Below are 230686 nucleotides of genomic sequence, written 5' to 3' on the forward strand. Positions count from 1 at the left end.
TTTGTCGACATCGAAGCCGAGCAGAAAGCCCTGGCTACTGAAGCCTGGAGCCCGCGCAAGCCGATCCAGCAAGGTGGCCTGCTGAAGTTCGTCCACGGTGGCGAATATCACGCCTACAACCCGGACGTGGTCAACACCCTGCAAGCCGCTGTGCAGCAGGGCGACTACAGCAAGTTCAAGGAATACACGTCGCTGGTGGACAACCGCCCGGTGTCGATGATCCGCGACCTGCTGAAAGTCAAAACCCTCGACACTCCATTGGACATCAGCGAGATCGAACCACTGGAATCGGTGCTCAAGCGCTTCGACTCCGCCGGTATCTCCCTGGGCGCCCTGTCGCCGGAAGCCCACGAAGCCCTCGCCGAAGCCATGAACCGCCTCGGTGCGCGTTCCAACTCCGGTGAAGGCGGCGAAGACCCGGCGCGCTACGGCACCATCAAGAGCTCGAAGATCAAGCAGGTTGCCACCGGCCGTTTCGGTGTGACCCCGGAATACCTGGTCAATGCTGAAGTGCTGCAGATCAAGGTTGCCCAAGGCGCCAAGCCGGGCGAAGGCGGTCAACTGCCGGGCGGCAAGGTCAACGGTCTGATCGCCAAGCTGCGTTACGCAGTGCCGGGCGTGACCCTGATTTCGCCACCGCCGCACCACGACATCTATTCGATCGAAGACTTGTCACAGCTGATTTTCGACCTCAAACAAGTCAACCCGAAGGCGCTGGTTTCGGTGAAGCTGGTCGCAGAAGCGGGCGTCGGCACTATTGCTGCCGGTGTGGCCAAGGCTTATGCGGACCTGATCACCATCTCCGGCTACGACGGCGGTACCGGTGCATCGCCGCTGACCTCGATCAAGTACGCAGGCGCCCCGTGGGAGCTCGGCCTGGCCGAAACCCACCAGACCCTGCGCGGCAACGACCTGCGCGGCAAAGTGCGGGTACAAACCGACGGCGGCCTGAAAACCGGCCTCGACGTGATCAAGGCAGCCATCCTTGGCGCTGAAAGCTTCGGCTTCGGCACCGCGCCGATGATCGCCCTGGGCTGCAAATACCTGCGCATCTGCCACCTGAACAACTGCGCCACCGGCGTCGCAACCCAGAACGAGAAGCTGCGCAAGGATCACTACATCGGTACCGTCGACATGGTGGTGAACTTCTTCACCTACGTCGCTGAAGAAACCCGTGAGTGGCTGGCCAAGCTGGGCGTGCGCTCCCTCGAAGAGCTGATCGGTCGTACTGATCTGCTGGAAGTCCTCGAAGGCCAGACCGCCAAGCAACATCACCTGGACCTGACCCCGTTGCTGGGCAGCGACCACGTCCCGGCGGACAAGCCACAGTTCTGCGGTGTTGAGCGTAACCCGCCGTTCGACAAGGGCCTGCTGGCCGAGAAAATGGTCGACATGGCCACTTCGGCGATCAACGACAAGAGCGGCGCCGAATTCGCCCTGGATATCTGCAACTGCGACCGTTCCATCGGCGCGCGGATCTCCGGTGACATCGCGCGCAAGCACGGCAACCAGGGCATGGCCAACGCGCCGATCACCTTCCGCTTCAAAGGTACGGCCGGTCAGAGCTTTGGTGTATGGAATGCCGGCGGTCTGAACATGTACCTGGAAGGGGATGCCAACGACTATGTCGGCAAAGGCATGACCGGCGGCAAGCTGGTCATCGTTCCGCCGAAGGGCAGCATCTACAAGACCCAGGACAGTGCCATCATCGGCAACACCTGCCTGTACGGCGCCACTGGCGGCAAGCTGTTCGCCGCCGGTACCGCGGGCGAGCGTTTCGCCGTGCGTAACTCCGGTGCCCACACCGTCGTGGAAGGCACTGGCGATCACTGCTGTGAGTACATGACCGGTGGTTTTGTCTGCGTCCTGGGCAAGACCGGTTACAACTTCGGCTCTGGCATGACCGGCGGTTTCGCCTACGTGCTCGATCAGGACAACACCTTCGTTGACCGGGTCAACCACGAACTGGTGGAAATCCAGCGGATCAGCGGCGAGGCGATGGAAGCCTACCGTAGCCATTTGCAACGCGTGCTGAACGAGTACGTCGAGGAAACCGACAGCGAGTGGGGTCGTGAACTCGCCGAGAACCTCGATGACTATGTGCGTCGTTTCTGGCTGGTCAAGCCCAAGGCTGCCAACCTGAAATCGTTGCTTTCCAGCACCCGTGCCAACCCGCAGTGATATGCGCCTGAAGAGTTTGATGAGGTTTTAACAATGGCTGAACGTCTGAATAACGACTTCCAGTTCATCGATGTCGGGCGCAAGGATCCGAAGAAGAAACTGTTGCGTCAACGCAAGAAAGAGTTCGTGGAAATCTACGAACCCTTCAAACCCCAGCAGTCGGCCGACCAGGCCCACCGCTGCCTGGGTTGCGGTAACCCGTATTGCGAATGGAAGTGCCCGGTGCACAACTTCATTCCCAACTGGCTGAAACTGGTGGCCGAGGGCAACATCCTCCAGGCTGCCGAGCTGTCGCACCAGACCAACACCCTGCCGGAAGTCTGCGGCCGTGTGTGCCCGCAGGACCGTCTGTGCGAGGGTGCCTGCACCCTCAACGACGGCTTCGGCGCGGTGACCATCGGTTCGGTGGAGAAGTACATCACCGACACCGCGTTCGCCATGGGCTGGCGCCCGGACATGTCCAAGGTCAAGCCGACCGGCAAGCGTGTCGCGATTATCGGCGCCGGCCCGGCGGGCCTCGGTTGTGCCGACGTGCTGGTGCGCGGTGGCGTGACCCCGGTAGTGTTCGACAAGAACCCGGAAATTGGCGGTCTGCTGACCTTCGGTATCCCTGAGTTCAAGCTGGAAAAGACCGTGCTGAGCAATCGCCGCGAAGTCTTCACCGGCATGGGCATCCAGTTCCGCCTCAACACCGAGGTGGGCAAGGACGTGACCATGGAGCAACTGCTCGAAGAATACGATGCGGTATTCATGGGCATGGGCACCTACACCTACATGAAGGGCGGCTTCGCCGGTGAGGATCTGCCAGGCGTCTATGATGCCCTGGACTTCCTGATCGCCAACGTCAACCGCAACCTGGGCTTTGAAAAGTCGCCGGAAGATTTCGTCGACATGAAAGGCAAGAAGGTCGTGGTCCTGGGTGGCGGCGACACGGCGATGGACTGCAACCGTACTTCGATCCGCCAGGGCGCCAAGTCGGTGACCTGCGCCTATCGTCGTGACGAGGCGAACATGCCGGGCTCGCGCAAAGAGGTGAAGAACGCCAAGGAAGAAGGCGTGAAGTTCCTCTACAACCGCCAGCCGATCGCCATCGTTGGCGAAGACAAGGTCGAAGGCGTGAAAGTGGTCGAGACCCGTCTCGGCGAACCGGACGCCCGTGGCCGTCGCAGCCCCGAGCCGATCCCGGGCTCCGAAGAGATCATCCCGGCCGACGCCGTGGTCATCGCCTTCGGTTTCCGCCCAAGCCCGGCACCGTGGTTCGATCAGTTCGCCATCCAGACCGACAGCCAGGGCCGTGTCGTGGCCCCGGAACAAGGCCAGTACAAGCACCAGACCAGCAACCCGAAAATCTTCGCCGGTGGCGATATGGTTCGCGGTTCTGACCTGGTGGTGACGGCGATCTTCGAAGGCCGCAATGCCGCCGAAGGGATCCTGGATTACCTGGGCGTCTAACCCCGGCGCCTGAGCCAAACGCAATAACCCTGTGGGAGCGAGCCTGCTCGCGAAAGCGGTCTGCCAGCCAACTTCAATGTTGGATGTGCCGGCCTCTTCGCGAGCAGGCTCGCTCCCACAGTTGTTTTAGGGCGTTGCGGAAAATCGTGTTCCAGCGCGACAAATTGACCCGATAGACAAAAGGCTGACCTGCATTCGTGCCTTTTGCGTCGCGCTCTGAGAAAATGCCCGCACTTTTTTTCCGGATGCCGACATGACTGCCCTGAAGAACGACCGTTTCCTGCGCGCCCTGCTCAAGCAACCCGTAGACGTCACCCCTGTGTGGATGATGCGTCAGGCGGGTCGCTACCTGCCTGAATACCGCGCCAGCCGTGCCAAGGCCGGCGATTTCATGAGCCTGTGCATGAACCCGGCGTTCGCTTGCGAAGTCACGATGCAGCCGCTGGACCGTTACCCACAACTGGACGCGGCGATCCTTTTCTCCGACATCCTGACCATCCCCGATGCCATGGGCCAAGGCCTGTACTTCGAAACCGGAGAAGGTCCGCGCTTCAGGAAAGTCGTCAGCACCCTGGCCGACATCGAAGCCCTGCCGATTCCTGATCCGCACAAAGACCTGGGTTACGTGATGGATGCGGTCAGCACCATCCGCCGTGAACTGAACGGCCGCGTGCCGCTGATCGGTTTCTCCGGCAGCCCTTGGACCCTGGCCACCTACATGGTCGAAGGCGGCTCGTCGAAAGACTTCCGCAAGACCAAGGCCATGCTCTACGACAACCCCCAAGCCATGCACTTGCTGTTGGATAAACTCGCGCAGTCGGTCACCAGCTACCTCAACGGCCAGATCATGGCCGGTGCGCAAGCCGTGCAGATCTTTGATACCTGGGGCGGCAACCTGTCGGCGGCGGCGTACCAGGAGTTTTCCCTGGCGTATATGCGCAAGATCGTCAGCGGTCTGATTCGCGAGCACGAAGGTCGCAAGGTTCCGGTCATCCTGTTCACCAAGAATGGTGGCCTGTGGCTGGAAAGCATTGCTGACGCCGGCGCGGATGCCCTGGGCCTGGACTGGACCTGTGACATCGGCAACGCCCGTGAGCGTGTCGGCAGCAAAGTTGCCTTGCAAGGCAACATGGACCCGACGGTGCTCTACGCCAAGCCGGAAGCGATTCGTGCCGAAGTCGGGCGTATTCTCGCCAGTTACGGCAAGGGCAGCGGCCACGTGTTCAACCTTGGCCATGGCATCACCCCGGAAGTCGATCCGGAACACGCTGGCGCCTTCCTGCGCGCGGTGCATGAGTTGTCGGCGCAGTATCACGAATAATTACGTCAAAGTTGATTAAAACCCGTCTGGCCTGGCGCCAGGCGGGTTTTTTTATATGTTTTATTTTGTCTCTAGTTTAATTGTTGCCTCTTGTAAGATTTATTTTCTTTCTTTGTCAGATATCGGGCCGGAAAGAAATATCCTCATGTAATTGGCGATTTTTCCTACATATTAAGCTCTTTCATCCGAGTATATTCGCGAATCCGTGCTCACCAGTGTTGAGCTCAATTGCAATTAATGGTGCCTGCAATGCGCGCCTTAATTCTCGATAAGCAGTCTGGAATTTATTGGATGAAAAATACTTATTGCAAGGGAAGTGCGTTGGCCGCCTGCACTTCTTCAATGATCCTGTTATCGGCAATGTTGGCATCACAAAGTGTTTCCGCGCATGGCTATCTGGAAGTGCCGCCTTCGCGCGCGCTGGCTTGCCAGAAAGGCTTGAATACCAAATGTGGTGGTGCCCAATACGAACCTCAAAGTGTCGGTGAAACCTTCAAGGGTTTCCCGGCGGGCATTGGCGGCGCGCCTCTGCAAGGGCCAGTCGATGGCAAGATCGCGAGTGGCGGCCACTCGTTGTTCTCCGCCCTGGACGCCCAGTCGGCCGCCCGTTGGCACCTGACGGAAATCAAGGATCGCAACATCGATTTCCAATGGCAGTACACCGCTGTGCATCCGGCCACCAAGCATGAATATTTCATCACCCGCAACGGCTGGAACCCCAACGAAGCGCTCAAGCGTGCCACGTTCGAAAGCACGCCGTTCTGCACTATCGATGGCGGTAACCAGAAGCCGGTGACGGGTGCCAAACATAACTGCAACATCCCCACGGACAAGTCCGGCCAGCACGTCATCCTGGCGATCTGGACGGTTGGTGATACCGATGCAGCGTTCTATAACGCGGCGGATGTGAACATTCTTGCAGAACCAGAACTACCGGGCGGTTGGTCCTCCGTGGGCAGCATCTCGCCGTCGACCTCGTTGCTGGTCGGAGACAAGGTCAAGGCGCGCGCGTTCTCCGCCAATGGTGAAAACCCCGACTATAGCGTTGAAATCTCCATCGACAGTGCCGAGGAAGGTTCGCCAAACAACTGGTCGTTCAAATTGGCAGAAGCCATCAACAAGGCTCACGCGCTCATCCGTGCAGGTGTTCGTGATGAAAGCGGCACGATCGAACCAGTCAAGGGCAACAACAGCGTATACGCGCAAAAAGACAGCGGCGTAACCCGTTACGAATTGCAACTGGACATGAAGGAAGATGCAGCGGCGAAGCTGTCAGTCGGCGCCATGCAGCCGCAGTATGTTTTGGTAAAAGGTCAGGCCAAGGTCGATTTTGGAATGATCTCCAATCGCAAGATGAACGTCGAAGCAATTCTGTTCGACCAGAACAACAAGCCGGTGGGCTCGACATCGACACAGGCGGACAGTGGTTCCAACTGGCTGGCCATCGATATCCGCAGCAATCCCGGGGCACATACCCTGACACTGGTTGGCACCACTCTGGATGGCCGGACCACCCGACAGGACACCCAAACTATCAACGTGACCGGTGAAGGTGCCGGTGCCGACTACGACTTCGTGTTCCCGGAAGGCATCAGCGAGTACACCGCCGGCACCAAGGTACTGCAACCGAAGACCAATGAAGTATTCGAGTGCAAGCCATTCCCTGAATCGGGTTATTGCAAGCAGTACAGCCCGACTGCCAATGGTTTTGAACCCGGTGTCGGTGCGCACTCGCACATGGCCTGGAACAAACTCTAAGTTCTTTGGCAGTACTTCAGGTGACCTGTGAAAGGTTGCCTGAAGGTTCATTTTTTTATCGAGATGCAAATGACGGTTTCCGGTTATTCCAGACAACGCGTGCTGCTGCACTGGATATCGGCAGCGATCATCTTGTGGACTCTGGCTTCCGGGTTCTATGTATCTGTCGTAAATGTATCCGTCCCGGTTAAGCAGTCGGTGGCATTCATCAATGTTTCGCTGACCACAGTATTCATACCGTTTTTTATCTGGCGAGTTTGTATTTTTGTCTATCACACTTTGCATGCAAGGAAGGTGGCGGCATCGACGGGGCAAAGGCTCGTGGGACTTGCTCACGTACTGATCTACCTTGCGGTGAGCATTGTTTTAGTGACCGGTGTGCTGATGATGGATCGCCCCATCAATGTGTTCGGCCTGGTCGAGATCCCTCAACCTTTAGGCAATTCCTTCCTCATCGCGCAGTTCACCACGGTTCATGCATGGGCGAGTGGGGTTCTTTCGGCACTGATTGCACTGCATGTCGGTGCCGTGATCGTGCACGAGATTTGCGGCCGCCGGGTACTGCGGCGGATGTCGTTATGAGGATGCGGCAATTATTCGATAGAGCGCTTCCCTGGTGAAGAACTCGTTGAAGCTGATGAGTCGTTTTAGCCTGCTGGTCATGCCGCTGGGTTATGCCGTGCTGCTGATCTGGCAGGAGTGGCACTTTCGTGAGCGCCTGGCCTCGCCGCCACTACCGGTATGGGCACCCACCGCTGTTCCCGTGCACATACCGCTGGATGCTACGGCGGTCGCATCGGTGCTGGGCCTGACACAAGGAACCTCATTGCTTGCCAGTGCCGAGCCGCTGACCTTGCAGGCCAGCTTTGTGCTCAGCAACGGTTTGTCCAGAGCGTTGCTCGCCGACGCCCAAGGCTCGCGCATCTACCAGGTGGGCGAACGCTTGCCCGGTGGCAGCGTTCTGCGTCGCGTCGAGGCCAATCAAGTGGTGCTGTGGAACAAGGGGCGGGAGGAGCGGTTAGCGCTGCAACCGTCTGCCGCCAGCTTCCTGCGTCGATTCGAGTCGCCGGGTGACACACAGTCTTCCGCGGTTTCCACGCGTTATCTACGCCCGGTTTCCGGGCTGTCAGAGTGATCTACATCATGAACAGTTTCGTTGGCGTGCAGACCTTGCGCTCCATGTTTTTACTTGTCATTTTGGCGAGCCTGGCCTTGCCGGGCACGGTGCGGGCTGCGCAAGAAAAGTGGCAGCTGGCGATGAATAACGCCGAGCTGCGCGACATCGTTGAAGAGATCTCCGGCATTCTGGGGACCACCGTGGTGCTTGATCCCAGGGTCTCCGGTCGCATCACCGTGATGTCTCGGCAAGCCCTTGATCGCGAAGGCGTCCGCCGTTTGTTCTACTCGGTGCTCGACGCCCACAATTTCACGGTGATCGATGAAGGTGACCGGATCCTGATCACGCCAGTGACCGAAGCCAAGACGCGCGCCGGCACCAGTCCTGCAAAAAACGCTACGCCCTCGCAATTTGTCACCCGGGTGATCGAGCTTAACAACAGCAGTGCCGCCGACATCGCCGGGCTGGTCCGACCCCTGGTCTCGGCCAGCGGTTATGTCGGGCCGTCTGTGTCGACCAATGCGGTGGTGATCACGGAAACGGCCGCCAATGCGCAACGCATCAGCCAGGTCATCCGCCAGTTGGACTCCGGACAAGGCAATATGCACGCGGTGGTGCAATTGCGCCACGCCAGGGCCAGCGACGTGGCCCCCGTGATGGAAGCGTCCCTGGGCAAGCGCACTGCCGAGAGCGCGATCCAGGTATTGGCCGACACCAGGACCAACCGCCTGATCCTGATTGGCCCGTCAGCCGTTCGCCAACGCTTGGCCGAGCTGGCGCGCGGTCTCGATATTCCTGCCACCGAGACGCCGGACAACGCCCGGGTGATCCGCCTGCGTCACAGCGATGCCAAGCAGCTCGCAGAGATTCTGGAAAGCATGGGGCAAGGCCGAAAGGCGACTCCCACCCTTGGCAACAGCAAGGATGTAACGCCTGGCACGGCCTTCATGATCAAGGCCGACGAAAGCCAGAACGCGCTGGTGCTGATCGCCGAACCAGAGCAGGTCAGGACCATCGAAAGTATCGTGCGTCAGTTGGACCAGCCGCGCGCCCAAGTGCTGATCCATGCCGCCATCGTCGAGATTTCCGGGGACATCGCCGAGGCGGTTGGCGTGCAGTGGGGCATCAGCACGGGGGATGCGAAGGGCTTCATCAACTTCCCCGGCACGGATATCCCCATTGTTGGCGGCCTGGATTTCGACGAGAAAAAATCCGCACCCGAAGGCGCGCTGTTGCGCCTGGGCAGTGATCGTTTTGGCGCATTGATTTCGGCACTGGCCAGCAACACCAACAGCAACCTGCTCTCCACGCCAAGCCTGTTGACCCTGGACAATCAGGAGGCGCACATCATCGTTGGCCAGAATGTCCCGTTCAAGACCGGCTCTTACGCCACCAACAGCAATGGTGCGGACAATCCGTTTACCACTGTCGAACGCAAGGACGTGGGCATCAGCCTGAAGATCAAGCCGTACATCAACGAAGGCTCGACGCTGAGGCTGGAGGTCGAGCAGGAAGTGTCGGACATCGCGCCCTCGGTATCGGGCATCGACTCTTCGGACCTGATCACCAACAAGCGCGCCCTCAAGAGCACCATCCTGGCCGACGATGGCGAGATCATCGTGATCGGCGGCTTGATCAGAGACAGCGTCAGGACCCAGAAAAGCGGGGTGCCGTTACTGCGGGATATTCCTTATTTGGGCGCGCTGTTTCGCTGGAACCGCGATACCCAGAGCAAAAGCAATCTCATGGTGTTCCTGCGACCAACGATCGTGCGCAGCAAGGAAGACCTGAGCGGCATCAGCCAGCAGCGTTACAACGCCCTGCGTGACTTGAGCCAGTCAGGGGCGCTGGATAACAACTCATTGCTGTTGCCGGCGGATTCGCGCCAGCTGTTCGAACCGGCTTCCGGTGCCCCGGTGTTCGACCTGCGCAAGCCGGCGTCGCCTGCGCCATGACCCAACTGCCCTTCGGTTTTGCCCGTCGATTCGGTGTGCTGCTGGAGTGCGAAGACGGCGAGTCGAGTCTTGCAGTGCGGGCCGATACGCCACTGACCGCCCTGGCGGAAGCTCGCCGGGCATGTGCTCGCGAGCTGCCGCTTCGAGTGCTGGAGCCCGAGATATTTGCCACACGCCTGGCAGCCGCCTACCGCGAAGGCCAAAGCGCCGCCGAGCAGGTTGCCCAAGGGCTGGACGAAGAACTGGACCTGCTCAGCCTGGTGGACAAGGTGCCGCAAACTGCCGATTTACTCGAGCAGCAGGGCGATGCGCCGATCATCCGCCTGATCAATGCGCTACTCAGTGAGGCCATGCGCGAGCAGGCCTCGGATGTGCATCTGGAAACCTTCGAGCAGTACCTGTCGGTGCGCATGCGAGTCGATGGGCAATTGCGTGAAATGCTCCGGCCTCGACGTGAATTGGCGACGCTGCTGGTGTCACGCATCAAAGTCATGGCGCGCCTGGATATCGCTGAAAAACGCGTGCCCCAGGATGGGCGGATGGCCTTGCGCCTGGCCGGGCATGAAGTGGATGTGCGGGTCTCGACCCTGCCCTCGGCACACGGCGAACGGGTGGTACTGCGCTTGCTCGACAAACAGGCCGGGCGCCTTGAGTTGTCGCGCCTGGGCATGCCGGACGACATCCTGCGCGACCTGCGCCACCTGCTGGGTAAACCCCACGGCATTCTGCTGGTGACCGGGCCCACCGGTTCCGGCAAGACCACCAGCCTGTACGCGGCGCTCAACAGTCTGAACGACCAGACACGCAACATCCTCACGGTTGAAGACCCCATCGAATACCACCTGCCGGGTGTCGGGCAGATGCCGGTCAATCCGAAAGTGGACATGACCTTTGCCCGGGGCTTGCGCGCGATCCTGCGCCAGGATCCGGACGTGGTGATGGTCGGTGAAATCCGTGACTGCGAAACCGCTGAAATCGCCGTGCAGGCTTCCCTGACCGGTCACCTGGTGCTCTCTACGCTGCACACCAACAGCGCGGTCGGCGCGATGACGCGCCTGGCAGACATGGGGGTCGATAGCTACCTGCTGGCGTCGTCGCTGGTGGGTGTCCTGGCGCAGAGATTACTGCGCACGTTATGCCCCCATTGCAAGGCGCCCTACAGCGCGGATGCGGCCGCCTGCCAGCGCCTGGGACTGGGCGTGGCATCGTTGCAACTGTTCCGGGCCGTGGGGTGCGAGCAGTGTCAGCACGGCTATCGCGGGCGCGTCGGCATTTATGAACTGATCAGCGTGACACCGGCGTTGGCAGCGCTGATTCACCAGGGGGCGAGTGAACAGGCCTTGGCCATCGAAGCACGCCTGACGTCGCGCAGTCTGTTCCAGGACGGTCGCCAGCGGGTGCTGGATGGATTGACCAGTCTCGACGAGCTGCTACGCGTGACTCGGGAGGACTAGGTCATGCCGACATTCGATTATCGGGCTGATGACGATCAGGGGCACCGGCGCAAGGGGCGGCTGGAGGCCGACACTCCCCGTCATGCGCGCCAGCTGTTGCGTGAGCGCGGGTTGTGGCCGCGGGACATCAAGGAAATCCGGGTCAGTGGAGGCGCAAACAAGCAAGGTAACGCAGGGCGATTAAGTGCCGCCGACCTGGCGCTGCTGACCCTGCAATTGTCCACGCTGGTTCAGGCCGGTTTGCCTCTGGAGGAATCTCTCGAGGCAGTGGCGAAACAGACTGCCAAGCGCCGGGTTGCCAGTTTGCTGTCGGCGGTCCGGAGCCGGGTCATGGAAGGTCATGCCCTGGCCGCTGCGTTGGCGCAGTTTCCCAAGGCGTTCCCGGAACTGTTCCGTGCCACCGTGGCCGCCGGCGAACGTTCCGGTCATCTGGGTCATGTGCTGGAGCAATTGGCCGCGTATACCCAGGCCCGCCAGGCCTCGCGGCAAAAAATCCAGATGGCGCTGGTGTACCCGTTGATCCTGATGTTGGCCAGCCTGGTCATCGTTGGCTTTCTGCTCGGTTACGTGGTGCCGGACGTGGTGAAGATTTTCGTCGACAGCGGCCAACCATTGCCGTGGTTGACTCGCGTGTTGATCCGTTCCAGTGACGGGTTGCGCAACCATGGCCTGTTGTTGCTGGCCGCGCTGGTGTTGCTGATCGCCTTCTGGCGCTGGAGTTTGAGTCAACGGGCCTGGCGCCTGCGCTGGCATCGTCTGGCGCTGAAACTGCCAGTCTGTGGCGACGTGCTGCGCGCCATGGAAGCCGCACGATTTGCCAGCACCCTGGCCATCCTCGGCAAGAGCGCCGTGCCCCTGGTCGATGCCCTGGAAATCGCCGCGGCGGTGATCGGCAACCTGACCATCCGTGCGCGAATGACCGACGTCGCCCGCTCGGTCCGCGAAGGTGGAACCCTGACCCATGGCCTGGAACTGAGCGGCGACATCCCGCCGATGATGCTGCACATGATTGCCAGCGGCGAGCGTGCGGGCGAACTCGATCGCATGCTGGCCCGTGCCGCCGAGCAACAGGAAAACAGCCTGGCGGCACGTATTGCCCTGGTGGTGAGCCTATTCGAGCCGGCCATGCTCGTGCTGATGGGCGGCGTCGTGCTGCTGATTGTCCTGGCCATCCTGCTACCGATTCTCAGCCTCAACCAATTGGTGAATTGATCCATGAACGCTTTACGTCACAGAGCTTCCCAGCACGGTTTCACCCTGATCGAGATCATGGTGGTGGTGGTCATCATCGGCATCCTGGGGGCCATCGTGGTGCCGCAGTTCATGAGCCGTCCCGATCAGGCCAAAGTCACCGCCGCCAAAGTCGATCTCCAGGCCATCGGCACCGCCCTGGAAATGTATCGCCTCGACAACTTCCACTACCCCTCCACGCAGCAAGGGCTGGAGGCCTTGAGCAAGCGGCCTTCCGGGTTGCCGGCGGCACGCAGCTGGAACCCTCAGGGTTACCTGAAAAGCTTGCCCGTTGACCCGTGGGGCACGCCCTATCAGTACCTCAATCCCGGTGTGAAGTCGGCTGATGGCGGCTACGACTTGTATTCCCTTGGCTCCGATGGCGTCGCGGGCGGCGAAGGGCACGCGGCGGAAATCGGCAACTGGGGTGGTTGAAGCATGCCACGCCGTTGCCGGGGATTTACCTTGCTGGAAATGATGATCGTGATCGTCCTGATCGGCGTGCTGGTGGGTATGGTGAGTCTGGCCGCTGGCGATAACCCGGTTCAGCAGGCCAGGCAGGAAGCGCGCACCCTGGCGGGCGTCATTGGCCAACTGCGGGAACAGGCCGTGCTCGAGGGGCGGGAATACGGTCTGCGACTGAGTGTCGAAGGGTATCGGTCAATGCGCCTCGAAGGGCGTGGCTGGGAGCCGCTGCAAGCCTTCTACCGCTGGCCCGATGGCGTGCGATTGAGCCTTGAGCAGGAGGGGTATTCCCTGAGCCTGGGCGCTGACGCCGGCCCGCCTCAGGTTCTGCTGTTGAGCAGCGATGAAACCAGCAGCTTCACACTGCAGTTCGCTGGCAAGGACAAAGTCTGGGCGAGCCTGTCCAGCGATGGCATCGGCGAGGTCGTGATCGATGACTGAGCCGTCGTCCATACCGCGCATGGGTGGATTCACCTTGCTTGAAGTCATGGTGGCCCTGGCGATTTTCGCGACCCTGGCAACGGCCGTGCTGACCGCCAGCCAGTACGTTGTGAGGCAGGCTGGCGGCGCCGAAGAACGCCTTCTCGCAGGCTGGGTGGCGGACAACCGACTGAACGAGTTGCGCCTGCAATCGTCCCCCGTGATTGAGCAGCCACAACGGCAGGTGAGCATGGGGGATCGCGACTGGGTCGTGCGTCAATTCGTCGGCATGGCGAACGATCCGCATGGGGTGGTGGTGGAGGTCGAGGTCGGCCTGGCCGGTCGCAACCAGACTCTGTTCCGCGCCATCGGCTGGATAGCTAATCGTCATGAATAATCAAGGCGGCTTCACCCTGCTCGAACTGGTCATTGCCATTGCGATTTTCGCATTGCTGGGGCTGGCCAGCTGGACGCTGTTCGACGGTGTGGTGCGCGTGCAACAGGGCACCCTGAGCCACGAACGTGAACTCAAAAACCTGCAACGCGCCGTGGCATTGATCGAGCGCGACCTGCTGCACATCGCGCAACAGCCTGTCCTAGTTGACCCGACGCAGTTACAACTGGTGCGCAGCAATTGGCGTAACCCGCTGGACCTGCCGCGCAGTGAGCGACAGGTGCTGACCTACCGACTCGACAGCGGCGTGTTATGGCGTGATAGCCGGGCAGAAGGGGCTCTGAGCGTGCAGCATCAAAAACTGCTCGACAATGTTCGAGACGTGCGTTGGCGTCTGTACGACAGGCAGGTCGGTTGGCTCGGCGATTGGCCATCCGGACAGGCCCCGAAGGCACCGTTGGCTGTGGAAATGCAGCTGTCGGCCGGACGATTCGAGGCGATTCGCCGGGTGCTGTTATTGCCGGGAGCGTTGCCATGAGGGCGGGTCAACGCGGGGTTGCGTTGATCAGTGTGTTGTTGGTCATGAGCCTGGCGCTAGTGATCATCGGCGGCATGCTGCGCAGCCATCGCACGTTACTGCAAGGCATCGGGCAACAGTTACAGCAGATGCACCTGCGACAACTGGCCGTAGCCGGGGAAACCAGAGGCCTCGGTTTGCTCAAGGCCCAGCAGAAAGACAGCGACCTGATTGCTCAGCCGTCCAGCGCTTTCGCCATGGAAGATGCGCAGATACGTGTCGAAATCGAAGACCTCGCCGGGCGCTTCAACCTCAATGCCCTGTTGATTCAGGGCCAGGTCGATCAAGTCACGCTCAATCGCTGGGCGCGTTTGCTGGCGCTGCTCGAGCTACCGCCGGTGCAACTGGAGCAAGTGGGGGCGCTGCGCGAGCTCAGCCAACTGCGGTTGCTTCCCGGTGTCGACGCCGAGCTGTTGCGGCACCTGGCGCCCTGGGTCGCACTGTTACCGGCAGAGGCCGCGACGAACGTCAACACGGCGCCGGCCCTGGTGTTGCGCACGCTCGACGGCATCGAGAGTTCAACGGCCGAAGCCCTGGTGCGCCAGCGTTCTACGGCAGGTTGGCCAAGTGTTCAAGCCTTTACCCAGGATCCGCTGTTATCCGGTTTGGGCTTGAGCAGCCATGGCCTGGGCGTTGACAGCCGCTGGTACCGGATCACCGTGCTAGTGACCCAGGGACAGGGCCATCTGCGGCTGGCCACCGATGTCGAGCGCGACCCGAAGACGCGTCACCTGAACGTCCTGCAACGGCGTGTTCTACCCTCGAACCCCAACGAGATACCGCAATGAAAACCTGGCTTTACCTGACAGCCGACGGCTTGGCCCATTCCACGGTCGCTTGGCCGTGTTGTCGTTGGACGTCGACCGGCAAACGGCAACTCCTGCCCTTGAGCCAAGCGGCACAAGTACTGGCTGGACAGGCGGTCGATCTGCTGTTGCCCATGGAATTGTGCAGCTGGATGCTCAGCGATCCGTGGCCGTCCAGGCGCCAGCCGGATGCCCGGGCCATTGCGTTCGCCGTCGAAGAGCAATTGAGCGAAGTCCTGGAAAGGTTGCACCTGAGCACCGGTGCGCGCGATTCACAGGGCCGCTATCCGGTGCTGGTGATCGACCGTGAACGATTTACCGCCGTGCTCGCGCTGCTGGCTGAAGTGGGTCTTGAAGTGCGCTCCGTGTTTGTCGATGCCGATGTGTTGCCCTGTGACCAGGCGCTGGGTATCCGCTGGTTTGGCCGCTGGTTGCTCGGAGGCGGCTTGCCCGCTCGTCTGGCCGTGTCGGATGACGGGTTGCTGGTGCTCAAGCCAGGTTTGCCCATGGACGTGCAGTGGCGCGACGAGCGTCAGGACTGCACAGATATCGATCAATGGCTGACCTCGGTAAATGGCCAGGCGATCAATCTGTTGCACGGTGATTTCGCGGCACCCCGCAAGCGCCTGCCCTGGCGGCTCGGCGGGCTGGTCGTGCTGGCGCTGTTGCTGCTCGACTGGGGCGCCAGCCAGGCACGTATCGGATTTCTCGAAAGCCAGAGCCACCAGCTCTACAGCCGCAACGAACAGCAATTCAAGACGCTTTACCCGGACCAGACCCGCATCGTTGACCTGGCGTTACAGCTCAATGCCTTGCAAAGCCCGAATGCGGCCCCCCAGGACGGCCAGATCGCCGGGCTGGTCAAACTCGTCGAGCAAGTCATCGGTGCCAGCAACGCCGATGTCCAGCGTATTGAGTTTCGCGAAGGCGACGGCTGGAAAGTCCGGCTGACGGCCAATAGCTTTACCGAGCTGGAGTTATTGCGTGAACGTGGCCGACAGCAAGGCCTGCCGGTGCGACTCGACAGCGCGAGCAAGGAAGGCGATCGGGTGCAGGCGACCCTGACCCTGGAGCAAGGCACATGAAGCTGAGCGGATTGATTACATGGCCGGAGAGGGTGCCGCGCTGGCAACGTCTGTCGCTGCGCGAGCGATGCTTGTTGCTGATGTTGGGTGCGTTTGCCTTGGGCGTCGCGGCATTCAGCCTGGTCTGGCAACCGACCCAGCAGCGACTTGCGACTGCCGAGCGGCAACATCATCAGCAACTGGCGCTGGCCGCACAACTGCAACTGGCGCGTCCGCGCAGCGCGCGCAAAGCAGTCGCCCAGCCGCTGTCGCTGCACGTCAGCGAAAGCGCCGCCGAGGCGGGGCTGGAACTGCATCAGGTCAATACCGACGGCGATCAGTTGCGCCTCAGTCTCAGCGGCGATGCCAAGGTATTGCTGGCCTGGCTGGACCGCATCGAACGCAATGGCACCGTGCTGCAATCCTTGACCCTGGAAAAGCGCAACGCGGTGCTGGAGGCGCGGGTGGTGCTCAGATAGTCGCGCCGGCGCCCGGCAGGGGCGGCAACTTCGCCAGCTTCAAGGCGGCCAGTAATGCCACGACCAGCAAGGCGCCGATGAACAAGCCGATGCCGTTCCAGCCGCCCAAGTGCCAGAACACGCCGCCCGCCGTACCAGCGATGCTCCCCCCGGCGTAGTAGCAGAACAGGTACAAGGACGATGCCTGGCCCTTGGCCTTGGTGGCACGGCGGCCGATCCAGCTGCTGGCGACCGAGTGGGCACCGAAAAAGCCGAACGTGAAGACCAGCATGCCGAAGATGACCAGCGGCAATGGCTTAAACATGGTCAGGGCGAGGCCGCAGATCATCAGCGCGATCGTACTCCAGAGCACTTTGCGGCGGCCTATCTTGTCGGCCAGCGAGCCGATCTTCGCCGAGCTGTAGATACCCGAGAGGTACACCACCGAGAGCAGTCCGACGAAGGCCTGTTCCATGTGATACGGCTCGGCCAGCAGGCGGTAGCCGATGTAGTTGAACAAGGTGACGAACGCACCCATCAGCACGAAGGCTTCGAGGAACAGCAGCGGCAGGCCGGCGTCGCGAAAGTGCATGGTGAAACCGTCAACCAGGCTACGCGGGTGCAGCGAGCGGGGGCTGAAGTTGCGCGACTCGGGAAGAATTTTCCAGAACAGCGCTGCTGCAATCAGCGCCAGGCCGCCGATCACCAGCATTGCCGTGTGCCAGCTGACGAAGTCGATCAATACGCCGGTGATAAGACGCCCGCTCATCCCGCCGATGGCGTTGCCGCCAATGTACAAACCCATCGCGAGGCCGATGTGCTGCGGGTGAATCTCTTCGCTCAAATAGGTCATCGCAACCGCTGCCAGGCCGCTCAATGACAAGCCGATCAGTGCACGCATCGCCAGGACACCGTGCCAGCTCGGCATCATCGCACTGGCCATGGTGCACAGTGCGGCGGCGAACAACGCCGCCACCATCACCTGTTTACGCCCGACGCGGTCGGAGATCGGGCCGGTGATCAGCAGGCCGATGGCAAGCATGCCCGTGGCCACCGACAGGATCAGGCTGCTCTGCGCCGCGTTGATGGAGTATTCGTGGGACAACAACGGCATCATCGGTTGCACGCAGTAGAGCAGGGCGAAGGTAGCGAAGCCACCGCAGAACAGCGCCAGCACGGTGCGCATGAATGCCGGGGTGCCTTTTTCGATGTAGATCTGCGCGAGCTCGGCGGCGACTTCGCCTTGGGCGGCGGGTGGAATTTCATGAGCGAGTGGAGCGACAGCAGTTTTCACGTTGGACCTCGGAGGAGCGCAGCCGGTCAGGCAATGAAAAAAGCATATAGCTGGCTAATGATTCAATCCAATATATTGTTCGACCTGTTTGATAGCTTTAACGACCTAATGGGGTGTTCATGGAATTTCGTCATCTGCGCTACTTCATCGCCGTCGCCGAAGAACTGCACTTCGGCCGTGCCGCACAGGTGCTGGGCATCTCGCAGCCGCCGCTGAGCCAGCAGATCCAGGCGCTGGAGCAGGAGCTCGGCGCGCGTTTGTTCGAGCGTACCAATCGTCGGGTCGAGCTGAGCGAGGCCGGTCGACTGTTCCTGGAAGAGGCGCGGCTGGTGTTGGCGCAGGTCGACAAGGCGGCGGATGTTGCGCGGCGGGCACAGCTGGGCGAGCTGGGCGAACTGAAAATCGGCTTCACCTCGTCGGCACCGTTCAACTCAACGATTCCCCAGGCGATTTTCTCTTTTCGCCAGCGTTTTCCGGCAGTGCACCTGAACCTGCGGGAAATGAGCAGCACCCAGGTGGCCGATGCGCTGGTGGATGAGTCGATTGAAGTCGGCATCATGCGCCCGCTTGGGCTGCCCGATTCGCTCAGTGTGGTCGAGCTGATGCGCGAGCCGCTGGTCGCCGTTCTCAGCGCCAAGCATCCTTTGGCCAATGGCAGTGAAGAAGGCTTGTTTCTGTCAGCGCTGGCCCTCGAGCCGTTCGTTTTTTTTCCGCGCAGCTACGGCAGTGGCCTGTACGCGCAACTGCTCAGTTTGGCCCGTGACGCCGGCTTCAGCCCGCACTTTGCCCAGGAGGCTGGCGAGGCGATGACCATCATTGGCCTGGTGGCCGCGGGGCTGGGTGTGTCGGTGCTGCCGGCGTCTTACCAGCGAATGCGCATTGACGGCGTGGTCTATCGACCGCTGCTCGATCCAGCGGCGGTGTCGGCGGTATGGCTGGTGCAGCGCAAGGACCAGAAGTCGCCGATGGCGCGGGCGTTTGTGGAACTGCTCACACGCAAGGTTGAACCGCTGTAGGAGCGAGCCTGCCCGCGATGGTCGTTAACGATGACGTGGGGTTTCTGGGTGCACACAGTGTTCTTTGGTTCATCGCGAGCAAGCTCGCTCCTACAGGCTCAGATTTTTCGCCGCTGCTCGTGGGACATTTCTGAACTATCCCGAAGGGGCTACAGCGCCTTGCGGCGTTGCCTACAACTACTCCAGAATCCGCCGGCTTGTGCGCTTTGAGGGCCATCGGTAGCTTGAACCGGGTCACTGATTGTCAGTGATCGGGTTTAGTAGCCCGTTGTTATACGAAGCGCATTGGCGCTCCCGATAGGCAGGTATGCCAATACCTGCCCTTGACGGTAGCTGTGCGCAGGGCGCCTTTGGGCGCGCCGGTTCGTGTAACCCGGTCTACTAACCTGCGTACAGCTGCCACCCTTTTGATCAGTAGCGATTCGGTGTGGCCCCCACTGTCAGGACGCTGAATCATGACCAATAGCTCAAACCCACCGGATACCGACCCAGATATTCCACACCAAGCCAGCCATATCTTCCTCATCGCCCCCGAAATCGACAACCACACCCTGCTGGAATACGCCTGCGTTTCACTGGCATCAGCCAATGTCATGGCGAGCGATTTCGCGAGGAGCCTGAACGCCACGCAGAGCCACACACTGCTGGGGATTCAGCAATCGATCATGCTGGGGGAACTGGCGGTGAATCGGGTCCTGGATAACCTCGATCCACCTTGATCATGTTGTTCGGGTGTTCCCGAAAGGGGCTTGCGAGACTCTGAGGATCCTGGGCAACCAGCCATCGCAGAGCCAGGCAGGTAAAGGGCGATGACAAGCCGACCTGTCTGTGAAGGGGCGCCGAAAGGCGCCCTTTGTCGTTTCTGGTCCTACGCCCAGCGCTTGAAAATCAACGAAGTATTCACCCCGCCAAACGCAAAATTGTTGTTCATCACATACTGGTTGCTCATCTGCCGGAACTCGCCACGCAGATAGTCCAGCTTGCCGCAGTGCGGGTCGACTTCATCCAGGTTCAGGGTGTGGGCGTACAGGTCGCGGTTCATCATTTCGATGCTGAACCAGGACTCCAGCGCGCCACAGGCGCCCAGGGTGTGGCCGAGGAAGCTTTTTTGCGAGCTGATTGGCATGTGTTCGCCGAACAGGCTGCTGGTCGCGAGGGTTTCGGCGATGTCGCCCTGTTCAGTCGCTGTGCCATGACCGTTGACGTAACCGATGTCGGCCGGACTCAAGCCTGCGTCTTCCAGGGCCAGCTCCATGGCGCGGCGCATGGTGACTTGCTCAGGGCGGGTGGTGTGCTGGCCGTCGGCATTGCTGCCGAAACCGACGAGTTCGGCATGGATGCGGGCACCCCGGGCCAGGGCGTGCTCCAGTTCTTCGAGCACCAGCATGCCGCCGCCTTCTCCGATCACCAGGCCGTCGCGGCCTTTGTCGTAGGGGCGTGGGGTGGTGTGCGGGGCGCTGTTTTTCAGGCTGGTGGCGTAGAGCGCGTCGAAGACCATGGCTTCGGTCGGGCACAGTTCTTCGGCGCCGCCAGCGAGCATCAGCGGCAGGCGGCCGAACTTGATGGCCTCATAGGCATAGCCGATCCCTTGGCTGCCGCTGGTGCAAGCGCTGGAGGTGGGGATCAGGCGGCCGGTAAGACCGAAGAAGATGCTGATGTTGGCGGCCGTGGTGTGCGGCATCATGCGCACGTAGGAGTTGGCGTTCAGGCCTTCGGCCACCGAATTGAGCAGCATGTTGCCGAACGCCTTGATTTCGTCGGTGCTGCCGGTGGAGGAACCGCAGGCGACGCCCATGCGTCCGTCCTTGATCGATTCGTCACCGAGCAATCCGGCGTCGGCCAGTGCCTGTTCCGCCGCGCCGACGGCCAGCCGTGAAACGCGACCCATGCTGCGCAGTTGTTTGCGCGTCCAGTGGCTCGGCACCTTGAAGTCATCGATGGGGCCGGCCAGGCGCGTATTGAGTTCGGTGAAGCGGTCCCATTCATCCATTCGACGAATGCCACTGCGGTTGGCCGCGAAATGGCCGGCGATGGTTTCCCAGTCGCTGCCCAGGGAGGTGATGCCGGCCATGCCGGTGACGACGACGCGCTTCATCAGCACAGGCCTCCGTTGACGGCCAGAACCTGCCGGGTGATGTACGAGGCTTCCGCCGACATCAAAAAGTTCACCGCGCCGGCCACCTCTTCAGGGGTGCCCATGCGCCCAGCGGGGATCATTTTCATCAATTCGTCCACCGGCACGTTTTCATCGAGCATGGCTGTGTCGATAAGGCCGGGCGCGACACAGTTGACGGTGATCTTGCGCTTGCCCAACTCGATCGCCAACGCCTTTGCCGCGCCGATCAAGCCGGCCTTGGAAGCGCTGTAGTTGACCTGGCCGCGATTGCCGATCAAGCCGGACACCGAGGTGATGCAGACAATTCGCCCGGCGGCGCGACGACGGATCATCGGCATCATCACCGGGTGCAGCACGTTGTAGAAACCGTCGAGGTTGGTGCGCATCACCACATCCCAATCATCCTCGCTCAGCGCCGGAAAAGCACCATCACGCGTCAGGCCGGCGTTTAGCACCACGCCGTAATAGGCGCCATGGGTTTCGACGTCCGCCTCGAGAATGGCTTTGCAACCGGCGCGGTCCGACACGTCGAATTGCAGGACGCGCGCAGTGCGACCCAGTGCCTCGATTTCACCTTGTACGGCTTGGGCATCCGCCAGGCCACTGCGGCAATGCAGCACGATGTCATGCCCGGCCCGGGCCAGGCGCAAGGCGATGGCGCGGCCGATGCCACGGCTGGAACCGGTGACCAGTACGGATTCAGTCATGACTGGACTCCTTCGGATTCATGAAGATATTGGGCCGCTTGAGGCGGGCGATACACGTTCAGTCGGGCGCTGGCGTGAATACCGGGTGCGGTGATGTGGCACTCGAACACGCCCATGCCGTTGTCGTCTTCCAGGGAGCGCATGCCGTGCAGGGTCAGCTCGGTGCCGGCCGGGAAACGATCGACGTTGCATTCGAACTTGCGAGAACCGAGCAAAAAGCCCAGTTCCACGGCATCGCCGCGCTGGCGCGCATGGCAGCCGGCGAAGGCCGCGACGCTCTGGGCCATCAGTTCAATACCGACCCAGGCGGGCAGGCTGCCGTCGGGGAGGTTGAACAGGCCGTCGGGCTTGACGCTGAGGCGGGTATGAATCTGTTCTTCATCGAATGCCAGGATCTGCTCGATGAGGATCATGTCGCCAGCATGGGGCAACAGTTCGGCGAGCGGCCAGTCAATCATGGGGCGTCTCCGATAATCAGGCTGACGTTGTTGCCACCGAAGGCGAAGGAATTGCTCATCAGGTAGCGAGGTCCAGTGGACGCCAGGCGATCGGCGGGAGTCACCCATTTCAGGGCCGGCAGTTGCGGGTCGGGCTGGCCGTCCCAAACGTGCGGCGCCAGGCGGTGCTCGTGGTTGTCGCTGCTCAGGCTCAACCAGCAGAACGCAGCCTCCAGCGCCCCGGCCGCGCCAAGGGTATGACCGGTCATGGGCTTGGTCGAAGAACAGGGCACACCGGCCGGGAACAACGCGGCTACCGCGTGGCTTTCCATGGCGTCATTGTGTTGGGTGGCGGTGCCATGCAGGTTCAGGTAGGCGATCTGCCCGGGTTGCAGTCCGGCTCGGCTCAAGGCCTTGCGCATCGCCTGTTGGGCGCCACGGCCGGAGGGTTCCGGGGCGGAAATGTGGTGCGCATCGGAACTGGCGCCACTGCCCAGCAGGGCAATCGGCTGGCTGTCGCCAGGCTGTTTGCTCATCAGGAACAGCACGGCCGCTTCGCCGATATTGATGCCATTGCGGTTAACCGAAAACGGATTGCAACGTTGTCCGGACACCGCTTCGAGTGCCGAGAAGCCGTTGAGGGTCAGCTTGCACAGTGTGTCGACACCACCGCACAGCACCACGTCGCATATCCCCAGGTCGAGCAGGCGCTGGGCACTCATCAAAGCGCGGGCGCTGGAGGTGCAGGCGGTGGAGATCACGTAGGCCGGGCCGCTCAATTGCAGCCAGTCGGCGAGAAAGTTCGCCGGCGCGCCGAGTTCCTGTTGCTGGTAGTCGTAGTCGGCCGGGAACTGCTGTTCGCGCACGTAGAGGGCCAGGCCCTGGCTGGCTTCATCGATGCCCGAAGTGCTGGTGCCCAGCACGATCCCGATACGGTCGCGGCCGTAGCGCCGGATGGCCTGATCGATGTCGGGGCGAATCTGCAGCGCGGCCTCCATCAGCAGTTGATTGTTGCGGCTGCGTTGGCAGGTCAGCTCGACGGGAATCGGCACGAGTTCACCCGTGACCGCACCCACCGGCAATGATCGCTCTGCCACCCAGCCGGTCTCGCTGCGCATGCCGGAGCAATCGCCGGCAAACAGGTTGCGGGCGACTTCCTCCTTGTCGCGACCGAGGGCACAGACGACCCCCAAGGCATTGAGGTAGACCGTCATGGCGTGTCACCGCTCAGGGGCGTGATTTGATATTTCGGGCCTTTGGGCAGGTTCAATTCGAAGCTCAATGGTTGTGAGTAACGGACATCCCAGCGCTCTGCCAGCGAGCGTTGTGCCCCGTGTTGCCATGCGCCCGGATAATTGCCATACAGTTCATCCCTGGGGGTCAGCGCAAACAGTAGCGCGGCGAACAGCTCCCGGGCTTCCGGGTTCGGCGGCAACAGGCCATCGGCGTGCCAATGGCCATCGATCAGTTTCTGGCGTGCCTGCGGAATACCCAGCAAGTCCATCATCGACCAGCGGATGGCAGGGCCTTCACGCTGGATGACCAACACCCAGTCCAGGCGCTGATCAGCCTGCAAGCGCTGGATGTGCAATTGCAGCGGCAACGCCATACTCGGGGTCTGCTCGGGCAGTGGCGCCTGGCTGGCGCAGGCACTCAAAAGCAGGATGCAACCGAGCAGCAGGCATCGCATCATCAGGCACACCCTTCAACGGGTTGGCAAACCACGTTGTCCAAGTCGCTCATGTCGCATCCCTTGCACAGAGTTCTGACAACATTCGCAGTCGACGTTTCGGTTCGGCGACGAACGGATTGCGCTCGTCCCAGGCATACCCGGCGAGGATCGAGCTGATCATGCGGCGGATTTCCGCAGCGCCATCCGGGTAATAGATCACGTCCTGGAAAGTCCCGGCGTACCAGCCCTCGACGTAGCAGCGGAATGTATCGACCCCGCGCTTGAGCGGTTCGGCAAATTCACGCTGCCAGTCCACGGACTCGCCTTGCAGCTGGCGGTGCAGGACGCCTGCGGCCATGCTCGCCGAGCGCATGGCGATGGTCACGCCGGAGGAAAACACCGGGTCGAGAAATTCCGCGGCATTGCCCAGCAAGGCGAAACCTCGTCCGTGCAGGGTTTTGACGTTGGCCGAATAACCGCCGATGGAGCGGGCCGGCGTATCCCATACGGCTTTTTCCAGTACCCCGGCCAGGCTGGGGGTCTGGGCGATGAAACCACGCAGGCATTCATCAAGATTATCACTGCGGCCTTCGAAGTGTTCGGCTGCTGCAACCACACCGACCGAGCAGCGGCCATTGCTGAACGGAATGGTCCAGAACCAGACGTCACGCTGGGTGGGATGGGTGGTGATGAGGATCTTGGTACGGTCGAAGTTCGGGTGGTCGATATGGTCTTCGACATGGGTGAACACCGCCTGGCGTACCGGGAAATTCGACGGTGCTTCAAGGTCGAGCAAGCGCGGGAGGACGCGGCCGTAACCACTGGCGTCGAGCATGAAGTCAGCTTCGATGCGGTACTCGCTGCCGTCTTCGCGGCGAACGCCGAGCAGCGGGTTGGCCTGCTCGATATCGACGCTGACGATGGTTTCGCCATAGCGGATTTCCACGCCTTGCAGCGCGGCCTGATCAGCCAGCAGTTTGTCGAAATCGGCGCGCTGCACCTGGAAAGTCGTTGGCTTGCCTTGCGTGAATGTGTCGCCGAAATCGAAGGTGCTGTAGCGCTCGCCCCAGGCAAACGCGGCCCCGGTTTTCAGCTGGAAACCCGCCGCATTGACGGCGTCGAGCATGCCCGCTTCTTCGACGAAATCCAGGCAGTGGGATAACAGGCTTTCGCCGATGGAAAACCGCGGGAAATGCTGGCGCTCGATCACCAGTACGTCATGCCCCTTGCGCTTGAGCAGCGCGGCGGCGATGGCCCCTGAGGGACCCGCGCCGATGACCACGATCTGACGACGTTGCATTTCAACGGTTGGCATGGGGGCTCCTTGCCTGGGCGGCAGCTATCAAAGGGATCCGGTGCATGCCGGCCAGTGCCGGCAGCAGGGTCGCGATCAGGCCCATCAGCATCAACGCAAAGTACAGCGCCGGGCTGATGAGCTGTTGTTGCAGCAGCAGATTGAGGAAGACGATCTCGCTCAGGCCGCGAATGTTCAGCAGCACACTTTCCCGCCAGCGGCTGGCGCCCTGGAACGAAGCGCCGGCCCAGCCAAGGCCGAGCCAGTTGCCCAGCAGCTTGCTGGCAATCGGCAACAGCAGCAGGGCCGCCAATTGCATCCAGCCGAGGCTGTCCATCGCGCTGTGCACGTTGATCTGCACGATACCGAACGTGAGTATCAATGGAATGGCGATGTACGTCTGCAAGCGGTTCATCCAGATTGCCGGCAACGGCAGCACCAGCGGTGCCTTGAGCGCCGCCATGATCAGTACGTAACCGATGCCGAAAATCAGCGCATTGAGCTTGTAGTGTTCGGCCACCACCAGCAACGCGAAAAAACCCAGGCTGTACAGCCAGGTTTGCCGTAGGCCCAACAACCGCAGCAGCACGGGCAGGCACGCGCCGGCCAAGGGTAGCAACAGGCTGCTCAGGTGCAGGCTGCCTTGGCCCAGGGCGAACAGGGTCCAGCAGGCCAGGTCGATGATGATCGCGGTCTGCACCAGTCGCCGGGTGGCGCTGTGCGGGTAATCGATGTGCCGCAGGTACAGGTACAACACCGGGATCGCGGTGATCGCGAACAGCAGGCCGACCGCCAGCGAGCTTATCCAGGGTTGCGGCGGCAACAGCCAGATGGCCGTGGCCAGGCCGCAGGCGAACGGGATGCAGAAACTCGGCAGGGCGATTTTCAGGCTCTGGCGGTCCAGTTGCAGGTCGATCACATCGCTGAGGATATAGCCCAGCAGCAGTGCGAAACTCAGGCTGTAGAGGTTCTTCAACCAGCCTGGTGACACCAGCGCCGCGCCGCTCAGTTGCCATTGCGGTTCGATCCAGAAGTACATCAGCAATGGCAAGCCGAGGGTCGCCAGCAGCAACTGGCTGACAATGGGAATCAGGCCGAAATGGCGCCCGACCCGGGTCGCCACGGCGAACAGTACCAGGGCCATCGCCCAGAACAGCCCGATCATCATGCGGTTGGCTCCGTGAGGCTGGTGGCGTGAACCTGGCGACCGGCCCAGGGCGCGAGCAGGAAGCTGAAGATCAGGCCCAGGCTCACCGACAGGCCGAAATTACTCACCGCGGGTGTGCTCGATACCGCCAGCAGGCCGAACGACAGCCAAGTGGTCAATGCGGCCAGCAAGGTGCCCAGCAGGCTCACGGCGGCGCCGCCGACCTGTTCGCGCATGAGGATGGCGTAATCGACGCTGATCGCCGTCACCAGCAGCAGTCCGAACAGGCTGAACAGGGTCAGCGGCTGCCCCAACCAGCCAAGGCTGGCCAGGCTGCACAAGGCCGCCAGCAACGGCAGGGAGACGATGCGCAGCGCGCCGCCAAGCCCGAACGGCAGGATCAGCACCAGTACGATCAGCACGCAGGAGGCGAGTTTCAGTTCGGCGGCGCTGATCTGGGTGGCGGCGAACACGCTGTTCAGCTCGCCCAGCCGATCCACCAGCTTCACGCCAGGCAAATCGTCAGCCTGTACCCGTAACAGGGCAGGATTGTTCAGGCCCTGCAAGCTGACCATCGCTGCCACGCCGTCGGCGGTCGGTCCCAGCCATAACAGGCGATAGGGCTCGGCCAATGGGCCGGCCAGCGCGCTGTCGATATCTTCGACGGGCAGTGCCTGCAATTGGCTCAACTCCGCCTGCAACGCCTGCGCCGGTACGCCGACATCGAGCAACGGTTGCCAGTACGGCGGCAGTTTGCTCAATGCCTCGCGAACCTTGCGCTGTTCGCTGGGCGGGCTGACCAGTTGATTTAGCGACAGGTAACCCTGGAGTTTCTCCAGGCCAACCAGCTGATCCAGGCGTTCACTCAGGGCGCTATGGCGTTCGAGCAATTGCTGCTGGTCGGCGGCCTGCACCAGGAAGAACTGGCTGGTGGGTTGATAACCCGTGATTCGCGCAATGGTCTGCGCTTCGTCGGTCAACTGCTGCGGCGCACCCACCCACTGGCGGATGTCGTTACGGGTCTGGAGTTGCACCAGGCCGCCGGCACAAAAAGCGATCAGCAGCGCCAGCAATACCGGCGTGCTCAAATGCCGAAGCAACGCTTCCCGGCACAGCAGTAGATATTCGCAAAGGCGTAGCGGCCATTGCGCCGGACGCAGTTCGGCACCCTTGAGCAGCGCCGGTAGCAGGCACACCGCGGACAAATAGGCACCCAGCAGGCCCGCCGCCGAGAACACGGCAATCTGGGTCAAGGCCGGGAAGGGTGTCCAGGCCAGGGCCAGGTAGCCGATGGCGCTGGTGACCAGGCTCAGGGTCAGCCCCGGCAAGGTCAGGCGCAACGCCGGCCAGCTATGCCAGGGTTTCAGGCTCCAGCTCTTGGACAGGTAATGCAGCGGGTAATCGACGGCCACGCCGATCAGGCTCGAACCCAGTACCAGCGTCATCACATGCATGTGGCCGAACAGTGCCACGCAGGCTACCGCGCCAAACAGCATGCCCACCAGCACCGGAACAAATGCCAGCAGGACACGCCAGCGGCGAAAGGCCAGCAATAGCAACAACAGGATGCCGACAGTGGCACCGCCACCGACCCAGGTCATTTCCCGGGACGCCTGGCGCTGGCCGTTGGCCGCGTACAACAAGCCACTCGCGGCGAGCAGTTGCACGTCGGCCCTGGCGGCCTCCTCGCGACTGTGCTGGAGCAGGTCGGCCACTTGCAGCGGCAGGTTCATGTCGAAGGCGTTGCCGGTGGCCCGCGCCCGCAGCAGCACCCAGTGCTTGCCATCGGCCTCGGCGATCAAGGCGCCACTGCCAATGTCCAGTTGCACGGCACCGTGCTGTGGCTGGCTGTTCTGGATGCGTCCGGTCAGGCCCAGCCAGTCATCCTGGCTGGGCACCAGGCTGAAGCCGGTGAAGGGGTCAAACAGCGCCTGCACCCGTTGCTGGATAAAGGCATCGGGGTGCTCGATCAGTTGCTCGCGATCGTCTGCCGCGAGCATGGCCAATCGGCCTTGCAGCAGTTGCGTGCGCAACGCCGGCAAGTCGGCCTGCAGGTTCCATTGGACCTTTTCGAACAGGCCGCTGGCCTGCCACTGATCCCCCAGTGTTTGCGCCATGGCAATGGCTTTTTGGCGATCGCCGTGGCCGACCAGCACCAGCATTTCGCGGTTCAATGGTTCCTGCATGCGTTGCTCGGCGCGCAGTTCCAGCGCATCCGGTGCGGTGCCGGGCACCAGTTCCATCAGGTTGGCCGACAGCGGGGCGCCGTCGCGCCATTGCCAGCCGGCGAGCGCCAGCACTGCCAGCAGCAGGATCAGGAACAGCCACGGCAGCCTGCGTTCACTCGGCAAAGTCATGCTGCTCCGTGTCGCTCAACGGTTGCGCGCTGCTGCTGTCCTGCATGCGCAACAGCGTGCTATCGCCCTGGGTTTCCAGCAACTCGATGCTCTGGACCAGTTCGCCGCCGGTGATGTTGATCTGGTTGAATACCTGCTTGAGCAGCATCGAGCGCGGCATCAACGTCAGTGTCCAGTTCTGTGCATCGCCACCGAGCGACAGCTCGAAGTCCCGTTGCAGTCCACTGCTGTCGCCTTGCAGGACAGCCAGGAACAAGCGGTTCTGCTCGGCACCGGCACTCTTGGCGGGCAACATCTGCCAGCCACTGGCATCACGCCGGGCAATGCCTGCGGAGGTGATGCGGTAGTCCTGTTGCAATGGCGTTTTCAGCAGCCACAACAAGCCGTGATTCTTCGCCAGGACGAAGGTGCCCTTGCTGGTCAGTGGCTGGGGCAGGGCCCGCAGGCGTTTTTCCTGGATAAAATTGCCGTGGATGACATCGGGCCTGGCCAACTGCTCGCTGAGCTGTTGCAGGTCGAACGCATTGGCCAGCCCTGGAATGCCGAGTAACACGCAGAACACTGTAGGAGCGAGCTTGCTCGCAAAAAACCTGAGAGCGCCGCGGGGTGTCAGGTGCCCAGCGTCACCGTTAACGGCCGTCGCGGGCAAGCCTGCTGCTACAGAGGAACGGCGCAAGCAGAAAATCATGGCAGGACCCTCTCCACGGCGTCGGTGAACACCTTCGGCGAGGCCAACTGCATTTCGCGATTGCTCATGTCGACGGCGACCTGAACGGACACGGCGCGGGTCAGGCGTTCGCCGGTGTCCAGGTCACTGATCAGGTAGTTGATCTTCAACCGGTTCTCCCATTCCACCAGATTGGCGCGCACGTTGAGTTTCTGGCCGAACGCCGCGCCGCGTACATAGCGCAATTGCAGGTCGATCACCGGCCACGCATAGCCCGACTCGGACATCGCCGTGTAGTTGTGGCCGATCCTGTCCAGCAAGGCGCAACGGGCGATTTCCAGGTATTTGACGTAATGGCCGTGCCAGACGACGTTCATCTGGTCGACGTCGAAGAACGGCACGACGATTTGTGTATCGGTGTGAAGCACTCCCTTGCTACGCATGCAGCCTCCAGTGTTGTGTGGCGATTCGTTGCAGGCACAGGCGCAACTCACCTTCCAGCGCGCGGTCTTCGATGACCGGCGGAAAATCCTCGGCCAAGGCTTCGTGCATGGCGGCCAACGCGGGCGGCAGCGGCCGCGCGTCTTCGGCCTGGGCGCGCAGCCAGACGCCCTGGTTGGCCGCCAGCAAGGTGGCGGCGGCGACCTGCTCGGTCAACTCCAGCACGCGGATCGCATCGCGGGCCGCGATGGTGCCCATGCTCACCTTGTCCTGGTTGTGGCATTCGGTGGAACGCGAGAAAACGCTGGCAGGCATGGTGTTTTTCAGCGCTTCGGCGGTCCAGGCGCTGGTGCCGATCTGCACGGCCTTGAAGCCATGGTTGAGCATGGCGCGGTCGGCCGTGGCACCGGACAGGTTGCTTGGCAAGCCGTGGTTGTAGCGTTCGTCCACCAACAGGGCGAGTTGTCGATCGAGCAGGTCGGCGACGTTGGCCACGAGGTTTTTCAGGCTGTCCATGGCGAACGCGATGTGCCCACCGTAAAAGTGCCCGCCGTGCAGCACGCGCTCGGCCTCGGCATCGATGATCGGGTTGTCATTGGCACTGTTGAGTTCGATTTCAATGAACGAGCGCAGCCAGTTCAGGCTGTCGGCCAGCACGCCGAGGACATGCGGCGCGCAACGCAGCGAGTAGCGATCCTGCAGCCGATGCAGCGGCGCGGTCGGCGCGTCGATGGCCAGGTCCTTGCGCAGCCACGCGGCGACTTGCATCTGTCCCGGGTGCGGTTTGGCGGCGAACAGGCGCTCGTCGAAATGCTCCGGGTTGCCTTGCAGCGCCACCACGTTCAGCGCGGTGATGCGTGTGGCCAGTTGCAGCAGGTAATCGGCGCGGGCGTAGGCCAGGCAGGCCAGCCCGGTCATCACGGCAGTGCCGTTCATCAGTGCCAGGGCTTCCTTGGGCCGCAGCACCAGCGGCTGCCAGCCGAGTTCTCGGTGCACGTCGGCAGCTTGCCGGCGTTCGCCGCGATACATCACTTCACGCTCGCCGGACAGCGTGGCAGCGACATACGACAGCGGCGTCAGATCACCACTGGCGCCCACCGAACCTTCTTCCGGAATCAGCGGCAGGATGTCGTGTTCAAGAAACGCTTGCAGGCGTTCCAGCAACTCCACGCGAACCCCCGACACGCCCTGGCAGAGCGACTGCAAGCGTGCCGCCAATACCGCGCGGGTGGCCTGCGCGTCCAGTAGCTTGCCCAGGCCGCAGCCGTGGAACGTGTACAGATGACGCGGCAATGCCTCGACATGATGCAGCGGCACCGCCACCACGCAGGAGTCGCCGTAGCCGGTGGTCACGCCGTAGATCACGCCTTCCTTGTCCAGCAGGGAATCGAGGAACTGCGCGCCCTTGGCGATGCGTTGGCGGAACGGCGGGTCGCCCTGCAACTGCGTCGGCGCCTGGCGGTTGGCCAGGGCCAGCACATCGTCGATGCGCAAAGGGCGTTCGCCGAAGATTACAGGCTCAAGCGTTGGCGTCGTCATCGGTCTTCCAGAAAGGGTAAAAGTTGAACCATTGTTGAGGCGCTTCGAGGCAATAGTGACTCAGGCGTTCGGCATAGCGGGAGGCCCACTGATGAATGACCTGTTCGCGGTCGTTGCGTTTCCAGGTGATCGCTTCAGCAAAAGGTTCGAGGGTCAGTCGATAGTTGCCATCGGGTTTCTTCAGGCACAACAGCAGGTTGACCGGGCATTTCAGCAGTCCGGCCAAAAGCCACGGCCCTTGCGGGAATTTTGCCGGGTGACCGAGGAAGTCCACCGTCACGCTACGCCCGCCGTGCAGCGGAACGCGGTCGCCAGCAATGGCCAGCCATTCGCCGCGCTCCAGGCGTTCGTGCAGTTGCAGCATGATCACCGGGTCCAGTTCACTGACCTGGATCAGACGCAGATTGGTCGCACCGGCTTCACCCAGCAAGCGGTTGAAGCGCTCGGCGTGCTTGGTGTGCACCAACACGTTCATGGTGACTTTCTCGCCGATTTCCGCCAATGCGCGGCAGACTTCGAGGTTGCCCAGGTGGGCGCCCACCAGCATTTGCCCGCGAGTGCCGCGTAACTGTTTGCGCAGCAGCGCCGGGTCGATGATTTCGATCTGTTCGATGCTCAGCTTGCCGTTCCATACGTCGAGCTTGTCGAGCAGGGAGTCGGCGAAGGCCATGAACTGGCCGAACACTCGCCAATGGCTCGGGCGAAGTTCGTCGCGACCGCTCCAGTCGGCGAGTCGTTGCTGGTACTGCCAGGCACTGAGGCGGGCGCTGCGGCCGAACAGGAAAAAGTACAGGACGATGCCATACAGCAGCGGGCTCAGCAGTCGACGACCCAGCAGTCTGGCGGCGACGGCGGTGAATTTCATCAGCCAGAAGCTGCCGCGCTCCTCGCGGTCGGCCCAGTGTTGCTTGTGGGTGTTCATGACCGCCACCGTCGCCACAGGAGCACCGGCGAGCGCAACAGCATGCCGAAGAACAATCGGGTGTGCATGCTCGAAATCAGCACGTTGTCGTGGAACATGCGGAAATGCGAAACACCGTCCAGCGGGTAATGAACCCTGGTTTGCAGCCATTGCATCGGCTGCCCGCGCCAGGCCAGGCGGACCAGGATGTCCGAGTCGAAGTCCATGCGCTTGCCGATCTTCGCCGATTCGATCAGCGCCAGCACCGCAGGCAGGGGATAGAGGCGATAGCCGCACATGGAATCGCGAATTTGCAGCGACAGGGTATTGATCCAGACCATGACGTGGGTCAGATAGCGTGCATACAAACGACCCTTCGGCACGCTGTCATCGTAGAGCGGGTAGCCACAGATCACGGCTTCAGGATGGGCACGCGAGCATTCGACAAAACGTGGAATGTCCTGCAAGTCGTGCTGGCCGTCGGCGTCTACCTGCAAGGCATGACTGAAACCCAGGCGCGATGCTTCGCGAAAGCCGGTCATCACTGCACCGCCCTTGCCCTGGTTGGCGGCGAGGCGGATCAGATGCACGTTGTCGCGCAGCGCCAGTTGATCGAGCACCCTGGCACAGGCCGGGCTGCTGGCATCGTCCACCAGAATGCACGGCAGCTGGTTGGCGAGCAGCGCATCGACCACCGTGGTGATCGCGGTTTCGTGGTTGTAGACCGGAACGACGGCGCAGGGGTTATGCATGCGCCGCCTCCAGCAAGATTCGTCCACTGGAGCAAGTGGCGGTTTCGTTGCGGTAGGCGAAATACAGTTTGCCGCGAGCCGGGTCAAAGCGCAGGTGCAGCTGGACTTCATCGCCGGGACGGATCAATTGCTGGAACTTGAGTACTTCCATGCCGGCGAACTTTTCCGGCAGGTTCATCAATTGCAGGCCCAGGTGCATGGCCCACTCCACCTGCACCACACCGGGCAATACCGGGGCGGTTGGGAAGTGCCCACTGAAATAGGCAAGGTCTGGCGGCACGGCCAGCTGCAGGCTCCATTCACCGTTGGCCTCGACCTGTTCGAGCACTTGCGGCGCCTTGGGGCGCGGTGCCAGCAGCAGGGCTTCGACGTCGGCCTGGGGCAGTTTGCCCTGGGCGTTCAACGGCAGCTGTTGCAGCAGGCGCCAGCGCCTTGGCAAGGCCAGGGCCTCACAATGCAGGCTCAAGTGCTGGCGCAGTTGTTCGGTGAGCGTGCGTCGACCCTGATTGCGCAGTACATGCAGGCCCGCGTCAGTCAGGACCAGCAACGCGCCCAACGAGGCGCGGTTTTCCTGGACCACACCCAGGCGCGCCTCGGCCACCCAGTCGTGGGCCATCAACGCCTGCTCAAGCATCGGCAGGGAGATCCGTTTCTCTTCCAGCTTGACGATCCTGTCCAGTCGCCGGAGCAGTTCGAATCGGCCGTCAGCTGTGATTCGCGCGGCATCGGCCGTGTGCTCGACATGGCCGACAGGCAAGTAGGGCGAGGCAATGAGCAAGGCCCCCTGGTTGTCCTGGCTCAACTGGACGTCAGCAAAGGGTTGCCACAGTGATTCACCCTGACGCCAGGCAATGCCGCCCGTTTCCGAACTGCCAAAAATTTCCGTCGGCCATTGGTGCAGGCGTTGCTGCAGGCGCTGTGCCGCCTCGGCCGGCAGCGCGCCCCCGGAAGAAAATACCCGCCGCACGGCACTCAGCGCCGACCAGTCGAGGTTGTCACCCATGCGCTTGAGCAGGGCCGGGCTGGCCACCCAGGCGTAGGCCGGGTGATCACGGCTGGCACGCTGCAAGTCCTCCGGAAAGGCCAGCTGCCTGCGAACGAACGGTCGCCCCGCGCACAGTGGCCACAGCACTCGAAACAGCAGGCCATAGATGTGCTGGGTGGCGACGCTGCCAATGATGCAAGCCGGGCCCAGGTCGGCCCCCCACAGCTGTTCCAGGGCTTCAACTTCATTGGCCAGTTGGCGCAGGGTTTTTTCGATGCGCTTGGGTTCGCCACTGGAACCGGACGTGCACAGGCTCAGCGAGCAGCGCTCAAGGTCGAGGGCGGCGGCGCCAAGGGGGGAGTCCTGGAAGTCGCCCAAGTGTGCATCGTCGGGCTGATCGGTGAGCCACGCATCCACTTCACCAGACCAGCGCTGGCGGGTCTGCGGTTGCAGGTCGGCAGGCAGCAGCACGCTGACCCCGGCGCGCCAGGCGCCCAGCAGGGCAATCGCCAGGTCGGCGGCGTCTTCAAGATGCACGGCAATGCGCCGCACTCCACGGCTTTGCAGGCCGGCGGCCAGGCGCAGGGCTTGCTCGCACAATTGTGCATGATCGAGCTGCGGTGCGGCCGTCACGGCACGCTCCGGCTCGGCCTTGAGCAGCAGATGCTCAAGTTTTATCCAGTTCATGGGCGGCCTCGTACCCGTTGTCGTATCAGCCATTCAATGGCAAACATCAGGCCTATCAATCCGTAGGAGATCAGGCCGGTGTACAGCATCCACCAGCTCAGTGGCGCCCACAGTGTCAGGGCTGCAGCGCAGATCCCGTTGCACAGGAAAAACACGCACCAGGCGATGGTCACCTGGCGGGTATAGCGGATGGCCTTGACCGGCAAATGCGCTTCGCGCGAGCGGGCCAGGCGTTCGACCATTGGCGGGCCGTATTTCAGGCTCAACCCGAACAGCCCCAGCATGAATCCGCTGATCAGTACCGGGTACCAGCGCAGCAGCACAGGACTGTCGAACAGCGCGAGCAACAGGCAAAACAGGATGGCCACGCAAGCCATCCACGAACTGCCTGGCCGTCGCTTTCCGGTCAGCGCGCGGGCCAGCCACAGGCTGCCCAGCAGGAGCCCGAACTGCCACGGCGCGAAATGCTCCATGCCGAAATACACCGCAAAAGGGTATAGCAGGCCCGCCAGGAGCAGGCCGAGGCCAATCAGTCGGCTCATGCGGCCGGTTGAACCAGACGGTAGACCGCCTCGACCACGTCGCTGACGGTACGCACCGACTTGAATTCTTCGGCCGCGATTTTCTTGCCGGTCTGGCGCTTGATGTGGTCGATCAGGTCGACCGCATCGATGCTGTCGATTTCCAGATCCTGGTACAGGTTGGATTCGAGGCTCACCCGTTCCGGGTCCAGTTCGAACAGCTCGACCAAGGCATCGCGCAGGGTTATGAAAATGTCGTCACGAGTTTGCATGGTCCGGTCTCAAGCTGCCTGTTTTGCAGTGACGAAGGCCGCAAGGCTCGCCACGTTACTGAAGTGATTGCGCGTGTCCTTGGCGTCGGCATCGATCTTGATGCCGTATTTTTTCTGGATGGCCAGGCCGAGTTCCAGGGCGTCCACCGAGTCCAGGCCCAGGCCTTCGCCGAACAGCGTCTGGTTGTCGCCGATGTCGTCGGGGCTGATGTCTTCGAGGCCCAGGGCGTCGATGATCAGCTGTTTTATGTCATGCAGCAGGCTAGCGGTCTTCAGATCGCTCATCTTCGGCGAGCTCCTTAATGAAATAGGCATGCAAATAGTCGTTGAGCTTGCGCGAGGCCTGGGGGGCCGGGCCTAGCGCGGCAAAGGCTTGTGGGTCTATGTCGGCCCCGACGCGGAAACTGAAGTGTACGCGGCGCTTGGGTATCCGATACCACGGCTCGGCCTTGGTCAATGTGGTCGGGCTGACCTTGATCACCACAGGGGTGAGGATTTTCGCACCACGCACGGCTATTGCCGCTCCACCCCGATGAAAGGCAGGTGCCTGGCCAGGCTGGGTGCGAGTACCTTCGGGAAAGATGATCAGCGACTGGCCTTGCTTGAGCGCATCGGCGGCGGCATCGAGCATGTCCATGTTGCCGTCGTTGCTGATGTACTCGGTGCGACGCAGGGGGGTGCGAGTGAACGGGTTATCCCAAAGGCTTTGCTTGACCACGCAGTTGGCGTGCGGGACCAGACCGATCAGGAACACCACATCGATCAGCGATGGATGATTGGCAACGATCATCTGGCCCGGTCGCCCGAGTTTGTCCGCACCTTGAATCTCATAGGTCAGCACGCCGGTTCGGGCCATGAAGCGCACGAAAAGCCAGAAGCAGCGACTGACGGTTTGTCGCGCCCGCAACCGGTGGGTCCGGGCATCACCCGGAAGGCACGCAAGCAGCGGGAAAATCACCAGGCGCAGGCACAGGCCACCCAACCCGAAAAGGGCAAAGCTCGCGGCAGTGGCCAGCAGACGCCAGTAATAGGCATCGCGGTTTTTTTCAATCACGGTTTGCGTTGCCAGGTCCATACACGATTTTTCCAGGCATGTTGGCAGGTGGTCTGCGGGCCGAGCAGCGTGCACAACAGATTCAGTGCGTGAGGCCAGCGAGCTTTGGACAACGCATCCGTGGCGCTGTTCAGGGACAGCTGCCAGTCATTTCCCGGGGTAATCAGCAGGCCGACGGCATAGGGGAAGGGCACATCGTCGATCCAGGTCGAATAGGCCTGGGGCGGCTGCTCTTCGGTGACTACCAGCAATACTGCGGGCGAGCCTTCAGCCAACAGGGCCGCGGCCTCCAGCATGCCGTACTCAAGGCCATCGCCAGCGGCGGCCAGGGCGGTCATTTCACTGGTTTCACCGCGCATGATCGACCACAGGCCGATGATCGCGTTATGCACCGACAGGCTGAACTGGGTCGGCGACAGCGGCTGGTCGACGGCCAGATCGCTGAGTATGTCGAAAGTGCGTGGGGTTTCGCCGTGACGGGAAACAAAAACCAATGGCAGGTCCTGACGACCTTCGGCCAATGGCCAGCCGACACTGAACGCCATCCGCGCCAGACGGCTGAGCCGCCGACGCTGCATGGCCGGCAGGAACGAGACATCGGGTGCGGCATCGCTGTCCGGCAACATCGAGGGTTGCCGGCACCAGTCCTGCCAGTCATCCACGCTTTCAAGCCCCGGGGCCCAAGCGCGCCACTGGGCGATGTTGAAGTTGATCACAGACATTCAATCCCGCCCTTGCAGGCTTCCTGACGCGGTGAGTGGCGCATTGGCACGGCACACCCTACGTGGCGCTTGGCGCCGAGTGGTGCGCATTATCCCGGTGCGACGAACCGGTAGCAAATACTGGTTCCATTTTGCCCGGCGGTCAGTTCGCAAAAACTGAACGATTGGCAATCATTCACAATTTGGTGGGCCGTCTGTCGGCTTTGCTCCCGGCTCATCGAGGCGTCATCAGCTTTTTCCCAAAGAAAAGGCCGATGACCGGGTAGTCCATGTGTCTGTGAGCTAGCGAAGCCATGCCGAGGACCACTACACTCGATCATTCTTTGATACACGGAGGTTTTGCAATGCGGCGCGTGGTGTTCAATCAGAAAGGTGGCGTGGGCAAATCCAGTATTGCCTGCAATCTGGCGGCAGTCAGCGCCAGCGAGGGCTATCGGACCCTGTTGGTCGATCTCGACGCCCAGGCCAACTCCACTCAGTACCTGACGGGACTCACCGGTGACGATATCCCGATGGGTATTGCCGATTTCTTCAAGCAGACCCTGTCTTCCGGGCCTTTTTCCAGGAAGAACCAGGTCGATATCTATGAAACGCCGTTCGACAACCTCCATGTCGTGACCGCTACCGCCGAATTGGCGGACCTGCAGCCCAAGCTCGAGGCCAAGCACAAGATCAACAAACTGCGTAAATTGCTTGAGGAGCTAAGCGAGGACTACGACCGGATTTATCTCGATACACCTCCCGCTTTGAATTTTTATGCCATTTCGGCACTAATTGCCGCCGATCGTGTGCTCATTCCCTTTGATTGCGACAGTTTCTCGCGGCAGGCGCTTTACGGCGTACTGGCGGAAATCGAGGAGCTCAAGGAAGACCATAACGAAGGGCTGGAAGTCGAAGGCATCGTCGTCAACCAGTTCCAGGCCCGTGCCAGCCTGCCCCAGCAAATCCTCGATGAACTGATCGCCGAAGGGCTGCCGGTACTGCCGGTGTACCTGGCCAGCTCGGTGCGCATGCGCGAATCCCACCAGGCGAATACGCCGCTGATTCATTTCGACCCGCGGCACAAGCTGACGCAGCAGTTTGTCGAATTGCACAACTTGCTGGAAAACTCCTGATTCCATTTGTTAACGCAGAACCAATGTGGGAGCGGGCTTGCTCGCGAAAGCGTCCCCTCAGTCGACATCGTCTTTGACTGTAAAGCCGCATTTCGCGAGCAAGCCCGCTCCCACATTTTTTAATGGTGGCGCGTTCAGGAACGCTGTCAGATACCTTGGCTACGCAACCAGCTCATCAACTGCGGTAACGGGAAGGCTCCGTTCTGGCGGGCAACTTCCCGGCCGTTCTTGAACAGAATCAGGCTCGGAATCGAGCGAATGCCCAATTGCGCCGACAGTTGCTGGTTCGCCTCGCTGTCCAGCTTGGCCAGCCGGCATTTGCCCACCAATTGAGCCGCCGCCTGCTCGAACACCGGCGCAAACGACTTGCACGGCCCGCACCAGTCCGCCCACACATCCACCAGCAGCGGCAGATCGCCCTTGATCTGGCTGGAGTAATCGCCTTGCTTGAGTTCGAAAGGCTTGTTCAGCAGGACCTCGGCCTTGCAGCGTCCGCATTTCGGATGGTCGCCCAGGCGCTCGGCGGGAATACGGTTGAGGCCGTTACAGTGGGGGCAGGGGATGAGGAGTGGTTCAGTCATGAGGTATATCCAGTGAGAAGCGAGTAATCCTTATCTGGAGCCACCCGCTCGGATTTTCAATCGCGTGGCACCTCACGACGAACAACTGATCTCCAGATGCTTGCCCCACTCCGGTGGCCGTTCGGCGTAGCTTTCCATCCCCGGTTGTTCCTCGAACGGCTTGCTCAGCACGGCGTGCAGTCGGCGAACTTCCGAGTAGTCGCCACTTTGCGCCGCATCGATGGCCTTCTGCGCCAGGTAGTTGCGCAGGATGTACAGCGGATTCACGGCATGCATCCGCTTGCGACGCTCCTCCTGATCCACCTCGCCTTCACGGGCCACGCGGGCGACATAGAGCTCGCCCCAGGCATCGAAGCCCTTGAGGTCGACGAAGTCATCGCGCAAACGAGCGATAGCCGCTTGGGGTGAGTCTTCGCCCAGGCGGCGGAAGAACAGGCTGTAGTCGACGCCGCTGTTCTGCATCAGTTGCAGCAGATGCTCCAGCAGCTTCTGGTCGTCGTCCTCGGCGGTAGTCAGGCCCAGGCGCCGGCGCATCAGGTCCAGGTAATGGGCCTGGAATAGCGGCAGGTATAGCCCGAGGGTTTCACGCAGCGCCTCGACGCTGATGAACGGCGTCAGGGCTTGGGCCAGGGCGCTGAGGTTCCATTGGCCGATCGGCACCTGGTTGCTGAAGGAATAGCGACCCTGGTCATCGGAGTGGTTGCAGATGAAGTTGGCGTCGAAGTCGTCAAGGAAGGCGAACGGGCCGAAGTCGAAAGTGATGCCGAGGATCGACATGTTGTCGGTGTTCATCACCCCGTGGCAGAACCCGTAGGCCTGCCACTTGGCGATCAGTTCGGCGTTGCGCTCGACGATTTCACGGAACATCGCCAGGTACGGTTCCGGTTGTTCCAGGCACTCGGGAAAGTGCATGGCCAGCACATGCTCACCCAGCACTTTCTGCTGCTCGGGGCGCTTGGTGTAGTAGAAATATTCGAAATGCCCAAAGCGCACATGGCTCGGAGCCAGGCGCAGGACCATGGCCGCGCGTTCCTGTTTTTCACGCCAGACCGGGGTGTCGGAGCCGATCACGCACAGCGCCCGGGTCGTCGGGATGTTCAGGGCGTGCAGGGCTTCGGAGGCGAGGAACTCGCGGATCGAGGAGCGCAGCACCGCGCGGCCATCGCCCATGCGCGAAAAGGGTGTTTGGCCCGCGCCCTTGAGGTGCAGGTCCCAGTGTTCGCCGGCCTCGTTGTACACCTCGCCCAGCAACAGGCCGCGACCGTCGCCCAGTTGCGGGTTGTAGGAGCCGAACTGATGACCGGAATAGACCATCGCCCTGGGGATCGCGTCGGCCCAGAGTTTGTGGCCGCTGAACAGCTCGGCGAACTCTGGGGTTTCGGCCACGGCGGGGTCGAGGTCGAGTAACGCCATGGCAGCCGGGCTTGCGACTACCAAGCGTGGGTTATCGATAGGTTCGGGCAGCACGTGGGCAGAAAATGCATCGCCCAGGCGGTCGAAGCGGTTGTCGAAGGTCAGTTCGTCGAGGGCTTTCAAGGGCCGGCTCCAGCAGAATGTCCGAGCATTCTGCTGGGGAATGGCCAGTTAGTCGAGTTTGGCGGCGGGCGGCTCTTGCGCCGGTTTGCCATCGACCAGTGGAACGATGGTTTTCGCTTCCGGCTCGATCGGCACCATCTTGTATTCCTGGCCGTGGAGATTCTTGAGGTAGACCTCCATCTGGCGGAACGAGATGTTGATGTGCTGCTTCTTGAACTCTCGGTTGATAAAGCGGTTGACCTCATCAAGCACCGGGTTGCGGTCACCCAGGTCGCGCACATGCATGCGCAGTTCGTGGTCAAGGGTGCTCTCACCGAAGTTCAGGAAATACACGTGCGGCTCGGGTTCCTTGAGCACCCGCGGGTTTTCCCGCGCGGCTTTCAACAGCAGTTCTTTCACCAGGTCCAGGTCCGAGCCGTAGTCGACCCCGAGCTTGAGCGTCACTCGAGTGATGGTGTCGGTCAGCGACCAGTTGATCAGTTGCCCGGTAATGAATGTCTTGTTCGGGACAATGATGTCCTTGCGGTCGAAGTCGGTGATGGTGGTGGCGCGGATGCGTATCTTGCTCACCGTACCGGACAGGTTGCCGATGGTGATGGTGTCGCCAATCCGCACTGGGCGTTCGAACAGGATCATGATGCCGGAGATGAAGTTGGCGAAGATCTCCTGCATGCCGAAACCAAGGCCAACCGACAGCGCCGCGACCAGCCATTGCAACTTGTCCCAGCTCACACCGAGAGTCGACAGGGTCGAGACGAAACCGACACCGGCGATCACATAGGACAGCAGCGTGGTGGTGGCGTAGGCGCTGCCCTGGGCCAGGTTCAGCTTCGACAGCACGAACACTTCCAGCAAGCCCGGAAGGTTGCGCGCCAGGGCGAAGGTGATGCCGATGATGATCAGCGCGCCGAGCATGTCGCCAATGCTGATCGGCACCATGCTCATGTTGGCGCCGGTACCGCTGGTGTATTCGTAGAGCGTGACGTTGTCCAGGTACGAGAACACCGTGATCAGGTCGGCCCAGACCCAGTACAGTGCGGCGATGAAACCGCCCAGCAGCGCCAGGCGGATCAGGCGCAGGGATTGTTCGTTGACCTTCTCGATGTCCATCGTCGGTTCTTCGATGACCGCTTCGCCCTCGCCGGCCTCTTTCGCTGCCTGGCGTTTGGCCAGGGCGCGCTGGTAAGCCAGGCGGCGTGCCGCCACGCTCAGGCCGCGCACGAAGGTCGCTTCGATCACCAGCCAGAACATCAGCAGGTAGAGGGTATTGATCAGTCGGTCACTGAGCTTGAGCGCGGTGTAGTAGTAGCCAAAGCACACGGCCACGAACAGCGCGATGGGCAACGCGGTAAACCCAATGCCCAGGACCTTGCGGAACAGCGAGGCGTTTTCGTGGGTCGGGCTGCTGATCAACAGGCGGCTGAGCAGCCAGGTCATCAAGGCGTAGCAGATCAGCACCACCGGCATGCCGAGCACGTCATCGGCCAATGCCGCCGGTTGCAGTTCCGCCACCGCCACTACGGTGACCAAAGCCATCACCACCATGCCAAGGCGGCGGACCCAGCCGCGGAGGAATTCGACCTGGGGCTTTTCCCAGCGGAAATGCAGTTCCGCTACGCCACCGGGCGCGAGGATGCGGTAGGCGGTGTAGAACACCAGCCAGGCTCCGGCCATCTGCAGCAGTGCCGCGCCCATGCTCGCGTTCTGCCCGCGGGCGTCGATTTGCAGGGCCAGGCCACACAGCGCGAGGCCCAGCGACACCGGCATCGCCAACAGGATATTGATCAAAATAGCCTGGGGGGTGTGCCACTGGCTGTCACGCTTGAAGTGGCCGATGTCCTGGTGGACCTTGTTCAGGCGGGCATACAGCTGCTTGCGGCGCCACAGCAGTGCACCAATCAGCAGGGCCAGCGGCAGGAACAGCAGGGGGCGCTGGGTCAGGCCGTCGACCAGTTCACTCAGGCTCGAGGCCCAGGGCAGGGTGTCGACCTGGCGGTTCAGGCGTTCCGGTACAGCGCGCATCCACTCCAGATCCAGCGGCTTGTTGCTGGGAATCCAGAACATCTGCTCATCGAGTGTCGCCCGCAGGCTTTGCGCAGTGCTGAGCAGTTGCTTCTGATTGAGTTGCAGGGTGATGGATTCGTTGAGCACCGCGCTCAGTTCGCGGTTCAGCCGTTCCAGCAGGTCGGCGCGGGTGGTGGCCAGCTCCAGCAGGCTTTTGCGCAGCTGCGGTGTAACTTGCTCCGGCGGCTGGGTCGACAGCAGGTTGTCGACGTAGGTGGCCGGGTTGCTGAGCAGCTCCCGTTGCTGGCTGACTTCGAACTGATACAGGCGAATGTCGGCGATCTGGTCGGCCAGGTCACGGTCGACCCGAAGGCGTGGCAAGGCCTGTTTCTGTTTGTAGAGAATCTTGGAGAGCAGCAGGCTGCCTTTGAGCACGTTGATCTGTTCATCCAGGGCTGAATCGCTCTGGGTCAGGCTGTCCAGTTGTTGCTTGGTCTGCAGGTTTTTCTGGGTGACTTCGTTGAGGCGGTCGGTGCTTTTGAGCAGGTAGTCCGAGAGCTTCAGGTTGGCCGTGCTTTCGATGGCCAGCAGGCTGCTGCCGCCGGCCTTCTGTGCTTCGATCGATTGCTGGGTGACTGTTTCCTGAGACTGCGCGAGGCGTTTCTGGTTGATCAGGTTTTGCAGCTCCTGGATTTCCTGATCCAGGCGATCGGATTTTTCCGATAACAGATCATGCTGGCTGTTACCCAGGTCTTGCAGTTGGGTGTTGCCGGCCAGTTCCTGGCGGCGCAGCGGGATCAAGGCGTTCAATGCCGAGAGCTCGGCATTGAGCTGGTCGCGCTGCTCGGCGCTCAGGGCCTTGCCGGCGTCCTTACCGGCCTTGAGGATATTGTTGATCTGCTGGATGCGCGTCTGGCTGGCGGAAATTTCCGCCTGGGCGCGTTCGGGGCGAGTCTGGGCGGTAATGATCAGGCTGTTGGCATCGCCCAGGGCTTTTTGCAGATCGCTTTGCTGGGTCGCACGCTCGGTGAGCAATTGCTCAAGTTGCTGAATCGACTCTTTGGCAAAGCGTTGCGCCACCGGTACCACGCTGCTGGCCTTGAGGCGGGCCAGTTCACGCTGGTTCTCGATGGTCAGTTTGGGAGCGGTCGCCAGTTGTTGCTTGAGGTCGACCAGCTTCTGCTCATAATCGCGCTGGTTGTTGAGCTGTGTCAGCGTGCTTTGCAGGACCGACTGCAGGGCCTTTTGATCGGCTTCCGGCAGTTTGCGATCGGCGATCTTGTCCAGGCTCGCCTGTACGGATTCGCGGGTGGGCGGTTCGGCTGCTTGTAATGTACCGACAGAGAGGCTCAGGCCCAAAAGGACCATGACGAAAAAGGTGCGCAGGCTTGACATAGTGACCGATCGAAAACGAGACGAAGAATGGAGTTTAGAGGAAGAGTCCCGGACCCGGGCGACTTCCTTCGGGGAATCTGACGCCCACTTTGCCGATCTTGTTCCCGTCCATGACCGCGACGGTCCAGATGGTGTTGTTCCATTCCACCTGGTCACCGACCACGGGTGCACCGCCTACCTTCTGGGCAATGAAGTGCCCCAGCGACATGCTCGGATCGATACCTTCGACCTTCAACCCGTACAGGGCAGCAACCGCGGCCAGCTGGGCGTCTCCCTCGAGTACGAAGTCGCCGAAGAAACGCAAATCGAGGCCGCGTTGAGGTGCCTGGCTGAACAGTTTTCCGAGGGCCGCCAGGTTGTGTTCATGGCCGATGACACACAGCAAATCATCGACTTCGAGCACCGTACTACCCGACGGATGGAGCAGTTGCTGGCCACGAAACAGGGCGGCGATGCGCGTGCCTTCCGGCATTTTCAGTTCGCGAAGGGGCGAGCCGATGCACCATTTTTCGGCGCCGAGACGATAAACGAACAGTTCCCACTCGCTGGTGACGTGCACTTCCAGGGCCGAGCGGGAGATCGGAGCCGGCTCGGGCGGCACGGTCACCTTCAATAACTTGGCGATCCACGGCAGGCTTGTGCCTTGCACCAGCAGCGACACCAGCACGATGAAGAAGGCGAGGTTGAAGTACAGTTGGGCATTGGGCAGGCCCGCCATCAGCGGGAACACCGCCAGAATGATCGGAACCGCACCGCGCAGCCCAACCCAGGAAATGAACGCCTTCTCGCGCCCGTGAAACGCCTTGAACGGCAGCAGGCCCACCATCACCGACAACGGCCGGGCAAACAGGATCATCCACAGCGCCAGGCCCAGCGCCGGCAACGCAATCGGCAACAGGTCGTGGGGCGTGACCAGCAGCCCCAGCACCAGGAACATGCCGATCTGCGCCAGCCAGGCCATGCCGTCGAGCATGTGCAAAATGCCATGGCGGCTGCGCACCGGCCGGTTACCGATGACCAGGCCGCACAGGTACACGGCCAGGAAGCCGCTGCCATGCAGGGCGTTGGTCAGGGCGAATACCACCAGGCCGCCGGCAATGACCAATATCGGATAGAGACCGGTGGCCAGGTTGATCCGGTTGACCAGTTGCAACATCAGCCAGCCACCGCCGAGGCCGATCACACCGCCGATGCCGAACTCGCGCAGCAGGTGAGTCAGCAGGCTCCAGTGCAGGCCGGTCTGGCCACTGGCAAGCATGTCGATCAGGGTCACAGTGAGGAACACCGCCATCGGGTCGTTGCTGCCGGATTCGATCTCCAGGCTGGCCGTCACCCGTTCGTTCAGGCCTTTGCCACCCAGCAGCGAAAACACCGCCGCGGCGTCGGTGGAACCGACGATGGCGCCGATCAGCAGGCCCTGGATCAGGTTCAGGTCGAACAGCCAGGCCGCGGCCATGCCGGTCAGCCCGGTGGTGATCAACACCCCGACCGTGGCCAGCGAAAGCGCCGGCCATAACGCCACGCGGAAACTCGACACGCGGGTACGCAGGCCGCCGTCCAGCAGGATCACTGCCAGTGCCAGGTTGCCGACCAGATAGGCGGTGGGGTAGTTGTCGAAGATAATGCCGCCGCCATCGACGCCGGCCGCCATGCCCACGGCCAGGATGATCACCAGGATCGGGATGCCGAGGCGGGACGAAAGTGAACTCACCAGAATGCTTGCACCTACCAGCAACGCGCCGATCAAGAACAGGCTGTTGATGGTCGTCGCATTCAAAGGCAGTACTCCGGAAGGCTGGAAAGCGGGCACAAACTGACCATGCAGTCTGCGTGCCAGTGATTCTAACCTGTTGAAATGTGATGCTGTCAAAAAGCTTTGCAGGGTTACCCGGCTGGCGATCGGTGATTTCCACCGGGGCGACGAAGTGCAGGAACCAGATTGTCCTATCACAGTCTCTACAGTTCGCGAGAATGGTCACTGGTCAGGAAAATCAAGGCCTTGCGCCTGTATAACCCTGGCATCCCCGGTGACTTTTCTTTATCGTACGCGCCCTTTGAAAACGCCCGGAAAATCAAAATGTTGGAAGCATCCCTAAGCCAATTGGAACAACTGGTCAGCGATCTGGTGCAACAGAACCAAGCGTTGGTCGGTACCAACCAGGCCCTGAGCGCCGAACTGGCCCAGGCCAAGGACGAAAACGAAAGCCTGCAACTGAGCCTGATGGAACAGGAAGAGAAACAAGGCGCCACGGTGGCACGCATCCAGGCTTTGGTTGAGCGCGTCAGCGCTGGCCCTGTCAACGCATGAGTTACGGCCCAGGTGTGAAAGTCGTCTCGATCCTGGGGGAAGACTATTCGATCAAGGCACCGGCCGGGGAAGAACAGACCCTGTTGGACGCTGCGTTGATGTTGAAGGCTGCCCTGGCCGACACCAAAAAGAAGTACCCGACCCTGATCGGTGACCGACTGCTGGTGCTGGCGGCGATGAATCTGTGTTCCCAGCAGATCGAAATGCAAAAGCAGCACAAGCAGGAACTCGACCGTTACCAAGAGCAAGTCAGCGCCACGGTTGAAGTGATCTCCAAGACGATCAATCAGGCCTGATCGGCTTTGCGCACAACCAAAGAATAAATTGTCGGTTTAGTTGTATACAATCGGCACGGCTGTTGCAGTGTTTCAGCCTCTTATTCTTTGGGGGTGCTCCATGCAGTTCTGGCGACGCAGTATTCAGTGGCAGTTGATCCTGAGCATGGGCACCGCCCTGCTGGTCAGCATTGTGATCGTGGTTGGCGTGTATACCCTGGTGGTCAACCGCCTGGCCCAGCGCTATCTGGTCGAACAGGCCCTGCCGTCGAGCATCGAAGCGATGCGCAACGACATCGAACGCATCCTCGTTCAACCCCTCACCGCCGCCAAGGACATCGCCAGCAACAGCATGGTGCGCGACTGGCTGGCCGCGGGTGAAGACAGTGCCCAGGCTGGCACCTTCACCACTTACCTTGAAGGCGTGCGCGCCGAACACAAAGCCTTTACCGCGTTGATGGTCGGAACGGCGTCCAACCACTATTTCAACGAAAAAGGCCTGGACCGGACCCTCAGTCGTTCCAATCCCAAAGACGCCTGGTTCTATGCGTTCCTCGACAGCGACCAGCCGCGCACCCTCAATATCGACAATGACTCGGCCACCGGAGAATTGGCGCTGTTCATCGACCTTAAAGTCGAGAAGGCCGGGAAAGTCGTGGGCGTTGCCGGGCTGGGCCTGAGCATGAAAGAGCTGTCGGAGCTGATTCACAACTTCAGCTTCGGTGAGCGTGGCAAGGTCTATCTCGTGCGTTCCGACGGTTTGATCCAGGTACACCCCGAGGCGCAATTCAGTGGCAAGCGCACGTTGGCGGAGCAGGTTGGTGCCACGGCAGCCCAAGCGGTGATGGGTCAAAATAACGCCACCCACAGTAGTTTTGTGCGTGAGGGCGAAGATTATCTGGCGTTGAGCTTGCCGCTGCGCGATCTCGGCTGGACGCTGGTGGCCGAAGTGCCACAATCGCAAATCTACGCCGAGGCCCGTCGCGCCATGTGGATGAGCGGCGGTATCGGCCTGGCGGTGGCACTGGTGTGCCTGTTGCTGGTGGTATTGCTGGCCCGTGGGTTGGTACGGCCGATTCGTCAAGTAACAGCGGCGCTGGTGGCCATCGGTAGCGGTGGTGGAGATTTGACCCATCGGCTGGATTCCAGCCGCGCCGACGAGCTGGGCGATCTGGCTCGCGGGTTCAATCGGTTCCTTGAAAGCCAGCGCGAAATGATCAGTGAAGTGCTGGCCACCAGCGACCGTTTGCGTACCGCTGTCGGCCAGGTAGCGCGGGTGGTGGACAACACCGCCGAGCGTTCCGGGCGCCAGCAGGAGATGACTGACATGGTCGCCACCGCTGTCCACGAAATGGGCCTGACCGTGCAGGAAATTGCGCAAAACGCCGGCAACGCGGCCGTCGCTTCGCAAAACGCTCGGGACGAAGCCATGCAGGCGCGGGAAGTGGTTGGCGGTTCGATCCGCCACATTGAAAGCATGTCCGACGAAATCGGTGTCGCCGCCAGCGCCGTGGGCGAGTTGGCCAATCAGGTGGCATCGATCGATCAGGTGTTGGCGGTGATTCGCGGGATTTCCGAACAGACCAACCTGCTGGCGCTCAACGCCGCCATCGAGGCCGCGAGGGCCGGGGATATGGGGCGCGGGTTTGCGGTAGTGGCCGATGAAGTGCGCACCTTGGCTCGACGTACCCAGGCGTCCACCGATGAGATCCAGCAGATGATCGGCAGCCTCAAGCAGGGAGCGGAAAATGCGGTGTCGTCGATGCATTCCGGGCAAGCGGCCACGGGCACGGGGGTTGAGTCGAGCCAGCGTACCGGGGCCTCGTTGACAGCGATTACGGGGCAGGTGGAACGCATCAGCGACATGAACCACCAAGTGGCGACGGCCACGGAAGAGCAGTCGGCGGTGACCGAGGAGATCAATCGCAACGTGCAGGGAATTTCCGATCTGGCGCGGGCGACGGCGGGGGAGGTCAGGGCTTGTCGGGAGGATTGCCAGACGTTGCAGCGGTTGGCGGATGACCTGGCTCGGCAGATGGGTGGGTTTCGCCTGAGCTGATGGGTTGTCGGTGCGGGCCTCTTCGCGAGCAAGCCCGCTCCCACAGTGGATCGCATTTCAACTGTGGGAGCGGGCTTGCTCGCGAATGGATTTCAGCTGCACCTCAAGATTTGGATCAGAACCACTCATCCTGCATGCCCAGGCAAACATCATCCCGCGCTTCAAGAATCGCCAGCTCATGATGGCAACCCGGCACTTCCCACGTCAGGAAGTAGCGCGCCGCCTGCAGCTTGCCTTTATAGAAGCTCACATCCGCCGTATTGCCCTTGGCCAGCCCTTCCTCGGCGCGAATCGCCTGTTCCAGCCAGCGCCAGCCAATCACCATGTGGCCGAACACTTTCAGGTACAGCGCCGAATTCGCCAGGCTGGTGTTGACCTTGCCCTGGGCCAGATCGGTCAGCAAGCCAATGGTCACGGTATGCAGGCGCGCCACCAGTTTCTCCAGTGGTTCTCGCAATGGGGTCAGCGATTCATATGCCTGCGCGCGTTCGGTGGTGTTGGCGATCAGGCGGGTCAGTTGCTTGAGTCCCGCACCGCCGTTCTGTGCCAGTTTGCGACCCAGCAGGTCCAGCGACTGGATGCCGTGGGTACCTTCGTGGATCGGGTTGAGGCGGTTGTCGCGGTAGTACTGTTCCACCGGATATTCGCGGGTATAACCGTGACCGCCGAGGATCTGGATCGCCAGCTCGTTGGCTTTCAGGCAAAACTCCGACGGCCAGGATTTGGCGATGGGCGTCAGCAGGTCCAGCAGTTCATGGGCCTGCTTGCGTTCGGTTTCGGTCTCGAGGGTGGTGGTGTCGTCGAACAGGCGGGCGGTGTAGAGCCCCAGGTCAAACGAACCTTCGACGTAAGCCTTCTGTGTCAGCAGCATGCGTTTAACGTCGGCGTGCTGGATGATCGCCACCGGCGCGGTATTCGGGTCCTTGCTGTCCGGCACGCGACCCTGCGGCCGCTCGCGGGCGTACTCCAGGGAATACAGGTAGCCGGCATAACCCAGCATCACCGCACCCATGCCAACGCCGATTCGCGCTTCGTTCATCATCTGGAACATATAGCTCAAACCGTGGTGCGGCTTGCCCACCAGATAGCCGACACACTCGCCGTTATCGCCGAAGTTCAGCGCGGTGGACGTGGTGCCACGCCAGCCCATCTTGTGAAACAACCCTGCCAGCAGCACGTCATTGCGTTTGCCGAGGCTGCCATCATCGTTGACCAGGAACTTGGGCACGATGAACAGCGAAATGCCTTTCACCCCGGCGGGTGCATCCGGCAGCTTGGCCAGGACCATGTGCACGATGTTTTCCGACAGCGGATGATCGCCGCCGGAAATGAAGATCTTGTTGCCCTTGAGTCGATAAGTGCCGTCCGACGCGGGCTCGGCCCGTGTACGAATGTCCGACAGCGATGAACCTGCATGGGGCTCGGTCAGGGCCATGGTGCCGAAGAAACGCCCGTCGATCATCGGTTGCAGGAAGCGGCGCTTCTGCTCTTCGGTGCCGAAACTTTCGATCAGGTTCGCCGCGCCCATGGTCAGGAAGGGGTACGAAGTCGTCGCCGCGTTGGCTGATTGAAAGTGTGCGAAGCAGGCCTGTGACACTAATGTCGGCAGTTGCATGCCCCCGGCCTCGAAACTGCGCGCGGCATTGAGAAAGCCGGCTTCGAGGAAGGAATCCACCGCCGGTTTCACTTCCGGAATCAGGATCGCCTTGCCGTCCTCATAGCGCGGCTCGTTCTCGTCGCCCTTGCGGTTGTGCGGCGCGAAGAACTTCTCGGCAATGTTTCGGGCGGTGCCGAGTGCGGCATCGAAGGTTTCGCGATTGTGTTCGGCGAAACGCTCACGCTGGGTCAGGCCCTCGGCATCGAGGACTTCATACAGCTCGAAAGCCAGATTGCGGGAACTGAGCAGCGTCTCGGACATGGCGGCCTACCTTTTTATTGGGATGGGCCGAGTCTAGTTCGGTGAATTAACGCTGAATAGCATGATTGATGAGCGTGATAGTCGGGCAGCGCAGCGACTTAGCCAACACCACAAACCAAATGTGGGAGCGGGCTTGCTCGCGAAGGCGGTGTGTCAGAAACATTGAAGTCGACTGACACTCCGTCTTCGCGAGCAGGCTCGCTCCCACAGGGATTGTTGCTGAGCCAGGCAGTCATTACAGGTGCCTGGCCTCGGTTTTAACCGATCGTCATCAGACTGGCATTGCCCCCCGCCGCCGCGGTATTAACGCTCAACGCCCGCTCGATCACCAGGCGCTCCAACGCAATGTTGGTCTCACCCTGCGACAAGCCCTGCACACCGACAATGGCGCCGGCACGCTTGGCAACCTGCTGGCACACCGCGCGCAACTGGTCGGAATGGCCGTGATGCAGAACCGCATCAATCACCACTTCGTCTTTGTTCCAGTCGGACACCAACTTGATGCGTGCCTGAATGTCTTTCGGCAGACGGGCGAACAAGGCCTTGGTCAGCTCGGCTTCCGGCCATACCGCCGAACCGCCGACAGCCAATACCGCCGCCAGTTGCGTCAGCAGGTCGCCTTCGACTTCCGCCAGGCACAGCACGTGCTCGCGCGGCAGGATCGCATAGCTGTTGCGCTCGCCGGTCGGGCCGGCCAACACGCGGGTGATACCGCTTTGCGATTGTGCGGCGAACTGCACGCACAGGGTGCTCAGGTCGGCGAACTTGTTGCTGTCGGCCCAGGCTTTCAGGGCCGTCAGCGGTTTGCTCATGGCGTCGCGCAGACGAACGTCCGGTGCGGCAATCGCGTCGCCACGGGCGAAGGATTGTTCGATCGCATCGGTAGGACGGGTCGACAGCAGGCGGTACAGGTACAGCGGGCCACCGGCTTTCGGGCCAGTACCCGACAGGCCTTCGCCGCCGAACGGTTGTACGCCGACCACGGCACCCACGATGTTGCGGTTCACGTAGACGTTACCGGCATTGACGTTGTCGATCACCTTGGCGATGGTCTCGTCGATGCGGGTGTGTACGCCCAGCGTCAGACCGTAGCCGGAGGCGTTGATCTGGGCGATCAGTTGATCGATGTCCTTGCGCTTGTAGCGCACCACGTGCAGCACCGGGCCGAAGATCTCCCGTTGCAGTTCGTCGAAGCTTTCCAGTTCGATCAGCGTCGGCATCACGAAGGTGCCGCGTTTGACTTCTTCGGCGTCGGCGATGGCCACCTGGTACACGCTGCGACCTTTGTCGCGCATGGCCTGGATGTGCTTCTCGATGCCAGCCTTGGCTTCGGCGTCGATCACCGGGCCGATGTCCACGGACAGGCGCTCAGGGTTGCCGAGGCGGCTTTCAGCCATTGCGCCCTTGAGCATTTCGATCACACGGTCGGCGGAATCTTCCTGCAGGCACAGCACGCGCAGGGCCGAGCAACGTTGGCCGGCGCTGTCGAAGGCCGACGACACCACGTCGATCACCACCTGTTCGGTCAGTGCCGAAGAGTCGACGATCATCGCGTTCTGGCCACCGGTTTCGGCGATCAGCGGAATCGGACGACCCTGGCTGTCGAGGCGACCGGCAATGTTGCGTTGCAGCAGGCGCGCCACTTCGGTGGAGCCGGTGAACATCACGCCTTTGACGCGATCGTCGCCTACCAGGCCGGCACCGACGGTTTCACCGCGACCCGGCAGCAGTTGCAGCACGCCTTCCGGAATGCCGGCTTCGAGCAGCAGACGCACGGCTTGCGCCGCGACCAGCGGCGTTTGTTCCGCAGGCTTGGCCAATACAGGGTTACCGGCGGCCAGCGCAGCAGCCACTTGGCCACTGAAGATCGCCAGCGGGAAGTTCCACGGGCTGATACACACCACCGGACCCAGCGGGCGGTGAGCGTCATTGGTGAAATCGTTGCGTGCCTGCACCGCGTAATAACGCAGGAAGTCCACGGCTTCACGCACTTCGGCGATGGCGTTGGCGAAGGTCTTGCCGGCTTCGCGAGCCAGCAGGCCCATCAGCGGCTGGATCTCACCTTCCATCAGGTCGGCGGCGCGTTCCAGGATCGCGGCGCGTTCGGCCGGCGGGGTGGCCTGCCAGATCGGTGCGGCGTTCAAGGCGCACTGGATCGCGTTGTCGACGTCTTCGACGGTCGCTTCCTGTACATGGCCGACCACGTCACGCAGGTCGGACGGGTTCAGGACGGGTGCCGGGGTTTCGCTGCTGGAGGCGCAACCGAGCATCGGCGCCGCTTTCCAGTGGTTGTGCGCAGTGGCCAACAAGGCGCAGGACAGGGACGCCAGGCGATGTTCGTTGGCCATGTCGATGCCGCTGGAGTTGGCGCGCTCGGAACCGTACAGGTCACGCGGCAGCGGAATGCGCGGGTGCGGCAGGCCGAAGCCACCTTCCACGGTCGCCATCTGCTCGATGCTGGCTACCGGATCGGCCACCAGTTCCTGGATCGAAATCGACTGGTCGGCAATACGGTTGACGAACGAAGTGTTCGCGCCGTTTTCCAGCAGGCGACGTACCAGGTACGCCAGCAGGGTTTCGTGGGTGCCGACCGGAGCGTACACGCGGCACGGACGGTTCAGCTTGCCTTCGGAGACTTTGCCTACAACCTGTTCGTACAGCGGTTCACCCATGCCGTGCAGGCACTGGAACTCGTACTGGCCCGGGTAATAGTTCTGACCGGCGATGTGATAAATGGCCGACAGGGTGTGGGCGTTGTGCGTGGCGAACTGCGGGTAGATGACTTCCGGTACCGACAGCAGTTTGCGCGCGCAAGCGATGTAGGAAACGTCGGTGTACACCTTGCGGGTGTAGACCGGATAGCCTTCCAGGCCTTCGACCTGGGCACGCTTGATCTCGCTGTCCCAGTACGCGCCTTTTACCAGGCGGATCATCAGGCGATGACGGCTGCGGCGAGCCAAGTCGATCACGTAGTCGATCACATACGGGCAACGCTTCTGATAAGCCTGGATGACGAAACCGATACCATTCCAGCCAGTCAGTTGTGGCTCGAAGCACAGGCGCTCGAGCAAATCCAGCGACAACTCCAGGCGGTCGGCTTCTTCGGCGTCGATGTTCAGGCCGATGTCGTAGTGCTTGGCCAGCAGGGTCAGCGACAGCAGGCGCGGGTACAGCTCGTCCATCACGCGCTCGTACTGCGCACGGCTGTAGCGTGGGTGCAGGGCGGACAGCTTGATCGAGATGCCAGGGCCTTCATAAATCCCACGGCCGTGGGAGGCTTTGCCGATCGAATGGATGGCTTGTTCGTACGAGGCCAGGTACTTCTGTGCATCGTGCTCGGTCAGTGCCGCTTCACCGAGCATGTCGTAGGAGTAGCGGAAACCCTTGGCTTCGAACTTGCTGGCGTTGGCCAGGGCTTCGGCAATGGTTTCGCCGGTGACGAACTGCTCGCCCATCAGGCGCATGGCCATGTCGACGCCCTTGCGGATCATCGGCTCGCCGCTCTTGCCGATGATGCGGCTCAGGGAAGACGTCAGGCCGGCTTCATTGTGCGTGGACACCAGCTTGCCGGTCAGCAGCAGGCCCCAGGTCGCCGCGTTGACGAACAGCGACGGGCTGTTGCCTAGGTGCGGGTGCCAGTTGCCGGTGCTGATCTTGTCGCGGATCAGGGCATCACGGGTGCCTTTGTCCGGGATGCGCAGCAGCGCTTCGGCCAGGCACATCAGTGCCACGCCTTCCTGGGACGACAGGGAGAATTCCTGCAAGAGGCCTTGGACGATCCCGGCACGTCCGCCAGCGCTCTTCTGGTTGCGCAGTTTTTCAGCAATCGAGGCAGCGAGCTTGTTAGTGGCTTCGGCCATCGGCGCCGGCAGGCGTGCCTGCTCGATCAGCATCGGTACCACTTCCGGCTCAGGGCGACGGTAGGCGGCGGTGATCGATGCGCGCAGGACCGATTGCGGCAGGATGCTTTCGGCGAATTCGAGGAAGCACTGGTGGGCGTGATCCAGAGGCGCGTCGACGCTGTCGTCGGAATCCTTGGTCAAACCGTTCAGCTCGGACAGGGTTGCACCACCCTCGAGTTTTTCCAGGTAATTGAAGATTGCCTGCTTGATCAGCCAGTGCGGCGTGCGATCAATCGAGGTCGCGGCAGCCTTGAGGCGTTCGCGGGTCGGGTCGTCAAGTTTGACCCCAAGGGTGGTGGTAGCCATGTTTTTATCCTCATGTTTGCCACGACTGCGTGGCATCAGCTGGCGGCAAGATTAGCCGCGCACCGAGAGAGGTGCAACCGGGTGCAACCCTTTTTTTGTCGGAATGTTACGCAGCTCGTCAGGAAAAAATTTCTGGTACGCAAGTGCTGCTTCTGCTTGGTGCTTTTTGAGTTGGCTGAGCATCGTCCTTGCTCCGAAAAGCAGCAAAAAACCGGGTTTCAAACTTATTTCCGACTGGGTGCAACTTATTCTGGAGAAACTGGTTGCACCTTATTTGCTTTGTTGAATAGCATTCGCGCCCTAGGTGCAACCCGAACTTTGGTTCAGGTGCTCCGGCTGATGGCTTTCCTGGGGAAACATCAGTCATAAATGCGCGGGAATCCGGATCGTCTGTCAAACGTATGCGTTTGCGAGCGGTTCACCAGCCGCCGCTACATAAAAACAAAGCCAGGGCGTCACTTAAATGAGCGTAAGCAATCCAACCCTGATCACGTTCGTGATCTACATCGCAGCAATGGTGCTGATCGGCTTGATGGCCTATCGCTCCACCAACAACCTTTCCGACTACATCCTGGGCGGCCGTAGCTTGGGTAGCGTGGTGACCGCACTGTCCGCCGGTGCCTCCGACATGAGCGGCTGGTTGCTGATGGGTTTGCCCGGCGCTATCTATATGTCCGGTCTATCCGAAAGCTGGATCGCCATCGGCCTGATCGTCGGCGCTTACCTGAACTGGCTGTTCGTCGCCGGCCGTCTGCGCGTGCAAACCGAGCACAACGGTGATGCACTGACCCTGCCGGACTACTTTGCCAGCCGTTTCGAAGACAAAAGCGGCCTGCTGCGGATCATTTCCGCCGTTGTGATCCTGGTGTTCTTCACCATCTATTGCGCTTCCGGCATCGTGGCCGGCGCCCGTCTGTTCGAAAGCACCTTCGGCATGTCCTACGAGACTGCGCTGTGGGCCGGTGCTGCGGCGACGATTGCCTACACCTTCGTCGGCGGTTTCCTGGCGGTCAGCTGGACTGACACCGTACAAGCGACCCTGATGATCTTCGCCCTGTTGCTGACACCGATCATCGTGCTCTTGGCCACCGGTGGCGTCGACACCACGTTCCTGGCCATCGAAGCGCAAGACGCCAGCAACTTCGACATGCTGAAAAACACCACGTTCATCGGCATTATTTCGCTGATGGGCTGGGGCCTGGGCTACTTCGGCCAGCCGCACATCCTGGCGCGTTTCATGGCGGCCGATTCCGTGAAGTCGATCGCCAACGCCCGTCGCATCTCCATGACCTGGATGATCCTGTGCCTGGGCGGTACCGTGGCGGTAGGCTTCTTCGGCATCGCTTACTTCTCGGCACACCCTGACGTGGCCGGTCCTGTGACCGAAAACCACGAGCGCGTGTTCATCGAACTGGCGAAAATCCTGTTCAACCCGTGGATCGCCGGTGTCTTGCTGTCGGCCATCCTCGCGGCGGTCATGAGCACCCTGAGCTGCCAATTGCTGGTGTGCTCGAGCGCCCTGACCGAAGACTTCTACAAGACCTTCCTGCGTAAAACCGCTTCCCAGGTTGAACTGGTCTGGGTTGGCCGTGCCATGGTGCTGCTGGTTGCCCTGATCGCCATCGCGATGGCAGCCAACCCGGAAAACCGCGTACTGGGCCTGGTGAGCTACGCCTGGGCTGGTTTCGGTGCTGCATTCGGCCCGGTCGTACTGATCTCCGTGATCTGGAAAGACATGACCCGCAACGGCGCACTGGCCGGTATCCTGGTCGGCGCGATCACCGTGATCGTCTGGAAGCACTTCGAACTGCTGGGCCTGTACGAAATCATCCCTGGCTTCATCTTCGCCAGCCTGGCGATCTACATCGTCAGCAAGCTGGGCACGCCGACTGCCGGCATGCTGCAGCGCTTTGCTGCGGCCGAGGCGGATTTCCGTCTGAACAAGTGATGGGGAAGAGCTGAGGCTCTGAGCTTTCGCAAAAAACGGCCCGTCTCCTGCAGGAGGCGGGCCGTTTTTTTTTGAGGGCGTCAGGCTTACGAAATTTCCGGGCAAGGTCCTAGGACGTTTCCTTCAAGACGTAGCGGTTTCCATGAACTGGTGGTGCTGGGGTTTCGTGGATAGTCTTTGGTAGTCACTGACAATTCAGTGGTGGGGTGTAGGAACCCGTTAAGACCAAGAAACGCTTTGGCGTCGACACTGATTTGCGGCCACTAACGTGCACCCGTAAGATCTGTTGCGGCGGCTGTGCGCGGGCACGCTTCGGCGTGGTCGAGTTCTCTGGTCTCGATATTCCTACCCCGCGTATGGCTGCCACCCAAGCCCGTAGGAAGGCCGATGGTAGCCCCGCTTCTACCAGAGGATAAAATATGAAAGCCATTCATCCCGATAACCGCTTCATGGCATTGACCAGCAACTGCACCGACATGCCCACGCTGTTCGTCGACACCCACGCGCCACTCGATATCCTCACCGACGCCGCAAACTACAGAATCCGCGCAGTAACCCAAGTCCTTGAAAACCTGTCCATGCGCGGTTCGATCGAGTGCGAGTCCTTCATCCTCAGCGACTTTGCCTTGCTCTGCGCCATTCCGTTGCGCGATGGTTGTGACGTGCTGGATGTGGTCGGACGGCGAATGCGGGCGCGGCCTTCGACGGGAGCGTAGGTATTCAACAAGATCAAGATCAAAAGATCGCCGCCTTCGGCAGCTCCACAGGGGAGGAAGTGGGGTGGGTTGGCCACTCGGCTGCGAGCTCCTGACTTGCCGGCCGGTAAAAGGTAAACTTGCCGGCCTTCGCAGGAGCAACCATGAATTATCGCCACGCCTTCCATGCCGGCAATCACGCCGATGTGTTCAAACACCTGACCTTGACCCGCCTCATCGCCCTGATGTCGCGCAAGGAGCAGCCGTTTGCCTATCTCGATACGCACGCCGGCATTGGTCTGTACGACCTTCAAGGCGATCAGGCCAGCCGTACCGGTGAGTACCTGGAGGGCATCGCGCGTTTGTGGGATCAGCCGGATCTGCCGATCCTGACCGCTGATTACATGCAGGTGCTGCACGAGATGAACCCGGATGGCCAGTTGCGCTATTACCCGGGGTCGCCGGAGTTGGCGCGGCGCCTGACTCGTCCACAGGACCGTGTGTTGCTCAACGAGAAGCATCCGGAAGATGGCTTGTTGCTCAAGGACAACATGGCCGGTGATCGGCGGGTCAAGGTGCATCTTGGCGAAGGCTGGCATGTGCCGCGGGCGTTGCTGCCGGTGCCGGAGAAGCGGGCGGTGATGTTGATCGATCCGCCGTTTGAAAAGCTCGACGAGATGCAGCGCTGCGCGGCGTCCTTGAAAGAGGCGGTTGGGCGGATGCGCCAGACTGTGGCGGCGATCTGGTACCCGGTGAAGGATCAGCGCGCGTTGCGTCGCTTCTATCAAGATTTGGCTGGTACCGGTGCGCCGAAGTTGTTGCGCGTGGAGTTGCTGGTGCATCCGCTGGATACGCCGAACAGCCTGAACGGTTCTGGCCTGGCGATTGCCAATCCGCCGTGGGGGCTGGAGGAAGAGTTGCGTGAGCTGCTGCCGTGGTTGTCCGAGAAGCTTGGGCAGACCCAGGGCGGGTGGCGGATGGATTGGTTGATTGCCGAATAAGGCGATGATCGTTCCCACGCTTTGCATGATGATCGTTCCCACGCTCCGCGTGGGAATGCCTCATGTGACGCTCTGCGTCACGCTTTTGGGGCGCGGAGCGTCCCTGGCTGCATTCCCACGCGGAGCGTGGGAACGATCAAGCGGTTAGATCGGGCAGGTCACGCCAGTGCCGCCAATCCCGCAATAGCCTTCCGGGTTTTTCGCCAGGTACTGCTGGTGATACGCCTCGGCGAAGAAGAACGTCGGTGCTTCGTCGATTTCGGTGGTGATGATGCCTTTGCCGGCCTTGGTCAGTTCGACTTGGAACACCTGCGCGCTTTTTTTCGCGGCTTCCAGCTGGGTCGGGTTGGTGGCGTAGATCACCGAGCGGTACTGGGTGCCGAGGTCATTGCCCTGGCGCATGCCCTGAGTCGGGTTGTGCAGCTCCCAGAACATCTTCAGCAGCGCTTCGTAGCTGACCTTTGCCGGCTCGTAGACCACCAGCACGACTTCGCTATGACCGGTCAAGCCAGAGCAGACTTCTTCGTAAGTCGGGTTCGGGGTGAAGCCGCCAGCGTAACCCACGGCCGTACTGACCACGCCTTCACGCTGCCAGAACCTGCGTTCCGCGCCCCAGAAGCAGCCAAGGCCGAAGATCGCGAAATCCACGTCCATCGAGAACGGGCCCAGCAGTGGGGCGTCGTGGACGAAGTGTTTTTCCGGCACGGTCATGGGAGTTTCGCGGCCAGGCAGAGCTTGTTCTTTAGTAGGGAGCACGTTTTTGTTCACCAGAATTTCCGAGCGCAGAACCATCTTCAGTCCTCTCAGTCATTGAAATAGTTAGAGATGCAGTGTGCCCGAGTGTTGCCTCGCTGTCAGGCGATCGGGCCGCGCGGATAGCGTTTGAGCCTGTCGATCAGGTCGAGGCCCGGGATCGGTTTGTCGAACAGGTAGCCCTGGCCAACGTCGCAACGGTGGCGACGCAGGAAGGCTAGCTGTTCGGCTGTCTCGATGCCTTCAGCCACGACCTTGAGTTTCAGGTTGTGGGCCATGGCGATCACTGCGGAGGTGATTTCCATGTCGTCCTGGTTATCCGGGATTTCATGAATGAAGCTGCGATCGATCTTGATGATGTCGATGGGGAATTTTTTCAAGTAGCTGAGCGACGAGTAACCGGTGCCGAAGTCGTCCATCGCCAAGGTCAGGCCCAGGCGCTTGAGCTGGTCGAGTTGCAGGTGAGTGTCTTCGGTGGCTTCCAGCAGCAGGCCTTCGGTCAGTTCCAGCTCCAGCAGGCGCGACGGCAGCGCTTCTTCCTTGAGGATGTTGGCAATGGACGCCACCAGGTCCGGGTCGGAGAACTGTTTGGGTGACAGGTTGATGGCCACTTGCAGGTTGCCCAGGCCGGCGGCGGTCAGCGCCTTGCTCATGCGGCAGGCCTGGCGGGCGATCCATTTGCCAATCGGAATGATCAGACCGGTTTCTTCCGCGACGCTGATGAACTGGTCCGGGCGGATCATGCCTTTTTCCGGGTGATTCCAGCGTAGCAGCGCTTCCATGCCCAGCAGGCGTCCGCTGCGCAGGCAGAGCTTGGGTTGGTAGAACACGTCCAGTTCGTTCTGGGTCAGGGCGCGACGCAGGTTGTTCTCGACGAACAGTTTGTAACTGGCCTCGGCGTTCAGGGCTTCGGTGAAGACCTGCACCTGATGTTTGCCGTTGGCCTTGGCCTTGTGCAGGGCCAGCCCGGCGTTGCGCATCAGGGTTTGCGGGTCACGGCCATGCAAGGGCGCACAGGCCAGGCCGACCGAGCCGGTCACGCTGATCAACTGGTTGTCGACGAACATCGGTTTGTCGAGGGTCGTGAGCAGTTGGTTGGCGACCTGCTGCCCGAGTTCAAGGCCCGTGTTGTCGAGCAAGACCGCGAATTCGTTACTGGCGAATCGCGCCAGGCTGCCCCCCGGGTTGAGGCTGTTACGCAGGCGCCGGGCCAGGCTGATCAGCAGTTTGTCGCCGGTCTGATGGCCGAGGCTGTCGTTGATCCGCTTGAAGTTGTCGATGTCCACCAGCAACAGGCTGATCGGTGCGTCGCTGTCGCGGGCGAAGCGTTCGTCGAGGTTGCGGATGAAGGCCGGGCGGTTGCCGAGATTGGTCAAGTTGTCGGTGTAAGCCAAGCGCTCGATGCGCTGCTGGGCAAGCTTGGTCTGGGTGATGTCTTCGTAGATGCCGATGTAATGGGTCAACTCGCGGTTGTCGCCATAGACCTTGGAGATCGACAATTGGCCCCAGTAGGGTTCGAGGTTTTTCCGGCGGCTCTTGAATTCGCCTTGCCAACTGTTGCTTTTGGCCAGCGCGGAGGGCGCGTCGAACAGCAGTTCACTGAGGTTTTCCAGGGCCGGCAGTTCCGCCAGGCGCTGGCCGTGCACTTCTTCGGTGGTGTACTGGGTAATCGCCGTGAAGCTCGGGTTGACGTACTCCACGATGCCGTCGCAATTGACCAGCAAAAAGGCATTGGCGCTTTGCTCGACCGCCCGCTGGAACAGATGCAGGGCGCTGGTGGCGGTGCGACGGTTGTGATTGCTGATGACCTGGGCGAACTGATCCGCCAGTTCGCCGGCGAAAGCGATTTCGTCCGACTGCCAGGCGCGGGTCGCACCGGTTTGTTCCAGGCACAGCACGCCAACCACCTGGCCGTCGACGCGGATGCTGGCATCGAGCATCGCGTTGACATCCCGCGGACGCAGGCTTTCGGCCATATCCCGGGTACGCGGGTCGCGCATGGCATTGTGGGCGTCGATGGCGCGGCCGGTATGCAAAGCGTCGAGGTAATCGGGAAAAATGCTGACGTCGATTGGCGCCGGCAACAGGTATTCCTGGGTCGAGCGATGGTAGGCCGAGATGGGCGCCAGCATCGAGCCTTCCAGATGCCATAGGCTGGCGCAGTCGATCTGGTAAATCTCGCAGGCACTGCGGGTGATCAGTTCGGCGGCTTCCTGCAGGGAGTTGTTGCTGCTGTAGCGCTGGCGGGTCAGCAGCAGGATCAGGTCCTGTTGGGCGCGCACCCGGTCCAGATGCTGCAGTTGTTCCTGCTGGGCGCGCTGATTGAGCTCCAGGGCGATTTGCAGGCGCGAGTTCTGGGTTTCGAGGTCCAGCGCCGGCAGCAACGGGTCATCTTCGAACAGGCCGTCGATGACCAGCAGGTATCCGCGCAGCAGGTGGCGATTGTGTTGTTTGTAGGCTTCGCCCATTTCCAGCAGGTTCAGCGAGCCAGAGGCGGTGTGCAAGGTGTAGCGGATCAGGTAGTGAGTGCTCTCGCTTAACTGCGCCTGAATCGCATCATGCAGCTGATAGCGAGCTTGCGGCTCCATCAGGCTGGCGTAGGGCGAGCCGACCAGGGCGCACAGTTCCACGGCCGGCAGGCCAAACTGGCGTTCGCAGTTGGGGTCGAGAAACAGCAGCGCCCAGCTTGGTTCGTTCAGCCGTTCGAAACGCAGCATGCCGAGCCGCGAGGGCACAGGCAACTGCGTCACTACCTCGGCCACCATACGGCTGGCGGCATCGGGTTGGCTTTTCATGGAGGGAAACTCGCTTCGAATATGCTGATCGCGCCGGGCTCTCGCCCTCTTTACTATTGCGTGCGGCAAGGTTGCATCATTGCGACACTGACTGACAAGAGACATGAAGGCCAAGTGCTATAAGAATATGTCGGCAGCAGGGACGATTTCTCCAGCGCTCGACTGAAAGATTGTATTGAGGCGAAAAGATCGCAGCCTGCGGCAGCCTCTACAGGGGATGATGCACACCCGCAGGAGGCTGCCGCAGGCTGCGATCTTTGCTTTTAATGCAGCGTGATGGCGATCGATTGCAAAAGGTTGCCATCCCTGTCGTGATAACGCACATGAACACGTTCCGAATCGACGATCAGGTGCGCGAAGTTATCCTGGCTGATCACCTCGCTGGTCAATTCGTGTCGGTAATCCCCCGCCGCGGTTCGGGCCAGGGGTTGATCGAGGATGAAGGTGGAGGCCTTGGCATAGGGCAACAGTTTACTGTTGCACAGGGGCGAGGAGACGATGGTATGCACGTCGAATCTCGGGTCCATGCTGTGGCTCAGCCGGCTGGTCAATGAGCCGTGCACGTCGCCTGAAACGAAGAAGACATTCTTGACCGCGTGTGCGCGAATCGTTTCCAGCAGCCGTAGCCGTTGTTCGGGAAAGCCCTGCCAGGCGTCATTGTCCGGGCGTTTGCTGTCGGGGTAGAACATCACGCTGGTGACCACGAATTTAACCCGCGCCGAACTGTTGATCAGCCATGTGCACAGGGCCTGTTCCTGTTCGATATCGAGGATGCGTCGGTCGCTGGGCGCAAGATTGCGTCGGGTGCGGGTGTCGCTGACAAACCACTCGATATCGCCGTCGGTGAACAGGTACCAGTATTTGTCGAGCTTCCTGTTGATTTGCCCATCGGCGCTGAGTTCGTGCGCCGGGCCATGGCTGGCCTGGTACAACTCATAAGCATTTATCGCATTGGCATATAGACAGTCATCGGACTTGCTTCTGTTGGCCGGCCAATTGTCTTCGATCTCATGATCATCGAGGATCATATAAGTTGGCAGGGCTGACATTAACTTGGCAATGTGTGGCTGTGAAAAGGCCACGCGATACTTGTGAAGAATATCCTTGAGTTCGCGGTCCGGGGCAATGAGGTTCAAATCATCGACATAGATCTGGTCACCGGTCATCAACATGGCGCTGACAGGTGGATCGGCCTGTTCGACCAGTCTTGATATCGTCGCGAACATCCTGTCGCCCAGATGCGGGTCTGCCGCAATGCCAGCGGTGAGTCGCAGATACCGGCAAGAGCCCACGACATAGGCCTTCGGTTGTGTCGCCTGGCTTGAGCGGGTGCGCAGGCGATGGATCTGTCCCGGCCACTGCAAGGGCAGCGCCTGGGGTGTATCGACAAAGTGCACAGGGTTCATCGGATTGAACCAGCCGGCCTGATATTCATGCACGGTGTCGGCCGCAAGGTCATTGAGAACCAGGACGGCAGACATGTCACGGGCTCTCTCGAGTTCAGCAAAAATTCCGTTTGACCAGTCCTCTTCACCCAATCGCCGATAGCGAATGCCGGCAAATGCACGGGCGTCTTTGTTGGCTTCTCCTCGCAAAAAGATACGTGCATGGTTAGTTGTGGTGTGGCCAATGATCGGCCCGACTGTTGGTTTGAACATGTTCGAATCCATTCGGTTTGTATTAAGGCGCAATCGGCTTTGAACGGCCGTGCAAGCAGGCTAGTTATTTGGCCTTGAAAAATACCGGGCAGAAACGGATTCGACTTGTGGGGGATATCAGCCACAAATGTAGGAAGTGATCTATTGGGGTAAAACGCCGGGCAAAAAAAGCCCCGCCAAATTGGCGGGGTTGAGGTACGAGCGTGGCGCTCGGAAAACGTGAAACGCGACAGGCCCTCCAGTGAAGGAGGGCCGGCCGGTGTTACAGCAGGATGGTGCGGATGTCCGCCAGCAGGTCGCTCAGGCGCTTGGTGAAGCGTGCAGCAGCGGCGCCATTGATCACGCGGTGATCGTAGGACAGCGACAGTGGCAGCATCAGTTTCGGCTGGAAGGCTTTGCCGTCCCAGACTGGCTGGATGGTTGCCTTGGAAACACCGAGGATCGCCACTTCCGGCGCGTTGACGATCGGCGTGAAGCCGGTGCCGCCAATGTGGCCGAGGCTGGAAATGGTGAAGCAGGCGCCTTGCATCTCGTCCGACGAGAGCTTTTTGGTCCGGGCTTTTTCAGCCAGGGAAGCCGCTTCGGCAGCCAGTTGCAGCAGGCTCTTCTGGTCGACGTTCTTGATGACCGGTACCAGCAGGCCATCCGGAGTGTCGACGGCGAAGCCGATGTTCACGTATTTCTTGCGGATGATCGCCTTGCCGCTTGGTGCCAGCGAGCTGTTGAAGTCTGGCAGTTCCTTGAGCAGGTGCGCGCAGGACTTGAGCAACAACGGCAGGATGGTCAGCTTGACGCCGGCCTTCTCTGCAACGGCTTTCTGGGCGGTACGGAACGCTTCCAGCTCGGTGATATCCGCCGAGTCGAATTGCGTCACGTGCGGCACGTTCAGCCAGCTGCGGTGCAGGTTGGCGGCGCCGACCTGCATCAGGCGGGTCATCGGCACTTCTTCGATTTCACCGAAGCGGCTGAAGTCCACGACCGGAATCGGCGGGATGCCCGCGCCACCGGTGGCGCCAGCAGCAGCGGCCGGTGCTTCCTTGGCCTTCTGCATCATGGCTTTGACGTAAACCTGCACGTCTTCTTTCAGGATGCGACCGTGCGGACCGCTGGCGCCAACGGCGCTCAGCTCGACACCGAATTCGCGGGCCAGTTGACGCACGGCAGGGCCGGCGTGAACCTTGGCGCCAGGCCGGGCTGGAGCGGCAACCGGTGCGGCAGCCGCAGGAGCGGCGGCAGCAGGAGCAGCAGCAGCGGCTGGCGCAGCAGCGCTCGGCGCGGCAGCGGCTGGTGCCGGAGCAGCGGCCGGGGCAGCACCTTTGACTTTCAGCTTGAGGATCAGGTCGCCGGTACCGACTTCGTCGTCCAGCTTGACGGAGATGCTTTCCACCACGCCAGCGGCAGGCGATGGAATCTCCATGCTTGCCTTGTCGGATTCCAGGGTGATCAGCGACTGGTCGGCTTCAACGCTGTCGCCGGCCTTGACCAGGACTTCGATGATCTTGGCCTTGCCCGCCGAACCGATGTCCGGTACGTGGATGTCCTGGACGCTGTCGGCTACCGGTGCAGCAGGCGCAGCGGCCTGTGCCGGAGCAGCGGCGGCAGGAGCAGCAGCAGCTTGAGCAGGCGCAGCGGCAGCAGCCGGTGCCGCAGCACCTGCTACTTCCAGGTCCAGGATCAGGTCGCCGGTGCCGACTTCGTCGTTGAGCTTGACGCTGATGGCCTTGACCACGCCAGCGGCAGGCGACGGGATTTCCATGCTGGCCTTGTCGGATTCCAGGGTGATCAGCGACTGGTCAGCCGTGACGGTGTCGCCGACCTTGACCTGGATCTCGATGATCTGGGCCTTGCCCGACGAACCGATGTCCGGCACGTGCACTTGCTGAACCGAAGCGGCAGCAGGCGCAGCAGCAGGAGCGGCCGGCGCTGGGGCAGCGGCCGGTTTCTCTTCTGCTTTTGCAGCAGGCGCAGCGGCAGCCGCGGGCGCCGCAGCAGCGGCACCTTCGACTTCCAGCTCCAGCAACTCGTCGCCTTCTTTCAGGCGATCGCCCAGCTTCACTTTCAGGCTCTTGACGATACCGGCCTTCGGCGCAGGCACTTCCATGCTCGCCTTGTCCGATTCCAGCGTCAGGATGCTCTGCTCGGCTTCGATGCGGTCGCCGACCTTCACAAACAGTTCAATTACTTCACCTTCACCGCTGCCGATGTCAGGTACGCGAATGAGTTCGCTCACAGAATCTCTCCTCAGCAGTCCAGTGGGTTGAGTTTTTCCGGGTTGATACCGAACTTGGCAATGGCTTCAGCCACGACCTTAGGTTCGATGTCACCACGGTCAGCCAGTGCTTCCAGGGCTGCCAACACCACGAAATGACGGTCGACTTCGAAGAAATGACGCAGTTTCTTGCGGCTGTCGCTGCGGCCAAAACCGTCGGTGCCCAGGACTTTGAATTCCTTGGACGGTACCCACTGACGGATCTGCTCGGCGAACAGTTTCATGTAGTCGGTAGAGGCGATGACCGGACCTTTACGGCCGTTCAGGCACTCTTCCACATAGCTCAGCTTAGGCTTCTGGCCAGGGTGCAGACGGTTGGTGCGCTCAACGGCCAGGCCGTCGCGACGCAGTTCGTTGAAGCTGGTAACGCTCCATACGTCAGCACCGACGTTGAACTCTTCACGCAGGATCTTCGCTGCTTCACGGACTTCACGCAGGATGGTGCCGGAGCCCATCAGCTGGACGTGGTGCGCCGCTTCGCGGTTGTCTTCTTCCAGCAGGTACATGCCCTTCTTGATGCCTTCTTCGGCACCGGCTGGCATGGCTGGCTGCTGGTACGATTCGTTCATCACGGTGATGTAGTAGAAGACGTCCTGTTGCTCTTCGGTCATCTTCTTCATGCCGTCCTGAATGATCACCGCCAGCTCGTAGCCGTAGGTTGGATCGTAGGTGCGGCAGTTCGGGATGGTCGCGGCCAGCAGGTGGCTGTGACCGTCTTCGTGTTGCAGGCCTTCACCGTTCAGGGTGGTACGGCCGGCGGTGCCGCCGATCAGGAAGCCACGGGTACGGCTGTCGCCAGCGGCCCAGGCCAGGTCGCCGATACGCTGGAAGCCGAACATCGAGTAGAAGATGTAGAACGGCAGCATTGGCTGGTTGTGGCTGGAGTACGAAGTACCGGCAGCGATGAAGGAGCTCATGGCGCCCGCTTCGTTGATGCCTTCTTCGAGGATCTGGCCCTTCTTGTCTTCCTTGTAGAACATCACCTGGTCTTTATCGACTGGCTCGTAGAGCTGGCCGACGGACGAGTAGATGCCCAACTGACGGAACATGCCTTCCATACCGAAGGTACGGGCTTCGTCCGGGATGATCGGCACGATGCGCGGACCGATTTCCTTGTCCTTGACCAGTTGCGCGAGGATGCGCACGAAGGCCATGGTGGTGGAGATTTCACGATCGCCCGAACCGTCGAGGATGGCCTTGAGGGTATCCAGTGGCGGAGTCGGAACGCTGAAGCTTTGTGCGCGGCGCTGTGGCACGAAACCGCCCAGTGCAGTGCGGCGCTCGCTCAGGTAGCGGGCTTCGGCGCTGTTTGGCTCCGGCTTGAAGAACGGCAGGTTTTCCAGTTCTTCGTCTTTTACAGGGATGTCGAAACGATCACGGAACAACTTCAGGCTGTCGACATCGACTTTCTTGGTGTTGTGCGCAGTGTTTTTCGCTTCGCCGGCACCGGTGCCATAACCCTTGATGGTCTTGGCCAGGATGACAGTCGGCTGTTCTTTGTGGTTGACCGCTTCGTGGTAAGCCGCATAGACCTTGTACGGGTCGTGGCCGCCACGGTTGAGTTTCCAGATTTCGTCGTCGGACAGGTCTTCGACCATCGCCTTGAGTTCTGGCGTGTTGAAGAAGTGTTCACGCACGAACGCGCCGTCTTTGGCTTTGTAGTTCTGGTACTCGCCGTCGATGACTTCGTCCATGCGGCGTTGCAGGATGCCGTCGACGTCCTTGGCCAGCAGTGGGTCCCAGAAACGGCCCCAGATAACTTTGGTCACGTTCCACTGGGCACCGCGGAATACGCCTTCGAGTTCCTGGATGATCTTGCCGTTGCCGCGAACCGGGCCATCGAGGCGCTGCAGGTTGCAGTTGATGACGAAGATCAGGTTGTCCAGCTTCTCGCGGCCAGCCAGGGAGATCGCGCCCAGGGATTCCGGCTCGTCGCACTCGCCGTCGCCCAGGAAGCACCAGACTTTCTGCTTGCCGGCAGGAATGAAGCCACGGGCTTCCAGGTACTTCATGAAGCGCGCCTGGTAGATCGCCTGGATCGGGCCCAGACCCATGGATACCGTCGGGAACTGCCAGAAGTCAGGCATCAGCCAAGGGTGCGGATAGGACGACAAGCCCTGGCCGTCGACTTCCTGGCGGAAGTTGTTCATCTGTTCTTCGCTGATGCGGCCTTCCATGAACGCACGGGCATAAACGCCTGGCGAGGTGTGGCCCTGGAAGTAGATCAGGTCACCGCCGTGTTCGTCGGTCGGGGCCTGGAAGAAGTAGTTGAAGCCGATGTCATACAGGGTCGCACTGGAAGCGAAGCTGGAGATGTGACCGCCGAGGTCAGAATCTTTCAGGTTCGTACGCATTACCATGGCCATCGCGTTCCAGCGTACCAGCGAGCGAATGCGGCGTTCCATGAACAGGTCGCCAGGCATGCGTGCTTCGTGGGTTACCGGGATGGTGTTGCGGTAAGGCGTGGTGATGGCGTAAGGCAACTGCGAACCGCTGCGGGTCGCGAGTTCACCCATACGGGTCATCAGATAGTGAGCACGGTCTTCGCCTTCTTTGTCGAGAACCGATTCCAGGGCGTCCAGCCATTCCTGGGTTTCGACGGGATCGAGGTCTTGCATGGCTTGCTCCAGGGCGGAAAGGCTACCAGAATCGGTTGCCTGAGTTAGCGACTGGCCTTGTGGGCAGACGTTATGAATTCTTGGATTGCCGATAGGTTGTTCCGGCGGTGTGTAGTTTTACTACAAATCATCCGGCATTTCAGCCTTGCTAATGTATATACGAGTAGTAAAACTACAGATGAGCGGCTTGTGGCCCCCGGCTGCGTTGTGAGAATAATCGTTAAGGTTGGTCTTTTACCAACCGAAAAAGGTGAAAGCTTGATGCTGGCTGCCAATAAAAAAGAATTTTCAGCTATTTCTAACTTTTGTTCGACACTCCTTCAGGTAGTGGGTTTGCGAGATTCACTACATGCAGCCCGTCACACGCCGATCAAGGATAGACCATGAGCCTGCCTCCGCTTGCCGACCTGCCCGCCATTCTCTTGCCGTTTGTCACCCGTGCCGAGCAGTCGTTCCGTACCGCGGTCAGCGCCCTGGACGATGACCATGGGCTGAGCGCCTGGCCCCCTGAACGCTGGGCGCAATTCGCTCGCGTCACCGCTGCCAGCGACTTCGTCACCGAACAAAGTGTGCGTGACCCCCTTCTGTTGCTGGCGCTGGTGCAGTCCGGTGAACTCGACCGCAGCTTCGCCCCTGGCGAGATGCGCGCGCAGATTGGCGCCGCCGTGGACGCCGCCGAAACAGACGATCAACTCGCACGGGCGTTGCGTCGTCAACGTGCGCGTCATCAGGTGCGGATCATCTGGCGCGACCTGACCCGCCAAGCCGATCTGGTGCAGACGTGTCGCGACCTCTCGGACATGGCCGATGCGAGCATCGACCTGGCCTATCAGTGGCTGTACGCCCGGCATTGCCAGCAGTTCGGCGTACCCACCGGCCGGCGCAGCGGCGAGCCGCAGCAGATGGTGGTGCTCGGCATGGGCAAGCTGGGTGCGGTGGAACTGAATCTGTCGTCGGACATCGACTTGATCTTTGCCTACCCCGAAGGCGGTGAAACCGTCGGGGTCAAGCGCCCACTGGATAACCAGGAGTTTTTCATTCGTCTCGGCCAGCGCCTGATCAAGGCCCTGGACCCGATGACCGTCGACGGCTTCGTGTTTCGCGTCGACATGCGCCTGCGCCCTTATGGTTCGTCGGGTGCGCTGGTACTGAGTTTCAATGCGCTGGAGCAGTACTACCAGGACCAGGGGCGCGACTGGGAGCGCTACGCGATGATCAAGTCACGAGTGGTGGCTGGCGATCAAGTGGCCGGTGCGCAACTGCAAGAGATGTTGCGACCCTTCGTATACCGACGCTATCTGGACTTTTCCGCCATCGAAGCGCTGCGCACCATGAAGCAGCTCATCCAGCAGGAAGTGCGGCGCAAGGGCATGGCGGACAATATCAAGCTTGGCTCCGGCGGCATCCGCGAGGTGGAGTTCATTGCCCAGGCCTTCCAGCTGATTCATGGCGGTCGAGACCTGAGCCTGCAGCAGCGCCCACTATTAAAAGTGCTGAGTACGCTGGAAGGTCAAGGGTACCTGCCGCCAGCGGTGATCAATGAACTGCGCGAAGGTTACGAGTTCCTGAGATACACCGAGCATGCGATCCAGGCGATTGCCGATCGCCAGACGCAAATGCTGCCCGACGGCGCTCAGGACCAGGCGCGCATCGCCTTCATGCTGGGCTTTGCCGACTGGTCGGCGTTCCATGAGCAATTGATGTACTGGCGTGGCCGGGTGGCCTGGCATTTCGGCCAGGTGATCGCCGATCCCGATGAGGAGCAGGGTGCCGAAAGCGAAGTCGTGGTGGGCGGTGAATGGCTGCCGTTGTGGGAGGAAGCCCAGGATGAAGAAGCCGCCTGCCGTCAGTTGCAGGAGGGCGGCTTCGCCGATGCCAGTAAAGCGTTGAAGGCGTTGGCCAGCTTGCGCGGCAGCCCGCAGTTGCGCGCCATGCAGCGTCTGGGGCGTGAACGCCTCGATGCCTTTATCCCGCGCTTGCTGGCTCAGGCTGTAGAGCATGCCAACCCGGATCTGGTGCTGGAGCGGGTATTGCCACTGGTTGAAGCCGTGGCGCGCCGTTCTGCCTATCTGGTGCTGTTGACGGAAAATCCCGGCGCACTGCGACGCTTGCTGACCTTGTGCGCGGCGAGCCCGTGGATTGCCGAACAGATCACCCGCTTTCCGTTGCTGCTCGATGAGTTGCTCAACGAGGGCCGGCTGTTCAAGCCGCCGTTGGCACCGGAGCTGGCCGCCGAATTGCGCGAGCGCCTGACGCGGATTCCCGAGGACGACCTCGAGCAGCAAATGGAAGCCTTGCGGCATTTCAAGCTGGCGCACCGGTTGCGGGTCGCCGCTTCGGAAATCGCCGGCAGCCTGCCATTAATGAAAGTCAGCGATTACCTGACCTGGCTCGCCGAAGCGATCCTGGAGCAAGTGTTGGCCCTGGCCTGGCGGCAAACGGTCGCCAAGTACGGCACACCGCTGCGCACCGACGGTACGTTGTGCGATCCCGGCTTCATCATTGTCGGTTATGGGAAAGTCGGTGGCCTGGAATTGGGGCATGGTTCGGACCTGGACCTGGTGTTCATCCATGATGGCGATCCACAGGCAGAAACCGACGGGCCGAAGTCGATCGATGGTGCGCAGTTTTTCACCCGGCTGGGGCAGCGGATCATTCACCTGCTGACGGCGCAGACCAACTCCGGTCAGCTGTATGAAGTCGACATGCGCCTGCGGCCGTCAGGTGCATCCGGGCTGCTGGTGAGTTCGCTGGGGGCATTTGCCCGCTATCAGGAAAATGAAGCCTGGACCTGGGAACATCAGGCGCTGGTAAGGGCGCGGGTGCTGGTCGGCAGCGAGGATGTCGGTCGGGCGTTCGAGCAGGTTCGCGCCTCGATCCTGGGCAAGGCACGCGATCTGCCGACCCTGCGCCAGGAGGTCAGCGAGATGCGTGCCAAGATGCGCGATAACCTGGGCAGCAAGAGTACCGCGGCCGGCACCGGGGCAAATGCCTTCGAAGTCTCGGCGCCCTTCGACCTCAAGCAGGACGCCGGAGGTATCGTCGATATTGAATTTATGGTGCAATACGCGGCCCTGGCGTGGTCCGAAACACACCCGCCATTGCTGCGCTGGACGGACAACATCCGCATTCTGGAAGAGCTGGAGAAGGCCGGGCTGATGCCAGTCGAGGACGCCAGCCTGTTGCGTGAGGCTTATAAATCCTATCGCTCCGCCGCCCACCGGCAGGCCTTGCAGAAGGATGCCGGAGTGATACCGGGTGACCAGTTCGCGGACGAACGGCGACAGGTGATGCGGATCTGGCGTGAGCTGGGGCTAAGCTGAAATACGGTATTTGCAACACCGAATACCCAATGTGGGAGCGAGCCTGCTCGCGATGAGGCCGTCACATCCAGCATCTATGCTGATGGTCATGCCGCTTTCGCGAGCAGGCTCGCTCCCACAGTAGATTTGCAGTGTTTTGTAGAATTCACGAGGCGGGGAGGCGTAGGCCTCCCCGGTTCGTTTATGGAAACCACATGAAAATTCTGATCGTTGGGCCCAGTTGGGTCGGTGACATGGTGATGGCGCAGACACTGTTTCAGTGCCTCAAGCAACGCCACCCGCAATGCGAAATCGACGTGCTGGCCCCCGAGTGGAGCCGGCCGATTCTTGAGCGCATGCCCGAAGTTCGCCAGGCCTTGAGCTTCCCGCTCGGCCACGGCGCACTGGAGTTGGCGACGCGTCGGCGCATCGGCAAATCCCTGGCTGGCCAGTACGACCAGGCGATCCTGCTGCCCAATTCCCTGAAGTCGGCGCTGGTGCCGTTCTTTGCCGGCATCCCCAAGCGCACCGGCTGGCGCGGCGAGTTCCGCTACGGCCTGCTCAACGACGTGCGTACGCTGGACAAAGAACGTTACCCGCTGATGATCGAGCGCTTCATGGCCCTGGCCTACGAGCCGGGCGTTGAACTGCCCAAGCCATACCCGCGCCCGAGCCTGCGGATCGATCCGGTGACTCGCGAAGCGGCATTGGCCAAGTTTGGCCTGGCCCTGGATCGCCCGGTGTTGGCCCTGTGCCCCGGCGCCGAGTTCGGCGAGTCCAAGCGCTGGCCGTCCGAGCACTACGCCAAGGTCGCTGAAGCGAAGATTCGCGAGGGCTGGCAAGTCTGGCTGTTCGGCTCGAAAAACGATCATGCCGTGGGTGAAGACATCCGTTCGCGGCTGATTCCCGGCTTGCGTGAAGAGTCGGTGAACCTCAGTGGCGGTACCTCGTTGGCCGAGGCCATCGACTTGCTGTCCTGCGCCGATTCGGTGGTGTCCAACGACTCTGGCCTGATGCACGTTGCCGCCGCGCTGAACCGCCCGCTGGTGGCGGTCTACGGTTCGACGTCACCGGGCTTCACGCCGCCGCTGGCCGAACATGTCGAGATCGTGCGCCTGGGCATCGAATGCAGCCCATGCTTCGACCGCACCTGCCGATTCGGCCATTACAACTGCCTGCGCCAGCTCATGCCGCAAGCGGTGAACGAAGCCTTGCAGCGGTTGCAAGGCACTGTGGTCGAGGTCAAATAGTTTGCGGGTACTGCTGATCAAGACTTCATCGCTGGGCGACGTGATTCATGCGCTGCCCGCGCTGACCGACGCCTCGCGGGCCATCCCCGGCATCACGTTCGACTGGGTGGTGGAAGAAGGCTTTGCCGAAATTCCGACCTGGCACCCGGCGGTGGGCAAGGTGATTCCGGTGGCGATCCGTCGCTGGCGCAAGAACATCTGGCAGACCATCAAGAGTGGCGAGTGGAAGCGCTTCAAACAGAGCGTTCGCGCCACGAAATACGATTTGGTCATCGATGCCCAGGGCCTGCTGAAAAGCGCTTTGCTCACCCGGTATGTGAAAGCACCGGTGGCCGGACTCGATAAAAGTTCGGCGCGCGAGCCCCTCGCCGCACGGTTCTATAACCGGCGCCTGGCGGTTGCCCGCGGCCAGCACGCGGTAGAGCGGGTGCGTCAGTTGTTCGCCATCGCCCTGGGGTATGACTTGCCCAAGGGCCTGGGCGACTACGGCCTGAGCGTCGAGCGCCTGGTGGAACTGCCGCGCAAGAATCCGTATGTGCTGTTCCTGCATGGCACCACCTGGGACACCAAGCACTGGCCCGAAGCCTACTGGCGCGAGCTGACCGAACGGGTCGGTTATCTCGGAGTGGGCGTCAAGCTGCCGTGGGGCAACGCGGCGGAAAAGGCCCGCGCCGAGCGCATCGCTGCCGGCTTCAAGCACGCCGAGGTATTGCCGAAGCTGAACCTGGCCGGGGTCGGCAAGGTGCTGGCCGGCGCGCAAGCCTGTGTAGCGGTGGATACCGGCCTCGGTCACCTGGCCGCGGCGCTGGATGTGCCGACGCTGTCGCTGTTCGGCCCGACCAACCCGGGCCTGACCGGGGCCTACGGCAAGTCGCAGATTCACCTGGCCAGCGACTTCCCCTGCGCGCCGTGCTTGCAAAAGAAATGCACTTATCAACCGACGGCCGAAGATGCCAGTCGTTTTGACTTGAAGCGCGAGTGGCCATTGTGCTTCACGCGTCTGAATCCCGAGCGTGTCGCGAGCCGACTGAGCACGTTATTACTGGCTGAGGAGCTGCGCTGATGCAATTGGCATTTGTCCTGTACAAATACTTTCCCTTTGGTGGCCTGCAGCGCGATTTCATGCGCATCGCCCTGGAGTGCCAGAAGCGCGGCCACCAGATCCGCGTCTATACGCTGATCTGGGAAGGCGAGGTGCCACCGGGTTTCGAAGTGCTGGTGGCGCCGGTCAAGGCCTTCTTCAACCATCGACGCAACGAAAAGCTCACCGAGTGGATGGAAGCGGACCTGGCCAAGCGGCCGGTGGACCGCTTGATCGGCTTCAACAAGATGCCGGGCCTGGATGTCTACTACGCTGCCGACGGCTGCTTCGAAGACAAGGCGCAGAACCTGCGCAACTCGCTGTACCGCCGTTGGGGTCGCTATCGCCACTTCGCCGAATACGAGCGGGCGGTGTTCGCCAAAGAGGCGAAGACTGAAGTGCTGATGATCTCCGAGGTCCAGCAACCGCTGTTCATCAAGCATTACGATACGCCGCTGGAGCGCTTCCACCTGCTGCCGCCAGGCATTGCCCAGGACCGTCGTCGGCCAGCGGATGCGGACGAAATTCGCGCCGGGTTCCGCGCCGAATTCAATCTTGAGGACGATGACTTGCTGCTGGTGCAGATCGGCTCCGGGTTCAAGACCAAGGGCGTGGATCGCAGCCTCAAGGCCCTGGCCGCTTTGCCCGCTGATCTGAAGAAACGCACCCGGCTGTTTGTAATTGGCCAGGACGACCCCAAATTGTTCCAGATGCAGAGCGCCACGCTGGGGCTCGGCGACAACGTGACGTTCCTCAAGGGCCGCAGCGATATTCCGCGCTTCCTGTTGGGCGCCGATCTGTTGATCCACCCGGCCTACAACGAAAACACCGGCACCGTGCTGCTCGAAGCGCTGGTGGCCGGGTTGCCGGTGCTGGTGAGCGCGGTCTGCGGCTACGCCCATTACATTGCCGAAGCCGACGCTGGCCTGGTATTGGACGAGCCGTTTGATCAAGCCCAGCTGACACAGTACCTGACCGGTATGTTGAACGACGCTCAAGCAAGGGCGGCCTGGAGCCGCAACGGTGTGGCCTTCGCCGAGACGGCCGACCTCTACAGCATGCCGCAGCATGCGGCCGATGTGATTCTGGCGGAGCACGCTTAAATGAAGTTGATGCTGGCTGAACCGTTCAAGAGCCTTTGGGCCGGACGCGACCCGTTCGCCGAAGTCGAAGGCTTGCAGGGCGAGGTGTACCGCGAGCTCGAAGCTCGCCGTACCCTGCGTACCGAGGTGAACGGCAATGGGTTTTTCGTGAAGATTCACCGTGGCATCGGCTGGGGTGAGATTTTCAAGAACCTGCTCACCGCCAAGCTGCCGGTGCTGGGAGCCGGCCAGGAATGGAAGGCCATCCAGCGCCTGCAGGAAGTCGGCGTGCCGACCATGACCGCCGTCGCTTATGGCGAAAAGGGCAGCAACCCGGCCGACCAGCATTCATTTATCGTCACCGAAGAGCTGGCGCCAACCGTCAGCCTCGAAGACTTCAGCATCAACTGGATCAAGCAGCCGCCCGAGCCAACGCTCAAGCGTGCGCTGATCGCTGAAGTGGCACGCATGACCGGCATGATGCACCGTGCCGGGGTCAACCATCGCGACTGTTACATCTGCCACTTCCTGCTGCACACCGACAAGCCGGTGACCGCGGACGATTTCAAACTCTCGGTGATCGACCTGCACCGCGCCCAGACCCGCCCGGCGATCACCTCGCGCTGGCGTAACAAGGATCTGGCGGCGCTGTATTTTTCCGCCCTGGACATCGGCCTGACCCGGCGCGACAAACTGCGTTTCCTCAAAGGCTATTTCCAGCAACCGCTGCGACAGATCCTGAGCGAAGAAGCAGGGCTTTTGAGCTGGCTCGAAGGCAAGGCCAACAAGCTTTACGAGCGTAAACAGCGATACGGAGACGCGCTCTGATGGCAGGTTGGAGACTGGAGCCTGATTACTGCGATCTGGCTGACGACTTCGGCAGCCTTGAAGCTGTGTTTGCGTTGCAAGGTGAGCGCCTGACCCGCGATCCGCTGTCGGAGGTCATTCGCGTCCAGCGCAATGGCGTCAACTATTACGTCAAGCGCTACGTGGGGGCCGGCAAAGGTTTGCGCCGTTACCTGGGCAAGCCTCGCGTTAAAATGGAGTGGCAGAACCTCAAGCGCTTTGCCAAGTGGGGCATTCCCACTGCCGAGGTGGTGGCCTGGGGCCTGGAACGTCGCGGTGCGGCCTATGACCGCGGGGCGATGATCACTCGCGAACTGCCGAATACAGAAGATCTGTCGGCGCTGGCCGAGCGTCATGATGCGAAGCTGGCGGACCGGGCCTGGGTCGACAATATCAGCCAGCAACTGGCCAGTTACACCCGGACGATGCATGAACATCACTTTACCCATAATGATCTGAAGTGGCGCAACCTGCTGGTCGACGATCAGGCCCGGTTGTTCCTGATCGACTGCCCCAACGGTGACTTTTGGCGCGGTTTCTGGCTCAAGTACCGAATCACCAAGGACCTGGCCTGCCTGGACAAAGTCGCCAAGTATCAACTGTCGGCTACCCAGCGCCTGCGCTTTTACCTGCAATACCGCCAACGGACCCGGCTCAATGCAGCCGACAAGAAGCGTATCCGGCACGTGGTGAGATTTTTCGAGGGACGCGAATGACTGATTTCCTGGCCGCTGAAGACCGTGCGCTGCTTGAGCGCCACGATCTCGGCACTTTCGATGCGCTCTGGGCCCGGCAGCTCGATGCCGTGGACGAACCCAACACCCAACGCGGTGGATGGAGCAGCGTGTTTCGACTGGATCTGGAAGGTCGTGGCTTTTACCTCAAGCGCCAGAGCAACTACCAGATGCATACCTTGCATGCGCCATTTGGCGAGCCAAGTTTTGCCCGGGAGTTTCGCAATATCAGCCGCTACGAAAAGCTCGGCATACCGGCGCTCAAGGCGGTGTTCTTCGGTGAGCGCAAGGTGGAGGGCGAAACCCGGGCGATTCTCCTGACGCGCGCCCTCGACGGCTGGGATGATCTGGACTCACTGTTGCAGCGCTGGTCGGACCTCGGCGAGGCGCAACAGGTGGCCATTCTGCAAGCTTGCGGGCATCTGGCGCAGCAGCTGCACCGCATGCGCCAGGTGCATGGCTGCTTCTACCCCAAGCATATTTTCCTGCGGGCAACCGGTGACGGCTATCAGGCTCAACTGATCGACCTGGAAAAGACCCGGCACTTGTTGTTCGGAATGCGTGACCGGGTCAAGGACCTGGAGCCATTGCTGCGTCGGGCACCCGAGTGGAGCGAAAGGCAATTGCGAGAGCTGCTGGCCGCCTATCTGGATCAACCCCGGGACAGCTCGCTGATCGATACTTGGCTGGTGCGCCTGACCGCGCGGCGCAGCCATAAGGAGAAGCGCTGATGCGTTTGTCCGAACTGAAAAATGCTGGCCGTCACCCGGGCCTGCCGTTAAGTCTTTCGCTGGCCGATGCGGCCGGGCCGGCGCAGTTACAGTTGCTGACCCTGTTGCGGGTTTTGCCCGGACAGCGTTATGTCGGTGCGGGTGTATGGCGCGGCCGACCGGTGCTGGCCAAGTTGCTGGTGGGCAGCAAGGCGGCGCGACATTTCCAGCGCGAGCTGGACGGTGTGCGGCTGCTGGCTGCCCAAGGCCTGACCACGCCGCTGCTGTTGGCTGACGGCCTGAAAGACGGCGAGGGTGGTTGGCTGCTGTTTGAGTTCCTTGAAGGTGCCCAAAGCCTCGGTGATGCCTGGCAGCAGGTGGAAGACCTGCCGGTGCTGGCCGATGAGCAATCAGCCGTTCTGGCGCAAGCCTTGGGTGCGATCGGTCAAATGCACCGCAAAGGCTTGTGGCAGGAAGACCTGCACCTGGACAACCTGCTGCGCCAGGGCAATCGGTTGTATTTGATCGATGGCGCCGGGATCTGCAGCGAAACCGCGGGTCAGCCACTCTCTCGGCAGAAAGTCCTGGAAAACCTCGGGGTATTTTTCGCCCAGTTACCCAAGTCGCTGGAGCCGTTCACCGAGGAGTTGCTGGTGTACTACCTGCTGAGCAACGGCGAGCATGCCCTGCCCATGGAGGCGTTGCAGAAGCAGGTCGACAAGGTTCGCAGTTGGCGCCTCAAGGATTTTCTGATCAAGGTCGGTCGTGAATGTACGTTGTTCAGCGTCCAGCGCGGAGCGTTCGGCTTGCGCGCGATTCGTCGCGAGGAAGAAGCGGCGATGCTGCCGGTACTGGCCCGGGCCGATGCCTTGCTGGATCAGGGTTACCTGTACAAGACCGGCGGCGCGGCGAGCGTCGGCAAGGTCGAAGTGGACGGTCGTGCGCTGGTGATCAAACGCTACAACATCAAGGGTTTCGCCCACTGGCTCAAGCGTTTCTGGCGCCCGAGCCGTGCCTGGCACTCCTGGCGCGAAGGTAACCGCCTGGCCTTTCTCGGCATCGCCACGCCCAAGCCCCTGGCGGTGCTGGAGAAACGTTTTCTCTGGTTGCGCAGCCGTGCCTATCTGATCACCGAGCATCTGTCGGGCCCGGACATCATCGAGCGTTTCGCACCGTACATGGATAGTGGCGATGCGCCGGAAGCCGAGTTGCAGGCGCTGGATCACCTGTTCGCCGAATTGATTCGAGAACGAATCAGCCATGGCGACTTCAAGGGCCACAACCTGTTCTGGCAGCAGGATCGCTGGGCGCTGATCGATCTGGATTCGATGTGCCAGCACCACTCGCTCCAAAGCTTCGCCCCGGCGTATGCGCGGGATCGGGCGCGGTTCATGCGCAACTGGCCTGAGAGTAGTGCGCTTTATCAGGTCATCGATCAGCGTCTTCCGAAAGATATCTCCAGCGCAGTCTGAATCTCTTCGCGAGCAAGCCCGCTCCCACATCCAATGTGGGAGCGGGCTTGCTCGCGAAGAGGTCGGAACAGCCGCCCGAGATTAGGGGGACAAGTTCTTGTGAACGGTCCTACACGATCTTGGGAAGCCATGAACTGTGGCCCGAATGACCACGATGCTAATTTGCCTGACGTTCACGGAGGGCAAACTCAGATGATCAAGACGGCAGTCGCATCAGGTGTCATTTCATTGGCTTTGACGGGGTGCGGGACCGCCGTAACGGTCTTGCAGGATGATGCCGACGCGGCCCAGGCGCTTCGGCGTCACAAAACCTACTGTCAGTCCATCCCGCGGGTCTACAGCGGCCTGGCTTACGATTTTTGCGTATTGAATGCGCCTCCCGATCCAACGGGTATCCTCGTTCCACTGGTTTTGATCGACCTGGCGCTGTCTGGCACGCTGGATACCGTTGTCTTGCCCTACACCCTTTACAGGCAGGGCGTAGACGGCAATATCCAGATCTACTGGCGGCCCGCGCGCGGATAACCACGGGCGAGGGGCCTGGCCGAACTCCCTTGGCGCTTCCCGCTAGAGGCTTGCTGCCGCTTTTAAGCTATAATCCCGCCCTTTAGCTGTCTCTCGCCCGTTGCGAGGGCACATTAATTTTTGAGGCGCATTGCGCCTGCACGCAGACTAAAGAGGCTAGACCCCTGTGGCATTGACGATTCTTGGCCTGTCCGGCGCCCTTAGCCATGATCCTTCCGCAGCCTTGTATATCGACGGCAAGCTGGTCGCGGCGGCGGAAGAAGAGCGCTTCGTACGCGATAAACATGCAAAGAACCGCATGCCCTACGAATCGGCGAAATTCTGCCTGGAGCAGGCCGGCATCAAGCCTTCCGACGTTGACGTGGTAGCGATTCCGTTCGCGCCGATCAGCCTGTTCGGCAAGGCCCGCTGGCAGTATGCCAAGCGTTACTGGTACGCACCGGACCGTGCACTCGACGCGATCCTGATGGGCAACCGTCGCTACAAGCGCTATCGCAACAAGATCGTCTGGTGCCTCGAGCAACTGGGCTTCGATCCGAAGAAGATCAAGATCGAGCCGGTCGAACACCACCTGGCCCACGCCTCCAGTGCCTACCACTGCTCCGGTTTCAAAGAGAAAACCGCGATCCTCGGGATCGACGGCAAGGGCGAGTACGCCACGACCTTCTTCGGTTATGGCGAAAACGGCAAGATCCACAAGATCAAGGAATTCTTCGATCCGGACTCCCTCGGCGGCCTGTACGGTGCGATCACCGAGTTCCTCGGTTTCGACATGCTCGACGGTGAGTTCAAGGTCATGGGCATGGCGCCGTACGGCGACGCCAGCAAATACGATTTCTCGCGCCTGGCTTCGTTCGAAAACGGCGAGTTGGTCATCAACACCGACTACGCCAACGTCATCGGCCTGCGTCGTTACAAAGAGAAGGGCAAGGGTTACTACTTCTCGCCGAAACTGATCGAGTGGCTGGGTCCCAAGCGCGAAGGCGACATCGCCGACGAACCGTACATCCACTACGCCGCGAGCATCCAGGCGCTGTTCGAAAAAATTGCGCTGCAGATGATCGACCACTACCTGGGCGACGTGCTCAAGGAAACCGGCAAACTGGCCTACGCCGGCGGCTGTGCGTTGAACGTCAAGCTGAACCAGAAAATCATCGCCCGCGACGACGTCAAGGAACTGTTCGTCCAGCCTGCATCCGGCGACGCCGGTACCGCGGTGGGCGCGGCAGCCTATGTGTCCCATGCCCGTGGCGTACCGGTCGAGAAGATGGAGCACGTCTACCTCGGGCCGTCGTACAGCAACGAAGACGTGATCGCGGCCTGTGCCCGTCACGAGAACAAGCCAACGTGGCGCAAGCTCGACAACATGCCTGAGCAGATCGCCAGGATCATGGTCGACGGCAACCCGGTGGCCTGGTTCCAGGGCCGCATGGAGTTCGGTCCACGCGCACTGGGTGGTCGCTCGATCATCGGATGCCCGAGCGTGGCCGGCGTGGCCGATCGCATCAACCACCAGATCAAGTTCCGCGAGCGCTGGAGGCCTTTCTGCCCGTCGATGCTCGACACCGTGGCGCCACAGATGATCAAGATCGATCACCCGGCTCCGTTCATGACCTTCACCTTCGAAGTGGCGGAAGAGTGGAAAACCCGCGTGCCGGAAGTCGTCCACGAAGACGGCACCTCTCGCGCCCAGGTACTCAAGCGCGAATACAACCCGCGCTACTACGACATGATGAAGGCGCTGGAGGTGCTTACCGGCAACGGTGTGTCGTTGAACACCTCGCTCAACCGTCGTGGCGAGCCGATGATCTGCTCGCCGACCGACGCCCTGAACATGTTCTTCGGTTCCGATCTACAGTATCTGATCATGGAAGACATCCTGGTGGTCAAAGAGGGCGCGGACACCTATGACACGCTCGGCTGAACGCCATGTGCTGCAGTTCTGTCACGGCTATGACGGGCCGTTCCTGGACTGCGCGCGGCAGTACGCCAGCCTGTTCGCGGGGACCGGTTACCGGGTGACCACGGTGTTCCTGACCGGGGTCGCCGATGCCGAGGTCGCCGCCGGTTGCGCCAGCGATGAAGTGTTGTTCATGGAGTACAGCTCCAAGGCCATTCGTGGCCTGAAGCTGGGCGCCATCGGCGATCTGCGCAAGATCGCCGCTTCGCGCAATTTCAGTTTCTGCATCGCCCATCGCTTCAAGCCGATCTACATCGCCTTGCTCGGCACCTCGTTGCCGGTGATTGGCGTGCACCACGCGTTTGACGACTACAAACGCGGGACGCGCAAACTCTTCGCGCATGTTTTCCGCAAGCGCCTGAGCCTGCTCGGGGTGTCCGATGCCGTGCGCGATGACATGCGCCAATGCCTGCCGAAGTGGCCGGCGGCGAGGATCCAGACCCTGTACAACCGGATTGATGTACCGGCTTTGCAGGCTAGCCAGGTGTCGGCTCGCGAGGCACGGGAGACCCTGGGCCTGGCGACGGATGCCTGGATCGTCGGCAACGTCGGTCGCCTGCATCCGGATAAAGACCAAGCCACGTTGCTGGAGGGTTTTGCCATGGCGCTGCCCGGTTTGCCGGCCAACAGCCAGCTGGTGATTCTCGGTAGCGGTCGTCTGGAGCAGGATCTCAAGGCCCAGGCTCGCGAATTGGGGATTGGCAACCGGGTGCTGTTCCTCGGCCAGGTCCCTGAGGCCCGGCGATATTTCAGCGCTTTTGATGTGTTCGCCCTCAGTTCCGATCATGAACCATTCGGCATGGTGCTGCTCGAAGCCATGGCGGCGGGCGTGCCGTTGCTTGCCACGGCGTGTGGTGGAGCGAAGGAAGTGGTCGAAGGCGTGGGCATCCTGTTCCCGCTGGGCGATGCCGAGCACCTTGCGCAAGGCCTGCAACACCTGGCCGCCATGGACGAGCAACAACGTCGCCAGTGCGCCGAGCTGATGCTCGAACGCCTGCGTGAACGCTTCTCCGACCGCGCAGTGCGCGAGGCTTTCTGGCACTTGCCGCACGTAACCGAACTGGCACAGAGGGGCTGATGCTCAACCGATTTCAAGGCTGGCGCGAACGTGGCTGGTCGCTATCCGATGCCCAGACCTATGCCGAGACCTGGCAGCGTTATGGCGGCAGTGTCGCCACTCACCCGCTGGTAGTCGAGCGCCTGGCGCAGCTGGCCGGCATTCCCGTGCGATACCTGGCCTGGGAGCAGGGCGGCGAAATCAAGGCCGCGATCCCGACCTGGGGGCGAGACCTCGCCTTGTCCAAGGACGTGCTCAAGCGTAATGGCAAGAAGGGCTTGTTCGACCTTGGCAACGCCGAGATCATCCTGCCGGCTGCAGCCGATGCCCGGGCACCTCTGCGTCATCGCGGGCGTTACTTGTCGGCGCTCAATGAAAACCGTTTCACCGGTATCAGGCTGCAGGCCGAACAACTGGCCATGGCCCGCACGCCCGAAGAGTTGTCGAAAAAGTTTCGCTATAACCAGCGCCGCGAACTCAGGTTGCTGGAAGAGGCGGGTGGCGTAGTGCGACCGGTTTCCGAGTTTTCCAGCCAGGAGCTGGGGGCTATCTATTGCGATTTGTTCCGGCGCCGCTGGGGCTTTGCGGCGACCGGTGCCGAGCGCATGGCCGAAGTCATCGAGTTGTTGCGCGAGTTGCTGATCGGCTCGGTGATTTTCCTCAATGATGCACCTATTGCCATTCAACTGGTGTACCGCGTCGAGACGCCGCAATGGATCAGCGTCGAATACATCAATGGCGGTGTCGACCCCGAAACTCGCGAGTTCAGCCCCGGTAGCGTGCTGAGTTTTCTCAACACCCAAAGCGCCTGGGAGCACGCCAGGGCACAGGACAAGCCTTTGCGTTTTTCCTTTGGCCGTGCCGACCGGGAATACAAGGACCGCTGGTGCAATCCTGTGCCGGTCTACACCGTATGAGTCAAGCCATGAACCGCAAACAGCAATTGCTCAAGCGCCATCGGCGCAACAAACGCATCGGTCTGTTGGTCGCACTGGTGCTGTTGATCCTCTGCGGCATCCTGGTGGCGTGGTGGTTGCCGCTGGTGTTGGCGGTGTTGGGCTGGGTGGTCCACGAAGCCTGGTTTGCCGATCACCTGTTCTATTCGCCGAAGGACGACTACCAGTACACCTTTGCACCCTATACCCCGCAGCCCAAGGTACACCTGAGCGGGGAGCATCTGCGCCTGGACGAGGGTGTCATGCTGGTCGACGACGCGACGCTTGTGTTGGCCTTGAAGGTAAAAAGCACGTGGCTGGGGCGCTTCTTCGATCCTGTGGTCGAATTGGCGGGTGGCGACAACCCGGACCGGCAGACCTTCGAGCGGGGTGTGAACGGCCTGCGTTATCTCAACCTCAGTGGCCAGGCCCAGGTGCTGTCACGCGGTGAATTGCGTCTGCGCGGGCGTTTCTGCCGGCTGCTGGGCGAGCCTGTCTTGTGGGCCTTCGAGCACCCGGACTTTCGCCGTCAACGGGTGATGGTCATCGCCCCGCATGCCGATGATGCCGAGCTGGCGGCCTACGGCTTGTACAGCCAGGCGGACGAGGCCTGGATCGTTACGCTCACCGCCGGTGAAATCGAAGCCGAACATTATCAGCGCATGGGCATGAACAAGGTCGAGGCGTCGCGACTGAAAGGCCGTTTGCGCGCCTGGGACAGCATTGCCGTGCCGCGCTGGGCCGGCGTACCGCAAGCCCATTGCGTGCAGTTGGGCTATTTCTGCCTGCAACTGGCGACCATGCAGGCGTCGCCCGCCAAACCGATTGGCTCGCGGGAAGCGGATTTGAATGACACCCGGTTGTTTCGCCAGTTGAATCCGTTTGGCCTGCCGGGCGATGTCGACGGCGCGCCCACTTGGAACAACCTGCTGGCGGATCTGCAAGCCCTGCTGCTGCGGGCTCGACCTGAGGTGATCGTGTTGCCGCACCCGACCCTCGATCCCCATCCCGATCACATTTGCGCGCAGGCCGCGGTGCTCGAAGCGCTCAAGGGTCTTGATTGGCAACCGACCCTGTTGGGGTACGCCAACCACCTGCACGACAACGATCGCTGGCCCATGGGCGATTCCGGTGCCGGTATTGGCCTTCCTCCCGTGTTCGATCTCGGCCAGCAGATGCATCCCTACTGCCTTCAGCTTTCCCTGGCGCAGCAGCGTGACAAGGCCATGGCATTGGCAATGATGCACGACCTGCAACCACCGGCTCCCTTCAAGCGTCGCCTACGGCGTGGGTTACAGAGGCTGCTGGCGGGGCGGGCCGGCTCGAGATACGGCGAAAATGAATTTTTTCGCAAGGCTGTGCGGCGTCAGGAACTGTTCTGGCGCTTGTAAGGTGTCATGGGCCTGAAGCTCGACTGTCTGAGGGCAAGTTCGGATTCAGGCGTTGTTCCATTTGCCTGTTGTGGCAAGGAAGACGATGAAAGTTCTATTTCTGGTGCAGAAAGATCAGCGGGCCATCCTGGACCGTCTGTACGATGGCGTGGCGGCTCATTGCGAGTGCGACTTGCGCTGGTTGAGCAGCGAGGAACAGCGCAACCTGCGCAGTTATTTCCGGCGTGAAGTCGATGTGTCCCGGTACGACCGGATCGTGTTTTTCCTGCGGTTCAAGCAGGAAATCCGCCAGGTCGGATTTATCCGTACGATTCCCAACCTGGTCATTCTCGAACACGATGCCTACCAGAACTACATTCCTTGCAAGTACACCGGCAAGTTCAGCGCGCACTACCGTCGCCTGCCGTGGGCGCGAGTCATCAGTTCCGGCTTCGTTGTCACCGAACGCCTGCGTGCAGAGGGTTTCGATGCGGTGTTCGTGCCCAAGGGCTACGACCAGACGCAGCTTGCGGATCAGGGGCGCGAGCGCGATATCGAGCTGGCGTTCGTCGGCAGTACCAACAGTGTTGCCTACAGCGGTCGAAAAGCCCTGCTCGATGAGCTGGGTCGCGTCGAGCCCCTGGTAGTGACTCGCACCAAATCCGGCGAGGAGTACCGCGATACGCTCAACCGCATTCGCTTTTTCGTCAGTGCCGACGTCGGCATGGGCGAGTTCATGATCAAGAATTTCGAGGCCATGGCCTGTGGCTGTGTATTGCTGGCCTATGACCAGGGCGCGGCGGAAAACCAGGCGCTGGGTTTGCAGGATATGCACAACGTGGTGTTCTACCAGGACATCGCACAGCTCCAGGAGAAGCTGGCCAGATTACGCAGCGACCCGCAACTGGCGCAGCGCATCGCTCACAATGGTCGGGAGCTGGCGGTCAGCCAATTCAGCTTTGCACGCATCGGCCAGCGTATCGTCGAAGAACTTGAGCCTGCACTGCGTCCTAGAGCGCCTTTGAGTCTGTTGGAAAGAATTCGACTCAATTTGGGTGTTTGACAAGCGTTGGCCAGCCATTGATATTGCTGGCCACTTCTAATTTGTCGAGACAACCGTGCATTTTTCCCCCGAGAGTGACATCACGCTAGTGGTCACAAGCTGTGGTCGCCTTGATCTGCTCAAGACCACACTCGAGAGCTTCGATCGATTCAATACGGCGCCCATCCGCGAAGTGTTCATTACCGAGGATGCAGGTGACCAAGGGGTTCATGCGGTCATTCCAGCCCACTGGAAGGATCACTGCACGGTGTTCGTCAATCGTCCAAAGCTGGGTCAGCTGGCGTCCATCGATCTGGCGTATGAACACGTCAGCACGAGCTACATCTTCCATTGCGAGGATGACTGGGAATTCTATCGCCCGGGGTTTGTGGAAGACTCCATGACCATTCTCCAATTCCGCCCGGAAATCCTGCAAGTGTGGTTGCGTAGCTATACTCATGACCTGCGGGTTCACAGTCCCTATATTCATCTGGGGCCACAGGAAGTCGTCGGTGGGGTGGCTTGCTATCCATTGATCTCCGACAAGCCGGAATGGCAGGGGTTCTCGCTGAACCCGGGCTTGCGCCGGGTCAAGGAATATCGATTGTGCGCACCATTTTCGGGGCACGCTGGCGAGAAAGCGCTGTCACAGCGATACGCACTGTTGAATCTGACTGCACTCACGCTTGAAGCGGACGCAGTCATGCACACCGGGTTTGGCCTGCACGTGCAAACGCCTGTCGAGCGACAGCGCAAGGCGCGTCGCAGCCGGCGCGAACAGGTCAAGTTCGTATTGTTTTTGTTGTTGGGAGTCTGCATTGGTTGGTCCATCAAGTAGCTACACCGCAGCTTATCCCCATAACCTTCTGTATTGGCTGCTTGCCCTATGAGTATTCTCAACGTGATGTGGGCCGGCGGTGCTCCGTTTGCTTCGATCCACAAGGTGCATCAGCAGATACTGTCGCAGGCCTTGCCATCAGCTCCGGTCAAAACCTGGTTGCTTCAGGGGGGCGCCTCCGAATGTGGAGTGAACGTTGGTGAGATCCGCGAATGGGGGCTGTCTTCTGCTCGTTTGAAAGGGCGGCATTTCTGGCGATTGACCAAGCCCTGGATGCGAGCCCGGTTTCACCGTGCCCTCCAGGAGAGCGACGCGCGTCTGCTGTTGCTCGACGGGTTGGGAGTAGCGCGCACGCTGTTGCCGATACTCAAGGCGTTGCCGCATATCCGCGTCGTGGTCATTTTTCATGGATCGACCCGACTGCATGCGGGTGATCGCGCGCTCTTCCAGCAGCTCCCGTCTTCACAACTGGCCTTGGCCGCCGTGTCGAACACCCTCGCAACCTCGCTGAGTCGTGACTTGCAGGTACCGGTCGTGACATTGCGCAGTGCCTTTGAGCCTACCGCCTTCCGGCGTGCTTTGCTTTCTCGGGAGGAGGCGCTGATGCGGTTGGGCCTGTCTGCTAACGGTGGGCCAGTATTGGGGGCCGTGGGACGCCTGGTTTCCGAAAAGGGCTTCAATTGCCTGCTCGATGCTTTTGCGGCGGCATTGCAGGAGCGTGCTGACCTGAGGCTGGTCATCATCGGGGAGGGAAGCACTCGTGCCGCGCTGGAAGCGCGTATCGATGAGTTGGGGCTGCGCGAGCAAGTCTTGCTGCCGGGCCATCTCGATGACGCAGCGCGTCTTTATCGTGCGTTCGACTGGGTTGCAATCCCATCGCGGGAGGAAGGTCTGGGGCTCATTATGCAGGAAGCTGTCATGGCCGGCATTCCGGTGCTGTCCAGCGATCTGGCGGTATTTCGTGAGCAGTTGGCCGATAGCGGCCGGTACGCCCCGGTCGATGACGTGAACGCCTGGCGCGACGCGATCCTGCGCGCGTTCAGCGTCTCTGCCGAAGCGGTCGCTGCTGATCAATTCCAGGCGTTAGGGCCGGATCAAGCCTGGCTGAGCTTCAGCCAGACCGCCCGTGCGCTACTCTCATGAGGGCAGCACTGCCTGCTCCAATGCTTGCATCGGAAAGGTGTCGTTCAGGTTCTCGCGCGCAATATAGCGTGCGAAGTGCTGCAGGTTGCGTTTGATCAGATGCCGAGGCAAGGGTGCTCGCAGGAAGCGCATGTCAGCCACATCAATCAGGCCCATTTGATTGTCGGGCGTGATCACGATGTTGCCCAGATGCAGCGACCGGAAATAGATCCCCGATTGATGAAGGCGGCGTATCAGTCCGGCCAGTTCGGGCAAGGCTTGTGGCCAGTTGAAGCCTTCCTTGTTAGCGATCTGGCGCAGGGTCTCGCCTGGTAGTGGCTGGTACAGCACGGCTGTCATGCCGGGCGCCTGCAGTCGGTAATACTGCAGAACCTGCAAGGTCGGTACACCGAGTTTTTGCAGCTCGACTGCATTGTCGATGAAGCGTTTCGAATAGGGCCGAAACAAGGCGGATGAGAAAATACGCTTGCGACGAAACAGTTTGAGGATATTCCCATCTTGCAACAGGTAGACTTTTGGCCCGTAACTGTCGGCCTCCAGTACTTTGGCACCGTCAATCATTTGATTTAGGGCGGCTTGAGGGAGCCGGGAACATTGCATCGTAGAAAGCCTTGTTGGAAGAACGGGGCGCCGTGGCGGGCAATGATGCCGAAAAAATTCAGCTTTAACCATGTCGGGTTGGGTGAGCGAACGCTTACAGGAGCAATTTGATGCAAGAAACTCGTTGGGCGCAAGCATGGATGACAGTAGGTCTTTTGTGGTTTTTGTTGGCCATCGCCATTGCGCCTACCAACAAGCTCTATCAGCAAGGCTTGGTGGTGTTTCTCTGGTTGCCTGCAATCATGCTCTGCTGGTCCGCACGGGTCCGGCTTCGGGAATTGTTCCATGACCAGCGCTGGATCTACCTGCCGTTGCTGGGGCTGGTGATCTGGTCACTGCTCAGTCTTTCATGGTCGAACACGCCTGATCCTGATCGCGCAGCCAAGCGCGTGCTGTACATCGTGGTGTTCCTGTTGTTCTTTCCGGTTTTCGCCAATGCCCGACCCGAGCGCGTGATCCGCGTCATGCAATGGGGAGGTATAGGGCTGGCTGTCACGGCGCTGGTGGCGATCGTCAAATTTTATGGAATGCATGGCAACGTCTGGGTTTCACGCGTGGAAGGGCTGGGCGAATTGTCCCATCCGATCCTGGGCGGCTACGTCATCGGGCTGGCAGCCGTGTGGCTGGTACTCTGGACACCGCGTACGGGCTTGATGCAGGTAGTCTGTGCCCTTGCATTGGGCGTTCTGGGGATATTTGTCCTGCTCAGCCAGAGTCGCGGCGCGGCCCTGGCACTGTTTCTCACGATACTGGCCATGCCGATCTGGTGCCGTGACCGACGCAGTCGTCTCGTCGCGGCGCTCGCACTGATCATCGCGATGCTGGCGTTCTGGCTTTTCGAATCCCTGGTCCTGTCGCGCGGTGTTTCCTATCGCCCGCAGATCATGATGGCCAGTTTGCAAATGATCGCTGAACATCCATGGCGGGGCCTGGGCCTCGGTAGTAACTACAGGGTGTTCGCCGATGGGCAGTCTTTTGACCACGCCCATAACCTGTTCACCCACGTGGCCATCGAATTGGGCCTGCCAGGTTTATTGTTGTGGGCGGCGACCTGGATCGCAGTTCTGCGCGAGGCCTGGAAGGTTCGGGAAACGCTCTATGCCAAGGGAATCATCGGCATCTGGTTGTTCTCTACCCTGGCGATGCAATTCGATGCCGCCAGCCTGAACGGTACACCGAGGGCCGAATGGTTCATCAGTTGGTTACCCATTGGCCTGGCCAGTGTTTTGGTATGGGCTCGGGCCAATCCCGACGCTTGTGATAAAATTTCGCGTTCTTCCTAACCAGTGAGCTCTACGATGAGTGACGCACCGCCCAAAGCGGGACAGGACTCCAGCCTGAAAATCTATTTTCGGCTGCTGGGGTATGTAAAACCTTATCTCGGCCTTTTCTTGCTGAGTATCGTAGGCTTCGTGATTTTTGCCTCCACACAGCCGATGCTGGCGGGGATTCTCAAGTATTTCGTCGATGGCCTGAGCAATCCTGAAGCGGTGCTCTTCCCCGACGTCCCGTATCTGAAGGACTTGCAGCTGTTGATGGCCGTGCCATTGCTGATCATCCTGATCGCGGCGTGGCAAGGCCTGGGCTCTTTCCTCGGCAACTATTACCTGGCGAAGGTTTCGCTGGGGCTGGTGCACGACCTGCGGGTCGAGTTGTTCAACAAATTGCTGGTTCTGCCAAACCGCTATTTCGATACCCATAATTCCGGGCATCTGATCTCGCGCATCACGTTCAACGTGACCATGGTGACCGGTGCCGCTACCGATGCTATCAAAGTGGTGATCCGCGAAGGCCTGACCGTGGTCTTCCTGTTTGCCTACCTGCTGTGGATGAACTGGAAACTGACCATCGTGATGCTGGCCATCCTTCCGCTGATTGCACTCATGGTGGGTAATACCAGCAAGAAATTCCGCAAGCAGAGCAAGAAGATCCAGGTGGCCATGGGCGACGTGACCCATGTGGCGTCCGAAACCATCCAGGGGTATCGCGTGGTGCGCAGCTTCGGTGGCGAGAGCTACGAAGAACGGCGTTTCGCCGAGGCCAGCCAGGGCAATACCGATAAGCAACTGCGCATGACCAAGACCGGTGCGGTCTACACGCCGATGTTGCAGCTGGTGATCTACACCGCCATGGCCGTGTTGATGTTCCTGGTGCTGTTCCTGCGCGGCGATGCAACCGCCGGTGACCTGGTGGCCTACATCACTGCGGCGGGTCTGCTGCCCAAGCCGATCCGTCAGCTGTCGGAAGTCAGTTCGACCATTCAGAAAGGTGTCGCCGGTGCCGAAAGCATTTTCGAGCAACTGGACGTTGAGCCGGAAGTCGACCACGGTACCGTTGAGCGCGACCGCGTCAATGGCTACCTGGAAGTGCGCAATCTGAGCTTTACCTATCCAGGCACAGAGCGTGAGGTGCTGAAGAACATCAGCTTCACCGCGGCGCCAGGCCAGATGATCGCGTTGGTTGGTCGCTCTGGCAGCGGCAAATCGACACTCGCCAGCCTGATACCGCGCTTCTACCATCATGAAGTCGGCGAAATCCTGCTCGATGATGTCGAAATCGAAGACTACCGTTTGCGCAATCTGCGTCGGCACGTAGCGCAAGTCACACAGCATGTAACCCTGTTCAACGACACCATTGCCAACAATATCGCCTACGGTGACCTGGCTGGCGCACCTCGCGCCGACATTGAGAAGGCTGCCGCGGACGCGTACGCAATGGACTTCATCGCGCAGATGCCACAAGGCCTGGATACCCAGGTCGGGGAAAACGGCGTACTGCTGTCCGGCGGTCAGCGCCAGCGCCTGGCGATTGCCCGTGCCTTGCTGAAAAATGCTCCGTTGTTGATTCTCGACGAAGCCACCTCGGCGCTCGATACCGAGTCCGAGCGTCACATTCAAGCAGCGCTGGATCAGGTCATGAAGGGGCGTACCACGCTGGTCATCGCTCACCGGTTGTCGACCATCGAAAAGGCCGACCTGATTCTGGTAATGGATCAGGGCGAAATCGTCGAGCGTGGCACGCACACGCAATTGCTGGCACAAAATGGCTACTATTCGCGCCTGCATGCGATGGGGCTCGATACCCCGGCGGAAGACATCGCCTGATACCGACATCAGGGTGAGCCTGGCTCACCCTGATGCCCTGCCCGCGTGCAATGCGCCACGTGAGTGTATCCACGGTTTTTGCTCAATAATTGATCAAAAAGCCTTGCCGCAAGATCCCGTTGCAGCCGTCTCACAAGCCTGTGCCCACCCTGTGTTAATATCGCGCCCCTGTTCATTTTGTATGTGGGTTGCTCCATGAAGTTGTCCATGCCGCGATTCGATCAAGCCCCTGTCTTGGTGGTCGGCGATGTCATGCTCGACCGTTACTGGCATGGTGGTACCTCACGGATTTCCCCTGAGGCGCCAGTACCGGTAGTCAAGGTCGAACACATCGAGGACCGCCCAGGCGGTGCCGCCAACGTTGCGTTGAACATTGCCGCCCTCGGCGCCCCGGCCTCTCTGGTGGGTGTGACTGGCGACGATGAAGCCGCCGACAGCCTGGTCAATAGCCTCAAGGGTGCCGGTGTGCGTGCGTTGTTCCAGCGCATTGCCCACCAGCCGACCATCGTCAAGCTGCGGGTCATGAGTCGTCACCAGCAACTGCTGCGGATCGATTTCGAAGAACCGTTCGCCACCGATTCCCTGGCGTTGTCCGTGCAGGTCGACGAGCTGCTCGAAGGCATCAAGGTGCTGGTGCTGTCCGACTACGGCAAAGGCGCGCTGAAAAACCATCAGGTATTGATCCAGGCCGCCCGTGCCCGTGGCATTCCGGTGCTTGCCGATCCCAAGGGCAAGGACTTCTCCATTTATCGCGGTGCGAGCCTGATCACGCCGAACCTCAGCGAATTCGAAACCATCGTCGGTGGTTGCGCCGATGAGCACGAATTGGTGAGCAAGGGCGCGCAGCTGATGCACGACCTGGACCTTGGCGCCTTGCTGGTGACCCGTGGTGAGCACGGCATGACCCTGCTGCGCCCGGATCATCCGGCATTGCACCTGCCGGCACGCGCCCGTGAAGTGTTCGACGTGACCGGTGCTGGCGATACGGTTATTTCCACCTTGGCAGCGGCGATTGCCGCGGGTGAGGAACTGCCGCATGCGGTGGGCCTGGCCAACCTGGCGGCCGGCATCGTGGTTGGCAAGCTTGGTACGGCGGCTATCAGTGCGCCGGAACTGCGTCGGGCTATCCAGCGTGAAGAAGGTTCCGAGCGCGGTGTGCTGGGCCTGGAACAGCTGTTGCTGGCAGTCGACGATGCGCGTGCGCATAACGAGAAAATCGTCTTCACCAACGGCTGCTTCGACATCCTGCATGCCGGGCATGTGACGTACCTGGAGCAGGCGCGGGCGCAAGGCGATCGCCTGATCGTTGCGGTCAACGACGATGCGTCGGTCAGCCGCCTGAAAGGGCCTGGCCGGCCGATCAACAGTGTCGACCGGCGAATGGCGGTGCTCGCAGGTCTGGGCGCAGTCGATTGGGTGATCAGCTTCGCTGAGGGCACACCGGAGAACCTGCTGCGTGAGGTCAAGCCGGACGTGCTGGTCAAAGGTGGAGACTACGGGATAGACCAAGTGGTCGGTGCAGACATCGTGACCGCCTACGGCGGGACCGTGAAAGTGCTGGGGTTGGTGGAAAACAGCTCCACGACCGCAATTGTCGAGAAGATCCGCAAGTCAGAATAAAGCCCTTGTAGGAGCGAGCTCGCTCGCGATGGACGTTAACGATAACGCGGGCTACCTGATTCAACGCGGTGCCCCTACTTCCATCGCGAGCAAGCTCGCTCCTACAAGGCACGCGGTACGATCTTCTTGAGCAGTTGCCTGGCCTTGCCACGCAATCGCGCCAATCCAGAAGCCTTATCCGGTGGCGTCAAACCTTGCTGGCGCACCCAGTCCTTCCAGCGAATTCGCTCATCTTTCACCAGCCAGCCTTCCTGCCGGGCAAAGCTTTCCGCCAGGTACAATCCGCGCGTGCTTGCCGGGTGCAACTGATCCTTTTTCAAGGTGTAGAGCTCGGCCAAGGGGTGGCCGTCCTGTAATGGCATCAGGTACAGGTCGGGACGCTTGCGATCCAGGCGGGCCACCAGTTGATCGCCTTCCAGGCGTTCGTCGACGTGAAACAGGCTCAGGGACTTCGCTTCCTTGGGCACCTCCAGGCGCAAGTCATAGATCAATTGCAGCGAGGCGGTCGGCAAGTGCACGTAGGCCCGTGGCCGTTCGATCAATGGCAGGTTGGCGCAGCGCACCGGACGTGCCGAGCCGGACAGCGGCGACAGGCGAAACGGCAGGGCTTCGCGATAGTGCAGGGCGCTCGAGTAGGGCGCGGGTAGCCAGGTGTCGTTGAAGCGTCCGCCGAGCCAGCCTTCCGGGGTTTCCAGCAGGCATTCCTCGGCAATTTCCTGGATGGCCGTGTGCAGCGGCAGGTTCAGCTCATGGGCTGGCACGTAGCCGGAAATCAGCTTGAGCACCACGTCGCCGCGGTCCTGCCGCCGTTGGCGCACCAGCACCCAGTAATCGCGATTCTGCCAATGCAGTGTCAGGCGTACCGAAACCCCGAGATTGGCCAGTTCAACGGAAAACCGATCCTTGTCGGCGACGGTCACCGGACGCCGACGTTGGAGGATCTGGGAAAAATTCAACGGCCTCCCGACGCTCTGATAACTCAGGCCTTCGGGAGTCGCTTCGACGAATAACGGCAGGGTCTTGAAGTTGCTCGGGTTCTTTCTAATGAGCGTACGCGGCATGTCGGCTCCTGCTTTAGGCCGCGTGGGGCGGCATCAGTTGCTACGTAGGACCTGGGCAACGGTCGCCACGTTATGGGCGAGGTGCAGCGGATTGATCGTTCCGACAATAGCACTGGCCACGCCGGGATGTTCGAACAACAACTCGAAACTGGCGCGCACCGGGTCCACGCCTGGACTCAGGCACACATGACCGCTGGCGAGGGCTTTTTTGACCAGAATGGCTTTGCCGTGAGCAGCAGCATAGTCAATGACGGCCTTTTCGGTTTGCTCGTTCAGATTGTAGGTGACCATCGCGCAATCACCTTGCTCCAGCGCCTTCAAGCCGCCTTCAACGGTTTTGCCGGAAAACCCGAAGCCGCGAATCTTGCCTTCGGCCTTGAGCGCGGCAAGCGTTGCATAGACTTCGCAGTCGTTGAGGATGGCCAGGTCGTTGCCGTCGGAGTGCACCAGCACCAGGTCGATAAAATCGGTTTCAAGACGTTGCAGGCTGCGTTCCACCGAGAGGCGGGTGTGCCCGGCACTGAAATCGTGCCGGGACAGCCCGTCGGCAAACTCTTCGCCGACCTTGCTGACGATTACCCAATCCTGACGCTGACCCCGCAGCAGCGGGCCGAGGCGCTCTTCGCTGCGACCATAGGCCGGAGCGGTGTCGATCAGGTTGATGCCCATATCACGCGCGAGTTTGAGCAGCATGCGCGCTTCGTCATCATCGGGGATCTGGAAACCGTTAGGGTATTTCACCCCTTGATCGCGGCCGAGTTTTACCGTGCCCAGGCCCAGGGGCGACACCAGCAAGCCGGTGCTGCCCAGGGGCCGATGCAGGTCGTGCAAAGTGGGTTGGCTCATGGCAGCAGTTGCTCCCAGGCTGGCACGCCCATTGGCGGTTTTGGCAGCGCCGGCAACGCGCTGGCCGGACCCGGTTGAATACCATCGCGGGCGAGGCTGGCGAATACCCGGTCGGCGAAGTCCGGCGCCAGTGCCAGTTTGGTTGGCCAGCCCACCAACAGGCGACCTTCCTCGGCAACAAAGGCGTTGTCGGGACGGGTCAGCCCCGATTGCAATGGCTCCGCGCGGTCCACGCGCAAGGTTGCCCACTGCACGGTGCTGAGGTCGATCCATGGCAATAACTGACCCAGTTCTTTCTGTGCGGTGGCGATCTGTTCGGCGGGCTCGCGGGCCACGCCTTCGGCTTCGGCGATGTCGCCGCCCAGGTACCACACCCACTGGCCATCGGCCGCCGGGTGCGTGGTCACGGTAATCCGCGGTTTGGTTCCGCCACCCAGGCAATGGGCGTACAGCGGCTTGAGGCTCGGGCCCTTGGCGATGATCATGTGCAGCGGGCGGCGTTGCATGGCGGGCTGGGTCAACCCCAGCGCTTCGAGCAGCGCCGCGGTTCCGCCGCCAGCGCTCAAGACGATGCGTTGGGCGCGGATCTCGCGTTCGTCCACCTTCAGGCCAACCAGCACGCCGCCCTCCAGCAGCGGCTCGATCTTCTGTCCGGCGAGCAGACCGTCACCCGCGAGATCAGCCAGGCGCTGGATCAGGCTTGGCACATCGATCACCAGTTCCGCCAGGCGATAGACTTTGCCCTTGAAACGTTTGTCTTGCAGGGCCGGTGGCAATTGGTCGCCCTTGACCTGATCGACGCGACCGCGCACGGCTTTGCTGGCGAAGAAGCTGGTGAGGTTGCCGGCAATCGTCCCGGGGGACCAGAGGTAGTGGGCTTCGGAGAGTAGGCGCACACCCGACAGGTCCAGTTCGCCGTTCCCGGCCAGGGCTTCGCGCCAGCGACGGGGCATGTCGGCGATGGCTTCGGAGGCGCCGGTCAGGGCACCATGCAGCGCGTACTTGGCGCCGCCATGGATGATGCCCTGGGACTTCACACTCTGCCCGCCGCCGAGGCTGGCGCTTTCCACCAGCACGGTCGAGAAACCCTGGCGGCGCAGGCGCGCGTTCAGCCAGAGGCCGGCGACACCAGCGCCGACAATGAGAACGTCGGTGGAAATAACGGATGGCATGCAGCGACCTCAGTGTTCAAGACGAAGGCGCAGTATACAGACTCGAAGAAGCGTGGATTTGTTGGTGATCAATTGTGGGAGCGGGCTTGCTCGCTCCCGCAAAAGATTGTGCGCGTGTTTTAGTGCCCGGCAGTCTTGGAGAACAACTGGATGACCACAACCCCCAGCACGATCAGCGCCATCCCCAGCATCGCCGGTACGTCCAGCTTCTGCCCGTAGATAAACAGCGCCGCGACGCTGACCATCACGATGCCCATGCCGGCCCATACCGCGTAAGCCACGCCCACCGGCACGCTGCGCACCACCAGGGTCAGCATCCAGAAGGCGATGCCGTAGCCGACGATCACCAGCAACAGCGGCAACGGGGTGCTGAAGCCCTTGACCGCTTTCATCGAAACAGTGGCAATCACTTCGGCGCAGATGGCAATGGCCAGGTAGTAGTAAGCGGTCATGGGTCAATCCTCGTATGAAGTGTTGCTTGCTGAGTTCGGCATTCTAGAGGTTCTCCAGATGCGGTAAAGTCATTACCTATCTGTCCTGAAGATGGGTTTGCCAATGCAATGGGATCTGGAACAACTGCGCTTGTTTGTCGGTGTGGCGGAGCAGCGTTCGTTTTCTGCCGTGGCGCGGGACCAGCGCAAAGCCCAGTCGGCGGTCAGCAGTGCGATTGCCCTGCTGGAGGAAGATCTCGGCGTGAGCCTGTTCGACCGCAGCAGCGGCCGCCAGCCGAAACTCACCGAAGCTGGCAACGCCTTGTTGGAAGAGGCACGGGAAGTGCTGCGCCAATGCGAGCGCCTCAACGGCCGGGCGCTGGCAATGATGCGCGGCCAGGAGGCTCGCCTGCGTCTGGCCCAGGACGAGGCGATGCCTTACCAACCCGTCATTGAAAGCTTTGAAGCCCTGGCGGAAAAATTCCCCAGCCTTGAAGTGCAACTGACCAGCGCTGCCCAGGGCGATGTGGCGCGCAAGCTGGTGGAGCGTCGAGCCGATCTGGGCTTGCTGTTTTACCACGATCAAATTCCCGAAGCCCTTGAGCGGCGGGTGCTGGGCAGCGTCGAGATGGTCACGGTGTGCGGTGTCGGGCATCCGTTGGCGGTAAAGGCTGAAGTGAACTGCCAGGAACTGGCGCAGCATCGCCAGTTGCTGATGTCCACGCAGTCCAGCGTCTACCCCGGCAGCGAGCCGGCCAGCCCGCAAGTCTGGCGGGCCGACAGTTTTTACGTGATGGCCGAATGGCTGGTCCGTGGCCTCGGCTGGGCGTGGCTGCCGCGGCACGTCGTGCAGTACTCGGCGTACCAGGGTTTGATGGTCGAACTGGCCAGCGAATGGACTCCGCCGGCGCTGGTGGTGGAATTGGTCTGGCGCCGCGACGAACCCCTGGGCCCGGCCGCTCGCTGGCTGGCGGAACGTTTTGCCGTGCACTTGCAGGCGATCGGCGAAAAACCCGATAAACTCCGCCGCCATGAATAGAACTCTCTACACCGCGCTGTTTTACCTGGGGCTGCCATTGGTGGCGATTCGGCTGTGGCTGCGTTCGCGCAAGGCCCCGGCCTATGCCAAGCGCATCGGTGAGCGTTTTTCCTACGCGATGCCGACAATGAAGCCCGGTGGAATTTGGGTGCATGCGGTGTCTGTGGGCGAAAGCATTGCCGCCGCGCCGATGATTCGCGCCTTGCTGCAACGTTATCCACAGCTGCCGATCACCGTGACCTGCATGACTCCCACCGGTTCGGAGCGCATCCAGGCGTTGTTCGCCAATGAGCCGCGCATCCAGCACTGCTATTTGCCGTACGATTTGCCGTGCGCCGCCAAGCGTTTTCTTGATCGGGTCCAGCCGAAACTGGCGGTGATCATGGAAACCGAACTCTGGCCCAACCATATCCATCAATGTGCCAAGCGCGGGATTCCCGTGGCCCTGGCCAATGCGCGACTGTCCGAGCGTTCGGCCAGGGGCTACGGCCGCTTCGGTAAACTGACCGGGCCGATGCTCGCCGAGATGAGCCTGTTTGCGGTGCAGACCGAAGCCGAGGCCCAGCGTTTTCGTCAGTTGGGCGCGCGAACGGATACCGTCGAAGTCACCGGCTCGATCAAGTTCGACCTGACCATCGACCCGCAACTGTTGCAACGTGCCGCCGATTTGCGCGGGCAATGGCAGGCGCACGAACGCCCGGTGTGGATTGCCGCCAGCACCCATGATGGCGAAGACGAGGTGGTACTGGCAGCCCATCGCCAGCTGCTCGCGAGCCATCCAGATGCCTTGCTGATACTGGTGCCGCGCCACCCTGAGCGTTTCAATTCGGTATTCGAGTTGTGTCGCCAGCAGGGCTTTGCCACGGTTCGGCGCTCCAGCGCCGAAGCGGTTACCGCCGGCACGTCGGTGTTGTTGGGTGACACCATGGGCGAGTTGCTGTTTCTCTACGCCTTGGCCGATACCGCATTCGTCGGCGGCAGCCTGGTGCCAAATGGCGGGCATAACTTGCTTGAGCCGGCAGCGTTGGCCAAGCCGGTGCTCAGTGGCCCGCACCTGTTCAACTTCCTTGAAATCGCCGCGCAGTTGCGCAGCGCCGGGGCGTTGCAGGAAGTGGAAGATGCCCAAGGGCTGGCGTTGGCGGTGCAGCGCCTGTTCGAATTGCCGCGCGATGCGCAGCGGATGGCCGAGGCGGGGTTGAAGGTGATGCGCGCCAATCAGGGGGCGCTGCAGCGCTTGCTGGATGGGCTGGGGCGGTTGATCGACCGCTGACCTGTAGGAGCCGGCTTGCTGCGGGCGGCTCCTACAGGAACTGTGTCAAGGCCTGGCTTTGAGTTGTTCAGCCGCAGCCTTCGCCAGGTCCGGCGGCAGGAAGTCCTTGTCCGGGTTGTAGTTGGGATTGAGCCAACGCGCCAGGTCCTGCAAATCCCCCGGGTTCAACGTACCGGCCTGCTGCTTCAAGCGCAGGTTGTCGAGGATGTAGTCGTAGCGGGTGTTGTTGTAGTCGCGTACCGAGGTGTAGAGCGAGCGCTGCGCATCCAGCACGTCGACGATGTTTCGCGTACCCACCTGATAACCGATTTCGGTCGCTTCCACCGCACTCTGGTTGGAGATGATCGACTGCTTGCGCGCCTGTACCTGCTCGACATCGGTGTTCACCGCGCGGTGCAGGTCGCGGGTGTTTTCGACGATCTGCCGGCGCAGGGATTCGCGTTGCTGCTCGGTCTGGTCCAGTTGCGCATAGGATTGGCGCACCTGGGAGTTGATCAGGCCGCCGCTGTAGATCGGGATGTTGAGTTGCAGGCCCACAGTCGTTTGCTCGACGTTACCGCCATACGCCTGGGGAAAGCCGTTCGGGTTGCTGAAGCCCAACGCATCGTTGTCGCCTTTTTCGTATTGCGCCACGGCGTCGAGGGTCGGTGCATGGCCGGCCTTGCGCTGCTTGAGGGTTTGCTCGGCAGCGCTGACGGCGTAGTTGCTGGCCAGCAGGTTGAGGTTCTGCTTGGCCGCCGTTTCCACCCAGGCCTTGGCGTCGTTCGGCGCGGGGGGCAGGATCGGCAGGTTGTGGCTGATGCCCTGGATCGACTTGTACTGACGGTTGGTCAGGGTGATCAGGGCTTCGAAGGCATCGTCCACCTGGCGCTGGGCAACGATGCGGTTGGCGCGTGCCGTGTCGTAGCTGGCTTGCGAGTTCAGCACGTCGGTCTTGTCCGAGAGGCCGACATCGAAGCGCTCGTTGGACTGATCCAGTTGACGCTTGAACGCGGCTTCCTCGGCCTTGGTCGAGGCCAGGTTATCCTGGCTGCGCAGTACGTTGAAGTAACTGTCGGCCGTCTGCAGGATCAGGTTTTGCTGGGTCGCGGAGAGCTGCAGCGCAGCCTGTTCGTTGACGTCCTTGGCGGCCTGGAACTGGAACCAGCGGTCGGCGCGGAACAGCGGTTGCGCCAGGGTCGCCTGGTACGAATGGGCATTGCGGTTGGTCGTGGCCGAAGGCTGGTCGATTGCCGTGCGCACGTTGGCAACATTGGCACCGCCCGACAGGTTGGGCAGCAACCCGGCGCGGGCCTGGGGTACGACTTCTTTCTGGGCGCCATATTGGGCGATGGCGGCGGCGAGGTCGGCGTTGTTGTTCACCGCTTCCTGATAAACGCTGACCAGGTCGGTCCTGGTCGATAAGGGCGCTTCTGCTGCCCAGGCCATTCCATTGGACGCACAAGACACGGCAAGGGCCAGTGAGAGTTTGCGCAGCATAGGCGTTCCCTAGTAAAAATATTACACAAGTAATTTGAGCGCCAAGGCTAAGGCGCTGCCTGTGCAACGTCAATGCGCAGCTTGGCGTAGCGAGTGTAGTTGTGCATTGGAGCGGCAACAATCCTGCCGCTCCCGGTAATTGCGCCATTCATCATGGTGTTTGCAACGGGGTTGGCGTTCTTTGCCAGTTGTGTCTAGACTGGCCGGGTTCTTGTCGGGGTGCCTTGCTATGAGGCTGAGATCGAATAATTTCGGATCCCGTTGAACCTGATCAGGTTAGCGCCTGCGTAGGGAACAAGATTTCTCGTCACCCGGCGAGTCCTCTTGTGCTTCGTCCGGGATGTTGTTCGACAATCGAACACCCCTCGAGCACTGAGCACAGCACCAACAGCGTTGTCATGGCTGATTGGTCGCGTCCATTCGTTACAGGTTCGCTCCGACAAAATTCCACTGCCTGGATGCTGTCTGGAGAGCCCGTGATGACTACAAAAGAAAAAATCGCCACCAACCTGAGTGACTCGGCCAAGGTCGATCAACAATCGGTGCAGCCGTTTACCCGCTCGCAAAAAATCTATGTCCAGGGCACTCGTCCGGACATCCTCGTGCCAATGCGTGAAATCAGCCTCGACGTGACGCCGACCGACTTCGGTGGTGAGGTCAACGCGCCGGTTGTGGTGTACGACACCTCGGGCCCGTACACCGACCCCAACGTCATCATCGACGTGCGCAAAGGCCTGGCCGATGTGCGTTCGCCATGGATCGAATCCCGTGGCGACACCGAGCGCCTGAGCGGCCTGAGCTCCAACTTCGGCCAGGAACGCCTTGCCGATCCGGAACTGACCAAGCTGCGTTTTGCCCACGTGAACAACCCGCGTCGCGCCAAGCCGGGCGCCAACGTCAGCCAGATGCACTACGCGCGCAAAGGCATCATCACCGCCGAGATGGAATACGTCGCCATCCGCGAAAACATGAAGCTGGAAGTGGCCCGCGCCGCCGGCCTGCTGGACCAGCAACACGCCGGTCACAGCTTCGGCGCCAGCGTACCGAAAATCATCACCCCTGAATTTGTCCGTGACGAAATCGCCCGCGGTCGCGCGATCATTCCGGCCAACATCAACCACACCGAACTGGAACCGATGATCATCGGCCGTAACTTCCTGGTGAAGATCAACGGCAATATCGGCAACAGCGCCCTGGGTTCGTCCATCGAAGAAGAAGTGGCGAAATTGACCTGGGGCATTCGCTGGGGTTCGGACACGGTCATGGACCTGTCCACCGGTAAACACATTCACGAAACCCGCGAGTGGATCATCCGTAACTCGCCGGTACCGATCGGTACGGTGCCGATCTACCAGGCCCTGGAAAAAGTCGGCGGCGTGGCCGAAGACCTGACCTGGGAGCTGTTCCGTGACACGCTGATCGAGCAAGCTGAGCAGGGCGTCGACTACTTCACCATCCACGCCGGCGTATTGCTGCGCTACGTGCCGATGACCGCCAAGCGCGTGACCGGCATCGTTTCCCGTGGCGGTTCGATCATGGCCAAGTGGTGCTTGGCGCACCACAAGGAAAACTTCCTCTACACCCACTTCGAAGACATCTGCGAAATCATGAAGGCCTACGACGTCAGCTTCTCGCTGGGCGATGGCCTGCGTCCGGGCTCGATTGCCGACGCCAACGACGAAGCGCAGTTCGGCGAACTGGAAACCCTCGGCGAGCTGACCAAGATCGCCTGGAAACACGACGTGCAGTGCATGATCGAAGGCCCGGGCCACGTGCCGATGCAGTTGATCAAGGAGAACATGGACAAGCAGCTGGAGTGCTGCGACGAGGCGCCGTTCTACACCCTCGGCCCGCTGACCACCGACATCGCGCCGGGCTACGACCACATCACCTCCGGTATCGGTGCGGCGATGATCGGCTGGTTCGGTTGCGCCATGCTCTGCTACGTCACGCCCAAGGAACACCTGGGCCTGCCGAACAAGGATGACGTGAAGACCGGGATCATCACCTACAAGATCGCCGCTCACGCCGCCGATCTGGCGAAGGGGCACCCGGGCGCACAGATCCGTGACAACGCCTTGAGCAAGGCGCGTTTCGAGTTCCGCTGGGAAGATCAGTTCAACCTGGGCCTTGATCCGGACACCGCGCGTTCGTATCACGATGAGACGCTGCCGAAGGATTCGGCCAAGGTCGCGCACTTCTGCTCCATGTGCGGACCGAAATTCTGCTCGATGAAAATCACCCAGGAAGTCCGCGAGTATGCGGCCAACCAGCGGATCGAAGCGGTTGACGTGGATGTCGCCCAGGGCATGGCCGAACAGGCTGAGCGCTTCAAGCAGGAAGGCAGTCAGCTGTATCAGAAAGTTTGATCCCGCACTGATCGTTCCCACGCGGAGCGTGGGAACGATCACAACACAACAACAAATGTCCCTCTGAGATAACACCCCTTGAGCATTCAACCCAGCACTTACTCACCCGACATCGCGGTGCCAACCGACAGGCGTGTCTTCGGCGGCCGCGATCTGTTTTCCCTGTGGTTTTCCCTGGGCATCGGCCTGATGGTCCTGCAGACCGGCGCGCTGCTTGCGCCCGGCCTGGGCCTGTCCGGCTCGCTGCTGGCGATTTTCCTCGGCACACTGGTCGGCGTCCTGCTGCTGGCTGCGGTCGGCGTGATCGGCAGCGACACAGGCCTGTCATCGATGGCTGCGCTCAAGCTCAGCCTCGGCAGCAAAGGCGCGAGCCTGCCGGCGGTACTGAACCTGTTGCAACTGATCGGTTGGGGCTCATTCGAAATCATCGTCATGCGCGATGCCGCCAGCCTGTTGGGCGCCAAAGCCTTCAGCGATGGCAGCCTGATGTCCAATCCTGTGCTGTGGACCCTGTTCTTCGGCGCCCTGGCGACCCTGTTGGCCGTCAGTGGCCCGTTGACCTTTGTACGCCAGATCCTGCGCAAATGGGGCATCTGGCTGCTGCTGGCCGCGTGCATCTGGCTGACCTGGAACCTGTTCGCCAAAGCTGATCTGGCCGCCTTGTGGGCACAGGCAGGTGACGGTTCGATGCCGTTCGCGGTGGGCTTCGACATTGCTATCGCGATGCCGCTGTCATGGCTGCCACTGATTGCCGACTACTCGCGTTTCGGCAAGCGTGCGAAGAATGTCTTCGGCGGTACGGCGATCGGCTTCTTTATCGGTAATTTCTGGCTGATGAGCCTGGGCGTGGCCTACACCCTGGCATTCGCGCCGAGTGGCGAAGTCAATGCCTTGCTGTTGGCATTGGCAGGCGCGGGCCTCGGGATTCCGCTGCTGCTGATCCTGCTGGATGAATCGGAAAACGCCTTCGCCGATATTCACTCGGCAGCGGTTTCCAGCGGGATTCTGTTGCGCCTGAAAGTCGAGCACCTGGCCTTGGCCATCGGCGTGATCTGTACCCTGATCGCCTTGCTGGCGCCCCTGGCCCAGTACCAGAACTTCCTGCTGTTGATCGGTTCGGTGTTCGCGCCGCTGTTCGGCGTGGTGCTGGTGGATCACTTCATCCTGCGCAAACGCAGCGGCAAGGTGGCGTCAGCTGCATTGCGCTGGCCAGCGCTGCTCGCCTGGCTGGGTGGGGTCAGCACCTATCACTTGCTGGCCAATCTGTATCCGGACATCGGCGCAACCCTGCCGGCGTTGATCCTGGCAGGGCTGTTGCAGCTGGTTCTGGGCCGGGCCTTCAGTTACGGCCGGGAAACAGCTCGGGCTTGATGATGCCATTCAGGCGGGGGTAGGGGATCTTCAGTTCGACATGGCCCAGCGCGTAAGGCGCAATGCTGCTGGTTTCGTACTTGAGGATCACCCCGCCATAGGTCAGTGCCACGTTCTGGGTTTTCTGGAACGGCCAACTCTTGACGAACTCCGGTTCCTGATCGAGCTTGGTGCTGATCAACCAGCTGTTGTGGGCCACCTGTGCGGCTTTCCAGAACGCCTCTTCCTGCCCGGGTACCAGCATGTCCGACAGTGTCAGCACCTTTTGCTGCTGGCGCGAATAGTTGATGAAACCTCGACCCGGCGTGCCATGGGCACCGCCGGTGTCCAGGTAGCTGGACAACTCGATGATCACCAAGCCGTCATGCTGCTCACGTACCTTGGCCTGCAGGTAAATGCTGTTGCGCGGACCTGCAGTGCGCAAAAACTGTTCGCGATAGGCCGCCAGCGTCGGTGCTACCGGGGCGTCGGGCGAGGTGCGGGTCATTTGCAGCAGGCGTTTTTCGATGATGCCGTCCAGAGCAGGCTCGGCGGGGAAATGCAGGGTGTCGATGTTCACCAGCGGACAGTCCTGGTCCGTACAGCCTGGCTTGAGTTGCTCGGTGGCGTCGCGGGTGGTTTCCAGCGGCGCGCGATAATTGGGCTGGAACAGGCTCTGGCAAGCGCCCAGGATCAGGGCGAGAGCAGCCACGGAGGCAATTTTAAAAAGCGACATGGGCGTCCTTCATAAAACAGGGAAAGGCAAAAAGTTACCCGCTTCGACTATCAACGGAGCAGTCAGTTCGCCACTAAGCTAATTAGAGTGGGTTTCGACCTCACCGTCCATCCCGCTGAAGGTAAAGGGGCTGCATCAAACCTCATGGGCGCGTTAGGATGGCGCGAAGTCGAGGCTGGAGCCTCGGTGTCAGATACGAGGATTGTCATGACTGATTTTGCCAAAGCCATTCCGACCGCCGTGGATATCGTTCGGCGCGAAAAGTGCTTCGAGGGTTTCTACAAGCTCGATCGCGTGCACTTGCGCCACGAATTGTTCGCCGGCGGTATGAGCCGCGAAATCAGCCGTGAACTGTTCGTGCGCCACGATGCGGTGTGCATGCTGCCCTACGACCCCCTGCGCGATGAAGTGGTGCTGATCGAGCAGTTTCGTGTCGGTGCCCTGGGCAAGACCGACAATCCGTGGCTGGTCGAACTGGTCGCTGGTCTGATCGACAAGGATGAGCAACCGGAAGAAGTTGCTCACCGCGAAGCGCAGGAGGAAGCTGGGCTTGTCATCGGTGCACTGTGGCCGATGACCCGGTATTTTCCATCGCCGGGCGGCAGCAACGAATTCGTGCATTTGTACTTGGGACGTTGCGATAGTAGTGGGGTAGGCGGCCTGCATGGGCTGGAGGAAGAGGCTGAAGATATTCGCGTCACGGTGTGGGCTTTCGAAGATGCCCTGCAAGCCGTACGCGACGGACGTATTGCCAACGCGCCCAGCATCATTGCCTTGCAATGGCTGGCACTGAACCGCGTTGAAGTGAGGGGGCTATGGTCGTAAACAAGCTGCGCGATCGCTATCGGGTGGACCTCGTGGGGCTGCAGGCGTCCTGCGAGGCGAACTACGCGCGCCTGATGCGACTGTTGCCGGACATGCGCAATGAGCCCGCGGCGCGGCGTATCGCCGTGACCCATGGCGACCAGATGCTCGGCGTGCTGGCGCTGGAAGTGCTGCAGGTCTGTCCCTACACCACGACCCTGCAGGTGCGCCAGGAGCACAGCCTGCCCTGGCTGCCGGTGCCGCAACTGGAAGTGCAGGTCTACCACGACGCGTGTATGGCCGAAGTGGTCAGCGCCGAACATGCGCGGCGCTTTCGCGGCATCTATCCTTACCCGAACGCCTCGATGCACCAGCCCGACGAAAAGGCCCAGTTGAACATGTTCCTGGGCGAGTGGCTGAGCCATTGCCTGGCGTTGGGGCACGAGTACGAAGTGGTCCGTTGATGTTCTTGTGAACTGCGTCAGGTTCGCGGATTCCCCTTTTTCGTCATCCCCCAGCATAATTGCGCCATTATCCAATCCCGCGATCACGCCCTGGGAGAACGCCTTGCCGAGCGTATCCAACTTGACCACAGCCGATACGGCGATGCTGGTGCAACTCTCCGACAGTCACCTGTTCGCCGAAGCGGACGGCTCGCTGCTGGGCATGAATACCCGAGACAGCCTGCAAAAAGTCATCGAATTGGTGCGCGTGCAGCAGCCTCGGATCGATCTGGTCCTGGCCACCGGCGATTTGTCACAAGACGGCACGCTCGAATCCTACCAGCAGTTTCGTGAGCTGAGCCGACAGCTCGACGCGTCGGCGCGCTGGATTCCCGGCAATCACGACGAGCCACGGATCATGGCCGAGGCGGCGGTGCAGAGTGCCTTGCTGGAGCCCGTAGTGGACATCGGCAACTGGCGGGTCACGCTGCTCGATTCGGCAGTGCCAGGCTCGGTGCCGGGGTATTTGCAGGACGAACAGTTGCAACTGCTGGCCCGCTCTGTGAGTGAAGCGCCAGAACGGCACCACCTGGTGTGCCTGCACCATCACCCAGTGTCGATCGGCTGTGCGTGGATGGAACCGATCGGGCTACGCAATCCCGAAGCTTTTTTTGAAGTTCTGGATCGTTTTCCACAGGTGCGTGCCGTGCTGTGGGGGCATGTGCATCAGGAAATCGATCAATTGCGTAACGGCGTGCGTCTGATCGCCTCGCCATCGACCTGCATTCAGTTCGAACCGGGCAGCGAAGACTTCAAGGTCGGGGAGCAGGCGCCGGGGTATCGCTGGTTGCGGCTGTTGCCGGATGGGCGGCTGGAAACCGGCGTGGAGCGCGTCACTGGCTTTGATTTTCAGCCCGACTACGGCTCCAACGGCTACTGACGCATCCTTTGTAGGAGCTGGCTTGCCAGCGAAGAGGCCGTCACGATCAACATCATTGTTGCTTGAGAATCCGCTTTCGCTGGCAAGCCAGCTCCTACAGGGATCGCATTTCATCGCCACCCAACGCGCCAAAGTCCCTGTAAACTGCGCCTCTTTACCCGACGCACAGGGAACTCGAATGTCCGGCTCGATCCTTTATATCCACGGCTTCAACAGCGCGCCTGCGTCGAAAAAGGCCACTCAGTTGAGCGAAGTGATGGAACGCCTGGGCTTGATCGACCAGTTGCGTGTGCCAGCCTTGCATCACCATCCCCGCGAGGCCATCGGTCAGCTGGAGCAGGCGATTGGAGCGCTCGGGCGGCCACTGCTGGTCGGCAGCTCGCTCGGCGGCTACTATGCGACGCACCTGGCCGAGCGCCATGGCTTGAAAGCCCTGTTGATCAACCCCGCTGTCAGTCCACACCGGATGTTCGATGGATTCCTGGGGACACAGAAGAACCTGTATACCGACGAGACCTGGGAAATGACCCACGACCACGTGACGGCCCTCGCCGAGCTGGAAGTGCCGGCACCCCAGGATCCGCAACGCTATCAGGTATGGTTGCAAACCGGTGACGAAACGCTGGACTATCGCCTCGCCCAGCAGTATTACCGGGCCTGTGCCTTGCGCATCCAGGCTGGTGGCGACCATGGTTTCCAGGGTTTTGCCGAGCAGCTTCCGGCGATGCTGAGTTTTGCCGGCATTGGCGCAGATTTGTATCAGGCGATTGATTTCACCGCGCTGTGAAACCTTGCCCCTATTTTCAATGAAAGACTGACGACGAGACCCCATGGCCACTCCCAGCGCTAGCTCTTATAACGCCGACGCCATCGAAGTCCTCTCGGGCCTCGACCCGGTGCGCAAACGCCCCGGCATGTACACCGACACCAGTCGGCCGAACCACCTCGCCCAGGAAGTCATCGACAACAGCGTCGACGAAGCCTTGGCCGGGCATGCCAAATCGGTGCAGGTCATCCTCCACGCCGATCACTCGCTGGAAGTCAGCGACGACGGCCGTGGCATGCCGGTGGACATTCACCCCGAAGAAGGTGTTTCCGGGGTCGAGCTGATCCTCACCAAGCTTCATGCGGGTGGCAAGTTTTCCAACAAGAACTACCAGTTCTCCGGCGGTCTGCACGGGGTGGGTATTTCGGTGGTCAACGCCTTGTCGACCGAAGTGCGGGTGCGTGTAAAGCGTGACGGCAACGAATACCAGATGACTTTCGCCGACGGTTTCAAGAAAACCGAGCTGGAAATCATCGGTACGGTCGGCAAGCGCAACACCGGGACCAGCGTGTTCTTCGCGCCGGACCCGAAATACTTCGACTCACCGAAGTTTTCCATCAGCCGCCTCAAGCACGTACTCAAGGCCAAGGCCGTCCTGTGCCCGGGGTTGCTGGTCAGTTTTGAAGACAAGGCCACCGGCGAAAAAGTCGAATGGCATTACGAAGATGGCCTGCGTTCCTACCTGGTCGACGCGGTCAGCGAGTTCGAGCGCCTGCCGGACGAGCCGTTCTGCGGCAGCCTGGCCGGCAACAAGGAAGCCGTTGACTGGGCACTGCTGTGGCTGCCGGAAGGTGGCGACGCGGTGCAGGAAAGCTACGTCAACCTGATCCCGACTGCCCAGGGCGGTACCCACGTCAATGGCCTGCGCCAGGGCCTGCTCGACGCCATGCGCGAGTTCTGCGAGTTCCGCAGCCTGTTGCCACGCGGCGTGAAGCTGGCGCCGGAAGACGTCTGGGAACGCATCGCTTTTGTGCTGTCGATGAAGATGCAGGAGCCGCAATTCTCCGGCCAGACCAAGGAGCGTCTGTCGTCCCGCGAAGCCGCGGCGTTCGTCTCCGGTGTGGTCAAGGACGCGTTCAGCCTGTGGCTCAATGCGCACCCGGAAACCGGTCTGGCGCTGGCGGAGCTGGCGATCAACAACGCCGGTCGTCGCCTGAAGGCCAGCAAGAAGGTCGAGCGCAAGCGCATCACGCAGGGGCCGGCGTTGCCGGGCAAGCTCGCTGACTGCGCCGGGCAGGACCCGATGCGGTCCGAGCTGTTCCTGGTGGAAGGTGACTCCGCCGGCGGTTCGGCCAAACAGGCGCGGGACAAAGAGTTCCAGGCGATTCTGCCGTTGCGCGGCAAGATCCTCAACACTTGGGAAGTCGACGGCAGCGAAGTGCTGGCCAGCCAGGAAGTGCACAACATCGCCGTGGCCATCGGTGTCGATCCGGGCGCCGCGGACATGAGCCAGCTGCGTTACGGCAAGATCTGCATCCTCGCCGACGCCGACTCCGACGGTCTGCACATTGCCACGTTGCTGTGTGCATTGTTCGTCCAGCATTTCCGCCCGTTGGTGGATGCCGGTCATGTCTATGTCGCCATGCCGCCGCTGTACCGCATCGACCTGGGCAAAGAGATCTACTACGCCCTCGACGAAGCCGAGCGCGATGGCATTCTCGATCGCCTGGTGGCCGAGAAGAAGCGCGGCAAGCCGCAGGTCACCCGATTCAAGGGCCTGGGCGAAATGAACCCGCCGCAGCTGCGCGAAACCACCATGGACCCGAACACCCGGCGCCTGGTGCAGCTGACCTTGGGCGATAATTTCGACGCGACCTCGGAAATGATGGACATGCTGCTGGCGAAAAAACGCGCTGGCGATCGCAAGACCTGGCTGGAGTCCAAGGGCAACCTGGCGGAGGTGCTGGGCTGATGCGGCTGGGCTTTGCCCTGGCGTGTGCGTTGCTGCTGACCTCGATCACGGTGTCTGCCAAGCCGACACCGCAGCTGCGTCTGTTGTCCGAGCATGCCGTGGACGGCATGCGTGGCGGCAACCTGTCCGGGCTGGCCCAGTGCGGCACGGAGTTGTGGACGGTCTCCGACCGCGACGACGATCAGATCTATCGTCTCGAGACGGGCGACGGCGCCTGGCGTGCGGAAGCGGTAGGCATCGGCGTCCCGCCTGTGCCGGACAGCGGCTTGCCATGGGGTCTGCGGTCACGGGCCTGGGTGTCGTCGTTCGTGCGTGGCGGTGATCTGGATTTCGAAGGAATCACGTGCGACAGCGCCGGAAATCGCTATGTGGTCAGCGAGTCCCATGCGGCGGTGCTGCAAATTCCGCCAACCGGGCCGACCTCCTGGCTGAAGATTTCGCCGATCATGGTGCGCGAGGCGCGGGCCAGCGGTATGTTGCTGCGTTTCAATGCGTTGTTCGAAGGCCTGGCGATCAATCCGCAAGGTGACCAATTGTGGTTGGCTGCCGAGCGCGAGAGCCGCGGGTTGCTGCTGGTCAAGCGCAAGCAGACTGTCTGGGACTGCGACGGCGGCTGTGTGCTGCTGAGCGAAGGCGCAAAGGAAATGCAACCGGCACAATTTCCCAACGCCAGGGCGATGCCCCGGGATTTTGCCGATCTGTCATGGTTCGACGGCAAGCTGTTTACCCTCGAGCGCAACGCGTATGAGATTTGCCGTCGTGATGCGGTGACGGCCAAGGTCGAACGCTGCTGGTCGTTTGCCGATGAGGCGTTGCAGGAAAACCGTCGTTATCCCCAGGACTTTGCACTGACGGAGGCCTTGATCGTGGACGCCGAGGGTGCCTGGATCGGTATCGACAACAACACCGGTGCCCGCGCCGATGGCGAGGTCCGTCCGATCGTCTGGCGCTTCGCGGCGCCTGAAGGTGGCTGGAGCGCCCAGCCATGAGCCAGCAGACCCCTGGCAAACGTGCCGGCCGGGTATTGATGGTACTGGCCTGGTGCGCCGCGCTGTTTCTGGCGACGCGGTTTTTCGGCCAGTGGGAAGAGCGCCAACAGAATCCGAATGTGGTCGTCAGTTCGGAGCGCGGTGAGGGATTCGTCGAAGTGAAACTGGTCAGCAACGGTCAGGGACATTTCGTTGCCAGCGGCCATATCAATGGCCAGCCGGTGAATTTCATGCTCGATACCGGGGCGACCGATGTGGCGATCCCGGCGCAAATGGCCGAACGGCTGAAACTGGAACAAGGCTTCGGGGTGACCCTGAGCACCGCCAACGGTCGCACCGAGGGTTATCGAACCCGCGTCGACCGCCTGCAACTGGGCGATATTGTGCTGCGTGATGTGCGCGCCATCGTCGTGCCGGGCCTGGATGGCGAACAAGTGCTGCTCGGTATGAGCGCGCTGAACAAACTTGAATTTACCCAGCGCGGTGGCACCATGCTGCTGCGCCAGACAACGAACCGATGAGGCCCGCATGAGCGACTCCCTTGATCTCAGCCTGGACGGTGTAGAACGCCGGTCACTGGCTGACTTCACCGAAAATGCCTACCTCAACTACTCCATGTACGTGATCATGGACCGTGCCTTGCCGCATATCGGCGACGGCCTGAAGCCGGTACAGCGGCGTATCATTTACGCCATGAGCGAGCTGGGGCTGGACGCCGATTCCAAGCACAAGAAATCGGCGCGTACCGTCGGTGACGTGCTCGGTAAATTCCACCCCCATGGTGACTCGGCCTGCTACGAAGCCATGGTCCTGATGGCTCAGCCGTTCAGCTATCGCTATACGCTGGTGGACGGCCAGGGCAACTGGGGTGCGCCGGACGATCCCAAGTCCTTCGCCGCCATGCGCTACACCGAAGCACGGCTGTCGCGCTACTCCGAAGTGCTGCTCAGCGAACTGGGCCAGGGCACGGCGGACTGGGGCCCGAACTTCGACGGCACCCTCGACGAACCGCTGGTGTTGCCAGCACGGTTGCCTAATATCCTGCTCAACGGCACCACCGGTATCGCCGTGGGCATGGCCACCGACGTTCCGCCGCACAACCTGCGCGAAGTCGCCAGTGCCTGCGTGCGTTTGCTCGATGAGCCCAAGGCCACCGTCGAGCAGCTTTGCGAGCACATCCAGGGCCCGGACTACCCGACTGAGGCGGAGATCATCACGCCGCGTGCCGACCTGCTGAAAATCTACGAGACCGGGCGCGGTTCGGTGCGCATGCGCGCCGTTTACCATATTGAAGACGGCGACATCATCGTCACCGCGCTACCGCATCAGGTTTCTGGTGCCAAGGTGCTGGAACAGATTGCGGCCATGATGCAGGCCAAACCGTCGAAGGCCCCGCAAATCGCGGACTTGCGCGACGAGTCGGACCACGAGAACCCATGCCGGATCGTGATCATTCCTGGCGCCCGGAAAAACTTTGACCACGATGCGCTGATGCAGCACCTGTTCGCCAGCACCGAGCTGGAGTCGAGCTACCGGGTCAACATCAACATCATCGGGCTGGATGGCAAGCCGCAGCTGAAAAACCTGCGGGCCCTGCTGGTCGAGTGGCTGGAGTTCCGGGTTCGGACCGTACGTCGCCGCCTGCAATTCCGCCTGGACAAGGTCGAGCGTCGTCTGCACCTGTTGGACGGTTTGTTGATCGCCTACCTCAACCTGGATGAAGTGATCCACATCATCCGCACTGAGGAGCAGCCCAAAGCCGCGCTGATCGAGCGTTTCGCCTTGAGCGAAATCCAGGCCGACTACATTCTCGACACGCGCTTGCGTCAATTGGCGCGACTGGAAGAAATGAAGCTGCGTTCCGAGCAGGATGAACTGCTCAAGGAACAAGCCAAGCTGCAAGCCCTGCTGAGCAGCGAAGCCAAGCTGAAGAAACTGGTGCGCACCGAGCTGATCAAGGACGCCGAGACCTATGGCGACGACCGTCGCTCGCCAATCGTCGAGCGCGCTGAAGCGAAGGCGCTGACCGAGCACGATCTGCTGCCGAACGAAAAAGTCACCGTCGTGCTGTCGGAAAAAGGCTGGGTGCGCTCCGCCAAAGGCCACGACATCGACGCCACCGGACTTTCCTACAAGGCCGGGGACGGTTTCAAGGCCTTGGCCGCGGGGCGTTCCAACCAGTTTGCGGTGTTCATCGATTCCACCGGGCGCAGTTATTCGGTGGCGGCACACACCTTGCCATCGGCCCGTGGCCAGGGCGAGCCGCTGACCGGTCGTCTGACACCGCCGCCAGGGGCGAGTTTCGAATGCGTGCTGATGCCTGAAGACGATGCGCTGTACGTCATTGCGTCGGACGCCGGTTACGGTTTCGTGGTCAAGGGTGAAGACCTGCAGGCCAAGAACAAGGCAGGCAAGGCCCTGTTGAGCCTGCCGAACAACGCCAAGGTGATCCTGCCGCGTCCAGTGGCCGATCGTGAGCACAACTGGCTGGCGTCGGTGACCACCGAAGGTCGCCTGCTGATCTTCAAGATCAGCGATCTGCCACAATTAGGTAAGGGCAAAGGCAACAAGATCATCGGGATTTCCGGTGAGCGTGTGGCCAGCCGCGAAGAATATGTCACGGACATCGCCGTTGTGCCGGACGGTGCCACTTTGGTGCTGCAGGCCGGAAAACGTACCTTGTCACTGAAAGCAGACGACCTCGAACACTACAAGGGTGAGCGTGGGCGTCGTGGTAACAAATTGCCACGTGGCTTCCAGAGGGTGGATGCGCTGCTCGTCGAAAACCTCAATTAAGCGTCCTAGAGCGCTCGATCTACGATTTAACGCGTAGATCGACGCTTTGGCGCTGGAGTCGGAACGCATATTCACGGATGATATGGCCTTTCAAGCGCCGGCGTGGCCGAGCGTTCTTCATATTTATTGAGTATTTTCACTGTGGTCAGCCTTGTGGCGGCCACCTGGATGGGACGATGACTGCTCTGCGCCTTCCTTTTATTTTGATGCTCGCCGGCGTTCTTGGCCTGGCGGGTTGCAGCGTTCACCAACCGGTGTCGCTGTATCAACTGGACAGCGGAAGTCCGGTTGCGCCTGCGCAAAGCGCGGGCATGGCGGTTTTGTTGGGCCCGGTCACCGTGGCGGACTACCTGCAGCGCGAAACCCTGTTGCAGCGTCAGCCTGATGGCAGCCTGCAAGCCTCGGCCGACGGACGTTGGGCTGGCAGCCTGTCTTCCGACATCGATCAGCTGTTGCTGCGTCAGGTGGCGGGTCATCTGGACAGCCAGCGTGTAGTGCTGGCGCCTGCGACAACAGGGTTCACACCGGATGTCCAGGTCCTGTTGACCATCACGCGCCTGGATTCGGGGAAGACGCAACCGGCGATCCTCGATGCCCAGTGGCGTTTGATCGACCGTCGTGGCCAGGTGCGCGATAACCGCATCATTCACCTGCAGGAACAGCACGCCGGTAATACGGCGGCTCAGGTTCAGGCGCAGGGTGTATTGCTGCAGAAGCTCGCTGAACAGCTGTCGGTAGCGCTCAAGCCGCTGGCCAACCAGCCTCCGATTGCCGAAGCACCGCGCAAGCCGGCAGCCAAGCCTGCAGCGCCTGCGGCGGAACAGGAAAAACAGCCGAAGATCCCGATGGCTGCACCGATTCGCACGGATATGGAAGTGTTTCGCTTCTAAAGCTCGATGGATTGGAAACAAGGCCCGCGTTGATGCGGGCCTTGTTGTTTCTGCAGGTTGGAGATCTAGTGCCTGTCCCGGCCTCTTCGCGGGCAAGCCCGCTCCTACAGAGTTAGTGGAATCCATACGAACCCTGTAGGAGCTGGCTTGCCAGCGAAGGCCTCAGGACAGGCAACAAAAAAGCCCGCAGACGATCAACTCATCTGCGGGCTTCTTGATAACAGGGCTATTACGCCCGGCGTTCGTGCATCCGCGCCAGCTGGCGTTCCAGCATCGACGGATACGGCTCCATCAGCCGCTCCACGCAGCAGGCGCCTTCAGGGCTGGCTATCGGGCGGATCCGTGCGCGCTGGCGAATCAGGGCGTCGTCACTGATCTTGCGCTCAACCAGCAGCAGGTTGCGGCTGTGCTGCGACAGGGCCAGGGCATCCTGTGCGGCGTCGGTCAGCAACAGGTCGATCTGGCTCAGGCCAAACAGTTCCTCGCCCAGGGTCAGGCCAAGCTGCAATTGCAAGGTGATGCCACTGTCGGCGACTTCGATTTGCAGCTGATGACCCAACGCCCGCAGCAGCTCGCCGCAGCAGATGGCGTTGGTCAGGTAATCGTCGCCGCTGTCTTCGGAGTGGAACAGCATCAGGGTGCTGCCATCGTTCAGGGTGTGCAGTTCGCTCTCGTAAAGCGAGGCCGCCTGGTCGAGGCAGTCGCGGTAGCGTTTGAGCAGATCTTCCAGGCGTGTCCGGGGCAGGCGTCGCAGCTGTTCCTGTGAGCCCAGCTGTACGGCCAGCACGGCGCTGTGCTGCGGTACATTGGAGGCTACAGGTTTGGCCGACGGTTTCACCACACTGTCTGGTGCATCATCGAGCAAGTCGGCGAACGCATCGTCGTCATCGTCTTCAACAGTGCTGACGACACGCCGTGGCGCGGCTTTCATCGCGGCCATGGGGCGACTTTCATCGAATCTCGGATCACGCAGGTTACGCACTTCGAAATCCGGCTCGCCGTCCTCGTCATCGTTGTCTTCGAATTCGGGTTCCGGCTCAGGTTCCGGTTCGACGGGTTCTGGCGCAAAGTCGGCGTGCAGCTGGCGCGCCAGGTCGCCGATCTCGTCATTGCGTTCGGTGGCCGGGGTGTGTTCGTCGATATTGCGCAGCCAGACCCGCAATTGCAGCAACGGCGTGGAGAGGTATCGCCCCATGCGCAGGCTCAAGGCCAGCGACAGGGCCAGCAGGATCGCACTCAAGATGCCCATGCTTTGCAGGCTGATGGTCATCGGCTGCTGGAACTGGTCCATGTCCAGGCTGATGCGCAGCTGACCGGCGGTCACGTCCTGGAACGTGATCTTGCTCTGGTACATGCCCTCGGCTTCGCCCAACAGGCCATGCTTGGGACGCTGGCCGGCTTCGGCGAGGATGCGGTTGTCCACGCTGTAGATGGCGGCGTGGGCCACCAGCTTATTCTTGGTCAGGTTGTTGAGCAGGACGTTGAGGCTGAGGATGTCGTTGGACACCAGCAGCTCAGTAGCCGAGGTGGCCGTCTGCATGGTCAGGCTTTCACCCAGCGCATCCGCTTGCTCGTGCATGGCCTGCTTGAACTGCAAACCCATCACGCAGGCGTAGATCACCAGGGCCAGAGCGACCAGGATCACGTTATGGCTGGCAATGCGTAATGCAATCGGTACACGGCGGTGGCGCAGTGCACGGAAGATCAGCAGGAAGAAGTTATCGGTTTTTACTGGCGTAGGCCGGTTCACTTGAGCTCGGCTCTTTTGTCCGTGAAGTTGACGCGCAGTATAGCGACAGGCCCTAGGCCGTCAAAGCGCTCACGGTGCCCGATGGTCACTGAATGTGGGTAGAATGCGGTTTTTTTCCACCTGCGGGGGTGCGCCTTGCGCGAAATCGTCCTGATAAACATCACGGGAGTCGACCGTCCGGGTCTGACTGCGGCCATTACCGGCGTTCTGGCCCAGGGTGGTGTGAACATTCTCGACATCGGTCAGGCGGTGATCCACGACACCCTGTCGTTCGGCATCCTGGTTGAAATTCCTGATACCGAACAAGGCAAGTCGGTGCTCAAGGACATCCTGTTCAAGGGCTATGAGCTTGATCAACAGGTGCGTTTCACGCCGGTATCCGAAGAGGATTACCAGCAGTGGGTCGGCAACCAGGGCAAAAAACGCCACATCGTGACCCTGCTGACACGCAAGGTCACCGCCGGGCAATTGCAGGCCGTGAGTTCGATCACCGCCAAATATGGCCTGAACATCGACCATATCGATCGCCTGTCCGGGCGCATGCCGCTGGACACCCCGGCTGATAAAGGCAAGGGTTGCATCGAGTTTTCCGTGCGCGGCGAAGCGGCTGATCCGCAGTCACTGCGGGCGGAATTCCTCAGCGTCGCCCAGGAGCTGAACGTCGACATCGCCTTCCAGGAAGATTCGCTGTTCCGTCGCAACCGCCGCCTGGCGGTGTTCGACATGGACTCGACCCTGATCGAGGCCGAAGTCATCGACGAGTTGGCCAAGGCGGCCGGCGTGGGCGACAAGGTGTCGGAAATTACCGAGCGGGCGATGGCCGGTGAACTGGACTTCCGCGCCAGCTTCAAGGAACGCCTGGCGTTGCTCAAGGGGCTGGACGTTGGCGTGCTGGACTCGATCGGCGCCTCTCTTCGCCTGACCGAAGGTGCTGAAACCCTGTTCGCCGAACTCAAGCGCCTGGGTTACAAGACCGCCATCCTGTCGGGCGGGTTTACCTACTTCGCCAAGCAATTGCAGGCCAAGCTGGGTATCGACTACGTGTTCGCCAACGAACTGGAAGTGGTTGATGGCAAGGTGACGGGCGTGGCGATCGAGCCGATTGTCGATGCCCAGCGCAAAGCGGATCTGCTGAAAGAACTGGCACACAAGGAAGGCTTGCGACTGGAGCAGACCATTGCGGTCGGCGACGGTGCCAATGACCTGCCGATGCTGGCAATTGCCGGATTGGGCGTGGCGTTCCGGGCCAAGCCGCTGGTCAAGCAGTCGGCTAGACAGGCGATTTCCACCCTTGGGCTGGATGGCGTGCTGTATCTGCTGGGCTTCCGCGATCGCGACGGCCAGCTCTGATACACCCGAAACAAATGTGGGAGCGGGCTTGCTCGCGAAGGCGTCATCACATTCAACGTTAATGTTGACTGTAAGTCCGCTTTCGCGAGCAAGCCCGCTCCCACAGGAATGCAGCTCGGTCTTTAGGCTTTCGGTGAGCCCATACCCTGACCCATCCGCACTGGCGAACCGGCCAGCAGCTCCGCATCCCACTGCACTTGGTCCGGCCCGAACAGCACGACAGCGGTCGAACCCAGTTTGAAGCGACCCAGCTCCGCACCTTTTTCCAGGTGGATCGGCGCGCGCGCGGCTTCGTCGTAGCGGAAAGTTTTCAGTTCGCGCTTTGGCGGCGTTACCAGCCCGGCCCACACGGTTTCGATCGATGCCACGATCATCGCGCCCACCAGCACCACGGCCATCGGCCCGCGCTCGGTGTCGAAAATGCACGCCACGCGCTCGTTGCGGGCAAACAGCTCCGGCACGTTTTCAGCGGTGGTCTGGTTGACCGAGAACAGGCGACCCGGGATGTAGACCATCTCGCGCAGGGTGCCGGCCAGTGGCATGTGCACGCGGTGATAGTCCTTCGGCGACAGGTAGATGGTCGCGAAGTCACCGCCCATGAACGGCGCGGCATTCGCCGCATCGCCACCCAGCAGTTCCAGCACGCTGAAGCTGTGGCCCTTGGCCTGGAACACACGGCCGTGCTCGATCGGGCCAAGTTGGCTGACCGCGCCGTCGGCCGGGCTGAGGATGGCCCCCGGGGTTTCGTCGAGAGGGCGGGCACCCTCTTTCAGTGCGCGGGTAAAGAACGCGTTGAAGTGCTCGTAGGCGGTCAGGTCTTCAACCAGTGCCTCGGACATGTTCACCTGGTAACGCTTGGCGAACCAGGCGGTAAAGGCATTCTTGAACCAGCGCACACGGCATTCGGCAATGCAGCCGGCCAGTCGCGAGAGCAGATTGTGGGGCAGCAGGTATTGGCTGACGATAAACAGACGCTTGTTCATTAACTGTCCTTAAAAACCTTAAATCTCTACGGGCGTGTCGGGATGGTTACCCCATTCGCCCCAGGAGCCAGCGTAGCCCTTGACCCGCGGATAACCGAGAGCCTTGGCCACCAGATAGGTGAAGCCAGATCGATGGTGCGTCTGGCAGTGGGTAATGACTTCTTTGTCTTTGGTGATGCCGAGTTGTTCCAGGATTTTCGGCATGTCGGTGCGGATGCGCAGGTGGCGCGCCTGATCCATGCCCGCGGTCCACTCGAAATTGACTGCGCCTGGGATGTGGCCGCCCTTGGCCGCCAGCACTTTCTCCCCGGAATACTCCAGCGGCCCGCGCGCATCCCAGATAGCCAGGTCAGCAGCGCCGAGGCGGCTTTGCAGGTACTCGCGCGTGGCTGTGGGTTCGTCGTGCAGGGTCAGCGCAACCGGGCCACCTGCGGGAGGGGGAACCTGGATTGACATGGGCATGCCTTCTGCCAGCCAGGCCGTCAGGCCGCCATCGAGATAGTGGTACTTGTTGTGGCCAATGACATCCAGAAGCCAGATAAAGCGCCCGGCCCAGCCACCACCTTCGTCGTCGTAGACGACATAAACGGCATCGGGGTTGTGCCCCAGCTCACCGAACAATGCTTCGAGCGCCGCTTGCGGCGGCATGAGCCCTGGCGCGGGTGCCTGGCCGAGTTGTGTGCGTTTGGGGTCGACGAAGCGCGCACCGGGAATATGCCCTTCGGTGTAGCGGACGTTGCTGGTCAGGTCCACCAGGATCAGTTGGCGGGCTTCGAGGCGAGGGAGCAAGTCGCTCGGCTCGATCACCAGCGGCAAGCCAGAGAAGTCAGACATGTGAGGTCTCCAGGGCACAAAAAGGGAGGATTGTAGCGCAGCCTTATTGGCCGCGCTGACTAAAGCAGTGCAGCGCTTTTTCGATGCATTGCGCGGTTTTGCCGAAGGCTTGCACGGTGATGTCCGAGAATGGCCCACCACCCTGGTCTGCCACGATAATCATGATTACCCGCCCATTGTTGAGCAGCGAACGCAGCAACAGGTGTTCACCGCTGAACTGGCTGCGCAGGTTGTTGGGCAACAAGGCGGAAAACTGCGCGTTGTTGAGCGGCGTCAGGCGTACCTGGGCCTGTTGCGAGAGCAGGCGTTGCAGTACCGCGCTTTGACTGACGACAAAATTCAAGCCGGCCACTTCGTCGGGCAGGCCGGCCGTCTGGTGCACACGCAGAGTGGTGTGGGTGCGGTCGGCCATCAGGATCATCACCCGACGCATGCCGCAGGCAACCAGCGCGTCACGGGCAGAGGTGGTGAGGTGGATGGCGTTGGTGAAGCGACTCGGCTCCACCAGCAACTCGGCGCATTGTTTGCGCCACTTTGCCAGGTCTTCGGCGGTGGGTGCCGGGGCTGGCTGCAAACCGGCAGGCACAGGGTTCATGCCCCATGGCCAGATCAACGCGACCGCGGGATGCCAGAGGTCGGGCATGGCGTGATAGCGCGCGCTGTTGGCGGCTTGCTGGTGCAATTGCTGTTGCACCTCGTCCATCGGTATTTGCAGGTAAAGGCTGGTCAGGTACTGCCAGCGCTCACTGTGCGGACTGTCCCAAGCCTGCTGCGCCGAGAGTGCCAGGCCATTGGCCAGCAGCACCGTGTTGGCCGGTTGGTTGAGCCAGCGGCGCAGGGTCGGGTCGTCGTCCAGACGATTCTGCTGGCGTAGCGGATGTTCGCTGTCGCGGGCAATGCGCAGGACTTTCACCAATTCCCGTTGCTCGGTGAGCAGCAGTCGATAGCCCTGTTGCACCCAGATCGGCAGGTGCCAGAGATCCACCAGGGCCTGGCCGATTTCCAGCAGGCGCGCGCCAAACAGTTGCTGTTCGACGGTGCGCGCCGACTCGCCTTTATGAATCACCCGCTGCTCCCAGGCTTCGAGCAGGTGCGGATGGGTCAGGGCCAGCGGCCACAGCGGTGACAGGAACAGCAGGCTACCCCAATGGATGTCCTGCCACAGGCGCGCCAGGCGGCTGGCAAAAAAGCCATTGGCCTGTTGGCTGGCGTGTTGGCTGATCATCTGCAGCTGGCGCAGGGCTTTCGGAATCTCGACCTCGGGCATGACAGGCAGGCGTGCGAGCAGTTCCTCGGTGCGCTTCAAGCCGAGGCGGTTGATGGCCACCTCAAGGTGTTCCGCAGGCTCGCTCATGGCGCCATGGCTGTGCCGGTTGGCCTCGCGAATTACGCTCAAGGCCAGGGCCGGACTGCCTTGCATCAGGTCGGCGATATTGCGCAGCGAGCTGCGACTGTCGCGCAGTGCCCGGCAGACACGGTCGTGACTGGCCTGCGGAACCGGCAGGCGCACGCCGTCGAGAAGCTTGACCCAGCCTTCGAGCGTGGTTGGTGTTGGCGTCGTGGCGTTCGTTTGTCTAGCCATGTCTGGAGGCGATCATCGTCAACAATACCTGGGCCCGGAGGGGGTCAAATTGGCTTTTCGCCTGAACTGGCTATAGTCTGGCGCAGTTTTGCCGATAAGTAGAAGAAGAGATTTTTTAACTTCCGAATATGACCTTGAACCCGACTCAGTAAGTGCTCTCCTACCTATGGCTAAAATTATCGGCATCATCGTCGTATTCGCGAGCGTGCTCGGCGGATACGTGCTCTCCCATGGCAAGATTGCCGCCCTGATCCAGCCTTTCGAGGTCATGATCATCGGTGGTGCGGCCCTCGGTGCGTTCCTGCAGGCCAACCCTGGTTATATGACCATGCACGTGCTCAAGAAGTCCCTGAGCATGTTCGGGTCGCGTTTCAGCCATGCCTTCTACCTGGAAGTGCTGGGCCTGATCTACGAGATTCTCAACAAGAGCCGCCGCGAAGGCATGATGGCCATCGAAGCGGACATCGAAGATGCCGCGGCGAGCCCGATCTTCGCCAAGTACCCGACGGTCCTCAAGGATGAGCGCATGACCGCGTTCATCTGTGATTACCTGCGCATCATGTCCTCCGGCAACATGGCGCCCCATGAGCTGGAGGGCCTGTTCGACATGGAGCTCTACAGCCTCAAGGAAGACCTGGAGCACCCGTCCCACGCAGTGAACGGTATCGCCGACGCCATGCCCGGTTTCGGTATCGTCGCGGCGGTCCTGGGTATCGTGGTGACCATGGCCTCGCTGGGTGAGGGCGATCAGAAATCCATCGGCCTGCACGTCGGTGCGGCACTGGTCGGTACCTTCTTCGGTATTCTCGCCGCCTATGGTTTCTTCGGCCCGCTGGCGCACTCCCTGGCCCACGATGCCAAGGAAGAGTTGAATGTCTACGAAGCCATCAAGGCCTCGCTGGTTGCTTCCGCCTCGGGCATGCCGCCATCGCTGGCCGTGGAGTTCGGGCGCAAGGTCCTGTACCCGGCGCACCGTCCAAGCTTCGCTGAGCTGGAACAAGCGGTTCGCGGTCGTTAAGCCATGGAGAACAATCAGCCGATAATCATCAAGCGCGTCAAGCGCATCGCCGGGGGGCATCATGGGGGCGCCTGGAAAATCGCCTTCGCCGACTTCGCCACGGCGATGATGGCGTTCTTTCTGGTGTTGTGGCTGTTGTCCACCGCCACCCCGGAACAGAAAATCGCCATCGCCGGTTACTTCAAGGACCCCATCGGCTTTTCCGAAAGTGGCACGCCATACATCATCGACCTGGGCGGCACGCCAACCATGGCGCCGGAAAATACCCTCAACCCCGAGATAAAGACCCAGCCGCAGCCGGACAAGGTAACCGTCGATGTCGATCAGGTTGAAGGCATGGCCGAGATGGTTGAGAAAGAACGCCTGGAACTGCTGCTGCAAGAACTGCAGAACAAGGTCGAAGAGAATCCGCAACTGCAGAAATTCAAAGACCAGATCCTGTTCGAGATCACCCCGGACGGTTTGCGTATCCAGATCGTGGACGCCGAGAACCGGCCGATGTTCGATTCAGGCTCGGCCCGCCTGAAACCCTATTTCGAAGACATCCTGCTGGCCATGGCCGACACCATCAAGGCCGTGCCAAACAAGATCAGCATCAGCGGCCACACCGATGCCAAGCCATACACCGGCAGCGGTGATTTCGGTAACTGGGAACTCTCGGCCAACCGTGCCAACGCCGCACGGCGTGCGCTGGTGGCGGGCAGCTATCCGGATGCACAGGTGGCGCGTGTGGTCGGTTACGCCTCGTCGGCGCTGTTCGACCGCGAGCATCCGTTCAACCCGGTGAACCGTCGTATCGACATTGTCGTGCTGACGAAAAAAGCCCAGCGTGCGATCGAAGGGGCGCAGGGCGCAGAGCCGGCACCTGATGCGCCGCAAGGTTCGACCGCGCCGGGCACCGCACCGGTTGCACCGGTCGACCCGAACGCGTTGCCAGCGGACAAACAACCGCTGCCGGCCCACGAACTGCGCGAGCGTCTGAACCTGTTCGATGATCCGGCACCGACGCCGGGCGAACCACCCAAGCAGTGACCTACAAAAAAGCCGACGGATGTCGGCTTTTTTGTGGGTGCTTCCGGCCTTAAAACCCACGGATGATTCTGGATTTAAGATCCGTGTGGAATCGATCGGCGTTACTCCTGTTGACGCTGCGTGCCGATTCGTTGCCATTCACGGATTCCAGGGACATGGAACGCTTGAGCGTCGACTCGTTGCGATACGCATCGATAAAGAACTCGATATCCCGCTCGCTGGTCAGCTTCGGCCATTTGTCCAGATACAGCGGCAGCGCTGTCGGGCCGGTCTTGAACGAGCAGATACGCCGGTTGGTGATGGTCGCTTCGCCGATTTCGAACGGTACCCACCAGGACAGCGCGGTTTTCTCTGACACCACTGCCAGCAGATGTGTGCACTCGCTGATGTTGCGGGTGATCACCCCGGTGATGTCATCGGTGGTCTGGGATTCGGCATCCAGTACATCAAGGTAAGTCTTGATATTGGCTTGCATCAGGCGCGTGTTGATATTGATCGCATAGGCACGATCCATGTGGCGGTAGCTGATAAATACAGGCATCAGAAATGTCCCTTGATCGCGAGTTCGCGGTAGTAGGCGCCGAGGGCGGTGAGGCGGCAGCCGGTGGCGTGGATGGCGGCGTAGTACATGTGTTCGGCGTCCACCGGTTCGATAAGACTGTGGCGGTTGCACTTTTGCAGTTGGGCAAAGACTTCGCCCTGTTCCGGGTTGAACTCAGCTTCGGTGGGCTCAAAGCTTGGGGCGAGGGGGTACACCGACTCCGCTTCGGCAAACCATTCGGGGAGTTTGCGCAGGATTTCCTTGGGGATCAGCGGCGAAACTTCGCGCAGGGAAATGAACTGCGACACGTTGGTCTTGAACACCGGACGCTGCTCCCAGGCATCCAGGGCGTTGTCGACAAACGAATAAAGGCTGCCGGGGGTGATCTTGCCCAGGATGTTCGCCGCGCCGCCGTGCAGGGCCTGGAGCAACAGTCCGGTGAACACACCGTGCTGTGCGCCCTCCATCGCCGGCTCAGCTTTTTTGCAGGCGGTCAGAATGGTCATGCCTTCGCCGATCACGGCGCACTCGCTGCGCAAGGCGCGCAGTTCGCCGGCCGAGCCGCTCTGGCAGCAATCGAGAATGATCACTTTGTTCTTGATCCTGGTGGCCTTGGTGGCCCAGTTGAGGATGTCGCTCAGGCGAATCCCGTCCTTGGCGCTCTTGTAGTCCTGCGGGATCAACATGCCTTCGTCGGTGTCGGTGTCGAAGCTGCCGTGGCCGGCGAAGTACAGCAGGGCGACATTGCAGTCCCCGGAAAACAGCTCGCGGATCTGGTCTTCGAGTTTTTCCCGGCAGAGGTAGTCCTCGGCGGAGGTCAGGACGATGTTCTTGAAGTTCGGATCGCCGTTGGCGTCGGTCTTCAGCACGGAGGCCATGGCCATGGCGTCATTGCAGCAGCCGCTCAGGCGCGAAACGTGGGTGTAGTCGTTGATGCCGATAAACAGTCCCTTGCGCATGGTTACACCGCCGTGTGCTGGCGAATGGCGCTGATGATGCTGTTGGTGTTCCACGCACATTCGCTGTGCGCCGCGTCACGCACCACCTTGGAAATGCGTTCGGCGCCGAACGGCTTGATCGCAATGATGACCTTGCCCATGCGTTTGGCGATCTCGATTTCCTTGTTGATCCACTTGCTGTAGGTGGAATACATCCCGGCCATGATCAACACCGCCGAGCACGGGCGGATCTTGTCTTCGATGGCCTCCTCAAGTTGTTTGTCGGTTTTCGCGCCCACAATCGGCTTGTCGGGTGGCACCGAAAAGTTCTTGTACGTGAAATCGGGCCGCGCGTTGAGCAAGCGCACGAGATTGTCGTGGGCGTGGGGGTAATTCCACGAGTGGCTGATGAATAGATGATAGGTCTGCATGGGTATCCCTCGGTCTCGCTTGAGTGCGAAGAGGGTTTGAACCTAGGCGATTGCCGAGCGGCCACAAGGGACTGACGCGAAAAGAGAAATGCCCTACAAGCGAGCGTGCGCAGGCCTTACAGAAAAGTCTGACGTTTAAATCGAGGGGAAAGATCCAGCTGCCGACCGCCCCGCTGAAGTCAGGGCGGCCGGCACGTCTGTTTAGTAGCCGTTTTCCGGCAGGCTGGCGATGATCGAGCGGTAGCTGTTCATCCGTTGTTGCTGCACGCGGCCATCTTCCAGGGCCTTGAGCAGGGCGCAGCCCGGTTCGCGGTCGTGCTTGCAGTCGCGGAAGCGGCAAGTGCCGAGCAAGTCGTTGAACTCGATGAAACCGGCTTCGACGTCGGCACGGCTGACGTGGCCCAGGCCGAATTCGCGGATACCCGGGGAGTCGATCAACTCACCGCCGCCGGGGAAGTGGAACAGGCGCGCGGTGGTGGTGGTATGGGTGCCCTGGCCGGACAGCTCGGACAGCGGGCCGACACGGGTTTCGACCTCTGGCAGCAAGCTGTTGACCAACGACGACTTGCCGACGCCGGACTGGCCGACGAACACGCTGATGCGCCCGTCCAGTTGCTTCTGAAGTTGTTCCATGCCGTTGCCGTGGTGGGCCGACACTTCCAGCACCGGGTAACCCAGGGTACGGTAGACCGCCAGCAAGGCATTCAGCGCCGGGGCGTTGTGTTCGTCAATCAGGTCGAACTTGTTCAGCAACAGCAGCGGCTTGATGCCCGCGTGTTCGGCGGCCACGAGGTAGCGGTCGATCAGGTTGGCATGGGGCTCAGGCAGCGGCGCAAACACGATGACAATCATGTCGACGTTCGCCGCTACAGGCTTGAGCTGGCCACGGCTGTCCGGGCGGCAGAGTTCGGTGTTGCGTGGCAGTTGCGCCACGATCACGCCAATGCCCTGGTTGCCGGCACGCCAGACCACCTGGTCGCCGGTCACCAGCGCGGGCAGGTTGGCGCGCAGGTGGCAACGGAACACCTGGCCGGCCAGTTCGCCGTCGCGGGCCTCGACTTCGACCTGCACCCCGAAGTGGGCGATCACCAGGCCGTGCTGTTCCGGGCCCAGGTCGCCACCCTCAAGTGCCTCGACAGCCGAGGACTCGCGTTTGGCGGCGCGGGCAGCGCGTTCGCCCTGAATCTTTTCGATGCGCCAGTTTTGACGACGATTGAGTTGGCGTTTGGCCATGGGTGTTCCGTATCAAGAATGCAGCGATTAGGTAAAACGGCCGCGAGTTTAGCACGCCCAGCCACCGGCCTAGGCTAAACTGCGCAGCATTGCCTAGGAGCCGACACATGCAAAACTCGCAGAACCTGATCTGGATCGACCTGGAAATGACCGGTCTGAACCCGGATACCGATGTCATCATCGAAATGGCCACCATTGTCACCGATAGCGACCTGAACACCCTGGCCGAAGGTCCGGTGATCGCCATTCACCATAGCGACGAGATCCTTGCCGGCATGGACGAGTGGAACACCCGTCAACACGGCGGTTCGGGCCTGACCCAGCGCGTGCGCGACAGTCGCATCAGCATGGCTGAAGCCGAAGCCCAAACCATCGCCTTCCTGGAGAAGTGGGTGCCAAAGGGCAAATCGCCGATCTGCGGCAACAGCATCTGCCAGGATCGTCGCTTCCTTTATACGCACATGAAATCCCTGGAAAGCTATTTCCACTACCGCAACCTCGACGTTTCGACCCTCAAGGAACTGGCCGCTCGGTGGGCACCGGACGTACGCGACAGTTTCAAGAAGGGCAGCACTCACCTGGCACTGGACGACATCCGCGAGTCGATCGCCGAGCTGCAGCATTACCGCCAGCACTTCATCAAGGCCTGACAGGGTAGCGTCTGTTCCGGCCCCTTCGCTGGCAAGCCAGCTCCTACAGATGGCGGCGCCCTCTTTTGGTGCCTGGGCGAAGTGCGTAGACTGCGCGCCTTTTTGCAAGGATCGCCACCATGCTGTTGATGCTCTACCTGATCGCCATCACCGCCGAGGCCATGACCGGCGCCCTGTCTGCGGGGCGTCGCGGCATGGACTGGTTCGGCGTGGTGCTGATCGCGTGCGTTACGGCGCTGGGCGGCGGTTCGGTGCGCGACGTGCTACTCGGCCACTACCCGCTCACCTGGGTCAAACACCCGGAATACCTGGTGCTGACCAGCATTGCAGCGATGTTCACGGTGTTCACTGCGCGCTGGATGCGCCATTTGCGGTCATTGTTTCTGGTGCTGGACGCCGTCGGCCTGGTGGCGTTCACGCTGATTGGCTGCATGACCGCTCTGGAAATGGGACATGGCATGTTGGTCGCGTCGGTCAGCGGCGTGATCACTGGCGTTTTCGGTGGAATCCTGCGCGATATCTTCTGCAACGATATTCCGCTGATCTTTCGGCGCGAGTTGTACGCCAGCGTCTCGTTCGCGGCGGCGTGGTGCTACATGTTTTGCCTTTACCTGAACTTGCCGGGAGAGCAGGCGATCTTGATCACCCTGTTCGGCGGCTTCCTGCTGCGGCTGTTGGCGATCCGCTTCCATTGGGAAATGCCCAAGTTCGTCTACAACGACGAAGCCTGACGTTCGGCGTGCTGCTGCAACGCCCACTCGACGTGCTCGCGGACCAATTCGGACGGGTGTTCCCGTCGCGCCTTCAATGCCTCCAGCACTGGAATGGTTGAAGGCGCATTGCCGAGGCCGACGGCCAGGTTGCGCAGCCAGTTTTCGTACCCGGTCCGGCGGAGCGGCGAGCCTTCGGTGCTGCTCAAGAACTTGTCCTCGTCCCACATGAACAGCTCGGCCAGTCCGGCGTTGTCCAGGTTGTGCCGTGGCTTGAAGTCGCTTTCGCCGGATGGGCGGGCGAAGCGGTTCCACGGGCAGACGATCTGGCAGTCGTCGCAGCCGAACACCCGATTGCCGATCAGCGGGCGCAGATCTTCAGGGATGGCGCCCTTGAGTTCGATGGTCAGGTAGGAAATACAGCGCCGGGCGTCCAGTACATAGGGGCCAACGAAGGCATTGGTCGGGCAGATGTCGAGACAGGCAGTGCAGCGGCCGCAGTGTTCGCTGGCATGGGGCGGGTCCACTGGCAGCGGCAGGTCGACGAACAGTTCGGCGAGAAAGAAATAACTGCCGGCCTTGCGATTCAAGACCAGGGTGTTTTTACCGATCCAGCCCAGGCCCGCTTGCTCTGCAATGGCTTTTTCCAGGACGGGAGCGCTGTCGACGAACGCGCGATAGCCGAACGGGCCAATTTCGGCCTGAATTTTTTCCGCCAGGTGTTGCACGCGTTTACGGATCAATTTGTGGTAATCGCGGCCCAAGGCATAACGCGAGACGTAGGCTTTTTCCGGTTGGGCAAGCAGTTGCGCCATTCTGGTATCGCCCGACAGGTAGTCCATGCGCAACGACACCACGCGCAAAGTGCCCGGCACCAGTTCTTCGGGGTGTGAGCGTTTGCTGCCATGTGCGCCCATGTATTCCATTTCGCCGTGGTAGCCGGCGGCGAGCCAGCGCTCCAGGTGCTGCTCATGCTCGGCCAGATCGAGGCCGCTGATGCCGACTTGCTGGAAACCCAGCTCGCGGCCCCAGTCCTTGATGGATTGGGCGAGGGCGGGCAGATCTGTGGTAATTGCGGGCATGAGGCGAGAGAAACCGGAGCTGAGGTGCGTATAATTCTGCCAGACATCGGAGCCTATAGACGCATGCCGCACGCTAAAGATGATTTACCCGACGCGCTGTACAGCGCCGCACAGGTCCGAGGACTCGATGCGAGCCTGATCGCGGCCGGCACCCCGGGCTTCGAACTGATGCAGCGCGCCGCACGGGCCACCTGGCGGGCACTGGTCCGGCAATGGCCGGCGGGCAGCGAGCTGACCGTGGTCACCGGTCACGGTAATAACGCTGGCGACGGTTACCTGGTTGCCGTGTTGGCCAAGCGTGGCGGGTGGACGGTACGGGTGCTGGCGGCCGGCGATCCGCAGCAGCTGCGCGGTGATGCGGCTACGGCCCATGCCGAAGCCATGTCAGAAAACGTTGTGATCGAAGCGTGGAGCGCGCCATCGGACTTGCGTGGCATCGTTGTCGATGCCTTGCTCGGTACAGGCCTGACCGGTGAGGTGCGCGAGCCGTACGCCAGTGTCATCGCCGCAATCAACGCCAGCGGCCTTGCCGTGGCGGCAGTGGATATCCCCTCGGGGCTGTGCGCCGATACCGGGCGCATCCTCGGTTGCGCGGTGCGCGCCGATCTGACGGTGACCTTTATCGGGCTGAAACTGGGCTTGTTCACCGGTGATGCGGCGGATGTCGTGGGTGAGCTGGTGTTCAACGACCTGCACGCCGATCCGCAGCTGCTGGAGGGCGCGCCGGCCACTGCTCGCCGCCTCATGGCCGGCAATCTGCCGCCTCTGAACCCGCGAGCCCCTGCTTCCCATAAAGGCCGCTTCGGCCATGTCCTGCTGATCGGTGGCGATCGCGGGCTGGGCGGGGCGATCCTGTTGAGCGCGCAAAGTGCGCTGCGCAGCGGGGCGGGCATGGTGTCGGTGGCGACCCGCCCCGAACATGTACCCGCGGCGCTGGCACGGATCCCCGAGGCGATGGTGTTGGGCACTGCGTCAGCCAATCAGTTGATGGATTTGCTTCAAAAGGTGTCCGTATTGGTGATCGGCCCTGGGCTGGGTAAGGGCGCCTGGGGGCGAAGCCTGTTATCGGCGGCCGCCAACGCACCCCTGCCGCAAGTCTGGGACGCCGATGCGCTGAACCTGCTGGCGGAGGGCCGTGTGAGCTTGCCCCAAAGGAGTGTGATCACGCCGCACCCGGGGGAGGCCGCGCGGTTGCTGGGGATCAGTACGGCCGAGGTTCAGGCGGATCGGCCGGCGGCGGTTCACGCGCTGAGCAAAAAATATAACGCCGTCGCGGTGCTCAAGGGCGCCGGTAGCCTGATCGCCAATCCTGACGGACGGCTTGCCGTGTGTCATCAGGGCCATCCGGCAATGGCCACCGCGGGTCTGGGCGACGTACTGGCGGGGCTGGTCGGTGCATTGCTGGCTCAGGGCATGGCGACGTTCGACGCGACTTGCCTGGCGGTCTGGCTGCACGCCAATGCCGGTGAGCGCCAGGGTAAATTCGGCCGCGGGCTGGCGGCCAGTGATCTGATACCAGCCATTCGTCAGTTGTTGGAGGAGCAAGCACCGTGTCTGAAGTAACCCTGTACCTGGCCGACGAGCAGGCCATGAGCGACTTTGGCGCACGTATCGCCCGTATCACCGGGGGGCATGGCCTGATCTTCCTTGAAGGTAATCTTGGAATGGGAAAAACCACGTTGTCTCGGGGTATCATCCGTGGCCTTGGGCATGTCGGTGCGGTCAAAAGCCCGACCTTCACCCTGGTCGAGCCCTACGAGATCGGCGACATCCGCGCCTTCCATTTCGACCTGTATCGCCTGGTCGATCCGGAGGAGCTGGAGTTTCTCGGCATTCGCGACTACTTCGAAGACGATGCCCTGTGCCTGATCGAGTGGCCCGATAAAGGTGCAGGCTTTTTGCCAAAGCCCGACCTGACCATTACCATTAGCCCGCAAGACAGCGGGCGTTCGCTGAAAATTTTATCCCAGGGCTCGCGTGGCGAGGCCTGGTGTGCCGCTTTGGCATTGGAATCCAAATAGATGATGGGGTTAGGTATGCGCTTTCGCGCGTTGGTTGCTGCCGTAGGGGTGTTGTTTCTGGCGGTGACCGTCGACGCTGTGGCCGAGACGAAGGTCAACAGTGTTCGCCTGTGGCGGGCGCCGGATAACACGCGGCTGGTGTTTGACCTGACTGGCCCCGTGCAGCACAGCGTCTTTACGCTGACGTCCCCGGATCGCCTGGTCATCGACATCAATGGCGCGACCCTTGGTGCGCCGTTGAACGTCAATAGCGCGAACACCCCGATCACTGCCATGCGTTCGGCCCAGCGTACGCCGACCGACCTGCGGGTGGTCATCGACCTGAAAAAGGCCGTGACGCCGAAAAGCTTCTCCCTGGCGCCCAACGCCCAATATGGCAATCGCCTGGTGGTCGATCTGTTCGATAACCCGGCCGATGCCGCGCCGCCGCCAGCGCCGACTCCTTCGGTGGCCACAGTACCGGCCGTGCCGGTCACGCCTTCGGAGCCGGCGATCAAGTTGCCGCCAGCACCGGCTGGCAAGCGCGACATCATTGTGGTGATCGATGCCGGTCACGGCGGTGAAGACCCGGGCGCCTCCGGCTCTCGCGGTCAGCGCGAGAAAGACGTGGTACTGGCGATCGCCCGCGAACTGCAGCGCCAGGTCAGTGGCATGAAGGGTTTCCGCGCTGAACTGACCCGCACCGGCGACTATTTCATTCCGTTGCGTGGCCGTACGGAAATTGCCCGCAAGAAAGGCGCCGACCTGTTCGTCTCGATTCACGCCGACGCCGCGCCTTCCGCCGCAGCCTTCGGTGCCTCGGTGTTTGCCCTGTCCGATCGCGGTGCCACTTCGGAAACCGCGCGCTGGCTGGCCGACAGCGAAAACCGTTCTGACCTGATCGGTGGTGCAGGCAACGTCAGCCTCGACGACAAGGACCGCATGCTTGCCGGTGTGTTGCTTGACCTGTCGATGACCGCATCCCTGACTTCCAGTCTGAACGTCGGCCAGAAAGTCCTGAGCAACATCGGCCGGGTCACGCCCCTGCACAAGCAGCGGGTCGAGCAGGCCGGGTTCATGGTGCTGAAGTCGCCGGACATCCCGTCGATCCTGGTCGAAACCGGGTTCATTTCCAACGCCAACGAAGCCTCGAAACTCGCAGCAGCGAGCCATCAGCAGGCGCTGGCTCGCTCCATCAGCAGCGGCGTGCGCCAGTTCTTCCAGCAGAACCCGCCACCGGGCACTTACATTGCCTGGCTGCGTGATTCCGGAAAAATCGCCCAAGGCCCTCGTGATCATCGGGTAAACCCGGGCGAGACGCTGGCGATGATCGCGGTGCGCTATCAGGTGTCGCCGGCTACCCTGCGCAGCGCCAACAACCTGTCGAGCGATGAGCTCAAGATCGGTCAGCACCTGACCATCCCGGGCACCGAACTGGCGGCCAAGGAATGAATCAGGTCGTGAACAACGGCGCTCGTATCGAGCTGCTCAGCCCGCGACTGGCGAACCAGATTGCTGCGGGTGAGGTGGTCGAGCGCCCGGCCTCGGTGATCAAGGAGCTGCTGGAAAACAGCCTCGACTCCGGCGCCAGGCGCATCGACGTCGACGTGGAGCAGGGCGGCGTCAAGTTGCTGCGGGTGCGCGACGATGGCAGCGGCATTTCTGCCGATGACCTGCCGCTGGCCCTGGCGCGACATGCCACCAGCAAGATCCGCAATCTTGAGGATCTTGAACAGGTCATGAGCCTGGGCTTTCGTGGCGAGGCCCTGGCATCGATCAGTTCGGTGGCGCGCCTGACCCTGACTTCCCGCACCCGTGATGCCGATCAGGCCTGGCAGGTCGAAACCGAAGGCCGCGACATGGCGCCCCGGGTACAGCCCGCGGCCCACCCGGTGGGCACTTCGGTTGAAGTGCGCGACCTGTTCTTCAATACCCCGGCGCGGCGTAAATTTCTCAAGACCGAAAAAACCGAATTCGATCACCTGCAGGAGGTGATCAGGCGCCTGGCCCTGGCGCGCTTCGACGTGGCCTTTCATCTGCGCCACAACGGCAAGACCATCCTCAGCCTGCATGAGGCCCACGATGATGCGGCCCGTGCCCGGCGCGTGGCGGCGATCTGCGGCCCAGGTTTCCTGGAACAGGCGCTGCCGATCGAAATAGAACGCAACGGCCTGCATCTCTGGGGCTGGGTCGGCTTGCCGACCTTCAACCGCAGCCAGGCCGATTTGCAGTACTTCTTCGTCAATGGCCGTGCCGTGCGCGACAAACTGGTGGCGCACGCCGTGCGCCAGGCTTATCGCGACGTGCTGTTCAATGGCCGGCATCCGACCTTCGTGCTGTTTTTCGAGGTCGATCCAACGGGCGTCGACGTCAACGTGCACCCCACCAAGCACGAAGTGCGCTTCCGTGAAGGGCGCATGGTTCACGATTTCCTCTATGGCACCTTGCACCGTGCCTTGGGCGATGTGCGGCCGGAAGATCATCTGGCGGCACCAGTTGCGACAGCCGTAGTGCGGCCTACCGGCCTTGAAGCCGGTGAGTTTGGCCCGCAGGGGGAAATGCGCCTGGCCGCCAACGCGCTGCTGGAGCAGCCTCAGGCCCAGCCTTCGTTCAATGCGCCAGCCGGTTCGGGTTCTGGCGCCGGGTATCAGTATCAATACACCCCGCGCCCGCAGTCAGCGGTTCCGGTTGCAGAAGCGCAGGCCGCCTATCGCGAGTTCTTCGCGCCGTTGCCCGAGGCCAACGCGGTCGCGCTGCCAGCCGGTCAGGATGACATTCCGCCACTGGGCTATGCGCTGGCGCAGCTCAAAGGCATCTACATCCTTTCGGAAAACGCCCAGGGGCTGGTGCTGGTGGACATGCATGCCGCTCACGAGCGGATCATGTACGAACGCCTGAAAGTCGCCATGGCCAGTGAAGGCTTGAGCGGGCAACCATTGCTGGTGCCGGAAACCCTGGCGGTCAGTCAGCGTGAAGCCGATTGCGCCGAAGAGCACTCTGCCTGGTTCCAGCGCCTGGGCTTCGAACTGCAGCGCCTCGGCCCGGAAACCCTGGCCATACGGCAGATACCGGCCTTGCTCAAGCAGGCCGAGGCCAATCGACTGGTGGGTGACGTACTGGCCGACCTGATGGAATATGGCACCAGCGACCGGATTCAGGCGCACCTGAACGAACTGCTCGGGACCATGGCCTGCCACGGCGCGGTCCGCGCCAATCGGCGCCTGGCCCTGCCGGAAATGAACGGTCTGCTGCGCGACATGGAAAACACCGAGCGCAGCGGTCAATGCAACCATGGCCGACCGACCTGGACCCAACTGGGGCTGGACGATCTGGACAAACTGTTCTTGCGCGGTCGTTGATGAGCCAGCTCCCTCCTGCGATTTTCCTGATGGGTCCAACCGCCGCCGGCAAGACCGACCTGGCCATCGAACTCACCAAAGTCCTGCCCTGCGAGCTGATCAGCGTCGATTCGGCACTGGTCTACCGTGGCATGGACATTGGTACCGCCAAGCCATCGAAAGAGCTGTTGGCCGAATTTCCGCACCGCTTGATCGATATTCTCGACCCGGCCGAGGCTTATTCGGCAGCGGATTTTCGTCGCGATGCCCTGCAAGCCATGGCCGAGATTACCGCGCGGGGTAAAATTCCGCTGTTGGTGGGCGGAACGATGCTCTATTACAAGGCGTTAGTCGAAGGGCTCGCGGATATGCCGGCCGCCGATCCGGAAATCCGCGCGCAGATCGAAGAAGAGGCCGCCCGCCTTGGGTGGCAGGCGTTGCACGAGCAGTTGGCGGTCATTGACCCGGTTTCCGCGGCACGTATTCATCCGAACGATCCTCAGCGCCTGAGTCGAGCATTGGAAGTTTTTCGTGTCAGTGGTCAGAGCATGACTGAGCTGCGCTTGCAACAATCTGCGCAAAGTACTGAAGCAGCCGCTTCAGGACGGCAACAATTGCCCTATACTGTCGCGAACTTGGCCATTGCTCCGGCGAATCGCCAGGTATTGCACGAGCGAATTAAACAAAGATTCACTTTAATGTTGGAACAGGGATTCATCGACGAGGTCGTAGCCCTGCGTAATAGAAGTGACCTGCATACCGGGTTGCCGTCTATACGTGCGGTAGGCTACCGCCAAGTCTGGGATTACCTGGATGGCAAGCTGACGTCAGCCGAGATGCAGGAGCGTGGAATCATTGCCACGCGCCAATTGGCGAAACGCCAGTTCACCTGGCTTCGCAGTTGGGCTGATTTACACTGGCTGGACAGCCTCGATTGCGACAATCTGCCGCGCGCCTTGAAATACCTTGGGACCATCTCCATATTGAGCTGAGTCCTTGCAATTGCCGTCTATCCTTGGGGGTGGGGCGGCCAAAGCCATCTGTTTACCTATTTTTTTATTTTGAATCCTTAAAGGAGTGCGGCACATGTCAAAAGGGCATTCGCTACAAGACCCTTACTTGAATACTTTACGTAAAGAGAAAGTTGGGGTGTCCATCTACCTGGTCAACGGTATCAAACTGCAAGGTACGATCGAGTCTTTCGACCAGTTCGTTATCCTGCTGAAAAACACCGTCAGCCAAATGGTCTACAAACACGCTATCTCTACAGTAGTGCCGGTTCGTCCAATTCGTCTGCCTAGCGCAACCGAATCGGAAGCGGGTGATGCTGAGCCAGGTAACGCCTGATAGGAGTCTCCTTTGTTCTTTGAGCGCCACGGTGGTGGTGAGCGAGTCATACTCGTTCACTTGGATGGACAGGACCCTGAGGCGCGCGAAGACCCGCAGGAGTTTCAGGAACTGGCTAATTCGGCTGGCGCCGAGACCGTTGCGTTTTTTAACGTGCCGCGTCATCGGCCAACCGCCAAATTCCTGATTGGCAGCGGCAAGGTCGAGGAACTGCGCGACCTGGTCAAAGCCGAAGAAGCCGATCTGGTGATTTTCAATCACGTCCTCACGCCCAGTCAGGAACGTAACCTCGAACGTGTTTTCGAGTGTCGCGTGATCGACCGTACCGGCCTGATCCTCGATATTTTCGCCCAGCGCGCCCGTACCCATGAAGGCAAGCTCCAGGTAGAACTGGCCCAGCTTGACCACATGAGCACCCGGCTGGTTCGCGGGTGGACTCACCTTGAGCGCCAGGGTGGCGGTATTGGCATGCGTGGCCCTGGTGAAACCCAACTGGAAACTGACCGCCGCTTGCTGCGGGTTCGCCTGCGCCAGATCAAGGGCCGGCTGGAGAAAGTGCGCAGCCAGCGCGAGCAGTCGCGACGTGGCCGTTCACGTGCGGATATCCCTACCGTGTCGCTGGTGGGATATACCAACGCCGGTAAATCCACGCTGTTCAATAATGTGACGAAATCCGACGTCTACGCGGCTGACCAATTGTTTGCCACACTGGACCCGACCCTTCGCCGTCTGGATCTGGACGATCTTGGGCCGATTGTCCTGGCGGACACGGTAGGTTTCATTCGCCACTTGCCCCACAAGCTGGTCGAGGCATTTCGGTCTACCCTCGAAGAGTCGAGCAACTCCGACCTGTTGTTGCACGTGATCGATGCGGCGGAACCGGATCGCATGTTGCAGATCGAGCAGGTGATGGTGGTGCTGGGCGAGATTGGTGCCCAGGACTTGCCGATCCTCGAGGTCTATAACAAACTCGATTTGCTTGAAGGCGTTGAGCCACAAATCCAGCGCGACGAAAACGGCAAGCCCCAGCGGGTCTGGCTGTCGGCGCGTGATGGCACTGGTCTGGAATTGCTTGAGCAAGCCATTGCCGAATTACTTGGCAGTGATTTGTTTATCGGTACCCTGCGCTTGCCGCAACGATTCGCCCGACTGCGTGCGCAGTTTTTCGAACTCGGTGCGGTGCAAAAAGAAGAACACGACGAAGAAGGCATCAGTTTGCTGGCCGTTCGTTTGCCCCGGGTCGAGTTGAATCGACTGGTAAGCCGCGAAGGATTGCAGCCGATGGAATTCATCGAGCAACACACTTTGCAATAAAAGCCTGAGAAAGCGGTTGTGCCGTGGTGACAGGCATTCTGTAGCATTGGTCGGCGCGCCGTGGGTGCGTCTTTGCTTTATCAGATGGAGAGCGCTATGGCTTGGAATGAGCCGGGTGGCAACTCGAATAATCAGGATCCTTGGGGTGGCAAGCGTCGCAATAACGGCGACCGCAAGGGACCGCCAGATCTCGACGAGGCCTTCCGAAAGCTGCAGGAAAGCCTGAACGGGTTGTTCGGTGGTGGTAAGAAACGTGGTGATGACGGCGGTGGTTCGGGCAAGAGTGGCGGCTTCGGCGGTCTGCTCGGCATCGGCCTGGTCGTTTTGGCGGCCGTATGGCTGTACAGCGCGGTCTATGTCGTCGACGAGCAGGAGCAAGCCGTGGTGCTGCGCTTCGGCAAGTACTACGAAACCGTCGGACCTGGCCTGAATATCTACTTCCCGCCAATCGACAAGAAGTACATGGAAAACGTCACGCGTGAGCGGGCGTATACCAAGCAAGGTCAAATGCTGACTGAAGACGAAAACATCGTCGAAGTGCCGCTGACCGTGCAGTACAAGATCAGCAACCTGCAGGACTTCGTGCTGAGCGTCGATCAGCCGGAAATCAGCCTGCAGCACGCGACCGACAGCGCCCTGCGTCATGTGGTGGGTTCCACTGCAATGGACCAGGTGCTGACCGAAGGTCGTGAATTGATGGCCAGCGAAATCAAGGAGCGCCTGCAACGCTTCATGGATACCTACCGCACCGGTATCACCGTCACCCAGGTCAACGTACAGAGCGCAGCTGCACCGCGTGAAGTGCAGGAAGCCTTCGATGACGTGATCCGTGCCCGTGAAGACGAGCAGCGTTCGCGCAACCAGGCTGAAACCTATGCCAACGGCGTCGTGCCGGAAGCCCGTGGCCAGGCCCAGCGTATCCTTGAAGATGCCAATGGCTACCGTGACGAAACCGTCTCGCGCGCCAAGGGTGAGGCCGATCGTTTCACCAAGCTGGTTGCCGAGTATCGCAAGGCACCTGAAGTCACCCGCCAGCGTCTGTACCTGGACACCATGCAGGAAGTCTTCAGCAACACCAGCAAGGTTCTCGTGACCGGCAACAAGAATGGCCAGAGCAACCTGCTGTACCTGCCTCTGGACAAGATGGTCGAAAGTGGTCGCGGCACCAGCACCCAGGTGACCGGCGCGGCAGCCACCAGCAATGAAGCGAATGCGCGTGCGGCAGCTGATCTGCAGCAACAGCAAGCACGTACCAGGGAGAGTCGCTGATGAGCAATAAATCGCTGATCGCCCTTATTGTCGGCGTCGTCGTGGCGATCGCTGCCTGGAACTGCTTCTACATCGTGGCTCAGACCGAGCGCGCGGTGTTGCTGCAGTTCGGTCGCGTGGTCCAGACCGATGTTCAGCCAGGCCTGCATGTGAAAGTGCCCTACGTTAACCAGGTGCGTAAATTTGACGCACGCCTGATGACGCTGGATGCACCGACGCAACGCTTCCTGACGCTGGAAAAGAAAGCCGTGATGGTCGATGCCTACGCCAAGTGGCGGGTGAAGGATGCCGAGCGCTTCTACACCGCGACTTCCGGTCTGAAGCAGATTGCCGACGAGCGTCTGTCCCGTCGTCTCGAGTCTGGCCTGCGTGACCAGTTCGGTAAGCGCACCTTGCACGAAGTGGTGTCCGGTGAGCGCGATGCGCTGATGGCGGATATCACCGCTTCGCTGAACAAGATGGCCGAAAAAGAGCTGGGCATCGAGGTTGTCGATGTTCGGGTCAAGACCATCGACCTGCCGAAGGAAGTGAACCGCAGCGTGTTCGAACGTATGAGCACCGAGCGTGAGCGTGAAGCTCGCGAGCACCGCGCCAAGGGTAACGAGCTGGCTGAAGGCATCCGTGCCGACGCCGATCGTCAACGCCGCGTGCTGCTGGCCGAAGCCTATCGTGAATCTGAAGAGATTCGCGGTGACGGTGACGCACAGGCCGCTTCGATCTACTCCAAGGCATACGGTCAGGATCAGGAGTTCTACGCGTTCTACCGTAGCCTGCGTGCCTACCGTGAAAGCTTCGCGAACAAATCCGACGTCCTGGTCCTGGACCCAAGCAGTGACTTCTTCCACTACCTGGAAAAAGCCAAGCCTTGATACGACGTTGACCTGATGCATCCCGCCGGGCGGCTAATACCTCTGGCGGGGTGATCCTTTGGGAAAACGAGTGTATGATGCGGCAGCCGGGAAATTCCCGGCTTTTTTGCGTCTGCACGTTTGATTGCTGTTTTGTGCAGGTGCCCGAGCTGAATGCTCGACAGGTTTTTCGAGGAAAGTGATTGGCGAAGCCGGTAACAGGCGTTTCGCTTCGTTGCTCCTGCGCCTGATTTATGCACATGGGCTGATCATTTTCTGCTTCACTCAAGGCTCGGCCAAAGGCTGACCGCCCGGATACAGGGGAAGGCGTAATGGCAACGGTAGACCGCTGGCTTCTGCCAGATGGCATCGAAGAAGTACTGCCACCTGAAGCGGCGCGCATTGAAGTCGCGCGTCGCCAGGTGTTGGATCTGTTCCAGAGCTGGGGTTACGAGTTTGTCGTGACTCCCCATATCGAGTACCTGGAATCCCTGCTGACCGGCGCGGGCCAGGACCTGGACCTGCGGACCTTCAAGGTCATCGACCCGCAATCGGGCCGGCAGATGGGTTTCCGTGCCGACATCACGCCGCAAGTAGCGCGCATCGATGCGCATACCTTGCGTCGCGAAGGTCCGAGCCGCCTGTGTTATGCCGGTAGCGTGCTGCATGCCCAGCCGCGTGCCTTGTCGTCCTCGCGCAGCCCGATCCAGCTGGGCGCCGAGTTGTATGGCGATGCCAGTCCCGGCAGCGACGTGGAAGTCATCAGCCTGATGCTCGCCATGCTGCAACTGGCCGATGTGCCGGATGTGCACATGGACCTGGGGCATGTCGGTATCTACCGCGGCCTGGCTCGTGCCGCCGGTTTGTCCGGGGAAGTTGAACAACAGTTGTTCGACGCGTTGCAACGTAAGGCCATCGACGAGGTCATTACCTTGACCGAAGGCTTGCCGGCTGACTTGTCGGGCATGCTGCGCGCGTTGGTCGACCTGTGCGGCGGCCGTGAAGTGCTGGCGGCTGCGCGTGAGCGTCTGGCCAAGGCTCCGGCCCCGGTACTGGCGGCGCTGGATGACCTGCTGGCGATTGCCGAGCGTCTGTCCGTGCGTTTCCCGGAGTTGCCGCTGTACTTCGACCTGGGCGAGCTGCGTGGTTACCACTATCACACCGGTGTGGTGTTCGCCGTGTTCGTGCCGGGTGTTGGCCAGTCCATCGCCCAGGGCGGTCGCTACGACGACATCGGTGCCGACTTCGGTCGTGCCCGTCCGGCCACCGGCTTCTCCACCGATTTGAAAACCCTGGTGACCCTGGGGCGTGCTCAGATCGAGCTACCGTCTGGCGGTATCTGGATGCCTGACAGTACGGATGCGGCACTCTGGCAGACGGTTTGCCAGTTGCGCAGTGAGGGTCAGCGTGTCGTCCAGGCTTTGCCTGGGCAGCCATTGGCCGCCGCCCGTGAAGCGGACTGCGACCGGCAATTGATCCAGCAGAACGGGCTTTGGCAAGTATCGCCACTGGCTTCTTGAGTTTTCCCGCCGGCTGCCGCCGGCACCAAGTTTGCGCGAATGAGGACAAGTGTTATGGGTAAGAATGTCGTAGTCCTGGGCACCCAGTGGGGTGATGAGGGCAAAGGCAAGATCGTTGATCTGCTAACCGAACATGCTGCCGCCGTAGTGCGCTACCAGGGTGGCCACAACGCTGGCCACACCCTGGTGATCGACGGTGAAAAGACCGTCTTGCACCTGATCCCCTCGGGCGTGCTGCGCGAAGGCGTGCAGTGCCTGATCGGCAACGGCGTGGTCGTTGCACCTGACGCCCTGCTGCGCGAGATCACCAAGCTGGAAGAAAAAGGCGTACCGGTGCGCGAGCGCCTGCGTATCAGCCCGTCCTGCCCACTGATCCTGTCCTTCCACGTAGCGCTGGACCAGGCCCGTGAAAAGGCCCGCGGCGAGCTGAAGATCGGCACCACCGGTCGCGGCATCGGCCCGGCCTACGAAGACAAGGTTGCACGTCGTGGCCTGCGTGTGGGCGACCTGCTCAACATGCCGCGCTTTGAAGACAAACTGCGTGAACTGGTGGATTACCACAACTTCATGCTGGTGGGTTACTACAAAGAGCCAGCCATCGAATTCGACAAGACCCTGGCAGAATGCAAGGAATACGCGGAGCTGCTCAAGCCGCTGATGCTGGACGTGACTGCCGAGTTGCACGACCTGCGTCGCGCTGGCAAAGACATCATGTTCGAAGGCGCCCAAGGCTCCCTGCTGGACATCGACCACGGTACCTACCCGTACGTGACCAGCTCTAACACCACCGCTGGCGGCGTAGCTACCGGTTCGGGTGTTGGCCCTATGTTCCTGGACTACATCCTCGGTATCACCAAGGCTTACACCACGCGTGTAGGTTCGGGCCCATTCCCGACTGAGCTGTTCGACGAAGTCGGTGCGCACCTGGCTAAACAAGGTCACGAGTTCGGCGCGACTACCGGCCGTGCTCGTCGTTGCGGCTGGTTCGACGCCGTTATCCTGCGTCGCGCTATCGATGTGAACAGCATCTCGGGCATCTGCCTGACCAAGCTGGACGTGCTCGACGGTCTGGAAACCATCAACATCTGCGTCGGTTATAAAGATGCAGAAGGCAACGCCGTTGCCCCGACTGATGCAGACAGCTACGTGGGCTTGCAGCCTGTGTACGAAGAAGTGCCGGGCTGGACCGAGTCAACCGTGGGTGCCAAGACCCTGGAAGAGCTGCCAGCTAACGCCCGTGCTTACATCAAACGCGTCGAAGAGCTGATCGGTGCGCCGATCGACATTATTTCGACGGGTCCGGACCGTAACGAAACCATCGTTCTGCGCCATCCGTTCGCTTGATAAGCTGTTGATGTAAAACACAAAGGCCCCTTTATAGGGGCCTTTGTCGTTTATGCCTGTCGAACGGCATGACCTTTGCTATTAGCTTTGCCTGAAGCGTCATTTCGGGCGTGCCATCAATTTAATGGCGCTCATGCAGAGGGATTTCAAGTGTCGGCCGTTCTCTCATTGTTACAAAGCCGTTTGTTGCGGCCCGTATTCGTTACCCTCGGTATCGCCCTTTTGGTGCAGGTACTGGTGGCGGTCGCGCTGACCCGGAGCACCGTGACCGCGCTGGAAGCCGATCTCGGTCAGCGCCTGGGCGCGGACAGTCAAAAACTCTCCGGTGAACTTGAGCAGGCTGGGCGTGAAGTCACGTCGAGCCTCGACAGCCTGTCCGCCAGTACGCGTCAGCGCCTTACCGCTGGCTTGTCTGCGCGGCTGAAGGACGAGCAGGCACAGTTGCGTTCGACCCTGGAAAAAGACCTGAAGGACTCTGCCAGCGACATGGCGCAGCTCCTGGCCTCGGTGGCTCCGCGCGCCATGTGGGACAACGACGTTCCGACCTTGTCCGAATTTGCCCGTCGGGCCCAGCGCAACCCCAACGTCCTGTTTGTGGTGTACGACGACGCCACGGGCCAGCATCTGACGCGCTACCTCAACCGGGAAAACCCGATCAACAAGGCCCTGCTGGAAAAAGGCCAGGGCGACCGCGCGCTGGACAAGGTGCTGGACGCCGCGAAGAACGATCCGTCGGTCTTCTACATCGAGGCCACGATCAACCCTAATGGCGTGGAAATCGGCAAGGTCCTGATGGGCGTTTCGACGGCCTCGGTGGAGACCGATCTGGCGGCGCTGGACAAGCGCTTTGCGGCCTTGATCGCCAGTGGCGACCAACTGGTAGGCGACAGCCTGAAAGGCGCAGCGGCCGACAGCGCTGCCGCCATGCGTGCGCGTCTGCAATCGGCCCAGTCCACGGCCGCTGAAATGAAAGCCAACACCACCGGCACCGTGCAGGAGGCCGCGGCAACCTTGCGCTGGCGTATCGGCTTGAGCCTGGCGGTGGTGGGTTTTGGTGTCCTGCTGTTGCTGGCGGTCGTGCTCGGGCGTCGAGTGGTCAATCGCCTGAAGATGTTGATTGTCGCCATGGACGACCTGGCGGCGGGCGAGGGCGATCTGACCAAGCGCGTGCAGATCAGCAGCAAGGATGAAATCGGTGACATGGCTTCGGCGGTCAATCGTTTTGTCGACAAGTTGCAGCCGATCGTGCGCGAGGCGGGTGATGTCGCTCAGCGTACCGGTGTGGAAATCGGCGCCATGACGCTGCGTAACGCGGGGGCCGATGCGGCGGCAGGCATGCAGCGCGATGAGGTAGCTGAAAGCCTGCGGGCCTTGTCGCGCATGGCGGATGAGGCGCAGTCCGAAAGCCAGGCCATGCAAGCGGCGCTGAAGCAGGTGGTGGATATTCGTCAGGCCACCGACGAAAACACCCGGACCTCGGCGAAAGTCGGCAACCTGATTGAAGCGTTGGCCGGCCAGGTCGAAACCGGGGCGCAAGTGATCGAGCGCCTGGCGCAGCAGAGTGAGCAGATCGAAGTGGTACTGACGGTGATCCACGGTATTGCCGAGCAGACCAACCTGCTGGCGCTGAACGCGGCCATTGAGGCGGCGCGTGCGGGCGAAACCGGGCGCGGGTTTGCGGTGGTGGCTGATGAGGTGCGTGCGTTGGCGAGCAAGACGCAAAGCTCCACCGGCGATATCCAGGCGCATATCGTGGCGTTGCAGCAAGGCGCACGTGAAGCCGTGGCGGCCATCGGCCAGGCCGGGCGTCAGGCCAGTGAGGGCCTTCTGGTCCTGCGTGACAGTGCGCGGTTGCAGCAATCGGTGCAGGCTTCGGTCGAGCGGGTGCACACGGCGATCGGTCTGGCGACCCAGGCCGCCGAGCACCAGGCCCGCGGAGCCCAGGCGGTACGCGGTCGGGTCGAGACCATTCATGTGCAGGCCGAGAAGGCGGCCCAGGCGGTGGTGGAAACCACGGCCAGCGGCAAGGTGCTCGATGGCCTGGCGGCGCAGTTGAAAGCGAGCCTGGGGCAGTTCAGGGCTTGATGGGTTGTCCGGGCGGGCCTCATCGCGAGCAGGCTCGCTCCCACTGTTGATCTACCGAGACCTGTGGCAGCGATCCTGCTCGCGATGACGGACTCAACGACTCAAATACATCCGGGTCGTAAGCAAATAAACCGGCAACCCCGATACCAGAATCAACAACGCCGCATAAGGCGCCGCCGCCGCAAACTCCACATTCGCGGTATGCGCCCAGACCTCCGTGGCCAGGGTATTGAGCCCGGTCGGGCTCAACAGCAAGGTCGCCGTCAGCTCCTTCATCGCATCCAGGAACACCAGTGCAAACGCCGCTCCCAGCGCCGGAAAGATGATCGGCAACGTCACCCGGCAAAACGCACTGAACGAAGATGCGCCCAAGGTGCGTGCCGCTTCTTCCAGTTGCGGAGCGGCCTTGTTCAGTGCTGTGCGTATTGGCGCCTGGGCCAGCGGCAAGAACAGTAGCGCGTAAGCGATCAGCAACAGCATCGACGTCTGGTACAGCGCTGGCACATAGTGCAACGCGAAGTACACCAGGGTCAGCGCGATCACCAGTCCTGGTAGCGCGTGCAGCAGATAGGGCAGGCGTTCGGCCCAAATCGCCAACGGGCCTTTGTAGCGCACCACCAGCAGTCCCACCGGCAACGCCAGAACAAGGCATAGCCCCGCGCCGCCCAACGACAGTGCCAGGGATGAAAGCAGCGCCTCGCCGATGGCCGCCACCGGAAATGCCGCCGACGAGCCCACGGCCAGCCAGTACGCCAGCATCCCCAGTGGAATGCCACTGCCGATGATCGCCAGCAACAGGCAATACAGTTGCCCGGCCACCATCCAGGGGCCCAACCGAACCTGTTCCGCCTGGCGCGCCGCACCCTGGCCTGTGCGCACGTGCCGGCCCTTGCCGCGAACGCGAAGCTCCAGCCACAGCAACATCAGGCACAGCGCCAGCAGCACCGCCGAGAGCATCGCGGCGTTGGCGTTACTGAACTCCAGTTCGAACTGTTGATAGATCGCGGTGGTGAAGGTCTGCAGGCCAATAATCGACAGCGCGCCGAATTCCACCAGCATGTGCAGGGCAATCAGCAGCGACCCCGCCAGCAGCGAAGGCCAGAGCAGCGGCAGGGTGACACGGAAAAATACCCCCCAGCGATTCTGCCCCAGGGTGCGGGCCGACTCTTCCAGGGAGGGGTCGAGATTGCGCAGGGTGGCTGCGACCGGCAGAAAAATCAGCGGGTATTTGGACAGGCTCATCACCAGGATCGCCCCGCCAAGCCCTTCGAAATGAGCGCTCAGCGACACCCAGGTAAAACTGCTGACAAACGCCGGCACGGCGAACGGCAAGCACAGGATCACGCCCCACAAGCGCCGCCCCGGCAAATTGCTGCGTTCCAGCAGCCAGGCCAGCGACAGGCCGATCACGCCGCAGGCCAGCGTAACGCCAACCATCAGCGCCAAGGTATTGCGCAACAGGCCGAACACATATGGCCGCCACAGCAGGTGCAGCGCTTCGGCCCAGCCCGCTTGCCAGGCCTTCAGGCCGACGTAAGCCAGGGGCAGCAAGCTGAGCACGACCAGTAGCAGAACCGGCAGTACCAGCCAGATGGACGGCCGCTTGCGCCTTGGCACGTACTGGCCATAAGAGGCAGGGGCGGTTAGCGATGCGCTCATCAGTTCAGGCCAACCTCGCGTTCAAGGTCCAGGGCTTCTTCGGCATTGCCGAGGTCGGCAGGTGTGACTTTCGGTGCTTGCAGTTCGCTGAACGGCTTGAGGCCACGATCCGATTGCATGCCTTTATGCAGCGGGTATTCGGCGGTGGTCTGGGTGATCACGCGCTGGCCTTCTTCGCTGGCCATGTAGGCGAGCAGTTGCTGGGCTTCTTTTGGATGTTTGCTGGATTTCAGCACGGCCGCACTCGATACGGTAATCAGGCCGCCGACGTCGCCGCCGGTGAAGTAATGCAGTTTCGAATCGAGCTGGCCTTTTTCACGTTGCAAGGCGAACCAGTAGTAGTTGTTCACCAGTACCGTCGCCACTTCGCCGTTTTCCACGGCTTTGAGTGCAACCATGTTGTTACTGTAGGTCTTGCCGAAGGCGCGCAGGCCGGTCAGCCATTCTTCGGCCGCCTCCATGCCATGTACCTTGATGATTGCCACGGCTTGTTCCTGGAACGCACCGCTGGTGGGTACGAAGCCGACCTTGCCTTGCCATTTTGGATCGGAGAATTCCATCACTGACTTCGGCAGGTCTTTCTCGTCGATCAGTTTCGGGTTGAACGCGACGACGCGCACCCGGGCAGTGACGCCAATCCAGGTGCCATTGCCGGCAACATAGTCCTTGGGCAGCACTGCCAGCGTGGTGTCATCGGCCTTGGCCAGCAGGCCTTGCTCGCCGAGCTTGTTCAGCGGCGGCGACTCTTCGGTGTAGATCACGTCGGCAGGGGAGCGATCACCTTCTTCGACCACCTGGCTGGCGAGTTGGTTGCTGCTGCCCTTGCGCACATTGACGTGAATGCCGGTCTTGGCTTCGAAGGCTTTGGCGACAGCATCGCCGACTTCCTTGTGCTGGCCGTTATAGAGCGTCAGGGAAACAGGATCGGCAGCCTGGATGAGGGGAGTGGCGAGCGCCAGGCCGAGCAGGGTGGTGGTCAAGCCGCGGCGCAGGGTATTTCGAAACATCATTCGCAGGGTTCCTCACTGTCGCATTGCAAAAACTTGCAACAATGATAAACGATATTGTTTCTCAAATGGGCTCTGTGCGGGCAGGTTTTCAAACCCCGGAAACGCAAAAACCCGCTTTCGCGGGTTTCTGTGAAATTCAAGGCCGTAACCTTGAATTTGAATTGGTGCCCAGAAGAAGACTCGAACTTCCACGACCTTGCGGTCACCAGCACCTGAAGCTGGCGTGTCTACCAATTTCACCATCTGGGCATTTCATCGCTAGCGTTGCCGCTGTTGATGTGGCGCACTATACGGAGAGCAATTTGATCTGTAAACCCCTGATTTAAAATTATTAAATCAGATCTCCAAAATGCAAAAACCCGCTTTCGCGGGTTTTTGTGTGAGCCTTGAAATTGAACTAATCTCAAGCTCGAAATTGGTGCCCAGAAGAAGACTCGAACTTCCACGACCTTGCGGTCACCAGCACCTGAAGCTGGCGTGTCTACCAATTTCACCATCTGGGCAGTATCGGCAACGTTGTCCGTCGTCGATGGCGCGCACTATACGGAGCGTCTTTTTAACTGTAAACCCCCGACACCAAAAAAACCTGAAAAATTTCACCAGTGGTATTCAAATCAACCTTCTGGTGTCGATAAAGGGCTTTAGATGAGGCGTCTTAGCCTGAAATTTCCCGTTTCATTACGCCTATGCCAAACTAACCCGTATATAGACAAGGTGAAAACTCTCTAATGGCCGATTGGCAGTCCCTCGATCCCGAGGCCGCTCGTGAAGCGGAAAAATATGAAAACCCCATTCCTAGCCGCGAACTGATCCTTCAGCACCTTGCTGATCGGGGTTCGCCTGCTAACCGCGAGCAACTGGTCGAAGAGTTTGGTCTGACCACGGAAGACCAGATCGAAGCCCTGCGCCGCCGCCTGCGCGCCATGGAGCGCGATGCACAACTCATTTACACCCGTCGCGGCACTTATGCGCCGGTGGACAAGCTCGACCTGATCCTGGGCCGCATCAGCGGTCACCGTGATGGCTTCGGCTTCCTGGTGCCGGACGACGGCAGTGACGACCTGTTCATGAGCCCGGCACAAATGCGCCTGGTGTTCGACGGCGACCGTGCACTGGCACGAGTTTCCGGACTGGATCGTCGCGGTCGCCGCGAAGGCATGATCGTCGAGGTGGTGTCCCGTGCTCACGAGACCATCGTCGGCCGCTACTTCGAAGAAGGCGGTATCGGTTTTGTCGTCGCGGATAACCCGAAGATCCAGCAGGAAGTGCTGGTGACGCCGGGCCGTAACGCGAACGCCCAGATCGGGCAGTTCGTCGAAGTGAAGATCACTCACTGGCCAACGCCACGCTTCCAGCCGCAAGGCGATGTGGTTGAAGTAGTGGGCAACTACATGGCGCCGGGCATGGAGATCGACGTTGCCCTGCGTACCTACGACATTCCTCACGTTTGGCCTGACGCCGTGCTCAAGGAAGCCGGCAAGCTCAAGCCGGAAGTCGAAGAGAAAGACAAAGAGAAGCGCATCGACCTGCGTCATCTGCCGTTCGTCACCATCGACGGCGAAGATGCCCGCGACTTCGACGACGCGGTTTATTGCGAAGCCCGTCCGGGCAAGCTGCGCCTGTTCTCCGGTGGCTGGAAGTTGTACGTGGCGATTGCCGACGTTTCCAGCTACGTGAAACTCGGTTCGGCGCTGGATGCCGAGGCTCAGGTTCGCGGCAACTCGGTGTACTTCCCCGAGCGCGTGATTCCGATGCTGCCTGAGCAGCTGTCCAACGGTTTGTGCTCGCTGAACCCGCAAGTCGATCGCCTGGCCATGGTTTGCGAGATGACCATCTCCAAGTCTGGCGAAATGACCGACTACTGCTTCTACGAAGCGGTGATCCATTCCCATGCCCGCCTGACCTACAACAAGGTCAGCGCGATGCTGGAAACGCCGAAAGCCACCGAAGGGCGCAAGCTTCGCGGCGAATACACCGACGTGGTGCCGCACCTCAAGCAGCTGTATTCGCTGTACAAGGTGTTGCTGGCTGCTCGTCACGTACGCGGCGCGATCGATTTTGAAACCCAGGAAACCCGGATCATCTTCGGTTCTGAGCGCAAGATCGCCGAAATCCGTCCGACCGTGCGTAACGACGCGCACAAGCTGATCGAGGAATGCATGCTGGCGGCCAACGTGGCCACCGCCGAATTCCTCAAGAAGCACGAAATTCCTGCGTTGTACCGCGTGCACGACGGCCCGCCGCCGGAGCGCCTGGAAAAACTGCGTGCGTTCCTCGGCGAGCTCGGCCTGTCCCTGCACAAAGGCAAGGACGGTCCGTCGCCGAAGGATTACCAGGCTTTGCTGGCCGGCATCAAGGATCGTCCGGATTTCCACCTGATCCAGACCGTCATGCTGCGCTCGTTGAGCCAGGCGGTGTACAGCGCCGATAACCAGGGCCACTTCGGCCTGAATTACGAGGCGTACACCCACTTCACCTCGCCGATCCGCCGCTACCCGGACTTGCTCACGCACCGGGCGATTCGCAGCGTGATCCATTCGAAGCAGAACACCCCGCACGTTCGCCGTGCCGGTGCGATGACCATTCCGAAAGCGCGCATCTACCCGTACGACGAAGCGGCCCTGGAGCAACTTGGCGAGCAGTGCTCGATGAGCGAGCGCCGTGCCGATGAAGCGACCCGCGACGTAGTGAACTGGCTCAAGTGCGAGTTCATGAAAGATCGCGTGGGCGAGTCGTTCCCGGGCGTGATCACGGCCGTCACCGGCTTTGGCCTGTTCGTCGAACTGACCGACATCTACGTCGAAGGCCTGGTGCACGTCACCGCGCTGCCGGGTGACTACTACCACTTCGATCCTGTGCACCACCGCTTGGCCGGTGAGCGTACCGGTCGCAGCTTCCGCCTGGGCGACACCGTGGAAGTGCGGGTCATGCGCGTCGACCTCGACGAGCGCAAGATCGACTTCGAGATGGCTGAAAAAACCATCAGCGCGCCGATCGGCCGCAAAAAACGCGGTGCCGAAACCGCAGCGCCTGCTGCCAAGGCCGAAGCAGAACCGGCCCCGGCGAAAGCCGGTCGTCGTCCTGCCAAGGAAAAGGCTGTCGAGGCCTATCGTCCGAGTGATGCTGCGGCGAAAAACGCCGAAGTGCGCAAAAGCCGTGAAATGAAGCAGGCGTTGCTCGCCGGCGCGAAAAGCGGCGGTAAAGCGGCGTCTACGGGAAAGACCGGACGGTCGGCGCCTGAAAAGGCCGTCGGCGGCAAGCCAGCCAAACCGAGCAAACATCGTAAAGGCCCGCCGAAAGCGGGCTCGGCCCCAGCCAAAAGCGGCGGGGCGCGTAAACCTAAGGCCAAGTCATGAGTCAGTTGGAGAAAATCTACGGCGTGCATGCTGTAGAAGCGTTGCTGCGTCACCACCCCAAGCGCGTCAAGCAGATCTGGTTGGCCGAAGGTCGCAACGATCCTCGGGTCCAGACGCTGATAGAGCTGGCGAACGAAAACCGGGTCCAGGTCGGCCAGGCCGAGCGCCGCGAAATGGACGCCTGGGTTGAAGGCGTGCACCAGGGCGTGGTTGCGGACGTGAGTCCGAGTCAGGTCTGGGGCGAGGCGATGCTCGACGAATTGCTCGATCGCACTGACGGCGCGCCGTTGTTGCTGGTGCTCGACGGCGTGACCGATCCGCATAACCTTGGCGCCTGCCTGCGTTCCGCGGATGCCGCCGGTGCGCTGGCCGTGATCGTGCCGAAGGACAAGTCGGCGACCCTGACTCCGGTTGTACGAAAAATCGCCTGCGGTGCAGCGGAAGTGATTCCGCTGGTTGCCGTGACCAACCTGGCGCGCACGCTGGAAAAACTCCAGCAGCGCGGCTTGTGGGTTGTCGGCACGGCCGGTGAAGCCGAGGTCAGCCTGTATGACCAGGACCTGACCGGCCCGACCATCCTGATCATGGGTGCTGAAGGTAAAGGCATGCGTCGCCTGACCCGCGAGCATTGCGACTATCTGGTGAACCTGCCGATGGCCGGTAGCGTCAGCAGCCTCAACGTGTCCGTGGCGACCGGTGTGTGCCTGTTCGAAGCGCAGCGTCAGCGTAGCGTCAAAGCCAAGGCTGCTGCCAAGAAGTCCTAAGCTCGACGCAATCAAAATGTGGGAGCGGGCTTGCTCGCGAAAGCGGAGTAACATTCAGCAAAAATGTTGGATGTGCTGCCGCATTCGCGAGCAAGCCCGCTCCCACAGTGTTTGTGGTGTGGCATGAGTTGGTGGCTGTTCAAATAATCACCAATTCCCTTGCGCCTCCCACGCCCCTTCTCTACAATTGCGCCCCTTGCTGTGATGGCAGGCACCCACGTGTCTAGCGTCCTCAAGTCCATAAGTGTCATTCACTCCTTGTCTGACCGCTTTTGAGCGGCAGGCTACAACCCGTAAGGAGCATTCATGCGTCATTACGAAATCATCTTTTTGGTCCACCCGGATCAAAGCGAGCAAGTCGGCGGCATGGTTGAGCGTTACACCAAGCTGATCGAAGAAGACGGCGGCAAAATCCACCGTCTGGAAGATTGGGGCCGTCGTCAACTGGCCTACGCAATCAACAATGTTCACAAGGCTCACTACGTGATGCTGAACGTTGAGTGCACTGGCAAGGCCCTGGCCGAGCTGGAAGACAACTTCCGCTACAACGATGCAGTGATCCGTAACCTGGTCATCCGTCGCGAAGAAGCCGTTACCGGCCAATCCGAGATGCTCAAGGCTGAAGAAAACCGCAGTGAGCGCCGTGAGCGTCGCGACCGTCCTGAGCACGAAGGCGCTGAAAGCGCTGATAGTGATGACAGCGACAACAGCGATAACGCTGACGAGTAATCCACGGACCTTTTAAGGAGCCTATCAAATGGCACGTTTCTTCCGTCGTCGTAAATTCTGCCGCTTCACCGCTGAAGACGTGAAAGAGATCGATTACAAAGATCTCAACACTCTGAAAGCCTACGTATCCGAGACCGGCAAAATCGTTCCAAGCCGCATCACCGGTACCAAAGCACGTTATCAGCGTCAGCTGGCCACCGCTATCAAGCGCGCCCGCTTCCTGGCCCTGCTGGCCTACACCGACAGCCACGGCCGCTGAGACCGGGCAGTCGACACGTAGCAAAGGATTGAATGTATGCGTGCCTTAGCTGAGTTCATCATGCGGGGCCGTATGCAGGCCACTCTCGTAGTGGCTGGATGCGCGGCATTGCCGTTGTTGTATTGGTTGGGTGCTGCCGCTGGATGCCTCGTGCTCCTGCGGCGCGGATTGAAGGACGCCCTGGGCGTTCTTGCTCTGGGACTGCTGCCGGCATTGATCTGGTGGCTTTACTCCGACGACCCACGGGCACTTCTGGTGCTGCTGGGGTCTGCGAGCCTTGCGTTGGTTTTGCGCGCAAGCGAGTCCTGGAACCGCGTGCTGCTGGTCAGCATAGCGATGGGAGTGGTGTTTTCAGTGGTGTTGGGGATGGCTTTTGGTCCCCAGATCGAGATGCTGGCGCAGGCTTTGATAAAAGTCATGCCGTCGCTACTCGGTGATGTCTACCAGCAGATGTCGGTAGACGAGCAAGCGCGTTTCGCGTCCCTGATTACACCGATCCTGACCGGCCTGATTGCGGCCCTGTTGCAAATCGTCAGTGTGCTGAGCCTGATTGTCGGGCGCTACTGGCAGGCGTTGTTGTACAACCCCGGTGGTTTTGGTCGCGAGTTTCGCGCCGTCCGAATCCCGCTGGGTCCCGCGATGTTGCTGCTGGCGGGCATGGTTGTGTCACCGAATCTCGGTGTCCAGATGTCCATGCTTGTACCGCTGTGCAGCGTACCGCTGGTTTTCGCCGGGCTGGCCCTGATTCACGGGCTGGTGGCGCAAAAGCGACTGGCCAAGTTCTGGCTGGTGGGGTTGTACGTCACGCTGTTGCTGTTCATGCAGCTGATCTATCCGTTGCTGGTGGTCCTGGCCATCGTCGACAGCCTGATTGATTTTCGCGGTCGTCTGGCGCCGAAAGACGCCGATGATGCGAACGGTGAAGGTTAAAAGTTAAGAGGATTTTCACATGCAACTGATCCTTCTGGAAAAAGTCACCAACCTGGGCAACCTGGGTGACAAAGTGAACGTTAAGGCTGGTTACGGTCGTAACTACCTGCTGCCTTACGGCAAAGCTACCGCTGCGACCCCAGCCAACCTGGCTGCGTTCGAAGAGCGTCGTGCCGAGCTGGAAAAAGCAGCAGCAGATCGCAAATCGTCGGCTGAAAGCCGCGCTGCCCAACTGGCCGAGCTGGAAGTGACCATCACTGCCACCGCTGGCGACGAAGGCAAGCTGTTCGGTTCGATCGGTACTCACGACATCGCTGACGCACTGACCGCCTCTGGCGTTGAAGTAGCGAAAAGCGAAGTTCGTCTGCCGAACGGCACCATCCGCAACGTAGGTGAATTCGACGTAGCCGTGCACCTGCACGCCGAAGTTGAAGCCACCGTACGCGTTGTCGTGGTAGCAGCTTAAGCAGTACTTGTCGGCTGGCACCCTCGGGTGCTTGCCGGTAACATCGGGCACGATCCTGTTTACAGGTCGTGCCCTTTGTCTTTCTGGTAACACCCGTTTTCAAACCCCTGCTTTTCTTAAAAAACCAAGTGGCCATGAACGAAATCTCCGCTCCTGAGCAATACGATCTGCAAACCGCCGCGCTGAAGGTGCCGCCGCATTCCATCGAAGCCGAACAGGCTGTCCTCGGTGGTCTGATGCTGGACAACAACGCCTGGGAGCGCGTGCTCGATCAAGTCTCCGACGGTGATTTCTATCGACATGACCACCGTCTGATCTTCCGTGCGATCGCCAAGCTGGCCGATCAGAACATGCCGATCGACGTCGTGACCCTGTCCGAGCAACTGGACAAGGAAGGTCAGACGTCACAGGTCGGCGGCCTCGGTTACCTGGGCGAACTGGCGAAAAACACGCCATCGGTCGCCAACATCAAGGCCTATGCGCAGATCGTTCGTGAGCGGGCAACCTTGCGCCAACTGATCGGTATCAGCACCGAAATCGCAGACAGCGCTTTCAACCCGGAAGGTCGTACCGCCGCCGAGATTCTCGACGAAGCCGAGCGGCAGATCTTCCAGATCGCCGAGGCCCGGCCGAAAACCGGTGGGCCGGTGGGGGTGAATGACCTGCTGACCAAGGCCATCGACCGCATCGACACCTTGTTCAACACCGACAACGCCATCACCGGACTGTCCACCGGCTACACCGACCTCGACGAGAAGACCAGCGGCCTGCAACCGGCCGACCTGATCATCGTCGCCGGCCGTCCGTCCATGGGTAAGACCACCTTTGCCATGAACCTGGTGGAAAACGCCGTGTTGCGCAGCGAGAAGGCGGTTCTGGTTTACTCCCTGGAGATGCCAGGTGAATCGCTGATCATGCGTATGTTGTCGTCGCTCGGGCGCATCGACCAGACCAAGGTCCGTTCCGGTCAGTTGGAAGATGACGATTGGCCGCGCCTGACCTCGGCGGTCAATCTGCTCAACGATCGCAAGCTGTTCATCGACGATACCGCCGGTATCAGCCCGTCGGAAATGCGTGCCCGGACCCGCCGCCTGGTGCGTGAGCATGGTGAAGTCGGCCTGATCATGATCGACTACCTGCAGCTGATGCAGATCCCGGGCTCCAGTGGTGACAACCGGACCAACGAGATTTCCGAGATCTCCCGATCCCTGAAAGCCCTGGCCAAGGAATTCAACTGCCCGGTAGTGGCCTTGTCCCAGCTCAACCGTTCCCTGGAACAACGCCCGAACAAGCGCCCGGTGAACTCCGACTTGCGCGAATCCGGAGCGATCGAGCAGGACGCCGACGTGATCATGTTCGTGTATCGCGACGAGGTGTATCACCCCGAGACCGAGCACAAAGGCATTGCCGAGATCATCATCGGCAAGCAGCGTAACGGGCCGATCGGCTTCATCCGCCTGGCCTTTATCGGCAAGTACACACGATTCGAGAACCTGGCGCCGGGCAGTTATAACTTCGACGATGACGAGTAAGTCATAGCGTCTGATATGGCCTCTTCGCGAGCAGGCTCGCTCCCACAGGCTTAGTGTGATCTCTGTGGGAGCGAGCTTGCTCGCGAAAGGGGTGCCACCAATTTCCGACCACAGCCGTCGGAATTGGTCAAAATTTGTGCTATATTCCGCGCCCGCGAAATTCAATGAAAGCCAACACCGGTTATCGACATGCAAGCAGCCAAGCCGTTATTTGACTATCCCAAGTACTGGGCCGAATGTTTCGGACCAGCGCCATTCCTGCCCATGAGCAGGGAGGAGATGGATCAGCTCGGCTGGGATTCCTGTGACATCATCATCGTCACCGGTGATGCCTACGTCGATCACCCGTCGTTCGGCATGGCGATCATCGGCCGGCTGCTGGAATCCCAGGGCTTCCGTGTCGGCATCATTGCCCAGCCAAACTGGCAGTCCAAAGACGACTTCATGAAGCTCGGCGAGCCGAACCTGTTCTTCGGTGTCGCGGCCGGCAACATGGACTCGATGATCAACCGCTACACCGCCGACAAGAAAATCCGTTCCGACGATGCCTACACACCGGGTGGCCTGGCGGGCAAACGCCCGGACCGCGCGAGCCTGGTCTACAGCCAGCGCTGCAAGGAAGCCTACAAAAACGTGCCGATCGTGCTTGGCGGCATCGAAGCGTCCCTGCGCCGGATCGCCCACTACGATTACTGGCAGGACCGGGTACGCAACTCGATCCTGATCGACGCCTGCGCCGACATCCTGCTCTATGGCAACGCCGAGCGTGCGATCGTCGAAGTCGCCCAGCGCCTGTCCTACGGTCACAAGATCGAAGACATCACCGATGTGCGCGGCACCGCCTTCATCCGTCGCGACACGCCCAAAGACTGGTACGAAGTCGACTCCACGCGCATCGACCGTCCGGGCAAGATCGACAAGATCATCAACCCGTACGTGAACACCCAGGATACCCAGGCTTGCGCCATCGAGCAGGAGAAGGGACCGGTCGAGGATCCGCAGGAAGCCAAGGTCGTACAGATCCTGGCCAGCCCGCGCATGACTCGCGACAAGACCGTGATTCGCCTGCCGTCAGTGGAAAAAGTCCGCAACGACGCGGTGCTCTACGCCCACGCCAACCGCGTGCTGCACCTGGAAACCAACCCGGGCAACGCCCGTGCGCTGGTGCAGAAGCATGGCGAAGTGGACGTTTGGTTCAACCCGCCACCGATTCCGATGACCACCGAAGAGATGGACTACGTGTTCGGCATGCCTTACGCCCGTGTTCCGCATCCGGCGTATGGCAAGGAGAAAATTCCGGCCTACGACATGATCCGCTTCTCGGTGAACATCATGCGTGGCTGCTTCGGCGGCTGCACCTTCTGTTCGATCACCGAGCACGAAGGCCGGATCATCCAGAACCGCTCCCATGAGTCGATCATTCGCGAAATCGAAGAGATTCGTGACAAGGTCCCGGGCTTTACCGGCGTGATCTCCGACCTGGGCGGCCCGACCGCGAACATGTATCGCATCGCCTGCAAGACCCCGGAAATCGAATCCGCGTGCCGCAAGCCATCCTGCGTGTTCCCTGGCATCTGCCCGAACCTGAACACCGACCACTCGGCGCTGATCCAGCTGTACCGCAGTGCCCGTGAATTGCCGGGTGTGAAAAAAATCCTCATCGCTTCCGGCCTGCGCTACGACCTCGCGGTCGAGTCGCCGGAATACGTTAAAGAGCTGGTGACCCACCACGTCGGTGGCTACCTGAAGATCGCCCCGGAACACACCGAGGAAGGTCCGCTCAACCAGATGATGAAACCGGGCATTGGCAGCTATGACAAGTTCAAGCGCATGTTCGAGAAGTACTCCAAGGAAGCGGGCAAGGAGCAGTACCTGATTCCGTACTTCATCGCCGCCCACCCGGGCACCACCGACGAAGACATGATGAACCTGGCGCTGTGGCTCAAGGGCAACGGTTTCCGTGCCGACCAGGTGCAGGCGTTCTACCCGTCGCCGATGGCCACCGCCACCGCGATGTACCACTCAGGCAAGAACCCGCTGCGCAAGGTCACCTACAAGAGTGACGCGGTGACCATCGTCAAGAGCGAAGAACAGCGCCGACTACACAAGGCATTCTTGCGTTATCACGACCCTAAAGGTTGGCCGATGCTGCGTGAAGCATTGACCCGCATGGGCCGCGCCGACCTGATCGGGCCGGGGAAGAACCAGTTGATCCCGCTGCACCAACCGTCCACCGACAGCTACCAGAGCGCCCGTCGCAAGAACTCGACGCCGGCTGGCAGCCACAAGGTTGCTGGGGAAAAGACCACCAAGATCCTGACCCAGCACACCGGCCTGCCACCGCGCGCCAGCGATGGCGGCAACCCGTGGGACAAACGCGAGCAGGCTAAGGCGGCGGCGTTCGCCCGCAACCAGCAGGCGGCCAAGGAGCGCAAGGAAGCGGCCAAAGGCAAAGGGCCCAAGCCTGCGCGCAAGCCGGTCGTGCCGCGCTAAGCTGCGCTTGAGCTGAACAAAACGCCAACCTTCGGGTTGGCGTTTTGCGTTTCAGGGTTTAACCATTTGTGCTGGAGCCTCTGGCCTCTTGGCGGGCAAGCCCGCGAAGAGGCCAGCGTGGGCGACGACTATGCAACTGGCCGCCACAAATACGTGCAACTCTCTCGAAGCAATTTCCCGCATCGCCCGATTTTGGTGCTGTACTGCCTCCTGCAAACGGAGAAAGCGCCAGCGCTGCGCGATGGCATAAGTCTTGCGCGCTTTCCAATACGCTTAGGGCTCGCAGGAGGCACGCCGTGTCGATTCATGTCGCATTGCACCACGTCACACATTACCGCTATGACCGCGCTGTCGAGCTGGGTCCACAGATTGTTCGTCTGCGTCCGGCTGCCCACAGTCGCACGCGGATACTCTCCTATGCGCTGAAAGTCTCGCCCGAGCAGCATTTCATCAACTGGCAGCAGGACCCCCAGGGTAATTATCTGGCGCGGCTGGTGTTCCCGGAAAAAACCGACGAGCTGCGAATCGAAGTCGATCTGCTGGCGGAAATGGCGGTGTTCAATCCGTTCGATTTTTTCCTCGAGCCCTACGCCGAAAAGATTCCATTCGCCTACGCCACCGATGAGCGCAAGGAACTGGCGCCGTACCTGGAAACCTTGCCCCTGACGCCGAAGTTCCAGGCCTATCTGGACGGCATCGATCGCACGCCCCTGCCGGCGGTGGATTTCCTCGTTGCGCTCAACCAGCGTCTGAGCGATGACATCAACTACCTGATCCGCATGGAGCCGGGGGTGCAAACGCCCGAACACACCCTGGAGCAGGGCTCCGGTTCCTGCCGCGATTCGGCGTGGCTGCTGGTGCAACTGCTGCGCAACCTGGGACTGGCCGCGCGTTTCGTGTCGGGCTACCTGATTCAATTGACCGCCGACCTGAAAAGCCTGGATGGTCCTTCGGGCACCGACGTGGACTTCACCGACCTGCACGCCTGGTGCGAGGTGTACCTGCCCGGTGCCGGCTGGATCGGCCTGGATGCGACCTCCGGGCTGTTTGCCGGAGAAGGACACATTCCGTTGGCCTGTAGTCCCGATCCATCCTCTGCGGCACCGATCAGTGGCTTGGTGGAACCGTGCGAGTGCGAATTCAGCCATGAAATGTCGGTGGAGCGGATTTGGGAAGCCCCGCGGGTCACCAAACCCTACACCGAAGAGCAGTGGCAAGCGATCCAGGCCCTCGGTCATAAGATCGACGCCGACCTGCTGGCGGGCGATGTGCGCCTGACCATGGGCGGTGAACCGACGTTCGTGTCCATCGATGACCCGGACGGCGCCGAGTGGAACACTGCGGCGCTGGGCCCAACCAAGCGTCGACTGTCCGCCGAATTGTTCCAGCGCATGCGTAAACGTTATGCCCCGCAAGGCCTGGTGCATTTTGGCCAGGGCAAATGGTACCCGGGCGAACAACTGCCACGCTGGTCGCTCAATTGTTATTGGCGCCGCGACGGCGTGCCGATCTGGCACAACAGCGCGCTGATCGCCGACGAGCAGGCCGATTACGGCGCCGATGGCGCGCTGGCCGGGCGTTTCCTGGCGAGTGTCGCCGAGCGATTGAACATTGCGCCACGCTTTGTGTTTCCAGCGTACGAAGATAATTTCTATTACCTCTGGCGCGAAGGCGCATTGCCGCAAAACGTCAGTGCCGAAGACTCGCGACTCGAGGAGCCTCTGGAGCGCGCGCGTTTGCGCAAAGTCTTCAGTCAGGGCCTGGACAAGGTCATTGGCCAGGTCCTGCCGCTCGCACGCACCGCCAAGGGCGATCAATGGCAAAGCGGCCGCTGGTATCTGCGTGACGAGCACTGCCGCCTGGTGCCGGGGGACTCGCCGCTGGGGTATCGACTGCCACTGGCTTCGCAACCGTGGGTGAAGGCGGCGGAGTATCCGTTCATTCACCCCAACGATCCTAACCAGGATTTCCCGCCGCTGCCTGACGTCGGGCAACTACAGCGCCAGGGCGCGGCGGCACTGACTGAAGATCGGGTGCCGAAGGTCGATGAGTCCGCCGACTGGCTGACGCGCACCGCGTTCTGCGCCGAAGCGCGGGAAGGCCGGTTGTACCTGTTCATGCCACCGCTGGAGCGGGTCGAAGACTATCTGGAGCTGGTGGCCGCCATCGAAGCTACCGCCGAGGAACTGCATTGCCCGGTGTTGCTGGAAGGCTACGAGCCACCGAGCGATCCGCGCTTGAGCAACTTTCGCATCACCCCTGATCCGGGTGTGATCGAAGTCAACGTGCAACCTTCGGCGAGCTGGGATGAACTGGTTGAACGCACTGAGTTTCTTTACGAAGAAGCGCGCCAGACCCGACTCACCACAGAGAAATTCCTGATAGACGGGCGGCATACCGGCACCGGTGGGGGTAACCATTTCGTACTGGGGGGCGCGACACCGGCTGACTCACCGTTTCTGCGGCGTCCGGATTTGCTGCGCAGCCTGATCAGCTACTGGCATAACCACCCTTCGCTGTCCTACCTGTTTTCCGGACTGTTCATCGGCCCGACATCCCAGGCCCCGCGCATTGATGAAGCGCGCAATGACGCCTTGTATGAGCTGGAAATTGCCTTCGCCCAGATGCCTGCGCCTGGCGAGGAGTGCGCGCCCTGGCTGGTGGACCGACTGCTGCGCAACCTGTTGATCGACGTGACCGGCAACACTCACCGCGCCGAGTTCTGCATCGACAAACTGTATTCGCCGGATGGTGCGACCGGTCGCCTGGGCTTGCTGGAGTTGCGCGCGTTTGAAATGCCGCCCCATGCGCGCATGAGCCTGGCCCAGCAGCTATTGCTGCGGGCGTTGGTCGCACGGTTCTGGCGCGAGCCTTATGCGCCGCCGAAATTGGCGCGCTGGGGCACGGAGCTGCACGACCGGTTCCTGTTGCCGCATTTTATCGAACAGGATTTCGCCGACGTTATCGACGACCTTGATGCCGCCGGCTATCCGGTGCGGGCCGAGTGGTTCGCGGCGCACCTGCAATTCCGCTTTCCCAAGGTTGGCGACTACGCGGTCAATGGCATCGAGCTGGAATTGCGCCAGGCACTTGAGCCATGGCATGTGCTGGGCGAGGAGGGCGCGGTCGGTGGCACGGTGCGCTACGTCGACTCGTCTCTGGAGCGCCTGCAGGTCAAGCTCAGCGGATTGGCGCCGCAACGCTATCTGCTGACCTGCAACGGCATACCTGTGCCGTTGCAGCCCACCGGACGGGTCGGTGAGTTCGTCGCCGGGGTGCGCTTCCGTGCCTGGCAACCGGCCAACTGTCTGCAGCCGACCATCCCGGTCCATGCGCCGCTGGTGTTCGACCTGCTCGACACCTGGATGGGGCGTTCGCTGGGCGGTTGCCAGTACCACGTCGCCCATCCGGGCGGGCGCAACTACGAGACCTTGCCAGTGAACGCCAATGAAGCCGAGAGCCGGCGCATGGCGCGTTTTTTCCGTATCGGACACACGCCGGGGAAACTTCCGATACCGAATATGGAAATTAACGACGAGCTGCCGATGACGCTCGATTTACGACGTTTCTAATTCGTACGCGACGCCCGGATTTTTCGTCTATCCGGGTGTCATGAGCGTGCGTTAGTCTGACCGATCATTGCTGTCTGCCGAGCTTTCCATGCCTGACCTGCTAGACCGCTACCCGCTGACGGCGGGCACCTATCACGAACTGCTCGACGACAGCGGTGCCGTACGGCCGCACTGGCGTCGGCTGTTCGATCAGTTGCAGCGCAGCACACCCGCGCAGTTGGTGCAGCGTCAGGCGCTGCTGGCCCGGCAGATCCAGGAAAACGGCGTCACCTATAACGTCTATGCCGATCCCAAGGGCGCCGATAGGCCCTGGGAGCTGGACTTGCTGCCCCATGTGATTGCCGCCGATGAGTGGGAGCGATTGTCCACCGGCATCGCCCAGCGCGCGCGCTTGCTCAATGCCGTGCTGGCCGATCTCTATGGCCCGCAACGCTTGATCGCCGAAGGGCTGCTGCCGGCCGAGCTGGTATTTGGCCACAACAATTTCCTCTGGCCCTGTCAGGGCATCCAGCCGCCTGACGGCGCCTTCCTGCATCTGTACGCCGTGGATCTTGCGCGCACCCCCGATGGCCGCTGGTGGGTAACGGCGGACCGCACCCAGGCGCCGTCCGGGGCTGGCTACGCCCTGGAAAACCGCACCATCGTGTCCCGGGCCTTTCCCGAGTTGTACCGTGACTTGAAGGTGCAGCACCTGGCCGGATTTTTCCGCACCCTCCAGGAAACCCTGGCCCGCCAGGCGCCAAGCGACGAAGAGGCCCCCTTGGTGGTCCTGCTGACGCCGGGGCGTTTCAACGAAAGCTATTTCGAGCATCTTTACCTGGCGCGCCAGCTCGGCTATCCGCTGGTGGAGGGCGGCGACCTGACGGTTCGCGATGCCACGGTCTACCTGAAGACCCTCAGCGGCCTGCGTCGGGTCCATGCGATCATGCGCCGGCTCGATGACGACTTCTGCGATCCGCTCGAATTGCGCACCGACTCGGCCCTGGGCGTACCGGGCCTGCTTGAAGCCGTGCGGCAAGGACGGGTGCTGGTAGCCAACGCCCTCGGCAGCGGCGTGCTGGAGTCGCCGGGCTTGCTGGGCTTTCTGCCGAAGATCAATCAATTCCTGTTTGGCGAAGAGCTGATACTGCCGTCCATTGCCACTTGGTGGTGCGGGGAAGCACCGGTTCTGGCCCAGGCCCTGGAAAAACTGCCGGAACTACTGATCAAACCTGCGTTTCCGTCCCAGAGCTTTGCCCCGGTATTCGGTCGGGATTTGAGTGAAAAACAGCGCGATGAACTCACCGAGCGCATGCAGGCGCGTCCATATGCCTATGTAGCGCAAGAACTTGCCCAGCTGTCCCAGGCGCCTGTCTGGCAGGCCGAGGATGGTCTATTGCAACCCCGGGCCATCGGCATGCGTGTGTATGCGGTAGCCAGTCGTGAAGGCTATCGGGTGTTGCCAGGTGGTTTGACGCGTGTGGCTGCAGAGGCGGATGCCGAAGTGGTGTCGATGCAGCGGGGCGGCGCAAGCAAAGACACCTGGGTGCTGGGGAATCGCCCACCCAGCGGCGAACAATGGAAAACCCAGCGTAACATCGGCGTACATGACCTGGTGCGGCGCGATCCGTATCTGCCATCGCGGGTAGTGGAAAACCTGTTCTGGTTTGGTCGGTACTGTGAACGCTGCGATGACAGTGCGCGATTACTACGCATCATGCTGGCACGGTATGTCGACGGCGATGACCCGCAGGCCCTGGACGCTGCGGTCGATCTCGGCGAGCGACTGAACCTGCTACCCGATGAAGGTGAACTGCCCGAGCGGTTGCTGGCCGCAATACTCGGCACCGACTGGCCATTCAGCCTGCGTTCCAACCTGCAGCGTTTGCAATGGGCGGCCTCGCAGGTGCGCGGCAAGCTCTCGCGGGAAAACTGGCAGGCGCTGGTCGAGTTGCAACGTGAAGCGATGGAGCTTGAGACCGACGAGCCGGACTTCGGTGAATTGCTGGATTTCCTCAACCGCCTGGTGATGTCTCTGGCAGCGCTGTCCGGTTTTGCGCTGGACGACATGACCCGGGACGAAGGCTGGCGATTCCTGATGATCGGACGGCGCATTGAGCGTCTGCAATTCCTCAGCGGCAGTCTGGCGGCGTTCCTGCGGGGCGCCGGCGCGTTCGATCAGGCGGGGCTGGAGTGGTTGCTGGAGCTGGGCAACAGCAGCATCACTTATCGTTCGCGGTATCTCGCGGTGGCGCAATTGATCCCGGTGCTCGACCTGTTGTTGCTTGACGAGCAGAACCCGCACGCGGTGCTTTTCCAGTTGAAACTGGTGACCCGCACGCTCAAACGCCTGTGCGACGACTTCGGCACACCGCGCGAAGCGGGGTTGCCACAGTTGGTGGAGCGTTTGGCGTGCTTCGACCTGGCCTGCCTGGAAAACCCTTTGTTTGGCACCGCCAGCGTCCGCGCGGCCATCGAAGGACTGGCCGATCTGCTGCAAGAGATCGCCGATGCCAGCGGGCAGGTCTCGGATCGCCTGGCCTTGCGTCATTTTGCCCATGTCGATGATGTCAGCCAGCGCACGGTGTCCGTCTGATGAGCGCTCACTACCAGATTTTCCACGATACCCATTATCACTATGACAGCCCGGTGTCCCTGGCCCAGCAACTGGCACATCTGTGGCCCAGGCCCTGTGCGTGGCAGCGTTGCTCCGATCAGCAACTGCAAATCAGCCCGGACCCGACTTCGCGCCGCGATGAACTGGATGTGTTCGGCAACCCGTTGACCCGCCTGGCGTTCGAACGTCCCCATGATGAACTGCTGGTCAATGCCAGCCTGACAATCGAGGTGCTGCCCCGAGCCTTGGTCGACTTCAATCAGTCTCCAGCGTGGGAAGCCACCCGCAGCGCGCTAACCTACAGCAGCCAGCCGCTTGCGCCTGAACTGCTCGAAGCCTGCCGATACCGGTTCGAATCCCCTTATGTGCATTTAAAGCGCAACTTCGTCGAGTTTTCCGAGAGCTGCTTTCCGGCAGGAAGGCCGCTGCTGCTCGGCGTCCAGGCCTTGATGGAGAAAATCTTCAGCGAATTCACCTTCGATGCCGAAGCGACGCAGGTAGCCACTCCGTTGGTGGAAGTACTGGAGCGCCGGCGCGGGGTTTGTCAGGACTTTGCCCACCTGATGCTCGCTTGCGTGCGTTCCCGTGGATTGGCGGCGCGTTACATCAGCGGTTACTTGCTGACCCAGCCACCGCCGGGCCAGCCGCGCTTGATCGGCGCCGATGCGTCCCATGCCTGGGTGTCGGTTTATTGCCCGGTGTCGGGCTGGGTGGATTTCGATCCGACCAACAATGTGCAGCCGGCACTGGAGCACATCACCCTGGCCTGGGGCCGGGACTTCTCCGATGTGTCGCCGCTGCGTGGGGTCATTCTGGGGGGCGGCAACCATGACCCCGAAGTTCGCGTCACAGTGATGCCATTGCAGGAGCGGGGGTCAACAGCGAAGCTGCCAACCCCGGTCACAGATCCGTGGGCCTGATCAAATCATCCGGCCCGGAGGGACTCAGGCGTCGGGCGCCTGATCTTTCGGTGCATCAACATCGTCATCTGCTGCAACTTCACCGTCAGGGTTCAGTGCCGCTTCGTCAGCCATTGCTTTCTTGCGCTGAAGTTTTTCCTCTTTCTTCTGTTCCTTGGCCAGGTCTCTCTGACGTTTGGCGAAGGAGTAATTGGGTTTGGCCATGGGCGATCCTCTGGGGTCGAAGGTGAGGTTTGAGCGGCGCGTATTCTGCCCTGTATCGGTGCCAAGTCGTTAGTCGGGTTTTTGCTCGACCCACTTGGGCGCAACTGTCGGCTCCCAAAGATCGAGGGCGTTGAGCAGCGTCTGCGGCGATTCGCTCACCTGCAGCATGTCACGGTGTGCCGCGCGAACGAAGCCTTCGCCGACGATGTGATCAAGAAAACCGGTAAGTTTGCTGTAGAAACCATTCACTTCCAGCAAGCCCAGCGGTTTGCCATGGTAGCCCAATTGGCCCCAGGTCCAGACTTCGAACAATTCTTCCAGGGTACCCAGGCCGCCGGGCAGAGCGATGAAGGCATCGCTGAGTTCGGCCATCCGCGCCTTGCGCGCATGCATGCCGTCGACCACTTCCAGGCGGGTCAGGCCGCTGTGGCCGATTTCCTTGTCCTTGAGGCTCTGCGGGATGATGCCGATCACTTCGCCGCCCGCCGCCAATGCCGCGTCGGCAACAATACCCATCAGGCCCACGGCCCCGCCGCCGTAGACCAGGGTCAGCTTGCGTTCAGCCAATGCCTGGCCAAGGGCCACGGCTGCTTCACGATAAGCCGGGTTGGTGCCAGTGCTGGCGCCGCAGAATACACAAACGGATGTTAAAGACATGCCTTGCTCCAGGGTCGATCAGGGCCACAGAGTAAAGGCAGGCGCGCTACGCTCCAAGGGCTAAACTTCGCGCTTGGGCGTTTCGCAGGTACCGCTGGCACCGCAGGCGTACGCGGCGAGCAGGCTGCACAACAGGCTGTTGATGAACATGACAGACGCTCCAGAAAATGAGGACGGTCTGATGATAGGGCCGGGACAGACACCTGGCTGGTAGATTGTCTTGATCGGTCTCATAGCCCGAAAGTTGTATACAATTTTTGCTTCAGGTCATAGGAACTTGCGAAGTTTTCAGGCAGTCTTCTGTCCATTCGCATCATTCATTCACCCTGCCTTGGAGATTCACCATGTTTGCCAAACTTGTTGCGGTATCCCTGTTGACACTGGCCAGCAGCCAACTGATGGCTGCCGAGTGCAAGACGACCATCGATTCCACCGATCAGATGTCCTTCAACACCAAGGCCATCGAGATCGACAAGAGCTGCAAGACCTTCACCGTTGAACTGACCCACTCCGGCAACCTGCCGAAGAACGTCATGGGTCATAACTGGGTGCTGAGTAAAGAAGCCGACATGCAGCCGATCGCCACCGACGGCCTGAGCGCCGGCATCGACAAGAACTACCTGAAGGAAGGCGATGCCCGCGTTATCGCTCACACCAAGGTGATCGGCGCCAAGGAAACCGACTCGGTGACCTTCGACGTGTCGAAGCTCGACGCGGCTGAAAAATACGGCTTCTTCTGCTCGTTCCCGGGCCACATCTCGATGATGAAAGGCACGGTTACCCTGAAGTAATCGAATCACGCACATAAAAAAAGCGTCCCCATGGGACGCTTTTTTTGTACCTCCTACAGATTTGTGTCGATCCCGTCATCGGGCAACGACAGATACCCCTGTAGGAGCTGGCTTGCCAGCGATGGCGTCGGTCCAGACGCCACGTTACTCAAGGCGCAAACGGCATCACCCGCTTGTGATGGGTCTTGTTGTACGTATTGACGATGATCTTGAACGCTTCCTCACGCACCGGCTCGCCGTGCAGGAAGGCGTCGATCTCGGCGTAGGTCACGCCATGGGACGCTTCGTCTGGTTTGCCCGGTGACAGGTCTTCCAGGTCGGCCGTCGGGACTTTCTCTACCAGCGATTCCGGTGCACCGAAGCTGCGGGCGATGGCGCGGACCTGGTTTTTTACCAGTCCGCTGAGCGGTGCCAGGTCGCAGGCGCCGTCACCGAACTTGGTGAAGAAACCCATCACCGCTTCCGCTGCATGATCGGTGCCGATCACCAGGCCATGGGCTGCGCCAGCGATGGTGTACTGGGCGACCATGCGCATGCGCGCCTTGGTGTTGCCGAGGACGAAATCCACCGATACCGCATGCTTGCCTTCGAACGCTGCGACTTCGTTGGCCAGGGATTTGACCGCCGGGCCGATGTTCACTGTGTGGCGCTCGTCCGGATTGATGAAGTCCACCGAGGCCTGGGCGTCGTGTTCATCGAACTGGGTTTCGTACGGCAGGCGTACGGCAATGAACTTGTAACCGGCGTCACCACTGCGCTCGCGCAGTTCACGCATGGCGCGCTGGGCCAGCAGGCCGGCGGTCAGGGAGTCGACACCGCCACTGATGCCCAGCACCAGGGTCTTGAGCCCGGAATTGACCAGGCAATCCTGGATGAAGGTAATCCGCCGGGCGACTTCAGCTTCGAGGGCGGCTTCGTCGGCGAACGGTGGTTGTACCTTGAGCTGTTCAGCAATCTCACGCTGTACGGCTTGCATGAATTCACTCCTTGCTAGAGGGGGCAGGAACTTGGAAAACGTGTCGCAAATAGGCGACGAAATTCGGGTCTTTGCAGTGAGTCTTGCCGGGCTCGTCGGAGATCTTTGCCACCGGCGCGCCGTTGCAGGCAGTCATTTTAAGCACGATGCTCATGGGTTCGACACCTGGAATGTCACAGGTCAGGTTGGTGCCGATGCCGAAGCTGACATTGATACGACCTCGTAGCGCGCGGAATATGTCCAGTGCCTTGGGCAGCGTCAGGCTGTCGGAGAAGGTCAGGGTCTTGCTCATCGGGTCGATGCCGAGCTTGTGATAGTGCGCGATGGCCTTTTCTGCCCAGAGCACCGGGTCACCGGAATCGTGGCGCAAACCGTCGAAGAGCTTGGCGAAAAACAGGTCGAAGTCGCCGAGGAAGGCATCAATGGTAATGCAGTCGGTCAGGGCGATGCCAAGCAGGCCGCGGTATTCGCGAACCCAGCAATCGAGGGCGGCAATCTGGCTATCGATCAGCCGTGGGCCAAGTTGCTGGTGCGCCATGATCCATTCGTGGGCCATGGTGCCCAGCGGTTTCATATCCAGCTCCCGGGACAGGTGCACGTTGCTGGTGCCGACGAAACGCCCGGGAAAGTCGTGCTTGAGCACGTTCACCACTTCTTCCTGCACCCGGTACGAAAAGCGCCGGCGCGTGCCGAAATCGGCTACCTGCAATTGGGACAATTCATCGCTGCTGGCGTTGGCGGTCAGCCAGTCGAACTTGCGATACAGCTGCTCGCGCGCCTGTTCCAGGACGATTTCCCGATAGCGATAGCGATTACGCACTTCGCTGACGATCGCCAATATTGGCACCTCGAACAGGATCACATGCAACCACGGCCCACGCAGGCGGATGAACAGTTCACCGTTTTCGATGCCAGTGTGGATGTAGCGCAGGTTGAAGCGAAATAGCCCGAGAAAGCGCAGGAAATCCGGCTTCAGGAAGCTGATACGCTCCAGGAAACTCAATTGGTCGGCGCTCAGGCTCAGCTCGGCCAGCCGTTCGATCTGGAAACGGATCTCCGCCAGATAGGGGCGCAAATCCTCGCTGTTACGGCAACGAAACTCCCATTCGACTTCTACGTTGGGGTAGTTGTGCAGCACCGCCTGCATCATCGTCAGCTTGTAGAAGTCGGTGTCGAGCAGGTTCTGCACGATGCGATCGGCAAATACACTCTCGCTCATAACGGGGGTTCTCCACATGGAATAAGGCTAGTGGCGCATATCGGTGGTGGTTATTGCCAGTGATTTTTGAATCGGCCCTACACCTGCTCCAGCATCCACTTCACGAAATCGCGCACCTTGGGCACCTCCGCCGAGTGTTCGGGGTACGCCAGGTAATAGGCGTCGGTGCTGGGCATTGCATGCTGCCAGGGAATGACCAGTTTGCCGTCGGCCAGTTCCTCTTCCACCAGGAACCGTGGCAGCAGCGCCACGCCGCAGCCGACCTGCGCCGCGCGGATACACATATAGAAGGTTTCGAAGCGCGGGCCGTGGTAGCTGTGTTCGGTGTGGTAGCCCTGACTGTCGAACCAGTCGTGCCAGGCTTGGGGGCGGGAGGCGTTTTGCAGCAGGACCAGGTCGGTGAGTTGCGTCGGGTCGGTGAACGGCGTGTCGGGGAGGCTGCCTGGTGCACACACCGGCACAAGCTCTTCACTGAATAGCTTCAGGCATTCGGTACCAGGCCTTGAACCCTGGCCGAAGTAGAACGCCAGGTCGCTGCGACCTTGCAGCAGATCGTCGGCTTCCTGTTCATTGCACAGGTCCAGATGGATCGACGGATGGCGCAGGCGCCAGCCCTTGAGGCGTGGCACCAGCCAGCGCGCGCCGAAGGTCGAAGGTGTCGAAACGCGCAGGACTTCGGTTTCACCACCGTAGGAACGCAGGTAATGGGTCGACATCTCGACCTGGGTTAGGATTTTTCGTACTTCCACCAGGTACAAATCGCCCGCTGGCGTCATCTGCAGGCGCCGGCGAACCCGGCGAAACAGCAGGTGCTGCAGCAGCTCTTCCAGTTGCGCCACTTGTTTACTGACGGCGCTCTGGGTCAGGTTCAGCTCTTCCGCGGCCCGGGTGAAGCTCAGGTGGCGGGTCACGGCTTCGAAACACTGCAGCGCAGCGATCGAGGGCAAATAGCGTTTGTTCAGCATGGGCGATCCTTTTTGTACTTGTTTCTGTATTGCCAGCAATGCACAGCATGAATAAACGGAATGATATCTCTCTTAATGGTCGTTTGTTGAGTAACCTCGGGAGCGCTAAAACTACAGGTCTGATCAGTCGTGATCCGGCGACTGCACACGTTCCGTTTTTTGCTTGAGGAGTGACCCATGGTTGCCGCATTGCTTGATCGTCTTGGTGTGAACCCGGCCCTGTACCAGAACGGCAAGGTGCCGGTGCATTCGCCGATCGATGGCAGCACGATTGCCACCGTCAACTGGGAAGGTGCCGCTGAAGTCGAGCAGCACATCAGTCGTGCAGATCATGCATTCGAACTGTGGCGCAAGGTTCCGGCACCGCGTCGTGGCGAACTGGTGCGTCAACTGGGTGACATCCTGCGCGAATACAAGGCCGATCTGGGCGAGCTGGTGTCCTGGGAGGCGGGCAAGATCACTCAGGAAGGCCTGGGTGAAGTTCAGGAAATGATCGACATCTGCGACTTCGCCGTCGGCCTGTCGCGTCAACTGTATGGCTTGACCATCGCCTCCGAGCGTCCTGGCCACCACATGCGCGAGACCTGGCACCCGCTGGGCGTCGTCGGCGTGATCAGCGCCTTTAACTTCCCGGTCGCGGTCTGGGCCTGGAACGCGGCGCTGGCGCTGGTCTGCGGCAACCCGGTGATCTGGAAGCCGTCGGAAAAAACGCCATTGACCGCACTGGCCTGCCAGGCGCTGTTCGACCGCGTCCTGAAAAACTTCAGCGATGCGCCACCGCACCTGAGCCAGGTCGTCATTGGCGGGCGCGATGCCGGCGAAGCCTTGGTTGATGACCCGCGAGTCGCGCTGGTCAGCGCCACGGGCAGCACCCGCATGGGCCGTGAAGTGGCGCCGAAAATCGCCGCGCGTTTCGCCCGCAGCATCCTCGAGCTGGGCGGCAACAACGCGATGATCCTCGGCCCAAGCGCCGATCTGGACATGGCCGTTCGCGCGATCCTGTTCAGCGCCGTCGGCACTGCCGGTCAGCGCTGCACCACCCTGCGTCGCCTGATCGCCCATGAGTCGGTGAAAGAAGAAATCGTCACCCGCCTCAAGGCTGCCTACTCCAAAGTGCGCATCGGCCATCCGCTGGAAGGCAACCTGGTCGGCCCGCTGATCGACAAGCAAAGCTTCGACAATATGCAGGACGCGCTGGAACAGGCACTGAGCGAAGGCGGCCGGGTTTTCGGCGGCAAGCGTCAGCTGGAAGACAAATTCCCGAACGCCTACTACGTTTCGCCGGCCATCGTCGAAATGCCGGAACAGAGTTACGTGGTCTGCCATGAAACCTTCGCGCCGATCCTGTACGTGGTTGGCTATAGCGATTTCAACGAAGCCTTGCGCTTGAACAACGCCGTGCCACAAGGCCTGTCCTCCTGCATCTTCACCGCCGACGTGCGTGAAGCCGAGCAATTCATGTCGGCGGTGGGCAGCGACTGCGGCATCGCCAACGTCAACATCGGGCCGAGCGGTGCGGAAATCGGTGGTGCGTTTGGGGGTGAGAAGGAGACTGGGGGTGGTCGTGAGTCGGGCTCCGATGCATGGCGCGGGTACATGCGCCGTCAGACCAATACCGTGAACTATTCGCTGGAGTTGCCGTTGGCGCAGGGAATTACGTTTGACTAAATCTCGAGTCAAACAGTGATCCCCGGTGGGAGCGGGCTTGCTCGCGAATGCAATCTGACAGTCGACATTATTGGTGGCTGACATACCGCTTTCGCGAGCACGCCTGCTCCCACACTGATTTGTGTGTTGGTTAGGTTTCTGTTGGAGTCTGGCAATGCCGTTACGCGAAGAGTGTCTGTGGGAAAAATTGACGCCACAAAGGCCCGACAATGCGGCGCTCAAGGGTGAAGTGAAGGTTGATGTCTGCGTCATTGGCGCCGGTTTTACCGGGCTGTCGGCGGCGGTGCATCTGCTGGAGCAGGGCAAGACGGTTTGTGTGCTGGAAGCCCATCGTGCAGGGCATGGCGGCTCGGGGCGCAACGTCGGGCTGGTCAATGCCGGGATGTGGATTCCACCGGACGAAATCGAAGCCGGGTTTGGAACGGCGGTGGGCAGTCAGCTCAACCGCATGCTTGGCGCAGCACCTTCCCTGGTGTTCAGCCTTGTGGACAAATACAACATCGATTGCCAGTTGCGCCGCGAAGGCACGCTGCACATGGCGCACAACGCCCGTGGCGAAGCGGATCTGCGCAGTCGTGAAGAGCAGTGGAAGCGCCGTGGCGCGCCAGTCGAGCTGCTGACGGGGCAAGTTTGCGAGCAAGCGACGGGCACCAAAAAAATCGCCGCCGCATTGCTCGATCGCCGTGCTGGCACGCTCAACCCGATGGCCTACACCACTGGGTTGGCCAAGGCGGCCGTTGGCTTGGGCGGTCAGTTGTTCGATCATTCCCCGGTCACCCGTCTTGAGCGTCAAGGTCAGCGCTGGTCAGTACAAACCGCGCAGGGTTCGGTGCTGGCCGAGCAAGTGGTGATCGCGTCCAACGCCTACACCGAAGGCGATTGGACCGAGCTGCGACGCAATTTCTTTCCCGGTTATTACTACCAGGTGGCTTCAGTCCCTCTGACCGAAGACGCCGCACAGCAAATCCTGCCCGGCGGCCAGGGCTCCTGGGACACCCGCCAGGTGCTCAGCAGCATTCGCCGGGACAAGGACGGGCGCCTACTGCTCGGTAGCCTCGGTAATGGCAACCAGAAGCCGGCCTGGTTTCTCAAGGCCTGGGCCGATCGGGTCCAGCAGCATTACTTTCCCTATCTCAAACCGGTGGAATGGGAGTGCACCTGGACCGGGTGCATCGCCTTCACCCCCGATCATTTGATGCGCCTGTTCGAGCCTGCGCCCGGTTTAGTGGCAGTCACCGGTTATAACGGCCGGGGCGTGACCACGGGGACGGTGGTCGGCAAGGCTTTTGCCGATTACTTGTGTAACAAAAATCCTCAGGCGCTACCGATTCCCTTCGCACCCATGCAGCCATTGGCCGGCGTGGGGTTGCGCAGCTGTTTATACGAGGCGGGATTTTCGCTGTATCACGCGGGCCAGTGCTTGCGGATCGTGATTTGAATGTTGATTTTCGTAGTGGGAAGCGGCGCTTTTTCGATCAGCAGCTAGCCTGTAATGGTGCGGGTTGTAGCAGTCCCCGCACCAGCAGTGTGCACTTCGGTGACGCACGTTGTTACAGGCTGGTTGCACGTCGTTTGGTGCCGCGGTTGCAATGATGGCGCAGGCGGGTTGCGCCTCAAAAAAATAATGGTTTCACCTTCCGCGGTTTAGACGGTTGCACGCCCAATGAAAATGGGCCCGAGACAGTCGAAATAATAATAAAGCAGCGACTTTTTTAAGAATAAAAAACCGATGGCACGGCCCTTGCTCTGAGCAGTCAGTGAAGTCGCAGTGCCAATTAAAAAAACCATGGAGCACCACCTCATGTCCCAGACGTTTTACAAGAAAGGCTTTCTGGCCCTCGCAGTGGCAGCTGCGTTGGGTGTTTCTGCGTTTGCCCAGGCCGACATCAAGATCGGCGTAGCGGGTCCAATGACGGGCGCCAATGCGGCATTTGGCGAGCAGTACATGAAGGGTGCACAGGCAGCAGCCGATGCGGTCAACGCAGCGGGCGGCGTCAACGGGGAAAAAATCGTACTGGTCAAGGGCGATGACGCCTGCGAACCGAAACAGGCTGTAACGGTCGCCAAGGACCTGACGAACCAGAAAGTTGCCGGCGTGGTCGGTCACTTCTGCTCCTCGTCGACCATCCCGGCCTCCGAGATCTACGACGAAGCGGGCATCATCGCCATCACTCCAGGTTCCACCAACCCACAGGTTACCGAACGCGGCCTGAGCGCCATGTTCCGCATGTGCGGTCGTGACGACCAGCAAGGCATCGTGGCCGGCGACTACATCGTCGACGTGCTCAAGGGCAAGAAGGTTGTTGTCCTGCATGACAAGGACACCTACGGCCAAGGCCTGGCTGACGCTACGAAGGCCCAGCTGGTCAAGCGCGGCGTAACGCCTGTGCTGTACGAAGGCCTGACCCGTGGTGAGAAAGACTTCAGCACCATCGTGACCAAGATCCGCGGTGCCGGCGCCGACGTAGTCTACTTCGGTGGCCTGCACCCGGAAGCCGGTCCTCTGGTTCGCCAACTGCGTGAACAAGGCCTGAAGGACGTCAAGTTCATGTCTGACGACGGCATCGTGACCGACGAACTGGTAACCACCGCTGGCGGTCCGCAATTCGTCGACGGCGTGCTGATGACCTTCGGTGCAGACCCACGCCTGCTGCCAGACAGCAAGACCGTGGTAGACGCCTTCCGCAAGGCCGGTACCGAGCCTGAAGGCTATACCCTGTACGCCTACGCTTCGGTCCAGACCCTGGCGGCGGCTTTCAACGGCGCCAAATCCAACAAGGGCGAAGAAGCGGCTGCGTGGCTGAAGAAAAACCCGGTCAAGACCGTCATGGGCGAGAAGACCTGGGACAGCAAGGGCGACCTGAAGGTCTCCGACTACGTGGTTTACCAGTGGGACAAGGATGGCAAATACCACCAGCTGGAAAAACAGAAGTAAGGGCTGACCCGATCAGCTGAGCCCCACTGATCCTTTGTGTGAGCGGGCTTGCCCGCGAAGGCGCCAGACCAGTCGACAGCGTGTTGACTGATGCACCGCTTTCGCTGGCAAGCCAGCTCCTACAGGGGCGGTGTGGGACCCTGACTGACATTGCTCCGACGTAAATCTGTATTTTCCTTAGAAGAACCGCGCAGCCACCTGTGCAGGTTCTCATTGCGTGAGATTGCGTTATGGATGGTATTTTCCTGCAGCAACTGGTCAACGGCCTGACCCTCGGGTCGGTCTATGGCCTGATCGCCATCGGCTACACAATGGTCTATGGCATCATCGGCATGATCAACTTCGCCCACGGCGAGGTTTACATGATTTCCGCTTACCTCGCGGCGATCAGTCTGGCTCTGCTGGCATACTTCGGTATTGAATCCTTCCCTCTGCTGATGCTCGGCACCCTGATCTTCACCATCGTCGTCACGGCGGTGTACGGCTGGGTCATCGAGCGCGTCGCCTACAAACCCCTGCGTAACTCCACCCGACTGGCACCGCTGATCAGCGCCATCGGTATCTCGCTGATCCTGCAAAACTATGCGCAGATCGCCCAGGGTGCCAAGCAACAGGGCGTCCCGACGTTGCTCACGGGGGCCTGGCGTGTCGAGGTCGGAACAGGTTTCGTGCAGTTGACCTACACCAAGGTGTTCATCCTGGTCGCCGCGTTTGTCGGCATGGCCGCGCTGACCTACATCATCAAGTACACCAAGCTCGGCCGCATGTGCCGCGCGACCCAGCAAGACCGCAAGATGGCTTCGATCCTGGGGATCAACACCGACCGGGTGATTTCCTATGTGTTCATCATCGGTGCAGCGATGGCGGCCCTGGCCGGCGTGCTGATCACCATGAACTACGGCACGTTCGACTTCTATGCCGGCTTCATCATCGGCATCAAGGCCTTCACTGCCGCGGTGCTCGGCGGGATCGGCTCACTGCCAGGCGCCATGCTGGGCGGGATCATCCTCGGGATTTCCGAGTCGCTGTTCTCTGGCCTGGTGAACTCGGACTACAAAGACGTTTTCAGCTTCTCGCTGCTGGTTCTCGTTCTGGTCTTTCGGCCCCAAGGCCTGCTCGGCCGTCCTCTTGTGTCGAAGGTGTAAGCGATGTCCTCAACCACTAAAAAAACCATTGATCTCAAAAAAAGTCTGGTTGACGCGATTCTTGCCGGCCTCATCGCCCTGATCGTGTTCGGGCCGATTGTCGGCGTTGTCCTCGAAGGCTACGGATTCAACCTGGAAACCACTCGCGTGGCGTGGATCGTCGCTATCGTCATGGCCGGTCGCTTTGCCTTGAGCATGTTCCTGCAAACCCCCAAGGGTTTGAGCATCCTCGAAGGCTTTGAAAGCACCGGTTCCGGAGTTCATGTACTGGCACCTGACTACAAGTCGCGCCTGCGCTGGATCATCCCGTTGATGATCGTCATCGCCGTGGTGTTCCCGTTTTTCTCCAACTCCTACCTGCTGGGCGTGGTCATCCTCGGGTTGATCTACGTGTTGCTGGGCCTGGGGCTGAACATCGTGGTCGGCCTGGCCGGCCTGCTTGACCTGGGTTACGTGGCGTTCTACGCCATCGGTGCCTACGGCCTTGCACTCGGTTATCAGTACCTGGGGCTGGGTTTCTGGACGGTGCTGCCGCTGGCGGCGATCACCGCCGGGCTGGCCGGTTGCATCCTCGGGTTCCCGGTGCTGCGCCTGCACGGTGACTACCTGGCGATCGTGACCCTGGGCTTTGGTGAAATCATCCGGCTGATCCTCAACAACTGGCTGTCCCTGACCGGCGGCCCGAACGGCATGCCGGCACCACTGCCGACCTTCTTCGGCCTGGAATTCGGCAAGCGCGCGAAGGACGGCGGCGTGCCGTTCCACGAGTTCTTCGGCATCGCCTACAACCCGGATGTGAAGTACTACTTCATCTACGCGGTGTTGTTCCTGGTGGTTCTGGCCGTGTTGTACGTCAAGCATCGTCTGGTCAAGATGCCTGTCGGCCGCGCTTGGGAAGCCCTGCGTGAAGACGAAATCGCCTGCCGCTCCATGGGCCTGAACCACGTGCTGGTCAAGCTCTCGGCATTCACCATCGGCGCATCGACGGCCGGTCTGGCCGGCGTGTTCTTCGCCACCTACCAAGGGTTCGTTAACCCGACCTCGTTCACCTTCTTCGAATCGGCCCTGATCCTCGCCATCGTGGTCCTTGGTGGCATGGGCTCGACCATCGGCGTGGTGATTGCCGCCTTCGTCCTGACCGTGGCCCCGGAACTGCTGCGTGGCTTCGCCGAATACCGTGTGCTGCTGTTCGGCATCCTGATGGTGTTGATGATGATCTGGCGACCGCGCGGCCTGATTCGGATCAGCCGTACCGGTGTGACCCCGCGTAAAGGAGTAGCGCCATGAGCGAAGTCGTACTCTCCGTAGAGAAGCTGATGATGCACTTTGGCGGCATCAAGGCTTTGAATGATGTCAGCCTGAAGGTCAAGCGCAACTCGATCTTCGCCCTGATCGGCCCCAACGGCGCCGGCAAGACTACCGTGTTCAACTGCCTGACGGGGTTCTACAAGGCCTCCGGCGGCAAGATCGAACTCAATGTGCGCGGGCAGCAGACCAACGTCATCAAGCTGCTCGGCGAATCGTTCAAGGCGACCGATTTCGTCTCGCCCAAAAGCTTCATCACCCGGCTGCGCTACAAGATGTTCGGCGGCACCCACCTGGTGAACCGTGCTGGCCTGGCGCGGACGTTCCAGAACATTCGCCTGTTCAAGGAAATGTCGGTGCTGGAAAACCTGCTGGTGGCCCAGCACATGTGGGTCAACCGCAACATGCTGGCCGGTATCCTTAATACCAAGGGCTACCGCAAGGCCGAAAGCGATGCACTGGACCACGCCTTCTACTGGCTGGAAGTGGTGGACCTGGTGGACTGTGCCAACCGTCTGGCGGGCGAACTGTCCTACGGCCAGCAACGCCGTCTGGAAATTGCCCGGGCCATGTGCACCCGTCCGCAGATCATCTGCCTGGACGAGCCGGCCGCCGGCCTCAACCCTCAGGAAACCGAAGCGCTGAGCGCGATGATCCGTCTGCTGCGCGACGAGCACGATCTGACCGTGGTGCTGATCGAACACGACATGGGCATGGTAATGAGTATTTCCGACCACATCGTGGTACTGGACCACGGCGTCGTCATCGCCGAGGGAGGTCCCAACGAAATTCGCAACGATCCGAAAGTGATTGCCGCCTATCTGGGCGCCGATGAAGAGGAGCTCGTATGACTAACGGAGCCATCCTCGAACTCAAGGATCTGGATGTGTTCTACGGGCCGATCCAGGCGCTGAAGAACGTCTCGCTGCACATCAACGAAGGGGAAACCGTCAGCCTGATCGGCTCCAACGGTGCCGGCAAGTCGACCCTGCTGATGTCGATCTTCGGCCAGCCGCGGGCGGCAGGCGGGCAGATCCTCTACCAGGGCGTGGACATTACCCACAAGTCGTCGCACTACATCGCCTCCAACGGCATTGCACAGTCGCCGGAAGGGCGGCGGGTGTTCCCCGACATGACCGTCGAGGAAAACCTGCTGATGGGCACCATCCCCATTGGCGACAAATACGCCAAGGAAGACATGCAGCGCATGTTCCAGCTGTTCCCGCGGCTCGAAGAGCGGCGCACCCAGCGTGCAATGACCATGTCCGGTGGCGAGCAGCAGATGCTGGCCATCGCCCGGGCCCTGATGAGCCGGCCAAAGTTGCTCTTGCTCGATGAGCCGAGCCTTGGGCTGGCGCCCATCGTGGTCAAGCAGATCTTCGCGACCCTGCGGGAACTGGCCAAGACCGGCATGACCATTTTCCTGGTCGAGCAGAACGCCAACCATGCACTTCGGTTGTCGGACCGGGCATACGTGATGGTCAATGGCGAGATTCGCATGACCGGTACTGGCAAGGAGCTGCTGGTCAACGAGGATGTGCGTAACGCGTATCTCGGCGGGCACTAAACCTTAGCGTCCAATGAAAACGCCCTGAGAAATCAGGGCGTTTTTTTTCGTCCGTATGTGGTAACGGAAATTGTGGAAAACAAAATTGGCGACCTCCCAAACCGCGACATAAAGCCGCTGCAAATGGTTGTTTTGTCACGGTTTTGACTTGTCCCCGTTTACTGTGGAACTGGCTGTGAATAACGTGGGAGTAGCTGGCTGAAAGCCTTTGAATCCGTGGCCTGCAGAGCTGTGGTTGTTTTTTGATCAGGCTTTTTTTCGGGCCTTCAAGGTGGCTTTGTCAACCTTTTTATTAAGGAGGAAAGCGCAGTGAAACACAGTGGGCAAGCCTGTGGATAAGTCTGTGATTAAACTCTGGAAAGACTCGGCTGAGGGCCGTGGTTACTGGCTTGGCGCCACTGCAGGCTTGACCGCCCGGTCGGGAAATTGACCCCCGGCTACACAGCAGGCCGATGCGGGTCAAGCAAAAAAGTTTCAAATCTGCCCGCAAAGCCTTGTGGATAGCGGCTTTCAGCTTTTCCACTTGCCCCCGGAAAGTGTGGATGGGGCTGTGGATAACGTGCGCGCACATGTCTGCAAGCCACGGTCTGCAAGGTGTTGCAAGCTTTGCTCGTTTTTTGTACAGATAGCGCGCCGGTTGCCGCTGTGCGCAAGGCCGGGCATGCTGCCTGCTGATTTTCTATTCCAATGGCTGGCGAATCAGCCGTAGCAAGGAGAACACCATGTCCAACACCCTGTTTATCACCGGCGCGACTTCCGGTTTTGGTGAAGCCTGTGCCCGTCGTTTTGCCGAGGCCGGCTGGAAACTGGTGCTGACGGGGCGTCGTGAAGAGCGCCTCAATGCCCTGTGCGCCGAGTTGTCGACGCAGACCGAAGTGCATGGCCTGGTGCTCGATGTGCGTGACCGCAAGGCTATGGAAGAAGCCATTGCCAACCTGCCGCCGTCCTTCGCCAAGCTGCGCGGACTTATCAACAACGCAGGCCTGGCCCTGGGTGTCGACCCTGCGCCCAAGTGCGACCTGGACGATTGGGACACCATGGTCGATACCAACGTCAAAGGCCTGATGTACAGCACCCGCCTGCTGTTGCCGCGCCTGATCGCCCATGGCCGTGGCGCCGGTATCGTCAACCTGGGATCCATCGCGGGCAACTATCCGTACCCGGGCAGCCACGTGTATGGCGCCACCAAGGCGTTCGTCAAACAGTTCTCCCTGAACCTGCGTTGCGACCTTCAGGGAACCGGCGTGCGGGTCAGCAACATCGAACCGGGCCTGTGCGAAAGCGAGTTCTCCCTGGTACGTTTCGCCGGTGACCAGGAGCGTTACAACGCAACCTACGCCGGTGCCGAGCCGATCCAGCCGCAAGACATCGCCGACACCATTTTCTGGGTCCTCAATGCGCCGGCGCATATCAACATCAACAGCCTGGAGCTGATGCCGGTGAGCCAGACCTGGGCCGGGTTTGCGATTGATCGCAGTGGTGGCAAGGCTTAAGACCGCGTTATGGCCATTCGCGAGCAGGTTCAGCGCGATCCTCGTGGGAGCGAGCCTGCTCACGAAGAGGCCGGAACAGACAGCGCCTGACATCAGCTAGACTCCTCACCCAACAAACCGTCTTAAAGGTTCGGGGAGACCCTGTGAGCAATCGAGGCGAGCAGTCGCTGCTCAAGCAATCGACCTTCCTGATGCTGGCCGTGGCGATCGCCGGGATCGTCACCGGCGTTGTCTCAGGCGCCCAATCCATCCTGTTCGATGGCTTCTTCTCGCTGATCGCGACCTTCATCAAGGTGCTGATGCTCATCACCGCGAAGTTGATCGCCAAGGAAAGCAACCAGCGCTTCCAGTTTGGCTTCTGGCACCTGGAACCCATGGTGTTGCTGATCGAAGGCAGCTTCCTGTTCCTGATCGCCATCTACGCGTTTCTCAACGGTGTGTTCGGCATCATCAATGGTGGTCGCGAGATCGAGCTTGGGCTGGTGATCGTCTACGCCGCGGTGTTTACCGTCGTTGAGTTCGCCTATTTCTTCTACGTGCGCCATCGCAACCGCAAGCTGAAATCAACGCTGCTGCAATTCGACAACATCAGCTGGCTGGTGGATGCGATGCTGTCAGCAGGCTTGCTGGTGAGCTTCCTCGCCGCACTGTTGCTGAAGACCCAGGGTTACGCCCAGTGGGCGATTTATGTCGACCCGCTGATCCTGATTCTGCTGGCCCTGAGCATGCTCGCGCCGGCCTTCAAGATTCTTGGCCCTGCACTGCGCGATGTGCTGGGAATCGCCCCGGATCAACTGGATGAGAAAGTGAATCAGGTACTGGCGGCGGCGAAGATCGAGCATGGTTTCGACGACTACATTTCCTACGTGCAGAAACACGGCCGGGCCTGTTTTATCGAGATTCACATAGTATTGCCGACCAATTATCGGCTTAACAGCGTGGTGCAGCTGGATGCGCTGCGAGAGGAAATTTCCGCGAAGCTCGGCAAGCCCGATGCGGCGAGATGGCTGACCATCAGCTTTACCGGGGATCGCAAGTGGATTGCGTAAAGTGATCGTTCAGTCAGCGAAGATACTCAGCCAATCCACGATAACAAGTCGCCAAGTGATAAGGCGTAGTCGACGGCATGTCCAGACGGCTCACTTCACCTTGCTCATCGCGGCACTCATACCAGCCCCCCGCATGCAGTGATCGCTGCTGCAAGGCCTGCAACTGGCGCAGTACCGCAGCCTCGCTGCCCGGCCGCAGCGTCAATGCGCGCAAGTACTCGGCCTGGGCCCAGATGCGCTGCGTTGCGTCCCGAGAAGCGCCATCCGGCCCCAGATCAAGCATGGCCCGCACGGCACCGGTCTGTTGATCGACGCCCAGTTGTTCGGTAAAGGCGAAGGCGCGCTCCAGCGAGGCATGCAAGGGTGACCCGCGTAGCAACTCGGACGACTCCAGCAGGAAATACCATTCGAACTGATGCCCCGGTTCGAACCAGTTATCCACAGTACCCAGCGGTTTTTCCATCAGCACGCCGTGTTGCGGATCGATAAAACGCTGCTGCATCCCTGTGCATAAGTCGACAAGCGCCTGTTGCACTGCGCAGTCTTCACGCACCGACAGCGTGGCGAGGAAGGCTTCAGCCAGGTGCATCAACGGATTCTGCAGCGGACCGCTGTTCAACGACGACCAGTCACGATCGAGGCTCGCTTCGTAGAGGCCGTCACCGCTGGCAAAACGTTGCGCGATCACTTCCAGGGCGGCGTTGAGCACCGATTCCACCAGCGGCTCGCGGACTTTGTCCCAGTAATGGGCACAGGCGAACAGAATAAATGCGTGGGTGTAGAGGTCTTTACGCTGATCCAGCGGCGCGCCCTGTGGGTCGATGCTGTAGAACCAGCCGCCGTGCTCGGCATCGTGGAAGTGCCGCTGCAAGGAACGGAACAACGCCGCCGCACGCTCCCGGGCACCTGGCACTTGGTCGATCAGGCTGGCAAACAGATACAACTGCCGCGCGCAGGCCATGGCCCGGTAGCGTTGCGGGGGCAGCGGAGTGTGCTCGGCGTCCAGCGCCTCGTAGGGGAGCGCCATGTCGGCATTCCAGCCGGGACCTTGCCAGAGCGGCACGATCACGTCCTGGAAGTGCTGTTGCACCGAGGCAAACAGGGCGGTCAGTTCAGGCTGGGAGGCGGAGCGGGAAACAGGCGGCATTGGCTGGCGTCGTCACGGCAGGGTTGATTGCGCGACATGTTAGCAGGCCTGAGCAGTGTGTTGTCTGTCAGGCCGCCTTCGCGAGCAAGCCCGCTCCCACATTGGTCCTGCGTACACAGTTCCACTGTGGGAGCGGGCTTGCTCGCGAAGAGGCCATGACAATCGATAGAGAGCTAGGCCGCCAACAACCAGACTCCGGTCGCCGCCGAAGCCACGCCTGCGAGTCGAATCAACGGCGCAGCGGCGCGCGGCAACACCCGCACCACCGCATAACCCGCTGCATGCAACGCTGCGGTCGCCGCCACAAACCCTGCCGCATATGTCCAAGGACTCGACAGGTCCGGCAATTCCAAGCCATGCGCCACGCCATGGAAGAGCGCAAACATCGCCGTTGCACCCATCGCCAGACTCAACGGCGGACGCACCGCCAGTGCAACCGCCAGGCCCAGCGCCAACACAGACGCGGCGATCCCGCTTTCCATTGCCGGCAGGCTCAACCCTGCGAAACCCAGCAGCCCGCCGATCAGCAGGGTGCCAACGAAGGTGCACGGCAGCACCCAGCGCGCAGCACCCTTCTGCTGCGCCGCCCACAAGCCGACCGCGAGCATCGCCAACAAATGGTCGAGGCCACCGATCGGGTGGCTGATGCCGGCGAGCAAGCCATTGTCACCATGTCCCGGGTGAGCGAACGCGATGGCCGGTGTCAACAGCAGGGCCATGGCGCCCAGAATGCGTTTCAGTGTCATGCAGAAGCTTCCTTGTGGATAAGTCATGCTCAGGCTGCTGTCAGCAGGCCCTGGCGTTCGATGAAGGCAATGATGGCGTCCAGGCCCTGGCCGGTTTTCTGGTTGCTGAACACGAACGGCTTGCCGTTGCGCATGCGCGTTGTGTCGCTGTCCATCAGGGTCAGCGACGCCCCCACCAGCGGCGCCAGATCGATTTTGTTGATCACCAGCAGATCGGATTTGCAGATCCCCGGCCCGCCTTTGCGTGGCAACTTGTCGCCCGCGGAAACGTCGATCACGTAGATGGTCAGGTCGGACAGCTCCGGGCTGAAGGTGGCCGAGAGATTGTCGCCGCCGGACTCCACCAGGATCAGGTCCAGCCCCGGGAAACGGCGATTCAGTTGATCCACGGCCTCGAGGTTGATCGAGGCGTCTTCACGTATCGCCGTATGCGGGCAGCCACCGGTTTCCACGCCAATAATGCGTTCCGGCGCCAGCGCTTCATTGCGCACCAGGAAATCGGCGTCTTCGCGGGTGTAGATGTCGTTGGTCACCACGGCCAGGTTGTAGCGTTCGCGCAGGGCCAGGCACAGGGCCAGGGTCAGGGCGGTTTTACCTGAGCCGACCGGGCCGCCGATGCCGACGCGCAAAGGTTGTGTGTTCATGTGGTTCTCCAAAATAAAAGGCCCTAGGACCGGAACAGACGGCTGTACTGGCGCTCGTGGGCCATACACGCCAGGGACAGGCCAAACGCGGCGCTGCCATAGTGGTCGGGGTTGATTCGGGTAGCGTCGTGTTGGGCCTGTTGCAGCAGCGGCAGCAGTTCGCTGGTCAAGCGCTGCGCGGCCTGCTGGCCCAGTGGCAGGGTTTTCATCAGGACCGCCAATTGGTTTTCCAGCCAGCTCCACAGCCACGCGGCCAGTGCATCCTGCGGGCTGATCTGCCAGGCGCGAGCCGCCAGCGCCCAGCACAAGGCCAGGTGGGGCTCGGGTCGGTGTTCGAGAAAGGCGCGGGCCTGGGAGTCCAGTTCCGGCAGGCCGTTGAGCAGTTGCTGCAAGGAGTAGCCCATTTGCCGGCTTTCCTGATACAGCTCACGGGTTTCCCGGCTGGCACGGTGTTCTTCGCAGCGCTGCAGCAGTTCGCTCCAGTTTTCCTCGGTCGCCGCCACGCAGTGGGCGAGCAGCAGCGGTGCCTCGAAGCGGGCGAGATTGAGCAGCATTTGATCGCTGATCCAGTGTCGCGCGCTGGTGGAATCGTGCACACGGCCATTGTCCACCGCCATTTCCAGGCCTTGGGAATAGCTGTAGCCGCCAATCGGCAACTGTGGGCTGGCCAGGCGCAGCAAGGCCCATGCAGGGTTCATGGGCGCACGCCGAACTGGTGCAGTTTTGGCGGGTAATTGAAATTGTCGTCACCGTGACGGGAGTGGTGATGACCGCCGCCGTAGGCGCCATGTTCAGGTTGAAACCCGGCTTCAATGGGCTCGACGTCAGCGCCGAGTTGTTCGAGCATGGCCTTGAGCACATAGTCGTCGAGCAGGCGCAACCAGCCGTCGCCCACTTGCAGTGCGACATGACGATTACCCAGGTGATAGGCGGCACGGGTCAGTTCGAAGGCATTGGCGCAGGTGACATGCAGCAATTGCTCGGGACGGGCACAGACACGCACGACGCGGCCATCTTCGGCCTGCAGACATTCGCCGTCATACAATGGCGATTGACCCCGCTCCAAAAACAACCCGACGTCTTCGCCCTCGGCACTGAAACAGCGCAAACGGCTTTTACTCCGGGCTTCGAAGGTCAGGTGCAGCTCGGCGGCCCAGTCGGGTTGAGGGTCGATTCTGCGATGAATCACCAGCATCGGAAAGCTTCCAGCAATGGACAATGCTCAGGCAAGAGCAAGGGGCTTGCCAATCCGCTGATGCGTAGGAAATACCTGTAGGAGCTGTAGGAAAAGTTTCTGGGCGCAAAGGATTTTGGGTGAAATTGGTGCGCAGTTTTTCCCTGTGCACCAAGTTGAAGCCGGGCGGGTGTACTTTCGCGGTGCTTACTCGGTACTGCCCAGCCCCTGCCAGTGCTTGAGGCCGATAAAGATGAACCGCAGCTGTTGGGTGATCTTTGCCTGGGGCGTCAAGTGCTCGGGCAATGCCTCGACGGGAGGGTCGATGATGTCCGGCAGGGTGGCGAACACGCTTTTGACGATCAGGTCGGCCATGACGCTCAGGCCGGCGATGTCAAGGTGCTGCAGTTTCGGCATCAGGGACAGGTCGGCGGCGAGGTCCGAACTGATGTCCTCGCGCAAGCGACCGATGGCCAGGCGTACCGGCAATGAGCCGCCGTACTGCTCCCTGGCCAGAAACAGGAATTGCGAACGGTTGGCCGACACCACATCGAGAAAGATCCGCACGGACGCATCGATGATGCCGCCCATGACGAACTCGTTATGACGCACCAGGCGAATGGTTTCCCGGAAGGTCTGGCCGACCTCGCTCACCAGCACCAGGCCGAGCTCATCCATATCGGCGAAATGCCGGTAGAAACCGGTAGGCACGATGCCGGCGGTCTTAGCGACTTCGCGCAGGCTCAGGCTGCCGAAACCTCGGCCGCCCTCCATCAAATGGCGGGCCGCGTCCATCAAGGCGTTGCGGGTTTGTTGTTTCTGTTCGGCGCGGGGCAGCATCGCAAGGGCGTTTTCTGAAAAGGACTGCGGCGCACTCTAGCAAATCGGCTTTGCCGGCGTCGAACGACGTAAGGGGAGATCAGGCGGGGAGGTGCAACTTCTACAAAGGTTATGGCCAGAAAGTCAAAAGCCCAATCCGGTGATTGGGCTTTTTTTCAGGGCCGCCATGGGCTCAGCTCATAGCGCTGTTGCGTTCGATAACACGGTCACCACCACCTTCGGCAACGGTTTGACCTGGCGTGCGGTCGGAACCATCGGCGGCCAGGGTTTGGCCAGGGGTGCGGTCCGAACCGTCAGCGGCAACCGTCTGACCTTGTGGAGTCTGGTCGTAGCCGTCTTCAGCAACTGTTTGACCTTGTGGGGTTTGATCGTAACCGTCTTCAGTGATCAGGCCTTTTTCTTTCAGGCGATCGTTTCCACCTTCGGCAATGGTTTGACCTGGGGTGCGGTCGGAGCCATCAGCGGCGACGGTTTGGCTGAACACCGAGTGAGTGTCTTTCACTTGCGGGGTGGCCTGGTCGGCGGCTGGCAGTGCAAAGGCGGTGCTGGCCAGCATTGAAAGTGTAAGGCTAAGCAGAAGTTGGCGTTTCATGATGGGGTGCTCCGTGGGAGGGCGATAAATTGGGTACGAAGGCAATGCTACTCTCGATAAGTCGATATAAAAGTTCATAAACGCAATGTTAATAATCAACGGAATTGATTGTTCTCTACAGCCCTTGTAAACCGGGCCTTCGCGGTGCACCCAGGTGGGTATTTTCGACCCAGTCGTGCCACGCAAAAGTGCGAAGTCGGTAACGCGGCCGGGAAGAGAGCGTCACGCTTAAGCGGTCAATTGCGGCAAAATCGGCTTTTCGATTAAACCTGCGGGCTATTTACCAGTCGTAGATTCCATGACGGGCCGGTTCTGGCCCTGCGTTTCTCCTGAGCATCGTGATCGTGACGCTCAGCCGTATCAGGAGCTCTGTGCAATGATGCGCACCCGTAGGATTCTCGCCTGGACCCTGACCACCTTCGTTGTGTTGTTGGCCGTGCTGGTGCTGATCATCGTGTTCTTCGACTGGAACCGGATCAAACCACCCCTCAATGCCAAGGTGTCCGAGGAACTGCATCGCCCGTTTGCCATCAATGGCAATCTGGCAGTGGTCTGGCAGCGCGAGCCCGAGGAGGGCGGCTGGCGTGCCTGGGTGCCATGGCCGCACGTGGTGGCAGAAGATCTGAGCCTGGGCAACCCGGACTGGTCGAAGGCGCCGCGCATGGCCAGCCTCAAGCGCGTAGAGTTGCGTATTTCGCCGCTGGCCTTGTTGGCGCAGCGTGTGGTGATCCCGCGCATCGACTTCACCGAACCCAATGCCGAGTTGCAACGCCTGGCCGACGGGCGTGCCAACTGGACGTTCAAGTTCGACCCGAAAGACCCGAACGCCGAGCCCTCGCCCTGGGTGGTGGATATCGGCGCGATTGGATTCGACAAGGGACATGTCACTCTCGACGACCAGAGCCTGAAGACTCAGCTGGATCTACTGATCGACCCTTTGGGCAAGCCGATTCCCTTCAGCGAAATCGTCGGCGACAAAGCCGCGAAAACGGCGTCCGAGCAGGGCGGCGCACCCCAGGACTACGCGTTTGCCCTGAAGGTCAAAGGCCAATACCACGGCCAGAAACTCACGGGCCAGGGCAAAATCGGCGGCCTGCTGGCGTTGCAGGACGCGGGGCGGCCATTTCCGCTGCAGGCGCAAGCGAAGATCGGCGACACCAGCGTCGAACTGGCCGGCACGCTGACCGATCCGATGAATCTGGGCGCGCTGGATTTACGCCTGAAACTGGCCGGTACCAGCCTGGGCAACCTCTATCCCCTGACCGGTGTGACCCTGCCGGATACGCCGCCCTATGCCACCGACGGCCATCTGATCGCCAAGTTGCATGAGCCAGGCGGGGCGGTTTTTAGATATGAAGGGTTCAACGGCACGATCGGCTCGAGTGACATCCATGGCAGCCTGGCCTACGTCGCGGGCCAGCCACGCCCCAAACTCAGCGGTTCGCTGTTATCCAATCAATTGTTGTTTGCCGACCTGGCCCCGTTGATCGGCGCTGACTCCAACGCCAAGCAGAAAGCCCGCGGCGGCGAAAGCAAGCAGCCACCGGACAAGGTATTGCCGGTCGAGGAGTTCAAGACGGATCGCTGGCGCGACATGGACGCGGATGTGGAATTTACCGGCAAGCGCATCGTCCATAGCGAAAAGTTGCCGTTCAACGATCTTTACACGCATCTGGTGCTTACCGATGGCGTGCTCAGTCTCGAGCCGCTGCGATTCGGCGTAGCCGGTGGCAAGCTGGATGCGCAGATTCGCCTGAACGGGCACACGGAACCCTTGGAAGGCCGGGCAAAACTGACGGCTCGGGGCTTCAAGCTCAAGCAGTTGTTCCCGACCTTCGAACCGATGAAAACCAGCTTCGGCGAGCTCAATGGCGATGCCGACATTACCGGGCGCGGCAACTCGGTGGCCAAGCTGCTGGGCGGTGCCAACGGCAATCTGAAAATGCTCATCAATGACGGTGCCATCAGCCGCGAGTTGATGGAGCTGGCCGGGTTGAACGTCGGCAACTACGTAGTCGGCAAGATCTTTGGCGACAAGGAAGTGAAGATCAACTGTGCCGCTGCCGATTTCGACATCAAGAGCGGTCTGGCCACTACGCGGTTGTTCGTCTTCGATACCGAGAACGCGATCATCTATATCGATGGCACGGCGAATATGGCGACTGAGCAGTTAGACCTGACCATCACGCCGGAATCCAAAGGCTGGCGGCTGATCTCGCTGCGATCGCCGCTGTATGTGCGCGGCAAGTTCATCAAGCCCGACGCCGGTGTTAAAGCTGTTCCCTTGATGTTGCGTGGGGCCGGGATGGTTGCACTGGGTGTGATCGCCGCACCGGCGGCAGGGCTGTTGGCGCTGGTGGCGCCGAGCGGCGGAGAACCCAATCAGTGTGCGCCGTTGCTGGAGCAGATGAAGGCGGGGAAGGCGCCGAAGACCGTTAAAAACTAAAAGAAATGAAGATTGCTCTCCCATATAAATCAGTTCCCTGTGTGGCTGTATTGATATAGCGGGTGGTCAAGCAAACAATGCTTCGTGGCTTGGAGTTCAGGGTAATAATGTGTCACGTATGGGATTTGGTAAGTAAGGCTTAGACTGATAAGTTGTCATTGTCAGCCAGTTGGCTGTCATAAATTCTCCACATGGATTTGGATTTTATATGACTATTTTAGTTCCGAGCATCGAAGAGAGTCGTGTGTTTTTCGCCAGTGCGCAACTTGAGCCATTGGTTGCCAAGGCAAAAGTCATCAGGTCCTTTGCCGATTTGAATAATCAGGCGGTGGCTAAATCGGATCTTCTGTTGGGTGAGAACGTTCCGACGGCGATCGGATTTACAGATAATCTCGACGAAGACAAAAAACAGGCAGCGGCGGACAGTATTCATTTTGCCGAGCGTTATGCAGATACCTATTCGGATAAAATCAAGGCGGCCATTGAGTGGCACTTAAAATACGCTGAAGCATTGAAGCATTGTGGTTGGACGCTGACAAATAACAAATACAAAGAGGATGTGAGTAAGCAAGCGCAAGTCACAATGGATTCCATTGTTCTTGATATTGTTAAGGCGACTGCGGGCAGGAATGGTCCAGCACTTGTCCAAATGTTGAACAGCGGCTTTAACAGAATTCAGTCAGATGAGCAACTTGTAACTGTATTTGACAAGAATAGCAAAAAGGGTAAAGACGCAGATTTCAGGATCATACCGTGCCTACAAACTCCTGGGGGTACAGCAATTGCAACTTTTGTATCGGTGGATTGTGAACTGTCGACGTCACAAGGAGGGGCTTGGTTTTGGAAGTGGAAGTTTTCCAATTTGAGAATGAAGCGAGTGGCGTCTGTGATGGAACTGAATATGGGACAGCATGATCGTCGGCGCAGTCAAATCATGGAGCTTCTTGATCAAAATTCGGACGATTTTTTCAAGGGCGTCAATCTGAAGTGATTCATTCGTCATCGGGATGCTTGCTGGGCTTCTCGACGCGGGGGTGCAGCAAGGAGAGTAGTATGGTCAAGGATGATGTTTTATTAGTTGCTGGTAATTTTACCTCTGTTCCAATCGATGTTTTTGAAGTATTGAAAAAAGATGTGGTTGATTCTATCTTGTTCTCTCAATTATATGCGAGTTCAAAGGTTGTAAAGTTCTCCGATTCGCGAAAGTGGTATGAAAGTTATACTGAAGCGTTGTCGAAATCGAAGTGGAAGACTGGAGGTCATAAATTTAGTCGTGTCGAACTGGGTGAGGGGGTGTCCGTTGTTTTGAATTCCCTTATTCATAAGAGATTGGCCTCGGTTGCGGGTTTTCCTCAGGTGGAACAATTTGAACGTCTTATGAATAGCATTCAAAGTGATGTTGCCGCGGAGGCGATCGCTTCAACAACTGAAGAGCATGCGATGGTGTGCAAGGTTGAGGGAAAAGCTTCAGCGGTTTCGAACGTCGTTCTCAATGTGAATTTGGTAGGGCAGGGGCCGGTTATATATTCGGTGTTTGTCTGCTTTAACACTGAGCAAAAGGTCGAAAGTAATTTTTTTCATCAGGAATTTATAAGTGAGCTTGTTGTGGGTGAGATTGATATTGGGATCTCGCAATTTGTACTCGATAAGTATGCCTATGAAAAAAGTCGAATGCGGGAGAAAATTCTTTGCAGTCTTCCCGATGACACGGCTTCATTAGTGCTTGATATCACCGCTAATAGCGTTGTCCAAGTGCGATAATTCCTTCGTGCCTGTGATCGCAGCTTGAGGCTGCGATCCAGGCATTAGCCCCGATGATTTTGCTTCCTCTTGCAACCATGTAAAAAACGCCCGAACCGGAGGATGTCGCTCACGCCCCGGTACGCACAGTGCGCTGTAACCGGCGCCATCGACCTGGAGTTCGCCCCGATACGCCATTAATAATCCACTGGCCACGCTTTCTGAAACCAAGATATTGCTGGCCAGCACCAAACCCTGTCCGGCAATGGCCGCTTGCAGGGCGTAATGCTCTTCATCGTATTCGCGCACGGTGGGCTGACCCTCTAGCCAAGCCTCACCAGACTGTGCACACCAGGCTTCCCAGCCATGGGCGTAAAGCTTGGAATTGTGCCAGTGCACACTAATCAAGGTAGGCCTGTGACGGGCAGCCAAGGCCACTTGTTCCGGCGAGCCGTAAACGCCGAAAGACTCGTCGAACAGGCATAGGCCATACAGGTTCGGATAATCATCGAGGCTGTAGCGCACCACCAGGTCGACACTGGCGTCCTGATGCAAGTCGATGACCTCACAATGGGTGTCCAGGCGGACACTGATGTTTGGGTGTCGAGCATAGAAACGACCCAGGCGCGGCACCAGCCAGAGGGCGGCGAAGGCGGCGGTGGTGGAGATTGTCAGGTTCGTGCGGCTGCGGTGCGGGCGCAGGGTGTCGACGCTCTGTGCCACTTCCAGCAAGGCACCGTGCAGGCTATGGAACAGCCGTTCGCCACCCTCGGTCAGGCGCACCTGGCGCGGCAAGCGTTCGAACAGGGCCACACCCAGCCAGCTCTCGAGGGAGCGGATCTGGTGTGACACCGCAGTCGGGGTCACTGAAAGTTCTTCGGCGGCGGCCTTGAAACTCAGCAGGCGCGAGGCGGATTCGAAAGCGCGCAGGGCGGTCAATGGCAAGGAGGCAAACATGACATCTCCATGGATGAAATGAATTCATCCTGACTGATTTTTGTTCAGTTGTAGCAGGGCGGCTATGAGCTCCAAGCTGCAAGCCACCAGCCGTTTGAGTTTAGTCCCAAGGAGATTCAGATGAACACAGTTCTTGCGATTCATGCCAGTCCACGGGGTGATCGGTCGCACTCCCGACGTTTGGCGGAAGTGTTTCTGTCGGCCTGGCAGGCCCGTCACCCGCAGTCGAAACTGACTCGCCGCGAAGTCGGCCGGGCGTTGATCCCGCCGGTCAACGAAGCCTTCGTGGCCGCCGCGTTTTACCCCGAACCCGATGCGCGTCCGCTGTCGATGCAGGCAGATCTGGCGTTCAGCGATACGTTGGTGGGCGAGTTGCTCGGCCATGACGTATTGGTGATTTCCACACCGATGCACAACTTCAGCGTGCCAAGCGGCTTGAAAGCCTGGATCGACCAGATCGTGCGGCTTGGGCTGACCTTCAATCACACCCTGGATAACGGTATCGCGCAGTACGAGCCGCTGGTGCAGGGCAAAAAGGCCTTGATCGTCACCAGTCGCGGCGGCTTCGGCTTCGGCCCGGGCGGTGAGTTGGAGGCGTTGAACCATGCCGATACGCTGCTACGCACGGCGCTGGGATTCATCGGCATCACCGATGTCACCGTGGTCGCCGCTGAAGGCGAAGAGTCCGAGGCGCGCACATTCGAAGTCTCGGCCGCCGAAGCAGAGCAGCGCTTGCTGGCACTGGCCAGGGAGTTCTAGGTGGCCTGGCTGTTTTTGCTGATCGCCGCCGGGTTCGAAGTTACCTTCGCCATGGGCATGAAGTACGCCGAGGGCTTTACCCGGCTCTGGCCCTCGCTGATGACCATCGTGGCCGCGGTGGGCGGGATTTACTTCCTGACCCTGGCCATGCGTGAGTTGCCGGTGAGCATCGCCTACCCGATCTGGACCGCCATCGGTTCCCTGGGCACGGTGTTCCTCGGCTTTGCCTTGCTCGGTGAGAGCCTGACCGCGGTCAAGCTGTTGTCGGTCGGGCTGATCGTGGCGGGTGTGGTGGGGCTGAAGTAGGGTGGATGGCCTAGACTGGTCGTCGATTTGTCATGTTCGCTGGCGAAGCTTGGCGGATGTCTTGCATCCGCCAGCCGTCACCCACCGATCACAAGGATGTTTCGCCCATGTCGCAAGGTTCGGCAACGCGTTACCCGCTAGTGCTGGTCCCGGGAATGCTCGGGTTTATCCGTTTGGTGCTCTATCCGTACTGGTACGGGATCGCCGAGGCATTGCGCCGTGGTGGTGCGGTGGTGTTTGCAGTGCAGGTCTCGCCGCTCAACTCCAGTGAAGTGCGCGGCGAGCAACTGCTGGCGCGGATCGAAGAGATCCTGCGCGAGAGCGGCGCCGAGAAGGTCAACCTGATTGGCCACAGCCAGGGCTCGCTGACTGCTCGCTATGCGGCGGCCAAACGCCCGGATCTGGTCGCTTCGGTGACCTCGGTGGCGGGGCCTAATCATGGTTCGGAACTCGCCGATTATCTGCACCGGCACTATCCGCATGACAGTGCGATGGGCCGGCTGGTGACCTTTTTGTTACGGTGCATCGCGGCGCTGATGAGCCTGCTGGAGACCGGCTATCGCGGACCGAAGTTGCCGGTCGACATCCATGCCTCCCATCACTCACTCACCACCGCAGGCGTGACCCTGTTCAATCAGCGTTATCCACAGGGGCTGCCGGAAACCTGGGGCGGGCAAGGGCCGGAACAGGTTAACGGCGTGCGTTATTACTCCTGGTCCGGGACCTTGCAGCCGGGCAAGACCGATCGCGGGCGCAACCTGTTCGATGGCACCAATCGCAGTTGCCGATTGTTTGCCAAAACCTTCGTTCGCGAGGCCGGGCATTGCGATGGCATGGTGGGGCGGTACAGTTCGCACCTCGGGACAGTGATTGGCGATGAGTATCCGCTGGACCATTTCGACATCGTCAATCAGTCGTTGGGGCTGGTGGGGAAAGGGGCGGAGCCGATCCGGTTGTTTGTCGAGCATGCGGCTCGGCTCAAGGCTGCAGGCCTTTAGGATTTTTGCTCAGGTAACGCTGACCTTGCGCCCAACACGGTGGTCCAGCGCTCGGAAAGAATCACCCCGCCCAACGTCAACAGGCCGCCCACCAGGTGGTACATCGCCAACTGCTCGTGCAGCACCACCGCCGCAATCAGCGCGGTGATCAACGGCAGCAGATTGAAGAACAGCGTGGTCCGGCTCGGCCCCAGACGCACCACGGCCTGCATCCACGCCAGCGGTGCGACCATCGAGGCCAGCAGGCAGGCGTAAAGCACCAACGGAATATTCTGCACAGTCAGCCCGGTTTTCGCTGAGGCGAGAAACAACGGGAACAACACCACCACCGCTACCAGCACCTGCAGGTACAACAACACCAATGGCGGCAAGCGCAGTTGCCATTTTTTCAGCAAGGTGCTGTAGATCGCATAGGCCAGGGTGGCGATCAACATCATCGCGTCACCCAGGTTCACCCCGTGCTCCAGCAGCGCGCCCAGGCTGCCGGACGAGACGACTACCAATACCCCGGCAAACGACAGCACCGCACCGGCCAGGGCGCCGATGGTCAGGCGTTGGCCGAGGCTGATGATCGCCATGGCCAGTGACATCAATGGCATCAAGGACAGGATGATGCCCATGTTGGTGGCAGAGGTCAGGCTCGCGGCGAAGTACGCCAGGCTCTGGTAAACCGCCATGCCGAGTACGCCGAGGACGAAGATCTTACCCAGGTTCGGGCGAATCGACGGCCAGTGGGCCTTCACCGGTTTGAGCATGAAGGGCGTGAATAACAAGCCGGCCAGCAGCCAGCGGTAAAAACCGATCTCGGCGGGGTAGATCGCCCCGGCCGACATTTTGGTGATCACGGTGTTGCCGGCCCAGATGAAAATGGCCAGCAGGGGATAAGCGTATTGCATGGGAAAAACCAGAACGTTGATAAGGGGTAATTATCCCTTGTCTGGTTACAGGCCTATACTTCGATCCAGACAACCGACCACCGATTCCGGACAGCATGACCAGTAAACACATCGACCTGTTGGATTTCAGCGAACTACCCGCCCCGGTGTACTTCCGCTACGCCGATTTCGATGCGCATCGCTTTGCCTCGGCGCATCGGCACCCGTGGGGCACGCTGGAGTATTCGGCCCATGGCGTATTGCACATGGAAATCGGTGGCAGCCGTTTCATGTCGCCACCGCAATACGCGGTATGGGTGCCCCCCGAGACCGAGCACAGCTTCTACAGCAACCAGCCGATCAATTATCGCGCGGTCTGCCTGGCGCCCACGCTTTGCCGTGAACTGCCACACGAGGCCTGCACGCTGGCCATCAACGACATCCTCAAGGCGATCCTCAAGGACTTTGCCGCCCGGGACGTGAAGATCCCCGAACAGGCGGCGGACCAGCGCCTGGCCCAGGTATTGGTGGATCAACTGCAGCAAGCGCCAGTGCATGAGTGTTACCTGCCCTATGCCAGCAGTCACCGGCTACTTGAAATCCTTGAGGCCCTGCAGGCCGAGCCCGGGGATAACCGGCCGCTGGCAGACTGGGCCGCGCAGATTCATGTCAGCGAACGCACCCTGGCGCGGCAGTTTGTCCGTGAGTTGGGCATGAGTTTCGGTGAATGGCGCCAACGCCTGCGCTTCCTGACGGCGATCGAGGCGCTGGACAGCCATCGCAGCATTCAGGACGTCGCCTTTGACATGGGTTACAGCACCGGCTCGGCGTTCATTGCCATGTTCCAGCGCCAGGCCGGGTGTACGCCTGAGCAGTATCGGCGCAGCCACCTGGAGACAAGATGAAGGTGTATCAAGTGTTGTCTACACTCCAGATCAAGGCCGTTCCCCTCGATGCGGTAACAATGAGAGAACTCCATGAAAATGTTGCGTGCCACTTTGCTGATGATTGGTTTACTCCTGTGTTCCCAAGGCTTTGCCACCACTGACCAACAGAACAAGATGACCACCTGCAACGCCGATGCCACGGCCAAAGGCCTCAAGGGCGATGAGCGCAAACTCTTTATGAGCAATTGCCTCAAGGCGGCACCGCCGGCCACTGAAGCCGTACCGGCCTTGACGCCGCAGCAGGAGAAAATGAAAACATGCAATGCCGACGCCACGACCAAAGACCTCAAGGGCGATGAGCGCAAGGCGTTCATGAGTGATTGCCTGAAGAAAAAATAAGCATTGGGCCGGGCTGTTAATTCATCTTCGCGAGCAGCGCAAAAAAACGATCGCCCTCCGACCAGGGTCGAGCCACACATTCCCTAGTGCTGCCATCGGATCGCTGGCAGACTGCCAATCCTTTTACGCCGTTCGTTTTGAGGCTGTATGCCAACGTTTTCTCAACGTCATGTGTTGCTGGTCATAAGCTGGGTCATCATTTTTGGCGGACTGCTGCTGGTGATCCCGCTACGGTTGTTGCCCAGCCTGCTGGCCGGGTTGCTGGTTTTCGAACTGGTCAACATGCTTACCCCGCAATTGCAGCGGCTGATCGAAGGCCGGCGTGCGCGGTGGTTGGCGGTGGCGTTGTTGGGCACTTTGGTGGTCAGCGCGTTGACGCTGATCTTTGCCGGTGCCATCAGCTTTCTGCTGCATGAAGCGGAAAACCCCGGTGCGTCGCTCGACAAGTTCATGGGGGTGGTCGATCGTGCGCGCGGGCAATTGCCGCCGTTCATCGATGCCTATCTGCCCGCCAGTGCCGCCGAGTTCCGCGTGGCGATCGGCGAGTGGATGAGCAAGCACCTCAGCGACTTGCAACTGGTGGGCAAGGATGCGGCGCACATGTTTGTGACGCTGCTGATCGGCATGGTGCTGGGGGCGATCATTGCCCTGCAACGCATACCGGACCTGACCAAACGCAAACCGCTGGCGGCAGCGCTGTTCGACCGTCTGCATTTGCTGGTGCAGGCGTTTCGCAACATCGTGTTCGCCCAGATCAAGATTTCCCTGCTCAACACCTTCTTTACCGGGATATTCCTGGCGGTGGTGCTGCCAATGTTCGGCATCAAGCTGCCCCTGACCAAGACCTTGATCGTGCTGACCTTCCTGCTCGGCCTGTTGCCGGTGATTGGCAACCTGATTTCGAACACCCTGATCACGATCGTCGGTCTGTCGCTGTCGATCTGGGTGGCGCTGGCCGCATTGGGCTACCTGATTGTCATCCACAAGCTCGAGTACTTTCTCAACGCGCGGATCGTCGGTGGGCAGATCAGTGCCAAGTCGTGGGAGTTGCTCTTGGCGATGCTGGTGTTCGAGGCCGCGTTCGGCCTGCCGGGGGTGGTGGCAGGGCCGATTTATTACGCGTACCTGAAGAGCGAGTTGAAGCAGGTGGGGATGGTTTGATCCGAAAGATGTATTGCCTGAGCTGGCCTCTTCGCGAGCAAGCCCGCTCCCACATTTCAACCGTATTCCGTCTGGAGGAACTCGGTCGAATGTGGGAGCGGGCTTGCTCGCGAAGGGCGTACCAAAGATTTCGGATCAGCCCATCGAACCGTAACGCTTCGCCGCTTCAATCGCCAACCCGCTGCCGATGCTGCCAAAGATATTCCCTTCCACATGCCGCGCATTCGGCAACATCGCCGAAACGCTGTTGCGCAGAGCCGGAATGCCACTCGAGCCACCGGTGAAAAACACCGTGTCCACCTGATCGACCCGCACATCGGCCTGGGTCAGCAGTTGGGTAACGCTATTGCGTACGCGCTCGAGCAGGTTGTCGATGGCCGATTCGAACAGGGCACGGCTCAGCTCAACGCTCAAGCCGGCTTCGATGCGATCCAGCGGAACATGGCGGTGGTCGGCGTGGGTCAGCTGAATCTTGGTCTCTTCGACTTCCATGGCCAGCCAGTGCCCGGCGCGCTGTTCGATCAGCTTGAACAGGCGGTCGATGCCACCGGTGTCTTCGATGTCGTAGCGCATGCTGCCCAGGGCCAGTTGGGACTTCTGCGAATACACCGAGTTGATGGTGTGCCAGGTCGCCAGGTTCATGTGATGGCTCGTCGGCATGTAGGCACCGCTCTTCATCCGGCTGCCGTAGCCGAACAGCGGCATCAGGCCCTGCAGGCTCAGTTGCTTGTCGAAATCGGTCCCGCCGATGTGCACGCCGCCGGTGGCAAGGATGTCATCCTGGCGATTGTCGAGCCCCCGACGCTGTGGCGACAGGCGCACCAGCGAAAAGTCGGAAGTACCACCACCGATGTCGACGATCAGTACCAGCTCTTCCTTCTCGATGGTCGACTCGTAGTCGAACGCGGCGGCAATCGGTTCGTACTGGAAGGAGACTTCCTTGAAACCGATCTTGCGCGCGACGTCCACCAGGGTGTCCTCGGCCTCTTTGTCGGCCATCGGATCATCGTCGACAAAGAACACCGGGCGGCCCAGCACCACTTCTTCGAATTCCCGACCGGCGGCGGCTTCGGCACGGCTCTTGAGCTGGCCGATGAACAGGCCGAGCAGGTCCTTGAATGGCATGGCCGTGCCAAGCACGCTGGTGTCGTGCTTGATCAGCTTGGAGCCCAGCAGGCTCTTGAGCGAACGCATCAACCGGCCTTCATACCCTTCCAGGTACTCGTGCAGCGCCAGCCGGCCGTACACCGGGCGGCGTTCTTCGATGTTGAAGAAGACCACCGAAGGCAGGGTGATCTTGTCGTCCTCCAGCGCGATCAGCGTTTCCATGCCGGGGCGCAGCCAACCGACGGTGGAGTTTGACGTGCCAAAGTCGATGCCCACGGCACGGGCTGGAGATGCGTTGTTCATGTCTTGGGGGTTCCGGTTAAAAAACGGCCGCGCAGTGTATGTCAGTGCGCGACAGATTCGAAGGCCGACTATCTGCTAATTCTCGCAAACCCACGTCTTGAAAGATGGCTCAAGACCCCCAAACTACCCTGCATCAAGCTGGTAGCCGCGGAGCAACCGAAAGTCGCACCGCCCGCTGCCGATAAACTTCTTACGCGCCGCCCGGTCACAACCTTGAGATCGGTCTAACCTTGTTCTGCTGACAAGTGCATGATGAGGCAACTGGCGCGATTTCGATAACGGATGGTGATTCCCGCGATGGACTTCAAAGACTATTACAAGATTCTCGGTGTGGAGCCGACCGCAGACGACAAGGCGATCAAGGCTGCCTATCGTAAGCTGGCGCGCAAATACCACCCCGATGTCAGCAAGGAAAAGGACGCCGAAGCCAAGTTCAAGGACGCCTCTGAAGCCTATGAGGCGCTGAAAAGCGCTGACAAACGCGCCGAGTACGACGAATTGCGCCGCTATGGCCAGCATGGCCAACCCTTCCAGGGGCCACCGGGCTGGCAGAGCCGTGGCGGTTTTGGCGGCGGTGGCCAGGACACCGGTGACTTTTCCGATTTCTTCAGCTCGATCTTTGGTAATCGTGGCCCTGGCTTCGGCGGGGCAGAATCACGTCGCAGTACCGGACGTCGAGGGCAGGACGTGGAAATGGAACTGGGTGTATTCCTCGAAGAAACCCTGTCGACCGAGTCGAAGAAGGTCACCTTCCAGGTGCCGCAGTACAACGCTGCCGGCCAGCATGTGAGCAACACCAGCAAAAGCCTGAACGTGAAGATCCCGGCGGGGGTGACCGATGGTGAGCGCATTCGCCTCAAGGGCCAGGGCGCTCCGGGTGTCGGTGGCGGTGCCAATGGCGACCTGTACCTGACCATTCGCTTTGCGCCACACCCGAAATTCGACGTCGAAGGCGAGAACCTGATCATCACCTTGCCCTTGGCACCGTGGGAGCTGGCGCTGGGCACCGAAGTCGCGGTGCCGACCCTGACCGGCAAGATCAACCTCAAGGTCCCGGCGGGCAGCCAGAACGGCCAACGCATGCGCGCCAAGGGCCATGGCCTGATGAACAAGGCCGGCGAACGCGGTTACCTGTTCATCCAGTTCAAGGCCGTAATGCCCAAGGCCGCGGACGATGACGTCAAGGCACTGTGGCAGGAACTGGCAAAGAAAGCCGCTTTCAACCCGCGAGAAAACTTCTGAACCCAGCGACGGAGTAGCCCATCATGAGCAGCCCCCTGATCGTTCAACTGGACATGGCAGAATTCTGTGAGGCGACCGACCTGTCGGACGTCTACGTGATCGAAATCGTCGAGCACGGCATCCTCGAACCTCAGGGCGGGCAGCCCAAGGACTGGCGCTTCACCGATTACGAACTGACCCTGGCCAAACGCGCCGCCAAGTTGCGGCGCGACCTGGAGCTGGAATGGGAAGGGGTGGCGCTGGCGCTGGACCTGCTTGAAGAGGTCCAGCAGCTAAGGGCGGAGAATCGGATGTTGAGGCAGCGGTTGGGGCGGTTGGTGGTGGAATGACAAGATTTGAAGTGCGAGCAACCCAAGGGATTCCGATAGCTGCCCCAAGCGCTGTTATTGTTTGTTGCCTTAATTTTTTCTTCTTCGAGCTTGGGTGAACACTTGCAAGTTCACCCGTACCTCACCCATTGAATCTATACTCAAGCCTTGGTGAATGTCATCGGGGGTAAGGGGTAAAGGGCGTGTGGCTGGATTCAAATTGGCATTCCGACCTTGAACATGACTGGGAATATTCCGCCTAGCCGGGTTGGTCGGCTTGTTGGATCTATTTACAGGTGGGCCAGGAGGTGATGCGCTTGCCGAGGCTAGCGTCGAGCTTCTTCCAGCTGAGCTCTGTTGTTGAGACAATTCCCTGAAAGTCTTCATCTCCGCAGGCGCGGCGGTGGCAGACGGTGGAGTCCAGTTTCGTCGCCCAACAGGCAAATGTCCGTTGATGTGTTCACCAGTAATTGGGTCCAGTGGAGCTCCAGCGTTGGGTAGAACCATCTGTTTGGGTATCGAAGGGAGGGGCTCCGTGCGCCTTGTTGCTGCAGGTGAGGTGGAAGGGATGAGCGGATCTAGGCTCGAGGTACTGGATGTTCTAGTTACGGTGTTGCGCGAGAAAAAATTTCTAATCCATTGTTTAAAACCTATATGCCCCGTCGGATCAGAAGCATTCACCGGATCCCCCACGCAATACATATACGCATTCAAGCCGCCTCCGCCAAACGGACTCCAACTGTCCGGGCTATGAAAGCGCATCAACACCGGGTTGTAAGCGCGATAGCCGTTGCCCAGCAAGTACCAGCCAATCTGTGCCTCGCGCATTTGGCCGTTGAACCCCAAGCCCGTCGCAACCTCCTGCCGTGCTGATTGCTGACCGTAGGCGCTATAAGCGATGGAGTTCGCCTTGCCCACCGCGCTTTCGACAAGGACTGAATTTTTATTGTCGGTCGCCAGCAGCACGGTGCGTACCTGAGTGACATGTATGTTGGCAGGTGAGCGCATGACAGGGGGCTTCCTTGTTGAGAGGATCAACTGTGATCGACCTCCCGAGTCTGACGTAGGGGCCCAGCGTTGTGAACTATCAGATCTGATAGTCAACAGGCTCGCTCCCACAAGGGATTGTGCTGGGTCGTAATAGTACGAACGCCACCAGACCAATGTGGGAGCGAGCCTGCTCGCGAAGAACGATAACGCGATCTTTCGACGTCAGACGGTCCTGGGCAACACCACCGTAAACAAAGTGCCATCGACCTCGTTGGAACTGACCTCAATCGTTCCGTGGTGCGCTTCCACCACTTCCTTGACGATGAACAATCCCAGGCCAAGACTGGTGGAGGGCTGGCCAAGCTCTTCGTCGGCGCTGCGCACCAATGGATCGAAGATGGTGCCGATCGCGTTCGCGGGAATCGGCGTTCCGTAGTTATGGACCGTTATGCGAACCGTGTCGGGCTCGCCGTTGAGCGTGACCCTCACATCGCGTTTGTTCAAACCGTGCTGCAACGCATTGCCGATCAGGTTTTGCAGCAATTGACCCAATCTCCCGGCATCCCACACACCTCGAGTATCGCCCTCTACCCTGACCGTTGGATCGCATTCAGGGTTGCCGGCGCAGGCTTCGGCAATCGCTGCATGTGCGGCATCGGCAAGGTCCATGGGCTTGGGTTCGATCGGCAGGCTCTTGCCCAGGCGACTGCGCACCAGCTCCAGTAAATCGCTGACCATCACCGCCATGTGCCGGGCACTGCGCTTGATGTTGTTCGCGCAAGCCAGCGCATCGCCTTCCAGGGTTGTTTTACGCATCAGCAATTCAGTGGACATGCTCATCGCTTGCAACGGCGCGCGCAGGTCGTGGCCGAGTATCGCCAGGAAGATATCCCGCGAGTGATTCACCTGTTCGGCGTAGGCCGCGGTGGATTCTGCGAGTGCTTCATCAATGGCTTCGTTGAAGCGAATCATGTCCTGGAAATAGGTCAGGTCCGGTGATTCCAGGCTGTCGACCCACAAGCGAATCACACAGGCACGCAGGTGACGGAATTCGCTGGTCATCTGCACCAGATCGAAACCCACGGTATGCCGCAGCTCGCCATGGCTGGCGCCGGCTTCGTCCAGGCTCGGGGTTTTCTCGGGGCCTTCACCCTTGGCCTTGGCCAGCTGTTCGCTGGCGGTTTGCGCGGTGGCCATGTCGCGCGCGGCGGCCAGCAGAATCGCCTTGGCATGGTCGCGCAAGGCTGCACGGTCCATGTTTTCGGCCGCCGGCATGATCGTTCTAGCGAACTGTTCCCATTCATCAACGATACGGTCCACGTGTTGCCTGATGAAGTCGGGGAGGCGCATGACCGGTTTCCTGCTTGGAATGTAGGGGGATCTTAGCCTCTTTAGCGCCGGGCAAAAACTACCGCTGGGGGGCGGATCATGCCTGGGGTCGTCCAGGTGGTATTTATCTATATTTCCGGTTCTTAAAATCAATCTTGTCCTGTGTCTTTTCGGGGTTGTTTCAGCAGGATTTTAATCTTTTGTTTTAGTGGCTGTTGAATAAGCTGGAGTACTACTCATCGCATAGGGATTTGCGAAAATGACTGTACTGCAAGAAGACTCCACGTCGGAAAATTCGCCGGAAGTCGTGCGTTTATACGATAACGTTCATTCGGATTATTTTACCGAGAAAGTTCCAGTCCTGATAAAGACTGCCCCGGTCTCAAGGCTGGCATCCATAACGCAACTCACCACCGGGTTACCCGATTGGTACATCAAGGCGCCGGATATTGCTCGTCAATACTTGCAACAACTGATACAGGAGCGCTGTCGTTTACAGGATGCTGTCTCTGACGCGGTCGGTAATCTGCAAACCGACATCCGTGAGTTTGCCAAGCCGTTGCTGGTTGAAGCCATCAGCGACGAGTTGAACTTCGAACTGGATGTCAGCACGGCGTCATTACGCCTCTATGTCCCCGCCCCGCTTGGCTTTGGCATCGATACCCAAGCCAGCCGGCTCAGGCAATCGTCATTGCTGGACGCTGCCTTGCATAACTTCGAGTTGTCTGAAACCCTTGAAGGCGCCTTTCGCGAAGGCTCAGGTATCTTCATCAGAGACACTGAGGGGGAACTCCAGCGTCACGAATGCAGCATCGAAAAGTTCACAACCTTGTGTCGCAAACTCGATATCGGGACGCAGTATCAACGACACATCAAGTCTCTGTTGAATCCTGCTGTCAATGCTGGCCGAGAGTTACTTGAGCAGCAGTTCATGGCCCATGAGAAGGCTGCCTTCAGTGAGTCCATGGCTATTGCGATACTGAAAAACGATATAGAGCCCTATACCTTCGGAAAGCTGAAAAGCGTGCGCGATGGCCAGAAAGGCATCCACTACCGCGGCCGGCCATTGCACTGTCACCGCCTCTCGTTGTTAGGCACGAGGCTGACGGGCATCGTGCTGTTCAGTGCGGTAGCCGAGCCCTCGAAAATAAAAAAAGCCATCGACGAACTGGTGCCCGAGCATTTGCAACGCCTGCTGGAGTGGTCTCGTCGCCTGGCGGTTTTGCCAGGGCAGGAATTTGACCAGTTCAAGACTCTCCAGGCCTTTTTTGCCAATGGCCCGACCGCGGTGGCGGAGGAAATGGTTCGCCAAAACGATATCCATGAACAAAGTCGCCTGGACGGCACACTGATCGCCTACATCCCCGGCGACCCGGATCATCCGCTCAAGCAATACGCCTCTTTCACCGATTTCATGAAGGAACTGACGGGCCAGCTGCGTTCTGCGCATTACCAGGAATTCTTCAGCCGGTTCGTGCCTCACAAGGAGAAGGGGCGCTTCTTCGCACGGGTCAAAGAGCGCTTTACGACCTTCACCTGGATTCAGCGCGAACCTCTGGACATGGGCCCGTGGTGGCGCGAGACCGCGGTCGAGAATCCTGATGCGCAACCCATCACCAACTTGATCGAGGGTGATTTCTGGGCGCAATTCTGTCTCTGGCGCAGAGACAAGGCGATTGCCGATGCCCGGCAGATTGCCGTGCCGACTGGCGATGAAGACGCCACCGCTCGCTGGAAGCGCCTGACCAGCTACCTGGACATCGGCTGGAACGTGTTCAACTTCGGCGCCATGCTGGTTCCGGGATTAGGGGAGGCCGTGCTGGCGGTGATGGTGGGCCAAATGATGCTTGAGACCCTGGAGGGCATCGAAGACTGGAACAAGGGCGATAAGGAAGAGGCCTCATCTCATCTCACCGGGGTACTGATCAATTTCGCCCAGTTGGCACTCATGAGCGCCGGGCATGTATTACCAGGCGGCAAGCTTGTGGCAGTCAAGGCGTCACCTTTTATCGACCAACTGAAAAAGGTCGAGCTGCCCGATGGCAAGACGCGCCTGTGGAATCCAGACCTGAGTCCCTACGATCACAAAGTGTCTTTGCCCAAAGACTCGGAACCCAACGAACGGGGACTGCATCGACATAACGACCGGGACATCCTGGCGCTGGACGGCAAGCATCTGGAGGTAAAGGAAGATCCACAGACAGGTCAACCGCGACTCAGGCATCCGAACCGGCCGACGGCCTATCAGCCAAGGGTGGAGCATAACGGCGCCGGTGCCTGGCACACCGAGCTCGACCGCCCGATCGAGTGGAACAAGACCGAACTGATGCGGCGCCTCGGCCCTTCTGTCGATGCATTTTCCGATGAGACGCTGGAACAGATCCGTATCGCCAGCGGTGTCCAGGAAGATGTACTGCGCAAGCTGCAGGTGAAAACAGAGCCGCCACCGGCATTGTTGGCCGACACCCTCAAGCGCTTCAAGGCTGTTGCCGATGTGAACACATTGGTGGATCAGATACGGCTCAATCAGGTTGCGCCACAATGGGCGGAGCACCTGCCACCCTTGTTGACAGAGTTGCCGCAATGGCCCGAGGACAAAGCGATCGAGCTTTTCCGCGGGCCGGAGTTGTGGGGTGATTCCATTGTGCACGGCAACCGGGGCGCTGAGCCTGCACACCGGGTGAAGGTGACCCTTGCTGAACTGACGGCCGGCAACTTATCTGATCGCGTGCTGGACGCGTTCAGCGAGGAGGAGATCAAGCAGATACTCGGTCGCAACATCGGCGAAGACAGGCAAGTAAGAATCGACGCCTTGCAGGAACGCCTGGCCATTTATGCAGAGGCGCAGAAGAAGCGCCTCTTCGAGTCGTTCTACAAGCACGCACAGGTCGACACCGAGCCTAACGCGGTCTGGCTTCAGGACGCGTTCCCGGAGCTGCCGAGCAGTGTCGCCAGGGAACTGCTGGCGGGCGCCTCGCCAGAGGAGCTGTCGGTGATGGCCGAGCGCAAGCGCGTTCCATTGCGTCTCAAGCAGCAGGCCCGGGCGGCGTTGCTGGAGGTACGGCTGAACCGTGCCTATGAGGGCATTTTTCTCGATGAGCTGCACACCCCGGACACTGAACGACTGCTCCTGCGAACGCTGGAGTCGCTGCCGGGCTGGTCTGAAGATGTGCGTATCGAAGTGCGCAACGGAACAATGACAGGCACGCTTGAGGGCAGTATCGGCTCGGCTGACGCGTCCATCCGCAAGGTGTTGATCAAGAACGAAGATGGCTTGTATGAAGCGCGCGACGAACACGACCATGAGCTTCATGTCCCCGATAATCTTTTCGCCGCTGTCCTGCATGCCTTGCCCGATGCAGAGCGCGACGCGCTGGGTTACCAGATCAATCAATGGGAAACCCTCGGGCAATCCGTTCATCGTTCGCCACTGAGTCACGACAGGTTCAGGACGACCCTGGCGGACAATCCTTTGCGCAAACCGAAGTACGATCCCGAAACCATGAAGCTGCGGGGGGGCATGCAAGGGTTCACCCAGCGCCTTCGTCGAGTCGACGAGCCACTGGCCACGCAAGAGCGGGTCCGCTCGCTTCGCCCCGGCTGGAGCGAGACCGACATTCAAACCTTTCTCGAGCATAGCGACAGCGGGAACACGCCCCAGGAGCGGGTGAGGGCCCTCGAAGCCGAGTTCAACCAACTCAACAGCAGCTTTCGACGCTGGCTGGATTCGCCGCTCGACTCGTTCAGCCTGAGCGCGGATGGCATTTCACAATGGCAGTCGCGCAACAATGTCTACCGGGCTATCAGAAGCTGCTGGCAACGCAGCGGCCCCCGCGATCTCGATGCCCAGGGCAACCCGAGTGGATGGAGCCTTGATCTGAGCAACATGCCTATGGGGCGGCACCTGGAAACCATGCCCAGGCTGGAGGCAAATTTCGAGCATGTCACCCGGCTGAAGTTGCCCGATACCGGATTGACCGATGCCAACGCCGGGTTTCTCGATCATTTTCCAAGACTGCGCTCCTTGAACATGAACAACAATGGGCTGACCCGACTGCCCACCGCTGTAGGCCGCATGCAATCGCTGACCGAGCTGTACCTGGCCAACAACCGGGTTGTGTTGACTGCAGAGGCCGTGGAGAAGCTGCGCGATCTCATCCGTCTCGAATCCATTGACCTGCGCGGCAATCCTCTGGGCCAGGTTCCAGACATCGGTCGCATGCCTGTGCTGCACACGTTGATCCTGGGAGACACCGGCATCAACACCTGGCCCAGGGGCTTGTTTTCCTTGCCCCGGTTTAGGCACTTCTATCTGAGTCTGCAGCGCAATGTCATTGATTTTGTGCCTCAGGTGGTGCCCGGTTCCGTGGAAGCCGAGTTGCTGGCCAGAACGATCCTGAGCCGCGAGCCGCAATGGATATCGGAAGAAAACCTGAATCAGCTCAGAGACTACATCCACTCCGTGGGCCTGGACCCTGATCGACCTTATCCATCCCGTGGCGTGCGCGACAGTCTCGACTGGGAGGAAGGCATGACGCGAGCGCAGTGGGTTGACCGACAGCCAATATGGAATCAGGTGGAGGACGAGATCGGTTCAGTGCCGTTTTTCGATCACATCAGATTGCTCACCAGATCCAGTCACTTCAAAAATGATCGGGCCTTCCGGGTGGATCTGACGGCCAAACTCTGGCGAATGCTGGAGGCCATGGAAAAGAACAGCGCACTGCGCAAGCAGATTTTCAGTATGGCGCGGGAACCGGTCAACTGCGTCGATGCCGGGGCGGCGCTGTTCAATGCCATGGGCCTTGAAGTACTGATTCACGAAGCCTACGAGTTGGCCAACCCGAGCCTGGTCGAAGCCGAACTGGTGTTGCTGGCCAGGGGAAAATCCCGTCTGGATGAGTTGAGCCGGATCGCCCATAGGGAAATTGCCCGGCGACTGGAGAACGGCGAGAGTTTCATGCGGATCGATGGGCAGGGTGAGGCCACTGGCAGCATCGACGAAGTCGAGACTCATCTGGCGTATATGACGGATCTCGCCAGCCGGCTGGATTTGCCGTGGCAGTCGCGGGACTTGCAATTCAGAGCGCTGTCGGGGGTCACCCAGGCGATGATCGATGACGCCTGCACCCGTGTGCTCGCGCTGGAGGAGGGCGATCTGCTGCGCGATTCGATCGTCGAACAGCCCTTCTGGGAGTCCTACATCCAGGGCTCCAATCGCACTGCGTTCAAGGCCATCAGGCGTCGGCTCGATGCGACGACAGAGTTTTACATGGCGCTGGAGAGACGGGCGACCGAGTCCCTTTCCGTGCAGGAAAAAGCGCAGTTGAAAGAAGAACTCAGGGTGCTCGCTGCGGAACTTGGCAAGCCGGAAAGCGAGATCGCCCCCGGACGCGTCATGACGACCGATGCGTATGAAATCGAGATGAATCTGCTCAATGCCCAAAAACTGACGTTGCTCAAGACGCTGACCCAACAGGCGATGGATCGGGCAAAACTGCAACGGGTCGAAATCCCCTTTACCCTGAAACCTTGACAGTTTTTCCGGCATGAAGACTGACGATCTTCGTGTCGGCCCAATAACTCGTACATAAGGATATGTACCTTGCGAAATCAAAACGAAAGCCCTGAAAAAACGGCAGCGCCGTCACCGACTGCCGAACAACCAAGTGTTCACGCCGAGTTCATTGCCAAGGCCATCCCGGCCTGGCTTGTGAATGCCTCGCCCGCACGACGAGAAGCCGTGAAAAAGGCCCCGGTCGTTCTTCCCGATTGGTACCTGGCAGCCTCCCAGGCGCAGCGTCTGGCCTTGAACGCGCGGTTCGAGGCCAGTATCAAGTCCCAGAGCCTGCTTGATAAAACCATGTTGAATATGCAAGACATCAACGCCTTTGCCGAACCCTTGCTGGTCAGCGCGCTAAAGGACCGGTTCGCGGTGGAACTGGATGTCAACAAGACGTTTGTGCAACTGAAAAAGCCCCTGGAACTGGGCGTTTTCAAATACGAGGCCGGTACGTTCGAGGTGTTGACACTGCCGCTACTGCAAGCGGCGATGCACAACTTCGAAGAGGATGAGTGTGGGGCCGGGCACTTTCACTCCTCTTCTGGTTTTGTTTCTGAATTGACGCCGGGCGTACTCGGCAAAGTGACCACCTCCCTGACGGTGGCGCAGTTTTTGACGCTGTGTCGGGAGCTGGATATCGGAGCGAAATACCAGGCTTACCTGAAGGACTTTCTGCAATCGCCAAATCCGGTGGCAGTGGCATTTCTGCGGCAACTGTTTGTGACCAGCCAAAAAGACGCGATGAGGGCTGCTGCCGAGATGGCCTTGCTGAAAAAGGACATCGAACCCAAGGATTACACAATGATCCTGTCGGTCATCGGCGGGGAGATGAACCCCCAAGTGGACGGCAAGCCGGTGTGGTTTCGTGACCTGGGACTGATGAAGAAAAAGATGACCGGCTGTGTGCTTTTTCTGATTGGTGAAAAATACAAATACTCCGATGAAATGATTCTCTACGTGCCCCACGATCCGGAGCATCCGTTGAAGCGCTACAAGGATCGTGAGATGGATGCGGAGCTCAAGCGCCAGTTCACGGCCAGGGATGCTGCACAGTCTCGGGACGACGGCTCGACCGAGTATCAACGATTTTTCAGCCAGTTCGTGGCTTATGCTGATCGCCCCTATTACTTCAGTCAGTTCACCCAGAAGGCTAAAGACGCACTGGCGGATCCGCTGGCCGCGCTGCGATCTCCCTGGCTGAAAGGGTTTGATGCGATCAATCCATTTTCTGTGCTTTACGCGCCCAGCGAACTGCCTCCGGAACAAGTGCCCAGACAGGAGCCGATTGAAGACCCCTACACACGTACCTCGAGTTTTGCCGAGCGAGGGTTGTGGGGCCCCAATGCTGATCTATGGGTGGACCTCTTTGATAAGAGCCGTGACAAGATCATGGCTGATGCCCGTCACTACGCTGTGCCTACCGCGCAAGTGGACGCCAATGTACGGGCACAGAAAATGGCGGTATTGCTGGAGGTCGGCATGCTGCTGTTGAACGGTGTATCCATGTTCGTCCCGGTGCTGGGTGAAGTCATGATGGGTGTCATGGCTGCTCAGCTCATGAGCGAGACGTTTGAAGGGGTGATCGAGTGGAGCGAGGGTGATCATCGCGCCGCCCTGGCGCACCTGGCGGACGTCGCAGAGAACCTTGCACTGATTGCCGCGATGCATGGCGCGAGCAAGGGCGTTGGCAAGCTCACAGCCGTCAAGCCCGAGCCTTTTGTCGAGGGTTTGCAGCCGGTGACATCGGCAACTGGCAAGCCACGTCTGTGGAAGCCTGACCTCGGGCCATACAGAGCCCCCCTCAAGCTGCCGGCGGGTTCAACGCCAAACGAGCTGGGCCTGCATCGTTACAAGGGGCAGGACATCCTGCCGCTGGGCGATGATCATTTTGTCGTCAGGCGGGATCAGGGCGTCGGGCAATTTCGTATCCAGCATCCGAGCCGTACGGATGCCTATGCACCACGACTGGAACATAACGGTGCTGGTGCCTGGACCCACGAAGCCGAAGAACCCTTGAGCTGGGACGGGCCGATCCTGATGCGGCGCCTGGGCTATCGCGCGCAAGCGTTCACCGATGCGCAGCTGGAACAGATACGGGTCACCAGTGGTGTGGAGCCCGATCAACTGCGCCAGCTGCATGTCGAGCAAGGGCGGCCAGCGGCACAGCTGTCCGACACCCTCACACGTTTTCGAATCGACCGGGACATCGAAGTATTCAGGGAGCAGATCGCCAGCGAAAACCCCCAGGTATACGCCAAGGCCGATTTGGCCATGCAGTTCAGGGTCATGCGCAGTCAGGAACTATTGCCCGCTTCACCTGCGATCAAAGTCCTGGACAGTCAGTCACAGCTCATCTGGGAGGACCCGATAGCGCAGCGCGAAGGGGCGCGCAGGTTAACGTTCGTCGTGGGGGACCAGGAGGCAGCGAACGGCACCGTACTGACCTCGCTGCTGGACATGTTGAAGGCGCAGAGGGTCGACATCAAAAACGTTCCAGGGACATCGGATCTGACGCTGGATCAACGGGCCGTTGAGCTGCGCAAGGAAATCGCTCGCGCGGTACAGAATAAAAAACGCTCATTGTTCGAGTCTTTGTACCGCGCGCAGCAGGCGAGCGCGAGCAGCTCCGTGGCGCGGATCAAGGTCTTTTTCCCGCAGTTGCCCACTGTCGTCGTGGAACAGATTGTGGAGGAGGCGACTGAGGACGATCTGCTGGCCTTGGGCAATTCAGGTCCCCTGCCTCGGCGTATTTATGAACAAGCCGAATGGGCCCGCCAGGATCTGCGTCTGGCCCATGCGTATGAGGGCCTCTACCTCGAGACTTCATCCGGTGTCGACAGCGAGCGCCTGGCGCTGCGCAGTCTTGAAACGCTGCCGGGCTGGCCGAAGGGCGTGCGCTTCGAACTGCGCGAGTATGGTCCGCAAGGGACGTTACTGGACGTGATCGGTGCACCGCAAATACCGACACGCGCGGTACTGGTGGTTGATGAAAACACCCGGTTCGCCCAATCATCCTCTGCCAACCTTTATTCGTCTGTTTTACAGGCCCTGACGGCAGAGGAGCGGCAGGCATTGGGCTACACGCTGGAGGAGGCCGAGCGATTGAAGCGGGCTGTGCAGCAGGCACCGCTGCCGCGGGAACAGTTCAGGGTGGTTCTTCAGAAGCGTCCATTGTTCAAACCGAGCGTCGAACCGGGCATGAAGTTGCTCGGTGGCGTAGGTCCGTTACTGCCTTCCGGGCAACAAGTGGCCAGCTTTTTCCGAACGCCGCGCGCGCGCGCGCTGAAGCTGTATCCCGATTTCAACGAAGCCGAGGTTGAGGCCTTCCTGCGCTCACTGGGGGACGACGTGCGAGGCGGTCTGACTCGACGTGAAGCCGAATACGCGACACTCAAGCAAGAGCTGAATAGCTGGGTTCAAGCCCGTGTCACGGCACAAAGCAATCCCGCTGTCGAGGGGCGAATCCCGGGTGGGCGAGAGCGTCAGGTCGCCAGCACTATCAAGCGCTGCTGGCGGCGACAGAGCGGAGCGGCGTTGACCATCGACTCCGCTGTAGAGCTGCCGCCCTTGAATGCCCAATTCAGTCATGTCGAGACACTGGCGCTGGCGAGTACAGGTGCAGGCAACCTCAATGCCTTTCTCAAGGGGTTCACCGGGCTCAAGACGCTAAAGCTGGAGCGAATGGCCCTGCTCAAAGACCTCCCCGAGGCGATCGGTGATATGAAAGGCCTGACCCGCCTGAGCCTCAGGGGCAGCCGGGTTCGATTCAATGAACACAATGCGGCAGTGCTCGGAAAATTGAGTGCACTTGAAGAGCTCGATTTGTTGAAAAACCCGTTGGGTCTCCCGCCGGACTTGAGCACGATGCCTCGACTGAGGAAGATCAGCCTCAATGGCACGGGCATCGATCTATGGCCGGAGGGAGCGCAAAGCCTGCCCGACCTGCAGGAGCTGGACCTGCGAAATAACCAGCTCACTGAAGTACCCCGGGCGATGCTCTCCATGGTGGGGGAGCCGCTTGAGGCGAACGCGAGAGTCAATCGTGTCACGCTTCTTGAGGGTAACCCGTTTACGCGTCAAGGCTGGGAGCAGCTCAAGGATTATCGGGAGCAGCTGCAAGCGCTGAGGCCTGACCTGTTGGAGGGCAGTCTTCCCGGTGCATTCAAAGTGCTCGACTCGATGAGCGCCAGAATTCGTCAACTGTACCCTGACTTCAACGAATTCGAGATTGCCGAATTTCTGCAAACCCATGGGAGCGAGGCAAGCTCCGAGCTGACTCGCCTTGAGAGTGAGTATGAAACCTTGAATCGGCAATTGTCGGCCTGGTCGTTTTCGGGAGGTGGCGCCCGTCAACGTTACATTCGCGCCGGTCAGGCTCCTGCCGGGCTGTCCGAGCGGGCAGACCGATACACCGCTGCTGACCGGATTCGCCGCTGCTGGAGGCGGCAAGCCCCGCAAAAGAATGCCAACGACGGAACCCCGATCGGTTTTGAACTTGATCTGAGTCGCCAGACACTTGATAGCGTTCCTGATATCGAGGCCGATTTCAGCCATGTGGGTTCGCTCAAACTCAACAACATGGGCTTGAGTGTGTCTCCAGAGGGCTTTCTTGCGCATTTCAGAGGCGTGCGTTGGCTGGATCTGTCGAATAACCGGCTGACCGCGATACCCCCGGCGCTGGATGAAATGCATGGGCTGACGCGCTTGTTTCTCCAGGACAACCGCATTCGGTTGACCCCCGAGACCGCCCAGTTGCTGGCGAGGCGCAGCACGCTCCGGTCGTTGAACCTGTCTCGGAACCCTTTGGGCATGCTGCCGGATTTCAGCGCGATAACGGACATGCGCTCGCTGGCGTTGAACACGATCGGCGTTGATAGCTGGCCAGTCGGCTTGGGTGAGCAGCCGTTGCTGGATGTGATCGATCTGAGAAACAACCAGATCACGACGATTCCGCAATCGGTCATTGCCCCGCCGGACGCGCAACTTGAGGAGGCGGCACGAATCAACAACTTCACTTACATTGGTGGCAATCCATTGTCGGAAGTCAGCCAGCGACAGCTTCGTGACTACTGGACGCGTCTTGAGCGAGAACGACCCGATGTTTCAGCGTTACGGCGACCGGGAGTCTTTGAGTACCAGGCCCGTGTGGCACCCGTGGATCGAGGTAGCGTCGGAGGGCGAAATCCGACAGCCCTGCAGCGCTGGACCACCGGCCTGGCCGCCGAGCGGATTCCGGCCAGACAAGCGCAATGGCAGACGCTGCTCGCGCAGGAGGGTTCCAACGGCTTCTTCCAGGTACTCAACGACCTTACCCCTGCCGCTTCCGGCCTCGCAGACCTTCAGCGGCGCGTGTGGGAGGTCATCGACGCCATTACCGAAGCCAACCCTGAATCCGAAGCCCTTCGTGATCAGATGTTCGAGTGGGCCGGGCGACCAGCCTGCTGTGACCGTGCAGCGTTGTCATTCAGCAATCTGGAAATCATGGCAATGGTGTACCGGGCCCGGACACTGGCCTTGGATGGGGATCAGGCTGCGACGCTCCTGAAATTGTCCCGAGGGCTGTTCCGCCTGGACGAGGTTGAGAAAATCGCCCTGGCGGATATCCAGCAACGCACCACCGCGATCAATGACATGCCGGGTTTGACGGCTGCCGAAAAGCTACGGCGGATCAGTGCTCTGGAAGAGGTCGAGATAAAACTGGCCTACCGTTTCGGCCTCAAGGACCAGCTCGAATTGCCGGGCCAGCCGCAGCAAGTCAGGTTCACAGGCCTTGGCAACGTTACCCCGGTGATGCTGGACAGGGCATACAACCAGGTCGTGGCACTGGACAGTTCACCTGAAGAGTTTCAGTCGCTGGTGGCGAAAGACTTCTGGAAGGACTTTGTGACGAACAAATACCGGGCGCAATTCGAAGCGCAACGCGAGCCCTATCAGGATCGCCTGGCCAATTTGCGAGAAAACCTGCAGGCAGGGGAATTATCAGAAGCGCAGTACAAGACGCAATCCGACGAACTGGACGCTCAACTCCAGATCGAAGAGGCGTCGCTGATCGAGAAATGCACTCGCGAGGAGTTGGCCAAGCACCCGCTCTGATGCCGTCATTAAACGAAGAACAAAGGCCTGGGTCTGCGCAAGCATCCAGGCCTTTTCCTTGCGTTGCTCAGTCGATCAGAACAGGAAGTAACGCTGGGCCATCGGCAACACATCCGCCGGCTCGCACCACAGCAAAATGCCGTCAGCCTTGACCTGATAAGTCTGCGGATCGACCTCGATGTCTGGCAGGTAATCGTTGTGGATCAAATCGGTTTTCTGCACCTTGCGACAACCTTTGACCACGGCGATTTTCTTCTTCAAGCCCAGCGCTTCAGCAAGCCCGGCCTCCTGCGCCGCCTGGCTGATAAAGGTCAGGCTGGTGGCGTGCAGGGATCCGCCATAACTGGCGAACATCGGCCGGTAGTGCACCGGTTGCGGCGTTGGAATCGAGGCGTTGGCATCACCCATCAGGCTGGCCGCGATAGCACCGCCCTTGAGGATCAGCGTGGGTTTGACCCCGAAGAACGCTGGACGCCAGAGCACCAGGTCGGCCCATTTGCCCACTTCGATCGAGCCCACTTCATGGCTGATGCCATGGGTGATCGCCGGGTTGATGGTGTACTTGGCGATGTAGCGTTTGGCGCGGAAGTTGTCGTTGCCTTCGCCGTCCAGGGGCAGCGGGCCGCGCTGCTTTTTCATCTTGTCGGCGGTTTGCCAGGTGCGGGTGATCACCTCACCGACACGGCCCATGGCCTGGCTGTCGGAGCTGATCATCGAGAACGCACCGAGGTCGTGGAGGATGTCTTCGGCGGCGATGGTTTCGCGGCGAATGCGGCTTTCGGCGAAGGCCACGTCTTCGGCAATGCTCGGGTCCAGGTGGTGACAGACCATCAGCATGTCGAGGTGTTCGTCGATAGTGTTGCGGGTGAACGGCCGGGTCGGGTTGGTAGAGCTCGGCAGCACGTTCGCGAAGCCGCAGGCCTTGATAATGTCCGGGGCATGGCCTCCGCCCGCTCCTTCGGTGTGATAGGTGTGGATGGTTCGACCCTTGAAAGCGGCGAGGGTGGTTTCGACGAAGCCCGATTCGTTGAGGGTGTCGGTGTGGATCGCCACCTGCACGTCGTACTGGTCGGCGACACTCAGGCAGTTGTCGATGCTTGCCGGGGTGGTGCCCCAGTCTTCGTGGAGCTTGAGGCCGATGGCGCCGGCCTTGACCTGTTCTATCAGCGGCTCGGGCAGGCTGGCGTTGCCCTTGCCGGTCAGGCCGATGTTCATCGGGAAGGCGTCGGCGGCCTGGAGCATGCGCGCCAGATGCCATGGCCCGGAGGTGCAGGTGGTGGCGTTGGTGCCGGTGGCAGGCCCGGTGCCGCCGCCGATCATGGTGGTGACACCGCTCATCAGTGCTTCTTCGATCTGCTGCGGGCAGATGAAGTGGATGTGCGTGTCGATGCCGCCGGCGGTGAGGATCATGCCTTCGCCGGCGATCACTTCGGTGCTGGCGCCGATGGCGATGTTGACGTCGGGCTGGATGTCCGGGTTGCCGGCTTTGCCGATGGCGGCGATGCGACCGTCCTTGAGGCCGACGTCCGCCTTGACGATGCCCCAGTGGTCGATGATCAGCGCGTTGGTGATCAGGGTATCGACGACTTCAGCGGCCAGTAACTGGCTTTGGCCCTGGCCGTCACGGATAACCTTGCCACCGCCGAACTTCACTTCTTCGCCGTAGGTGGTGAAGTCTTTTTCCACTTCGACCCATAGCTCGGTGTCGGCCAGGCGGACCTTGTCACCGACGGTGGGGCCGAACATGTCGGCGTAGGCTTGTTTTGAAATTTTCATGCGCTTGCCTTGGGATTCAATGGTTTTCGAGACCGCTCGCGTAGCTCGCTATCGCTGGCAAGCCAGCTCCTACAATTTCCGTTGAAATACGATCCCCTGTAGGAGCTGGCTTGCCAGCGAAGGGGCCGGTACAGGCTGCACATCACTTAAAGGTCGCCCATGATCCGTCCGGCAAAGCCGAACACCCGGCGATGCCCGGCCAGATCGACAAGCTCGACCTCGCGGCTCTGGCCCGGTTCAAAACGCACGGCGGTGCCGGCGGGGATGTTCAGGCGCATGCCGCGACTGCTGGCGCGGTCGAAGGTCAGGGCGTCGTTTGTTTCGAAAAAGTGGTAGTGCGAGCCGACCTGGATCGGCCGGTCGCCGCTGTTGGCCACTTTCAAGCTGACAGTACGGCGGCCGACGTTGAGTTCGATGTCGCCGGGCTGGATCTGGTATTCACCGGGAATCATCAATGGGCTCCCTGGAGAATCTTGTAATAGAGGGCGGTGGGCTTGTAGAGGCCGCTCGGATCGCAGGCGTAGTCGGGGATTTCGCCGGCGCGGGTGTAACCCAGGGCCTTGTAGAAATCCTCGGCAGGTGAGCCGGCCTCGGTATCAAGGTAGAGCATGCCGCGCTTGTGCTGCAGGGCCGCCTGTTCCAGTGCGCTCATCAATTGTTGGCCCAGGCCGCGGCGCCTGGCGTCCTCGCGCACCAGCAGTTTCTGCACCTCAGCGCGGTTCAGGCCATTGGCTTTCTGGCACAGGGTCAGCTGTACACTGGCCTGGACCTGCTCGTCCTTGACCACCACCCACAGCAGTACATTGCCCTTGTTCAGGTTCTCCTGGACTTCATCGAAATAGGCGCGGGCCTGCGTCGCGTCCAGATTCGCCATGAACCCGACACTGGCGCCATAGCCGACGGCGTCGAGGAGCAAATCGATCAAACCCTGACGATAGTGCGCAAAGCTTTCAATGTTGACGCGTCGCAGTTGGGCGGCGTTCATCAGGTGTTACTCCTTGTTGGCGGGCGGCGGTTCGGCGCCAGGATTGAGTGTCAGTTGCATGAAGGTCAGGTCCAGCCAGCGACCGAACTTGGTGCCAACCTGCGGCATCTGGCCGGTGGTCACGAAACCGACGTGTTCATGCAGACGAATGGAAGCGGCATTGCCGCTTTCGATGGCGGCGACCATCACATGTTTGTTGCAGTCTTTGGCGCGCTCGATCAGCACGTCCATCAATCGTGGGCCCAGGCCATTGCCGCGCTGGTCGCTGCGCACGTAGACCGAATGCTCGACGGTGTGGCGGAAACCATCGAACGGTCGCCAGTCACCAAACGAAGCGTAGCCCAGCACGCTGTTCTCGCCGTCGACGATCACCAGGATCGGATAACCCTGGGATTGCCGGGCGCTGAACCAGGCTTGGCGGTTGCCGAGGTCCACGGCCTGTTCGTTCCAGATCGCCGTGGTGTTGAGCACCGCGTCGTTGTAGATGTCACGGATCGCCGGCAGGTCGGAATGCACCGCATCGCGGATGTGATAAGTCATGGCGCGTCCTCAGGCGATGGGTTGGTGAACGGTGACCAGCTTGGTGCCGTCGGGGAAGGTGGCTTCGACCTGGATCTCCGGGATCATTTCCGGGATGCCTTCCATCACTTGTTCGCGGCTGAGCAGGGTCGTGCCGAAGTGCATCAACTCGGCCACGGTCCGGCCGTCACGGGCACCTTCGAGCAGCGCCGCGGAAATGTAGGCCATGGCCTCCGGATAATTAAGTTTCACGCCGCGGGCCAAACGCCGTTCGGCGACGAGGCCGGCGGTGAAGATCAGCAGCTTGTCTTTTTCGCGTGGGGTCAGGTCCATCGTTGGAGTCCATCTGGGCAGATAAAAATTCGGATCTGTAAATACATCACCTGTAGGAGCTGGCTTGCCAGCGAAGCTTTTGGCGACATTGAGTACGCCTTCGCTGGCAAGCCAGCTCCTGCAGGGGGAGCGGTGTTCAGGTGCTCCATATTCTGGGGGGGAGTGCTTCTCGGCCGAGCAGTGCAGGGCGCAATAACCGCCACAAATCAATCAGCCAGCCTCGCGCCAGCAGCGCTTCGCTGGCCAGGCAACGAGCAACCAGAAGCCCCGGCAACTGGGTCAAATCCCCGCGCACATCGTTGGGCAATGAACGGCATTGCTCCAGCAGATCGCTGTCAATTTCCCCGGTCACCAGCAGGGTGGCAAACGCCGGTTGCCCATCCAGCCCGATCGGCGAGTCGAGCAAGCCATCACCACCGACAATGCGCTGGCGTTCGTGCCAGAGCAACTGGCCGTCGCGGCGGATATCCAGTTGCGCCTGGAAATGGCCGAGATCGAAACGCTCGCCACTGGCCGGGCGACCCAGCGCCACCACATCCCAATAAAACAGCCGCGCATCACCTTGCAGATCAATGGACGTGCTGAGTTCGGCCCGGGCATCGCTGAAGATGATCGTCTCTTGTGGCAGCCATTCCAGTGTCGCGCCGTGGGCCACTTTCAGGTCAAGTTTCTGATAAGCCGGGCCTGCCGCGCGATACCACTTGGCCGCGCCGGGGCTGGTGATTTGCGCCCACGCCTGACGGCCGACACTGGCGCTGATGTCCAAGCGGTCGCCGCCGGCGATCCCGCCCGGCGGATGCACGATGATGTGCTGGCACACTTCGGGCCCTTCGGCATACAGGTGCTTCTGCACCCGCAGCGGGCCTTTGTGCCGTCGCTGGACCGGGCGCGTGCTGTCGCCGAAGCGGGCGTAGCCCAGCTCCAGCTCGGCATGCCAGCTCGGGGTAAACAGGGCAGTAGGTAGTGGTAGATTCATAGTTTCTGATTATCGTCAGGACGCCACAGATTAGATCGTAACCAGGCCGCGGACACCTTCGGCTTCCATGTTTTCGCCGCGGCCCTGCTGCACGATCTCGCCGCGGGACATCACCAGGTACTGATCGGCCAGTTCGGCGGCAAAGTCGTAGAACTGCTCCACCAGCAAAATCGCCATGTCACCGCGCGCCGCAAGTTTCTTGATCACTGCGCCGATTTCCTTGATCACCGACGGCTGGATGCCTTCGGTGGGCTCGTCGAGAATCAACAGGCGTGGGCGGCTGGCCAACGCCCGGCCAATCGCCAATTGCTGCTGTTGGCCGCCGGACAAGTCACCGCCGCGCCGTTGCTTCATCTGCAGCAGTACCGGAAACAGTTCGTAGATGAACGCCGGGACTTCCTTGGCCTCACCGCCGGGAAAGCGCGACAACCCCATCAGCAGGTTTTCCTCTACGGTCAGGCGGCCGAAGATCTCCCGGCCCTGGGGCACGTAGGCGATGCCGGCATGCACCCGCTGGTGCGGCTTGAACGCGGTGATCGGTTTGCCCTCCCAATTCACCGCGCCTTCCTTGGCCGGCAGCAGGCCCATCAGGCACTTGAGCAGGGTGGTCTTGCCCACGCCGTTACGGCCGAGCAGGCAGGTGACTTCGCCGACCTTCACGTCAAACGTCAGGCCGCGCAGGATGTGGCTACCGCCGTAGTATTGGTGCAGCTTGTCAACTTGCAGCATTCTCAAATCCTCCTCAATCCCTTGTAGGAGCTGGCTTGCCAGCGAAGCTTTTGGCGTCATTCAGTACGCCTTCGCTGGCAAGCCAGCTCCTACAGGTTCGGTGTTCGCAAATCTCAGCGGCCGAGATACACGTCGATCACCCGTTCGTTGTCCTGCACCTGCTCCAGCGATCCCTCGGCCAGCACGCTGCCCTGGTGCAACACGGTGACGTGGTCGGCGATCGAGCCGACGAAGCCCATGTCGTGCTCCACCACCATCAGCGAGTGCTTGCCGGCCAGGGTCTTGAACAGTTCGGCGGTGAATTCGGTTTCGGCGTCGGTCATGCCGGCCACCGGTTCGTCGAGCAGCAGCAGTTGCGGGTCTTGCATCAACAGCATGCCGATTTCCAGGAACTGCTTCTGGCCGTGGGACAGCAAGCCAGCGGGACGATTGACCGAAGCGGTCAGGCGAATGGTGTCGAGCACCTCGGCGATCCGGTCTTTCTGTTCGCCACTCAAGCGCGCCCGCAGACTGGCCCACACCGACTTGTCGGTTTTCTGCGCCAGCTCCAGGTTCTCGAACACACTCAAGGCTTCGAACACGGTCGGTTTCTGGAATTTGCGGCCAATGCCGGCCTGGGCAATCTGCACTTCGCTCATCTGCGTCAGGTCCAGGGTTTCGCCGAACCAGGCCTTGCCGTGGCTGGGGCGGGTCTTGCCGGTGATCACGTCCATCAGCGTGGTCTTGCCCGCGCCGTTGGGGCCGATGATGCAGCGCAGTTCGCCGACGCCGATGTACAGGTTCAAGTCGTTCAGCGCCTTGAAACCATCGAAGCTGACGCTGATGTCTTCCAGGGTCAGGATGGTGCCATGGCGGGTGTTCAGGCCTTTGCCTGCACGCTGGCCGAGGCCGATGACATCGCGGCTGGTGCCGGCGTCCTTGTTCGGCTCCACGGGAAAAAACGCCGGTTCGAGCATGAATTCAGCGGTCGCAGTGACTCTCATTGTTCACCTCTTTTCTTCAGCAAACCGATCACGCCCTTGGGCAGGTACAGGGTCACGACGATGAACAGCGCGCCGAGGAAGAACAGCCAGTATTCCGGGAAGGCCACGGTGAACCAGCTCTTCATGCCGTTGACCACGCCGGCGCCGAGCAATGGACCAATCAAGGTGCCGCGACCGCCGAGGGCGACCCATACCGCTGCTTCAATCGAGTTGGTCGGCGACATTTCACTCGGGTTGATGATGCCCACTTGCGGCACGTACAACGCACCCGCCAGGCCGCACAACACCGCGCTCAACACCCACACGAACAGCTTGAATCCGCGCGGGTCGTAGCCGCAGAACATCAAGCGGTTTTCTGCGTCACGCAATGCGGTCAGCACTCGGCCAAACTTGCTCTGGGCCAGGCGCCAACCGATGTACAGGCTCGCCACCAGCAATAGCACCGTGGCGAAAAACAGTACTGCACGGGTGCCAGGCTCAGTAATGCCAAAACCGAGTATCGTGCGGAAGTTGGTGAAGCCGTTATTGCCGCCAAACCCGGTTTCGTTGCGGAAAAACAGGAGCATGCCGGCGAAGGTCAGGGCCTGGGTCATGATCGAGAAATACACGCCCTTGATCCGCGAGCGGAAGGCGAAGAAGCCGAATACCAGCGCGAGCAATCCCGGCGCCAATACGACAAGACACATGGCCCAGAGAAAGCTGCTGGTGCCGGTCCAGTACCAGGGCAATTCGCTCCACGACAGGAACGTCATGAAGGCCGGCAAGCCATCGCCGGAGGCCTGGCGCATCAGGTACATGCCCATGGCATAACCGCCGAGGGCGAAAAACAGCCCGTGACCCAGGGATAGCAAGCCGGCATACCCCCAGACCAGGTCCAGCGCCAGGGCAACGATGGCGTAGCAAAGGATCTTGCCCACCAGGGTCAGGGTGTAGGCGGAGACGTGCAGCGCACTGTCGGCGGGCAACAATGAGAGCAGCGGCAACGCCAGGAGCAAAACGAGGATCACCGCGCCAACGGCAATCGTGACTTTCGGGCCGGCTTTTTGTGTCGCGGTAACGAGCAGGGGCTGGTTCATCAGTCGATCACCCGTCCTTTGAGTGCGAAGAGGCCTTGCGGACGTTTCTGGATGAACAGAATGATCAGCGCGAGGATGAGGATCTTGCCGAGCACGGCACCGATTTGCGGTTCGAGAATCTTGTTGGCGATCCCCAGGCCGAATGCGGCAAACACGCTACCGGCCAGTTGCCCGACACCACCGAGCACCACTACCAGGAACGAGTCGATGATGTAGCTCTGGCCGAGGTCCGGGCCGACGTTGCCGATCTGGCTGAGCGCCACGCCGCCGAGGCCGGCAATGCCCGAGCCGAGGCCGAAGGCGAGCATATCCACGCGCCCGGTGGGCACGCCGCAGCAGGCCGCCATGTTGCGATTCTGAGTGACGGCGCGCACGTTCAGGCCCAGGCGCGTCTTGTTCAGCAGCAGCCAGGTCAGCATCACCACAAACAGCGCGAACGCGATGATCACGATGCGGTTGTACGGCAGCACCAGGTTGGGCAGCACTTGAATCCCGCCTGACAACCACCCCGGGTTGGCCACCTCGACGTTTTGCGCGCCGAAGACCAGGCGCACCAACTGGATCAACATCAGGCTGATGCCCCAGGTGGCGAGCAGGGTTTCCAGTGGACGGCCGTAGAGGTGGCGAATCACCGTGCGTTCCAGCGCCATGCCGATCCCGGCGGTGACGAAAAACGCCACCGGCAGCGCGATCAGCGGATAGAACTCGATGGCCTGCGGGGCGAAGCGCTGGAACATCAGCTGCACCACGTAGGTCGAGTAGGCGCCGAGCATCAGCATCTCGCCATGGGCCATGTTGATCACGCCGAGGAGGCCGAAGGTGATCGCCAGTCCCAGGGCGGCGAGCAACAGGATCGAGCCCAGGGACATGCCGCTGAAGGCCTGGCCAAGGAGTTCACCCACCAGCAATTTACGTTTGACCTGGGCGAGACTGGTTTCGGCGGCGGTGCGTACATTTGCGTCGGTTTCAACGCCCGGCGCCAGCAGATTTTCGAGGCGGGTGCGGGCCAGTGGGTCGCCGGTTTCGCCGAGCAGGCGGATGGCGGCGAGTCGCACTGCCGGGTCGGCGTCGACCAATTGCAGATTGGCCAGGGCCAGGCTGAGGGCGGCGTGAACGCTCTCGTCCTGTTCTCCCGCCAGTTGTTGGTCAAGGAATTTCAGCTGCGCGGGTTTGGCGCTTTTCTGCAACTGCTGTGCGGCGTCCAGACGGATTTTGGCGTCGGCGGCAAGCAATTGGTGGCTGGCCAATGCGGTGTCGATCAGACCCCGCAGGCGGTTATTCAGGCGCAAGGTTTTCGGCTGGCCGTCGATGGTCAATTCGCCTTGTTGCAGGGCGTTGATCAGCTCGATACGGGCCGGATCGGGCTGCGCGGCCCAGGTTTCCAGCAATTTGGCTTGCTGCACGGGATTGGCGGCGACGAAGTCTTCAGCGTCACCGGCGTGGGCCAGCATGGGCAGCAGGAGTGCGACGGCGAGAAATAAACGGTAAAGGGCAATGGGCATAAAAAGTCGCCTTGCTCGGACTAATTGTGGGAGCGGGCTTGCTCGCGAAAGCGGTGGGTCAGCTTGCATCCAGGTTGAATGACATACCGCTTTCGCGAGCAAGCCCGCTCCCACAGGGGGGTTGTGTCGGGTCGGAAATGCTCATCAGCCCGACATCCAGTGGCTTAGTTGCTCTTCACCGCATACTCCGGCTTCTTGTCGTTGCCCGGGATGAACGGGCTCCACGGCTGGGCACGGATCGGTCCTTCGGTCTGCCACACCACGTTGAACTGACCGTCGGCCTGGATCTCGCCGATCATCACCGGCTTGTGCAGGTGGTGGTTGGTCTTGTCCATGGTCAGGGTGTAGCCGGACGGTGCGGCGAAGGTCTGGCCACCCAGGGCTTCGCGGACTTTGTCGACGTCGGTGGACTTGGCTTTTTCAGCCGCTTGCGCCCACATATGGATGCCGACGTAGGTCGCTTCCATCGGGTCGTTGGTCACGGCTTTGTCGGCACCCGGCAGGTTGTGTTTCTTCGCGTAGGCTTTCCAGTCGGCGACGAATTTCTTGTTCGCCGGGTTCTCCACCGACTCGAAGTAGTTCCAGGCCGCGAGGTTGCCCACCAACGGCTTGGTGTCGATGCCGCGCAGTTCTTCTTCGCCCACCGAGAACGCCACGACCGGCACGTCGGTGGCTTTCAGGCCCTGGTTGGCCAGTTCTTTGTAGAACGGCACGTTGGAATCGCCGTTGACGGTGGAGATGACCGCCGTCTTTCCGCCGGCCGAGAACTTCTTGATGTTGGCAACGATGGTCTGGTAGTCGCTGTGACCGAAGGGGGTGTAGACCTCTTCGATGTCTTTGTCGGCTACGCCTTTGGAGTGCAGGAACGAACGCAGGATCTTGTTGGTGGTTCGCGGGTAGACGTAGTCGGTGCCCAGCAGGAAATAGCGTTTGGCACCGCCCCCTTCTTCGCTCATCAGGTATTCAACGGCGGGGATCGCTTGCTGGTTCGGCGCAGCGCCGGTGTAGAACACGTTCGGCGACATCTCTTCGCCTTCGTACTGCACCGGGTAGAACAGCAGGCCATTGAGTTCTTCGAACACCGGCAGTACCGATTTGCGCGACACCGAGGTCCAGCACCCGAACACCACGGCAACCTTGTCCTGGGTCAGCAGCTGCCGGCCTTTCTCGGCGAACAGAGGCCAGTTCGACGCCGGGTCCACTACTACCGCTTCGAGCATCTTGCCGTTCACGCCGCCCTTGGCGTTGATCTCGTCAATGGTCATCAGCGCCATGTCCTTGAGCGACGTCTCGGAGATCGCCATGGTGCCGGACAACGAATGCAGGATACCGACCTTGATGGTCTCGGCGGCCTGGACAGTCCAGGTCATGCCCATCGCGGCAATGCTTGCCGTGAGTGTGAAAGCCTTGATCAAACTGCGACGCTTCATTGTGCGATCTCCATGAACATTGGATATTTTTCTTGGTTGGCAGATGCGGACTACTGAAGGGTCGTTAGCAAGGGCTGTGCCTGGTCGTACAAAGGCAGGGGAATGTCGTGTTAGAGCGGTTGCACGGATATTTTGCGCACCATCAAGGCACGCAGTGGACGCACTGGTGCGTTGAGGTGCGCCAGATTGGGGCGTAATGGGGGATGACGGGCAAGCACGATTCGCTGCTTGCCCAGGTATCGCTCAAGCTGCCGAATCGGGCTCAGCTTGCCGGTTGAGGCGAGCCAGCAGCAGCTTGTCCAGTACCCACACCACCACCAGTGACGCACCCACCAACGGGAAGGCTACCGCCAGGGCGAACATGATCACCATCGCGGTTTTCCATCTCGGCAGGTCGTGGCGCAGCGGTGGGACACCGAACTTGCCTTGCGGACGACGTTTCCACCAGATCACCACGCCGCTGACCGCGCTGAGCAAAATCATCAGGCAGATGAGCAGGACGATGATCTGGTTGAGCGTGCCGAACATCTTGCCTTCGTGCAGCATCACGCCGATTTCCGTGGCGCGGGCGACGGTGCCGTAGTGCTCGTAACGTACGTCGGCGAGGACGTTGCCGGTGTATTGATCGACATGCAGGGTGGCGTCGTTGCGTGGGTCATCGGCGAACACGGCGATGGTGAACACACCGGTGGCCGTGCTCGGGAAGGTGATGCTGTAGCCTGGCTCGACCTTGCGTTGCACGGCGATGTCCTGCACGTCCTGCAGGCTGATGGTGGGTGCAGCCGGACCGGCTGGCGCACCACCGTGGGCCATGTGTTCGGCGTGGCCGCCGGACATCGGCATCGGCGTATTTTCCATGGCCCACGGCACGGTCTGGCGAGTCGCACTGTTGAGGCTGCGCGCTTCGACATCGGATTGGGGCACGTTGTCCCACATCGCCGCCGGAAACACGTTCCAGACGGCGGCGTACTGCTTGCCCCAGAACCCGGTCCAGGTCATGCCGCTGAGCAGCATCACCAGCAACAACGAGGCACCCCAGAAGCCGATGACGGCGTGCAGGTCGCGCCACAACACCCGGCCTCGACTGCTCAGGCGCGGCCAGAGAATGCCCGCCGCCTGACCGCGCGGCCACCACAGGAACACCCCGGATACCACCAGCACCACCCCCCAGCCAGCAGCCAGTTCCACCAGTCGGTCACCGACGGTGCCGATCATCAGCTCGCCGTGAATCGCGCGCGCGACTGCTTGCAGGTTCTTCTTGGCGTCTTGCTCGCCAAGGATGTCGCCGTGGTAAGGGTCGACGAACACATTCAGCTCGGTACCGCCGTTGAGCACGACAAACTGGGCACTGCGCTCGGCGTTGATCGGCGGCAGGTACTGTTTGATGGTTGCTTGTGGATAGGCGCTTTTCACCCGGTCGAGCAGGTCATCGGCCGGCACCGTGTGGTGACCGGCCGGGACGTTGAGCAGACTGCTGTACATCAGCGAGTCGAGTTGCGGTTTGAACAGATAAATCGTGCCGGTCAGGGCCAGCATCACCATGAATGGCGCAACGAACAGTCCGGCATAGAAATGCCAGCGCCAGGCCAGGTTGTAGAAATTCACTTTGGGCTGTTTCATCACGTGTGCTCCGCTTGGCTTGGATCTTTTGGTTGTGTGTTGGCGGTTGCTGCGCAACCGATCGCGAGCAGGCTCGCCCCTACAGGGGAGCGGGCTTGCCGCGGTGCTCTTAGAAGCTCATATCCACCTTGGTCCAGAGCGTACGCCCCGGTTCCTTGATGGCTTGCGGGTCATTGGCCGGGTAACCGAAGCCGGCGTTGCCGGCCAGGTTCAAGTGTTCGGCATAGGCTTTGCCGAACAGGTTGTCGATGCCGCTGCTGACCGTCCAGTGCGGGTTGATCCGATAGGCACCGTTGAGCGAGAACACGCCAAAACCCGGGGTCTTGTCGAAGTCCTTGCCGACCACGTTGCCTTTGTTCTGGTCGATACGGTTTTGTGCGGCAACCACTCTCCACAGTGCGCCGGCGCTCCAGTTGTCTTCGCTGTAGGTCAGGCCGAGGCGGGCATCCAGCGGCGGCATTTGCGGCAATGCGCTGCCATCACTGCTGTTCTTGCCCCAGGCGTAGGCCAGGGTGGCGTCGGCTTTCCATTGCTTGGTGAGTTTGTAAGCGGCGCCCAGTTCGCCACCCATGATTCGCGCGTCGATGTTTTCGGCTTGCGAGGTCATGCCCATCATCGCCGGCGTGTAGTTGAACAGGATGTAATCGCGCACCTGGCCGAGGTAAGCCGAGGCCCAGGCATCGAGTTCTTCGGTCTTGTATTGCAGGCCGACGTCGAGCTGGGTGGTTTTCTCCGGCTTGATCGAGTCGAAGGCATTCACTGATCCCGCGGGGCCGGAATTGGCCGAAAACAGTTCCCAGTAATCCGGGAAACGCTGGGTGTGACCGAGCCCCGCATACAGCGTGGTCGGGCTATTGGCCAGGTCGTGTTCGTAGCGGATGAAACCGCTGGGCAGCGTGTCGGCGCGGGTGTCGTCTGCGGTTGGGTTGGGTCGGGTCATCATTCCCGAACCGATGGTTTGCCGGTAATCCTTGGCCGAAGCACGGTCCAGGCGTGCGCCGCTGATAAGTCGATCGCGCTCGGCGGCGTACCAGGTCAATTCGCCGAATGCCCCGTAGTTGTGGAAGTCGGCGTCCTTGGTGTACGGCAGGTCCTTGTAGGTGTCGATGCCCATGGCGCTGCGCTGGCGGTGTTCGTTGGTCTGCGCGTCGATGCCGCCGATCAACTGGACGTCGGCCCAGCGCCAGGTGGCTTTGACCCGCGCGCCGAGTGTGCGACGGTCGACGTTGGACGCCATGGGGCCGGCCATCATCCCGGTGCCGGACGGCGTACGCAGCGTGTAGTTGTCCATGACATGGTCGGCGTAGTTGTAGTAGACCTGCGCCTCGAGCGTTTCCAGCACGTCGCTGATGTTGGACTTCTCGAAGCGCAGGCCGAGGCTCTCGCGCTTGAACTGCGAACCGTCCATGCCGCGTCCTGCGTAGCGCGCCTCACCGTCACCCTTGCCAGCGGTCAGCTCCAGCAGGGTATCTTCGTCCGGGGTCCAGCCGAGCGCGACGTCGCCGTTCCATTTGTCATAACGCGATGCCACGGTGTCGTTGTTGCCATCCTTGTAGTCATCGGCCTGGGCGGTGTTGCCGATCACTCGCACGTAGCCCAATGGGCCGCCAGCCGCCGCGTCCACCACTTTGTCGAAACGGCCGTTGGAGCCGGCCAGCACACTGGCGTTTACGCGCGTGCCGAACTCGCCGAAGCTCTGCGGTTCGCGGTCGAAGAGGATGGTGCCGGCCGAGGCCCCCGGCCCCCATAGCACGGTCTGCGGACCCTTGATGACGGTCAGTTTGTCGTACGTCTGCGCAGAGATGTATGAAGTCGGTGCGTCCATCCGGCCAGGACAGGCACCGAGCATCATGCCGCCGTTGGTGAGGATGTTCAGGCGCGAACCGAACATGCCACGCAGCACCGGGTCGCCGTTGGTGCCGCCATTGCGCACTTGGGCGAACCCCGGAATGGTTTTCAGATAATCCGAACCGTCGCTGGCCGGCACAGGTTGGCGCGGGTCCCTGGGGTCGGTGACGATGGTCAGTGGCGAGCTCGGGGCAACGGCGGTGATCACTGTCGGGCTCAATTCTTCGTTATGGCCTGCGTGTTCATCGGCCAGCGCGGAGGGCGCCAGCAAGGCACCGCACAGGATGGCGGTGGCGTGCCTGAAACGAATGCCGGATTCGTTCAGGGCTAGGGGGGCTTGGGCAGCGCTCAAGCAGGGGGCAGCAGAAAACCTGGACATGACAATTTCCATCGAACAGTCGTAAACGACACGGCCGACAGCCTTAAGCTGCCTGCTCAACCGTGTGAAATCAGCGGTGAGTGTTTACGTGTCGACGGGCGGGGCGCGGGTGCGGGCGCCGGGGAAGAAGGTTTGCCGGGCATGGCCCAAGCGAGGGGAGGGTGCGGTGAAAGTGCTGGCGGGCGGGGTGTCGAATGCTGTGAATGAACCGCCACCCGTGAGTGCCGGGCAGTTGAACAGCAGGCTGCAATAACCGCATTTTTCCCAGATTGCATGGTGCCCGGATGCTGGCGGGCAATGCTCGGCAGCCGGTTGCGCGCCGTGATCCGCGTGCTCCATCGCCGACATGTCCATGCTCATGTCCATCGACATGTTCATGGACGTTGAAGCGTGCTGATCCATCGGCATCGACTGAGAAATCAGTGGACCGATAAAGATCATCAGCATGGCGAACAGGCTGATCCAGCTGCCGCGTGTCAGGCCCAATGGCTGACGACGGGGGGTGGGTGACCTGGTGCCTGGCGGGCGCATGGGCGGCGTCGCGATAGCGGATTACTGAGCGTGCGCGTGCTTTTGCGTGGACTCGGGCGCCTGCTTCTGCACCGCCACTTCCACTGTCACGTCTCCGGACTTCTCGAAATGCAGGGTCATCGGGAAGCGCTTGCCATCGCTGAGCAGGCTGCGGTCCTTCAACCCCAGCAGCATGACGTGGTAGGCCATCGGTGCGAACGTGACATCGCCGCCGGCGGGGATTGCCACGTTGGCTACTTGCTGCATTTTCATCAAGTCGTTTTGCATCACATGCTCATGCAACTGCGCTTCAGCCGAGATCGGCGAGTCGACACTAAGCAGGCGGTCAGCTGTGTTGCCCGAGTTGTGGATCACGAAATACGCGGCGACGTTGGGTGCATTGGGCGGCAGTTCCTGCGACCACGGGTGAGCGATTTCCAGTGCGCCGATCTTGTATTCGTGGGCATTGGCAAAGCAGGCAGGCAGCAGCAACGCGGCCAGAACGATAAGTCTGTTCAACATGGCAGTTCTCCAGAGCGATTCGAAACGCAGGTCAATTGCGAGCAGGAATCACACCAGAGGGGAAGCACGGGGGTTGAGGCTTGGCCATTGCTGGCGCGGTGTCGGGGTGCTGAGAGAGGCGGGGGGTAAGGCTCGATTGGCTTCGAAGCTTGCGAAATACAGGTGCGGTTCATGCCCGGGCAAGGCCACCAGTGGCGCAGAGCCAGAGCAGCACCAGCAATGCTGCATGTTGGAGTGATCGTCGCTTTGCGTTTTTTTCTGCTCGATGTCGCCCAGGGAAATCGCCACCATCCTGGTGCCGCTGGACGAGCAAAAACTACCCCACAACAATTGTTCGGCGGGTGCCGTCTGCGCCATCGCTCCGGACATCGGCATGGCGAGCATGTTGAACAGCACTGCGAAGCAGGCTATCCAGGCAATTGCGAGCCGTTGTCGGGACATGGGACAAATCCGTTGGGTGGGCGATCAGGCGCTGGCTATTTAGCCTGATCAGGGCCGATAAGTAAAAAGACTGCGTGCGGTGTGGTGTCGCAGCGCAATCAGATAGCAATGGCATGCAAACGCAGGCCCAAGGCTTTCATAACCTTCATGATAGTCGCGAATTCCGGATTGCCACTACTGCTCAGCGCTTTGTAGAGACTCTCGCGTCCCAGGCCAGCATCGCGGGCAATTTGTGTCATACCTTCGCACGGGCTATGTCGTTCAGCGCTGCGCGTATCAGCACATCGTCGCCAGCATCCTCTTCGAAGCAGGCGTCCAGATAAGCCGCCATTTCTTCCGGCGTTTTGAGAAACTCGGCGGCGTCAAAACGGGTGAATCGTTCGGCCATGACTTACTCCTCATTACCGATGTTTTGTGCCATTTGAACAGCACGCTTGATATCTCTTTTTTGAGTCGATTTGTCGCCACCGATCAACAGCAAGTAAATCACTTCATCTTTGCGAGTGAAGTACAGCCTGTAGCCAGGACCGTAATGAACGCGCATTTCATGAACAGCAGCGCCTACTGCTTCACAATCACCAAAATTTCCGTGCTCTCTGTAAATAGGGGGGGCGCTTGATAGGATCAGAAGGAAGAGGACTATAGGATTAGAGTCCTGGTGGGGTAAGTCAGATCTGTCCGAGAGTATTGCCAGCAAAATCGCAGGGTTCAGTAGGACTCAGCAATGGCCTGACTTCGATAGGGCAGCCAATGTCTCTGCCACCGACTTAAACTCCCGCGCTACCATCGGCAACTCCGGCCGCTTCAACACCAGCACCGGCACCCCGCGCTCCCGCGCCACTTCAAGCTTCGGCTCGGTCGCCGCACTGCCACTGTTCTTGCTGATCAGCACATCGATCTGCCGACGCTCGAACAGCTCGCGCTCGTCGTCGATCATGAACGGTCCGCGTGCGCCGATCACTTCGCAGCGATCATTACCGGGATAAACGTCCAGCGCACGCAAGGTCCAGAATTGCTCCGGGGGAATCTCGTCCAGATGTTGCAAAGGCTCGCGGCCCAAGGTGAACAGCGGTCGCCGAAAAAGCTTGAGGGCCTGGATCAGTTCGGCCCAATCACGGACCTCACGCCAGTCATCGCCGGCCTGTGGTTGCCACGCCGGACGGCGCAGCGCCCAGCAGGCGATGCCGTTTAACCGAGCTGCGGTCGCGGCGTTCTGACTGATTTGGGCGGCGTAGGGATGAGTCGCATCTAGCAACAGATCAATCCTTTCATCGCGGATGAATTGCGCCAGGCCTTCGGCACCGCCATAGCCACCCACACGAACCTGGCAGTTCAAATCCGTCGGCACCCGACCGATACCGGCCAGGCTATAGATGTGTTGCGGTCCCAGGGTTCGCGCAATCGCCAGGGCCTCGGTCACGCCGCCCAGCAACAGAATACGTTTCATTGAGAAGCTCCCGCATGGCCGACGATCCCGCCTTGGCGATCGATGGCGAACACTTCGACCTGGACCTGCGCCGGTACCACGCTGCGGGCAAAATCCAAAGCGTGCTGGCACACCGCATCGCCGAGGGCGACTCCCGCGGCGCTGGCCATTGCCAGCGCTTGTTGACTGGTGTTGGCTTCGCGGATGCCTTGCTGCAACGCCGTATCGGCGCCCATTGCGGCTGCCCATTCAGCCAGTTGCGGCAGATCGATGCTCGAGTGCCGACTGTGCAAATCCATGTGGCCGGCTGCCAGTTTGCTGATCTTGCCGAAGCCGCCGCAAATGCTCAGTTTAGCCACTGGCACTTTACGCAGGTGTTTGAGCACCGCACCGACGAAGTCGCCCATTTCGATCAGGGCGATTTCCGGCAGGTTGTAGACCCTGCGCATGGTGTCCTCGCTGGCGTTGCCGGTACAGGCGGCGATGTGCAGGTATCCGTTGGTTTTGGCGACGTCGATGCCCTGGTGTATCGAAGCGATGTAGGCCGCGCAGGAGAATGGCCGGACGATGCCGCTGGTGCCCAGGATCGACAGCCCGCCGAGAATGCCCAGGCGCGGATTCATGGTTTTCAGCGCCAGGGCCTCGCCGTCCTCGACGTTCACCGTGACCTCGAAACCGCCGCTGTAGCCGAGTTCCGTGGCGAGCAGCGTCAGGTGATCACTGATCATCCGGCGCGGTACCGGATTGATCGCCGGCTCGCCAACGCCTAGCACCAGCCCTGGCCGGGTGACCGTTCCGACACCGCGTCCGGCACAAAAGCGAATACCTGGCTCGCCCAACAGACGCACCTGGCTATAGAGCAACGCACCGTGGGTCACATCGGGATCGTCCCCGGCATCCTTGATCGTCCCGGCCTCTGCACCGTCCTGGGTAAGGCGGCAGAACTCCAGGCGCATCTGTACCTGCTTGCCTTTGGGCAGGACGATTTGTACGGCATCCGAGCTCATGCCGCCGAGCAGCAGGCGGGCCGCCGCCAGGCTGGTCGCGGTGGCGCAGCTGCCCGTGGTCAGGCCGCTGCGCAGCGGGGCGGGTTGTTCGGCGGTTTCGTCACGCATCGAAAGGTTTCATCACATCCAGCAGGGTAATCGGCAGTGCCTGGCGCCAGGTGTCGAA

Annotated in this window: 195 protein-coding genes, 2 tRNA genes, 3 pseudogenes and 1 riboswitch (2 of these 201 only partly in view); of the genes and pseudogenes, 110 read left to right on the plus strand and 90 right to left on the minus strand. The window is 60.6% G+C overall.

The annotated features are described in order from the left end of the window. From gltB to NQL71_RS11185, 16 genes are all read left to right on the plus strand, one after another. Positions 1-2181, plus strand: partial view of a glutamate synthase large subunit gene (gltB, locus tag NQL71_RS11110; RefSeq protein ID WP_077185445.1) — the 3' portion only. It extends 2265 nt beyond the left edge of the window; 2181 of the gene's 4446 nt are visible here — the last part of the coding sequence; the start codon falls outside the window, past its left edge; its stop codon occupies positions 2179-2181. A 33-nt stretch (positions 2182-2214) separates the two neighbouring features. Further along, a complete protein-coding gene (locus tag NQL71_RS11115) occupies positions 2215-3633 on the plus strand; it encodes a glutamate synthase small subunit GltD family protein (protein ID WP_046816965.1) in 1419 nt (472 codons plus the stop codon). Between the two features lie 253 nt (positions 3634-3886). After that, positions 3887-4954, plus strand: coding sequence for a uroporphyrinogen decarboxylase (gene hemE, locus NQL71_RS11120; RefSeq protein ID WP_046816966.1), 1068 nt, complete (start codon positions 3887-3889; stop codon positions 4952-4954). 291 nt (positions 4955-5245) lie between these two features. Then, entirely contained in the window at positions 5246-6712 is a 1467-nt protein-coding gene (gene gbpA, locus NQL71_RS11125; protein WP_248686825.1) for an N-acetylglucosamine-binding protein GbpA, read from the plus strand. Between the two features lie 27 nt (positions 6713-6739). Continuing rightward, positions 6740-7294 carry a cytochrome b gene (locus tag NQL71_RS11130; RefSeq protein ID WP_343228874.1) on the plus strand — a complete coding sequence of 185 codons (555 nt, stop codon included), beginning with the start codon at positions 6740-6742 and terminating at the stop codon, positions 7292-7294. Positions 7295-7328: 34 nt separating this feature from the next. Continuing rightward, positions 7329-7847: a type II secretion system protein N gene (locus NQL71_RS11135; RefSeq protein ID WP_080957109.1), complete on the plus strand. Its 519-nt coding sequence runs from the start codon at positions 7329-7331 to the stop codon at positions 7845-7847. Between the two features lie 8 nt (positions 7848-7855). Continuing rightward, on the plus strand, positions 7856-9784 hold the full coding sequence (gspD, locus tag NQL71_RS11140) for a type II secretion system secretin GspD (protein WP_274642645.1): 1929 nt from the start codon (positions 7856-7858) through the stop codon (positions 9782-9784). Next, positions 9781-11238 carry a type II secretion system ATPase GspE gene (gspE, locus tag NQL71_RS11145; protein ID WP_046819939.1) on the plus strand — a complete coding sequence of 486 codons (1458 nt, stop codon included), beginning with the start codon at positions 9781-9783 and terminating at the stop codon, positions 11236-11238. Before gspD ends, gspE begins: the two co-directional genes overlap by 4 nt. Before the next feature lie 3 nt (positions 11239-11241). Then, positions 11242-12450, plus strand: a complete 1209-nt coding sequence (gspF, locus tag NQL71_RS11150; protein WP_046819938.1) for a type II secretion system inner membrane protein GspF — start codon at positions 11242-11244, stop codon at positions 12448-12450. 3 nt (positions 12451-12453) lie between these two features. Beyond that, positions 12454-12903: a type II secretion system major pseudopilin GspG gene (gene gspG, locus NQL71_RS11155; RefSeq protein WP_248686816.1), complete on the plus strand. Its 450-nt coding sequence runs from the start codon at positions 12454-12456 to the stop codon at positions 12901-12903. Between the two features lie 3 nt (positions 12904-12906). After that, complete coding sequence (gspH, locus tag NQL71_RS11160; RefSeq protein ID WP_046819936.1) at positions 12907-13374, plus strand: type II secretion system minor pseudopilin GspH; 468 nt, start codon at positions 12907-12909, stop codon at positions 13372-13374. Next, positions 13367-13750 carry a type II secretion system minor pseudopilin GspI gene (gspI, locus tag NQL71_RS11165; protein WP_274642646.1) on the plus strand — a complete coding sequence of 128 codons (384 nt, stop codon included), beginning with the start codon at positions 13367-13369 and terminating at the stop codon, positions 13748-13750. Before gspH ends, gspI begins: the two co-directional genes overlap by 8 nt. Further along, on the plus strand, positions 13743-14285 hold the full coding sequence (locus NQL71_RS11170; RefSeq protein ID WP_274642647.1) for a type II secretion system protein GspJ: 543 nt from the start codon (positions 13743-13745) through the stop codon (positions 14283-14285). Before gspI ends, NQL71_RS11170 begins: the two co-directional genes overlap by 8 nt. After that, complete coding sequence (locus NQL71_RS11175; protein WP_046819933.1) at positions 14282-15112, plus strand: type II secretion system minor pseudopilin; 831 nt, start codon at positions 14282-14284, stop codon at positions 15110-15112. The genes NQL71_RS11170 and NQL71_RS11175 overlap by 4 nt, the downstream gene beginning before the upstream one ends. Further along, positions 15109-16215, plus strand: a complete 1107-nt coding sequence (gene gspL / locus NQL71_RS11180; protein ID WP_274642648.1) for a type II secretion system protein GspL — start codon at positions 15109-15111, stop codon at positions 16213-16215. Before NQL71_RS11175 ends, gspL begins: the two co-directional genes overlap by 4 nt. Next, a complete protein-coding gene (locus NQL71_RS11185; protein ID WP_274642649.1) occupies positions 16212-16673 on the plus strand; it encodes a type II secretion system protein M in 462 nt (153 codons plus the stop codon). The genes gspL and NQL71_RS11185 overlap by 4 nt, the downstream gene beginning before the upstream one ends. Here the strand turns inward: NQL71_RS11185 and NQL71_RS11190 are convergent. Then, positions 16666-17946: an MFS transporter gene (locus NQL71_RS11190; protein WP_274642650.1), complete on the minus strand. Its 1281-nt coding sequence runs from the start codon at positions 17944-17946 to the stop codon at positions 16666-16668. The genes NQL71_RS11185 and NQL71_RS11190 overlap by 8 nt on opposite strands. Before the next feature lie 119 nt (positions 17947-18065). On the opposite strand from NQL71_RS11190, the gene NQL71_RS11195 reads away from it, so the two are divergent. Then, complete coding sequence (locus NQL71_RS11195; protein WP_046819929.1) at positions 18066-18962, plus strand: LysR family transcriptional regulator; 897 nt, start codon at positions 18066-18068, stop codon at positions 18960-18962. A 455-nt stretch (positions 18963-19417) separates the two neighbouring features. Continuing rightward, complete coding sequence (locus NQL71_RS11200; RefSeq protein ID WP_077185437.1) at positions 19418-19681, plus strand: DUF6124 family protein; 264 nt, start codon at positions 19418-19420, stop codon at positions 19679-19681. A 149-nt stretch (positions 19682-19830) separates the two neighbouring features. On the opposite strand, the gene NQL71_RS11205 is transcribed toward NQL71_RS11200, so the two are convergent. Genes NQL71_RS11205 through NQL71_RS11295 form a run of 19 tightly spaced genes read right to left on the minus strand, consistent with a single transcriptional unit; the run spans position 19831 to position 37233 of the window. Then, a complete protein-coding gene (locus NQL71_RS11205) occupies positions 19831-21057 on the minus strand; it encodes a beta-ketoacyl-ACP synthase (protein WP_046819927.1) in 1227 nt (408 codons plus the stop codon). Then, positions 21057-21785 carry a 3-oxoacyl-ACP reductase FabG gene (fabG, locus tag NQL71_RS11210; RefSeq protein WP_046819926.1) on the minus strand — a complete coding sequence of 243 codons (729 nt, stop codon included), beginning with the start codon at positions 21783-21785 and terminating at the stop codon, positions 21057-21059. The genes NQL71_RS11205 and fabG overlap by 1 nt, the downstream gene beginning before the upstream one ends. Then, positions 21782-22243, minus strand: coding sequence for a hotdog family protein (locus tag NQL71_RS11215; protein ID WP_046819925.1), 462 nt, complete (start codon positions 22241-22243; stop codon positions 21782-21784). Before NQL71_RS11215 ends, fabG begins: the two co-directional genes overlap by 4 nt. Then, the gene (locus tag NQL71_RS11220) at positions 22240-23436 is read right to left on the minus strand and encodes a beta-ketoacyl-[acyl-carrier-protein] synthase family protein (RefSeq protein ID WP_077185436.1); all 1197 of its coding nucleotides are present in this window, start codon (positions 23434-23436) and stop codon (positions 22240-22242) included. The genes NQL71_RS11215 and NQL71_RS11220 overlap by 4 nt, the downstream gene beginning before the upstream one ends. After that, positions 23433-23915 carry a hypothetical protein gene (locus tag NQL71_RS11225; RefSeq protein WP_248686810.1) on the minus strand — a complete coding sequence of 161 codons (483 nt, stop codon included), beginning with the start codon at positions 23913-23915 and terminating at the stop codon, positions 23433-23435. The genes NQL71_RS11220 and NQL71_RS11225 overlap by 4 nt, the downstream gene beginning before the upstream one ends. 46 nt (positions 23916-23961) lie before the next feature. Next, positions 23962-25209 carry an NAD(P)/FAD-dependent oxidoreductase gene (locus tag NQL71_RS11230; protein WP_274642651.1) on the minus strand — a complete coding sequence of 416 codons (1248 nt, stop codon included), beginning with the start codon at positions 25207-25209 and terminating at the stop codon, positions 23962-23964. Continuing rightward, positions 25196-26356 (minus strand): cation:proton antiporter, encoded by a 1161-nt coding sequence (locus NQL71_RS11235; RefSeq protein WP_248686808.1) that lies wholly within the window; start codon positions 26354-26356, stop codon positions 25196-25198. Before NQL71_RS11235 ends, NQL71_RS11230 begins: the two co-directional genes overlap by 14 nt. Beyond that, positions 26353-28692 carry an MMPL family transporter gene (locus NQL71_RS11240; protein ID WP_274642652.1) on the minus strand — a complete coding sequence of 780 codons (2340 nt, stop codon included), beginning with the start codon at positions 28690-28692 and terminating at the stop codon, positions 26353-26355. The genes NQL71_RS11235 and NQL71_RS11240 overlap by 4 nt, the downstream gene beginning before the upstream one ends. Further along, on the minus strand, positions 28676-29380 hold the full coding sequence (locus NQL71_RS11245; protein ID WP_274642653.1) for an outer membrane lipoprotein carrier protein LolA: 705 nt from the start codon (positions 29378-29380) through the stop codon (positions 28676-28678). The genes NQL71_RS11240 and NQL71_RS11245 overlap by 17 nt, the downstream gene beginning before the upstream one ends. Then, entirely contained in the window at positions 29377-29802 is a 426-nt protein-coding gene (locus NQL71_RS11250; protein WP_077185432.1) for an acyl-CoA thioesterase, read from the minus strand. The genes NQL71_RS11245 and NQL71_RS11250 overlap by 4 nt, the downstream gene beginning before the upstream one ends. Further along, positions 29795-31339: an HAL/PAL/TAL family ammonia-lyase gene (locus NQL71_RS11255; RefSeq protein WP_077185431.1), complete on the minus strand. Its 1545-nt coding sequence runs from the start codon at positions 31337-31339 to the stop codon at positions 29795-29797. The genes NQL71_RS11250 and NQL71_RS11255 overlap by 8 nt, the downstream gene beginning before the upstream one ends. Beyond that, positions 31320-32261 carry a lysophospholipid acyltransferase family protein gene (locus NQL71_RS11260; protein WP_077185430.1) on the minus strand — a complete coding sequence of 314 codons (942 nt, stop codon included), beginning with the start codon at positions 32259-32261 and terminating at the stop codon, positions 31320-31322. Before NQL71_RS11260 ends, NQL71_RS11255 begins: the two co-directional genes overlap by 20 nt. Then, the gene (locus NQL71_RS11265; protein WP_046819915.1) at positions 32258-32992 is read right to left on the minus strand and encodes a glycosyltransferase family 2 protein; all 735 of its coding nucleotides are present in this window, start codon (positions 32990-32992) and stop codon (positions 32258-32260) included. Before NQL71_RS11265 ends, NQL71_RS11260 begins: the two co-directional genes overlap by 4 nt. Then, positions 32985-34664: an acyl-CoA synthetase family protein gene (locus NQL71_RS11270; protein WP_274642654.1), complete on the minus strand. Its 1680-nt coding sequence runs from the start codon at positions 34662-34664 to the stop codon at positions 32985-32987. The genes NQL71_RS11265 and NQL71_RS11270 overlap by 8 nt, the downstream gene beginning before the upstream one ends. Further along, complete coding sequence (locus tag NQL71_RS11275; RefSeq protein ID WP_077185428.1) at positions 34661-35206, minus strand: COG4648 family protein; 546 nt, start codon at positions 35204-35206, stop codon at positions 34661-34663. Before NQL71_RS11275 ends, NQL71_RS11270 begins: the two co-directional genes overlap by 4 nt. Further along, the gene (locus tag NQL71_RS11280; protein ID WP_046819912.1) at positions 35203-35457 is read right to left on the minus strand and encodes an acyl carrier protein; all 255 of its coding nucleotides are present in this window, start codon (positions 35455-35457) and stop codon (positions 35203-35205) included. Before NQL71_RS11280 ends, NQL71_RS11275 begins: the two co-directional genes overlap by 4 nt. A 9-nt stretch (positions 35458-35466) precedes the next feature. After that, complete coding sequence (locus NQL71_RS11285; RefSeq protein WP_046819911.1) at positions 35467-35742, minus strand: phosphopantetheine-binding protein; 276 nt, start codon at positions 35740-35742, stop codon at positions 35467-35469. Beyond that, complete coding sequence (locus NQL71_RS11290; protein WP_046819910.1) at positions 35720-36532, minus strand: lysophospholipid acyltransferase family protein; 813 nt, start codon at positions 36530-36532, stop codon at positions 35720-35722. Before NQL71_RS11290 ends, NQL71_RS11285 begins: the two co-directional genes overlap by 23 nt. Continuing rightward, a complete protein-coding gene (locus tag NQL71_RS11295; RefSeq protein WP_046819909.1) occupies positions 36508-37233 on the minus strand; it encodes a beta-ketoacyl synthase chain length factor in 726 nt (241 codons plus the stop codon). The genes NQL71_RS11290 and NQL71_RS11295 overlap by 25 nt, the downstream gene beginning before the upstream one ends. Before the next feature lie 344 nt (positions 37234-37577). Between NQL71_RS11295 and NQL71_RS11300 the strand changes: the two genes are divergently transcribed. Then, positions 37578-38348, plus strand: a complete 771-nt coding sequence (locus NQL71_RS11300) for a ParA family protein (RefSeq protein ID WP_046819908.1) — start codon at positions 37578-37580, stop codon at positions 38346-38348. Positions 38349-38494: 146 nt separating this feature from the next. On the opposite strand, the gene trxC is transcribed toward NQL71_RS11300, so the two are convergent. From trxC to NQL71_RS11320, 4 genes are all read right to left on the minus strand, one after another. After that, positions 38495-38929 (minus strand): thioredoxin TrxC, encoded by a 435-nt coding sequence (trxC, locus tag NQL71_RS11305; RefSeq protein WP_077185427.1) that lies wholly within the window; start codon positions 38927-38929, stop codon positions 38495-38497. A 72-nt stretch (positions 38930-39001) separates the two neighbouring features. Then, on the minus strand, positions 39002-40465 hold the full coding sequence (selO, locus tag NQL71_RS11310) for a protein adenylyltransferase SelO (RefSeq protein ID WP_077185426.1): 1464 nt from the start codon (positions 40463-40465) through the stop codon (positions 39002-39004). 48 nt (positions 40466-40513) lie between these two features. Continuing rightward, entirely contained in the window at positions 40514-43864 is a 3351-nt protein-coding gene (gene mscK / locus NQL71_RS11315) for a mechanosensitive channel MscK (protein ID WP_046819905.1), read from the minus strand. Positions 43865-43898: 34 nt separating this feature from the next. Then, positions 43899-45641 (minus strand): potassium/proton antiporter, encoded by a 1743-nt coding sequence (locus tag NQL71_RS11320; RefSeq protein ID WP_046819904.1) that lies wholly within the window; start codon positions 45639-45641, stop codon positions 43899-43901. Positions 45642-45941: 300 nt separating this feature from the next. Here NQL71_RS11320 and NQL71_RS11325 point away from each other — a divergent pair, with 300 nt between their 5' ends. The 4 genes and pseudogenes from NQL71_RS11325 to NQL71_RS36785 all read left to right on the plus strand — a co-directional run bounded on the left by NQL71_RS11325 (position 45942) and on the right by NQL71_RS36785 (position 48506). Next, positions 45942-46172, plus strand: a complete 231-nt coding sequence (locus NQL71_RS11325; RefSeq protein WP_046819963.1) for a hypothetical protein — start codon at positions 45942-45944, stop codon at positions 46170-46172. Beyond that, positions 46169-46468 carry a cell division protein ZapA gene (locus tag NQL71_RS11330; RefSeq protein WP_046819903.1) on the plus strand — a complete coding sequence of 100 codons (300 nt, stop codon included), beginning with the start codon at positions 46169-46171 and terminating at the stop codon, positions 46466-46468. The genes NQL71_RS11325 and NQL71_RS11330 overlap by 4 nt, the downstream gene beginning before the upstream one ends. Positions 46469-46613: 145 nt before the next feature. Then, a pseudogene (locus NQL71_RS36780) lies at positions 46614-47642 on the plus strand (HAMP domain-containing protein); the annotation flags it as partial. Positions 47643-47774: 132 nt separating this feature from the next. Then, positions 47775-48506: a methyl-accepting chemotaxis protein gene (locus NQL71_RS36785; protein ID WP_415265100.1), complete on the plus strand. Its 732-nt coding sequence runs from the start codon at positions 47775-47777 to the stop codon at positions 48504-48506. 115 nt (positions 48507-48621) lie between these two features. Here NQL71_RS36785 and NQL71_RS11340 read toward each other — a convergent pair whose 3' ends face one another. From NQL71_RS11340 to NQL71_RS11350, 3 genes are all read right to left on the minus strand, one after another. Further along, the gene (locus NQL71_RS11340) at positions 48622-50424 is read right to left on the minus strand and encodes an acyl-CoA dehydrogenase (protein ID WP_274642655.1); all 1803 of its coding nucleotides are present in this window, start codon (positions 50422-50424) and stop codon (positions 48622-48624) included. Positions 50425-50681: 257 nt separating this feature from the next. After that, the gene (putA, locus tag NQL71_RS11345) at positions 50682-54632 is read right to left on the minus strand and encodes a trifunctional transcriptional regulator/proline dehydrogenase/L-glutamate gamma-semialdehyde dehydrogenase (protein ID WP_166618824.1); all 3951 of its coding nucleotides are present in this window, start codon (positions 54630-54632) and stop codon (positions 50682-50684) included. 51 nt (positions 54633-54683) lie between these two features. Further along, the gene (locus NQL71_RS11350; RefSeq protein WP_265183392.1) at positions 54684-54815 is read right to left on the minus strand and encodes a hypothetical protein; all 132 of its coding nucleotides are present in this window, start codon (positions 54813-54815) and stop codon (positions 54684-54686) included. A 280-nt stretch (positions 54816-55095) separates the two neighbouring features. On the opposite strand from NQL71_RS11350, the gene putP reads away from it, so the two are divergent. The 3 genes from putP to NQL71_RS11365 all read left to right on the plus strand — a co-directional run bounded on the left by putP (position 55096) and on the right by NQL71_RS11365 (position 58276). After that, on the plus strand, positions 55096-56580 hold the full coding sequence (gene putP, locus NQL71_RS11355; protein ID WP_274642656.1) for a sodium/proline symporter PutP: 1485 nt from the start codon (positions 55096-55098) through the stop codon (positions 56578-56580). A 419-nt stretch (positions 56581-56999) separates the two neighbouring features. Then, a complete protein-coding gene (locus NQL71_RS11360) occupies positions 57000-57296 on the plus strand; it encodes a hypothetical protein (RefSeq protein WP_274642657.1) in 297 nt (98 codons plus the stop codon). 143 nt (positions 57297-57439) lie between these two features. Next, positions 57440-58276 carry a 23S rRNA (adenine(2030)-N(6))-methyltransferase RlmJ gene (locus NQL71_RS11365; RefSeq protein ID WP_008058214.1) on the plus strand — a complete coding sequence of 279 codons (837 nt, stop codon included), beginning with the start codon at positions 57440-57442 and terminating at the stop codon, positions 58274-58276. Positions 58277-58420: 144 nt separating this feature from the next. Here NQL71_RS11365 and msrA read toward each other — a convergent pair whose 3' ends face one another. From msrA to aceE, 5 genes are all read right to left on the minus strand, one after another. After that, positions 58421-59068 carry a peptide-methionine (S)-S-oxide reductase MsrA gene (gene msrA, locus NQL71_RS11370; RefSeq protein WP_046819897.1) on the minus strand — a complete coding sequence of 216 codons (648 nt, stop codon included), beginning with the start codon at positions 59066-59068 and terminating at the stop codon, positions 58421-58423. Between the two features lie 62 nt (positions 59069-59130). Continuing rightward, positions 59131-61824, minus strand: a complete 2694-nt coding sequence (locus tag NQL71_RS11375) for a putative bifunctional diguanylate cyclase/phosphodiesterase (RefSeq protein WP_077185421.1) — start codon at positions 61822-61824, stop codon at positions 59131-59133. 263 nt (positions 61825-62087) lie between these two features. Next, positions 62088-63482, minus strand: coding sequence for an alkaline phosphatase D family protein (locus NQL71_RS11380; RefSeq protein ID WP_274642658.1), 1395 nt, complete (start codon positions 63480-63482; stop codon positions 62088-62090). Positions 63483-63744: 262 nt separating this feature from the next. Then, complete coding sequence (aceF, locus tag NQL71_RS11385; protein ID WP_274642659.1) at positions 63745-65712, minus strand: dihydrolipoyllysine-residue acetyltransferase; 1968 nt, start codon at positions 65710-65712, stop codon at positions 63745-63747. Positions 65713-65723: 11 nt separating this feature from the next. After that, positions 65724-68369 carry a pyruvate dehydrogenase (acetyl-transferring), homodimeric type gene (gene aceE / locus NQL71_RS11390; protein WP_046819893.1) on the minus strand — a complete coding sequence of 882 codons (2646 nt, stop codon included), beginning with the start codon at positions 68367-68369 and terminating at the stop codon, positions 65724-65726. Positions 68370-68441: 72 nt separating this feature from the next. On the opposite strand from aceE, the gene NQL71_RS11395 reads away from it, so the two are divergent. The 17 genes from NQL71_RS11395 (at position 68442) to NQL71_RS11475 (ending at position 87716) form a co-directional block, all read left to right on the plus strand. Then, entirely contained in the window at positions 68442-68756 is a 315-nt protein-coding gene (locus tag NQL71_RS11395) for a hypothetical protein (RefSeq protein ID WP_152670454.1), read from the plus strand. Next, on the plus strand, positions 68753-71692 hold the full coding sequence (gene glnE, locus NQL71_RS11400; RefSeq protein WP_077185418.1) for a bifunctional [glutamate--ammonia ligase]-adenylyl-L-tyrosine phosphorylase/[glutamate--ammonia-ligase] adenylyltransferase: 2940 nt from the start codon (positions 68753-68755) through the stop codon (positions 71690-71692). Before NQL71_RS11395 ends, glnE begins: the two co-directional genes overlap by 4 nt. Before the next feature lie 194 nt (positions 71693-71886). Further along, entirely contained in the window at positions 71887-72921 is a 1035-nt protein-coding gene (gene waaF, locus NQL71_RS11405; protein ID WP_046819891.1) for a lipopolysaccharide heptosyltransferase II, read from the plus strand. 1 nt (position 72922) lies between these two features. Next, on the plus strand, positions 72923-73984 hold the full coding sequence (gene waaC, locus NQL71_RS11410; RefSeq protein WP_274642660.1) for a lipopolysaccharide heptosyltransferase I: 1062 nt from the start codon (positions 72923-72925) through the stop codon (positions 73982-73984). Continuing rightward, positions 73984-75105 (plus strand): glycosyltransferase family 4 protein, encoded by a 1122-nt coding sequence (locus tag NQL71_RS11415; protein ID WP_046819889.1) that lies wholly within the window; start codon positions 73984-73986, stop codon positions 75103-75105. The genes waaC and NQL71_RS11415 overlap by 1 nt, the downstream gene beginning before the upstream one ends. Next, positions 75106-75912, plus strand: a complete 807-nt coding sequence (gene rfaP, locus NQL71_RS11420; RefSeq protein WP_046819888.1) for a lipopolysaccharide core heptose(I) kinase RfaP — start codon at positions 75106-75108, stop codon at positions 75910-75912. Beyond that, the gene (locus tag NQL71_RS11425) at positions 75912-76646 is read left to right on the plus strand and encodes a lipopolysaccharide kinase InaA family protein (protein WP_046819887.1); all 735 of its coding nucleotides are present in this window, start codon (positions 75912-75914) and stop codon (positions 76644-76646) included. Before rfaP ends, NQL71_RS11425 begins: the two co-directional genes overlap by 1 nt. Beyond that, positions 76643-77395 (plus strand): lipopolysaccharide kinase InaA family protein, encoded by a 753-nt coding sequence (locus NQL71_RS11430; RefSeq protein ID WP_077185417.1) that lies wholly within the window; start codon positions 76643-76645, stop codon positions 77393-77395. The genes NQL71_RS11425 and NQL71_RS11430 overlap by 4 nt, the downstream gene beginning before the upstream one ends. Continuing rightward, positions 77395-78846, plus strand: a complete 1452-nt coding sequence (locus NQL71_RS11435) for a lipopolysaccharide kinase InaA family protein (RefSeq protein WP_274642661.1) — start codon at positions 77395-77397, stop codon at positions 78844-78846. The genes NQL71_RS11430 and NQL71_RS11435 overlap by 1 nt, the downstream gene beginning before the upstream one ends. A 192-nt stretch (positions 78847-79038) precedes the next feature. Further along, positions 79039-79371 carry a YceK/YidQ family lipoprotein gene (locus tag NQL71_RS11440; RefSeq protein WP_080957108.1) on the plus strand — a complete coding sequence of 111 codons (333 nt, stop codon included), beginning with the start codon at positions 79039-79041 and terminating at the stop codon, positions 79369-79371. Positions 79372-79537: 166 nt separating this feature from the next. Next, positions 79538-81295 (plus strand): carbamoyltransferase family protein, encoded by a 1758-nt coding sequence (locus tag NQL71_RS11445; protein ID WP_046819883.1) that lies wholly within the window; start codon positions 79538-79540, stop codon positions 81293-81295. After that, on the plus strand, positions 81279-82409 hold the full coding sequence (locus tag NQL71_RS11450) for a glycosyltransferase (protein ID WP_046819882.1): 1131 nt from the start codon (positions 81279-81281) through the stop codon (positions 82407-82409). Before NQL71_RS11445 ends, NQL71_RS11450 begins: the two co-directional genes overlap by 17 nt. Beyond that, positions 82409-83305 (plus strand): antimicrobial resistance protein Mig-14, encoded by an 897-nt coding sequence (locus NQL71_RS11455; RefSeq protein ID WP_046819881.1) that lies wholly within the window; start codon positions 82409-82411, stop codon positions 83303-83305. Before NQL71_RS11450 ends, NQL71_RS11455 begins: the two co-directional genes overlap by 1 nt. A gap of 8 nt (positions 83306-83313) precedes the next feature. Beyond that, positions 83314-84714 carry a PIG-L deacetylase family protein gene (locus NQL71_RS11460; RefSeq protein WP_274642662.1) on the plus strand — a complete coding sequence of 467 codons (1401 nt, stop codon included), beginning with the start codon at positions 83314-83316 and terminating at the stop codon, positions 84712-84714. Between the two features lie 85 nt (positions 84715-84799). Next, on the plus strand, positions 84800-85756 hold the full coding sequence (locus NQL71_RS11465; protein ID WP_046819879.1) for a glycosyltransferase: 957 nt from the start codon (positions 84800-84802) through the stop codon (positions 85754-85756). Positions 85757-85811: 55 nt separating this feature from the next. After that, complete coding sequence (locus NQL71_RS11470) at positions 85812-86573, plus strand: glycosyltransferase family 2 protein (RefSeq protein ID WP_274642663.1); 762 nt, start codon at positions 85812-85814, stop codon at positions 86571-86573. A 48-nt stretch (positions 86574-86621) separates the two neighbouring features. Further along, positions 86622-87716 (plus strand): glycosyltransferase, encoded by a 1095-nt coding sequence (locus tag NQL71_RS11475; RefSeq protein WP_274642664.1) that lies wholly within the window; start codon positions 86622-86624, stop codon positions 87714-87716. Here NQL71_RS11475 and NQL71_RS11480 read toward each other — a convergent pair. After that, positions 87711-88277 (minus strand): BUD32 family EKC/KEOPS complex subunit, encoded by a 567-nt coding sequence (locus NQL71_RS11480; RefSeq protein WP_235431890.1) that lies wholly within the window; start codon positions 88275-88277, stop codon positions 87711-87713. The genes NQL71_RS11475 and NQL71_RS11480 overlap by 6 nt on opposite strands. Before the next feature lie 149 nt (positions 88278-88426). On the opposite strand from NQL71_RS11480, the gene NQL71_RS11485 reads away from it, so the two are divergent. The 3 genes from NQL71_RS11485 to hldE all read left to right on the plus strand — a co-directional run bounded on the left by NQL71_RS11485 (position 88427) and on the right by hldE (position 93040). Continuing rightward, positions 88427-89599 (plus strand): O-antigen ligase family protein, encoded by a 1173-nt coding sequence (locus tag NQL71_RS11485; protein ID WP_046819875.1) that lies wholly within the window; start codon positions 88427-88429, stop codon positions 89597-89599. A gap of 15 nt (positions 89600-89614) precedes the next feature. Beyond that, positions 89615-91420 carry a lipid A export permease/ATP-binding protein MsbA gene (msbA, locus tag NQL71_RS11490; protein ID WP_274642665.1) on the plus strand — a complete coding sequence of 602 codons (1806 nt, stop codon included), beginning with the start codon at positions 89615-89617 and terminating at the stop codon, positions 91418-91420. Between the two features lie 195 nt (positions 91421-91615). After that, positions 91616-93040, plus strand: coding sequence for a bifunctional D-glycero-beta-D-manno-heptose-7-phosphate kinase/D-glycero-beta-D-manno-heptose 1-phosphate adenylyltransferase HldE (gene hldE, locus NQL71_RS11495; RefSeq protein ID WP_046819873.1), 1425 nt, complete (start codon positions 91616-91618; stop codon positions 93038-93040). Positions 93041-93141: 101 nt separating this feature from the next. On the opposite strand, the gene NQL71_RS11500 is transcribed toward hldE, so the two are convergent. The 4 genes from NQL71_RS11500 to NQL71_RS11515 all read right to left on the minus strand — a co-directional run bounded on the left by NQL71_RS11500 (position 93142) and on the right by NQL71_RS11515 (position 96571). Further along, complete coding sequence (locus NQL71_RS11500; protein WP_274642666.1) at positions 93142-94101, minus strand: metal ABC transporter ATPase; 960 nt, start codon at positions 94099-94101, stop codon at positions 93142-93144. 33 nt (positions 94102-94134) lie between these two features. Beyond that, on the minus strand, positions 94135-94947 hold the full coding sequence (locus NQL71_RS11505) for an aldo/keto reductase (protein ID WP_077185411.1): 813 nt from the start codon (positions 94945-94947) through the stop codon (positions 94135-94137). Continuing rightward, positions 94944-96119, minus strand: coding sequence for an NAD(P)/FAD-dependent oxidoreductase (locus NQL71_RS11510; protein WP_077185410.1), 1176 nt, complete (start codon positions 96117-96119; stop codon positions 94944-94946). Before NQL71_RS11510 ends, NQL71_RS11505 begins: the two co-directional genes overlap by 4 nt. Before the next feature lie 119 nt (positions 96120-96238). Further along, on the minus strand, positions 96239-96571 hold the full coding sequence (locus NQL71_RS11515) for a DMT family transporter (protein WP_008004867.1): 333 nt from the start codon (positions 96569-96571) through the stop codon (positions 96239-96241). Between the two features lie 103 nt (positions 96572-96674). On the opposite strand from NQL71_RS11515, the gene NQL71_RS11520 reads away from it, so the two are divergent. Both NQL71_RS11520 and waaA read left to right on the plus strand, forming a co-directional pair. After that, the gene (locus tag NQL71_RS11520; protein WP_046819869.1) at positions 96675-97589 is read left to right on the plus strand and encodes a LysR family transcriptional regulator; all 915 of its coding nucleotides are present in this window, start codon (positions 96675-96677) and stop codon (positions 97587-97589) included. After that, complete coding sequence (gene waaA, locus NQL71_RS11525) at positions 97582-98859, plus strand: lipid IV(A) 3-deoxy-D-manno-octulosonic acid transferase (protein WP_274642667.1); 1278 nt, start codon at positions 97582-97584, stop codon at positions 98857-98859. Before NQL71_RS11520 ends, waaA begins: the two co-directional genes overlap by 8 nt. 45 nt (positions 98860-98904) lie before the next feature. Here the strand turns inward: waaA and NQL71_RS11530 are convergent, their stop codons facing one another. Next, entirely contained in the window at positions 98905-100338 is a 1434-nt protein-coding gene (locus tag NQL71_RS11530; RefSeq protein ID WP_046819867.1) for a TolC family outer membrane protein, read from the minus strand. 205 nt (positions 100339-100543) lie between these two features. Continuing rightward, positions 100544-100649, plus strand: a riboswitch (TPP riboswitch). Between the two features lie 168 nt (positions 100650-100817). Between NQL71_RS11530 and thiC the strand changes: the two genes are divergently transcribed. Together thiC and cytX are read left to right on the plus strand one after the other, a co-directional pair. Further along, a complete protein-coding gene (gene thiC, locus NQL71_RS11535) occupies positions 100818-102707 on the plus strand; it encodes a phosphomethylpyrimidine synthase ThiC (protein WP_274642668.1) in 1890 nt (629 codons plus the stop codon). A 78-nt stretch (positions 102708-102785) separates the two neighbouring features. Beyond that, positions 102786-104078 carry a putative hydroxymethylpyrimidine transporter CytX gene (gene cytX / locus NQL71_RS11540; protein ID WP_046819866.1) on the plus strand — a complete coding sequence of 431 codons (1293 nt, stop codon included), beginning with the start codon at positions 102786-102788 and terminating at the stop codon, positions 104076-104078. Here the strand turns inward: cytX and NQL71_RS11545 are convergent. Then, the gene (locus tag NQL71_RS11545) at positions 104047-104793 is read right to left on the minus strand and encodes an RsiV family protein (RefSeq protein WP_046819865.1); all 747 of its coding nucleotides are present in this window, start codon (positions 104791-104793) and stop codon (positions 104047-104049) included. The two genes, cytX and NQL71_RS11545, sit on opposite strands and share 32 nt — an antisense overlap. A 207-nt stretch (positions 104794-105000) precedes the next feature. On the opposite strand from NQL71_RS11545, the gene NQL71_RS11550 reads away from it, so the two are divergent. From NQL71_RS11550 to NQL71_RS11590, 9 genes are all read left to right on the plus strand, one after another. Then, positions 105001-105618, plus strand: a complete 618-nt coding sequence (locus NQL71_RS11550; protein ID WP_046819864.1) for an NUDIX domain-containing protein — start codon at positions 105001-105003, stop codon at positions 105616-105618. Next, positions 105609-106061 carry a DUF1249 domain-containing protein gene (locus NQL71_RS11555; RefSeq protein WP_046819863.1) on the plus strand — a complete coding sequence of 151 codons (453 nt, stop codon included), beginning with the start codon at positions 105609-105611 and terminating at the stop codon, positions 106059-106061. Before NQL71_RS11550 ends, NQL71_RS11555 begins: the two co-directional genes overlap by 10 nt. Before the next feature lie 103 nt (positions 106062-106164). Then, positions 106165-106980, plus strand: coding sequence for a 3',5'-cyclic-AMP phosphodiesterase (cpdA, locus tag NQL71_RS11560; RefSeq protein WP_046819862.1), 816 nt, complete (start codon positions 106165-106167; stop codon positions 106978-106980). Positions 106981-107158: 178 nt separating this feature from the next. After that, positions 107159-107767, plus strand: a complete 609-nt coding sequence (locus NQL71_RS11565; protein WP_046819861.1) for a YqiA/YcfP family alpha/beta fold hydrolase — start codon at positions 107159-107161, stop codon at positions 107765-107767. Positions 107768-107810: 43 nt separating this feature from the next. Then, a complete protein-coding gene (gene parE / locus NQL71_RS11570; protein WP_046819860.1) occupies positions 107811-109718 on the plus strand; it encodes a DNA topoisomerase IV subunit B in 1908 nt (635 codons plus the stop codon). After that, positions 109718-110707: an esterase-like activity of phytase family protein gene (locus NQL71_RS11575; RefSeq protein WP_077185407.1), complete on the plus strand. Its 990-nt coding sequence runs from the start codon at positions 109718-109720 to the stop codon at positions 110705-110707. Before parE ends, NQL71_RS11575 begins: the two co-directional genes overlap by 1 nt. Further along, complete coding sequence (locus tag NQL71_RS11580) at positions 110704-111228, plus strand: retropepsin-like aspartic protease family protein (protein WP_046819858.1); 525 nt, start codon at positions 110704-110706, stop codon at positions 111226-111228. The genes NQL71_RS11575 and NQL71_RS11580 overlap by 4 nt, the downstream gene beginning before the upstream one ends. A 7-nt stretch (positions 111229-111235) precedes the next feature. Beyond that, entirely contained in the window at positions 111236-113503 is a 2268-nt protein-coding gene (parC, locus tag NQL71_RS11585; protein WP_046819857.1) for a DNA topoisomerase IV subunit A, read from the plus strand. A gap of 176 nt (positions 113504-113679) precedes the next feature. Next, the gene (locus NQL71_RS11590; RefSeq protein ID WP_274642669.1) at positions 113680-114393 is read left to right on the plus strand and encodes a PqiC family protein; all 714 of its coding nucleotides are present in this window, start codon (positions 113680-113682) and stop codon (positions 114391-114393) included. Positions 114394-114622: 229 nt separating this feature from the next. Here NQL71_RS11590 and NQL71_RS11595 read toward each other — a convergent pair whose 3' ends face one another. Continuing rightward, complete coding sequence (locus NQL71_RS11595) at positions 114623-116143, minus strand: AhpA/YtjB family protein (protein ID WP_274642670.1); 1521 nt, start codon at positions 116141-116143, stop codon at positions 114623-114625. A 135-nt stretch (positions 116144-116278) separates the two neighbouring features. Here NQL71_RS11595 and serB point away from each other — a divergent pair, with 135 nt between their 5' ends. Continuing rightward, positions 116279-117493, plus strand: coding sequence for a phosphoserine phosphatase SerB (gene serB, locus NQL71_RS11600; RefSeq protein WP_046819854.1), 1215 nt, complete (start codon positions 116279-116281; stop codon positions 117491-117493). 122 nt (positions 117494-117615) lie between these two features. On the opposite strand, the gene asd is transcribed toward serB, so the two are convergent. From asd to NQL71_RS11615, 3 genes are read right to left on the minus strand one after another with little or no spacing between them, the layout of a single operon-like run. Beyond that, complete coding sequence (asd, locus tag NQL71_RS11605) at positions 117616-118476, minus strand: archaetidylserine decarboxylase (protein ID WP_046819853.1); 861 nt, start codon at positions 118474-118476, stop codon at positions 117616-117618. 18 nt (positions 118477-118494) lie between these two features. Continuing rightward, on the minus strand, positions 118495-119310 hold the full coding sequence (locus NQL71_RS11610; protein WP_046819852.1) for a rhodanese-like domain-containing protein: 816 nt from the start codon (positions 119308-119310) through the stop codon (positions 118495-118497). 43 nt (positions 119311-119353) lie between these two features. Next, entirely contained in the window at positions 119354-120892 is a 1539-nt protein-coding gene (locus NQL71_RS11615) for an HDOD domain-containing protein (protein ID WP_274642671.1), read from the minus strand. A gap of 166 nt (positions 120893-121058) precedes the next feature. Between NQL71_RS11615 and motA the strand changes: the two genes are divergently transcribed. Both motA and motB read left to right on the plus strand, forming a co-directional pair. Continuing rightward, complete coding sequence (motA, locus tag NQL71_RS11620) at positions 121059-121910, plus strand: flagellar motor stator protein MotA (RefSeq protein ID WP_008063575.1); 852 nt, start codon at positions 121059-121061, stop codon at positions 121908-121910. A gap of 3 nt (positions 121911-121913) precedes the next feature. Then, on the plus strand, positions 121914-122942 hold the full coding sequence (motB, locus tag NQL71_RS11625; protein WP_274642672.1) for a flagellar motor protein MotB: 1029 nt from the start codon (positions 121914-121916) through the stop codon (positions 122940-122942). Between the two features lie 49 nt (positions 122943-122991). Here the strand turns inward: motB and NQL71_RS11630 are convergent, their stop codons facing one another. From NQL71_RS11630 to rsgA, 4 genes are all read right to left on the minus strand, one after another. Next, a complete protein-coding gene (locus tag NQL71_RS11630) occupies positions 122992-123483 on the minus strand; it encodes a toll/interleukin-1 receptor domain-containing protein (RefSeq protein ID WP_046819849.1) in 492 nt (163 codons plus the stop codon). Beyond that, entirely contained in the window at positions 123483-124442 is a 960-nt protein-coding gene (locus NQL71_RS11635) for a caspase family protein (RefSeq protein ID WP_046819848.1), read from the minus strand. The genes NQL71_RS11630 and NQL71_RS11635 overlap by 1 nt, the downstream gene beginning before the upstream one ends. Before the next feature lie 2 nt (positions 124443-124444). Further along, on the minus strand, positions 124445-124852 hold the full coding sequence (locus tag NQL71_RS11640; RefSeq protein ID WP_046819847.1) for a TIR domain-containing protein: 408 nt from the start codon (positions 124850-124852) through the stop codon (positions 124445-124447). A 201-nt stretch (positions 124853-125053) separates the two neighbouring features. Then, positions 125054-126085: a small ribosomal subunit biogenesis GTPase RsgA gene (rsgA, locus tag NQL71_RS11645; protein WP_008064125.1), complete on the minus strand. Its 1032-nt coding sequence runs from the start codon at positions 126083-126085 to the stop codon at positions 125054-125056. Between the two features lie 107 nt (positions 126086-126192). Between rsgA and orn the strand changes: the two genes are divergently transcribed. Both orn and NQL71_RS11655 read left to right on the plus strand, forming a co-directional pair. Continuing rightward, complete coding sequence (gene orn, locus NQL71_RS11650) at positions 126193-126735, plus strand: oligoribonuclease (RefSeq protein WP_046819846.1); 543 nt, start codon at positions 126193-126195, stop codon at positions 126733-126735. Between the two features lie 119 nt (positions 126736-126854). Further along, a complete protein-coding gene (locus NQL71_RS11655; RefSeq protein WP_046819845.1) occupies positions 126855-127466 on the plus strand; it encodes a trimeric intracellular cation channel family protein in 612 nt (203 codons plus the stop codon). Here NQL71_RS11655 and queG read toward each other — a convergent pair. Then, positions 127448-128527 carry a tRNA epoxyqueuosine(34) reductase QueG gene (gene queG / locus NQL71_RS11660; RefSeq protein WP_077185402.1) on the minus strand — a complete coding sequence of 360 codons (1080 nt, stop codon included), beginning with the start codon at positions 128525-128527 and terminating at the stop codon, positions 127448-127450. The genes NQL71_RS11655 and queG overlap by 19 nt on opposite strands. 63 nt (positions 128528-128590) lie before the next feature. Here queG and NQL71_RS11665 point away from each other — a divergent pair, with 63 nt between their 5' ends. The 12 genes from NQL71_RS11665 (at position 128591) to NQL71_RS11720 (ending at position 143592) form a co-directional block, all read left to right on the plus strand. Beyond that, positions 128591-130090: an NAD(P)H-hydrate dehydratase gene (locus NQL71_RS11665; protein WP_274642673.1), complete on the plus strand. Its 1500-nt coding sequence runs from the start codon at positions 128591-128593 to the stop codon at positions 130088-130090. Then, positions 130078-130548 (plus strand): tRNA (adenosine(37)-N6)-threonylcarbamoyltransferase complex ATPase subunit type 1 TsaE, encoded by a 471-nt coding sequence (tsaE, locus tag NQL71_RS11670; protein ID WP_046819842.1) that lies wholly within the window; start codon positions 130078-130080, stop codon positions 130546-130548. Before NQL71_RS11665 ends, tsaE begins: the two co-directional genes overlap by 13 nt. After that, entirely contained in the window at positions 130549-131979 is a 1431-nt protein-coding gene (locus NQL71_RS11675; protein WP_046819841.1) for an N-acetylmuramoyl-L-alanine amidase, read from the plus strand. It abuts the gene before it with no gap. Next, a complete protein-coding gene (mutL, locus tag NQL71_RS11680) occupies positions 131976-133886 on the plus strand; it encodes a DNA mismatch repair endonuclease MutL (protein ID WP_077185400.1) in 1911 nt (636 codons plus the stop codon). The genes NQL71_RS11675 and mutL overlap by 4 nt, the downstream gene beginning before the upstream one ends. Next, the gene (gene miaA, locus NQL71_RS11685; RefSeq protein WP_046819839.1) at positions 133886-134857 is read left to right on the plus strand and encodes a tRNA (adenosine(37)-N6)-dimethylallyltransferase MiaA; all 972 of its coding nucleotides are present in this window, start codon (positions 133886-133888) and stop codon (positions 134855-134857) included. Before mutL ends, miaA begins: the two co-directional genes overlap by 1 nt. Positions 134858-134951: 94 nt before the next feature. Further along, complete coding sequence (gene hfq / locus NQL71_RS11690; protein ID WP_007902656.1) at positions 134952-135212, plus strand: RNA chaperone Hfq; 261 nt, start codon at positions 134952-134954, stop codon at positions 135210-135212. Between the two features lie 12 nt (positions 135213-135224). Continuing rightward, a complete protein-coding gene (hflX, locus tag NQL71_RS11695) occupies positions 135225-136526 on the plus strand; it encodes a ribosome rescue GTPase HflX (protein WP_046819838.1) in 1302 nt (433 codons plus the stop codon). A gap of 96 nt (positions 136527-136622) precedes the next feature. Next, entirely contained in the window at positions 136623-137795 is a 1173-nt protein-coding gene (gene hflK / locus NQL71_RS11700) for an FtsH protease activity modulator HflK (protein ID WP_046819837.1), read from the plus strand. Beyond that, the gene (hflC, locus tag NQL71_RS11705) at positions 137795-138664 is read left to right on the plus strand and encodes a protease modulator HflC (RefSeq protein ID WP_077185399.1); all 870 of its coding nucleotides are present in this window, start codon (positions 137795-137797) and stop codon (positions 138662-138664) included. Before hflK ends, hflC begins: the two co-directional genes overlap by 1 nt. 311 nt (positions 138665-138975) lie before the next feature. After that, entirely contained in the window at positions 138976-140163 is a 1188-nt protein-coding gene (locus tag NQL71_RS11710; protein WP_046819835.1) for an ATP phosphoribosyltransferase regulatory subunit, read from the plus strand. 54 nt (positions 140164-140217) lie between these two features. Beyond that, on the plus strand, positions 140218-141507 hold the full coding sequence (locus NQL71_RS11715; RefSeq protein ID WP_046819834.1) for an adenylosuccinate synthase: 1290 nt from the start codon (positions 140218-140220) through the stop codon (positions 141505-141507). A 150-nt stretch (positions 141508-141657) separates the two neighbouring features. Continuing rightward, positions 141658-143592, plus strand: a complete 1935-nt coding sequence (locus NQL71_RS11720) for a methyl-accepting chemotaxis protein (RefSeq protein ID WP_274642674.1) — start codon at positions 141658-141660, stop codon at positions 143590-143592. 93 nt (positions 143593-143685) lie between these two features. Here NQL71_RS11720 and NQL71_RS11725 read toward each other — a convergent pair whose 3' ends face one another. From NQL71_RS11725 to NQL71_RS11740, 4 genes are all read right to left on the minus strand, one after another. Beyond that, positions 143686-145251, minus strand: coding sequence for an ABC transporter permease (locus NQL71_RS11725; RefSeq protein ID WP_046819832.1), 1566 nt, complete (start codon positions 145249-145251; stop codon positions 143686-143688). Beyond that, on the minus strand, positions 145251-146261 hold the full coding sequence (locus NQL71_RS11730) for an extracellular solute-binding protein (RefSeq protein WP_274642675.1): 1011 nt from the start codon (positions 146259-146261) through the stop codon (positions 145251-145253). Before NQL71_RS11730 ends, NQL71_RS11725 begins: the two co-directional genes overlap by 1 nt. A gap of 162 nt (positions 146262-146423) precedes the next feature. Next, positions 146424-146510: transfer RNA gene (locus tag NQL71_RS11735), tRNA-Leu, on the minus strand. Between the two features lie 167 nt (positions 146511-146677). Continuing rightward, positions 146678-146764 (minus strand) — tRNA-Leu (locus NQL71_RS11740). A 225-nt stretch (positions 146765-146989) separates the two neighbouring features. Between NQL71_RS11740 and rnr the strand changes: the two genes are divergently transcribed. From rnr to NQL71_RS11795, 11 genes are all read left to right on the plus strand, one after another. After that, positions 146990-149617 carry a ribonuclease R gene (gene rnr, locus NQL71_RS11745; RefSeq protein WP_077185396.1) on the plus strand — a complete coding sequence of 876 codons (2628 nt, stop codon included), beginning with the start codon at positions 146990-146992 and terminating at the stop codon, positions 149615-149617. Further along, positions 149614-150381 carry a 23S rRNA (guanosine(2251)-2'-O)-methyltransferase RlmB gene (gene rlmB, locus NQL71_RS11750; protein WP_007973273.1) on the plus strand — a complete coding sequence of 256 codons (768 nt, stop codon included), beginning with the start codon at positions 149614-149616 and terminating at the stop codon, positions 150379-150381. The genes rnr and rlmB overlap by 4 nt, the downstream gene beginning before the upstream one ends. A gap of 306 nt (positions 150382-150687) precedes the next feature. Next, positions 150688-151110, plus strand: a complete 423-nt coding sequence (gene rpsF, locus NQL71_RS11755) for a 30S ribosomal protein S6 (RefSeq protein WP_003217491.1) — start codon at positions 150688-150690, stop codon at positions 151108-151110. Between the two features lie 28 nt (positions 151111-151138). Beyond that, entirely contained in the window at positions 151139-151369 is a 231-nt protein-coding gene (rpsR, locus tag NQL71_RS11760) for a 30S ribosomal protein S18 (protein ID WP_002551829.1), read from the plus strand. Positions 151370-151405: 36 nt separating this feature from the next. Continuing rightward, positions 151406-152299 carry a YybS family protein gene (locus NQL71_RS11765; RefSeq protein WP_046819829.1) on the plus strand — a complete coding sequence of 298 codons (894 nt, stop codon included), beginning with the start codon at positions 151406-151408 and terminating at the stop codon, positions 152297-152299. A 19-nt stretch (positions 152300-152318) separates the two neighbouring features. Beyond that, positions 152319-152765 (plus strand): 50S ribosomal protein L9, encoded by a 447-nt coding sequence (rplI, locus tag NQL71_RS11770; protein ID WP_008058981.1) that lies wholly within the window; start codon positions 152319-152321, stop codon positions 152763-152765. 134 nt (positions 152766-152899) lie between these two features. Next, positions 152900-154297, plus strand: a complete 1398-nt coding sequence (gene dnaB, locus NQL71_RS11775) for a replicative DNA helicase (protein ID WP_008058980.1) — start codon at positions 152900-152902, stop codon at positions 154295-154297. Between the two features lie 189 nt (positions 154298-154486). Continuing rightward, entirely contained in the window at positions 154487-156790 is a 2304-nt protein-coding gene (locus NQL71_RS11780; protein WP_046819828.1) for a YgiQ family radical SAM protein, read from the plus strand. 296 nt (positions 156791-157086) lie between these two features. Beyond that, complete coding sequence (locus tag NQL71_RS11785; RefSeq protein ID WP_274642676.1) at positions 157087-160362, plus strand: transglutaminase family protein; 3276 nt, start codon at positions 157087-157089, stop codon at positions 160360-160362. Positions 160363-160450: 88 nt separating this feature from the next. Then, complete coding sequence (locus tag NQL71_RS11790) at positions 160451-162937, plus strand: circularly permuted type 2 ATP-grasp protein (protein ID WP_274642677.1); 2487 nt, start codon at positions 160451-160453, stop codon at positions 162935-162937. Continuing rightward, positions 162937-163878 (plus strand): transglutaminase family protein, encoded by a 942-nt coding sequence (locus tag NQL71_RS11795; protein ID WP_046819825.1) that lies wholly within the window; start codon positions 162937-162939, stop codon positions 163876-163878. Before NQL71_RS11790 ends, NQL71_RS11795 begins: the two co-directional genes overlap by 1 nt. A 24-nt stretch (positions 163879-163902) precedes the next feature. On the opposite strand, the gene NQL71_RS11800 is transcribed toward NQL71_RS11795, so the two are convergent. Both NQL71_RS11800 and NQL71_RS11805 read right to left on the minus strand, forming a co-directional pair. Then, the gene (locus tag NQL71_RS11800; protein WP_046819824.1) at positions 163903-164082 is read right to left on the minus strand and encodes a hypothetical protein; all 180 of its coding nucleotides are present in this window, start codon (positions 164080-164082) and stop codon (positions 163903-163905) included. Positions 164083-164151: 69 nt separating this feature from the next. Further along, on the minus strand, positions 164152-164739 hold the full coding sequence (locus NQL71_RS11805) for a cytokinin riboside 5'-monophosphate phosphoribohydrolase (RefSeq protein WP_046819823.1): 588 nt from the start codon (positions 164737-164739) through the stop codon (positions 164152-164154). Between the two features lie 344 nt (positions 164740-165083). Between NQL71_RS11805 and azu the strand changes: the two genes are divergently transcribed. Then, the gene (gene azu / locus NQL71_RS11810) at positions 165084-165530 is read left to right on the plus strand and encodes an azurin (protein ID WP_046819822.1); all 447 of its coding nucleotides are present in this window, start codon (positions 165084-165086) and stop codon (positions 165528-165530) included. Between the two features lie 148 nt (positions 165531-165678). Here azu and nadE read toward each other — a convergent pair whose 3' ends face one another. The 3 genes from nadE to NQL71_RS11825 all read right to left on the minus strand — a co-directional run bounded on the left by nadE (position 165679) and on the right by NQL71_RS11825 (position 168690). Next, positions 165679-166506, minus strand: a complete 828-nt coding sequence (gene nadE / locus NQL71_RS11815) for an NAD(+) synthase (protein WP_077185390.1) — start codon at positions 166504-166506, stop codon at positions 165679-165681. A gap of 4 nt (positions 166507-166510) precedes the next feature. Beyond that, positions 166511-167725, minus strand: coding sequence for a nicotinate phosphoribosyltransferase (pncB, locus tag NQL71_RS11820; protein WP_046819757.1), 1215 nt, complete (start codon positions 167723-167725; stop codon positions 166511-166513). A 77-nt stretch (positions 167726-167802) separates the two neighbouring features. Beyond that, positions 167803-168690 (minus strand): LysR family transcriptional regulator, encoded by an 888-nt coding sequence (locus tag NQL71_RS11825; RefSeq protein WP_020797622.1) that lies wholly within the window; start codon positions 168688-168690, stop codon positions 167803-167805. Between the two features lie 177 nt (positions 168691-168867). Here NQL71_RS11825 and amaB point away from each other — a divergent pair, with 177 nt between their 5' ends. From amaB to NQL71_RS11870, 9 genes are all read left to right on the plus strand, one after another. Continuing rightward, positions 168868-170358 carry an L-piperidine-6-carboxylate dehydrogenase gene (gene amaB, locus NQL71_RS11830; RefSeq protein WP_274642678.1) on the plus strand — a complete coding sequence of 497 codons (1491 nt, stop codon included), beginning with the start codon at positions 168868-168870 and terminating at the stop codon, positions 170356-170358. Between the two features lie 154 nt (positions 170359-170512). After that, a complete protein-coding gene (amaA, locus tag NQL71_RS11835) occupies positions 170513-171796 on the plus strand; it encodes an L-pipecolate oxidase (RefSeq protein WP_046819755.1) in 1284 nt (427 codons plus the stop codon). A gap of 363 nt (positions 171797-172159) precedes the next feature. After that, a complete protein-coding gene (locus NQL71_RS11840) occupies positions 172160-173293 on the plus strand; it encodes a branched-chain amino acid ABC transporter substrate-binding protein (RefSeq protein ID WP_020797619.1) in 1134 nt (377 codons plus the stop codon). Between the two features lie 230 nt (positions 173294-173523). After that, positions 173524-174438 carry an ABC transporter permease subunit gene (locus NQL71_RS11845; RefSeq protein WP_046819754.1) on the plus strand — a complete coding sequence of 305 codons (915 nt, stop codon included), beginning with the start codon at positions 173524-173526 and terminating at the stop codon, positions 174436-174438. A 3-nt stretch (positions 174439-174441) separates the two neighbouring features. Continuing rightward, complete coding sequence (gene livM, locus NQL71_RS11850) at positions 174442-175725, plus strand: high-affinity branched-chain amino acid ABC transporter permease LivM (protein ID WP_046819753.1); 1284 nt, start codon at positions 174442-174444, stop codon at positions 175723-175725. Further along, the gene (locus NQL71_RS11855; protein WP_046819752.1) at positions 175722-176594 is read left to right on the plus strand and encodes an ABC transporter ATP-binding protein; all 873 of its coding nucleotides are present in this window, start codon (positions 175722-175724) and stop codon (positions 176592-176594) included. Before livM ends, NQL71_RS11855 begins: the two co-directional genes overlap by 4 nt. After that, a complete protein-coding gene (locus tag NQL71_RS11860; RefSeq protein ID WP_046819751.1) occupies positions 176591-177310 on the plus strand; it encodes an ABC transporter ATP-binding protein in 720 nt (239 codons plus the stop codon). The genes NQL71_RS11855 and NQL71_RS11860 overlap by 4 nt, the downstream gene beginning before the upstream one ends. Positions 177311-178032: 722 nt before the next feature. Next, positions 178033-178803, plus strand: coding sequence for an SDR family oxidoreductase (locus NQL71_RS11865; protein ID WP_046819750.1), 771 nt, complete (start codon positions 178033-178035; stop codon positions 178801-178803). Positions 178804-178946: 143 nt separating this feature from the next. After that, complete coding sequence (locus tag NQL71_RS11870; protein WP_046819749.1) at positions 178947-179852, plus strand: cation diffusion facilitator family transporter; 906 nt, start codon at positions 178947-178949, stop codon at positions 179850-179852. Between the two features lie 13 nt (positions 179853-179865). On the opposite strand, the gene NQL71_RS11875 is transcribed toward NQL71_RS11870, so the two are convergent. From NQL71_RS11875 to NQL71_RS11905, 7 genes are all read right to left on the minus strand, one after another. Next, the gene (locus NQL71_RS11875) at positions 179866-180999 is read right to left on the minus strand and encodes an AGE family epimerase/isomerase (protein WP_077185386.1); all 1134 of its coding nucleotides are present in this window, start codon (positions 180997-180999) and stop codon (positions 179866-179868) included. Between the two features lie 173 nt (positions 181000-181172). After that, complete coding sequence (locus NQL71_RS11880; RefSeq protein WP_274642679.1) at positions 181173-181745, minus strand: HupE/UreJ family protein; 573 nt, start codon at positions 181743-181745, stop codon at positions 181173-181175. A gap of 29 nt (positions 181746-181774) precedes the next feature. Beyond that, a complete protein-coding gene (gene ureG / locus NQL71_RS11885) occupies positions 181775-182389 on the minus strand; it encodes an urease accessory protein UreG (RefSeq protein ID WP_008058937.1) in 615 nt (204 codons plus the stop codon). Positions 182390-182412: 23 nt separating this feature from the next. Next, a complete protein-coding gene (locus NQL71_RS11890) occupies positions 182413-183087 on the minus strand; it encodes an urease accessory protein UreF (RefSeq protein WP_046819746.1) in 675 nt (224 codons plus the stop codon). Beyond that, a complete protein-coding gene (ureE, locus tag NQL71_RS11895; RefSeq protein WP_166619048.1) occupies positions 183084-183584 on the minus strand; it encodes an urease accessory protein UreE in 501 nt (166 codons plus the stop codon). Before ureE ends, NQL71_RS11890 begins: the two co-directional genes overlap by 4 nt. A 186-nt stretch (positions 183585-183770) precedes the next feature. Further along, complete coding sequence (locus tag NQL71_RS11900) at positions 183771-184403, minus strand: TetR family transcriptional regulator (RefSeq protein WP_046819744.1); 633 nt, start codon at positions 184401-184403, stop codon at positions 183771-183773. 172 nt (positions 184404-184575) lie between these two features. Then, positions 184576-184995: a hypothetical protein gene (locus NQL71_RS11905; protein WP_046819743.1), complete on the minus strand. Its 420-nt coding sequence runs from the start codon at positions 184993-184995 to the stop codon at positions 184576-184578. Between the two features lie 376 nt (positions 184996-185371). On the opposite strand from NQL71_RS11905, the gene NQL71_RS11910 reads away from it, so the two are divergent. The 3 genes from NQL71_RS11910 (at position 185372) to NQL71_RS11920 (ending at position 189202) form a co-directional block, all read left to right on the plus strand. Next, positions 185372-187441, plus strand: coding sequence for an AsmA family protein (locus NQL71_RS11910; RefSeq protein WP_274642680.1), 2070 nt, complete (start codon positions 185372-185374; stop codon positions 187439-187441). A 208-nt stretch (positions 187442-187649) separates the two neighbouring features. Further along, a complete protein-coding gene (locus NQL71_RS11915; RefSeq protein ID WP_274642681.1) occupies positions 187650-188432 on the plus strand; it encodes a hypothetical protein in 783 nt (260 codons plus the stop codon). Between the two features lie 62 nt (positions 188433-188494). Continuing rightward, positions 188495-189202, plus strand: coding sequence for a hypothetical protein (locus NQL71_RS11920; protein WP_274642682.1), 708 nt, complete (start codon positions 188495-188497; stop codon positions 189200-189202). Here the strand turns inward: NQL71_RS11920 and NQL71_RS11925 are convergent. Continuing rightward, the gene (locus tag NQL71_RS11925; RefSeq protein ID WP_046819739.1) at positions 189158-190138 is read right to left on the minus strand and encodes a LysR substrate-binding domain-containing protein; all 981 of its coding nucleotides are present in this window, start codon (positions 190136-190138) and stop codon (positions 189158-189160) included. The genes NQL71_RS11920 and NQL71_RS11925 overlap by 45 nt on opposite strands. A gap of 120 nt (positions 190139-190258) precedes the next feature. On the opposite strand from NQL71_RS11925, the gene NQL71_RS11930 reads away from it, so the two are divergent. The 3 genes from NQL71_RS11930 to NQL71_RS11940 all read left to right on the plus strand — a co-directional run bounded on the left by NQL71_RS11930 (position 190259) and on the right by NQL71_RS11940 (position 192201). Then, positions 190259-190897, plus strand: a complete 639-nt coding sequence (locus tag NQL71_RS11930) for an FMN-dependent NADH-azoreductase (protein ID WP_046819738.1) — start codon at positions 190259-190261, stop codon at positions 190895-190897. Then, on the plus strand, positions 190898-191203 hold the full coding sequence (locus NQL71_RS11935; RefSeq protein ID WP_046819737.1) for a DMT family transporter: 306 nt from the start codon (positions 190898-190900) through the stop codon (positions 191201-191203). 107 nt (positions 191204-191310) lie between these two features. Continuing rightward, complete coding sequence (locus NQL71_RS11940) at positions 191311-192201, plus strand: esterase/lipase family protein (RefSeq protein ID WP_046819736.1); 891 nt, start codon at positions 191311-191313, stop codon at positions 192199-192201. Here NQL71_RS11940 and NQL71_RS11945 read toward each other — a convergent pair. Next, positions 192198-193097, minus strand: coding sequence for a DMT family transporter (locus NQL71_RS11945; protein ID WP_166619045.1), 900 nt, complete (start codon positions 193095-193097; stop codon positions 192198-192200). The genes NQL71_RS11940 and NQL71_RS11945 overlap by 4 nt on opposite strands. A 95-nt stretch (positions 193098-193192) precedes the next feature. Between NQL71_RS11945 and NQL71_RS11950 the strand changes: the two genes are divergently transcribed. The 3 genes from NQL71_RS11950 to NQL71_RS11960 all read left to right on the plus strand — a co-directional run bounded on the left by NQL71_RS11950 (position 193193) and on the right by NQL71_RS11960 (position 195523). Next, positions 193193-193981 carry an AraC family transcriptional regulator gene (locus NQL71_RS11950; RefSeq protein ID WP_046819734.1) on the plus strand — a complete coding sequence of 263 codons (789 nt, stop codon included), beginning with the start codon at positions 193193-193195 and terminating at the stop codon, positions 193979-193981. 72 nt (positions 193982-194053) lie between these two features. After that, on the plus strand, positions 194054-194362 hold the full coding sequence (locus NQL71_RS11955) for a PsiF family protein (RefSeq protein WP_274642683.1): 309 nt from the start codon (positions 194054-194056) through the stop codon (positions 194360-194362). Positions 194363-194509: 147 nt separating this feature from the next. Then, positions 194510-195523: an AI-2E family transporter gene (locus NQL71_RS11960; protein ID WP_046819732.1), complete on the plus strand. Its 1014-nt coding sequence runs from the start codon at positions 194510-194512 to the stop codon at positions 195521-195523. A 135-nt stretch (positions 195524-195658) separates the two neighbouring features. Here the strand turns inward: NQL71_RS11960 and NQL71_RS11965 are convergent, their stop codons facing one another. Continuing rightward, positions 195659-196933, minus strand: coding sequence for an Hsp70 family protein (locus NQL71_RS11965; RefSeq protein WP_077185377.1), 1275 nt, complete (start codon positions 196931-196933; stop codon positions 195659-195661). A 297-nt stretch (positions 196934-197230) separates the two neighbouring features. Here NQL71_RS11965 and NQL71_RS11970 point away from each other — a divergent pair, with 297 nt between their 5' ends. Both NQL71_RS11970 and NQL71_RS11975 read left to right on the plus strand, forming a co-directional pair. After that, entirely contained in the window at positions 197231-198175 is a 945-nt protein-coding gene (locus NQL71_RS11970) for a DnaJ C-terminal domain-containing protein (protein ID WP_046819951.1), read from the plus strand. A 23-nt stretch (positions 198176-198198) separates the two neighbouring features. After that, positions 198199-198504 carry a chaperone modulator CbpM gene (locus tag NQL71_RS11975; RefSeq protein WP_046819730.1) on the plus strand — a complete coding sequence of 102 codons (306 nt, stop codon included), beginning with the start codon at positions 198199-198201 and terminating at the stop codon, positions 198502-198504. Between the two features lie 69 nt (positions 198505-198573). Here the strand turns inward: NQL71_RS11975 and NQL71_RS11980 are convergent, their stop codons facing one another. Together NQL71_RS11980 and NQL71_RS11985 are read right to left on the minus strand one after the other, a co-directional pair. Continuing rightward, positions 198574-199491, minus strand: coding sequence for an RHS repeat-associated core domain-containing protein (locus NQL71_RS11980; protein WP_248686770.1), 918 nt, complete (start codon positions 199489-199491; stop codon positions 198574-198576). Between the two features lie 204 nt (positions 199492-199695). Continuing rightward, positions 199696-200823, minus strand: coding sequence for a sensor histidine kinase (locus NQL71_RS11985; RefSeq protein ID WP_166619042.1), 1128 nt, complete (start codon positions 200821-200823; stop codon positions 199696-199698). 238 nt (positions 200824-201061) lie between these two features. Here NQL71_RS11985 and NQL71_RS11990 point away from each other — a divergent pair, with 238 nt between their 5' ends. Both NQL71_RS11990 and NQL71_RS11995 read left to right on the plus strand, forming a co-directional pair. Continuing rightward, on the plus strand, positions 201062-206338 hold the full coding sequence (locus tag NQL71_RS11990) for an NEL-type E3 ubiquitin ligase domain-containing protein (protein ID WP_274642684.1): 5277 nt from the start codon (positions 201062-201064) through the stop codon (positions 206336-206338). Between the two features lie 69 nt (positions 206339-206407). Next, on the plus strand, positions 206408-212458 hold the full coding sequence (locus NQL71_RS11995; RefSeq protein WP_274642685.1) for an NEL-type E3 ubiquitin ligase domain-containing protein: 6051 nt from the start codon (positions 206408-206410) through the stop codon (positions 212456-212458). 75 nt (positions 212459-212533) lie between these two features. Here NQL71_RS11995 and ureC read toward each other — a convergent pair whose 3' ends face one another. From ureC to NQL71_RS12100, 21 genes and pseudogenes are all read right to left on the minus strand, one after another. Then, on the minus strand, positions 212534-214234 hold the full coding sequence (gene ureC / locus NQL71_RS12000) for an urease subunit alpha (protein ID WP_077185371.1): 1701 nt from the start codon (positions 214232-214234) through the stop codon (positions 212534-212536). Between the two features lie 146 nt (positions 214235-214380). After that, positions 214381-214686: an urease subunit beta gene (locus tag NQL71_RS12005; RefSeq protein ID WP_046819725.1), complete on the minus strand. Its 306-nt coding sequence runs from the start codon at positions 214684-214686 to the stop codon at positions 214381-214383. Continuing rightward, positions 214686-215219 (minus strand): GNAT family N-acetyltransferase, encoded by a 534-nt coding sequence (locus NQL71_RS12010; RefSeq protein WP_046819724.1) that lies wholly within the window; start codon positions 215217-215219, stop codon positions 214686-214688. The genes NQL71_RS12005 and NQL71_RS12010 overlap by 1 nt, the downstream gene beginning before the upstream one ends. A gap of 6 nt (positions 215220-215225) precedes the next feature. Next, positions 215226-215759 carry a GNAT family N-acetyltransferase gene (locus tag NQL71_RS12015; protein ID WP_274642686.1) on the minus strand — a complete coding sequence of 178 codons (534 nt, stop codon included), beginning with the start codon at positions 215757-215759 and terminating at the stop codon, positions 215226-215228. Positions 215760-215768: 9 nt separating this feature from the next. After that, a complete protein-coding gene (gene ureA, locus NQL71_RS12020) occupies positions 215769-216071 on the minus strand; it encodes an urease subunit gamma (RefSeq protein WP_033055605.1) in 303 nt (100 codons plus the stop codon). 136 nt (positions 216072-216207) lie between these two features. Next, positions 216208-217047 carry an urease accessory protein UreD gene (locus tag NQL71_RS12025; RefSeq protein ID WP_274642687.1) on the minus strand — a complete coding sequence of 280 codons (840 nt, stop codon included), beginning with the start codon at positions 217045-217047 and terminating at the stop codon, positions 216208-216210. Between the two features lie 30 nt (positions 217048-217077). Continuing rightward, on the minus strand, positions 217078-217776 hold the full coding sequence (gene urtE / locus NQL71_RS12030; protein ID WP_046819721.1) for an urea ABC transporter ATP-binding subunit UrtE: 699 nt from the start codon (positions 217774-217776) through the stop codon (positions 217078-217080). 113 nt (positions 217777-217889) lie between these two features. Then, positions 217890-218759: an urea ABC transporter ATP-binding protein UrtD gene (gene urtD / locus NQL71_RS12035; protein WP_046819720.1), complete on the minus strand. Its 870-nt coding sequence runs from the start codon at positions 218757-218759 to the stop codon at positions 217890-217892. Further along, positions 218756-219835, minus strand: coding sequence for an urea ABC transporter permease subunit UrtC (gene urtC / locus NQL71_RS12040; protein ID WP_046819719.1), 1080 nt, complete (start codon positions 219833-219835; stop codon positions 218756-218758). The genes urtD and urtC overlap by 4 nt, the downstream gene beginning before the upstream one ends. Further along, positions 219835-221337: an urea ABC transporter permease subunit UrtB gene (urtB, locus tag NQL71_RS12045; RefSeq protein ID WP_166619037.1), complete on the minus strand. Its 1503-nt coding sequence runs from the start codon at positions 221335-221337 to the stop codon at positions 219835-219837. Before urtB ends, urtC begins: the two co-directional genes overlap by 1 nt. A gap of 164 nt (positions 221338-221501) precedes the next feature. After that, on the minus strand, positions 221502-222767 hold the full coding sequence (gene urtA / locus NQL71_RS12050) for an urea ABC transporter substrate-binding protein (protein WP_046819717.1): 1266 nt from the start codon (positions 222765-222767) through the stop codon (positions 221502-221504). Positions 222768-223010: 243 nt separating this feature from the next. Then, the gene (locus NQL71_RS12055; RefSeq protein WP_274642688.1) at positions 223011-224387 is read right to left on the minus strand and encodes a PepSY-associated TM helix domain-containing protein; all 1377 of its coding nucleotides are present in this window, start codon (positions 224385-224387) and stop codon (positions 223011-223013) included. 109 nt (positions 224388-224496) lie between these two features. After that, on the minus strand, positions 224497-226614 hold the full coding sequence (locus NQL71_RS12060; RefSeq protein WP_166619034.1) for a TonB-dependent copper receptor: 2118 nt from the start codon (positions 226612-226614) through the stop codon (positions 224497-224499). Positions 226615-226698: 84 nt separating this feature from the next. Next, positions 226699-227145, minus strand: a complete 447-nt coding sequence (locus tag NQL71_RS12065) for a DUF2946 domain-containing protein (protein WP_274642689.1) — start codon at positions 227143-227145, stop codon at positions 226699-226701. 21 nt (positions 227146-227166) lie between these two features. Further along, complete coding sequence (locus NQL71_RS12070; protein ID WP_046819713.1) at positions 227167-227646, minus strand: copper chaperone PCu(A)C; 480 nt, start codon at positions 227644-227646, stop codon at positions 227167-227169. A gap of 48 nt (positions 227647-227694) precedes the next feature. Then, complete coding sequence (locus NQL71_RS12075; protein WP_077185356.1) at positions 227695-228087, minus strand: DUF2946 domain-containing protein; 393 nt, start codon at positions 228085-228087, stop codon at positions 227695-227697. Positions 228088-228185: 98 nt separating this feature from the next. Continuing rightward, positions 228186-228475, minus strand: a pseudogene (locus tag NQL71_RS12080) (addiction module antidote protein). 3 nt (positions 228476-228478) lie between these two features. Continuing rightward, positions 228479-228682, minus strand: a pseudogene (locus tag NQL71_RS12085) (type II toxin-antitoxin system RelE/ParE family toxin); the annotation flags it as partial. Positions 228683-228805: 123 nt separating this feature from the next. Further along, positions 228806-229534, minus strand: a complete 729-nt coding sequence (locus NQL71_RS12090) for a cobalt-precorrin-6A reductase (RefSeq protein ID WP_274642690.1) — start codon at positions 229532-229534, stop codon at positions 228806-228808. Next, positions 229531-230628, minus strand: a complete 1098-nt coding sequence (locus tag NQL71_RS12095) for a cobalt-precorrin-5B (C(1))-methyltransferase (RefSeq protein WP_274642691.1) — start codon at positions 230626-230628, stop codon at positions 229531-229533. Before NQL71_RS12095 ends, NQL71_RS12090 begins: the two co-directional genes overlap by 4 nt. Continuing rightward, a protein-coding gene (locus NQL71_RS12100; protein WP_046819710.1) for a bifunctional cobalt-precorrin-7 (C(5))-methyltransferase/cobalt-precorrin-6B (C(15))-methyltransferase crosses the window boundary here: on the minus strand, positions 230621-230686 show its 3' end. 1146 nt of this gene lie beyond the right edge of the window; the window shows 66 of its 1212 coding nt (coding positions 1147-1212); the start codon falls outside the window, past its right edge; the stop codon is at positions 230621-230623. Before NQL71_RS12100 ends, NQL71_RS12095 begins: the two co-directional genes overlap by 8 nt.

The organism is Pseudomonas serbica (assembly GCF_028823535.1).
Classification (GTDB): Bacteria; Pseudomonadota; Gammaproteobacteria; order Pseudomonadales; family Pseudomonadaceae; genus Aquipseudomonas; species Aquipseudomonas serbica.

Bases quoted from the DNA above. Each gene is read 5' to 3' on its own strand.
- NQL71_RS11115 (WP_046816965.1), top strand. From the start codon at position 2,215: ATGGCTGAACGTCTGAATAACGACTTCCAGTTCATCGATGTCGGGCGC.
- hemE (WP_046816966.1), top strand. From the start codon at position 3,887: ATGACTGCCCTGAAGAACGACCGTTTCCTGCGCGCCCTGCTCAAGCAA.
- gbpA (WP_248686825.1), top strand. From the start codon at position 5,246: ATGAAAAATACTTATTGCAAGGGAAGTGCGTTGGCCGCCTGCACTTCT.
- gspD (WP_274642645.1), top strand. From the start codon at position 7,856: ATGAACAGTTTCGTTGGCGTGCAGACCTTGCGCTCCATGTTTTTACTT.
- gspE (WP_046819939.1), top strand. From the start codon at position 9,781: ATGACCCAACTGCCCTTCGGTTTTGCCCGTCGATTCGGTGTGCTGCTG.
- gspF (WP_046819938.1), top strand. From the start codon at position 11,242: ATGCCGACATTCGATTATCGGGCTGATGACGATCAGGGGCACCGGCGC.
- gspG (WP_248686816.1), top strand. From the start codon at position 12,454: ATGAACGCTTTACGTCACAGAGCTTCCCAGCACGGTTTCACCCTGATC.
- gspH (WP_046819936.1), top strand. From the start codon at position 12,907: ATGCCACGCCGTTGCCGGGGATTTACCTTGCTGGAAATGATGATCGTG.
- gspI (WP_274642646.1), top strand. From the start codon at position 13,367: ATGACTGAGCCGTCGTCCATACCGCGCATGGGTGGATTCACCTTGCTT.
- NQL71_RS11170 (WP_274642647.1), top strand. From the start codon at position 13,743: ATGAATAATCAAGGCGGCTTCACCCTGCTCGAACTGGTCATTGCCATT.
- NQL71_RS11175 (WP_046819933.1), top strand. From the start codon at position 14,282: ATGAGGGCGGGTCAACGCGGGGTTGCGTTGATCAGTGTGTTGTTGGTC.
- gspL (WP_274642648.1), top strand. From the start codon at position 15,109: ATGAAAACCTGGCTTTACCTGACAGCCGACGGCTTGGCCCATTCCACG.
- NQL71_RS11185 (WP_274642649.1), top strand. From the start codon at position 16,212: ATGAAGCTGAGCGGATTGATTACATGGCCGGAGAGGGTGCCGCGCTGG.
- NQL71_RS11195 (WP_046819929.1), top strand. From the start codon at position 18,066: ATGGAATTTCGTCATCTGCGCTACTTCATCGCCGTCGCCGAAGAACTG.
- NQL71_RS11200 (WP_077185437.1), top strand. From the start codon at position 19,418: ATGACCAATAGCTCAAACCCACCGGATACCGACCCAGATATTCCACAC.
- NQL71_RS11205 (WP_046819927.1), bottom strand. From the start codon at position 21,057: ATGAAGCGCGTCGTCGTCACCGGCATGGCCGGCATCACCTCCCTGGGC.
- fabG (WP_046819926.1), bottom strand. From the start codon at position 21,785: ATGACTGAATCCGTACTGGTCACCGGTTCCAGCCGTGGCATCGGCCGC.
- NQL71_RS11215 (WP_046819925.1), bottom strand. From the start codon at position 22,243: ATGATTGACTGGCCGCTCGCCGAACTGTTGCCCCATGCTGGCGACATG.
- NQL71_RS11220 (WP_077185436.1), bottom strand. From the start codon at position 23,436: ATGACGGTCTACCTCAATGCCTTGGGGGTCGTCTGTGCCCTCGGTCGC.
- NQL71_RS11225 (WP_248686810.1), bottom strand. From the start codon at position 23,915: ATGATGCGATGCCTGCTGCTCGGTTGCATCCTGCTTTTGAGTGCCTGC.
- NQL71_RS11230 (WP_274642651.1), bottom strand. From the start codon at position 25,209: ATGCCAACCGTTGAAATGCAACGTCGTCAGATCGTGGTCATCGGCGCG.
- NQL71_RS11235 (WP_248686808.1), bottom strand. From the start codon at position 26,356: ATGATGATCGGGCTGTTCTGGGCGATGGCCCTGGTACTGTTCGCCGTG.
- NQL71_RS11240 (WP_274642652.1), bottom strand. From the start codon at position 28,692: ATGACTTTGCCGAGTGAACGCAGGCTGCCGTGGCTGTTCCTGATCCTG.
- NQL71_RS11245 (WP_274642653.1), bottom strand. From the start codon at position 29,380: ATGATTTTCTGCTTGCGCCGTTCCTCTGTAGCAGCAGGCTTGCCCGCG.
- NQL71_RS11250 (WP_077185432.1), bottom strand. From the start codon at position 29,802: ATGCGTAGCAAGGGAGTGCTTCACACCGATACACAAATCGTCGTGCCG.
- NQL71_RS11255 (WP_077185431.1), bottom strand. From the start codon at position 31,339: ATGACGACGCCAACGCTTGAGCCTGTAATCTTCGGCGAACGCCCTTTG.
- NQL71_RS11260 (WP_077185430.1), bottom strand. From the start codon at position 32,261: ATGAACACCCACAAGCAACACTGGGCCGACCGCGAGGAGCGCGGCAGC.
- NQL71_RS11265 (WP_046819915.1), bottom strand. From the start codon at position 32,992: ATGCATAACCCCTGCGCCGTCGTTCCGGTCTACAACCACGAAACCGCG.
- NQL71_RS11270 (WP_274642654.1), bottom strand. From the start codon at position 34,664: ATGAACTGGATAAAACTTGAGCATCTGCTGCTCAAGGCCGAGCCGGAG.
- NQL71_RS11275 (WP_077185428.1), bottom strand. From the start codon at position 35,206: ATGAGCCGACTGATTGGCCTCGGCCTGCTCCTGGCGGGCCTGCTATAC.
- NQL71_RS11280 (WP_046819912.1), bottom strand. From the start codon at position 35,457: ATGCAAACTCGTGACGACATTTTCATAACCCTGCGCGATGCCTTGGTC.
- NQL71_RS11285 (WP_046819911.1), bottom strand. From the start codon at position 35,742: ATGAGCGATCTGAAGACCGCTAGCCTGCTGCATGACATAAAACAGCTG.
- NQL71_RS11290 (WP_046819910.1), bottom strand. From the start codon at position 36,532: ATGGACCTGGCAACGCAAACCGTGATTGAAAAAAACCGCGATGCCTAT.
- NQL71_RS11295 (WP_046819909.1), bottom strand. From the start codon at position 37,233: ATGTCTGTGATCAACTTCAACATCGCCCAGTGGCGCGCTTGGGCCCCG.
- NQL71_RS11300 (WP_046819908.1), top strand. From the start codon at position 37,578: ATGCGGCGCGTGGTGTTCAATCAGAAAGGTGGCGTGGGCAAATCCAGT.
- trxC (WP_077185427.1), bottom strand. From the start codon at position 38,929: ATGACTGAACCACTCCTCATCCCCTGCCCCCACTGTAACGGCCTCAAC.
- mscK (WP_046819905.1), bottom strand. From the start codon at position 43,864: ATGTCAAGCCTGCGCACCTTTTTCGTCATGGTCCTTTTGGGCCTGAGC.
- NQL71_RS11325 (WP_046819963.1), top strand. From the start codon at position 45,942: ATGTTGGAAGCATCCCTAAGCCAATTGGAACAACTGGTCAGCGATCTG.
- NQL71_RS11330 (WP_046819903.1), top strand. From the start codon at position 46,169: ATGAGTTACGGCCCAGGTGTGAAAGTCGTCTCGATCCTGGGGGAAGAC.
- NQL71_RS36785 (WP_415265100.1), top strand. From the start codon at position 47,775: ATGGTCGCCACCGCTGTCCACGAAATGGGCCTGACCGTGCAGGAAATT.
- NQL71_RS11340 (WP_274642655.1), bottom strand. From the start codon at position 50,424: ATGTCCGAGACGCTGCTCAGTTCCCGCAATCTGGCTTTCGAGCTGTAT.
- putA (WP_166618824.1), bottom strand. From the start codon at position 54,632: ATGGCTACCACCACCCTTGGGGTCAAACTTGACGACCCGACCCGCGAA.
- NQL71_RS11350 (WP_265183392.1), bottom strand. From the start codon at position 54,815: ATGCTCAGCCAACTCAAAAAGCACCAAGCAGAAGCAGCACTTGCGTAC.
- putP (WP_274642656.1), top strand. From the start codon at position 55,096: ATGAGCGTAAGCAATCCAACCCTGATCACGTTCGTGATCTACATCGCA.
- NQL71_RS11360 (WP_274642657.1), top strand. From the start codon at position 57,000: ATGAAAGCCATTCATCCCGATAACCGCTTCATGGCATTGACCAGCAAC.
- NQL71_RS11365 (WP_008058214.1), top strand. From the start codon at position 57,440: ATGAATTATCGCCACGCCTTCCATGCCGGCAATCACGCCGATGTGTTC.
- msrA (WP_046819897.1), bottom strand. From the start codon at position 59,068: ATGGTTCTGCGCTCGGAAATTCTGGTGAACAAAAACGTGCTCCCTACT.
- NQL71_RS11375 (WP_077185421.1), bottom strand. From the start codon at position 61,824: ATGAAAAGCCAACCCGATGCCGCCAGCCGTATGGTGGCCGAGGTAGTG.
- NQL71_RS11380 (WP_274642658.1), bottom strand. From the start codon at position 63,482: ATGTTCAAACCAACAGTCGGGCCGATCATTGGCCACACCACAACTAAC.
- aceE (WP_046819893.1), bottom strand. From the start codon at position 68,369: ATGCAAGACCTCGATCCCGTCGAAACCCAGGAATGGCTGGACGCCCTG.
- NQL71_RS11395 (WP_152670454.1), top strand. From the start codon at position 68,442: ATGAATTCTTGGATTGCCGATAGGTTGTTCCGGCGGTGTGTAGTTTTA.
- glnE (WP_077185418.1), top strand. From the start codon at position 68,753: ATGAGCCTGCCTCCGCTTGCCGACCTGCCCGCCATTCTCTTGCCGTTT.
- waaF (WP_046819891.1), top strand. From the start codon at position 71,887: ATGAAAATTCTGATCGTTGGGCCCAGTTGGGTCGGTGACATGGTGATG.
- NQL71_RS11415 (WP_046819889.1), top strand. From the start codon at position 73,984: ATGCAATTGGCATTTGTCCTGTACAAATACTTTCCCTTTGGTGGCCTG.
- rfaP (WP_046819888.1), top strand. From the start codon at position 75,106: ATGAAGTTGATGCTGGCTGAACCGTTCAAGAGCCTTTGGGCCGGACGC.
- NQL71_RS11425 (WP_046819887.1), top strand. From the start codon at position 75,912: ATGGCAGGTTGGAGACTGGAGCCTGATTACTGCGATCTGGCTGACGAC.
- NQL71_RS11430 (WP_077185417.1), top strand. From the start codon at position 76,643: ATGACTGATTTCCTGGCCGCTGAAGACCGTGCGCTGCTTGAGCGCCAC.
- NQL71_RS11435 (WP_274642661.1), top strand. From the start codon at position 77,395: ATGCGTTTGTCCGAACTGAAAAATGCTGGCCGTCACCCGGGCCTGCCG.
- NQL71_RS11440 (WP_080957108.1), top strand. From the start codon at position 79,039: ATGATCAAGACGGCAGTCGCATCAGGTGTCATTTCATTGGCTTTGACG.
- NQL71_RS11450 (WP_046819882.1), top strand. From the start codon at position 81,279: ATGACACGCTCGGCTGAACGCCATGTGCTGCAGTTCTGTCACGGCTAT.
- NQL71_RS11455 (WP_046819881.1), top strand. From the start codon at position 82,409: ATGCTCAACCGATTTCAAGGCTGGCGCGAACGTGGCTGGTCGCTATCC.
- NQL71_RS11460 (WP_274642662.1), top strand. From the start codon at position 83,314: ATGAACCGCAAACAGCAATTGCTCAAGCGCCATCGGCGCAACAAACGC.
- NQL71_RS11465 (WP_046819879.1), top strand. From the start codon at position 84,800: ATGAAAGTTCTATTTCTGGTGCAGAAAGATCAGCGGGCCATCCTGGAC.
- NQL71_RS11475 (WP_274642664.1), top strand. From the start codon at position 86,622: ATGAGTATTCTCAACGTGATGTGGGCCGGCGGTGCTCCGTTTGCTTCG.
- NQL71_RS11480 (WP_235431890.1), bottom strand. From the start codon at position 88,277: ATGATTGACGGTGCCAAAGTACTGGAGGCCGACAGTTACGGGCCAAAA.
- NQL71_RS11485 (WP_046819875.1), top strand. From the start codon at position 88,427: ATGCAAGAAACTCGTTGGGCGCAAGCATGGATGACAGTAGGTCTTTTG.
- msbA (WP_274642665.1), top strand. From the start codon at position 89,615: ATGAGTGACGCACCGCCCAAAGCGGGACAGGACTCCAGCCTGAAAATC.
- hldE (WP_046819873.1), top strand. From the start codon at position 91,616: ATGAAGTTGTCCATGCCGCGATTCGATCAAGCCCCTGTCTTGGTGGTC.
- NQL71_RS11500 (WP_274642666.1), bottom strand. From the start codon at position 94,101: ATGCCGCGTACGCTCATTAGAAAGAACCCGAGCAACTTCAAGACCCTG.
- NQL71_RS11505 (WP_077185411.1), bottom strand. From the start codon at position 94,947: ATGAGCCAACCCACTTTGCACGACCTGCATCGGCCCCTGGGCAGCACC.
- NQL71_RS11510 (WP_077185410.1), bottom strand. From the start codon at position 96,119: ATGCCATCCGTTATTTCCACCGACGTTCTCATTGTCGGCGCTGGTGTC.
- NQL71_RS11515 (WP_008004867.1), bottom strand. From the start codon at position 96,571: ATGACCGCTTACTACTACCTGGCCATTGCCATCTGCGCCGAAGTGATT.
- NQL71_RS11520 (WP_046819869.1), top strand. From the start codon at position 96,675: ATGCAATGGGATCTGGAACAACTGCGCTTGTTTGTCGGTGTGGCGGAG.
- waaA (WP_274642667.1), top strand. From the start codon at position 97,582: ATGAATAGAACTCTCTACACCGCGCTGTTTTACCTGGGGCTGCCATTG.
- NQL71_RS11530 (WP_046819867.1), bottom strand. From the start codon at position 100,338: ATGCTGCGCAAACTCTCACTGGCCCTTGCCGTGTCTTGTGCGTCCAAT.
- thiC (WP_274642668.1), top strand. From the start codon at position 100,818: ATGACTACAAAAGAAAAAATCGCCACCAACCTGAGTGACTCGGCCAAG.
- NQL71_RS11545 (WP_046819865.1), bottom strand. From the start codon at position 104,793: ATGTCGCTTTTTAAAATTGCCTCCGTGGCTGCTCTCGCCCTGATCCTG.
- NQL71_RS11550 (WP_046819864.1), top strand. From the start codon at position 105,001: ATGACTGATTTTGCCAAAGCCATTCCGACCGCCGTGGATATCGTTCGG.
- NQL71_RS11555 (WP_046819863.1), top strand. From the start codon at position 105,609: ATGGTCGTAAACAAGCTGCGCGATCGCTATCGGGTGGACCTCGTGGGG.
- NQL71_RS11565 (WP_046819861.1), top strand. From the start codon at position 107,159: ATGTCCGGCTCGATCCTTTATATCCACGGCTTCAACAGCGCGCCTGCG.
- parE (WP_046819860.1), top strand. From the start codon at position 107,811: ATGGCCACTCCCAGCGCTAGCTCTTATAACGCCGACGCCATCGAAGTC.
- NQL71_RS11575 (WP_077185407.1), top strand. From the start codon at position 109,718: ATGCGGCTGGGCTTTGCCCTGGCGTGTGCGTTGCTGCTGACCTCGATC.
- NQL71_RS11580 (WP_046819858.1), top strand. From the start codon at position 110,704: ATGAGCCAGCAGACCCCTGGCAAACGTGCCGGCCGGGTATTGATGGTA.
- parC (WP_046819857.1), top strand. From the start codon at position 111,236: ATGAGCGACTCCCTTGATCTCAGCCTGGACGGTGTAGAACGCCGGTCA.
- NQL71_RS11590 (WP_274642669.1), top strand. From the start codon at position 113,680: ATGACTGCTCTGCGCCTTCCTTTTATTTTGATGCTCGCCGGCGTTCTT.
- asd (WP_046819853.1), bottom strand. From the start codon at position 118,476: ATGAACAAGCGTCTGTTTATCGTCAGCCAATACCTGCTGCCCCACAAT.
- NQL71_RS11610 (WP_046819852.1), bottom strand. From the start codon at position 119,310: ATGTCTGACTTCTCTGGCTTGCCGCTGGTGATCGAGCCGAGCGACTTG.
- NQL71_RS11615 (WP_274642671.1), bottom strand. From the start codon at position 120,892: ATGGCTAGACAAACGAACGCCACGACGCCAACACCAACCACGCTCGAA.
- motA (WP_008063575.1), top strand. From the start codon at position 121,059: ATGGCTAAAATTATCGGCATCATCGTCGTATTCGCGAGCGTGCTCGGC.
- motB (WP_274642672.1), top strand. From the start codon at position 121,914: ATGGAGAACAATCAGCCGATAATCATCAAGCGCGTCAAGCGCATCGCC.
- NQL71_RS11630 (WP_046819849.1), bottom strand. From the start codon at position 123,483: ATGCCTGTATTTATCAGCTACCGCCACATGGATCGTGCCTATGCGATC.
- NQL71_RS11635 (WP_046819848.1), bottom strand. From the start codon at position 124,442: ATGCGCAAGGGACTGTTTATCGGCATCAACGACTACACCCACGTTTCG.
- NQL71_RS11640 (WP_046819847.1), bottom strand. From the start codon at position 124,852: ATGCAGACCTATCATCTATTCATCAGCCACTCGTGGAATTACCCCCAC.
- rsgA (WP_008064125.1), bottom strand. From the start codon at position 126,085: ATGGCCAAACGCCAACTCAATCGTCGTCAAAACTGGCGCATCGAAAAG.
- orn (WP_046819846.1), top strand. From the start codon at position 126,193: ATGCAAAACTCGCAGAACCTGATCTGGATCGACCTGGAAATGACCGGT.
- NQL71_RS11655 (WP_046819845.1), top strand. From the start codon at position 126,855: ATGCTGTTGATGCTCTACCTGATCGCCATCACCGCCGAGGCCATGACC.
- queG (WP_077185402.1), bottom strand. From the start codon at position 128,527: ATGCCCGCAATTACCACAGATCTGCCCGCCCTCGCCCAATCCATCAAG.
- NQL71_RS11665 (WP_274642673.1), top strand. From the start codon at position 128,591: ATGCCGCACGCTAAAGATGATTTACCCGACGCGCTGTACAGCGCCGCA.
- NQL71_RS11675 (WP_046819841.1), top strand. From the start codon at position 130,549: ATGATGGGGTTAGGTATGCGCTTTCGCGCGTTGGTTGCTGCCGTAGGG.
- mutL (WP_077185400.1), top strand. From the start codon at position 131,976: ATGAATCAGGTCGTGAACAACGGCGCTCGTATCGAGCTGCTCAGCCCG.
- miaA (WP_046819839.1), top strand. From the start codon at position 133,886: ATGAGCCAGCTCCCTCCTGCGATTTTCCTGATGGGTCCAACCGCCGCC.
- hfq (WP_007902656.1), top strand. From the start codon at position 134,952: ATGTCAAAAGGGCATTCGCTACAAGACCCTTACTTGAATACTTTACGT.
- hflK (WP_046819837.1), top strand. From the start codon at position 136,623: ATGGCTTGGAATGAGCCGGGTGGCAACTCGAATAATCAGGATCCTTGG.
- hflC (WP_077185399.1), top strand. From the start codon at position 137,795: ATGAGCAATAAATCGCTGATCGCCCTTATTGTCGGCGTCGTCGTGGCG.
- NQL71_RS11710 (WP_046819835.1), top strand. From the start codon at position 138,976: ATGGCAACGGTAGACCGCTGGCTTCTGCCAGATGGCATCGAAGAAGTA.
- NQL71_RS11715 (WP_046819834.1), top strand. From the start codon at position 140,218: ATGGGTAAGAATGTCGTAGTCCTGGGCACCCAGTGGGGTGATGAGGGC.
- NQL71_RS11725 (WP_046819832.1), bottom strand. From the start codon at position 145,251: ATGAGCGCATCGCTAACCGCCCCTGCCTCTTATGGCCAGTACGTGCCA.
- NQL71_RS11730 (WP_274642675.1), bottom strand. From the start codon at position 146,261: ATGATGTTTCGAAATACCCTGCGCCGCGGCTTGACCACCACCCTGCTC.
- rnr (WP_077185396.1), top strand. From the start codon at position 146,990: ATGGCCGATTGGCAGTCCCTCGATCCCGAGGCCGCTCGTGAAGCGGAA.
- rlmB (WP_007973273.1), top strand. From the start codon at position 149,614: ATGAGTCAGTTGGAGAAAATCTACGGCGTGCATGCTGTAGAAGCGTTG.
- rpsF (WP_003217491.1), top strand. From the start codon at position 150,688: ATGCGTCATTACGAAATCATCTTTTTGGTCCACCCGGATCAAAGCGAG.
- rpsR (WP_002551829.1), top strand. From the start codon at position 151,139: ATGGCACGTTTCTTCCGTCGTCGTAAATTCTGCCGCTTCACCGCTGAA.
- NQL71_RS11765 (WP_046819829.1), top strand. From the start codon at position 151,406: ATGCGTGCCTTAGCTGAGTTCATCATGCGGGGCCGTATGCAGGCCACT.
- rplI (WP_008058981.1), top strand. From the start codon at position 152,319: ATGCAACTGATCCTTCTGGAAAAAGTCACCAACCTGGGCAACCTGGGT.
- dnaB (WP_008058980.1), top strand. From the start codon at position 152,900: ATGAACGAAATCTCCGCTCCTGAGCAATACGATCTGCAAACCGCCGCG.
- NQL71_RS11780 (WP_046819828.1), top strand. From the start codon at position 154,487: ATGCAAGCAGCCAAGCCGTTATTTGACTATCCCAAGTACTGGGCCGAA.
- NQL71_RS11790 (WP_274642677.1), top strand. From the start codon at position 160,451: ATGCCTGACCTGCTAGACCGCTACCCGCTGACGGCGGGCACCTATCAC.
- NQL71_RS11795 (WP_046819825.1), top strand. From the start codon at position 162,937: ATGAGCGCTCACTACCAGATTTTCCACGATACCCATTATCACTATGAC.
- NQL71_RS11800 (WP_046819824.1), bottom strand. From the start codon at position 164,082: ATGGCCAAACCCAATTACTCCTTCGCCAAACGTCAGAGAGACCTGGCC.
- NQL71_RS11805 (WP_046819823.1), bottom strand. From the start codon at position 164,739: ATGTCTTTAACATCCGTTTGTGTATTCTGCGGCGCCAGCACTGGCACC.
- azu (WP_046819822.1), top strand. From the start codon at position 165,084: ATGTTTGCCAAACTTGTTGCGGTATCCCTGTTGACACTGGCCAGCAGC.
- nadE (WP_077185390.1), bottom strand. From the start codon at position 166,506: ATGCAAGCCGTACAGCGTGAGATTGCTGAACAGCTCAAGGTACAACCA.
- pncB (WP_046819757.1), bottom strand. From the start codon at position 167,725: ATGAGCGAGAGTGTATTTGCCGATCGCATCGTGCAGAACCTGCTCGAC.
- NQL71_RS11825 (WP_020797622.1), bottom strand. From the start codon at position 168,690: ATGCTGAACAAACGCTATTTGCCCTCGATCGCTGCGCTGCAGTGTTTC.
- amaB (WP_274642678.1), top strand. From the start codon at position 168,868: ATGGTTGCCGCATTGCTTGATCGTCTTGGTGTGAACCCGGCCCTGTAC.
- amaA (WP_046819755.1), top strand. From the start codon at position 170,513: ATGCCGTTACGCGAAGAGTGTCTGTGGGAAAAATTGACGCCACAAAGG.
- NQL71_RS11840 (WP_020797619.1), top strand. From the start codon at position 172,160: ATGTCCCAGACGTTTTACAAGAAAGGCTTTCTGGCCCTCGCAGTGGCA.
- NQL71_RS11845 (WP_046819754.1), top strand. From the start codon at position 173,524: ATGGATGGTATTTTCCTGCAGCAACTGGTCAACGGCCTGACCCTCGGG.
- livM (WP_046819753.1), top strand. From the start codon at position 174,442: ATGTCCTCAACCACTAAAAAAACCATTGATCTCAAAAAAAGTCTGGTT.
- NQL71_RS11855 (WP_046819752.1), top strand. From the start codon at position 175,722: ATGAGCGAAGTCGTACTCTCCGTAGAGAAGCTGATGATGCACTTTGGC.
- NQL71_RS11860 (WP_046819751.1), top strand. From the start codon at position 176,591: ATGACTAACGGAGCCATCCTCGAACTCAAGGATCTGGATGTGTTCTAC.
- NQL71_RS11865 (WP_046819750.1), top strand. From the start codon at position 178,033: ATGTCCAACACCCTGTTTATCACCGGCGCGACTTCCGGTTTTGGTGAA.
- NQL71_RS11875 (WP_077185386.1), bottom strand. From the start codon at position 180,999: ATGCCGCCTGTTTCCCGCTCCGCCTCCCAGCCTGAACTGACCGCCCTG.
- NQL71_RS11880 (WP_274642679.1), bottom strand. From the start codon at position 181,745: ATGACACTGAAACGCATTCTGGGCGCCATGGCCCTGCTGTTGACACCG.
- ureG (WP_008058937.1), bottom strand. From the start codon at position 182,389: ATGAACACACAACCTTTGCGCGTCGGCATCGGCGGCCCGGTCGGCTCA.
- NQL71_RS11890 (WP_046819746.1), bottom strand. From the start codon at position 183,087: ATGAACCCTGCATGGGCCTTGCTGCGCCTGGCCAGCCCACAGTTGCCG.
- ureE (WP_166619048.1), bottom strand. From the start codon at position 183,584: ATGCTGGTGATTCATCGCAGAATCGACCCTCAACCCGACTGGGCCGCC.
- NQL71_RS11900 (WP_046819744.1), bottom strand. From the start codon at position 184,403: ATGCTGCCCCGCGCCGAACAGAAACAACAAACCCGCAACGCCTTGATG.
- NQL71_RS11905 (WP_046819743.1), bottom strand. From the start codon at position 184,995: ATGAAACGCCAACTTCTGCTTAGCCTTACACTTTCAATGCTGGCCAGC.
- NQL71_RS11910 (WP_274642680.1), top strand. From the start codon at position 185,372: ATGATGCGCACCCGTAGGATTCTCGCCTGGACCCTGACCACCTTCGTT.
- NQL71_RS11915 (WP_274642681.1), top strand. From the start codon at position 187,650: ATGACTATTTTAGTTCCGAGCATCGAAGAGAGTCGTGTGTTTTTCGCC.
- NQL71_RS11920 (WP_274642682.1), top strand. From the start codon at position 188,495: ATGGTCAAGGATGATGTTTTATTAGTTGCTGGTAATTTTACCTCTGTT.
- NQL71_RS11925 (WP_046819739.1), bottom strand. From the start codon at position 190,138: ATGTTTGCCTCCTTGCCATTGACCGCCCTGCGCGCTTTCGAATCCGCC.
- NQL71_RS11930 (WP_046819738.1), top strand. From the start codon at position 190,259: ATGAACACAGTTCTTGCGATTCATGCCAGTCCACGGGGTGATCGGTCG.
- NQL71_RS11940 (WP_046819736.1), top strand. From the start codon at position 191,311: ATGTCGCAAGGTTCGGCAACGCGTTACCCGCTAGTGCTGGTCCCGGGA.
- NQL71_RS11945 (WP_166619045.1), bottom strand. From the start codon at position 193,097: ATGCAATACGCTTATCCCCTGCTGGCCATTTTCATCTGGGCCGGCAAC.
- NQL71_RS11950 (WP_046819734.1), top strand. From the start codon at position 193,193: ATGACCAGTAAACACATCGACCTGTTGGATTTCAGCGAACTACCCGCC.
- NQL71_RS11955 (WP_274642683.1), top strand. From the start codon at position 194,054: ATGAAAATGTTGCGTGCCACTTTGCTGATGATTGGTTTACTCCTGTGT.
- NQL71_RS11960 (WP_046819732.1), top strand. From the start codon at position 194,510: ATGCCAACGTTTTCTCAACGTCATGTGTTGCTGGTCATAAGCTGGGTC.
- NQL71_RS11965 (WP_077185377.1), bottom strand. From the start codon at position 196,933: ATGAACAACGCATCTCCAGCCCGTGCCGTGGGCATCGACTTTGGCACG.
- NQL71_RS11970 (WP_046819951.1), top strand. From the start codon at position 197,231: ATGGACTTCAAAGACTATTACAAGATTCTCGGTGTGGAGCCGACCGCA.
- NQL71_RS11975 (WP_046819730.1), top strand. From the start codon at position 198,199: ATGAGCAGCCCCCTGATCGTTCAACTGGACATGGCAGAATTCTGTGAG.
- NQL71_RS11980 (WP_248686770.1), bottom strand. From the start codon at position 199,491: ATGCGCTCACCTGCCAACATACATGTCACTCAGGTACGCACCGTGCTG.
- NQL71_RS11985 (WP_166619042.1), bottom strand. From the start codon at position 200,823: ATGCGCCTCCCCGACTTCATCAGGCAACACGTGGACCGTATCGTTGAT.
- NQL71_RS11990 (WP_274642684.1), top strand. From the start codon at position 201,062: ATGACTGTACTGCAAGAAGACTCCACGTCGGAAAATTCGCCGGAAGTC.
- ureC (WP_077185371.1), bottom strand. From the start codon at position 214,234: ATGAAAATTTCAAAACAAGCCTACGCCGACATGTTCGGCCCCACCGTC.
- NQL71_RS12005 (WP_046819725.1), bottom strand. From the start codon at position 214,686: ATGATTCCCGGTGAATACCAGATCCAGCCCGGCGACATCGAACTCAAC.
- NQL71_RS12010 (WP_046819724.1), bottom strand. From the start codon at position 215,219: ATGAACGCCGCCCAACTGCGACGCGTCAACATTGAAAGCTTTGCGCAC.
- NQL71_RS12015 (WP_274642686.1), bottom strand. From the start codon at position 215,759: ATGACTTATCACATCCGCGATGCGGTGCATTCCGACCTGCCGGCGATC.
- ureA (WP_033055605.1), bottom strand. From the start codon at position 216,071: ATGGACCTGACCCCACGCGAAAAAGACAAGCTGCTGATCTTCACCGCC.
- NQL71_RS12025 (WP_274642687.1), bottom strand. From the start codon at position 217,047: ATGAATCTACCACTACCTACTGCCCTGTTTACCCCGAGCTGGCATGCC.
- urtE (WP_046819721.1), bottom strand. From the start codon at position 217,776: ATGCTGCAAGTTGACAAGCTGCACCAATACTACGGCGGTAGCCACATC.
- urtD (WP_046819720.1), bottom strand. From the start codon at position 218,759: ATGAGAGTCACTGCGACCGCTGAATTCATGCTCGAACCGGCGTTTTTT.
- urtC (WP_046819719.1), bottom strand. From the start codon at position 219,835: ATGAACCAGCCCCTGCTCGTTACCGCGACACAAAAAGCCGGCCCGAAA.
- urtB (WP_166619037.1), bottom strand. From the start codon at position 221,337: ATGCCCATTGCCCTTTACCGTTTATTTCTCGCCGTCGCACTCCTGCTG.
- urtA (WP_046819717.1), bottom strand. From the start codon at position 222,767: ATGAAGCGTCGCAGTTTGATCAAGGCTTTCACACTCACGGCAAGCATT.
- NQL71_RS12055 (WP_274642688.1), bottom strand. From the start codon at position 224,387: ATGAAACAGCCCAAAGTGAATTTCTACAACCTGGCCTGGCGCTGGCAT.
- NQL71_RS12060 (WP_166619034.1), bottom strand. From the start codon at position 226,614: ATGTCCAGGTTTTCTGCTGCCCCCTGCTTGAGCGCTGCCCAAGCCCCC.
- NQL71_RS12065 (WP_274642689.1), bottom strand. From the start codon at position 227,145: ATGCGCCCGCCAGGCACCAGGTCACCCACCCCCCGTCGTCAGCCATTG.
- NQL71_RS12070 (WP_046819713.1), bottom strand. From the start codon at position 227,646: ATGTTGAACAGACTTATCGTTCTGGCCGCGTTGCTGCTGCCTGCCTGC.
- NQL71_RS12075 (WP_077185356.1), bottom strand. From the start codon at position 228,087: ATGTCCCGACAACGGCTCGCAATTGCCTGGATAGCCTGCTTCGCAGTG.
- NQL71_RS12090 (WP_274642690.1), bottom strand. From the start codon at position 229,534: ATGAAACGTATTCTGTTGCTGGGCGGCGTGACCGAGGCCCTGGCGATT.
- NQL71_RS12095 (WP_274642691.1), bottom strand. From the start codon at position 230,628: ATGCGTGACGAAACCGCCGAACAACCCGCCCCGCTGCGCAGCGGCCTG.